We start from the raw sequence: 224,987 nt of genomic DNA on the forward strand, positions 1-224,987 counted from the left end.
GCTTCGAGTCCGGCGGCAAGCCGAGCGCCCTGCTCCACACCGGCGCGCGCACCCGGTTCCGGGTCGTCCTCAACGCCCACCTCGACGTCGTCCCCGCCGAGCCGCACCAGTTCCGCCCCCGCCGCGAGGGGACCCGGCTGTACGCCAGGGGCGCCCAGGACATGAAGGTGTCGGCGCTGGTGCAGGCCCAGGTGTTCCGCGAGCGGGCGGCCCTGCTGCCGTACCCGATCGCGCTGCAGCTCGTCACCGACGAGGAGACCGGCGGCCGCGACGGCACGCTGCACCAGCTTGAGCAGGGCGTGCGCGGCGACTTCGTGGTGATCGGCGAGCAGAGCGGCCTGCGGATCGTCACCGACTCCAAGGGAATGGTCACCGCCGACCTGCGCGCCACCGGCCGCGGCGCGCACAGCGCCTACCCCTGGCTGGGCGACAGCGCCGTGCTCAAGCTGACGCGCACGCTGGAGGCCCTGCTGGCCCGGTACCCCACGCCCGCGGAGGAGGTGTGGCGCACCACCGTCAACGTCGCGAGGATCGCCGCCCCCGGCACGGCGCGCAACCAGGTGCCGGCCCTCGCCGAGGCGTGGCTCGACATCCGCTACCCGCCCGAGGACGCCGACTTCGCCGGCAGGACCGCCGAGGAGGTCGCCGAGCACCTGCGGTCGTTCTGCGAGCCGGGCGTCACGCCGGTCATCGGCCACCTCGACCCGCCCCACCACGCCGACCGCGACCGCCCCGAGGTGCGCGCCCTGTGGCGCGCCGTGCGCGAGCAGGGCCACGATCCCGCCTTCCTGCGCAAGCACGGCGCCGCCGACGGGCGCTTCTACCACGCGCGCGGCATCGACGCCGTCATCTTCGGCATCGGCGGCGACGGCCAGCACGGCCCCCACGAGTACGCCGACCTCACCACGGTCGTGCCGTACCACCGCGCGCTGACGCGCTTCCTCTCCTGAGCGCGGGCCCCGAGGAGGGCCGCCGGCGACACGGCCGGGCGCGGCGCGGCAATCGAAAGCGCGGGCGCCCGGCGTTCGGAATGGCAATTCGACGTGGTGTGCCGATGTGACGTAGTGCGGACCACGACATTGGATAGTGCGCCATTCACAAGTCGCTTTCATATGCGCCGCGATCTACGGCGGATAGCGTGTTCCGAGGCTGAACGCCGCGTGCGGGCGTGGTCCCTGACGGGGGTGCACGAGGCTCGGGACCTGGCCGGACGCCCCCTCCTACCGCGAGCGAGACCCCGCACCAGAAGAGAGGCAGGAGAACATGGCCGCCAGCAGACCCGCCCGTGTGGCGATCCTTGAGCAGTTCAGGGCCGACGGCGTCACGCATATATTCGGAAACCCGGGAACGGTGGAGCAGGGTTTTCTCGACGAGTTGCGCGGCTTTCCCGATATCGAGTACGTGCTGACCCTTCACGAGGCCGCCGCGGTGGGCATCGCCGACGGGTACGCCCGCTCCACCCGCAGGCCGGCGCTGGTCCAACTCCACTACGGCGTGGGCCTCGGCAACGGCGTCGGCATGCTGTACGAGGCGCTGCGCGGCCAGACGCCGATGGTCGTGGTGGCGGGCGAGGCCGGCGTGGCCTACGACGGCATGGACTCCCAGGGCTCGGCCGACCTGGTGGGGATGGCCAAGCTGGTCACCAAGTGGTCCACCCGCGTGGTCAACCCGGCCTCCACGCTGCGCATGCTGCGCCGCGCTTTCAAGATCGCCGCCACGCCGCCGTACGGCCCCGTGCTGGTGGTCCTGCCCGCCGACGTCATGGACGCCGTGATCGAGGAGGAGGTCGTGCCGACCTCGTTCCTGGACGCCGCGGCGAGGCCGTCCCAGGACGCCGTCGAACGGGCCGCCCGGCTGCTGTCCGGCGCGCGGCGCCCGATCATCATCGCCGGGGACGGCGTCCACTTCTCCGGCGCCCAGGACGAGCTGGCCAGGGTCGCCGAGACGTGGGGCGCCGAGGTGTGGGGAGCGGACTGGTCGGAGGTGAACCTGCCCGCCGACCACCCCCTGTGCCGGGGCGAGATCGGGCGCATGTTCGGCACCTCCAGCCACAGGATCACCGCCGCCGCGGACGCCGTGCTGGTCTGCGGCACCTACGTCATGCCCGAGGTCTTCCCCGCGATGGAGGGCGTCTTCGCGCCGGGGGCGAAAGTCGTGCACATCGACCTGGACGGCGAGGCCATCGCCAAGAACTTCCCCGTGGACCTCGGCCTGGTGGCCGACCCCCGGCACACGCTCGGCCTGCTCGCCGAGGCCCTGGAGCGCCAGATGACCCCCGAGGCCCGCACCGCCGCGGGCGAGCGCCTGCGCGCCTCCGCCGAGGAGAAGGCCGAGACCCGCGACCGGGCGCGCGCCCGTGACCTGGAGGACGCCGAGAGCCTGCCCCTGTCCACGGCCGTGTTCGCCCACGAGCTGGCCCGGAGCCTGCCCGAGGACGCCATGGTCTTCGACGAGGCGCTGTCGTCCTCGCCGGCGATCTCGCGCTACCTGCGCGCCAACCTGCCCGGGCACTGGCACAAGAGCCGCGGCAGGACCCTCGGCGTCGGCCTGCCCGGCGCGGTCGGCATGAAGATCGCCAACCCGGACCGCACCGTCATCGGCTTCAGCGGCGACGGCGGCGCCATGTACACCTTCCAGGCGCTGTGGACCGCCGCCCGCTACGACGTCGCGGCCAAGTTCGTGATCTGCAACAACGGCCGCTACCGCACGCTGGACGACAACGTCGTCCACTACTGGGGCACCCAGGGCATCGCCGAGCACGAACTGCCCGGCATGTTCGACATCAGCCACCCCGCGCTCGGGTTCACCAAGCTCGCCGAGTCCCTCGGGGTGCGCGCCGTGCGGGTGGAGAAGCCGCAGCAGGTCGCCGACGCGATCACCCAGGCCCTGGAGCACCAGGGGCCGTTCCTCATCGACCTGGTCATCGGCCGCGACTCCTGACCTCCCGCGACGGCCCCGGCCGGCCGGGGCGCGGTCCGCCGGACGCCGTGCCCGGGCCGCGCCCGGTCTTCGTCACGGCGGCCGGTGACCGGGGAAACCCGCCGCCTTCGTCCGCGACCTGAGGGAGAAACGCGAAATCGCCCGCGGCCGCCCTCCTCTACCTGCTCGGCCGGCGCTGAACGCCATTCTGTCCTCGCGCCCGACCCTCCGGGGTAACCCCGCCGATATGCCGGCCCCGGCGTAATTTGGTTGCGGGGAATGTGGGGCTTCTGGCGTTATTGATCCTGTCAGACGGCCGACGCGGAAGGAGGCGACGCGCGAATGGTGTACAAGAAGGTGACCGGCGCGCGGGCGCCCATCCGCATGTGGGCGGACCCCGGCGAGGTCGAGCCGCAGGCGATGCAGCAGCTCCGTAACGTCGCGAACCTTCCGTGGACGCATGGTGTCGCCGTGATGCCCGACGTGCATTACGGCATGGGGGCCACCGTGGGCTCGGTCATCGCGATGCGCGACGCCGTGTCGCCCGCGGCGGTCGGCGTGGACATCGGCTGCGGCATGAGCGCGGTCCGCACCTCGCTCACCGTCCACGACCTGCCCGACAACCTGCCCTACCTGCGCTCGCGCCTGGAGCAGGCGATCCCGGTCGGGTTCCACGCCCACAAGCGCCCGGTGAACCCCGCCGCGCTGCACGGCTTCCCCACGGGAGACTGGGCGGGGTTCTGGAAGGGCTTCGACGAGCTGGCCCCCGCGGTGCGGGGCCGCCGCGACAGGGCCGAGGTCCAGATGGGCACGCTCGGCGGCGGCAACCACTTCCTTGAGGTGTGCGCCGACGACGAGGGCACGGTGTGGGTCGTCCTGCACTCCGGCTCGCGCAACATCGGCAAGGAGCTCGCCGAGCACCACATCGAGCAGGCGCGCAAGCTGCCCCACAACCAGGACCTCCCCGACCGTGACCTGGCCGTCTTCGTCGGCGGGACGGTCAAGATGGACGCCTACCGCCGCGACCTGTTCTGGGCGCAGGACTACGCCCGGCGCAACCGCGCCATCATGATGGCGCTGGTCTGCGGCGTGCTGCGCAAGCACTTCGCGGGCATCTCCTTCGACCGTCCCATCTCCTGCCACCACAACTACGTGGCGGAGGAGACCTACGACGGCGTGGACCTGCTGGTCACCCGCAAGGGCGCGATCCGGGCGGGCGAGGGGGACCTCGGCATCATCCCCGGGTCGATGGCGACCGGCACCTACATCGTCAGGGGCCTCGGGAACGCCCAGGCGTTCAACTCCGCCTCCCACGGCGCGGGCCGCAGGATGAGCAGGGCCAAGGCGAAGAAGACCTTCACGCTGGGCGACCTGCAGGCGCAGACCGGCGGGGTGGAGTGCCGCAAGGACGCCGGGGTGCTGGACGAGATCCCGGGCGCCTACAAGGACATCGAGTCGGTCATGGCGGCCCAGTCCGACCTGGTCGAGGTGGTCGCCCACCTGCGCCAGATCATCTGCGTCAAGGGCTGAGCGTCTCCCGGCCCGCCGCCGGGAATCGTCCGGCGGGCATTCCGGGCGATTCCCCGTTCGGCGCGCCGGACGCCGGCCCGGCCGTTCCGGGCGGACCTCGGGGGCGCGCGGCGCGGGCGCGGTCCACCGTCTAGTGTGAAATGTACTGTGGAACATCGTTCACATCGGCGGTGCGGCTGCCGGGGGCGCGTCCCGCGCGGTCGTGGACGCACGCGACGTGAGGAGGGCCTTCCCGGTGCTCGTTGACTCGTTCGGGCGAGTGGCGACCGACCTGAGGGTCTCGCTCACCGACAGGTGCAACCTCCGCTGCTCCTACTGCATGCCCCCCGAGGGCCTGGACTGGCTGCCCAAGCCGGACCTGCTCACCGCCGACGAGATCTGCAGGCTCGTCGCCGTCGGCGTGGAGCGCCTCGGCATCACCGAGGTCCGCTTCACCGGCGGCGAGCCCCTGCTGCGCCGGGAACTGCCCGAGATCGTCGCGCGGACGGCGCCGCTGCGGCCCCGGCCCCGCCTGTCGATCACCTCCAACGGCATCGGGCTCGCCCGCCTGGCCGCGCCGCTGGCCGCCGCGGGCCTCGACCGCGTCAACGTCTCCCTCGACACCCTCGACAGGGACACCTTCGTCCGGCTCGCCCACCGCGACCGGCTCGCCGACGTCCTGGCCGGGCTCGCCGCCGCCGCGGAGGCCGGGCTGCGCCCGGTGAAGGTCAACGCGGTGCTGATGCGCGGCGTCAACGACCACGAGGCCGTGCCGCTGCTGCGCCACTGCCTGGAGCACGGCTACGAGCTGCGGTTCATCGAGCAGATGCCGCTGGACGCCCAGCACGGCTGGCGCCGCGAGGGCATGGTGACCGCCGACGAGATCCTCGCCGGGCTCGGCCGCGCCTTCTCGCTCACCCCCGACGACCCCGAGGCCCGCGGCAGCGCGCCCGCCGAGATCTTCCTCGTGGACGGCGGCCCGGCCAGGGTCGGGGTCATCGGCTCGGTCACCCGCCCGTTCTGCGGGGCCTGCGACCGGGTGCGGCTGACCGCCGACGGCCAGATCCGCACCTGCCTGTTCGCCACCGAGGAGTCCGACCTGCGCGGCGCGATGCGCGCGGGCGCCTCCGACGACGAGCTCGCCGAGCGCTGGGCCACCGCCGTCCGCGGCAAGCGCGCCGGGCACGGCATCGACGACCCCGGCTTCCTGCAGCCGGCGCGGCCCATGTCGGCCATCGGCGGCTGACCGTGCCTCCCGCGGCCCCCAGCGCCCCGTACGGCGGCCGGGAGCGCCCCGCGAGGGATCACGACGCGGTCATGCCCTCCGAGGCGCTCAACGAGCCCTACGACGCCGTGGTGCTCGCCGGGGGAGAGGCGCGCCGGCTCGGCGGACGGGACAAGCCGGGCGTCACCGTGGGCGGGCTGCCGTTGATCGCGCGGGTCGCCGCCGCGGTGCCGGACGCCGCGCGCCTGATCGTCGCCGGGCCCGCCCGCCCCGGGCTGCCGCCGCGCGCCGAGTTCGTCCGCGAGGACCCGCCCGGCGGCGGGCCGGTCCCCGCCGTCCGCGCGGGGCTGGCGAGGGCGTCCGCGCCGTGGACGGCCCTGCTGGCCGCCGACCTCCCCTTCCTGCTCCCCGGGCACGTCCTGGCGCTGCGCGCGGCCGCCGCCGGCGGCGCGGGCGCCGTCCTGGTGGACGAGGAGGGCCGCGAGCAGTGGCTGACCGGCGTCTGGCGCACCGGGACGCTCGCCCGCGCCCTCGCCGCCTACACCGGCCGTTCGCTGCGCGGCGTGCTCGGCCCGCTGGAACCGGCGCGGCTCGGCCTGCCGGTCGGCGACGGAGGGCGGGTTCCGTGGTTCGATTGCGACACGATCGACGATGTGAAAGACGCGAGAAGGCGGCTCGCTCCCGGCGCGTCGTGAATCACCGGCGGACGCGCGGGAAAAGCCGTTTCCGGTCCGTACGAATATCTCCGGAGGAAAGAGACGCCATGAATGTGCTGGCCGAGTGGACGGCGCTGGTCTGCAAGGAACTCGGCATCGACCCCGAGCGAATCGATCGTGACGCGGTTCTGGACCTGACCAGAGACGTGGCCCACGGCGTGGCGCGCCCGGCCGCCCCGCTCACGGCGTACCTGCTCGGGCTGGCCCAGGGTGCGGGCACCGCGGCGCCGGACGCCCTGGAAACGCTCTCGACGCTGGCCCGCAACTGGGGGCAGGCGACGGCCGAGACTTTGGGCGATCATTAGGGCGTCCACGGGACGTTGTGGACATCACGAAAACCGTATTACGGGAGTTTTCCCGGGAAATGGACGACGCCGGGTGGTTACGGGGGCAAACCACCCGGCGTCGCATCATCGGCGTTCCGACGGGGGCCCGGAACGCCGGCACGAGCGCTCCGACGGGGGACCAGAGCGCTTGTCTAAAGCGTACACCTACAACCCATGGGGTGCGTCAAGAGTTTGTCACGACCCGATCTCGCGTCGGTGGAGTGGTATCTCGGTTTGGTTAGGTGCTTCATGCTCAAAGGCCGAGCTCACGCCGCGGCTCGGCTGGTTGGCGCCGATCACCGCGATGTACGGCAGGAAGATCGCTCCGGCCACGAACAGGGCCCTGACCGGCCACGGCACGTTCAGCACGACCGCCAGGACAAGGCATACCAATCGGATCCCCATCTGGACGAAATACCGCTTCTCGCGGCGGCCGATGTCCGCGGACAGCGATGGCTGGGCGTCGGTGACCTGATGAACGACCGGGCGTCGATGCCATACCTTCACAGCTTCCACCGTAGACCCAGGACCGGCGGGGTGTTCCGGCGGCCGCCGGTCCGCGGGCGTCATACGATCAGGGGCGACCGTGAGGAGAATGCAGGATGACCGACCGTACCTACCGCGTGACCGAGATCGTCGGCACGTCCCCCGAGAGCGTCGACCAGGCGATACGCAACGGGATACGCCGCGCGGCCGAGACTTTGCGCCACCTGGACTGGTTCGAGGTCACCGAGGTCCGCGGCCACATCCAGGACGGCGAGGTCGGCCACTTCCAGGTCGGCATGAAGGTCGGCTTCCGCCTGGAGGACTCCTGACCCGCCGCGTGACGCCGACAGGGCCCGGCCGCCGGGAGACTCCCGGCGGCCGGGACCACGCTCGCGCCGGCCCGCGCGGACCGGCCCGCCTCAGCTGGCCTGGCTGACCGTCGACATGTTGAAGTCGGGCACGCGTACAGCCGGCATGACCGCCCGGGTGAAGTAGTCGCTCCACTCGCGCGGCAGCGTGTGCTCCTCGCGTCCGACCTCGGTCATCCTGTCCAGCAGGCCGACCGGGCTCTCGTTGAAGCGGAAGTTGTTGACCTCGCCGACCACCTCGCCCTTCTCGACGAGGTACACGCCGTCCCGGGTGAGCCCGGTCAGCAGCAGCGTCTGCGGGTCCACCTCGCGGATGTACCACAAGCAGGTCAGCAGCAGGCCGCGCTCGGTGGAGGCGACCATCTCGTCCAGCGACCGCCCGCCGTCCGGGCCCGTCATGATCAGGTTGTCGATCGCCGGGGTCGTGGCCAGGCCCGTCAACTCGGCGGAGTGGCGGGTCTGCAGCAGCGCCGCCAGCGAGCCGTCGTGGATCCAGTCGGTGGACGACAGCGGCAGGCCGTTGTCGAACACCGACCGCTGCCGGCCGCCCGCGTGCGCGATCACGAACGGGGCGCACTGGATGCCCGCGGCCGCGGGGTCGCTGGACAGCCGCACCGGCGAGCCGGACAGGGACTCGCCCACGCGGGTGCCGCCGCCCGGCTTGGAGAACACGGTGCGCCCGTCGGCCGCGTCCCTCGCGCCCGCCGACCAGTACAGATAGATCATCAGGTCGGCGACCGACGACGGCGGGATCAGCGTCTCGTACCGGCCCGGGGGCAGGTCGAGGCGGCGCTTGGCCCAGTCCAGGCGGCGCGCCAGCCCGGCGTCCAGCGCCGCGACGTCGACGTCGGAGAAGTCCCGCGTCGCCACGCCGGTCCAGGCCGAACGGGTCATGTCCGGCGACTTGGCGTTCAGCTCCAGGCGGCCGGTCGGCTGGTCGTGGCGCAGGCGCAGACCCGAGGACGAGCCCAGGAACGTCGTGGTGAGCACGTGCTCGGCGAAGCCGTACAGCTTGCGGTTGGCCGTCTCGGCCACGGCGAACGCCTCGCCGAGGGCCGGGGCGAACGCCGAGAACACCCCGATCGAGGTCGGCTCGGCCGGGACGTCCCAGTCGGGCGACACCGCGGGGCCGACCAGCGGGCGGGCGTCCTCGGCCGGAGGGGCCTCGCGCGAGGCGAGGTCCGCCGCGGCCACCACGTCGGCGAGCTGGTCGGGACGCACGGCCGACCGCGAGACCACGCCGACGCCCTGCCCGGTCACCGAGATCACGGTGAGCCGTGAGGACCGGGTGACCCCGTTGGTGGTGAGCGTGTTGCCGGCGTAGCGGAGGTTCGCCGTGGACCCCTCGTCGACGATCACGACGCAGTCGTCGGCCTTGCTGAGGGCAAGGGCGCGCTCGACGGTCTCCTGAGGAGTCACTTTCCACCCTCCTGAACGGTGTTGAGAATCTTGACCCCGCGGAACAGGGCGGACGGGCACCCGTGGCTCACCGGAGCCACCTGCCCCGGCTGGCCCTTGCCGCAGTTCATCGCGCCGCCCAGCACGTAGGTCTGCGGGCCGCCGACCGCCTCCATGGACCGCCAGAAGTCGGTGGTCGTCGCCTGGTAGGCGACGTCGCGCACCTGGCCGGTGACCCGGCCGTTCTCGATGAGGTAGAAGCGCTGGCCCGTGAACTGGAAGTTGTAGCGCTGCATGTCGATGGACCAGCTCTTGTCGCCCAGGATGAACAGGCCGCGCTCCACGCGCGAGATCAGCTCCTCGGTCGAGGGGCCCTCGCTCGCGGGCAGCAGCGAGACGTTGGCCATGCGCTGGATGGGCACGTGCCCGGGGGAGTCGGCGAACGCGCACCCGTTGGAGGGCCCGAGGCCCTTCAGCAGCGCCATGCGCCGGTCGAGCTGGTAGCCCACCAGCCGCCCGTCGCGCACGATGTCGAAGCGCCGCGTCGCCACGCCCTCGTCGTCGTAGCCGATCGTGGCCAGCCCGTGCTCGGCGGTGCGGTCGCCGGTGACGTTCATGATCGGCGAGCCGTACTGCAGCGTGCCGAGCTTGTCGAAGGTCGCGAAGCTCGTCCCCGCGTACGCCGCCTCGTAGCCGAGCGCCCGGTCGAGCTCGGTGGCGTGCCCGATGGACTCGTGGATGGTCAGCCACAGGTTGGACGGGTGGATGACCAGGTCGTACGGCCCGGCCTCGACCGAGGGGGCCTTGAGCTTCTCCTCCAGCAGCTCGGGCAGCAGCGCGACCTCCGAGGGGAAGTCCCACCCGGTGCCGGTGAGGTACTCGTAGCCGCGCCCCGCGGGCGGGGCCAGCGTGCGCATGTCGTCGAAGCGGCCCTCGGCCGCCCGCATCGCGGTGAGGACCGGGTGGGTCCTGACCCGCTGCTGCGTGGTGTCGGTGCCGGCGGTGTCGGCGTAGAACTTCTGCTCCTTGACCTGCATGAGAGAGGCGGCGACGTGGTCGACGCGCGGATCTTTCAGCAGGCCGGCCGACCAGTCGGCCAGCAGCGCCACCTTCTCCTTCAACGGCACGGAGAAGGGGTCGACCTCGTAGGACGACACCCAGGTGACGCCGGCGTGGACCGGCTCCGGCGCGAGCTCGACCGGCTCGCGGTTCACGGCGGCGGCGACCCTGGCCACCTCGACGGCCTGCTCGGCCACCGCCGCGGCCGCCTCCGGAGTCAGCTCGATGCCGGCGGCGAAGCCCCACGTGCCGTCGCGGATCACCCGCACGGCGTAGCCGAGGTCGTCGGCGTCCATGGAGCCCTCTAGCCGGGCGTCGAAAAGGTTCAGGGTTTCGCCACGCACCCGCTCCAGCCGGAAGTCGGCGTGCTCGGCGCCCAGGTCGCGGGCACGCTGCAGGGCCGCGTCCGCCAATTGCCGCAGAGGCAGGGCGAGAAAGTCGGGATCGATCTGGCGCATGTCCACGATCCTAACCCTGTGATCTTGTGCGGCGCGGATAAGCGTTTACCTGCGAGTAGGCGATAGCGTCATGGCCATGGCTCGATCAGTACTCGTAACCGGCGGCAACCGCGGCATCGGCCTCTCGATCGCCCGCGAGCTGGCCGCCGCCGGTGACGCCGTCGCCGTCACCTACCGCTCGGGAGAGCCTCCCGAGGGGCTGTTCGGCGTGCGGTGCGACGTCACCAGCGCGGAGGATGTGGACACGGCCTTCTCCAAGGCGGAGGCCGAGCACGGGCCCGTCGAGGTCGTCGTCGCCAACGCCGGCGTCACCAAGGACACCCTCCTTCCTCTCATGAAGGAGGACGACTTCACCGGCGTCCTCGACACCAACCTGACCGGCGCCTTCCGCGTCGCCAAGCGCGCCACCCGCGGCATGCTCAGGATGCGGCGCGGCCGCATCATCCTGCTCTCCTCGGTGGTCGCGCTGCTCGGGTCGGCCGGACAGACCAACTACGCCGCCTCCAAGGCCGGCCTCGTCGGCTTCGGCCGGTCGCTGGCCCGCGAGCTCGGCTCGCGCGGCATCACCGTCAACGTCGTCGCCCCCGGGTTCGTCGAGACCGACATGACGGCCGCGCTGGAGCCCGCGCAGCAAGAGGCCATCCTCAGGAACGTCCCGCTCGGCCGCGCCGCCACCCCCGCGGACGTCGCCCGGGTGGTCAAGTTCCTGGCGAGCGACGACGCCGCCTACATCACCGGGGCCGTGATCCCCGTGGACGGCGGCATGGGAATGGGGCACTGACATGGGAATCCTCGACGGCAAACGTCTCCTTGTGACCGGCGTGCTCACCGACGCCTCGATCGCCTTCTCCGTGGCGCGGCTCGCCCAGGAGCAGGGGGCCCGCATCGTCCTCACCGGCTTCGGGCGCATGAGCCTGGTCGAGCGCATCGCCAAGCGCCTGCCCGAGCCGCCGCCGGTCATCGAGCTGGACGTCCAGAACGCCGAACACCTCGACACGCTGGCCGACCGCGTCGGCGAACACCTGGACGGCCTCGACGGCGTCATGCACTCCATCGCCTTCGCCCCGCAGACCGCGCTCGGCGGCAACTTCCTCAACACCACGTGGGAGGACGTCGCCACCGCCGTCCAGGTCTCCACCTTCTCCTTCAAGTCGCTGGCCGTCGCGTGCCTGCCCCTGATGAAGGAGGGGGGCTCGGTCGTCGGCCTCGACTTCGACGCCTCCAAGGCCTGGCCGGTCTACGACTGGATGGGCGTGGCGAAGGCCGGCCTGGAGTCCTGCTCGCGGTACCTGGCGCGCGACCTGGCCAAGCACGGCATCCGGGTGAACCTGGTGGCGGCGGGCCCGCTGCGCACCATGGCCGCCAAGAGCATCCCCGGCTTCAAGGAGTTCGAGGACAGCTGGCCCGCCAAGGCGCCCCTTGGATGGGACCTGACCGACACCGAGCCCACCGCCAAGGCGTGCGTCGCCCTGCTGTCGGACTGGTTCCCCGCCACCACCGGCGAGATCGTCCACGTCGACGGCGGCGTCCACGCCGTCGGCGGCTGACCCTCCGGCACGGACCCGCGCGGGGCACGGCTCCTGGTCTCAGGCCAGGCGGCCGTGCCCCGCGTCCGTCATTCCGAGGCCCTCCAGGGGGATCGTGCGCGGCCGGCCGCCGCGCCCGCGCGCCTGCGCGACGCGCGCGGCCAGGATCGCCGAGGCCAGCAGCACCGCGGTCAGGATCGTGCCCGCGCCGTCCTGTGGCGGCCTGCCGGGCATGACCGGGTGTCCGCCGCGCGACAGTACGGGCAGGGGCTGCCCCGGCCACAGGGGCATGATCGGCGGTTCCTCCACGTCGGCGGCCGGGCCGGTGGAACGCCTGACCGGCGGCATCACCACGACGCCGCGCCGAGGCCCCGCGCCGGGAGACCGCGAGGGGACGGCGGCGTCCCACGCCGGGCGCCGCGGCCGCTCGGCCCCCGGCCCCGCCGGGGCGGGCGGTATCGACGCGGGCACCGGCGTGGAACGGTCCCGGCCGGCGGGCGGTGGCGCGGGGGAGGGCTCCGCCGCGCACTCGGCGGGGGCGAGCAGCGGCGGGCAGGAGGTCTCGACGGGCAGCTCCAGCACGTCCAGGTCACCGGCCGGCGCGTCCCAGCCGGCCGACGGGCTCGGCGAGGGCTCCGGGGCGGGGGTGGCGGGGGTGGCGGGCGGAGGACGGTCCAGGCTCTGCGGGCCGTCCAGCAGCTGCTCGGCCGTGTCCGCGAGCTGGCGGGTCACCCGGTCCAGCGCGCCGCTGAGGTGACCGACCGCGCCCCCCGCGCCCCCCACGTCGTCCGGGTCTCCGGCCGCCTCGCCGATGTTGCCGGCCCCTTCTCCGGGCGTACGCCCGGCCGCTCCTCCAGGCGTAACGCTGGCCGCTTCTCCAGGCGTACCGCCGGCCGCTCCTCCGGGCGTAACGCCGGCCGCCTCGGCGGTCGTGTCGCCGCTCGTCGCACCGGTCGTATCGCCGGTCTCGGCGCCGGGCGGGCCGCACGGGTCGCCGCCGTGGCCGGAGGCCGGAGGGCCGCCGTCGCAGGCGGGCGGACGCGCCGCCGCCGCGGCCGCCGCGGGCGCCGCCAGCAGCGCCGCCACCCCGCTCAGCGCCAGCGTCAGCGCCCCCGCCGACACCGCGGCCGTGCCCTTGCGCATTGTTCGCCCTCCATCGTCATCGCGTCCGCGGGGCACGCCCGGGCCCCGCGACACCCCGACAATCGTGTAACGTCACGCCGGTCATTCCAGTAAAAGGGGTGATTCGGTACCGACTAGTGATACGCGAACCCGGCTCCCGTTCACCGCGCCGGCCGACGCCCGATGACGCCGGCCTACGCCGCACCACGCTAGGCGCCGCCGGACGACACGGCACCCTTCTTCAGCCAGAACCGAGACCTTCGGCGGGAACCGACACCCCTGCGGGCGCTGAGACCTCTGTGGCAGATGAGACCTCTGCCGGTGACCGGGACCTCTGCCGGGGCCGGGACGTCTGGTCGGGGCCGGGACGTCTAGTCGGAGGCCGAGACGTCGTCCAGGGCCTCGCGTATCTCCACGGGCAGCGTGAGCGCCTCCCCCTGCAGGATGCCCTTGAGCTGGGCGTGCGTGCGCGCCCCCACGATCGCGGCCGCCACCCCCGGCTGGTCGCGCACCCAGGCCAGCGCCACGGCCAGCGGCGAGACCCCGAGCCCGTCCGCCGCGGTGGTCACCGACTCCACGACCCGGCGGCACCGCTCGTCCAGATACGGCTGGACGAAGTCGGCGAAGTGCGGGGTCGCGGCCCGGGAGTCGGCCGGGATGCCCACGCGGTACTTGCCGGTCAGCACCCCGCGCCCGAGCGGTGACCAGGCCAGCACGCCCGCGCCCACGTGCTCGGCCGCGGGCAGGACCTCGCGCTCGGCGTCCCTGGCCAGCAGCGAGTACTCGCTCTGCACCGAGACGATCGGCGCCCGCGTCGCGGCGGAACGCTGCCAGACCCCCGCCGCCGCGACCTGCCATCCCGTGTAGTTGCACACCCCGGCGTAGACCGTGCGGCCGGAGGAGACGGCGGTGTCCACCGCGGCCAGCGTCTCCTCCAGCGGGACCTCGGGGTCGAAGGCGTGCAACTGCCACAGGTCGACCTCGTCCACGCCGAGACGGTCCAGCGACGCGTCCAGCGCCGCGATGAGGTTCTTGCGGGAGGCGTCACGCGACCGCGGCCCGTGCGGGGTCAGCACGGCCTTGGTGGCGACGACCATGTCCGAGCGCGGCACCGAGGTGCGCAGCAGGCGGCCGAGCAGGCGCTCGGCGTCGCCGCCCGCGTAGACGTCCGCGGTGTCGACCAGCGTGCCCCCCGCCTCGGCGAACGCGACGAGCTGCGCGGCGGCCTCCTCGGCTCCGGTGTCCCGCGCCCAGGTCATCGTGCCGAGCCCCACGCTCGACACGTTCAGACCGCTGCGCCCGACCAATCGCTGCTCCATGATCCGGCCAGGGTACCGCGCCCGGTTCCGCGACCGGCGGCGAAGCCCCAGGAAGCGCGGCCGGAGCCCTCGCCGCGCCGCGATTCCTTCACCGTCTCATCGCCGGGTTCTCACCGCGCGCGGCGCGCCTCGGACGCCGCGCTGCCCTAGGCTTGCGCGCACTATGGACGCACTGCAAGCGATCGTGCTGGGCGTCGTGCAGGGCCTCACCGAGTTCCTGCCGATCTCGAGCTCCGCGCACCTGCTCATCGTTCCCCGGCTGTTCGGCTGGTCGGACCCGGGCGCCGCCTTCACCGCGGTGATCCAGCTCGGCACCATGCTCGCCGTGGTCATCTACTTCTGGCGCGACATCACGCGCATCTTCTGGACGTGGCTGCGCAGCCTGTGGACGCCGGAGCTGCGCGGCGAGATGGACGCGCGAATGGGCTGGTACATCGGCCTTGGGACGATCCCGCTCGGCCTGCTCGGGGTGGTGTTCAAGGACGCGATCGAGGGCCCGGCGCGCAACCTGTGGCTCAACGCCACCGTGCTGATCGTCTTCGGCCTGCTGCTCCTGCTGGCCGAGCAGGTCGGCCGCCAGCGCAGCGCGATCGAGTCACTCACCCTGCGGGACGGGCTGATCATCGGCGGCTTCCAGGCGCTGGCCCTGATGCCCGGCGCGTCCCGCTCGGGGTCCACGATCACCGGTGGGCTGTTCCTGGGCTTCACCCGCGAGGCGGCGGCGCGGTACTCGTTCCTGCTGTCGATCCCGGCCGTGGTGCTGTCGGGGCTGTTCGAGATGCGCGACATCGGCGCGGGCGGCGGCCCGGACCTGGTGCCGACCCTGATCGCCACCGTGGTGTCCTTCGCGGTCGGGTACGCCTCCATCGCCTGGCTGCTGCGCTACATCACCCGCCACTCCATGATGATCTTCGTCACGTATCGCGTCTTCATCGGCGCGTTCCTGCTGACGCTCCTGTCCCTAGGTGTGATCACGGCCCAATAAGCTTGGTTTTGTGACCACTTTGCTTCTGGTGCGGCACGGCCTCACGGACATGACCGGACCCGTGCTCGCCGGCTGGACGCCGGGGGTCCACCTGAGCGAGCGTGGCCGCGCCCAGGCCGAGGCCCTGGCCGCGCGGCTCGCGTCCCTGCCGCTGGACGCCGTCGTGTCCAGCCCGCTGGAGCGCTGCCAGGAGACCGCCGCCGCGATCCTCCGGGGACGTGACGGAGTCAAGATCGATAGCGACGAGCGTTTCGGCGAGTGCGGGTACGGCGACTGGACCGGCCGGCCGTTGCAGGAGCTGGCGAAGGAACCCCTGTGGCGGGTGGTCCAGCAGCATCCGAGCGCGGCCGTGTTCCCCGGCGGGGAGTCGCTCGCGGGCGTGCAGCGCCGCGCGGTCGCCGCCGTGCGGCACTGGAACGCCAAGCTCGGGGACGACGCCGTCTACCTGGTGTGCAGCCACGGCGACGTGATCAAGGCGATCGTCGCCGACGCGATGGGCGTCCACCTGGACCAGTTCCAGCGCGTCACCGCCGACCCCGCCTCCCTCACGGCGATCCGCTATACCGCTTTGCGGCCATTCGTTCTACGAGTGAATGATGTGGGCGGCGGAGTGGAGAACCTCATCCCGCCACCGCCGCGGCCCGAGGGTTCGGAGCAGGAAGACGGGGGAGAAAATCCCACCGAGAGCGACGCCGCTGTCGGCGGCGGAGCCGGAACCACGTAAGGTCGGGCTATGCCGGTCTTCGACTACGATCCGCCAGAGAGGTTCGTGGCCGGTGCCGTTGGGCAACCGGGAGCACGCGCCTTCTTTCTGCAAGCCCGTGGTCAGGGGCGCGTCACCACCGTGGGGCTGGAGAAGTTCCAGGTCGCCGTCCTCGCCGATCGGCTCGACGAGCTGCTCGACGAGGTGCTGCGCCGCAGCGGCGGCACCGCCCCCGTGCCCGCGATGGCGCCGGTCGAACTCGCCGACAAGGCCCCCCTCGACCTGCCCATCGAGGAGGACTTCCGGGTGGGCACCATGGCCCTCGCGTGGGACCCGGACACCGCCCAGGTCGTCATCGAAGCCCAGGAGGCATCCGCCGACGACGAGGAGGAGGAGCAGGGTGAGGACGCCCTGGACCATCCCGCGTCCGCGGTCCTGCGGGTCCACATCAGCGCCGCCGCCGCCCGCGCCTTCACCCAGCGGGCCCTCGAGATCGTCGCCGCCGGCCGGCCGCCCTGCCCCCTGTGCGGGCAGCCGCTCGACGCCGAAGGTCACATCTGCGTCCGTCTGAACGGCCACCGAGGGGACCGTACGTGAGCGCGGAGAGCGACCCCCGGCTCAGCAGCCTCCCGGGTACGTCCGGGCTCGACGACGCCACCGCGCTGCGCCTGCTGCGCGAGGGGGTCATCGAGGTCGCCGGCCGCCTGGTCGAGGCCACGAACATGACGCTCTACTGCACGATCCGCCTGGACGGCGTCGCCGCCGAATGCGTGTACAAGCCCGTGCGCGGCGAGCGCCCGCTGTGGGACTTCCCCGACGGCACCCTCGCCGCCCGCGAGGTCGCCGCCTTCGAGGTCTCCGCCGCCACCGGCTGGCAGATCGTCCCCCCCAGCGTCTACCGCGACGGGCCCTTCGGCCCCGGCATGTGCCAGCTCTGGATCGACACCGACCCCGAGGCCGACCTGATGGCGCTGATCCGCAGCCGCAACCCCGCGCTGCGCCGCATGGCCATCTTCGACGCGGTCGTCAACAACGCCGACCGCAAGGGCGGCCACCTGCTGCCGCTGCCCGACGGGCACATCTACGGCGTCGACCACGGCGTCTGCTTCTCCGAGGAGGACAAGCTCCGCACCGTCCTGTGGCAGTGGCGGGGCAAGCCCCTTCCCCGCGAGGCGGTGAACGTCCTGGCCCGGCTGGAGCGCGAGATCGAGCGCGGCAGGCTCGGCAGACGGCTGCGCGAGCTGCTCACCCTCCCCGAGGTCGAGGCCACCTGGGAGCGTGTCCGCCGCCTCCTCAGCACCGGCATCCACCCCTACCCCTCCGACGACTGGCCCGCCATCCCCTGGCCCCCCATCTAACCCACCCACCACCGCGAACCACCCACGCGCCGTTCCGGGCTGAGGCCCGTCGCACCCATACGGGCATGGCCCTCCCTGCCGTCGCAAGCCGTCTACTCACCGCGGGCTAGCTCCGTCGCACCCGTACGGTCACGGCCCTTCCCGCCGCCGGGAACGCCTGGGGCGTTTGGGAGGACCGCTATTTCCGGCTTTCCGGACATCGGCGTACGCTGCCAAGGTCTGTCCATCTCTACCGGCCTTGGAGGGAACGGGCATGTGCACGGTCGTCATCTCCTTTCTGCCCGACGCGGATACCCCCGTGGTCCTCGCGGGCGTGCGGGACGAAGTCCTCACGCGGCCCTGGGAGGCGCCCGCGGCCCACTGGCCCGGCTTTCCCGGGCTGTACGGCGGCCGTGACCTGGAGGCCGGTGGCACCTGGCTCGCCGCCGACCCGGCCGCGCCCCGCGTCGCCGCGCTGCTGAACGGCCGTGGCGCCCTTGCCGCGCCCGAGCGGCGCAGGAGCCGCGGCGGGCTTCCCCTGCGCGCCGCCGCCTCCGGGGCGCTCCCCGACGTTGATCTCTCCCACTACGACCCCTTTCACCTGCTCGTGGCCGAGCCGGCGGGCGTGCGCATGTGGAGCTGGGACGGCGCGGCCCTGACCGAGGACAAGCTCCCCGAGGGCACGCACGTCATCGTCAACGCAGGAAGGGAGCCGGGGGAGGGCGGCCCGCGCGCCGCCTACTTCCGCCCCCGCTTCGCCGCCGCGCCCCGCCCGTCCGCCCGTGACGCCTCCGGCGACTCCTGGGAGGGGTGGCGGACGCTGGCCGCGGGGGCGGGCCTACCCGTCACGGATCCCCGGGCCCTGGTCGTCCGCCAGGAACTACCCGGCGGGCGGATGTGGGGCACGACCTCGGTCACGCTCGTGGCGCTCGCGCCCGACGCCTTGCGCTACGAGTTCCTGCCCTGGCCGGACGGACGTCCCGGCGCCCCCACCGCCCGTGGCACCTGGTCGCCCGTGCCGGTCACCGCCTGATCAACACCGCCTGATCGGCAAAGCGTGATCAGTACGGCACCTCATCATCACGACCCTCTTCTGAGCAGTACGGCTTCCCCTGATCAGCACTGCGTTCCGCCCCAGGTGATCGTCACGGTCTTGGCGCCACCGTTGGAGGTGAACCGGATCCGCGAGGTGCTGCAGTACGGCGTGCCGTAGGCGGTGATCGTGGCCGAGCGGCCGGCGCGGATCGTGCCCTGCGTCGAGCTGAGCACCCCGCCCTCGCTCATCGAGGCCCGCCAGCGCACGGTGCCCCCGGGCGCGCGCAGCCGGATGTTCACGTAGACGATGTAGTCCGAGGTGACCCGGTACTTGGTCGGGCTGACCAGCAGGACGGGCCTCGGGGCGGGCGGGCTGGTGCGCGGGGGAGTGGGGCTCGGCGTCGGCGTGGGGCTCGGCTTGGGCGGCGAGGGCACCGGGGTCGGGTCGGTGGCCGACGGGTCGCCCGCCGACGGCCCCGGCATCAGAGTGGGCGGAGGGCCGAACGCGCCGGGCACCTCCAGCCCGCCGGGCCGTCCGGGCGCGAGGATCACGGCCACGACGGCGGCCAGCGCCAGCCCTCCGGCGAGGACCACGGCCACGCTCAGCACGCGCCGCCTCCGCCGGCCCCGAACCCCGCCCCGCCCGCCGGTGGACGACGGCGTCCCTCCCGTGCCCTCCCCGTGCGCGGGAGGCAGGGCATGCCGACTCGATCCCGCACCCCTGCGCCCCACCCTCGCCGCCCCGGTCCCCGGCATGTTCGCCTGTCCCGCCGGCACGCCCGCTGTGATGGCGGGTGAGAGGCCGGGCCCGGTGGCCGGATCCTGTTCCAGGGGGGTCGTGGAGCCGGTGATGGCGGTCGATCCCTGCGGGTGCCCGTGTGGGACGTCCCCAGGGGAAGTGGGAGGGGCCGCCGACGCGGTGCCGGTGATCACATGGAGAGGAGGCCGGGACGCGCCGAGGTGTGAGGGGATCGGGCCCTCGTGCGCGGGCGCGGCGTCGAGGGGCGTGACGTTCGGCGGCGTGACGTTCGGCGGCGTGACGTTGTGGGGCGTGACGTTGTGGGGCGTGACGTTGGGGGGACTGACCGTTGAGGGCGTGATGGTCGGAGGTGTGACGTTTGAGGGCGCGGTGGTGGGGGGTGTGGGGTTTCGGGGTGCGGTCGGAAGGTGTCCCCAGACGGCCGTCCCGCCTGTTCCCGGGGAGGTGGCCGCCCTCGGGAAGGGGGAGGTTCCGGGGTGCGTGGTCGCTGAGAACGGGGTGGTGCTTCCGGGGGTGGTTCCTGGAGGTACGGCCGTTTCTCGATACGCGGCCGTTTCTGGGGGTGCGGCGGTTCCAGGCAGCGGGCCGGGTCCTGGGAACGGGTCGGCTGATGGGGGCAGGGCCGATCCTGGGGGCGGTGGGGGCATGTAGAGGGGGGAGACGGAGTTCCAGGAGGTGAGGTGTGGGGTGCGTAGACGTCCGAGGAGTTCGCGGGCGGTCGGGCGGCGGGCGGGGATCTTGTCCAGGCAGGCCGTGAGCGCCTCCGACAGCGCTCCTCGCAGCATCGACAGGTCCGGCGGGCCGCTCAGCACCCGGTCGGCCACGCCGGACACCGCGCCGGCGCCGAAGGGCGCCCGCCCGGTCGCGGCGTAGACCAGCGTGCACGCCCAGGCGAACATGTCGGCCTCAGGCCCGAGCGGCGCGCCCGCCAGCCGCTCGGGCGCGGTGAAGGCGGAGGCCGGGGACGGGACGGCGCCGACGGGCCGCACGGTGTCCAGGGCACGGCCGACGCCGACGTCGATCACGCGGGGGCCGTCCGGGCCCATGAGCACGGAGCCGGGGCCGAAGCCGCCGTGCGCGGTGCCCGCCTCGTGGACGTCGGCCAGGGCGCCCAGGGTCGCGATCGCCAGTCGTTCCAGCTCCGCGCCGTCGCGCGGCCCGTACCGTTCCACGACCTCGGCCAGCGACGGCCCCTCGACGTACTCGACGGCGTGGTAGAGGCGGCCGTCGTGGATGCCGTAGGACAGGACCCGCGCGACGTGGATGCCCGGCACGCGCTGCGCCCGCCGCAGCTCCGTGCCGAAGGCCCGCCGCACGCCCTCGTCCTCGGACAGGCGCCGGTACAGGAGTTTGACCGCCACCCGCGCGCCCGACCCGGTCTCGGCGGCGTACACGACGCCGTGGGCGCCCTCGCCGACGCGGCCCGTGAGCCGGTAGGAGGCGACCCGCGGTGGATCGGACGGATCCAAAGACCTCAAAGCCGGCAAGTGAGCTCTCCCTGGCAGCGAACCTCAAGCCGCCGAGCCCCCCATACCCGTGGCGGCAAGATTCTGCCACGTCCTGCACCATCCGGTATGGGTTTGCCCCTCGACGATTCCGCCGGGCGAGCCACCCCTAGTCTGGCGAAACGGACACCCCAGGGTGATCCCACCAGAGCGTGCCATGGATAGGCTCAGCACATGCGATCGTGGCCTGCTCCCGAGATAGCTCCTCTGCCCGGCGCCGGCCTTCCGCTCCGGCTCTACGACACCTCCTCCCGCGAGGTGCGGCCGACCTCTCCCGGTCCCACGGCCCGCATGTACGTGTGCGGCATCACCCCCTACGACGCCACCCACCTGGGGCACGCCAACACCTACCTGGCGTTCGACCTGGTCAACCGCGTGTGGCGGGACGCGGGCCACGAGGTCCACTACACGCAGAACGCCACCGACGTGGACGACCCCCTGCTGGAGCGCGCCGAGCGCGACGGGCTCGACTGGCGGGAGCTGGCCGGGCGCGAGATCGACCTGTTCCGCGCCGACATGGAGGCGCTGCGGGTGCTGCCGCCCCGCGAGTACGTCGGCGTCACCGAGGTCGTCGGCCAGGTCGCCGAGCTGATCGAGCGGCTGAAGGACAAGGGCGCCACCTACGAGATCGACGGCGACGTCTACTTCTCCTCCGCCGCGGCCCCCAAGTTCGGCGCGGTCTCCGGGTACACCGAGCACCAGATGCTGGAGCTGTTCGCCGAGCGCGGCGGCGACCCGGATCGCGAGGGCAAGCGCCACCCGCTGGACTGGCTGCTGTGGCGCGCCGAGCGCCCCGGGGAGCCCTCCTGGCCCTCGGCGTTCGGCCCGGGCAGGCCCGGCTGGCACGTCGAGTGCACCGCGATCGCCCTGACCCGCCTCGGCACCGGCTTCGACGTGTCGGGCGGCGGCTCGGACCTGATCTTCCCCCACCACGAGATGGGCGCGAGCGAGGGCCATATCGCCACCGGCGAGTGGCCGTTCGCCCGGGCCTACGTCCACGCGGGCATGGTGGGCCTGGACGGCGAGAAGATGTCCAAGTCCCGCGGCAACCTGGTCTTCGTGTCCCGGCTGCGCGCCGGGCACGACCCGATGGCCGTGCGCCTGGCCCTGCTCTCCCACCACTACCGCTCCGACTGGGAGTGGACCGACGGCCAGATCGCCGAGGCGATCGAGCGGCTGGCGCGCTGGCGGACGGCCGTGAACCTCGCCGCCGGCCCGGACGCGGCGCCGGTCCTGCGGGAGGTCAGGGAGCGTCTGGCCGACGACCTGGACGCGCCGGGCGCCGTGGCCGCCGTGGACGACTGGGTGGCCCGCGCCGCCGCCGGGGAGGGCGCGGACACCTCGGCGCCGGGGCTGGTGCGCGCCGTGGCGGACTCCCTGCTGGGCGTCCGGCTGTAGGAGAGTTCTAGCGGTCGGTCGGCAGCAGGGTGCCGAGCGGGCCGAGGTCGAGGTTCAGGTCCGACGGCGAGACGCCGAACCGTTCGCACAGCTCGGTCATGGCCTCCTCCAGCCGCATCAGCGTCACCCCGAGCGCCTCGACCTGCTCGTCCGACAGGTCGCCCTGGTCCATGCGCCGCACGCACTGGCGCTCCACGAGCTGGCGCACCAGCTCGACCAGGGTGAGGACCAGCCGGGTCAGGTCGCGCTCGACCGTCTCGGGGTCGGCCTTCAGGTGCCAGCGCCCCGCCGACACCGGCGCGTCGTCGCCGGGAGGCCGCTGCGCGGGCTCAGTACCGCTCGACGTCATAGGGCATCCCCGTCTCCAGAGGCTCCGCGCCGCGCACCGACATGATCAGCGCCCGCAGCGAGATGCGGACCAGCTCGATGTCGGCGATGGACAGCACCAGGTCGCCGGTGACCACCACGCCGCCCGCGAGCAGCCGGTCCAGCAGGTCCACCAGCGTGACCCGCTCGGGCGGCAGCCGTCCCTCTGCGGCCGGCGCGGCCCCGCGCGGCGCCATCGGGGCCTCACGCTCCCGCAGGGTCACGGGTTCCGCCGCCGCGGCCCCGGTATCACCCCGCATCGCGGCCCCCGGACCCGGCGAACTCCAGCGCGGTGAACGAGTACGGCGCCCACGGGCCGGTCAGCTCCACCTCGATGCCCGGCTCCCGCAGCCCGTCGACCGCCGCCGCGAACTCCTCGCGCCGCGCGTCGTCCACCAGGTAGGCGCCGTTGAGCAGCATCCAGTCGTCCCTGCCGGACAGCTGCGGATCCTGTGGCCGGTGCCGCGCGCCGGCCACCGCGATGTGCGTCAGCGACTCGTGGATGTGCTCGGCCCGCTCGGCGGCCTGCCGCCACGCCTCGTCACGGCCGCGCAGGCTCGCCTTGCGCCGCCGCAGGTACGCCGTCCCGGGCCGGGTCTCCGTCCCCGCCGGGACGCTCTCCTCGGCGGCGGGCGCCGCGGGGCGCGCGTACACCTTGACCCCCCACTCGCGGCGCCCGGCGACCCGCGCGAGCACCGCGGCGAAGTCGTCGTGCCGCCGCTCCAGCATGTCGCGCACCTGGTCGTCGCCGCCGTACACCGTGACGAGCCGCACCGGGGCGGTGGCGGCGCCCGCGCCCACGGCCTCCACGACCTGGTGGTGGGCGCGGGCCGTCTCGCCGACCCACTCCAGGTCCTCCAGCGACCGCCGCAACGGCTCCTCGCCGAACTCCTCCAGCGGCACGGTGCTCACGTAGGCGACCAGGCCGCCGTGCGTCACCGTGCGGACCGGCGCCCCGGCCACGCCCGCCAGGCCGGGCGGCGGCACGGCCGAGCCCCGGTCCCCCTCACGGCTGATCGCGTACAGGTACGTTCCGCTGCCGGGCACCGTCTTCCTCCTCCCGGTCGGCGGGAGACGGGCGGACGTCAGCCGCGCCGCTCCCGGCCCCCCTGAGTCCGCCGTTCCCCTTCGTCGTAGCCCCGCGGCTCCCGCCGTTCGCGCTCCTCGTACGACCGGAGCTCCCGGTCGTCGAAGGCCTGCTCCCGGCGCGGCCCCTCGATGGTCGGCCGCCCCCGCGCGGCGTCCTCTTCCTCGATGGTGGCGAGCCTGCGGCGCAGCCTGCGGTTCTCCTCGATCAGGTCGCGGTCCTTGGAGCTGAGCCACGGGTCGTGCTCCCACCAGTCGATGCCGAGCTCGCGCGCGGTGTCCACCGAGGCGATCAGCAGCCGCAGCTTGATGGTGAGCAACTCGATGTCGAGCAGGTTGACGCGGATGTCGCCCACGATCACCACACCCCGGTCGAGCACGCGCTCCAGGATGTCGCCGAGGTTGCCCCCGGAGTCGCGCGCGGCGGGCGCCCGCCTGCCGTACGGTGACATCACGCCGGACGTCGGGTCGGACATCTCACCCCACCCCACCCGTGTCGCCCCGGGCGCGCTTGTAGGTGCGCACCCGGCGGTAGGACCTCAGCTCGCCCTGGGGATCCAGGTCGACCGCGTAGATCCCGAGCGTGTCGCCCGAGGAGGGGACGCGATGGTCCTCGACGACCTCGACCTCCACCGTCCAGCCGTCCTCCGACGGCCGCACCAGCGTGACGCCCTCGACGTCCTTGCCGGTCAGCTCGGCGATCTGCCGCAGCGCCACGCTGCCCGCCGACACGGCCGTCAGGCGCCGCCGCCCCACACCCTCGTCGCGGCGGGGCCGTCCGGCGTCCTCGTCGTAGTCGTCCTCGTCGTAGGAGTCGTCGGGCGCGTATCCGCGTGTTTCGCCCCCGCTCCGGCGTCCCCGATTCACCGGCACGACCCCACCTCCTCTCGGTACCCCCGCCCCGGGCGGCCCCGCACGGTCAGCCGATCATCTGGCCGAGGATCTCCTCCTGCGCCCGCGCCTCGTCCTCCGCCGTGATCAGGCCCTGCTCGCGCAGCCGCTCGACCTCCTCCAGCCGCCGCCGCACCGCGGCCGGGTCGCGACGCTGCGTCTCGACCTGCTCCTCGATCAGCTCGCCCAGCTTGATGAGGCCCTTGACCGGGGCGAGCGGCAGGCCGAAGATCATGCCTAGCAGGCCCATGTCAGCCGTCCCCCTCCTTGGCCGCCACGAAGTCGTAGGCCGCCTGCGGGCCGAGCAGGCGCAGGGTGACGCGGCCCTCCCAGCGGGCGGCGAACTCCTCCAGCGCCTCCTCGAACTCCTGCTGCCGGTCGGAGTCCACCAGGCAGGCGAGGTGCGCCGCGTCCTCCTCGTGGGTCGGGTCCCTGATCACGACCGCGGCGCAGTGCGGGGCCAGCCCTTCGGCCAGGGCGCGGCTGTCGGCCTCCCGCTTCGCCTCCACGGCCTCGTTGATGATCTCCCCGAGCCTGATCCTGGCGTCCCAGGTCGCGTCCTCGGGCAGGCCGCGGATCTCCTCGCGCAGCCGCGCCGCCTCCGGCTGCTCCTGGAGGACCTCCCGCAGCAGGGCGCCCTCTTCGTACCGGGCCTTGACGACGAACTGGGCGTGCCCCTCCAGCCGTTCGAGGGCGGCGCGGAACTCGTCCAGATGCGGGGCCAGCAGTTCCCGGGCCACCGCCTCCCGGTTCTCCATGACCGCGCCGAAGCGCAGCGGCAGCACGGGCACCTCGGCGGCGACGTCGTCCAGGAGCCGCTGGTGCGCCATCAGGTCGGCGGGCCTGCCGAGCGGCCCGGTCGGGTGCAGGTCGCTGACCAGGGCCGCGATGTCCTCGTGCCGCACCAGGCCGATCTTGCCGGGCGGATCGCCCACTCCGCGCTCCTCCGGGTCGAACTCGACGTCCGCCGGCAGGATGCCGTACACGTAGGACGCCGTCGCGGTCGCCGCCTCGGTCTCGGGACGCCCCGCGGCGGCGCCCCGCTCGCGCGAGGCGGCGTTCGGCGTGGAAGGGGCCATGTCAGTCCTCCTGTCGGCCGCGCCTGCGGCGCGCGGGTTGCTCGGCGTACTCTCCGGCGAACTCGCGCAGCTTGTCGCCCGCCGCCTCCAGCGCGCCCTGCGCGATGCCCTTGGTCTTCGACTTGGCCACGCCTTGGGTCATGTCCTGCATCAGCTCCGGCAGCCCCTTCTGGCCCTCGGTGAGGTCCAGCCGGTTCACCGCCTGGGCGAAGCGCAGGTAGGTGTCCACGCTGGCGACCACGACGCGCGCGTTGATGGTCAGCAGCTCGATGCCCACGAGCGCCACGCTGACGTACGCGTCGATGACCAGACCCTTGTCCAGAATCGTGTCGATGACGTCGGCCAATCCGCCGCCCGACGAGGACGGCCTGCCGGCCGCCCCGCCCCCTGAGGGCTGCACGATCGTCATTCGCCCTGCTCCTTCTCCTCGTTACCGTGGTGTCTCGTTGCCGTCGTCGTTGTCGTCGTCGCGGTGGTCACGGCCGTCGCCGTCGCTTCGTCGGCGCCCGCCCCTCGTGGTCCTTGCGGACGTCGCCGGGGCGCGGGCGCGATGGTTCACCGGCCTTCCTCGCCTCTGCGCCGGGAGCCGCGCGGGGGCGGCTCCTCCGCCTCGGCGCGCCGGCGCCGGACGGGCCGCTCCTCGCCCTCGGCGCGCCGCCGCCGCGCGGGCGGCCGCTCCTCGGACGCCGGGGACCCGCGCCGCGAGGAACGCCGCTCCTCGTGCTCCTCGGCCTCTCCGCGTCCGCTGTGCCTTCCGGGCTCTCTCGGCTCCTCCCGGGGCCGGCGGGGCTCCTCGCCCCTGCGGCCGCGCCGGGCCGGAGGGCCCTCCTCCTCGGCCGGGCGGGACCTCGGGCCGCGCTCCCCGCGCCTGCCCCAGGCCAGCCGCCGCCGTGCCCGGCCGCGCTCCTCCTCGGGCTCCTCTTCGCCCTCAGGCTCTTCGCCTTCCTCGCCCTCTTCGGCCTCTTCGCCTTCTTCGAGCTCTTCTTCGGGCTCCTCTTCCTCGCCCTCTTCGGCCGCGCGGGTCTCCTCTTCGGGCTCCTCCTCCCGCTCGGCCCGCTCGCGCTCCTCTTCCTCCTCGCGCACGGCGGTCTCGTGGTCCTTGACGACCTCGCCCTCGTGGATCACGCCCCGCCAGCCCTGGATGTCACTGGGGTCGGGCAGCACGTGCACCATGATGTGGCGCCGGATGTGCTTGAACTCCAGGCGGACGCGGCGGCCCGGGGCCCGCCACCAGTTGCCGATGTGCTCGATCAAGCCCTTGGGGTGGTATTCCAGCGACATCAGCACCCGGGTCATGGCCGGGGCGAGCGCGTGGAAGGTCACCGATCCGTCCACGTACCCCTTGGCGCCCTTGGAGCTCCAGACGATCTTCTCGTCCGGCACCTGCTCGGTGATCGTGGCCTCCCAGGTCCGGCGCGGCAGGAAGACCTGCACCTGCCAGGTGATCTTCTCGTCGCTGTCCTGGGTGACCTTCTCGATCTTCTTGGTGAAGGTCGGCCAGTCCGTGAACTGCGTCCAGACGTTGTAGACCAGGTCGACGGGCGCGCCGATGTCGACGCTCTCCACGATGTTGGCGAACTTGAGCTTGCGCTTGCCGAAGCCGAGCCGCCGTTTCAGCCCGCCCCAGGCCATCTTGGCCAGGCCCTTGACGCGCCCGCCGCCGCCCTCGGCCCCGGCGAGCTGGCCCAGGGTGCGGAAGCCGTCGCCGTCGGCGAAGCTGGTGAGCTGCTTGGTGGTACGTTCCACCTTGCGCCGCAGCGCCGACAGCGCGAGCTTGCCCGCGACGCCGGCCAGGCCGCGAATCTGCTGCTTGAGCGGGTTCGTCAGTCCGCCCTTGCCGTCGTCGGCCATCGGTCACTCCCTCCGGCGGACCGGCCGGGACCGCGGCGGCGCCTGCTCGCGCACGACGCGCCCGCGCGGCGCCGGTTCCTCGTCCTCTTCCGGCTCTTCCTCCTCCTCGTACTCCCGGTCCTCCTCGTCGTAGTCCCGGTCGGTCTCGCGCCGCGCACGGGAGGGGCCGCGCCGCCGCGGCTCCTCGTATTCCTCTTCTTCCTCCTCGCCGTAATCGGCGTAGCGGTCCTCGTAGCCCTCTTCCTCTTCTTCTTCCTCACGGCGCGGGCGCACCCGGGCCCTGGCGCCTCTGAGGCCGCTCGCCGCGCGGTCCCTGAGGCCGGAGACGCCGCCCCGCGCCGCCCTGGTGGCTCCGGTGGCGGTCCTGGTGGCCTCCGCCGCCGCCTCGCCGGCGGCCTCCTCGGCCCCGGCCGCGACGCCCGCCGCGTGTTGCAGTGCCTCCGCGCGCTCCTGCAGCTTGGAACTGAGCGCGGTGACCTGCCGGGACGCGGCGGCCTTGGCGGCGGCCTTGCCCGCCTCGAACAGTTCGCCGCGGACGCTCTGGAGGATCTTCTCCAGTTCCGGGGAGGCGCTGGCCAGCTTCATCCCCTGTTCCAGCAGGTTGCCGCGGGCTCCGCCGAGCTTGCCGGTCGCGCCCGCCACGGCCAGGGCGATCGCCAGCTTGAACTTGCGATGCCTGCCGAGGAAGTAGCCGAGGGCGACCGCCGCGGCCACCTTGAGTCCGCTTACCACGACTGCCTCCTTCTCCGGCTGAGGGATCGACGGTTGCTGCCCTACCCGCCCACATCAGCACAGAACGCGCTTAACCGGAAAAAATGGACATAGCGCGCGGAGAAGATGGAGGTGCCCGCCCCGGCTTGGCCAGGCCTTATGCCAGCGCGGCGAAGAAGCGCTCCCGCTCGTCCTCGGGCAGGTGATCGCTGAACAGCACGCCGTCCAGGTGGTCGGCCTCGTGCTGCAGCACCCGGGCCAGCATGCCGAGCGCCCGGACGGTGACCGGCTTGCCGAACATGTCACGCCCCTTGGCGACCACCGAGTACGACCGCTCCAGCGGCCACCACACGCCCGGCGCCGACAGGCACGCCTCGTCGGCGACGATCCTGCGCTCGGACACCTCCAGGCGAGGGTTCACCAGATGCCCCGCGCGGCCGTCCAGCTCGAACACGAGCACCCGCAGCGGCACGCCGATCTGCGGCGCGGCCAGCCCCGCCCGTCCCGCCCCGGCGCGGATGGTCACCTGCAGGGACTTGACCAGCTCACGCAGGGAGCGGTCGAAGGCCGTGACCGGCGCTGCCACGGTGCGCAACACCGGGTCGGCGAAGAGCCTGATCGGCTGGACGCTGGTCATGCGCGCTCCCGGGGGTGTCGGCGGACGGCTGGACGCCTCCGAGGGATTCCCGGATCGGCGCGAAGGCAACCGTCGCCGAAGATAAGGCCGCCCGGCGCCGTCCGCGAATCGGACGCCCCCGGGCGCCGTCCGGATGTAGCACAGAGGTAACAGGAGGGACCCAGCGGCGAAACGGCCGGAAAGCACCATCGGAACCATGCCGATCTCACACTCCCCGCAGGCGCCTGTGATGCCGACCGCGCGGCCCGCCGGTCCCGGCACGCCGGCCCTCGTCCCCCGCCCCTCCGGCGGAGGTGAGCACGGGACGACCGCCACACCGGCGGACGAGCTCCCGGCTCCGGCCCTCCGTTCACGGACCGCGCCGGACGCGCTGGCCGGCTTCAGCATCGGGGTCACCGCCGCCCGGGGCGGCGAGGAGCTCACCGCCCTCCTCGAACGCCGGGGCGCCCGCGTCGTGCGCGCCCCCGCCATCCGCCTCGTCCCGATCCCCGACGACGCGCCCCTGCTCGCCGCCACTCTCGCGTGCCTGGACGCCCCCGTCCACGACGTCGTCGTCACCACGGGCGCGGGCTTTCGCGGCTGGATGGCCGCCGCCGACGGCTGGGGGCTCGGCGCCGAGCTGACCGCCCGCCTCTCCCAGGCCCGCCTGCTGTGCCGCGGGCCCAAATCCCGCGGCGCCGTGCGCGCCGCCGGGCTCGCGGAGCACGGGAGCCCGCCCGCCGACTTCCTGGAGGACATCGAACGGCACCTGCTGGACCAGGACCTGCGCGGACGCCGCGTCGTCCTGCAACCGCCCGGCGAGCCGCTCGCCGGGCTCGCCGCCGCCCTGCGCGCCGCGGGGGCCACCGTGATCGAGGCCCCCGTCTACAACTGGACGCCCAGCCCGGACCCCGCGCCGCTGCGCCGCCTCATCCTCAGGACCATCGCGGGCTCGATCGACGCCATCGCCTTCACCAGCGCGCCCGCCGTGCGCGCCACGCTCGACGCCGCCCGCGCCGAGCACCTGGAGGACCCACTGCTCGCGGCGCTCGCCGGTTCGGCCGTGGCCGCCTGCGTCGGCCCCGTCACCGCCGCGCCGCTGCTCGCCAAAGGCGTGCCGGTGGTCCAGCCCTGCGGTTCACGGCTCGGCGCGCTCGCCCACGCCCTGGCCGGACACCTGCCCGAGCACGGCGTCACCCGGCTCACCGCGGGCGCCCACCGCCTGGAGATCCGCGGGCACGCCGTCGCCGTCGACGGCGAGCTGCAACCCCTGCCGCCCGCCCCCATGGCCGTCCTCAAACGGCTGGCCGAGCGCCCCGGGCATGTGGTCACCCGCGCCGAGCTGCGCGTCGTGCTGCCCGGCGGCCCCGAGCGCGACTCCGCCGAGCACGCCGTCGAGATGGCCGTCACCCGGCTGCGCCGCGCCCTCGGCCGCTCCGGCATCGTCGAGACCGTGGTCAAACGCGGCTACCGCCTGGCCTGCGACCGCCGGGCGGCCGGAGCGGTCAGGACAGCGCGGCCGAAGGGGAACTGACCGCCTCCAGCCGCAGCTCCCGCACGATCTCGGCCGCGCAGTCGTCCCGCGACAGGCCCGAGCCCGCCCCGATGAACGCCTCGTAGTAGGCGTGCCGGAAGCAGCCCGCGAGCAGCAACCGGGCGCTCGCCTCCGGCGTCACGTCCGGAGCCACCCGGCCGAGGCTCCGCTCCCTCGCCAGGTACTCGGCCAGCGCGGCGATCTCGGCGGCGGGGCCGAGATCGCTCTCGCGCAGGGCCTCGCGGAAGCGCACGGTCATCGACGGCGAGATGAACGCGGGCATCGCCGCGGCCTGCACCTCGGCGTAGTAGTCGATGCCCGCCCTCACCACCGGCAGCAGGTTGTCGTTCACCCGGCCCTTGCCGGCCTTCTGCAGCAGAGCGTCCAGCGTGCGCAGCCAGACGGGCAGGCGGTCCTGCAGCAGGACCAGGAACAGGTCCACCGCCTGGGCGGGCGTCGCGCCGCGGAGCTGCGGGTACGCGGCGCCGTCCGACGGACGCGCCGCGTCCCGGACGTCCTGTTTCATATATGCGGCCATTTCGAGGACGCGTCGCCGCGTCTCCTGTGCCTTCTTGTGCGGGTCAGGGTATTGAGTCGTCGCCATGGGGATCCCAGGGTGCGCAGTATGTAAAGGTTCAGCACGCGGGTGGCGTTGCGGCCGGGGGGTGCGCGGAGCCGGAGGACTGTCTCCGTTGTCGAATCGTCGCCGCGTGTGAGGTGCCGCCCGGACGTGCGGGTGCGGAACGACGCAGCGGCCAATTATTACCCGAGATCGGCGGCCCGCGCCGAGAATAACGAGAACTGCGCGCGCCGCGGCCCGTCACCGCCCGTCACCAAGCCGCCCGCCCCGCGGTACGGACGCGGGCCGCTCAGAGCCGCTCAGCCGTCGCTGTCGCGGTCCCGCCGGCGCAGGTAACGCTCGAACTCCGCCGCGATGGCGTCACCGCTGGCCTCCGGCAGGTCGGCGGCGTCCTTGCGCTCCTCCAGCTCGCGGACGTACTCGGCGACCTCGGAGTCCTGCGCGGCCAGCTCGTCCACCCCGTGCTCCCACGCCCGGGCCTCCTCGGGCAGCTCGCCGAGCGGCATGGGGATCTCCAGGATCTCCTCCATACGGCTCAGCAGCGCGAGCGTGGCCTTCGGGTTCGGAGGCTGGGCCACATAGTGCGGCACCGACGCCCACAGCGAGATCGTCTTGGTGCCCGCCGCGCCCAGGGAGTGCTGGAGCACGCCGACGATGCCCGTGGGGCCCTCGTACCGGGTCAGGTCCAGGTTCAGGGAGCGGGCCAGGCCCGGATCGCTCACGCTGCCCACGATGGGCACGGGCCGGGTGTGCGGGGAGTCGTTCAGCAGCGCGCCGAGCAGCACCGCCGTCTCCACGCCCAGCTCCAGGGAGATGCCGACGATCTCGGAGCAGAAGGTGCGCCAGCGCATGTTCGGCTCGATGCCGCGCAGCAGCACGACGTCACGCTCACTGCCCGGGGGCCGCGCCACCAGCAGGCGCGTCGTCGGCCACACGATCGAACGGGCGACGCCGTCGCCGAGCTCGACGACGGGGCGGGTCACCTGGAAGTCGTAGTAGTCCTCGGGGTCGAGCTCGACCAGCGGGGTGGCCTTCCACGCCGTCTCAAGATGCGCCAGAGCGCCGCTCGACGCCTCGCCCGCGTCGTTCCAGCCTTCGAACGCGGCGATCAGCACCGGGTCGACGAGCTCGGGAAGCCCTTCGAGCTCGATCACGCGCCGCCTCCTCCTGGCCTGGCTGAGGGCGTTCGCGGGATGAATCGCCCTCTCGGCCGCCGGCGGCGGCCTTATACCTAACCAAGCCTATTCGTTGAGGGGCGGTCAGTGTCACCGAGAGGGGGATAGCCGTACGCGAGACCGTCCCAATTGGACGCGCGTGCAACGGCGTCGGGTTCCGTTTTCCCCCGGCCGCTAGTCTTGGGCGCATGAACCGTGAAGCCTCCTCCTTCAGGCGTGAGCTCTCCCAGCGCGTCCTGGTGGCCGATGGTGCGATGGGCACCATGTTGCAGGCCTATGACCCCTCGCTGGATGACTTCGATGGTCATGAGGGGTGTAACGAGGTGTTGAACGTCACGCGTCCGGACATCGTGCGTGGGGTGCATGAGGCCTACTTCGCGGTGGGTGTGGATTGTGTGGAGACCAATACCTTCGGGGCGAATCTGGCGGCGCTGGGGGAGTACGGGATCGCCGATCGGGTGTTCGAGTTGTCGCGGGCGGGGGCGGCGCTGGCGCGGGAGGTGGCGGATGGGTTCTCCTCGGTGGAGCGGCCGCGGTTCGTTTTGGGGTCGATGGGGCCGGGGACGAAGCTGCCGACGTTGGGGCATGTGGCGTTCGGGGCGTTGCGGGATGCGTATGAGGCGAACGCGGCGGGGTTGATCGCGGGTGGGGCTGATGCGTTGATCGTGGAGACGTGTCAGGATTTGTTGCAGGTCAAGGCGGCGGTGGTGGGGGCGCGTCGGGCGGTTGCGGCGGCGGGGCGTGATGTGCCGGTGATCGCGCAGGTGACGATCGAGACCAACGGGGCGATGCTTTTGGGGTCGGAGATCGGGGCGGCGCTGTCGGCGATCGAGCCGCTGGGTGTGGATGTGCTGGGGTTGAACTGCGCGACCGGTCCGGCCGAGATGAGCGAGCATCTGCGCTATCTGGCCCGTCATGCCCGGCTGCCGTTGTCGTGCATGCCCAATGCGGGGTTGCCGGAGCTGACCGCCGACGGGGCGCGGTATCCGCTGTCGCCGCAGGAGTTGGCGGCGGCTCATGTGCAGTTCACCGGCGAGTACGGCCTGGGCCTGGTCGGCGGCTGCTGCGGCACCACGCCGGAGCATCTGCGTCAGGTGGTGGAGGCGGTCGGCGGCCACCAGCCGGTGGAGCGCCGTCCGCGTCCGGAGCCGGGCGCGGCGTCGTTGTACCAGCATGTGCCGTTCCGGCAGGACACCTCGTATCTGGCGATCGGGGAGCGCACCAATGCCAACGGTTCCAAGGCCTTCCGTGAGGCGATGCTCGCCGAGAACTGGGACGAGTGCGTGGAGATCGCCCGGGGTCAGGTGCGTGACGGGGCGCACATGCTGGACTTGTGTGTGGATTATGTCGGCCGGGACGGGGTGGCCGACATGCGGGAGCTGGCGTTCCGGTTCGCCACCGCCTCCACGTTGCCGATCGTGCTGGACTCCACTGAGCCTGCGGTGTTGCGGGCCGGGTTGGAGATGCTGGGCGGGCGGGCGATCATCAACTCGGTGAACTACGAGGACGGCGACGGCCCGGATTCCCGGTTCACCAAGATCATGCACTTGGTCAAGGAGCACGGCGCGGCCGTGGTGGCTTTGACCATCGATGAGGAGGGGCAGGCGCGCACCGCCGACTGGAAGGTGCGGGTGGCCTCCCGCCTCATCGAGGACCTGACCGGTAATTGGGGTATGCGGGTCGAGGACATCATCATCGATTCCCTCACCTTCCCGATCGCCACCGGTCAGGAGGAGACCCGCCGGGACGGCATCGAGACCATCGAGGCGATCCGCGAGATCAAGCGCCTTTACCCTCAGGTGCAGACCACCCTCGGCCTGTCGAACATCTCGTTCGGATTGAATCCGGCGGCACGGATCGTGTTGAACTCGGTGTTCCTCAACGAGTGTGTCAACGCGGGGCTGGACTCGGCGATCGTGCACGCCTCCAAGATCGTGCCGATGGCGCGTATCCCCGATGAGCAGCGCCAGGTGGCGTTGGACATGGTGTATGACCGGCGGCGTGAGGGTTATGACCCGCTGGCCCGGTTCATGCAGTTGTTCGAGGGAGTCGACGCGGCGGCGGTGCGCGCCGACCGGGCGGCGGAGCTGGCGGCGATGCCGCTGACCGAGCGGCTCAAGGCCCGCATCGTGGACGGGGAGCGCAAGGGCCTGGAAGCGGACCTGGAGGAGGCGCTGGTCACCCGGCCCGCTCTGGAGATCATCAATGAGGTGTTGCTGGAGGGCATGAAGACGGTCGGGGAGCTGTTCGGCTCGGGCCAGATGCAGTTGCCGTTCGTGTTGCAGTCGGCCGAGGTGATGAAGGCGGCGGTGGCGTATCTGGAGCCGCACATGGACCGGGTGGAGGGCCGGTCCAAGGGCCGGATCGTGCTGGCCACCGTCAAGGGCGATGTGCACGACATCGGTAAGAACCTGGTGGACATCATCTTGTCCAACAACGGCTATGAGGTCATCAACCTGGGCATCAAGCAGCCGGTGTCGGCCATCTTGGAGGCCGCGGTGGAAAAGGACGCCGACGTGATCGGCATGTCCGGCCTGCTGGTCAAATCCACCGTCATCATGAAGGAGAACCTGCAGGAGATGAACTCCCGCGGCATCTCCACCCGCTTCCCCGTCCTGCTCGGCGGCGCCGCTTTGACCCGGGCGTTCGTGGAACAGGACCTGGCCGACACCTTCCAGGGCGAGGTCCGCTACGCCCGCGACGCCTTTGAGGGGCTGCGGCTGATGGACGCCTTCATGGCCGTCAAACACGGCACCCCCGGCGCCGCCCTGCCGCCGCTTCGGGAACGCCGCGTCAAGACCGGCGCCACCTTGACCCGCACTCCTGAGCAGGCCCTGCCCGCCCGCTCTGATGTGGCCGCCGACAACCCGCTGCCGGTCGCGCCGTTCTCCGGGGACCGGCTGGTCAAGGGGATCGCGCTGGCCGACTACGCCGCGTTCCTGGACGAGCGGGCCACGTTCATGGGCCAGTGGGGCCTCAAACCCGCCCGCGGCGGCACCGGCACGGGCGGTTCGGGGCCCTCGTATGAGGAGCTGGTCGAGGTTGAGGGGCGGCCCAGGTTGCGGATGTGGCTGGAGCGGTTGCAGACCGAGAACCTGCTGCAGGCCGCGGTGGTGTACGGGTACTTCCCGTGCGTGTCGGCCGGCGAGGACCTGATCATCCTGGACGAGGCGGGGCGGGAGCGGACCCGGTTCTCCTTCCCGCGTCAGCGCCGGGACCGGCATCTGTGCCTGTCGGACTTCTTCCGCCCGGCCGGCTCCGGTGAGGTGGACGTGGTGGCCTTCCAGGTGGTCACCATGGGCGAGCGGATCTCCCAGGCCACCGCCGAGCTGTTCGCCAAGGACGCCTACCGCGACTACCTGGAACTGCACGGGTTGTCGGTGCAGCTGACCGAGGCGCTGGCCGAGTACTGGCACGCCCGGGTCCGCGCCGAGCTGGGCATCGGCGGCGGGGAGACGCTGGAGGACATGCTGAAGGTCAACTTCACCGGCTGCCGGTACTCGTTCGGCTATCCGGCGTGCCCGAACCTGGAGGACCAGCGGCAGTTGTTCCAGCTGCTGGACCCGCAGCGGATCGGGGTGTCGCTGTCGGAGGAGTTCCAGCTGCACCCCGAACAGGCGACCTCCGCGATGATCGTTCACCACCCCGAAGCCAAATACTTCAACGTCTGACCCCTGTCGGCCAGACGGTACGGTCAGGGTGTACCTAAAGCCGACAGGAGGGTTCTAAGTGGACGCGGTCTTCTTCGACATGGACGGGCTTCTCGTGGACACCGAGAAGCTCTGGTTTCAGGTCGAGTCCGACGTCATGCGACGTCTGGGGGCCGCGTGGACCCAGGCCGACCAGGAGAACCTGGTCGGCGGTTCCATGCCGGCGACGGTGGCGTACATGCTGAGGGTCGCCGGGTCGGACCGTGATCCCGCCGAGATCGAGGCGTGGATGCTCGACGGCGTGCTCGCCCTGCTGGCGGAGGGCTTCGACGTGATGCCCGGCGCGCTGGAGCTGCTGGGCGAGATCCGCGCGGCGGGGGTGCCCACGGGGCTGGTCACCTCCTCCGCCCGGCTGATGGCGGACGCGGTGCTGAACGGCGTCGGCCGCGAGCACTTCGACATCGTCGTCACCGGGGACGACGTGCGGAACTTCAAGCCCGCTCCCGAGCCGTACCTGCTGGCGGCGGAGCGGGTGGGCGTGCCGCCGGCGCGGTGCGTGGCGCTGGAGGACTCCCCGAACGGCGTCGCCGCCGCCACCGCCGCGGGGTGCGCGGTCGTGGCGGTCCCGAGCGTCGTGCCCGTCCCGCCCGCTCCGAGGCGCCTGGTCGTCGAGTCGCTGAAGCAGGTGGACGTGGCGGCGCTGCGCGCGCTCGCCGCCTCCTGAGCCCTCCGCGCGCGTCCCGGAGGAGCTTCCTCCTCCTCCCTTAGGGGGTGGCCCATCCTTGGGGATGAGGGGGCGGGGCGCGTCCGCGTGCCAGGATGGAACGGAAAGCCGTGAACAAGGGGGCGAACCTTTATGTCGTTCGACCAGATCGCCTGGCTTCCGCTGTGCGGGGGACTGACCGCCGTCGGCCTGGTGCTCAGCTTTCTGGCGTTCCGCAGGCGGGGGGCGGCGTCCGGCCTGCGCCTGGCCGCGTGGTCGCTGATCCCGATCGCCGCCTACCTGACCGGCGCGCTGGCCACGTTGTGGAAGATGGGCACGGCCGCGGTGGGCTTCGTCACGGGGCTGGTGTTCTCGCCGACGGTGTGGGCGGGCGTGGCCGTGACGGGGCTGGCCGTCGTGCTGTACCTGGTGTCCGGCGTCATGCTGGGCCGGGGCGCCGCACGGCAGCGCTCCGGGAAGAAGGCCGCTCCCGAGCCCGTCCCTGACGCCGCGGGGGCCCCGGCGGTGAGCGCGGGCGCGCCGACGCAGCCGAACCGGCCGCCGCTGCCCCGCCGCCGTCCCGCCGCCGCGGCGGCGCCCGCCGACGACGACCTGTCGGACATCGAAGAGATCCTCAAGCGCCGCGGCATCAGCTAGCGCGCTTCGCGGGTCCGGCGAGGGCGAGGATGCCGTGCGGTGGACGGTGGCGTTCCCTCCACCGCACGGGTGCGGCCGGCGCGGCCGGATCCGCCGCGGCCGCGGTCTCGCGTTGGGCTGACAGGGGCCGGCGGCGAGTGCCGCCGCGCGCGGGCGGAGGCACGTACGGCATGCCCCCGTCCGGGCGGCGACGACCAAGACATACCCCACATCGCGGGCGAGCGCACCCCGGTGCCGAAGATCTGTGATATGCGCGCCCATCCCTGTACCGGACGATCGTGGCGCGCCCGTGCATCCGGCGTCCTCTGAGCCCTCGCCCGGCATGCGGATCAGGCCGCTCGACGACGGTGGCATCACGTTTCCATAACGGTATGGTGCCGCCTGTGCGCCTCCAGATGGGCCGGGGCACCCCTCGGTAAGATCGGCAATCCTTGATCACGCCCCGGATCCCTGCGGTCGTGCGCGCCGCCGGGTCCGCGCCGGGGTGTCACGAGGGTGCGCGCCGCCGGGTTTCCGCGTGCCGTGTCACGGTTCTGAGACACAACCCGGACAGCTCCCGAATATTCGGTCCAAGATCGATACGAATGAATTTCGCAAGAATCACAGTTGAGCCACATAGCGTGCGAAGGTACTGGTCATCGCAGCTCAGCACGTAGATTCTGCGTCCGGGGCCTATACACGGCCCTGCATGCAACATGGGGCGACGCCCGCCCGCCACCACCGGACGGGCGGCCGCGCCAGACGGACAACATCGTCTGGGATCCAGGGAGCCGACACTTATGACCGCACCGCTCGACGCCTCCAGCAAGGAGCTGGAGGCCTCGCCGGAGGCCGTGCTGGACGGGCCGGCCAAGGCGATCCAGGGCCGGTCGCTCGGACAGATCGCATGGATGCGGCTCAAGCGCGACCGCATCGCCGTGGTCGGCGGAGTGGTGATCGTTCTACTGATCCTCATCGCGATCTTCGCGCCGCTGCTGGTGTCGTGGCTGGGACACCCGCCCGCGGAGTGGCACCGAGAGAAGATCGACCCCGCCATCCAGGCTCCCATCGGCTCCTTCGGCGGCATGAGCTGGGACTTCCTGTTCGGCGTCGAGCCGACCACCGGCCGTGACCTGTTCAGCCGGGTCCTCTACGGCGCGCGCATCTCGCTGCTGATCGCGTTCTTCGCCACCCTGCTGTGCGTGATGCTCGGCACGCTGCTCGGGATGATCGCGGGCTTCTTCGGCGGCTGGGTCGACATGATCATCAGCCGGCTGATGGACATCTTCCTCGCCTTCCCGCTGCTGGTGTTCGCGCTGGCGCTGGCGGGGGTGATCCCCGACAAGGCGTTCGGCCTCTCGGGGGACACGCTGAGGATCACGCTGCTCGTGTTCATCATCGGCTTCTTCAACTGGCCCTACATAGGCCGGATCATCCGGGGCCAGACGCTGTCCCTGCGGGAACGTGAGTTCGTCGACGCCTCCAGGAGCCTGGGCGCGCGCAGCCACACGATCCTGTTCAAGGAGATCCTCCCCAACCTGCTGGCGCCGATCCTCGTCTACGCGACGCTGCTGATCCCGACGAACATCCTGTTCGAGGCCGCGCTGTCGTTCCTCGGGGTCGGCGTCCGGCCGCCCACCCCGACCTGGGGAGGCATGCTGGCCGACGCGGTGCACAACTATCAGGTGGCGCCCAACTACATGATCTTCCCCGGTCTCGCGATCTTCATCACCGTGCTGTCGTTCAACCTGCTCGGTGACGGCCTGAGGGACGCCTTCGATCCCAAGGCCCGATGAGCGCGTGAGTGTTTCGCAATTTCGGTACTCCTAGCTTCAAGGGGTGTGTCAGGTCCATGAACCTCAAATCCAAGGCGTCGGCGGTGGTGGCCACCGCGGGCCTCGCCCTGGTGGTGGCCGCCTGCGGTGGTGGCGGCGGCGGTGCCAAGAGCGGCTCCAGCGGCGGCGGTGACGCGGCTCCCTCCAGCAAGTTCAACGCCGGAGTCGAGCAGATCGTGAACCCCTCGGAGAAGACGGGCGGCACGCTCCGCATGGGCATGCCGGGCGACTTCGACTCCGTCGACCCGGGCGACATGTACTACGGCTACGCGTGGAACTTCGCGCGTCTCTACAGCCGCGCGCTCACCATGTTCAAGCCGGTGCCGGGACAGGAGGGCCTCCAGCTCGTCCCCGACCTCGCCGAAGAGCTCGGCAAGCCGAGCGACGGCGGCAAGACCTGGACGTACAAGCTCCGCGCGGGCGTGAAGTTCGAGGACGGCACCCCGATCACGTCCAAGGACGTGAAGTACGCCGTCGCCCGCTCCCTCGACAAGGACATCCTCCCGAGCGGCCCCACCTACTTCAACGACTGGATCGACGCCGGCGACTACAAGGGCCCGTACAAGGACAAGGGCAAGATCGACGGCTGGAAGGGCATCGAGACCCCCGACGACCGGACCATCGTCTTCCACCTGAAGAAGGCGTACGGCGGTTTCGACTACTTCGCGATGCTCCCGCAGACGGCTCCCGTGCCGGCGGCCAAGGACACCGGCTCCAAGTACAAGGAGCACCCGGTCGCCAGCGGCCCCTACATGTTCAAGTCGCACGAGCTGGGCAAGCGGATCGAACTGGTCAAGAACACCAACTGGGACCCGGCCAGCGACCCCAACCGCAAGCAGCTCAACGACTCCATCGAGGTGCTGCTGGGCCAGAACGAGGACGACCTCGACCAGCGCCTGCTCTCCGGCAAGATCGACGTCAAGGTGAACAGCACCGGCGTCGGCGCCAACGCGCGCAAGAGCGTCCTGACCGACGACAAGCGCAAGCAGTACTCCGACTCCGCGCCGATCGCGCGCACCTGGTTCACCAACATCAACGGTGACGTGCCGCCGTTCGACAACGTCCACTGCCGCAAGGCCGTGATGTACGCCGCGGACCGCTCGGCCATCCAGGGCGTCTACGGCGGCCCCGACGCCGGTGGCGACGTCGCCCTCAGCCTCATGCCGTCCACGATGACCGGTTACAAGAAGATCGACCCCTACGGCGTCGAGGCCCACCCCACCGGTGACATCGACAAGGCCAAGCAGGAACTGACGGCCTGCGGCCAGCCCAACGGCTTCAGCACCAGCATCTCCTTCCGCAACGAGCGGGCCGCCGAGAAGCAGACCGCCGAGGCGCTGCAGCAGTCGCTCGGCAAGATCGGCATCAAGCTGGAGCTCAAGGGTTACCCCCAGGGCGACTACTTCAAGCTGTACGCCGGCAAGCCCGAATTCGCCACGAAGAACAACCTGGGCCTCATGGTCTACGGCTGGGGCGCCGACTACCCCGAGGGCTTCGGCTTCTTCCAGCAGATCGTCGACAGCCGGGTCATCCGTCCCGCGGGCAACACCAACCTCACGGTGAAGGACCCGGAGATCGACAAGCTCATCGACCAGGCGGCCGGCGAGACCGACGCGGCCAAGCGCAACGACGTCTGGGCGCAGGTCGACGCGAAGGTCATGGACGACGCGTTCATCCTTCCGTACGTGTGGGCGCACGGCCTGTTCTACCGGCCGCCCACGCTGAAGAACGTCTTCGTCAGCCAGAACTGGGGCACCTACGAGTACCTCACGCTGAGCACCCAGTAAACCGGTCCGGGAGAACCCCGGGAACGCTCGTCGAAAGCAGGTGAAGGCTTCGGCGGCCGGGTCCCACCGGACCCGGCCGCCATGGCCGAGATCAGTGGTCACATACATCGTCAGACGGTTGATAGCGGCCGTCATGCTGCTCTTCGTGGTGAGCATCGCGACGTTCGCCATCTTCTTTCTCGTGCCTCGGCTCGCGGGGATGTCTGCTGACGACCTCGCTTCCCGGTACGTGGGCAAGGCGGCCAACGCCCAGGTCATCCACGACACGGCCATCAGGCTGGGCTTCTACGACCCGCTGGCCGTGCAGTACGGGCGGTTCGTGAAGGGCATCTTCGTGGGGATCGAGAGGAACTACGGCCCCGGTGTGGAGCACTGCCCCGCCCCCTGCTTCGGCTACTCCTACGTCACCCAGAACCCCGTGCTGCCGGACCTGCTCGACCGCATCCCGATCACGCTCTCGCTGGCCCTCGGGGCCGCGGTCGTCTGGGTGGTGTTCGGCGTGGCGACGGGAGTGGTGTCGGCCCTCCGGCGCGGCAGCTTCTTCGACCGCCTGTCCATGGGCATCGCGCTGGCCGGGGTCTCGCTGCCCATCTTCTTCACCGGCATCGTCTCCCTGGCGATCTTCCGCGACCAGCTCGGGCTGGTGGGCGACGTCGCCGACTGGGTGCCGTTCTCCGAATCGCCGGCCATCTGGGCGCAGAACCTCATCCTGCCGTGGGTGACGCTCGCGTTCCTGTACGCCGCCGGTTATGCGCGGCTCACCAGGGCGGGCATGCTGGAGACCATGTCGGAGGACTACATCCGCACGGCCCGGGCGAAGGGGCTTCCCGAGCGGGTCGTGGTGGTCAAGCACGGTCTGCGCGCCACCCTGACCCCCGTGCTCACCATGTTCGGCCTCGACCTCGGCCTGCTGCTCGGCGGCGCCGTGCTCACCGAGAGCACCTTCTCGCTGCCCGGCATGGGCAAGTACGCCGTGGACGCCATCAGCAACAACGACCTTCCCCAGGTGATGGGGGTGACGCTGCTCGCCGCCGCGTTCATCATCGTGGCCAACCTAGTAGTCGACCTGCTCTACGCGGTCGTGGACCCGAGGGTGAGGCTTGCGTGACAGGGACCGCGTTTCTCGACGTCGAGAACCTGAGCATCCACTTCCCGACCGACGACGGCCTGGTCAAGTCCGTGGACGGGCTGTCCTTCAAGCTGGAGCGCGGGAAGACCCTCGGCATCGTCGGGGAGTCCGGCTCGGGCAAGAGCGTGACGAGCCTCGGCATCCTCGGCCTGCACAAGGGCGGGCGCGCGAAGATCTCGGGCGAGATCTGGCTGGACGGCGAGGAGCTCGTCGCCGCCTCCCCCGAGCACGTGCGCACGCTGCGCGGCAAGAAGATGGCGATGATCTTCCAGGATCCGCTGTCGGCCATGCACCCCTACTACACGGTCGGCGCGCAGATCATCGAGGCGTACCGCATCCACCACAAGGTGAGCAAGGCCGTCGCGCGCAAGCACGCCATCGACATGCTCGGCCGCGTCGGCATCCCGCAGCCGGACCGGCGCGTGGACAGCTATCCGCACGAGTTCTCCGGCGGCATGCGCCAGCGGGCGATGATCGCCATGGCGCTGTCGTGCGACCCCGAACTGCTGATCGCCGACGAGCCGACGACCGCGCTGGACGTCACCGTGCAGGCCCAGATCCTGGACCTCATGCGCGACCTGCAGCAGGAGTTCAACTCCGCGCTGATAATCATCACCCACGACCTCGGCGTCGTGGCCGAGCTGTCGGACGACATCCTGGTGATGTACGCCGGCAAGTGCATCGAGTACGGCGCGGCCGAGGACATCTTCGAGCGGCCCGAGCACCCCTACACCTGGGGGCTGCTGGGCTCGATGCCCCGGCTCGACCGCGAGCGCGCCGACCGCCTGCTCCCGATCAAGGGCACTCCGCCCTCCCTGATCAACGTGCCGTCCGGCTGCGCCTTCCACCCCCGCTGCGCGTTCGAGCCGCGCACCGGCGGCCGAGGGAAGACCGAGGTGCCCCAGCTCCTGGAGACCGAGGGAGGCCACCTGGTGCGCTGCCACATGTCGCGCGAGGAACGCCGCGCCGCCTGGGAGAACGAGATCAAGCCGACCCTGGAGTCCGTGTGAGCCGCCCGTCGGAGCCCCTGCTGTCCGTGCGGGGCCTGGAGAAGCACTTCCCGATCACCAAGGGCCTGGTCAAGCGTCAGGTCGGCGCGGTCAAGGCGGTGGACGGCCTGGACTTCCAGGTCCGCAAGGGCGAGACGCTCGGCCTGGTGGGGGAGTCGGGCTGCGGCAAGACCACCACCGGGCGCCTGATCACCCGGCTGCTGGAGCCCACCGGCGGCGAGATCGTCTTCGAGGGGCGCGACATCACCCACATGTCGCAGGGCGGGCTGCGCCCGCTGCGCCGCGACATGCAGATGATCTTCCAGGACCCCTACAGCTCGCTCAACCCGCGCCACACCGTCGGCGCCATCGTGGGCGCGCCGTTCCGCATCCAGGGCGTGAAGCCCCAGAACGGCGTCAAGAAGGCCGTCCAGGACATCCTCGAACTGGTCGGCCTCAACCCCGAGCACTACAACCGCTACCCGCACGAGTTCTCCGGCGGCCAGCGGCAGCGCATCGGCATCGCCCGCACGCTGGCGCTCAAGCCCAAGCTCATCATCGCCGACGAGCCGGTGTCGGCACTGGACGTCTCCATCCAGGCCCAGGTCGTCAACCTGCTGGAGGACCTGCAGAACGAGCTCGAACTGACCTACGTCGTCATCGCCCACGACCTGTCGGTCGTCCGGCACATCAGCGACCGGGTCGCGGTCATGTACCTCGGCAAGATCGTCGAGATCGGCGCCAGCAAGAGCCTGTACGAGGCGCCGATGCACCCGTACACCAACGCCCTGCTGTCGGCCGTGCCGGTGCCCGACGTCAAGCTGCGGGGCGGGCGCGAGCGCATCCGCCTTCAGGGGGACGTGCCGAGCCCGCTCAACCCGCCGCCCGCGTGCCGCTTCCACACCCGCTGCTGGAAGGCGCAGGAGATCTGCAGGACCCAGGAGCCGCCGCTCGTCGAGCGGGCCGCCGACCACCAGGTCGCCTGCCACTTCCCGGAGAACGTCCCCGCCGAGGCCGTGCCCGGCGACGCGGGGGCGCAGGTGCCCGCCTGACACGCCGTGCCGGGCCGCACGTGCCCGGCACGTGCCCCGGGACGGTCAGGGGATCGTGCCCGGGGTGATCAGGCCGGTCTCGTAGGCCAGCACCACGGCCTGCACCCGGTCGCGCAGCGCCAGCTTGGTCAGCACGTTGCCGACGTGCGTCTTCACGGTCGTCTCGCTGACGACCAGCTCGGCGGCGATCTCGGCGTTGGACATGCCCCTGGCGATCAGGCGCAGCACCTCCAGCTCGCGCTCGGTGAGCCGGTTGACGCGCGCCGGCGTGGCCTGCTGCTGGGCCGAGGGCAGGCGGGTGGCGAACTTGTCCAGCAGGCGCCGGGTCACGCTCGGCGCCACGATCGCGTCTCCGGCCGCCACGACCCGGATCGCCTGCACCAGCTCGTCGGGCGGGACGTCCTTGAGCAGGAAGCCGCTCGCGCCCGCCCGCAGGGCCTCCACGATGTACTCGTCCAGGTCGAAGGTGGTCAGCACCAGGACGCGGGGCACGTGGGCGCCGGGGGCGGCGTCGCGCACGATGCGCCGGGTCGCGTCGATGCCGTCCACGCCCGGCATGCGGATGTCCATCAGCACCACGTCGGGCAGCAGCGCCCGCGACTGGTCCTGGGCGGTGGCCCCGTTGCCGGCCTCGCCCACCACCGTGATGTCCGGCTCGGCCTCCAGGATCAGGCGGAAGCCCGTGCGCAGAAGGGGCTGGTCGTCGACCAGCAGCACGCGGATCGTCATGTGTCAGTCCTTGAGGGGGAATCGGGCCCGTACCTCGAATCCGCCCCCCTGTCGTGGGCCGATCCGCAGAACTCCACCATAAAGGGCGACGCGCTCGCGTATGCCGACCAATCCGTGCCCGGGACGGTCGCCCGGGCCGCGCTGCGGGGTCTCCACGCCGCCGTGCCCGTCGTCCTCGACGTGGACCAGGAGCTCCCCCTCCTCGTGCCGCACGGTGACCCACGCCCGGGCCGCCGGGCCCGCGTGGCGCAGGCTGTTGGTCAGGGCCTCCTGGACGAGGCGGTAGGCGGCCAGGTCGATGCCGGGGGGGATCACCGGCCGTTCGCCCTCGATCCAGAGCTGGGCGCGCAGCCCGGCCTCGCGCATCTGGTCCACCAGGCCGGGCAGGTCCACCATGCCCGGCTGCGGGGCCAGCTCGCCGCTCTCGCCGTCGGTGCGCAGCACGCCGACGATGCCGCGCATCTCGCGCATCGCGGTCCTGCCCAGCTCCTCGATGGCCACCAGCGCCTCCCTGGCGGCCTCCGGGCGGGTCTCCAGCACCTTGCGGGCCGCGGCGGCCTGGACGGTCATCACGCTCACGTGGTGGGCCACCACGTCGTGCAGCTCGCGGGCGATGCGCGAGCGCTCCTCGGCGCGCGCGGCCCGGGTGTCGGCCTCCCTGGCCCGCTCCAGGCGCTCGGCGCGGTCGACCAGCTCGGCGAAGTAGGCGCGGCGCAGCCGCACGGACCTGCCGCCCACCCAGACCGTCATCGTCACCACCACGACGATCGTGTGCTGCGTCCACCCGCCGGCGTCGAAGGCGATCACGGCGCTCACGGCGTAGCCGGCGAGCGTGACGGCCGCCGCGACCATGCTGAGGGCCAGCCCGCGGTAGGCGGCGACGGTGTAGAGCAGGATCAGCGTGACCAGGCCGACGAGCCCGCCCTCGTACCGCAGCACCGCCAGCGCGATCTGGGGGAGCTGGGCCAGGCACAGCAGGACGAACGGCCACCGCCTGCGCAGCGCCGTCAGCAGGCAGGTGCCGATGACCAGGACGGCGGCGGCGACGTTGAAGGTGTACGCCGGGGGCCGCCCCGAAGCGGAGTCCTGGCCGGAGGCCAGCCCGGCGAAGGCGAGCGAGACCGCCGCCAGCAGGACCGCGAGGACCGAGTCGCCGAAAAGGGGATGGCTTCTGAGCCAGGCTCGCGGACTTGCGGGGGTGGTGCGCACCCTCTCAATTTAGGACGACTTCCCGGCAGGCCACCCCTCTGAGGTCGGATATCCCCCTCATCCCGCGGAAGGATCCGCCGGGGACCCTCGCGGCCGGCGCGAGGTCTTCCCCACGGGTCTCAGCGGACGTGGCGGCCTGGGTGGTCTCGGCCGTCGTGACTCCGCGCGTTCTCGGCGCTCTGCGCGGGTGCGGCGGGCAGGCAGAGCAGGAAGGCGACGCCGGAGCCCCCGGAGTCCTCGTTCTTCCCTTCGCCGGGCCGGCCGCGCACCCACAGCGTCCCCTCGTGGGCGAGGGCACGGGCCAGGGCCAGCGCGAGACCGGCGCCCTCGCTCTGCGGCAGCCCGGCGGCGTCCAGCCGGGCGAACCGCCGGAACGGGCCCCGCGGGTCCGGCCCGCCGCCGACGGTCAGCCGGGCGGTGACGCCGTCGCGGGACGCCTCGACGCGGACGACGCCGTCGTGGCGCGCCGCGAGGTCCAGCAGGATGCCGACGACCTGCGCGAGCCGGGGGCGCACGGCGTCCACCAGGATCCCCGCCGTGCCCGACACCCGCACCCCGGCTCGGCGGGCGGCCTGCTCCCCGGCCAGCGTGAGCAGGTCGGTGGGTTCGGGGGCGGCCGGCTCGCCGGGGCGGGGGTCGTCGAGCGCGGCCAGGTCGCTGATGATCGCCTCCAGGCGGTCCACGCCGGCCAGCGCGCGGGCGGCGAGGTCGCCCGGGTCGGTCTCGCCGGGGTGCAGCCGCGCCTCCTCCAGTTCGGCGCGGATCGCGGCCACCGACGTCCGCAGCGCATGCGCGACGTCGGCGTCGAACCGGTGCCCCTCCTCGGCCGCCGCCCTGGGCCCCTTCTCGGCCGCCGCCTCGGCGGCGGGGACGGGCCACCGGGCGGAGGCACGCCGTCCGAAAGGCCCGCCCGCCGCCGCGGGCCGCATGTCCTCCGCCGCGCAGGGGCACCCCCACGGCGTGGTCACGGACATGTTTCCGGGCACGGCTCCCGGCGCGCGGAGCGGCCGCGCGTGGGCGGGGTCGCACCGCCCGCGCGTGCGGGTGATCTGCTCCATCAGGGCCTCGCCTCCTGGTCGCCGGCGGCCGGCGCCGTCGCGCCCGGCCGGTCCCTCTTTCAGGGAAACACGGGAGAACGAGGCTGGAGCGGCCCCCAACTGGCCCCTGCTGGACAGGGACCACCAGGGCCACCCTCCAGCCTTGACAAAAGGGACATACTGGGCATATGGCCTCCGTGGAAAGGGAGGAAGGCGCGCTCGGCGGGTTCCTGCGGTCCCGCCGCGCCCGGCTCTGCCCCAAGGATGTCGGCATCGACGCCGACCCGGGCAGGCGCCGGGTCCCCGGCCTGCGCCGCGAGGAGCTAGCCCGCCTCGCCGGCGTCAGCGTCGAGTACTACACCCGCCTGGAACAGGGCCGCAGCCGCAACGCCTCCCACGAGGTGCTCGACGCGATCGCGGACGCGCTGCGCCTCGGCGAGACCGAGCGCGCGTACATGCGTCACCTGTCCTGCCCGGCGCGCGCCCGGCGCCCCGGACGCCCGGCCCCGCCGCAGCGGGTGCCCCCCACCGCCGTCAGGCTCCTGGAGGTGCTGGAGGCCGCCGGTGCTCCTGCCACCGTCATGGGCCGCCGCACCGACATCCTGGCCGCCAACCGGCTCACCCGGGCACTGATCGCCGACTTCGACCGCGTCCCGGCCCGCGACCGCAACGTGGCCAGGTTCGTCTTCCTGGACCCGCGTGCCCCCGGCCTGTACGGCGACTGGTGGGGCGTGGCCCGGCACGTCGCCGCGCTCCTGCACTTCGACGCCGGACGCCACCCGGAGGACCCGCTGACGCGGGCGCTGGTCCGCGAGCTGCTGGACAGGAGCGAGGACTTCCGCCGGGCGTGGGCCGCCCACGACGTCCACGAGCGGGTGTGCGGCGTCATGAGCTACCGCAATCGGATCGTGGGCGACATCCAGCTCACCTACCAGGCGCTCTCGCTGCCCGAGGACCCCGACCAGCGCATCTTCGTCTACACCGCCGAGCCGGGCTCCCCCTCCGAGGCGGCCATGCGCGCGCTCGCCAAGTGGGTGGAGGACGGCGGGCTCACCGGCGGCGCCCCGGACTGACGCGGCGCGGGCTCACGGCCCGCCGGTCGCCGAGCGGTACGGGGCTCAGAGCTCGCCGGGGAGCGGCGCGGCGTTCACAGCTCGTCGGTCGCCGAGCGGCGCGAACCCCGGATCGTGTCGCCGGGACGGCGATCCGGCACTGGCGGGGGAGTGCCGCCCCACTCCGGGCAGAGGGCCTGGTAATCACACCAGTCGCAGAGCCGGCTGCGCCGCGCGCGCCACTCGCGGGTGGTGAGCGCGCGCTCGATGGCCTCCCACAGGGCCTGCACCTTGCGCTCGGTGGCCAGCAGGTCGGCCTCGTCGGGCGCGTAGCGCAGCACCTCGCCGTTGCCGAGGTACATGAGCTGGAGCACGCGGGGCACCGTGCCGCGCAGCCGCCACAGCACCAGCGCGTAGAACTTCATCTGGAACAGGGCCTTGGCCTCGAAGTCGGGGCCGGGCGCGCTGCCGGTCTTGTAGTCGACGACGCGCAGGTCGCCGGTGGGGGCGACGTCGAGCCTGTCGATGTAGCCGCGCAGCATGAGCCCGCTGTCGAGCACGGCCTCCACGTACAGCTCCCGCTGGGCCGGCTCCAGCAGCCGTGGGTCCTCCAGGGCGAAGTAGCGCTCCAGCATCTGGCGGGCCTGCGCCAGCCACCGGTCGCGCTCGGCCTCGTCGCCGAACAGCGCCGAATACTCAGGGGTCCGGCCGAGCAGGCGCGCCCACTGCGGGTCCAGCAGGGCCTGCGCCGCGGCGACCGTGCGCTCGGCCGCCGGCAGGTCGTACAGGCGTTCCAGCACGGCGTGCACGAGCGTGCCGCGCACGGCGGCGGGGGAGGGCCGCTCGGGGAGCTGGTCGATCACCCGGAAGCGGTAGAGCAGCGGACATGTCATGAAGTCGCCCGCCCGCGAGGGAGACAGGCTGCCGATGACCGCGGGCGGCTCCGTGATGCTCATGGAGGGAACTGTAGGTCAGCCCGCCGACACTTCGGGCGCGGGCGGCCCACATGATCGGCCTACGGCCTCCGGGAGGCGCGTAGCATCAAGGCACAAGGAGGGAAGACGACGAACATGAGCACCCAGACCCCGCAACGGCCCGAGTCGCCGGGGCTGCGCATGGGGCGCCCCTTCGGCATCCCCGTCTACGTCTCGCCGACCTGGCTGATCGTCGCGGCGTTCATCACTTACACTTTCCAGCCCCAGGTCGCCGACGGCCTGCCCGGCAGGGGCGCCGTCGTCACCTACCTCGTGGCCTTCGTGTTCGCCGTCTTCCTGTACCTCTCGGTGCTGCTGCACGAGCTGGCGCACTGCGTCGTGGCCCGCTACTTCGGCCTGCCGGTGCGCCGCATCACGCTCTACCTGCTCGGCGGCGTCTCCGAGATCGAGCGCGAACCCGAGACCCCGACGCGCGAGTTCCTGGTCGCCTTCGCCGGCCCGCTGCTGTCCCTCGGGCTGGCCGGGGTGGGCTTCGTCGTGAGCGAGTTCATCCCCCAGGGCACCATCCCCCACGTCCTGGTGTTCCAGCTCTGGGTCTCCAACCTGATCGTCGGCGTCTTCAACCTGCTGCCCGGCCTCCCGCTGGACGGCGGCCGCATGCTCCGCGCCGGTGTGTGGAAGATCACTCGCAACTCGGGCACGGGCACCATCGCCGCCGCCTGGTTCGGCCGGGCCCTCGCCGTGGCGCTGGTCGCGGTGCCGGTGCTGTCCTCGCTGGTGACCGGTCAGGAGCCCCCGGGCCTGTGGCTGATGCTCTGGTCGGTGCTGCTGGCCTCGTTCATCTGGATCGGCGCATCCCAGGCGCTGCGCGTGGCCAAGGTCCGCGCCCGCCTGCCGCGGGTCCAGGCCCGCGCGCTGGCCCGCCGGGCGATCGCGGTCACCGCCGAGGTGCCGCTGGCCGAGGCCATGCGCAGGGCCACTCAGGCCGAGGCCGGGGCCATGGTCGTCGTCGACCACGACGGGCACCCGATCGCCATCGTCAACGAGTCGGCGGTCGCGGCCACGCCCGAGCAGCGCCGCCCCTGGGTGACGGTCGGCTCGCTGGCGCGCAGCCTGGAGCCCTCGCTGGTGCTGCCGGCCGACCTGGCGGGGGAGTCCCTGCTCGACGCCATGCGCGGCGCGCCCTCCGGCGAGTACCTGCTGGTGGAGCGCGGCGGCGACGTCTACGGCGTGCTGGTGACCGCCGACGTGAACCGCGTCTTCTCCGGCGTCTGACCTGACACCCGACCCGCGGCCGGCCGGTTTGGTTCGCCGCCCCAGGTGCAGGAAGGAATTCTGCGGTGGTTTTTGCTACGGTCCGGTGCCATTGGATATGTGTTCTGCCTCGTCCCGCCCGTCGCGCCCCGGACGCACGCTCGTCCCGGCGACGGCCGGCGGCCGACGGTCTGACGCGGGTGCCGTTCGTCCGGTCGTGAAGTCCGGGGAGGAGAGTTTCTGTGACGGAGCAAGGCGTGGGGGTGGTGCGTCCGCTCCCCGGCGACGGGCTGATCGCCCACATGGGCGGCCTGCTGCTGGTGTGCGACGCGGCCGACGCCGTCGCCGAGGAGCTGGTGACGGCGCTGCGGGACACCGCGGCGGCGGGAGGTGACGGCCGCGCGCTCGCCCGGCGCGTCGCCCAGGTCCTCGCGCGCGCGATGACGGCCGAGCCGGTCGCCTGCGCGGTCGCCGGGCGCGCGGGCGGCGGCATCGCGGTGCTGGTCAGCGGCGACGCCCAGGCGTCCATCACCGGGCCGGGCACCGACGTCCGCCTGGACGGCAAGGACGCCCTCACCTGGACCGACCGCCTGGTCACCACGCAGGTGAGCACGGTGGAACTGCGGCTGCCGGGCGCGGGCCGCCCGATCAGGCAGGCCCGGCTGGACGCCGGCGTGGTCCCCGGCGGCGGCCTGGTCTCCGACCTCGCCGAGGCGGACGGCGGGCTTCCCGCGCCGCGCCCCGAGCCCTCGTCCCGCCCGGCGGCCCACGACCCGCTCCCCGCCGCCGAGCCCGCGCGTCCCGAGCCGGCGCCCGCCGCGTTCGGCGTCGAGGCGCCGCCGCCGATCTCCTCCCCGCCCGCCGTGAGCGCGCCCCCGCCGCCCGCCGACGTGCCCGGCCCGCTCCGCGAGTACGAGCAGCCGTCCGTCCCCGCAGGCCCCGAGCCGGCCCGGCAGGCCCCCGGCGGCGGCCATACCGGAGCGCAGGAGTTCGACCCGTTCCCTCCCGCCGGTCCTCCCGCGGGCGAGCCCGACCACGCCTCAGGGCCGCTCCTGGAGCCCACCGAGATGGGGCCCACGCCCGAGCCGCCGAGCCGTCCCATGGTGTACGGGGTGGACTGCCAGAACGACCACTTCAACGACCCGCGGGTGCCCTACTGCGCGGTGTGCGGGGTGGCCCTGGTGCAGCGCAACCTCGTGCCCTACAAGGGGGAGCGGCCCTCGCTCGGGGTGCTCGCCCTCGACGACGGCATGACGCTGGCCCTCGACGCCGACCACCTGCTCGGCCGCGACCCCGAGCGCGCGCCCGAGGTCACCTCCGGCGAGGCGCGCCCGGCCCGGGTGACCAGCCCCGACGGCTCGGTCTCCCGCCGCCACCTGCGGGTGCGGCTGGACGGCTGGGACGTCAACCTGGTGGATCTCGGGTCGGTCAACGGCACCCAGGTGCAGCCGCCGGGGGACCCGAACTTCTACGACATCCCGCCGAACGAGCCGGTGCCGATCCTGCCGGGCACGACCGTGCGCATCGGCGTCTCGCGCACCATGCGCTACGACGGGCACCGGCAGGGCTGACCCGCCGTGCCTCCCCGCCCCGGGCGCCTACCGGCCGGCCGGCGGGGAGGCGCCGCGCGGTCCCTGGGCGGCGCGGCCGATCACGGCCGCCAGTTCCTCCTCGGTGAGCACGCGCGGCTCGCCGATCGCCTTGGCCTGTACGTAGACCGCGCACAGCCACTCCAGCAGCCGCGCACCCTCCAGGGCGCGGTGGAGGTCGGCGCCGACGGCCACGGCCCCGTGGTTCTGCATCAGGGCCGCCTGCCTGCCCTCCAGCGCCGCGCGGACGTGGGCGGCCAGCTCGGGGGTGCCGTAGGTCGCGTAGGGGGCCACGCGGACGGTGCCGCCGAGCAGCAGGGTGTTGTAGTGGATCGGCGGCAGCTCGCGCAGCGTCGTGGAGACCACCACCGCGTAGGTGGAGTGGGTGTGCACGATCGCCGCCGTGCCCGTGCTCTCGTAGATCGCCAGGTGCATGGGCACCTCGGAGGACGGGTCGCGCGCCCCCTCCACCACCTCGCCGGACAGGTCGAGCACCGGGCAGTCCCCGGGCGTGAGCGCGTCCAGGGCCACCCCGCCGGGCGTGACCGCGACCAGGTCGCCGCGCCGCACGCTGACGTTGCCGGAGGTGCCGAGCACCAGGCCGTCCCCGACCATGCGCCGGCCGGTCTCGCACAGCAGCGCGCGCTCCTCCGCCAGCCTCACGACGCCCCGCCGAGGCGGTCCAGCTCGGCGCTCATCAGCCGCCGCAGGGTCTCGGGGGAGAGGCGGTCGGGGTAGAGGAGCCGGTGGAGGCTGAGCCCGTCCACCAGCGCGAGCAGCCGCTCGGCGGCGTCGTCCAGATCCTGTCCCGGGGCGATCTCCCCGGCCCCGGCGGCGGCGTCGAGCAGGGCGCGCACCAGGTGGCGCAGCTCGGCGGCCTCCTCGCGCTGGACCTCCCGCAGCGTCCCCTCGGTCAGGCTCCTGCTCCAGAAGCCGACCTCCAGCGCGGTCTCGCGGGCCCGCTCCTCGTCCAGCGGCAGGTTGTCCAGCAGCAGCTCGCGCAGGGCCGCCATGCCGGTGAGCCCGGCCAGCTTGGCGCGCAGCCGCTCCACGATGCGGCGGTGCGAGGAGCGCAGCGCCGACAGCAGGATGTCGTCCTTGTCGGCGAAGTAGTGGGTGAGCACGCCGTTGGAGTAGCCCGCCTCCTTGGCGATGGCGCGGGTGGTGGCCGCGTCGATCCCCTCGCGCAGGATGACCCGGCGGGCGGCGTCCACCACCTCCTCGCGGCGCGCGTCGTGATCGACGATCTTCGGCATCCTCTTCTCCTCGATCCGGCTTGACATTTTAGTCGGACGCCCGTCTATCATCCCGGAATCCGCATCCAAGAAGGTACCGACATGACCGTCCTCACGCTCGGTGTCCACATCGTCGACGTGCTCGCCAGACCCGTGGAGTCCATCCCGCGCGGGCAGGACACCCACCTGCTGGATCAGATCCGCGTCACCGCCGCCGGGGCCGCGGCGGGCACGGCGGTCGCCCTGGCCGAGCTCGGCGTGCCGGTCGCCTCGGCGGGCGCGGTCGGCGGGGACGACCTCGGCGACCTGCTCCTGATGATCATGTCGAGGCACGGCGTCGACGTGGGCGGCGTGGTCCGCAAGCCGGGGGAGCAGACCGCCGCCTCGATCCTGCCGATCCGCCCGGACGGAGGCCGCCCCTCCTTCCACGTCCCCGGCGCCAACCTCGCCTACTCCCTGGCCGACCTGGACCCCGGCGCGCTCGCCCGCGCCCGGGTGATCCACCTCGGCGGCGTGGACGTGACCTTCGGCCTGCAGGACCCCGCGTTCCTCGCGCTGCTCGCCTCCGCCCGCGAGGCCGGCGCGGTGGTCACCATGGACCTGCTGTCCAACATGCCCGATCTCATGCCCGGCGCCCGCGCCTTCCTGCCGTACGTCGACTACTTCCTGCCCAACGAGGAGCAGGCGCTGCTGATCAGCGGCGCCTCCGGCGTGGAGGAGGCCGCCCGGCTGCTGCTGGACGACGGCCCCGCCGGGGTGCTGGTCACGCGCGGCGCCGAGGGCAGCCTGGTCGCCACCTTCGACGGCCTCGTGCGCGTGCCCGCCCTCCCCGTGCCCGTCGTGGACACCACCGGCTGCGGCGACGCCTACTGCGCGGGCTTCATCGCCGGCCTGCTGGAGGGCCGGGACGTCACCGCCGCCGCCCATCTCGGCGCCGCCGTGGCCGCCCGCGTCGCCGGAGGGCTCGGCTCGGACGCCGGGCTGGACGGGGTGACGGTCCGCGACCTCACCGAGCGCGTCCTTCCCGGTATCGAAGGGATCTGACATGTCACACACCACCTCCGGACGGGACGCGTCCCTGCGCGAGCGGGCAGCCAAGGTCGTCCCCGGCGGCATGTACGGCCACCTCAACGCCGCGATCTTCACCACGGCCTACCCGCAGTTCTTCGCCAGGGGCGAGGGCTGCCGCCAGTGGGACGCCGACGGGCGCGAGTACGTCGACCTCATGTGCAGCTGGGGCCCGGTGATCCTCGGCCACCGGCACCCGGCCGTCGAGGAGGCCGCCGCCGCCCAGCGCGCCCAGGGCGACTGCCTCAACGGGCCGGGCCCGGTCATGGTCGAGCTGGCCGAGCTCATGGTGGACACCATCCCCTCGGCCGACTGGGTCATGTTCTCCAAGAACGGCACCGACGCCACCACCCAGGCCCTCATGGTCGCCCGCGCCGCCACCGGCCGCGACAAGGTGCTCGTCGCGCACGGCGCCTACCACGGCGCCGACCCCTGGTGCACGCCGAGCACGGCGGGCACCACCGCCGCCGAGCGCGCCGACCTCGTCGAGTACCCCTACAACGACCTGGCGGGCGCCGAGGCCGCCGCCGGGTACGCCGACGGCGAGGTGGCCGCCATCATCGCCACCCCGTTCAAGCACGACTCCTTCGAGGATCAGGAGCCCGTGGACCCCGCCTTCGCCCGCGGCCTGCGCGCCCTCGCCGACCGGATCGGCGCCGCCCTGGTCCTCGACGACGTCCGCGCCGGGTTCCGGCTGGACCCGCGCGGCTCCTGGGAGCCGCTCGGCGTGCGCCCCGACCTGACGGCCTGGAGCAAGGCCATGGGCAACGGGTACGCCATCGCCGCCGTCACCGGCGCCGACGCCCTGCGCGGCGCCGCCCAGACGCTCTACTCCACCGGCTCGTTCTGGTTCTCGGCGGTGCCGATGGCCGCCGCCAAGGCGACGATCGAGACACTCCGCGACATCGGCGGCGTCGCGCTCATGGAACGCGCGGGCGCCCGCCTGCGCGAGGGCCTGGCCGCGCAGGCGGCTTCGCACGGCTTCACGGTGCGCCAGACCGGCCCTGTGCAGATCCCCTGGCTGTCCTTCGAGGGCGACGCGACCCTGGAGAAGGGGATGCACTGGGCCTCCGCCTGCCTGGAGGAGGGCGTCTACCTGCACCCGTGGCACAACTGGTTCCTGTCGGCCGCGCACACCGACGCCGACATCGACCGCGCCCTGGCCGGCACCGACGCCGCCTTCGCCAAGCTGCGGGCGAGGTACGGCGCCGACTGAGCGCCCCCGGGCCCGCTCGGGCCCGTGGCGTCAGCCGCGCAGCCGCACCCACTGGACGTCGTCGTGGCGTCCGCCGCCGGGGGCGGGCAGCAGCTCCTTGATCAGGGCCTCCCGGGTGAACCCCGCGCGCTCCAGCACCCGCTGGGAGGCGGTGTTGTGCACGGCCGTGCCGGCCACCAGGCGGTGCAGCGGCGTGGCCGCGTACGCCCAGTCGGCCAGCAGGCGCACCGCCCGCGTCATGAACCCCCGGCCGCGGAACCGGTTGTGCAGGCCGTAGCCGATCATGCCCTGTGCCAGGGGCGGCACGATGTTCATGAGCTGGATGTGCCCCGCGAACGCGCCCGAGGCGGCGTCCCTGACGCTCAGCTCGGCCCGCTCGCCCGCCACCAGGTGGCGGTGTACCGGCAGCGGTGCTCGGTGTGCTCGCGCGGCGGGGGCTCGGGCGGCACGCTGTGAACGTAGGAGTCGGGCTCGGCGGCCATCTCCTGGTAGGCGTCCACGTCGTCCATGGTCAGCGGTGCCAGCCGCACGACGCCGTCGGTCAACTCGCCGCCGGGCAGATCCGGCAGGTAGGAGCGCTGCGGCTCGCCGGGGTCGCCGGCCAGCCGGGCGAAGGCCACCAGGTCGGCGTACCGGCCGTCCCTGAGCGGCGAGGCGTCCTTCAGGAGCCCCTCGTGCCGGAACCCCGCCGCCATCGCCACCCGCTGGCTCGCCGGGTTCTCCACCTCGGCGAAGATCGACACGCGGTGGAGGCCCTGGGCGAACGCCCACTCGGCCAGCGCCCGCACCGCCGCCGACGCCACGCCCCGCCCGCGCGCCCACGGGGCGACCAGGTAGCCGATCTCGGCGCCGCGGGAGTCCGGCGGCTTCAGCGAGCAGTCGCCGAGCCAGGCGCCGCTCGCCGCGTCGGCGATGGCGAACGAGGCGCCGCCGCCGCTCCAGAAGCCCGGCGCCGTCTCGGTGATGTGGGCCGGCGCGTCCTCCCGGGTGTACGGCGCGGGGATCCGGGGTCTGAACCGCACGATCAGGGGGTCGGCGCAGGCGCGGACGCGGGCCTCGGCGTCCTCGGGGACCGGCTCGCGGAGTACGATCGGCCCTGCGGGGATGGTGGCGCGGGGGAGCATGCCCCAGTGCTACCAGTACCGGGCGCGAAGGTCGAACGGCTTTCCCGCCGGTTCCGGTCCCCCTATCCGGGTTCGCCGGGCTTCACCGGCGGGCCGTGGTCGCATATAGCCTTACGGGCATGGGTTTTCGCAGGCACGGGCCGTTCCAGCCCGGCGATCAGGTTCAGCTCACCGATCCCAAGGACAAGCGGCATACGGTGACGCTGCGTGAGGGTGCTCAGTTCCACACGCACAAGGGTTCGATCCCTCATGACGACCTGATCGGCATGCCCGAGGGCTCGGTGGTCCGCTCCTCCGGCGGCACCTCCTACCTGGCCTTCCGTCACCTGCTGCAGGACTACACCGTCTCCATGCCGCGCGGCGCGGCCGTCATCTACCCCAAGGACTGCGGCCAGATCGTCGCCATGGCGGACGTCTTCCCCGGCGCCCGGGTGGTAGAGGCCGGCGTCGGGTCGGGCGCGCTCACCTGCTTCCTGCTCAGGGCGGTGGGCGAGTCCGGCAGCGTCACCTCCTACGAGCGCCGCCAGGACTTCGCCGACATCGCGCGCAAGAACGTCGAGAAGTTCTACGGCGGCCCCATGGAGCAGTGGCGGCTGGTGGTGGGCGATCTGGTGGCCTCGCTGGACGAGACCGACGTCGACCGCGTGATCCTGGACATGCTCGCCCCCTGGGAATGCGTGGACGCGGCGGCCAAGGCACTGACGCCCGGGGGCGTGATCTGCTGTTATGTGGCCACGACCACCCAGCTTTCGCGCACCGTCGAAACCCTGCGCGATCACGGAAGTTTCACCGAGCCGCATTCGTGGGAAACCTTGGTCCGCGACTGGCATGTCGAGGGGCTCGCGGTCCGGCCCGACCACCGCATGGTGGGGCACACGGGCTTTCTCATCACGGCTCGTCGCATGGCGGACGGCGTCACGCCCCCGCCGAGGCGCCGCCGCCCCGCCAAGGGCGCGTATGGGGAGGAGACGGCCATATGACCTCTGGCATCGGCGTGTGGCGATTCGGTAAACAATCATGGTTGGGGTCGGCGCTTGGGAACAGAACCGATTGAGTAGCTGCTTACTAGCAATGAGCCGCTAATAGGGCCCTAAACGCTGAACACTGGATGTAATGACACGAACACTCCCCGGCCAGGTTACGGATGCCCCCGAGATAGGTAGGGTCTTGAGTAGTCGCCCTCGACTGGGAAGGAGGTGACTGTGGCAGCTCGCGAGGACGCTGAGGCCAGAGCCGCCCAGCGCGAACGGGAGGTCGCCGACCTCACAACTCAGGTCTCCTTCCTCCAGGAGGAGATCACCGCGTTGCGCCGGAAGCTGGCCGAGTCCCCCCGGCAAGCCAGGGTCCTGGAGGAACGTCTCCATGAGGTGCAGGCCAATCTCGCGGCCGTCACCGGTCAGAACGAAAGGCTGGTGGCCACCCTCAAAGAGGCCAGAGACCAGATCGTCGCCCTGAAGGAGGAGGTCGACCGGCTGGCGCAGCCGCCGTCCGGGTTCGGCGTCTTCCTGGAGGCCCGTGAGGACGGCACCGTGGAGGTGTTCACCGGCGGGCGCAAGCTCCGGGTGAACCTCAGCCCCGCGGTCGACGTCACGTCTCTCAAGCGCGGCCAGGAGGTCATGCTCAACGAGGCGCTCAACGTCGTCGAGGCCCTCGGCTACGAGACGGTCGGCGAGATCGTCATGCTGAAGGAGCTCCTCGAGGACGGGCAGCGCGCGCTCGTCATCTCGCACGCCGACGAGGAGCGCGTCGTGCGCCTGGCCGAGTCCCTGCTCGACCAGCCCATCCGCGCCGGCGACTCCCTCCTGCTCGAACCCCGCTCGGGCCACGTCTACGAGCGCATCCCCAAGTCCGAGGTCGAAGAGCTGGTGCTGGAGGAGGTCCCCGACATCTCCTACGAGGAGATCGGCGGCCTCTCGCGGCAGATCGAGCAGATCAGGGACGCCATCGAGCTGCCCTACCTGCACGCCGACCTGTTCCGCGAGCACCACCTGCGTCCCCCCAAGGGCGTGCTGCTCTACGGCCCCCCCGGCTGCGGCAAGACCCTCATCGCCAAGGCGGTCGCCAACTCCCTGGCCAAGCAGGTCGCCGAGAAGACCGGGCAGTCCGGCAAGAGCTTCTTCCTCAACATCAAGGGCCCCGAGCTCCTCAACAAGTACGTCGGCGAGACCGAGCGGCACATCCGCCTGGTCTTCCAGCGGGCCCGCGAGAAGGCCTCCGAGGGCACCCCCGTGATCGTGTTCTTCGACGAGATGGACTCGATCTTCCGCACCCGGGGCTCCGGCGTCTCCTCCGACGTCGAGAACACCATCGTCCCCCAGCTCCTGTCCGAGATCGACGGCGTCGAGGGCCTGGAGAACGTCATCGTCATCGGCGCCTCCAACCGCGAGGACATGATCGATCCCGCGATCCTGCGGCCGGGCCGCCTGGACGTGAAGATCAAGATCGAGCGGCCGGACGCCGAGGCGGCCAAGGACATCTTCTCGAAGTACATCACCACGGGCCTGCCCCTCCACGCCGACGACGTGACCGAGCACAGCGGCTCGCGCGAGGCCACCGTCGGCGGCATGATCCAGCGGGTCGTGGAGCGCATGTACACCGAGAGCGAGGAGAACCGCTTCCTCGAGGTGACCTACGCCAACGGTGACAAGGAGGTCCTGTACTTCAAGGACTTCAACTCCGGTGCCATGATCCAGAACATCGTGGACCGGGGCAAGAAGATGGCCATCAAGGCCTTCCTGGAGACCGGGCAGAAGGGTCTGCGCATCGCCCACCTCATGGCCGCCTGCGTGGACGAGTTCAGCGAGAACGAGGATCTCCCCAACACCACCAACCCCGACGACTGGGCCCGCATCTCCGGCAAGAAGGGCGAGCGGATCGTCTACATCCGCACGCTCGTCTCCGGCAAACAGGGCACCGAGGCCGGACGGTCCATCGACACGGTCGCCAACACCGGCCAGTACCTCTGATTGAGACCGGAAATGCGACGGCGTGGTTCCCCGGCGGGCCGCGCCGTCGCCGTTTACGGAGAGGTCGCGACGTGGGGCGCGCGGGCGGCGGACCGGGCGGTCCCCCCGGCCGCGCGACGGTCTAGGCTCGTGGTTACGGGTCGCGCGACAGCGGCGGTCCGGGTGCGAGGGAGCACAGACGAAGGGCTGGCAGCGTGACGGTACGGCGGGTGATGGGCATCGAGACCGAGTACGGCATTTCCGTACCCGGTCAGCCGGGCGCGAACGCGATGGTGACCTCCTCACAGGTGGTCAACGCCTACCTGGCGGCCTCGGCCGCGCGGGCGCGGCGCGCCCGATGGGACTTCGAGGAGGAGAATCCGCTTCGCGACGCCCGGGGCTTCGACCTGGCCCGCGAGATCGCCGACCCCACCCAGCTCACCGACGAGGATCTCGGGCTCGCCAACGTCATCCTGACCAACGGCGCGCGGCTGTACGTCGACCACGCCCACCCCGAATACTCCACCCCCGAGTGCACCAACCCCCGCGCGGCGGTCATCTGGGACAAGGCGGGCGAGCGGGTCATGCACGACGCCGCGGTCCGCGCGTCCGCCATGCCGGGGAACGCCCCCATCCAGCTCTACAAGAACAACACCGACAACAAGGGCGCGTCCTACGGCTGCCACGAGAACTACCTCATGCGCCGGGCCACGCCCTTCGCCGACATCGTCAGGCACCTGACGCCGTTCTTCGTCTCCCGCCAGGTCGTGTGCGGGGCCGGCCGCGTCGGCATCGGGCAGGACTCCCGGGGCGACGGCTTCCAGATCAGCCAGCGCGCCGACTTCTTCGAGGTCGAGGTCGGCCTGGAGACCACGCTCAAGCGTCCCATCATCAACACCCGCGACGAGCCGCACGCCGACCCCGAGAAGTACCGCCGGCTGCACGTCATCATCGGCGACGCCAACATGTCGGAGATCTCCACCTATCTCAAGCTGGGGTCCACCGCGCTGGTGCTCGCCATGATCGAGGACGGCTTCCTCACCGGCGACCTGTCGGTCGAGAGCCCCGTGGCCGCGCTGCGCGCCGTCTCCCACGACCCCACCTGCAAGCACGAGGTCACTTTGCGCGACGGCCGCAGGATGACCGCCGTGCAGCTCCAGATGGAGTACCTGGAGCAGGCCCGCAAGTACGTCGAGGACCGTTTCGGCTCCGCCGTGGACGACATGACCAAGGACGTGCTGAACCGCTGGGAGTCGGTGCTCACCCGCCTCGCCGAGGACCCCATGCAGCTCTCCCGCGAGCTGGACTGGGTGGCCAAGCTGGAGCTGCTGGAGGGCTACCGCACCCGCGACGGCCTCGCCTGGGGCCACCCGCGCCTGCAGCTCGTGGACCTGCAGTACAGCGACATCCGCCCCGACCGCGGCCTGTACAACCGCCTGGTCGCCCGCGACCGCATGCAGCGCCTGGTCACCGAGGAGGACGTCCAGCGCGCGATCGAGCTGCCGCCGAGCGACACCCGCGCCTACTTCCGCGGCCGGTGCCTGCGGCAGTACAGCGAGTCGGTCGCCGCCGCCTCCTGGGACTCGGTCATCTTCGACATCCCCGGCCGCGAGTCGCTGCAGCGCGTGCCGACCTTGGAGCCGCTGCGCGGCACCAAGGCCCACGTCGGCGAGCTGCTCGACCGCTGCCGTACCGCCGCCGAGCTGGTCGCCGCCCTCACGGGATCTACATCGTAAAGGCGCCCGGCGGGAACAGGCCGCTGCCGGTGAGGCGCATCGGCGGCACCGCGATGCCCTCCTTGCGCAGGATGTCCGACAGCAGCACGGCGGCCTGGTCGCTGGTGAGCCGCTCGGCCGGGTCCGCGTGCAGCAGGCCCTCCAGCAGGCCGCGCAGGGCCCCGGCGCGGTGGGAGGGCCGTGCCTCGTCCGGGGTGTCGGTCAGGATGTCGCCGCCGGTGACGGGCGGCCTGCCCTCCACCGAGAAGTAGAGCGTCGCCCCGAACGACCACAGGTCGGCCGCCTGGGTGGCCGGGTGGCCGCGCATGCGCTCGGGGGCGATGTACCCGGGGGAGCCGACGATCGGCATCGTGTTGTGGTGGGTCGGCTCGCCCTGCAGCACCGCGATCCCGAAGTCGCTGAGCACCACCCGCTCCCCGGTGAGCAGGACGTTGCCGGGCTTGATGTCCCGGTGCAGCACCCCGGCCGCGTGGGCGTGACGCAGGCCGCTGAGCAGGTGGAAGCCGATCCAGGCGGTCCAGTGGACGGGCAGGCGCCCGAGGTGCCAGGCCGTGGCCTGGAGGGTCAGCGCCTCCACCAGCTCCATGACGATCCAGAGCCGGCCGTCCTCCTCCAGCAGGTCGTGCACGGTGACGATCGCGGGATGGCTGAGCCGGGCGGCCGACCGCGCCTCCCGCAACGCGTGCCGCCTGGCCGTCCGGACGTCGAACTCCTCGTCCTGCCGGGCGGGGCGCAGCTCCTTGATCGCGACGTCGCGGGCGAGCCGGCGGTCGTGCGCCCGCCAGACGATGCCCATGCCCCCCTGTCCCAGCGGCGAGATCAGCCGGTATCGATCTCCGAGCAGCTGCGCGTGGTCCGCTCTCATGTCACCCGTTCACTCGGCGTCCTGCTCTGCCCCATAGCCGCTCCATTTTTCCGTCTGGAGGGGGATGGTCACTCGCGGATCACCGGTAAATGCCGAAAGGGTCAGATAACGATCTGATCTACAGGAGACCGAATCCCAAGATCAGCGTACCCGCCGCGAGGCCGGCCCCGCCGAGGCCGGTGAGCCAGATCAGCTTGTTGGGCTTGGTGTCGGACGGCCGCACGACCGACAGGAAGAAGCCGAGCGGCATGAGGATCGGGGCCGCGACGATCAGCCAGCGCACGAGCGTCTTGAGGCCGTCGCCGAAGCCGGTGTGGTCGACGTAGAGCATCGCCACCAGGGCGAGGATCACCAGGACGCCCGCGTGGGCGTGTCCCGCGCGCCACAGCCCGCGGCGCACCGGGTTGTCGAGGTAGCCGGGGGTGCGCCGGCCGATGAACGTCAGCAGGGAGGCGCCGCCGATCGCGACGGCCGTGACGGTGATGAGCACCACTCCTGCGGTGGTGAGGGATGCCGGGGACATCGTTGCTCCTCCTGAGGGGATGGCGGGGTCGCCCGCCCGGACGCCGGGCGCCCGTTGGACAGTGCCCCTATCTAACCATTGGATAGGGGCACTGTCTAGTTGGCTGAATTGAGCGCAATTATGCGGATTTGCCGGGCCCAGTACCGGGGAGGCTGTCAGACAGAACGGCCTCCTCCAGCCGGTCACGCGCAGATCAACGGACGATCCGCGCGAATTGTCGTCCGGTTCGGGGAAGATATGAGTCAGATGCGTCCCCCAAGCGGAGGTACCACATGGCGACGAAGGACACCGGCGGCCAGAAGCACACGAGTCGGCAGGAGTCCGAGGTCGAGGAGACCGAGGCCCAGTCGTCTTCCGACGTTCAGGAGCGTCAGGAGAAGCTCACCGACGACGTCGACGCGATCCTCGACGAGATCGACGAGGTCCTTGAGGAGAACGCCGAAGAGTTCGTGCGCAGCTACGTGCAGAAGGGTGGCCAGTAGGCCCGCGCGGCGGGCGTCCGGTGAGCGTGCCGGCGCCCGGCGGAACCGCTCCGCCCCCGATGACGCGCTTCGCTCCGCTCCGGCGGGCGTGGCGAACCACGCGGGCGGAGCGGCAGGTGACCCGGTCGCGCAGGCGACTGCGGGTGACCTTGACGGTGTGATCAGCGAAGTACGAGCGGAACCTGACCTCTGAACGCGACCGCCCTCGGGAGGTGACGGCGGACCACCACCCCCGCCGTCACCCGAGGCGCGCGCCGCGCCCACATATGAACCCCAAGACCAGCACGCCCCGCCCACGCGGTCAGCGGACGTGGACCGTGGCGATCTCGAACGGCCTCAGGGGCAGGCGCAGCACGCCCTCGGTCACCTCCAGCGGCTCCAGCCCGTTGCCCAGGGTGTCCGCGAGCCGCGCGGTGGTGAACGGGCCACGCAGCACCGCCTCCGTGGGCACGGACCGCAGCGCCGCCAGACGCGCCTCCAGCCATTCCCCGCGCCTCCGCAGCGCACCCAGCACGACCCCATCCCCACCCAACTCCAACGGCCCCGCCTCGCCCCGCGCCTCCGCTTCGCCGCCTCGCGCCGGTGCCTCTCCGGTCGGCCGCTCCCTCTCCCGCCTGGTGATCGCCGTCTCGTGAGCCAGGGCGTCCCCCCTTGCCCCAGCCGGATTCCGTGTGGCGGCCCCGGGGACGGCGAGCAGGTCGTGGTGGTACTCCTCGGCCAGGCGCGCGAGCCCCGCCCGGTCCCAGTCCTCCTCGTGGACCAGGACGGCGAAGCGCGTCGTGATCGGGCCCGGGCACTGCGCGCCCGGCGTGGCGACCTGCGGCCCGGCGGGCTCGTCCCGGAGGGGGTTGCCGTTGCGCGACAGATACCCCACCGCCCGCAGCAACGTCACGGCCAACTCGGTGGCAGGGGCGGTGGGCGTCGTGTTCAGCGGGGGGTGGAGCAGTTCGTACTCGACGGTGTGGCCGGGGAGGACGGCGAGCCCGCCCGCGGAGACGAAGCCGGAGGCGGGGAACGTCGGCAGGGGCTCCTCGCCGCCCCCGCCCTCGGCCGAGGCCCCGCGCCGCACCACCGCGTACTGCCCGCCGGCGAACGACTCGGCGGCCGGGCGGGGCGTGGGCGCGTGCCAGCGCACCCGGTGGTCACGGCAGGCGTTGTCGAACGTGACCGCGAGCCGCAGGTACGGCTCCCCGGCCCGCAGCTCGGCCCGGGTGGTCACGGTGACGTCCGCGACCCGCGCCGCCCGTCCCTCGCCCTCCGCGCCGACCGGCCAGGCGTACGCCCGGGCGATCTCCAGCACCGAGACCAGGGGGCCGGAGCACACCAGGCGCACCTCGACCCGGCCGGGTGCCGTGACGAGCCGGTCGGCGGCGGGCGGCGCGTGGTTGTAGGTGTCGCCGACGTCGCCCCCGTCGACGATCCGCCCCACGCCCCGCGCGGTGAGCCCGGAGCGCGCGGTGAGCGTCAGCGTCCCGTCCGTCTCGGCCGCCACCCGCAGCAGCCCGTTGTCCAGCACACCGTCCTCCGGCACCCGAACGGCCGCGGGGAGGAACGGCGGCGCGTCCGGCACCAGGCGAGCGGTCAGAGGCGGGGTGGTGGTGAGGAACGTGCGGCCGAGCGGGGGGATCTGGACCAGGGCCGCCACGGTGACGACGGGCTCGGCGACCGTGCGCACGAGCCAGGGGCCCGGGTGGCGCGCCGCCGCTTCGGCGATGGCGGTCTTCAGATCGGCGTACCGGTAGCCGCCGGTGGGGTGGCGGCCGACGACCACCGTGAAGACGTCTCCCTCGGCGGACCAGGACACGATCTCCTGGCCGAACAGCTCCCGCTCGTGGACGCGGCCGAGCAACCGGGTCAGGTCCGCCATGCGGGTCTCGTCCAGCAGCGTCGGCGCGTGGTCCAGCACCTGGACGGGCACCGCGGACCCGTCCTCGGCGGCGAGCCCGGCCAGGTCGCCGGGCAGGCCGGCGAGCACGAGCCCGGTCCTGCCGACGGGCGAGGGGTTGACCACGGCGAGCCGCCCCCGCCCCGCGGCCTCGGCCAGCGAGGCGCTCACGAGGTCGGTCACGGCCTGCCCGATCTGCTCCGCCTCGGCGATGCGCGCCGCGACCTGCCCGGCGGTCTCGTCGGCGCCGCACCCGGTGATCGAGTCGTGCCCGCTGCAGGCGATCACCTGACGCCAGGCCAGCTCGATCAGCCGCCCGGCCGCCGCCCGCTCGCCGCCGCCGAGCCACAGCGCCGCCAGCGGCTCGGCGTAGCGGGTGAGGACCCGCTCGGCGCGGCCCATGGCGTGCTTCAGCGGCACGCGGGCCGACAGGACGCCGGGCAGGATGTTGGCCCGCGCGTGCGAGCGCAGCTCGCCCGCCACGACCGGCGCGTCCTCCGGGACGGCGAGCCCGCCGGGCAGGGCCAGGTACTCGCCCAGGGTGGCCAGGCGCAGCCCGGAGCCGGTGATCCCGCGCGCGGGCGCCGAGTGGTCGGCGCCGTACATGGCCAGCAGCGGGCCGTCCGCCTGCCAGGGGCGCATGGTCTCGGTGAAGGCGGCCACCCGGTCGGGCAGGCCCTCCTGCGGGCCGGAGAACAGCGCGACCGCGTTGCCGTACCCGCCCGGCAGGTACTTGACGGGGAGCACCGTCCCGTCGGCGCCCTCCCAGGCGAAGGTGTCGCGCCGGACCGCGGCCGGCACCCCGCGCCACAGGCAGGCCACCCGCAGCCCCGCCAGGGCGAGGATCTGCGGCATCTGCGCGCAGTGCCCGAACTGGTCGGGCAGGTAGCCCACCTCCATGGCCCCGCCCAGCTCGCGCGCGCCACGCAGGCCGTACTCCAGGTTGCGGATCAAGGTCTCGCCCGAGCAGAGGAACTCGTCGGCGAGGATCATCCACGGGCCCGCCGCGAACCGGCCCTCGGCGGTCAGCCGCGCCAGCGCGGCGCGGCGCTCCGGGCGGATCTCCAGGTAGTCGTGGACGGCGGCGAGCTGCCCGTCCATGGTGAACCGGTAGGCGGGGTCGGCGTCCATGGCGTCCAGCACCTCGTCCAGCATGCGCACCAGCCCCATGCGGAACCGCTGGAACGGCAGATACCACTCCCGGTCCCAGTGCGTGTGCGGCACCACGACGACGCGCGCGGCCTCGCCTGCGGGGGAGGGCACCGGGCTGAGAGGGGTCACCGGTGTGGATGCGGTCACGACAGGGCCTCCAGGCTCACATAGGGCCGACAGGGATGTAAGGGACGGGAATGCCTGGGCGGGGGAGCCGGGCGGGTTCCCGCCACTGCCGTCATGGACGTGGATCGCGCGCAGGGATGTACGGGTGGGATCGCCGGGGCAGGGCCGTCGACGGGTCACGTGCACAGGGCCATGACCTCGTTGCGGGGGGTCTCCAGGCGGTGGGGGCCGGGGTGGGCGGGCAGGTGGACGCGGTCGTCGCGGATCAGCGTGCGCAGGTCCGGCCCCCACAGCACGAGCCCGGCGGCGTCCAGGATGAGGAACTCATCGCCGTGCCGCAGCAGCAGCGGCCCGTCCGGACCGGCGGAGACGGCCGTACGTCCGGCCCGGACGGCCGCCACGACCGCGCCTGCGCTGGACGAACCTCCCCGGCTGTACGGATCTCGCGGGGGATATGGATCTCCTCCCGCGCTGTGCGAGTCTCCTGCGGCGTCTGGTCCGAGGGAGGAGGTTGGACCTCCCGTGTCGGGGATGTCCGTGGCCAGGGGCGTGTCAGCTGCGTGCCGCGGATCCTCGGGGCCGGCGAGTACCCAGGTGCAGGGTGTGCCGGGAAGGTGGCCTTCCGCGGGGTGGTGGTAGTCGCCGCCGCCCACGTACACGAGGGAGGGGCCGAAGGTCTGCGCCCAGGCGAGCGGCGCCCCCCAGGTGCGGTCCCGCCAGCCCGAATGCCAGACCTCCGCCGTGCGCGGGCGCTCGGCGAGGGGGTGGCGCCACGCGCAGTCGGCGCCGAGGGGGTGGTTCAGCGACAGCAGCCCGCCCCGCCCGGTCACGGCCCGCAGCCAGGCGTCGGCGGGCTCGCGGAAGTCGATCCAGCCGATGGGGCCGAAGGCGTTGGCGTGGCCGAGGTCGGTGGTGATCTCCTGGCCGGGCACCAGCGTGATCCCGGCCGCGACGGCGGCCACGGGCAGCTCGGCGTGGTGGCTGACGGTGTTGTGGTCGGTCACCGCGAGGAAGTCCAGGCCCTGCCCGGCGGCCAGCGCGGCCAGCTCCCACACGGTGAGCGACCCGTCGGAGTGGACGGTGTGGGCGTGCAGGTCCCCGGCCAGCCACCGCATGCCGGACATCTCCGGCAGACCGCGCCGGGTGCCCGCCGGGACGCGTGCCTCCGGCCGAAATCCGGCGGGCGGGACGGACGGGGCGGGCGGCGGCGGGGGAGTGGCGTGCGGCGTCACGGTGATCTCGTACGGCAGGCCCTCCAGCGGCACGCGGTGCAGGCCCGCCAGCACCGACCACACGCCTTCCTCGGGCTCGCCGGGCAGGTAGCCGGGCGTCGCCCACGTGGGCGCGATCGTGAAGCGGTCCCGCGCGCCCCCCGACCAGCCGCGGAACCCGGCCGGGCCCGCGCAGCCGAGGTCCAGCACGCCCGCGCCCCGGTCGTAGGCCAGCTCGACCGTGAACGCCCGTGTGCCCGGCGGCAGCTCCACGCGCAGCTCACGCACCGGGCGGTCGAGCCGCTGGCCGAGCGTCCACCGGCCGCCCAGCCGGATCGGCCCCCTCACGGCGACACCAGGACGTCATCGCGGTACACCAGGGCCCGCGCGTGGCGGGGAACGGCCCAGACCCGGTCCCCGAGAGACGGCTCGCCCCCTTCCGGCACCACGGCCTGCACCAGCGTCCCGCCCTCGCCCCGCGTCACCTCCGGCGTCCCGCCCTCGCCCTGCGCCACTTCGGGCGTTTCGCCCGCGCTTCGCGCCACTTCCGGTGTCGCTCCTGTGCTCCGCGTCACCTCCAGCGTCACGAGGGAGGACGTGCCCATGTTCTCCACCACCGAGACCTCTCCCGCGAAGGCGTCCACGCGGGGCGAGCCCGCCAGGTCCATGTACTCCGGGCGCACCCCGTACACGATCTCCGCGCCGTCCGGGACCCCCGGCGGGGACGGCAGCACGGCCCCGGCCGCGCGCAGGGCGCCGCCCGCCGCCACGCCCGGCAGCAGGTTCATCGGCGTGGACCCGATGAAGGAGGCCACGAACGTGGTGGCCGGCCGGTGGAACACCTCCGACGGGGTGCCGACCTGGGCGATCCGCCCGGCGGTCATCACCGCGATCCTGTCGGCCATCGCCAGCGCCTCGGCCTGGTCGTGGGTGACGAACACCGTCGTCACCGCCAGCTCCCGCTGCAGCCGTTTGAGGAAGGTGCGCGCCTCCAGCCGCATCCGCGCGTCCAGGTTGGACAGCGGCTCGTCGAACAGGAACGCCGACGGGCGGCAGGCGATGGCCCGGGCCAGCGCCACCCGCTGCTGCTGGCCGCCGGACAGCTGTCCGGGCCGCCGCGCGAGCAGCTCCGCCAGGCCCAGCCGGGCCGCGGTCTCCGCCGCCGTGGCCTCCCGTGCGGCGCGCGGCGTCTTCTTGATCCGCAACGGGTAGGCGATGTTGGCGGTGACGTCCATGTGCGGGAACAGCGCGTAGTCCTGGAAGACCATCGCCACGTCCCGCCTGCCCGGGGGAAGGGCGGTCACGTCGGACGTCCCGATGACGATCCGCCCCGCGGTGGGCGTCTCCAGGCCGGCGATCGTGCGCAGCAGGGTGGTCTTGCCGCACCCCGAAGGGCCGAGCAGCGCGAAGAACTCTCCGGCGGCGATCTCCAGGTCCAGGCCGTCCACCGCGCGGACGCCGCCGGGGAACTCCTTGGTCAGGCCGTGAAGGGCGATCACCGTTTGATCCCTCCGTGGAAGCGGAAGCCGTACCTGCGGCTCACGAAGACGTACATGAGGACGACAGGGAGGGAGTAGAGCAGCGAGAACGTGGAGATCAGCTCCAGGCGGGGCGAGCCGCCCTCGGTGTACAGGGTGTAGAGGATCACCGCCCCGGGGGCCTTGTCCGGGTCGCGCAGCAGGATGAACGGCGTCAGGAAGCTTCCCCACACCGAGGCGACCGTCCAGACGGCGATCGTGGCCAGGCCCGGCCTGATCACCGGTACCACGATGTGCCGCAGGATCTGCGACGGGCTCGCGCCGAACACCCGGGCCGACTCCTCGTAGGAGGCGGGCGTGCCGTCCATGAAGTCCTTCAGGATGAAGATCGCCGCGGGGAGCAGGCCGCCCGAGAGCGTGAGCACGACGCCGAGGTGGGTGTCGACGAGGTTCAGGCGGGTGGCCAGCTCGAAGACCGGCACCATGGCGGCGGTCCCCGTCACCACCGACGACAGCAGCAGGAGCAGGTAGAGCAGGACGTCCCGGCCCGGCACCCGCACCCGCGACAGCGCGTACGCGGCCAGGGCCGCGAGCACCACCACCAGCACCGTGCTGCCCGCCGCCTGCAGCACCGAGTTGCCGAGCGAGCGCAACGCGTACGGGTGGGCCAGCAGCTCGCGGAAGCCCGCCAGCGTGAACTCCGGGAGCGACACCGTGATCGTGGGGTGGGCGTCGAACGGGGCGGTGGCCAGCCACAGCATCGGCAGGGCGAAGAACCCCGCGACCACCGCCAGGAACGTCGCCCGCCCGATCGCCGCCGCCGCGTGCCGCGCCCGCGCCGCCGCCTCCCGCCCTCTCACGCCGCCACCCCGCCGCGGGAGCGCGCCGTGCGCAGGTACAGCAGGGCCGCCACCAGGTTGACCAGCAGGACGAGGAACGACACGGCCGCGCCGAAGCCGAGCCGCCCGCCGCGCAGCGCGACGTCGTAGATGTAGACCGGGACGATCTCCGAGCGTCCTTCGGGGCCGCCCGCCGTGATCTGGAAGCTCGTGAAGTCGTTGAACGTCCACAGGCTGATCAGCAGCATGTTGGTCAGCACGTGCCCGCGGATCCGCGGCAACACCACGTCCCTGATCTGCTGGAACGTCGAGGCGCCCGCCAGGCGCGCGGTCTCCAGGTGGGACGGCGGCACGTTCTCCAGCGCCGCGCCGTACAACATCATCGAGAACGCCGTGCCGCGCCACACGTTGAACACGATGATCGAGGCCATCGGGTGGTCGAGCAGCCAGGCCGCGCCCGGGGTGTGCAGCAGCGCGTTCAGCGTGCCCGCGTCGCGGTCCAGCAGGGCGATCCACAGGAACGCCACCACCGAGGACGGCAGGATCCAGGCGAGCAGGATCAGCCCCTCCACGACCCTCTTCACCGGGCCCGGACGGTCGCGCAGCACCCACGCGACCGCGAACCCCAGCCCGGCCTGCCCGATCACCGCCGATCCCGCGACGTACTGCGCCGTCAGCCACAGCGAGGCGTGGAACCGCTCGTCCCCGAGCGCCTCGGCGTAGTTGTCCACCCCCACCGTCCGCGGATCCGCGGCCGAGATCCCCGTCAGCGCGAAGTCCGTGACCCCCAGATAGATCGTCCACAGCGCCGGAAACACCAGGAAAACCCCGACCACCACCACCGCCGGCACCACGAACCCGACCGCTCGCCGTATGCCCAACCCCGCCGCGTCTGCGTTAATGGGGCTCGCTCCGCTCGCCCGGGTGCGGGCGCTCTTGAGCCGGTGGTCTTCCGTCGTCGGGCCGAAGGGCTCGTTCCTCACCCTTCGGCCCTCCTTTTCCAGACCACCGGCGCGCCCGCACCGTGTTCACGGTTCATTGCGCTCCCTTCGGTCGCGCGGTGGATGGGCGCTCACCCGCACGGCACGGGATCCTTTGGGTGGGTCAGCGGGAGATCGCTGAGGGGCCTACCAGGGATTGGAGTTGTCTGTCGTAGGCGGTGGCGGCCTCGTCCACGGGGGTGCCGGTGGTGACGGCGGCGGTGGCCTGTTGGAGGGCCGTGGAGATCTGGGGGTAGACGGCGAGGCCGGGGCGGTAGGCGGTGAGGGGGAGGACGCGGTCGGAGACGAAGGAGAGCATGGGGTCGTCTTTCAGGACCTCGTCGTTGACGTCGGTGCGCGAGGTGATCCTGGCCTCTCCGGCGAGGCCCGCCTTGGTGGCCTCGGCCGAGTGCATGAAGGCCAGCAGCTCCCACGCCAGGGCGGCGTTCTCGGAGCGGGGGTTCAGGACCCGCACCGCGCCGCCGGACATGCTCACGAAGTCCTGCCCGCGCACGCCCGCGCCCGGCCGTTCGGCGGGGATCAGCGCGTAGCCGACGGCCCGGTCGCGGTCCTTCATCGGCGCGACGCCCGCCGTGGGCTCGATGACCGACCGCCAGAAGTAGTCGCCCTCGGCCAGGACGCCGATCCTGCCGTCGGCGAACTCCTGGAAGGACTTGTCGCGGCCCTTGGCCTCCTGCTGCAGCCGGGGGTCGCCGAGGCCGGTGGTGTAGATCCGGCGATAGAGGTCGAGCACGTCCTTGAGCGCCTGGGAGGCGCCCGTCCACTTGCCGTTCGCGTAGATCTCCGCGCCGGCGCCCGCGAGCAGGGGCAGCGCGCCCTGCATGGAGGTGGCCTCGCCCATCGCCGTGCCCGCGTTGATCTGCAGCGGCGTGGGCACCCCCGCCTTCTTCAGGGCCGCGCCCGCGTCGAGGAGGTCCTGCCAGCTTCGCGGCTGCCAGGCGGCGGGCAGCCCGGCCCGCGCGAACAGGGTCTTGTTGTAGAACAGCACGCGGCCGTCGGTGCCCTGCGGCAGCCCGTACGTGCGGCCCTCGAAGACGCCGAGGCCCCGCACCGCCCGCGGGATGCGCGTCCAGCCCTCCCACCGGTCGACGGCGGGGCCGGCGGTGCCGGACAGCGGCTCGATGTACCCGGCCTGGGCGAACTCGCCGACCCAGATGCCGTCGAGGTCGATGACGTCGGCGCCGGTCCCGGACCTCAGGTCCAGGGCGATCTTGGTCTTGTACTCCTCGTCGTCCACGCCGTTGGGCTGGAACACCACCCGGACGTCGCGGCCCGCGGCCTTCTGGGCCTGTTCGAACCTGGGGATCAGCCACTTGGCCGTCCAGTCGGCGGTCGCGGAGTTCTTGCCGCCGGAGATCGCGTTGGCGGTGACGGTGAGGGTGGTGCCGTCCGTCACGGGGGATGCGCCGGAGCCGCAGGCGGCGAGCAGGACGGTCAAGGAGACGGTGACCGCGGCCGGCAGGGGGAGCGTACGCGCTGATGTCACGGAGGACCTCCCACGTTGGAGGCGTGCGTGTTTTCATGTCACGACAACTCGACAATCGCATGCCTGGTCTGAGGCGTAAAGACGATTTTTGTGGAACATGAGGCCCGATGGGCGGAAGCGGTTCGCGTTGAGCTGATCGTGGGAAGTGCAACGAGCACAGCACCACGAGTAGGGTCGGCGTTGTAGCCGGAAGGTCCTTTGGAGGGAGTGGCGTGGCAGCACAGCCGGGCTGGATGGGCAATCTGTTCCTGGACACTGGGTCGACATCGTTCACCGAGTTCGTCGGGTCGTACGCTCCAGGGTTGCTTCCGGGGCGGCTTCAGACGGCGGCGGGCGCGGCGGGCGAGACCATTCCGCACGCGACCACGATCGTGGCCGCGACGTTCGCGGGCGGTGTGGTGATGGCGGGCGACCGGCGGGCCACCGCGGGCAACTACATCTCCCAGAAGGACATGGAGAAGGTCTTCCGCACCGACGACTATTCGTGCATGGGCATCGCCGGCGCGGCCAGCACCGGCATCGAGCTGGCCCGGCTCTACTGCGTCGAGCTGGAGCACTACGAGAAGCGCGAGGGCCGCACGCTGTCGGTCGTCGGCAAGGCCAACCGGCTGGCCACCATGATCCGCGGCAACCTGCCGATGGCCATGCAGGGCCTGGTGGTGGTGCCGCTGTTCGCGGCCTACGACGAGGAGCGCGACGCCGGCCGCATCTTCAGCTACGACGTCGGCGGCGGCCCCTACGAGCAGACCAACTACGCCTCGATCGGCTCCGGCTCCATCTTCGCGCGCGGTTCCCTGAAGAAGCTGTACCGCGAGGGCGCCTCCGCCGAGGACGTCGTCGCCGTCACCCTGAACGCCCTGTACGACGCCGCCGACGACGACTCGGCCACCGGCGGCCCCGACGTCGCCCGCAAGATCTGGCCCATGGTGGCCGTGATCGACGACGAGGGGTTCCGGCGCCTGCCCGACGAGGAGGTCGAGCGGCACGTCCGCCAGATCCTCGACGTCCGCATGGCCGACCCCGACGGCCCCACGGCCCCGCTGCGCTAATCACAACCCACGGCCACGAGAGGATCACCACCGGTGTCCATGCCCTTTGGATATGTGTCCCCAGAACAGGAGATGCGGGACAAGGCCGATTTCGCGCGGAAGGGCATCGCGCGCGGCCGCAGCGTCGTGGTGCTGCAGTACGAGAAAGGCATTCTTTTCGTCGCCCCCAACGCCTCCCGGGCGCTCCACAAGATCAGTGAGATCTACGACCGCATCGGCTTCGCGGCGGTCGGCAAGTACAACGAGTTCGAGGCCCTGCGCCTCGGCGGCATCCGCTACGCCGACATCAACGGCTACACCTACGACCGCGGCGACGTCACGGCCCGGGGCCTGGCCAACCTGTACGCGCAGTCGCTCGGCATGGTGTTCACCGAGTCGCGCAAGCCGTACGAGGTCGAGCTCGTCGTGGCCGAGGTGGGCGACGCCCCCGAGGACGACCAGATCTACCGCCTCACCTTCGACGGCTCGGTCGCCGACGAGCACGGCTTCGTGGTGATGGGCGGCGTGGCCGACGCCGTCGCCGCCCGCCTGAAGGACCGCTTCCGCCCCGGCCTCTCGCTCACCGAGGCGCTGGACGCGGCGGTGGCCGCGCTCACCGAGCCGGGGGGCGAGCGCCCGCCGGTCTCCCAGCTCGAGGTCGCGGTCCTGGACCGCACCAGGGAGCACCGCAAGTTCCAGCGGCTGACCGGCCCCCGCCTGGAGCGCCTGCTGGGCTCCTCCGCCGCGGAGGAGACCCCGCCGCAGGAGACGCCGCCGCAGGGCCCCGCGCCCGAGACCCCCTCCGTGGAGGGGGACTCCCCGGCGACCGCCCCCGAGGGGGAGATCGACACCGGCTCGGGCGACTAGCGGTCCGCTCCGGTATCACGATCCGGTCTCACGTCCCGGTCTCCGCCCGCGCGGGGTCCGGGACGCGCCGTTTCGGGGTACAGATGCGGGTGAGGGCCGCCGGCCCTCGCGAGGCGGGACCGCCGGAGCGTCAAGGGGGTGGAGATCCATGCGCCGCAGAGAAGATCCAGCGTCGCCTTCGCGTGCGGGTGCGGGGTCCTCCCCCCGAAACCCCGGAAAGATCCCTCCCCTCGCGGGCTCGGAGAACATAGTGTGATGTGATGGATCGTCGCATCTTCGGCTTGGAGAACGAATACGGCGTCACCTGCACGTTCAGGGGCCAGCGCAGGCTGTCCCCGGACGAGGTGGCGCGGTACCTGTTCCGCAGAGTCGTGTCCTGGGGCCGATCGAGCAACGTGTTCCTGCGAAACGGCGCCCGCCTCTACCTCGACGTCGGCAGCCACCCCGAATACGCCACCCCCGAATGTGACAACGTCGTGGAGCTCGTCACCCACGACAAGGCCGGCGAGCGCATCCTCGAAGGTCTGCTCGTGGACGCCGAGAAGCGTCTGCGCGAGGAGGGCATCGCCGGGGACATCTACCTATTCAAGAACAACACCGACTCGGCCGGGAACTCCTACGGCTGTCATGAGAACTATCTGGTCGGCAGGCACGGCGAGTTCGGCCGCCTGGCCGACGTCCTGATCCCCTTCCTGGTGACCCGGCAGATCATCTGCGGGGCGGGCAAGGTGCTCCAGACGCCGCGCGGCGCGGTCTACTGCGTCTCCCAGCGCGCCGAGCACATCTGGGAGGGGGTGTCGAGCGCGACGACCCGCTCACGCCCGATCATCAACACCCGGGACGAGCCGCACGCCGACGCCGAGCGCTTCCGGCGGCTGCACGTCATCGTCGGCGACTCCAACATGAGCGAGACCACGATGCTGCTCAAGGTCGGCGCCACCGACCTGGTGCTGCGCATGGTGGAGGCCGGCACGGTCATGCGCGACCTCAGCCTGGAGAACCCGATCCGGGCGATCCGCGAGGTCTCCCACGACATGACCGGCCGCAGGCGCGTGCGGCTGGCCAACGGCCGCGAGGCGTCGTCGCTGGAGATCCAGCAGGAGTACCTGACCAAGGCGCGCGACTTCGTCGAGCGCCGGGGCGGCGACGCGACCACGCGACGGGTGCTGGAGCTGTGGGAGCGCACGTTGCGGGCCGTGGAGACCGGCGACCTCGACCTGGTCTCGCGCGAGATCGACTGGGTCACCAAGTACCAGCTCATCGAGCGCTACCGCAGCAAGTACGACCTGCCGCTGTCCTCGCCGAGGGTCGCCCAGCTCGACCTGGCCTACCACGACGTCCACCGCAAGCGGGGCCTGTTCTACCTGCTGCAGCGGCGCGGCGCCGTGGAGCGCGTCGCCTCGGACCTGAAGATCTTCGAGGCCAAGTCGGTCCCGCCGCAGACCACCCGGGCCAGGCTGCGCGGGGAGTTCATCCGCAAGGCGCAGGAGAAGCGCCGCGACTTCACCGTCGACTGGGTGCACCTCAAGCTCAACGACCAGGCCCAGCGCACGGTCCTCTGCAAGGACCCGTTCCGCAGCGTGGACGAGCGGGTCGACAAGCTGATCGCCGGCATGTGAGCCGGCGCTGCCGGGCCCGTCCCCGCCGGGGCGCGGGACGGGTCCGCGGGCGGCTTTCACGGCCCTGAGCAGGGTTCCTCGAAGGAAAGGTCACGCTTCGGCAAGATCGAGGCGGATGATCCGGGCGCCACCGGGCTTCGGGTAGTGTTACGCGAACGTGACGTCTCTCCGAGGGAAACCCATGCGCCGACTGGCCCTGCTCGCCGCCCTTCCGCTGTTGTTCGCCGCCGCCTGCGGCACCGACGGCGACGTCACCGCCAAGACCGACGGCGCGGCGCCCGCCGAGGTCAAGGTGACCGGTGAGGTCGGCAAGAAGCCCCAGGTCGCCTTCCCCTCGGGCAAGCCTCCCGTGACCTCCTCGTCCAAGACCATCACCCCGGGTCAGGGCGCGCAGCTCAAGGAAGGCGACTCGGTCGTCGCCAACCTCACGGCCTACAACTGGGACGGCAAGGCCAACGCGATGTCCGGCTCCACCTACGACGAGGGGGCGCCGCAGCTCATCAAGGTCGACTCCAAGCTGCCCACCGTCGTGCACAAGGCGTTCCAGGCCAACAAGGTCGGCGGCCGGTTCCTCGCCGTCGTCGCCAAGGACAGCCTGACCCCCGAGCAGATGGAGCAGGCCAAGTCGCAGGGCGCGGACACCTCGATCGCGAGCGTCTACGTCGTGGACGTGCTCGGCGTGCCCACCGTCAAGGCCGCCCAGGGCGACGCCAAGGACGCCGACGTCAAGGGCGTCAAGCTGGAGAACCCCGAGGGAGAGCAGGCGCCCAAGCTGACCACCAAGACCGGTGAGTCCGCGCCCAAGGGCCTGGTCAGCAAGACCGTGATCAAGGGTAGCGGGCCGGAGGTCAAGGCCGGGCAGAACCTGCTCGTGCAGTACACGGGCAAGATCTGGGGCACCGACACCGAGTTCGACAGCAGCTGGAGCCGGGGCGAGCCGGTCATGTTCCAGATCGGCACCGGCAAGGTCATCAAGGGCTGGGACCAGGGCCTGGTCGGCGTGCCGGTGGGCAGCCGCGTGCTGCTGGCCATCCCGCCGGACCTGGGCTACGGCAAGAACGGCCAGGGGGACAAGATCAAGGGCACGGACACGCTCGTCTTCGTGGTGGACGTGCTCGGCGCGTATTAATGGCGCTCTCTGCGTTTGATGGCGCTCTCTTCGTTCGCGCGGGGCTGGGCGCCTTTTAGCCGGCGGTCTTCCACCCGCGGGCGCAAGGGATCGTTCCTCACCCTTGCGCCCGCGGGCTCCAGACCGCCGGCGCGCCCAGCCCGTCATGACTTTTGATCTCGGTTATGGGTTTTTGATCTACGTTGTAAAGCCGTTGGGGTTGTGTTGATCTGGGTGGCTTCGTGTCCGGAGGGGGATGTGGGGGCGGCCTATGCTCGTCTGGTGAGCGGTGATGACGCTGGTACGCCGGATCCTTTGGGGGCGGTCGGCGCGCTGCGCGACCCGGTGCGGCGGGCGCTGTACGACTACGTGGCCGGTCGGGGCCACGAGGTGGGGCGGGACGAGGCCGCGAGCGGGGCGGGGGTGGGGCGCACGCTGGCGGCCTTTCACCTGGACAAGCTCGTCGAGGCCGGGCTGCTGGAGGCGGGCTTTCGCCGGCTGACCGGGCGCACCGGGCCGGGGAGCGGGCGCCCGGCCAAGGTCTACCGCCGCTCGCGGCGTGAGCACCAGGTGAGCGTGCCGCCGCGTGACTACCGCACGCTGGCCCTCGTGCTGGCCGAGGCCGTGGAGGAGCTCGGCGGCGAGGAGGCCGCCGAGGCCGCGGCGCGGCGGGCGGGGGAGCGGGTCAAGGCGTCCGAGCTGCGCGAGGCCCTGCGGGAGCGCGGCTACGAGCCGTATGACGCCGAGGGGGCGATCCGCCTGCGCAACTGCCCCTTCCACGTGATCGCCGAGGACCGCCCGGTGCTGGTCTGCGCGATGAACCTGGCGCTGTGCGAGGGCTTGGTGGCCGCGGTGGGCGAGGAGGGCGTCACGCCGCGGCTCGATCCCCGGCCGGGGGAGTGCTGCGTCGCCTTCTCTAAAAACAATGAGGATTGACTAAAGAATGATCGCCGTGGTGTCCTAGGGCCATGCACCTGGCTCAGCTCAACGTCGCCCACCTGCGTGCCCCCGCCCGTTCCCCCGAGATCGCCGAGTTCATCGCGGCGCTCGGCCCGATCAACGAGATCTCCGACGCGGCCCCCGGCTTCGTCTGGCGGCTCAAGGAGAGCAACGATCCCACCGAGACCGTCAGCCACCCGTACGGCGACCTGCTACTGATCAACTTCTCGGTGTGGGAGACCCGCGAGTCGCTGTGGAACTTCGTCTACCGCAGCCCGCACCTGGAGTACCTGCGCCGCCGCCGCGAGTGGTTCACCCGCGCCGCCGAGCCGTACAGCGTCATGTGGTGGATCCCCGAGGGCCACATCCCCTCCCTGGAGGACGGCATGGCCCGCCTGGACCTGCTGCGCGCCAAGGGACCCGGCCCGGAGGCGTTCACCTTCAAGGACTTCCACGAGCCGGCCTGAGGAGCCCCCCGGCCGCTAGAGGTCAGGAAGAGGGGTCAGCCCAGGAGCGTGGCGGTGTGGCGGCCCGCGGCGGCGGAGGCGAGGAAGGCGGGGAGGTCCTCGTCCAGGCCCCGGCCCATCGTGGACAGCCGCACCGGGCTGCCCTTGAGCAGCTCCTCAAGACCGTCCACGGGCACGGTGACCAGCTCATGGCGATCGGCGAGCCCGGCCGCCTGCGCCGCCACCCGCGCGCCGAAGTCGCCGGGCAGCCCGGGCACCACGACCTGGGCGCGGGCCAGCGCCACCCGGCCGTAGGCGGTCAGCGAGTGGTGGGACACCCCGACGTGCCGCTCGCGCAGGTCGCCCTGGCTGACCCGCAGCGCGGCCACCGGGCGCCCGCCCAGCACGGCCGCCGCGTTGACCGCCTCGCCCGCCGAGACCCCGGAGAATCCCCACCGCGTGCCCGTGCCGAGGTTGCCGGGCCCTTGGGCGACGATCGCCGCGTCGGCCCCGAGCACGTGCCGGGCCGCGAGCAGGCCGGTGTGGACGGTCACGGCCTCCACGTCGCCGCCGAACGCCTGCCCGGTCGTCACCACCCCGCACAGCCAGCCGGTCTCGCGCAGCCGGGCGGCCGCCATCGAGAACCAGCCCGGCAGCGCGCCGCCGTCCAGCATGACGTAGGCGACCTTGGCCGAGGGACGCGTGCCGTACAGGCCGCACAGGATCGCGGGCAGCGCCGAGTGCAGGTCGGCGACCACGACCGGCATGCCGTCCAGCGAATCGGCCTCGCGCAGGACCTCGTGGTGGGGGGAGTCCTGCTCGTCGGCGCCGAGCACGGTGGCCTGCAGCGGCGTGTACCGGGCCTTGACCAGGTGGCCCGGACCGTCGGGATCTTCGGGCAAACGGTCCGGTACGGCCACTACCATGGCGTAGCCTCCCGTACCGAGACCCATGGCGAGCGCGGTCGTGTTGAGCAGCACCGTGTCGCCTGGTTCGGGACGGCCTACCAGCGGGGGGTAGGCCAGCGCCCGGCAATCCCCCTCGGGGAGGCTCACCTGAAGTTCGACCGCCCCCGGCCATTCGCGCCGGACCGACAGCACCTCACCCTTGCGCCACCTGATCACCCGGCAAGGGTAGCGTCATCGTGAGAAGGGAGGCCCCATGTCCCGGCGGAAGACCGAGCGGCTGCTGAACCTGGTCATCTGCTTGCTCTCCACCCGGCGCCCGCTCAGCGCGGAGCAGATCCGCCACGCCGTGCCCGGCTACGACGCCGCCAACGACGAGGCCTTCCAGCGCATGTTCGAGCGCGACAAGACCGAGCTGCGCGAGATCGGCATCCCGGTCCAGGTCCACAAGGACCCCTGGGAGGACGAGCCCGGCTACCGCATCGAGCGCGAGGCCTACGAGCTGCCCGAGATCACCCTGGAGGCCGACGAGGCCGCCGTGCTCGGCCTGGCCGCCCAGGTGTGGCAGCGCGCCACGCTGGCCGAGGCCGCGAGCGGCGCCCTGCTCAAGCTCCGCGCGGGCGGCGTGCAGACCGACGAGTCCTCCGCGGGGCCGCTGGAGCTGCGCGTGGACACCCGCGACCCGGCCTTCCCGGGCCTGTGGGAGGCCGTGCGCGACCGCAGGGTCGTCCGCTTCGACTACCGCGCCGCCGGCAGCGGGGTCACCCTCACCCGCACCGTGGAGCCCTGGGGCGTGGTCAGCCGCCGCGGCCGCTGGTACCTGGTCGGCCACGACCGCGAGCGGAACGCGCCCCGCGTCTTCCGCCTCAGCCGCGTCAGCGGACCGGTCACGCCGGTCGGCCGCCCGGGCGCGGTCACCGTGCCCGCCGGCGTCGACATCCGCTCCATGGTCGGCCACCGCGACAGCCTGGTGCCCGAGCGCGTGGCCACCGTCCGCGTCCGCGAGGGCACCTGCCAGTGGCTGCGCCAGACCGGCGAGGTGACCCCCGGCGACGACGGCTGGGACCTGGTCGCCCTCGACTTCGCCGACCCGGAGTGGATCGCCGGGTCGATCGTCGGGTTCGCCGCCGACGCCGAGGTCCTCGATCCGCCCGATCTCCGCGACGCGGTCATCCGCAGGCTGAAGGGAGCGCTGGCGTGAGCACCGCCGACCGCCTGCCCCGGCTCCTCGCCCTCGTCCCCTACCTGATGTCCCACCCGGGCGCCCAGGTCCCCGAGGTGGCGAGGCTGTTCGGGCTCACCGAGAAGCAGCTCATCGACGACCTGCAGCTCGTGTGGATGTGCGGGCTGCCCGGGCACACCCCCGGCGACCTCATCGACGTCTCCTGGGACGGCGGCGAGATCCTCATCGACAACGCCGAGACCATCGCCCGGCCGCTGCGCCTGGGCGTGGACGAGGCCAGCGCGCTGCTGGTGGCGCTGCGCATGCTCGCCGAGCTGCCCGAGTTCGAGGACAGCGAGGCGCTGGCCCGCGTGGTCGCCAAGCTCGAGAGCGCGGCGGGCGAGGGGGCCGCGCAGGTCAGCAGCCAGGTCGCCTTCGAGCTGGACGCCGCGCCCGACGCCATGGCCACCGTGACCGACGCGCTGCGCAGGCGGCGCAGGCTGTCGCTGCGCTACTACGTGCCGGGCCGCGACGAGATCACCCCGCGCGAGGTGGACCCGACGCGGCTGGTCATGGTGGACGGCCGCTCCTACCTGGAGGGCTGGTGCTACCGCGCGGACGGCATGCGCCTGTTCCGCCTGGACCGCATGGTCGGCGTGGAGGTGCTGGACGTCCCCGCCGAGCCCCCGGCCGAGGCCGAGCCCATCGACATCACCGAGGGGGTGTTCCGGCCCTCGCCCTCCGACGAGCTGGTGGAGCTGGAGCTCACCCCCTCCGGCCGCTGGGTCGCCGAGCACTACCCCTGCGAGGAGGTCACCGAGCTGGGGGAGGGCCGCCTGCGGGTCACGCTGCGGGCCCGCGACCAGGGCTGGGTCGTGCGGCTGGCGCTGCGCCTCGGCGACGGCGGCCGGGTGCTGGCCCCGGAGTCGCTGGCGCGGCGGGTCCACGAGGTGGCGTCCCGCACCCTCGCCCTGTACGAGTCGGCGCGCTGACCGGGCACCGAACACCCCGAAAAGGGGCAACCCCGATATTTCGGCCTCTCGCTTTCGGTAAAGTTCGGCGTCATGACGTGGATCTACCTCGCGGTCGGCCTCGCGGTCGCCGGCCTGGTGCCGGTCGCGCTGCTGACCGCGCGGGTGCTGGTGGCCGTACGGGGTCTGACGCGTGAAATCGAACGGACCACGCGGCGTCTGGAATCGGTCAGGCCCGCGGCCACCGCCTCCGCGGGACGTATTGAAGGTCCCGGAGGGGTGAAGTAACCGACCGGGGCAGCGTACGATCGTGCTTAGATTGCACGTCTGTCTGCTTTAAGGATGTGACATGGGTGGATTGGGTGCGCCCGAACTGATCATCATCGGGCTGGTCCTGGTGCTGCTCTTCGGCGCCAAGAAGCTTCCCGACACCGCAAGGGCGCTCGGCCAGTCCCTGCGGCTGTTCAAGAAGGAGACCACCAAGCTCCACGAGGAGGACGACGCCAGGGCCGCGCAGGCCAACACGACCGCCCAGCCCGTGGTCGTCCAGCCGCAGCCCCTGCCGGCCTCGACCCCGTCGGTCGAGGAGCGGCTGCGCCTCCTGGAGGAGGAGAACGCCAAGCTGCGGACCACCTCGCAGGCCCGTCCCACCGACGCGACGGTCAGCGGAGTCCAGAAGGACCAGGGTCACGCCTGAGCCAGGCTCCCGACCCGACCGCTAACCTGACCGCCCGCGAAGACAGGGACGCCGGATGGCACTGCTGAAACGGTCGAGCCCGGCCGGCAAGAGCCAGGCCGAGCCCGATCCCGAGGGGCGCATGCCGCTCATGGACCACCTCCGTGAGCTGCGCAACCGCCTGGTGAAGGCGATGGCCGGCCTGGTCATCGGCACGATCGTCGGTTTCGTGTTCTTCGACCGGCTGTGGGTCTTCATGACCGGGCCCTACTGCCGGCTGCCCCAGGCCCACGAGCTCAAGAACGAGTGCACGCTCGTGGTCCAGGGCGTCTTCGAGGGCTTCATGGTCAACCTGCAGGTCGCCCTCATGTTCGGCGCCGTGGTCTCCGCGCCGATCTGGCTCTACCAGGTCTGGGCCTTCGTCACGCCGGGCCTGTACCGCAACGAGCGGCGTTACTCGATCACGTTCCTCGGGCTGGCCGTGCCGCTGTTCGTGGCGGGAGCCGGCCTCGCCTACATCACGATGGACAAGGGCCTGGCCCTGCTGCTGGGCTTCGCGCCCAACAACGTGATCCCGATGATCACCATGAGCGAGTACGTCGGGTACCTGATGGCCATGCTGGTCATCTTCGGGCTGTCCTTCGAGCTGCCGCTGCTCATGGTCTTCCTGAACCTCATCGGCGTGCTGCGCTTCCACATGGTGCGCAAGCACCAGCGCATGGTCGTGTTCCTGATGTTCCTGTTCGCCGCCGTGGCGACCCCGAGCCAGGACCCGATCACCATGCTGGCGCTCGCGGTGCCCATGGTCGGCATGTTCATGATCGCCGAGGTGTTCATGTACTTCAACGACCGCAAGAGGGAACAGCAGGAGGCCCAGCGTCAGCGCGAGCTCGCCGAGGAGCTCGACGGTCCCGGAGCGAGCGTGGACACCCTGGACTGACCTCTAGATCAACGGGCCATGTCCGGATAGGTTCCGGTAATGGCTGGTGAGCTGGTCCTGCTCGTGAACCCCGCGGCCCGTGGCGGCCGTACCTTGCGCCTGCTCGACTCCGTGGTGCGCCGCCTGCGGGCCGGCGGCCGCCCGGTGTCGGTCGTCGTGGGCGCCGACGCCGGAGACGCCCGCGAACGCGCCCGCGCGGCGGTCGCCGCGGGGCCGGAGGCCCTGGTCGCCTTCGGCGGCGACGGTCTGGTCCACCTGGCCGTCCAGGCGGTCGCCGGCACCGGCGTCCCGCTCGGGGTGATCCCCGCGGGCACCGGCAACGACATCGCCGCCGCCTTCGGCATCCCCCGGGGCGACCTGCTCGCGGCGGCGGACGTCGTCGCGGGCGGCGTGGTCCGGGTGGCCGACCTGGCGCGCACCGACGGCGGTGAATGGTTCGCCGGGGTGATGGCCTGCGGCTTCGACTCCAAGGTCAACGAGCGGGCCAACCGGATGACCGGGCGGCCCGGCGCCGCCCGCTACCTGCTGGCCATGCTGCGCGAGCTGCGCTCCTTCGCGCCCATCCCCTTCACGGTCACCCTCGACGGCGAGACCTCCGCGGGGGAGGCGACGCTGGTCGCCGTCGCCAACACCGGCTCCTACGGCGCCGGCATGCGCGTCTGCCCCCAGGCCGAGCCCGACGACGGCCTGCTCGACGTCCTCACCGTGGGCCCGATGCCCGCGGCGGCGTTCCTGCGCGTCTTCCCCCGCGTCTACCGGGGCACCCACCTCGGCCACCCGGCGATCACCGCCCGCCGCGCCCGCCGCGTCACGCTCGACGCCCCCGGCGTGGTCGCCTACGCCGACGGCGAGCGCCTCGGCCCCCTCCCGCTGACCTGCGAGATCGTCCCCGGCGCCCTGCGCGTTCTCGTCCCGCCCCCGGCCTGAGCGGTGCTGGGCCGGTCCGGACTCGGTCGGGCCGGAAACGTGCTGTCGGTAGGCTGAAGACCATGACGACCCCAGCGGAACGCTACGCCGCCTTCCGTGACAAGCACGCCACCAGCGGTCCCGCCTTCACGTCCTTCCAAGGCCTCTACGACTTCCTGCTCGACGAGTTCCAGATCGACGCCTGCCGGGCGCTGGAGGCGGGGGACGGCGTGCTGGTGGCGGCGCCGACGGGGTCCGGCAAGACCGTCGTGGGGGAGTTCGCCGTCCACCTCGCCCTCGAACAGGGCAGCAAGTGCTTCTACACCACGCCGATCAAGGCGCTGTCCAACCAGAAGTACAACGACCTGGCGCGCCGCTACGGCGCCGCCAAGGTCGGCCTGCTCACCGGCGACAACAGCGTCAACGGCGACGCCCCCATCGTGGTCATGACCACCGAGGTCCTGCGCAACATGCTCTACGCGGGCTCCAGCACGCTCGCCGGGCTCAGCCACGTGGTCATGGACGAGGTCCACTACCTCGCCGACCGGTTCCGCGGCGCCGTCTGGGAAGAGGTGATCATCCACCTCCCCGAGTCGGTGCGGGTCGTGGCCCTGTCGGCGACGGTCAGCAACGCCGAGGAGTTCGGCGAGTGGCTGGGCGAGGTGCGCGGCGACACCACGGTGATCGTCGACGAGCACCGTCCGGTGCCGCTCTGGCAGCACATGCTGGTCGGCGACCGCCTGTACGACCTGTTCGTGGACGAGGACAACCGGCCCCGCATCAACCCCTCGCTGATGCGCATCTCGCGCGACGAGCAGCGCCTGGCCCAGGCCCGCGGCCGGCGCGGGTACACCCGGCCGCGCCGCGGCGCCGGCATGGTCAGCCGGTCCGACGCGATCGAGAAGCTCGACTCCGAGGGCCTGCTGCCCGCGATCACCTTCATCTTCTCCCGCGCCGGGTGCGACGCCGCCGTCCTGCAGTGCCTGCACGCCGGGATCCGCCTCACCACCGACGGCGAGCGCCACGAGATCCGCCAGATCGTGGACGAGCGCACCGCCCACCTGCCCGACGAGGACCTCGCCGTGCTCGGGTACCTGGAGTGGCGCGACTGCCTGGAGCGCGGCCTGGCCGCCCACCACGCGGGCATGCTCCCCGCCTTCAAGGAGGTCGTCGAGGAGCTGTTCACCCGCGGCCTGGTGAAGGCGGTGTTCGCCACCGAGACCCTCGCCCTCGGCATCAACATGCCCGCGCGCTCGGTGGTGATCGAGAAGCTCGACAAGTGGAACGGCGAGACCCACGCCGACCTCACCCCGGGCGAGTACACCCAGCTCACCGGGCGTGCCGGGCGGCGCGGCATCGACGTCGAGGGCCACGCCGTGGTGGCCTGGCAGCCGGGCATCGACCCGGTGGCCGTGGCGGGCCTGGCCAGCACCCGCACCTACCCGCTGCGCTCCAGCTTCCGCCCGTCCTACAACATGGCGGTCAACCTGGTCGGCCAGGTCGGCAGGGAGCGGGCCCGCACCCTGCTGGAGGCGTCCTTCGCCCAGTTCCAGGCCGACCGCGCCGTGGTCGGCATCGCCAAGCAGCTCCGGCGCGCCGAAGAGGCCCTGGAGGGCTACGCCGAGGCGATGACCTGCCACCTGGGCGACTTCCAGGAGTACGCGGGCATGCGCAGGGAGCTGTCGGACCGCGAGAGCGACCTGTCGCGCCAGCGCGGCACGGCGCGGCGCGCCCAGGCCGTCCGCTCGCTGGAGGCGCTGAAGCCCGGCGACGTGATCCGCGTCCCCGGCGGGCGGCGGGCCGGGCTGGCCGTCATCCTGGACCCGGGCCTGACCATGCGCACCGAGGGGCCCTCGCCGCTGGTGCTGACCATCGGCAAGCAGGTCAAGCGGCTGTCGGCGGCCGACTTCCCCGTGCCCGTCGAGCCGGTGGAACGGCTGCGCATCCCCAAGGGGTTCAACCCGCGGGCGCCCAAGGACCGCGCCAACCTGGTCGCCACCCTGCACGCCAAGATCGGCGACCGCGACCTCGGCCGCCCCGTGCGGGTCCGCGACCACGAGGCCGACACCGCCGCCCGCGGCGCCACCCCCGGCACCCCCGAGTGGGAGATCGCCGAGCTGCGCCGCAAACTGCGCGCCCACCCCTGCCACGGCTGCGCCGAGCGCGAGGACCACGCCCGCTGGGCCGAGCGCTACCACAAGCTGCTGCGCGAGACCGACGGGCTGCGGCGGCGCGTGGAGAGCCGCTCCCACGTGATCGCGCGCACCTTCGACCGGGTGTGCGGGGTGCTCGACCAGCTCGGCTACCTGGACGGCGAGACCGTCACCATCGAGGGCCGCCGCCTGGCCCAGCTCTACACCGAGCTGGACCTGCTCACCGCCGAGTGCCTGCGCGCCGGCATCTGGGAGGAGCTGCCCCCCGCGGAGCTGGCCGCGTGCGTGTCCTCGCTGGTGTTCGAGTCGCGGCAGGCCGACGACGCGCGCCCGCCCAAGATCCCCGCCGGGGCCGCCAAGGAGTCGCTGGCCGCGATGGTCCGCATCTTCGCCGAGCTGGAGGACATCGAGCGCGACCACGGCCTGTCGTTCGTCCGCGAGCCCGACCTGGGGTTCGCCTGGGCGGCGTTCCGCTGGGCCAAGGGCCACAGCCTCGACGCCGTGCTCACCGACGGCGAGCTGGCCGCCGGAGACTTCGTGCGCTGGGTCAAGCAGCTCATCGACCTGCTCGACCAGATCAGCAAGGCCGCCCCCAAGAGCGGCAAGGTGCGGCAGAACGCCTCCAAGGCCATCGACGCGCTGCGCCGCGGCGTCGTCGCCTACTCCTCGGTGGCCTGACCCCCGGGGCCGGCGGTTCGCGGCGCCGCCGGTCACGCCACGGTGAAGCGGACCTCCCGGGTCGCCACGTCGGCCCGGGTGAGCCGCGCCTCCACCCGCGCGCCGAGACGCAGCCCGTCGCCGTCGCACCGGGCGACCACCGCCGGGTCGGCCACCTGCACCAGGCCCCCCGGCCTGTCCTCCTCGACGTCCACCACGACCGCGCCGAAGGTCTGCCCGACCCGGTCGCGCAGCACGAACGCCTCCACCAGGTCCACGCACGCCCGGTCCGCGGCGGCGGCGCGCCGCCCGCCGCCCGCCATGAGCGCGGGCAGCTCGGCCAGCGCCTCCTGAACCGGCTCGGGCACCGGCACGCCCGCCGCGACCGCCAGGCACACCTCGGTGGCGTACCGGTCGGCCAGGCGGCGCAGCGGCGCGGTGACGTGCGCGTACGGCGCGGCCACCGCGGCGTGCGCGGCGTCCTTCGGCGGCTCGCCGTTGAAGGCGGTGTAGGCGGCGCCGCGCAGCAGCACGGTGGACTCGTGCAGGAACGCGGCGTTGCGGGGCACCGAGGGGTCCAGCCCGTGGACGACCTCGCCGAAGGAGGCCGAGGCCGGCCAGGGCACGCCGAGCGCCTCGGCGATCCTGCGCACCCGGGCGACCGTGTCGGGCGGGGCGGCCGGCAGCGTGCGCAGCACGCCGATCTCGGCGTCCAGCATCATGGACGCCGCCGCCATGCCCGTCATCAGGGAGATCTGCGCGTTCCACGCCTCGGCGGGCAGCGGGCAGCGGAACTCCAGGCGGTAGCCGTCCCCGTGCGGGACGACCTCCTGCTCGGGGGTGGGCAGCGTGACCCCGCCGCGGGCCCGTTCCAGCTCCAGGCGCAGCGAGCCGACCACGGGCAGCAGCCGCAGCGTGCCGTCGGCGGTGCCGGTGTCCACGGCGGCCTGCGCGTAGTCGTAGTCCAGCCGCTCCCGGCTGCGCACCAGCGCCCTGCTCACGTCCGCGCCCACCACGGCGCCGCCGGAGTCGAGGTCCAGGCACCACAGGGCCGCGGGCCGCGTCACGCCCGGCAGCAGGCTGGCGGCCCCCTCCGACAGCACGGCCGGGTGCAGGGGGACGCGCCCGTCCGGCAGGTAGACGGTCTCGACGCGCCGCCGGGCCTCGGCGTCGATCACGCCGCCCGGCGGCACGAACGCGGCGACGTCGGCGATGGCGTACCACACCCGGTAGCCCTCTCCGCGCTGCTCCAGGCACAGCGCCTGGTCCAGGTCCATGGAGCCCGGCGGGTCGATGGTCAGCAGCGGCAGGTCGGTGCGGTCGGCGGGCTCGGGCGCCTCGGCCAGGCCGCGCCGCGCGCCAGGGTCGGTGTGCGCGGTGTACGGGGCCGCGCCGGCGACACGGCGGGCCTCCTCCACCACCGGCCCGGGGAACGCGTCCGGCAGCTCCATCTCGGCGCGGATGCGGTCGAAGCCCTCGGCGAGCTTCGGCGCGCCGGACACGTGAATCGCTTTGGGAGGCACATCCGGATCCTAGGGGGAGCGGGCGCGCGGGTCGTCAGCGGGCGAGCGCGGCCAGCAGGCGGTTCAGCGGCCCGTTCAGGTCGTAGCGGTCGGCGAGGGCCACCAGCGCCTCCGGGTCGCGCGGCTTCTCCGGCAGGGTCATGTCCACCGGGGGCAGCGGCGCGTCGTGGGCCACCTTGACCACGGCCGGCGCCACGTCCAGGTAGTCGCGCGCCTTGATGAGCTTGGCGCGGCTGCCGGCGGGGAAGCCGTCGGTGACGCCCTCGTCCAGCGCGGCCAGCAGGTCCTCCAGGGACCCGAACCGGGTGATCAGCGCGGACGCCGTCTTGTCGCCCACGCCCGGCACGCCCGGCAGGCCGTCGCTGGGGTCCCCGCGCAGGGTGGCGAAGTCGGCGTAGGCGCGGCCGGGGATGCCGTACTTGGCGGTGACCTCGGCCTCGTCGACGGTCTGCAGGTTGCGGATGCCCTTGACCGTGTAGAGCACCCGGCAGGGGCGCGCGTCGTCCACGAGCTGGAACAGATCGCGGTCGCCGGTGACGATGTCGACCGCGCCGGCGGCGCCGGCGGCGTAGGTGCCGATGACGTCGTCGGCCTCGTAGCCGGGCACGCCGACGCGGGCGACGCCGACCGCGTCCAGCACCGCCTCGATGACCGGGACCTGCGGGGCCAGCGTGTCCGGCACCTGCTCCTCGTCGCCCTCGGCGACCCGGTGCGCCTTGTAGGACGGGATGGCGGCGACCCGGAACGCCGGTCGCCAGTCGGCGTCCATGCACGCCACCAGCTCGCCGGGGGAATGGCCGCGCACCAGGGTGGCGATCATGTCGATCAGCCCGCGCACGGCGTTGACCGGCATGCCGTCCGGCGCGGTCATCGACTCCGGGACTCCGTAGAACGCGCGGAAGTACAACGACGGGGTGTCGAGAAGCATCAGCCCAGGCATGGGCCCATCCTCCCAGCAGCACCGCCCGGCCCGGGCCGCCGTCCCCGGCGGGTGCGGACAGAGAGATCGGTGTGGCATAGATTGGGTGCCGTGACAACGACGTCCTCAGATGACCTTTTCCCGGTGTCCCGTCTCGCGGCCGTGCGCGAGGCCGCCGGGACGGCCGGGGTCGGCGCCCTGCTGCTCACCCCCGGACCTGACCTGCGCTACGTCACCGGATACGACGCGCTGCCGCTGGAGCGGCTCACCTGCCTGGTGGTGCCCGCGGACGGCGAGGCGTTCCTCGTGGTGCCGCGGCTGGAGCTGCCCGCCGCCGAGCACTCCCCGGCCGCGCGCCTTGGGCTTGAGTTCGTCGCCTGGGACGAGACCGACGACCCGTACGCGCTGGTCGCCCGCCGCCTCGGCTCCCCGTCCGTCGTCGCCCTCGCCGACCGCATGTGGGCCATGCAGTCCCTGCGGTTCCGCGCGGCCCTGCCGGGCGCCGAGCAGGTGCTCGCCGGGTCGGTGCTCGGGCGGCTGCGCGTGCGCAAGAGCCCCGCCGAGGTCGCGGCCCTGCGCGAGGCGGGCGCCGCCATCGACGCCGTCCACGCGCAGGTGCCCGGGTTCCTGCGGGCCGGGCGCACCGAGCGCGAGGTCGGCAGGGACATCGCCGAGGCGATCCTCGCCGCCGGCCACTCCACCGTCGACTTCGTCATCGTCGGCTCCGGCCCCAACGGCGCCAGCCCGCACCACGAGCTGTCCGACCGGGTGATTCAGCCCGGCGACCCCGTGGTGGTGGACATCGGCGGGCAGATGCCGAGCGGGTACTGCTCGGACTCCACCCGCGTCTACTGCGTGGGCGAGCCGCCCGCCGGGTTCGCCGAGTACTACGAGGTGCTGCGCCGCGCCCAGGACGCCGCGTGCGCCGCCGTGCGCCCCGGCGTGCCGTGCGAGTCCGTCGACGCCGCCGCGCGCGAGATCATCGCCGAGGCCGGCCACGGCGAGCACTTCATCCACCGCACCGGCCACGGCATCGGCCTGGAGACCCACGAGGACCCCTACATCGTCAGCGGCAACACCGCGCCGCTGGCCCCCGGGTTCGCCTTCTCGGTCGAGCCCGGCATCTACCTGCCCTCCCGGCACGGCGCCCGCATCGAGGACATCGTCGTGTGCACCGAAACCGGCGGCGAGCGTCTCAACGACCGGCCGCGCGAGCTCGTCGTAGTCTGATCCCATGGCCGTGCGCGCCACGCGGGGCGATCCCTTCGCGCGGCGCGTCCCCGGCCACCACCCCCCAGGCCAGACCTCTGCGATCCGGAGTGACTAGATGGCGGTCGACCGCGCCCTGCCCACCCCCGAGGCCCACGATCTGCTCGACCTGGTGCGAGACCTCATCGCCAAGGAGGTCGCCCCGCGGGCGGCCGGTGACGAGGCCGAGGGCCGCTTCCCCCGCGAGGTGTTCGCCACGCTCGGCCGCAGCGGCCTGCTCGGCCTGCCCTACCCCGAGGAGTACGGCGGCGCCGCCCAGCCCCAGGAGGTCTACCTCCAGGTCGTCGAGGAACTGGCCGCGGCCTTCCTCGCCGTCGGCCTCGGCCTGTCGGTGCACACCCTGTCGTGCTTCCCCGTGGCCTCCTACGCCCGCGAGGAGGTCAGGGCCGCCCTGCTGCCCGGCATGCTCGGCGGCGAGCTGCTCGGCGCGTACTGCCTGTCGGAGCCGCAGTCGGGCTCGGACGCCGCCGCGCTCGCCACCCGGGCCGGCCGCGCGCCCGAGGGCGGCTACGAGCTGAACGGCGTCAAGGCGTGGACCACCCACGGCGGCGCGGCCGACTTCTACACCCTGATGGCCCGCACCTCCGACGGCGGGGCGCGCGGCATCTCCTGCTTCCACGTGCCCGCCACCGCGCCGGGGCTGTCGTTCGGCCGCCCGGAGCGCAAGATGGGCATGCGCTCCTCGCCGACCGCGCAGGTCCGCCTGGACGGGGTGCGGCTGGGCGAGGACGCGCTGATCGGCGCCGAGGGGGAGGGCTTCCGCATCGCCATGGCCGCCCTGGACGGCGGCCGGCTCGGCATCGCCGCCTGCGCGGTCGGCGTCGCCCAGGCCGCCCTGGACGCCGCCTCCTCCTACGCCCGCGAGCGCCGCCAGTTCGGCTCGCGCATCGCCGACTTCCAGGGCGTCGGCTTCATGCTCGCCGACATGGCCACCCAGGTCGCCGCCGCCCGCTCCCTGTACCTCGACGCCGCGCGGCTGCGCGACGCCGGGCGCCCGTACGGCCCGCGGGCCGCGATGGCCAAGCTCTTCGCCACCGACGCCGCCATGAAGGTCACCACCGACGCGGTGCAGATCTTCGGCGGGTACGGCTACGTCGAGGACTTCCCGGTCGAGCGGTACATGCGCGAGGCGAAGGTCCTGCAGATCGTCGAGGGCACCAACCAGATCCAGCGCCTGGTGATCAGCCGCGCCCTCGGCAAGGGCGAACCGGTGTGACGCGGTCGGGCGCGGCTGGCTAGCCGTTGAGCAGCTTCTCCAGGCGCTTGATCACCGGGCGCCACGTGACGGGGAGGGTGTAGCGGACCACGCTCTTGCCGTGGTAGGTGAGCGTGTACTTGTACAGGTCGGCCCCCGGCGGCTGGGTCTGGGAGCGTCCCAGCTTGAGCCGCTTCAGGTCGGCGCGGAGCTTGCGCAGGTCCGTCCCGGTCAGGCAGCGCTTGACGGCCGGGGCGGACCGGTGGGTGAGCCGGGTGCAGCCGTCGGTGTAGACGACCACCAGGTCGTCCACGCCGATGAAGCCGCCCTGCCGCCGCAGCTTCACCAGGGTCTTCACCCGCGGCTTGACCAGGGACGCGGCGGTCGCGGCGGACGTCGTCGTGGACGCGGACGCCGTGGACCGAGTGGACACAGGGGACGCGGGGAGCGCCGCGGTCGCGGAGGCGGCCGTGGGCGTCCCGCCGGGCGGGGTCTCCGCCAGGGACGGGGTCGCGCCCGTGACCGCCACCGGGACGAGCGCCGAGATCAACGCGATACGCCAGATTCTCATGACCCTTTTAACGTACTCCGGGCCCGGACGGCTCACCGGTGTTTCGCGCGACCCGTCCGGGGACGGACACCGGACGGGCGCCGGGGCGCGGGGGAGACCGGTGGGTAGGGTGGGGGCGTAGCGTGAGATGCCCAGGCGACGGAGGTACGGCGATGGGTGACAGGCCGGTCAGGATTCCCGGGCCCGACCACCCGATCACGGTCGAGCGGAACCCCGCCCGCGTCGTGGTGACGCTCGGCGGGCGCGTGCTCGCCGACACCAAGGACGCGCTGACGCTGCGCGAGGCGAGCTACCCGCCCGTGCAGTACATCCCGCGCAAGGACGTCGACATGGGGCGGCTCGAACCCACCGACCACCACACGTACTGCCCCTACAAGGGCGACGCCTCCTACTTCAGCCTTCCCGAGGGCGGCGAGCGCGGGGCCAACGCCGTCTGGAGCTACCAGACGCCGTACGAGGCGGTCGGCGAGATCGAGGGGCACCTCGCCTTCTACCCCGACCGCGTGGACGCGATCGAGGAACGGGACGCCCCTCCGGCATAGTTCCCGGCGAACCCCGGCCCCAAGGCGCGCGGGCTCCAGTCGCGGGGGACGAAGGCGCGGTCCCGAGATGAGCGGTTCCGGGGGGTGCGCGCTCTCTTCCTGGGCCTACGGGTCCGTGGCGCACGGTCTCTGGGATGCCGGGACCCGCGGTGGTCAGTGGACGGCCTCCAGGATGGTCGCGTTGGCCAGGCCGCCGGCCTCGCACATCGTCTGCAGGCCGTAGCGGGCGCCGCGGCGGCGCATGGCGTGGACCAGCGTGGTCATGATGCGCGCGCCGCTGGCGCCGAGCGGGTGGCCGAGGGCGATCGCGCCGCCGTCGGCGTTGACCTTCGCCGGGTCGGCGCCGGTCTCCTGCTCCCAGGCCAGCACGACCGAGGCGAAGGCCTCGTTGACCTCGAACAGGTCGATGTCGCCGAGCCGCAGCCCGGCCCGGCGCAGGACCTTCTCGGTGGCCGGGATCACGCCGGTCAGCATCAGCAGCGGGTCGGAGCCGGTGACGGCGAAGGAGTGCAGGCGCGCCAGCGGGCGCAGCCCGAGGCGGGCGGCGGTGTCGGTGGTCGTGATCAGCAGGGCGGCGGCGCCGTCGTTGATCGGGCTGCTGTTGCCCGCGGTCACCGACCACTCGATCTGCGGGAACCGCTCGGCGTATCCGGGCTCGGCGAAGGCGGGCCGCAGCGCGGCCAGGGCCGCCATGCCGGTGCCGGGCCGCACCGACTCGTCGCCGCGCACGCCGCCGATCGGCGCGATCTCCTCGTCGAAGAGCCCGGCCGCGTGCGCGGCGGCGGCCCGGGTGTGCGATTCGAGCGCGAAGGCGTCCATGCGCTCGCGGCTCAGCGACCACTTGGCGGCGATCAGCTCGGCGCTGACTCCCTGCGGGACCAGGCCGTCGGGGAAGCGCGCGGCCACGCCGGGGCCGAACGGGTCGGAGCCCGGCGGGACGTTGGACCACATGGGCACCCGGCTCATCGACTCCACCCCGCACGCCACGACCAGGTCGTAGGCGCCGGAGATCACGCCCTGGGCGGCGAAGTGGACGGCCTGCTGGGAGGACCCGCACTGGCGGTCCACGGTGACGGCGGGCACCGTGTCGGGGAACCCGGCGGAGAGCCAGGCGTACCGGGTGGTGTTCATGGCCTGCTCGGCGACCTGGTCGACGCAGCCGCCGATCACGTCGTCGATCAGGGCGGGGTCGACGCCCGCGCGGTCGATCAGGGCCTTGAGGGTGTGGGCGAGCAGGTCGACGGGGTGGATCCCGGCGAGCGCGCCGCCGGGCTTGCCCTTGCCGATGGGGGTGCGCACGGCCTGCACGATCACGGCGTCACGCATCGCGGCCTCCACTAGGTTGGAAAACTGGACCCACTGTAACCCTGGTAAGTTGGATATTCCAACCCACTAGGGGAGGTGTGACCGTGCCCACACCCGCGCCGTCCCGGCCGCCGGACGGCCCGCGGCCCGCCGTCCGGGCCGACTCGCGCCCCTGCTCGATCGCCGACGCCCTGAGCGTGGTCGGCGAGAAGTACTCCCTGCTCGTGCTGCGCGAGGTGTTCCTCGGCGTGCGCCGCTTCGACGCCATCGCGCGCAACGTCGGCGCCCCGCGCGACGTCCTGGCCGCCCGCCTGCGCCGCCTCACCGAGGGCGGCGTGCTGAAGAAGGTCCTCTACAGCGAGCGCCCCGCGCGCCACGAGTACCGCCTCACCGCGGCGGGCCGCGAGCTGGAACCGGTCCTGCTGCTGCTGCGCCAGTGGGGCGACCGGCACCTGACCGACCGCCCCCCGGTGGTCGTGGAGCACTCCTGCGGCGCCGACCTGGACCCCGTCGTGCTCTGCCGCGTGTGCGGCGCCGCCGCGGCCGGTTCCTCGCGCGTGCATGTCACGATCCCCGGCTGGACCGTCACCGGCCCGGTGGAGGAGCCGCCGGCGGGCTGACCCGGCCCGGAAGGCCCGCCGCCGCGCCGGCGACGGGCCTCGGTCGTCAGTCGGCGTCGCCGATCTCGATCATCACCTGGTCCAGGGACTTGCGGGTCAGGTCGGGCACCTCGCAGTCGGGGGCGGGGTAGCCGACCGGGATGACGGCGAAGGCCTTCTCGTTGACCGGGCGCTCCAGGAGCTCTCCGAGGAAGCGCATCGGGCTCGGGGTGTGGATCAGGGCCGCCAGGCCCGACAGGTGCAGCGCGGTCAGCAGCATGCCCACCGCGATGCCGACCGACTCGTTGACGTAGTAGTGCTTGCGGGTCGAGCCGTCGGGGGCCAGGTAGTAGCGCTGCTGGAACACCACGATCAGGTGGGGGGCCTCGGTGAGGTGGGTCTTGACCTCGTCGGTGCCGAGCGGGCGCAGGGCCTCCAGCCACTCGTCGCCGAGCCGCCCCGCGTAGGCCTCGCGCTCCTCCTCCTCGGCGGCCTCCCGGATGCGCCGGCGCGCATCCGGGTCGGTGACGTGCACGAACGTCCAGGGCTGCTGGTGGGCGCCGGACGGCGCGGTGGCGGCGACGGCGATGGCGTCGCGCACCGCCTGCGCGGGCACGGGGTCGGGGGAGAACTGGCGGACGGTGCGCCGCTCCTCCATGCGGCGGCGCAGCGTGGCGGCGGTGGTCAGCGTCTCCTGCTCGGGCAGCCGGGGTGGCCGGTAGCCGACGGAGCGGTAGGGCTTGCCATGGATGGGTTCCCAGGCCGTCGTAGTCATACGGTGATCGTAAGGACGCCGGTCGGCAGATCGCCAGATATGCCCATACAGCGGAAAATCGGGCCTTGGACGCGCGGTGCGGCCCCCCATGCGGACGGCGGGCGCGGCGGCCGGACGGGCGGCGCCGGCCGCGACCATGCCGTGACCGCGGGGGCGTGACGAAACCGCCGGAAAGGGCGCTACCGTTTACGGAGTGGAGGACATCGATCGCCGGATCGTGACGCTGCTGGCCCGGGACGGCCGCATGAGCTTCACCGATCTCGCCAGAGAGACCGGCCTGTCGGTCTCGGCCGTTCACCAGCGGGTGCGCAGGCTCGAGAAGCGCGGCGTGATCAGGAGCTACGCGGCGCTGATCGATCACGACGCGGTCGGTCTCCCGCTCACGGCGTTCGTCTCGATCAAGCCGATCGACCCCTCGGCCCCCGACGACGCCCCCGAGCGGCTGGAGCACCTCACCGCGATCGAGGCCTGCCACAGCGTCGCGGGGGACGAGAGCTACATCCTGAAGGTGCGGGTGCCCTCGCCGAACGCGCTCGAACTGCTGCTCCAGCAGATCCGCGCCGCGGCCAACGTGGCCACCCGCACCACGATCGTGCTCAGCACCCCGTACGAGTACCGCACCCCGGACCTCACGGGGGACGCCTCCTAGAAGGCGCCCCCCGGGGCGTCAGCGGCCCGCTACGAGACCGGCGCGGGCTCGGCGAAGCCCTCCCGCAGCCGTGCCGCCGCGCCCGGCTCTGCGCCGAGGCGTTCCAGGCCGAGCAGCGCGGCGCCCACGATCGGCGGCAGGTCGGTCACCAGCAGCCTCGCCGCCGGGGCCTGCGCGGCGTACCGCTCCTCGATCATCCCGTGCAACAGCGGGTGGCGGGCGGTGAGCACGCCGCCGCCGAGCACGACCTCGCAGGGCCGCTCCAGCAGGCCGAGCCTGCGCATCGCGACCACGCCCAGGACCGCGACCTCGTCGGCCTGCCGCTCCACCACCGCACGGGCGACGGCGTCCCCCGTGGCGGCCTCCAGCAGCGGCGGCACCAGGCCGTGCAGCACCTCGTGAGCGAGCTCGCCGAAGTGGATGGCCAGCACGACCTCCTCGGCCCGCCGCACCCCGAAGTGCCCGCGGACCGTCTCCAGCAGCAGCGTGGCGGGCCCGCGGCCGTCCTCGGCGCGCACCGCGTGCCACAGCGCCTCCTCGCCGAGGCCGTACCCGCCGCCCCAGTCGCCGCTGAGCCGGCCGAGCGCGGGGAAGCGGGCGATCTCGCCGCCGGGCGACACCCCGACCGCGTTGATCCCCGCGCCGCACACCACCGCCACGCCCCACGGCCGCGTGGCCCCGGCGCGCAGCAGCGCGAAGGTGTCGTTGCCCACCACGACGTCGGCGCCGTACCCGCGCGAGGAGATCTCCTCGCGCAGCGACTCCTCCTCGACGGGCAGGTCGGCCCCGGCCACGTACGCCGACACCAGGTCGGCGTACGGCGTCGCGGCATCCTCGCCCAGAATGCGCCGCGCGGTGTCGCCGAGCACGTCGATGGCCGCGGGCACGCCCGAGCTCTGCGGGGTGAACCCGGCGCCCCTGCCGCGGGCCAGGACCGTGCCGTCCTCCGCCACCAGCGCGACGTCGGTCTTGCTGTTGCCGCCGTCGACCGCGAGAACGGTCCTCACGCGCGCACCGCCCAGGGCAGGAAGGCGCGGTTGGCCGCGACCAGCTGTTCGGCCAGGTCCCGCGACACCGACGCCTGGCCGATCAGCGGGTGGGCCAGCAGCGCGTCGGCGACCCGGTCGGCGCCGCCGTGCAGCGCGGCCTCCAGGGCCAGCGCCTCGTAGGCGGTGACGTGGGCGATCAGCCCGGCGTACAGCGGCTCCACCGGGTCGACCGGCAGGGCCGTGGCCCCGCCCGCGCCGATGCGCGCGGGCACCTCGATCACCGCGTCGTCGGCCAGGAACGGCAGCGTGCCGTCGTTGCGCAGGTTGACGACCTGCGTGTCGCCCCGGTCGTTGACCAGCGAGGAGATCAGCGCGACCGCCGACTCCGAGTAGAAGGCGCCGCCGCGCTTCTCCAGCAGCTCGGGCTTGGTGTCCACGGCCGGGTCGGCGTACAGGGCGAGCAGCCGCTCCTCCATCGCGGCGACCTCGGCGGCCCGCGACGGTTTGGTGCGCTGCTCGGCCACCACCGCGTCGTGCTCGTAGAAGTACCGCAGGTAGTACGACGGCACGACGCCGAGCCTGCGGATCAGCTCCACGGGCAGGCCGACCGAGGTAGCGATCTCCTCGCCGTGGTCGGCGAGCAGCCGCGGCAGCACGTCGGCCCCGTCCACGCGCACGGAACGTTCCCAGCTGAGGTGGTTGAGGCCGACGTGGCCGAGCGAGACCCGCTCGGGGGTGACGCCGAGGGCGGCGGCGAAGCGCCGCTGGAAGCCGATGGCCACGTTGCACAGGCCGATCGCCCGGTGCCCGGCCTGGAGCAGCGCCCGGGTGACGATGCCGACCGGGTTGGTGAAGTCGACGATCCACGCCTCGGGGGCGGCCTTGGCCACCCGCTCGGCGATGTCCAGCACCACTGGGACGGTGCGCAGGGCCTTGGCCAGGCCCCCCGCCCCGGTGGTCTCCTGCCCGACGCAGCCGCACTCCAGCGGCAGCGTCTCGTCCACGTTGCGCGCGGCCTGCCCGCCGATCCGCAACTGGATGAGGACGGCCTGGGCTCCCGCCACGCCCTCCTCCACGGTGGTGGCCGTGCTCACGGTGGCCGGGTGTCCGGCCCGCGCGAGCATCCGCGACGCCATCCCCGACACCGGGGCGAGCCGCCGCTCGTCGGGATCGACGAGCACGATCTCCGACAGCGGCAGCTCCTCACGCAACCGGGCGAACCCGTCGATGAGTTCTGGTGTGTAGGTGGAGCCGCCCCCGACAACGGCCAGTTTCATTACTTGACTCCCGTCAGCTTGACGCCTTCGATGAACGCCTTCTGGGCGAAGAAGAACACTATGATCACCGGGGCCATGGCGAGAAGGGTGGCCGCCATGGTCAGGTTCCACTGGACGCGGTGCACGGCTCTGAAGGATGCCAGGCCGATCGACAGCGTCCAGTGGGAGGTGTCGGTCCCCGCGTACAGCAGCGGGCCGTAGTAGTCGTTCCAGCAGTAGAAGAACTGGAACAGGGCGACGGCCGCGATCGCGGGCCGCGCCATGGGCAGGATGACCCGGACCAGCGTGCCGAACTCCCCGTACCCGTCCACGCGGGCCGCGTCGGAGTACTCCTTGGGGATCGTCACCAGGAACTGCCGCAGCAGGAAGATGGAGAAGGCGTCCCCGAGCAGCATGGGCAGGATCAGCGGCCACAGCGTGCCGGTCAGGTGGAACCGCGCCCACAGGATGTAGACGGGCACGGCGACGACCTGCGGCGGCAGCATCATCGTGGTGATGACCAGCAGGGTCGCCACCTTGCGCCCGGGGAAGCGGAACCGCGCCAGCGCGTACGCCACCGGGATCGAGGAGACGAGCATGAACACGGTGGCCAGCACCGCGTACATGAGCGTGTTGAGTATCCAGGTGAGCAGCGGGGCCTTCTGAAAGATCTCGGCGAAGTTGCCCCACTCCCAGTGCTCGGGCCACAGCCGCGAGGTGAGCGCCTGGTGGTCGGTCATGACGGCGGTCAGCGCGATGAACGCCAGTGGCGCGAGGAACATGATGGCCAGGGCCAGCGCGAGCGCGTGGGTGGCGATCCAGGTCAGCGCGGCGCGCCTGCGGTGCCCGCGCGCCCGGCCGGCCGCGCGGCGGGAGGCGGGCGCCAGGGTGAGGGTCATGCGTCCTCCTCGGCCAGGCCGCGGAACTGCCGCAGCAGGAACAGGGTGAACACCATCGACACCGCGAACAGGATGAGCGCGAGAACGCAGGCGTAACCCATGGCGAAGTCCCGGAATCCCTGGTGGAACAGCCATTCGGGGAACGTCAGCGTGGACTGGGCGGGGTAGCCGGGGGTGAACACCGAGCCGGCGGAGTCGGTGGAGCCGGAGGCCACGCGCGCGGCCACCATGGCCTGCGTGAAGTACTGCAGGGTCTGGATGACGCCGGTGACGGCGGCGAACATCAGCACCGGGCGGATCACCGGCAGGGTGACGTGGAAGAACTGCTGCCAGGGGCCGGCGCCGTCCAGGGCGGCGGCCTCGTAGAGCTGCTTCGGCACGTCCAGCAGCGCGGCCAGGAAGATCACCATCAGGTCGCCGACGGACCACAGCCCGAGCAGGGTGAGCCCGGGTTTGGCCCAGCCGGGGTCGCCGAACCAGTCCGGCGAGGGCAGGCCGACCGCCGAAAGGATCGTCGGGACCGGGCCGGTGCCGGGGTTGAGCAGGTAGACGAAGCCGAGCGTCCCGGCGACCAGCGGCACCAGGGACGGCAGGTAGAACACCGTCCGGTAGAACCCGGCGCCGGCCTTGAGCTTGGTGACGAGCTGGGCGACGCCGAGCCCGAACAGCAGCCGCGCCGGCACCATCACCACGACCAGCCACAGCGTGTTGCGGATGGCGGTCCAGGCGGCCTCGTCCTGGAGGAAGTACCGGTAGTTGAGCAGGCCGACCGGCTCCAGCGTGAACAGGTCGTAGCGCTGGAAGGAGAAGTAGACGGTGGCGATCAGCGGATAGGCGAAGAAGACGGAGAACCCGGCCAGCCACGGGGACAGGTAGAGCAGCGCCCTGAGGGCGGGGCGGTGCCGGCCGCCGACCGGCACCGCCCTCCCGCGACGCCCGAGCGTCGTCGTGGCCACGCGGATCAGCCGCCCGCCGTCAGCTTGAGCTTGTCGTTGATCTTCTTGTCGACGCCGGCGAGCAGGGCGTCCAGGTCGGTGGCGCGGCCCGACTCCCAGGCCTCCTGGGCCTCCTGCAGCGTCTGCTGGTTGAACGCCGAGTTGATGTGGGCGGGCAGCGTCGTGCTGGCGGGGTTGGCGAAGATGTCGAGGAAGGTCTGGAAGTTCGGGTCCTTGTCCAGCTTCGGCGACTGGAGGGCGGGCAGGGTGCTCGGCACGTTGCGGATCGCGTTGGACAGCGTCACCAGCGCGTCGGTGTCGGTGGTGAGGTACTTCACGAGCTCCCAGGCGGCCGTGTTGTGCTGGGCGCCGCGCGGGATGCCGATCACGGTGCCGGCGATGAAGCCGCCGCCGTAGAGCTGGGGCTTGTCGTCGGCCACCGGCAGCGGCGCGGTGCCGTACTCCAGGCCGGGGGCGTCGGCGGCGAGCATGGCGTTGCGCCACTCGCCGTCGATCGCCATGGCGACCCTCCCCTTCATGAAGGGGTTGTCGGCGGAGAACTCGTCGCCGAAGGTCTTGCGGAACTTCTCCAGGTTGTCGTAGCCGAACCAGTCGACCAGGTCCTTCTGCCAGGTCATGAACTGCTTCCACGCCGGGTCGCCGCCGATGGCGGAGGTGCCGTCGGGGTTGGTCCACTTGGCGCCGGTCATGGGAGCGGTGTGGATCGGGACGTTCTCGTACATCTGCGCGCTGGGGTTGAAGCCGGCGACCTTGATGGCGCCGTCCTTGTCGCGGACGGTGAGCTTCTTGGCCAGGTCGGCCAGCTCCGACAGGGTCTTGGGCGGCGGGGCGCCCTTCATCAGCTTCTTGTTGTAGTAGAGGCCGTAGGTGTCGGCGAGCATGGGCATCACGCACCGTTTGCCCTGGTACTCGGTGTAGTCGGCGATCACCTTCGGGAAGATGGCGGTGTCGATCCTGCTCCCGGACAGGTAGGGCGCGAGGTCCTGGAACAGGCCGGTCTTGCAGAAGGTCGCCACGCTGTCGGTGGTGAACGACAGCGCCACGTCCGGCGGGTTCCCGCCGCGCACGGACTGGATGATCTGGTCGTCCTGGACGGCCTTGGTGGTCTTGACGGTGATCCACGGGTACTTGGCCCGGAACCCGGCCAGCGCGTCGTCGAAGGCCTTGAGCTCGTTGTCGGCGGAGAATCCGTGCCACATGGTGATGGTCACGGGCTCGCGGTTCGGGGTGCTCCCCGCCGACGGCACGCCAGGGGCGGTCTCGTTCCCCGCGGTGCAGGCGGCGGACGCCAGCACGGCGAGGCCCGCCGCCGCGGCGAGCAGCAGAGATGATCTCACGGAATTCCTCCTACGGAAGGTCGGGGGGTCAGGAGGGACGTACGGGGGGTGGGAGCCGTGCGGGGCGGCTCACGCGGGGACCGTCGAGCCGAAGACCTCGTCGCGGGCCAGGGACAGGGCGAGCCTGGTCGCGCCGGTGAGCACGGGGTTGCCCTCGACGCTGGAGACCCGGACCGGCGGGCGGGGGAAGGTGAGGGTGTGCAGTTCCTCCTCCACCAGCTCGGCCAGGACGTCGCCGCCGGCGAGCAGCACGCCGCCGGTCAGCACGACGATCTCGGGGTCCACGACCGCGGTGATGGGCGCGAGGCCCATGGCCAGGCGGGCGGCGACCTCACGCAGCGCCCCCTTGGCCCGCTCGGCGCGGCTCCCGCCCACGGCGGCGTCGCGCACGGCGTTGCGGACGGCCTGCGCGGGGTCGCCGCCGCGCACGCCGTGCGAGCGCAGCAGCCGCAGCACGGCGGGGCCGCCGGCCAGGGCCTGGAAGCCGTGGTCGCCGCGCTTGCCGGTCTCGCGTGCGGTCGGCGCGCCGACGGTCGGCATGTACCCGACCTCGCCGGCGCCGCCGGTGGCGCCGCGGTGCAGCCGGCCGCCGAGCACGAGGGCCGCGCCGATGCCCGAGTCGACCCACAGGAGCACGAAGTCGGAGTGGCCGCGGGCGATGCCGTGGGCCTGCTCGGCGAGCGCGACGAGGTTGACGTCGTTCTCGACGCCGACGGGGACGCCGAGCGCCCGGTGGAAGGTGCCGACCAGGTCGGGCAGGTGCCAGCCGGGGATGTGGGCGGCGTAGCCGAGGCGGGCGGTGGCGGGGTTGACGGCCCCCTGGATGCCGATGACGACGCGGCGCAGCGTCGCGCGGTCGAAGCCGGCCCGCTCACGGGCGGTCTCGACGGCGTCGCGCACCCGGCCCACGACGTCGCCCGCGCTCCTGCCGGGCGTGGCCACGCGGTGCTCCGCCAGCACGGCGCCGGACAGGTCGGCGGCGCGGACCTCGATCCTGGCCGGGGTCACGTCCAGCGCGACGACGTGGGCGGCGGCGGGGTTGATCCGGTACATCTCGGCCGTGCGCCCGGGCAGGCCCTCGCGGACGCCGTCCAGCACGACCAGGCCGGCGTCCTGGAGCCGGGCGAGGAGCTGGGAGGCGGTGGGCTTGGACAGTCCGGTGAGGGCGCCGAGCTGGGGCCGGCTGAGCGGGCCCCGCTCCAGCAGGACGCGCAGGGCGGCCCGGTCGTTGATCGCGCGCAGCAGGCTGGGCGTCCCGGGCTGCGAGTTCGTCTCCATGCCGCCCATTGCTCCTCGTCGCGCGGGCCGTCCTGTCGGAGTTAGGAAAGGTTCCTAACTCAGTAGGGACGGTACCCTCACGCACCCGAGCAGGGTCAATAGGCTCTACCAAGCTGTGACCCGGAGGGAGTCGGGGATCACCGCGCGTGACGGGCGGCCGCGGCCGCCCCCGGAAACGCGAAAGCCGTCGCGGACGGCGACGGCGACGGGCATGCGAAGGGCGATCTGCTATCCTGAGCCCTTGTCATCACATACAGCCCAAATGGCAAAGCAGGCGCGGAGTTTCACATTACTATCAATGATAACGAAGCCCCAACAGTCCGTCAAACCGAACTCGCCAAGGAGCAGCGGTACGTCGCGGGCCTGTACGAACGCCTCGACGTGCTCCGGGCGCGCACCCGCGCGCAGCTCGACAAGGTCCTGGCCCAGGGCGGCGGGGGCACCCACCAGAACCGCTCCGAGCGCGACTCCTTCGCCGGCATGTACGCCGAGCGCCTGGCGCGCCTGTGGGCGGTGGAGAACGGCCTGTGCTTCGGGCGGCTCGACCTGGCGGAGGAGAAGCCGCTGTACATAGGCCGGCTCGGCATCTCCGACGACGACCAGCGGCGCCTGCTCATCGACTGGCGCGCCCCGGTCGCCCAGCCCTTCTACCGGGCGACGCCCGCCGCGCCCATGGGGGTGACCCGGCGTCGCCACCTGCAGACCCGGGGGCGCCGCGTCATCGGCGTCGACGACGACCTGTTCGACCTCGACCGGCTCAGCGACGAGGACCGCGCCACCCTCAACGGCGAGGCCGCCCTGCTGGCCTCCCTCGGCGAGAAGCGCACCGGGCGCATGCGCGACATCGTCGCCACGATCCAGGCCGAGCAGGACCGCGTCATCCGCTCCGACCTGAACGGCGTGCTGGTGGTGCAGGGCGGCCCCGGCACCGGCAAGACCGTCGTCGCCCTGCACCGCGCGGCCTACCTGCTCTACACCCACCGCGAGCGGCTGGCCCGCCGCGGCGTGCTCATCGTCGGGCCGAACCTGACCTTCCTGCGCTACATCGAGCAGGTCCTGCCCTCCCTCGGCGAGACCGACGTGCTGCTGTCCACGGTCGGGGAGCTCTACCCGGGGGTCACCGCCTCGGCCGCCGAGCCGGACGCGATCGCCGCCGTCAAGGGCGACGCCCGCATGGTGCAGGTGATCGCCCGCGCCGTCCAGGGCCACCAGCGGATGCCGCGGCGGCCCCTCGACATCGACCTCGGCCGGTACACCCTGCGCCTGGACCAGCGCACGCTGGAGGCCGCGCGCGCCCGCGCGCTCCGCAGCAGGCGCCCGCACAACCAGGCCAGGTCCGTCTTCGTGCGGCACATCCTGAACGTCCTGGCCAAGCAGGCGGCCAAGGCGCTCGGCCGCGGCATGCTGGACGAGGGCGACCTCGCCGACCTGCGCGAGGACCTGCGCACCGAGCCCGCCGTCAAGACCGCGCTCAACCGGCTGTGGCCCTACCTCACCCCCCAGCGGCTCCTGCACGGCCTGTACGGCTCCCACGAGCGCATGGAGTACGCGGGCCTGGCCGGGCCCGAGCGCGAGCTGCTGTTCCGCACGCCGCCGCGCGGCGGGCGCGACCAGTGGACCGAGGCCGACGTCCCCCTGCTGGACGAGGCCGCCGAGCTGCTCGGCGACATCGACCCGCAGGTCCTGCGCGCCGCCGCCCTGCACGCCGAGGAGGAGCTGGCCGCGGCGCGCCGCGCCGAGGAGGCCGAGCGCGCCGCCGAGCTGACCTACGCCCGCGAGGTGCTGGAACTGACCGGCATGTCCGACATCTTGGACGCCGAGCGGTTCGCCGCCCGGCACCGCGACGACGACGTCCACCTGACCACCGCCGAACGCGCCGCCGCCGACCGCACCTGGGCCTACGGGCACATCATCGTGGACGAGGCCCAGGAGCTGTCGGCCATGGCCTGGCGCATGCTGATGCGCCGCAGCCCCAACCGCTCCATGACCATCGTCGGCGACATCGCCCAGACCGGCGCGGCCGCGGGCGCCGCCTCCTGGAAGCAGGTCCTCGACCCCTACGTCGCCGGCCGGTGGCGCGAGGAGACGCTGACCGTCAACTACCGCACGCCCGTCGAGCTGATGGCCGTCGCGGCCGACGTGCTCACCCTCGTCGGGCCGTCCCTGCGCGCCCCGGAGTCGGTCCGCGAGACCGGCACCCGGCCGTGGTCGCGCCAGATCGACGGCCACGGCGAGCTCGGCCCGGTCATCACGGGGGAGATCGTCGAGGGCGGGCGGCTGGCCGTCATCGTCCCGGCGGGCGGGGCCGCCGAGCTCGGCGCGGCCATCACCTCGGCGGTGCCCGGCGCGGTCGCGGGGCAGGGCGCCGACGCGCTGGAGGCCCCGGTCGCCGTGCTCACCGTGGCCCAGGCCAAGGGCCTGGAGTTCGACGCGGTGATCGTCGTGGAACCCGCCCGGATCCTCGCCGAGTCCCGGCGTGGCGCGGGCGACCTGTACGTGGCGCTCACCCGCGCCACCCAGCGGCTCGGCGTGCTGCACAGCGGCGAGTTGCCCGCGGTCCTGTCCCGCTGCGCGCCCCTATGACGGCATTGGCGGCACTCACGTCTCCTGTCCTAGCTGCGAAAACTTGGTGTTTCCCCTGATCGGGACACGGTTGACATCTGAGCTGAGGTCGGTAGTTTGCTGGACAGTCCAGCACGGGACTGCCGGTTGGCCGTCTTCAGGCGTCGCCGGACTCTGCGTCATGACGGAGCACGGCTCCGTTAGCCCAGCCAGGCGCAGATCCGGCGCCAGGTCGAGTCGGGGCACCCCAGCCGGATGGGGGGTTGGACCCGGGAGGGGCCCGGACACCCAGTAGACAACGGAACTCCGCGCTCGCCGCCGACGGGACGGGTCCGGTCCGAAGGGTCGTCCGGGCCCCCTTTCCTTCCCGTGACGCGACGCGCCGTGGTTCCCGGATTCGGCTCGCGGGCCCGGGAATCACCCGCCTCACGCCGTCTGTTGTTGGACCCGCGCCCGGCGGGCGGTAGCGTTCGGAGGTCACGAACCCTCCGCGAGAAGAGACGCGCATCCGTGGCCCAGCGAACGGCCGAGAAGAACGACAGCGACGAGCGGGCGCCCGGCCTCCCCGGCCGCCCGCCCGCCGCGCGCGCCCTGCCGCGGGCCGTCGCCTGCGTCGCCGGGGGCGTCCTCCTTTACCTGGCCTTTCCCCCCGTCGGCCTGTGGTTCCTCGCGCCGGTGGGCGTCGCGGCGCTCACCCTGGCCGTCCACCGCCTCCCGGCGCGCCGCGCCGCCTGGGGCGGCTACCTCGGGGGCCTGGCCTTCCTGCTGCCGGCGCTGGCGTGGGTGCGGCCCATCGGTGAGGACGCCTGGCTGGCCCTGGTCGCCATCGAGAGCCTGTACTTCGCCGTCATGGCCGTCGGCACCGGCCTGGTGACGCGGCTGCGCGGCTGGCCGGTGTGGGCCGCCGCCCTGTGGGTCGTCCAGGAATGGGCGCGCGGCGCGTTCCCCTTCGGCGGCTTCCCCTGGGTGCGCCTGGCCTTCAGCCAGGGGCACACCCTCTTCACCCCCTACGCCGCGTTCGGCGGCGCCCCGCTGGTCACCTTCGCGGTCGCGCTGTGCGGCACGCTCCTGGCCGCCCTCGCCCTCCGCCTGGCCGGCCGGCGCGTGCTCCCGCCCGCCGCCCCGCTGCTCGCCGGGGTGCTGGCCGTGCCCCTGCTCGCCTACGCCGTGCCCGGTCCCGGCGGGGCGGCGGCGGGTACCGTGCGGGTCGGGGTGATCCAGGGCGACGTGCCCGGCGAGGGCATGGGCTTCCTCGGCGACGAGCCCGCCGTCGTGCTCCGCAACCACGCCGACAAGACCCACGACCTGGCCCGCGCGGTGCGCGCCGGCCGGGTGGCGCGGCCCGACATCGTGGTCTGGCCGGAGAACTCCACCGACATCGACCCCTACAACAGCTCCTACGCCTACGGGGTCATCGACGCGGCCGTGCGCGACATCGGCGTCCCCGTGCTGGTCGGCGCCGTCGTCCGCGCCCCCGACGGGCGGCACCGCTACACCCGCGGCCTCGTCTGGGACCCGCGCACCGGCCCCGGCGCCTACTACGACAAGCAGAAGCTCGTGCCGTTCGGCGAGTTCGTGCCCTACCGCGAGATCCTCGCCAAGATCGTGCCCCGCGTCGGCCTCGTCGGCCTGCAGTCGCTGCCCGGCACCCGCGACGGCGCCCTGAGGATGGGCCCGGTCACGGTGGGCGCGGTCTCGTGCTATGAGGTCGCCTTCGACGGTGTCGTCCGCGCCACCGTGCGCGCCGGCGGCGACCCGCTCGTCGTGCAGACCAACAACGCCACCTACTCCCTGACCGGCCAGCCGCCCCAGCAGCTCGCCATGTCCCAGCTGCGGGCCGTCGAGCACGGCCGCGCGGTGATCACCGCGGCCACCACCGGCATCTCCGCCTCCATCGACCCCTCCGGCGAGATCCGCTGGCGCGCGCCCGAGCGCGTCGCGGACATGGCCGTGGTCACCGTCCCGCTGCGCACGGGGCAGACGCTCGCCACCCGCGCGGGCGGCCTTCCCGAGCTCGGCCTCTGCCTCGCCGGCCTGGCCGCCGTCGCCCTGGCCCTCGCCGGCCGGCGGCGCCGCGGTCCCGCGCAGGAGGAGCCGGACGGGAACCAACCGGGCTGATCCCCGCGTTGTACCAGCCGAGGTGAGGGAGGGGTAATGCTGCGTGTCGCGCTGTTCGTCGCGTTCCTGGTCGTCCCGGTGCTGGAGATCTGGGCGCTCATCCAGGTCGGCCAGGTCATCGGCGGCTGGCAGACCGTCGGCCTGCTCATCCTCGACAGCCTGATCGGCGCCTGGCTGGTCCGGCGCGAGGGCCGCCGCGCGTGGCGGGCGCTGAGCGAGGCCCTGCAGTCCGGGCGCATGCCCGACCGCGAGCTCGCCGACGGAGCCCTGGTGGTCGCGGGCGGCACGTTGCTGCTCACGCCGGGCTTCCTCACCGACGTGTTCGGCTTCGCCCTGATCCTGCCGTTCACCCGGCCGTTCGCGCGCCGCGCGCTGTCCTGGTTCCTCGGCCGCCGGGTGCGGGCCATGGCCGCCCGGTCGCCCTACGGCGTGATGTTCGGCGCCCAGGGCCCCGGCGGGCCGGGCGCGCCCGGATCGTCGAGGGTCGTCCCCGGTCAGGTCGTCGAGGACGAGGCGCCCCGCGAGCCGGGGCCGCCGCGCGCGGGAGGCGCGCTGCGCCCGTGACCGGGCCCGCCGGCCGGCGGGCGCCGGGCCCGTAGAGGGGGAGCACGGGATGAGAGATCAGATGACGGGCATGAAGAACGGCGCCCCTGGACCACCCGGGCGGATGGTCCGGAGACGCCGTGACGTGCCTCAGGCGCTCTTGCGCCGCTGTGCCCGAAGGATCGCCAGGCGCTCGTTGAGCACCTCTTCGAGATCTTCGATCGTGCGCCGTTCCAGCAGCATGTCCCAGTGGGTCCGCGGCGGCTTGGCCTTCTTCTGCGTAGGCTGTTCAGCGTCGACTCTCAGGGCCGTCGCTCCGCAGTTGCGGCACTCCCAGGTCGCCGGGATCTCCGCCTCGGCGGCAAGGGGCACGTCGAAGTGATGGCCCTTCGGGCAGGTGTAAGGCACCTCCTGACGCGGGGCCAGATCGGTGTTGCGGTCGTTCTCGTAGCTGGTGGCTCCGAGCCGGGTACCGCGAAGTGCACGCTCGCCCATGTTTCAATGCCTCCTGAGGGCCCCGTTTCGAGGGGTGGGTCTCCACGGCTTACAACGCTTGATACCGTGGATGGATTCCCACCCTTGGGGTGATCCAATCGCGCTTTTCGCCTCCGGCCCGGTCGGCGCGGTTCCGATCTTCATGACCTTCCGGGCGGCGCGGCGCGTCCCCTGGGGCCTCAGAGGTGCGTGGGAGGCTCGTTGCCCGCCTCACGGACCGCCCTCGGCAGGTTGACCACCATGAGCAGCGCGAACCCCACCACGAAGAAGATCATCAGTGACAGGATCGCCGCCCGGTAGCTGTCGGTGACCTGCAGCGCGACCGTCAGCGTCAGCGACCCGAGCAGCGCCGACCCCTTGTCGCTCACCTCGAACAGGCTGAAGTACTCCGCCTCGCGCCCCGGGGGGATCACCAGCGAGTACAGCGACCGCGACAGCGCCTGCGTGCCGCCGAGCACGATCGCGATGAGGAACGCGATCGCGTAGAACTGGACGGCCGCCCCCTTCTCCAGGAAGTAGGCGATCCCGACCACGGCCGTCCACACCACCAGGCTCGCCAGCACCGTCCGCTTGGTGCCGAACCGCGCGCCGAGCCACCCGAGCAGCAGCGCCCCGCCGAACGCGACGAACTGCACCATCAGGATCGCGGTGATCTGCACGTCCTTGCTCAGGCCGAGCTCCTGGTCGGCGTAGGTCGCCGAGAAGGAGATCACGGTCTGCACGCCGTCGTTGTAGATCAGGTAGGCCAGCAGGAACAACAGGGTGCGCGGGTAGCGGCGCAGGCCCGCGATCGTGCGGCCGAGCTGGCGGAAGCTGCCGGCGATCGCGGCGCCGGGCGTGGCGTCGTGGCCGCCGACCGGCCGGTTGCGCAGGCGCAGCATCGGGATCACCGTGAACGCCGCCCACCACAGGCCCGCCGAGGCCAGGCTGATGCGCACCGCCAGCCCCTGGTCGATGCCGCTGCCCTGGTAGAGGGCCAGGTTGAGCGCCAGCAGAAGGAAGCCGCCGAGGTAGCCGAAGCCCCACCCGCGCGAGGAGACCGCGTCGCGCTCCTCCGGGCCGGCGATCTGCGGCAGGAACGAGTTGTAGATGACCATGGCGGCGCCGAAGGCGACGTTGGCGGTCACGAACAGCGCGCCGCCGAGCGCGTAGGCGTCCCCGGCGACGAAGTAGAACCCCAGCGTCGCCGCCGCGCCCAGGTAGGCGAAGAGGGCGAGCAGCTCCTTCTTGCGGCCGGTGTGGTCGGCGAGCGCCCCCGCGATCGGCATCACCACGATCTGCAGCACGACCGAGATCGTGACGATCGCGGAGAAGTACGCCTTCGCCCGCATGTCGAAGCCGAGGAAGGCGACGAACCCGTCGGCGCGGCCCGCGGCCTTCTCGGCCAGCGCGGTGAGGTACGGGCCGAGGAAGACGGTGATCACCGTGGTCTGGAAGCCCGAGTTGGCGAAGTCGTACCAGTACCAGCCCCGCTGCTCGCGCTTGCGCGCCTTCGGGAGGTCCTCGGCGACGATGGAGGTGGTCATCGGCTCTCCTGGCCTGGCGGGGGGCGGGGGCGGGGTCACGGCGCCGGCGCGCGGCGGGTCAGGCGCAGGCGACGGGCTGCCGGGGATGCCACTGGCCCCGGGCGCTGAGGACGTCCCTCAGCCCCGAGATGTTGTCGGTCATGATGCCGTCCACCCCGAGGTCCAGCAGGTGCTCCATATGGCGCGGGGAGTCCACCGTCCACACGTGGACCTGCATGCCGAGGGCGTGGGCGGTGCGGACCAGGGCGCGGGTGGTCACCCGCATGCCCCGGAACCCCAGCGGGACCTGCGCGCACGGGACGCCGAGCCGGGCGAGCCCGCCGAGCAGGCGGCCGTACCCCGAGCCCATGGCGGCGGCGCGCAGCCGGGCGACGCCGCGCGGGCCGAGCGCCGAGCAGACCGGGCGGCCGATCGCCATGCGCGCCCGGGCCAGCCGCACGTCGGAGAAGGAGGTCAGGCAGACGCGGTCGAAGGCGTTGGTGCGCCTGATCGCCTCGGCCAGCGGCTCGATCGCCGGGGACTCCTTCACATCGACGTTGACCCGGACGTCGGGCCAGGTGCCGAGCACGTCCTCCAGCAGCGGGATCTCCTCGACCCCGCCGATGCGCGCCCGCCGCACCTCACGGTAGGGGAGCGCCGCCAGTCGGCCGTGCCGGTCGGTGACCCGGTCGAGCGTGTGGTCGTGGAAGGCGAGCAGCACACCGTCCGCCGTGGCGTGGGCGTCGGTCTCCAGATAGGAGTACCCCATCTCGACCGCCCGCGAGAAGGCGGCCATGGTGTTCTCACGGCCCTCGGCGGCCCCGCCCCGATGGGCGAAGGCGAGCGGGCCGGGATGATCCAGGAACGGGTAGCGGAGCTGCACGACCAGGAGTATCCCTTGTGGCGAGCCTGTCAGGTCACCGTGCCGAGTGAACATTTGGGTCACGAATCAGAGCCGATCCTACCCGAATCCGGACGTCCCCCGACGCGATGAACCCGTCCTTTGTCAAGATTGCCCATTTTTCAAATGGTGTGATTAGCATCACTCTTGTTCATGACTTTTTGTCAAGTTAGCGTTTAGTCGCTTTTGCCGGTGGCTGTGTGCCTACCCCTGGCAGGAAAATCCTGGTTATGTCCTGTACCAATATGTGACATTCGGAGGTAGCGGGTCGTGCCGGTCTTACGAAGCACCCCCAATTTGGTACGTCGGTTTATATGGTTAACGGTAGCCATATTCGCGGTGACATTTCCAGGATTGATGCAGGTGGCGGTTCCCCCACCCGCTGCCGCCGCCGCACGGACGGTCGCCCCTGTCACGCCGGACCAGTTGTCCGGGTCGCCGGCCGGACTGCCCCACCTGGTCGACTCCAAGGCGACACAGATCGCCGGGCCCGCGACCGTCGACTCCGACGACTCCGAGGACGAGTCCTCCGCGGCGGAGCGGCGGAAGGACGAGGTTCCCAATGGAGCCCTGTCCCGCGACGTCCGAACCTACGGCGTGGTCTCGGCGCGGCCGGATGAACGGGCCGCCCAGCGTGCGCCACCACGGTCCGCGGACGGCGATGGGACACGAGGAAAGAGAGATGCGGACGCCTCGGCTCGGGTCGCGGCTCGGGATTGCTACAACCCCAAGTACAGCATCACCGCCACCTACAGGCCTGGCATGACGGTCGCTGAGAATGACCACGACTGGGAGGCGTTGAAGACTTTCGTGGGTGTCCGTCCAGGGACGGATGCCACGTATTGGAGAGATCTGGGGCTCTGCTACGTCAAGCCACCGGCGGCTCCAGAGATCATTGACATGTTCCCGCTGGACCAGGGCCTGGTCGGGGTCACGCCCGTGTTGTCCGCCTACGCTCGCAGCACCGGAGGCCCCTACGGCATCGACTACACCTTCCAGGTCTGCGGCGAGGGAATCTCTTGCTTCTCCTCAGGGGTGATCGGTGACCGCGGCGCGTGGCGGGTACCGGCGGGCAAACTGGCCTGGGGCAAGTCGTACTCCTGGACGGTCACCGCGAACGACCGCGGCACCGGCGGAGTGACCTCCAAGACCCGGGTGTTCCTCACCGGGGTGCGCCAGCCGGCCGTCACCTCGCAACTCGCGGCGAACGGGGCCAACGGCCAGGAGTTCCACCAGCTCACCGGCAACTACACCACCTCGTTCACCGACGCGGAGGTCGCCACGGTGGGGCCGCCGCTGACGGTCTCCCGTTCCTACAACAGCCTGGACCCGCGCACTGACGGCATGTTCGGCGCGAGCTGGTCTTCTCGCTGGGATATGAAGATCGTCGAGGAGTCTGCGGGCGAGGACCCGACGGCCGTGGTGACATATCCCGACGGCCGGCGGGTGCGGTTCGCGGGAAATACCGGCGGGTCCTATCAGCCGCCTCCCGGCGTGTTCGCCACGCTGGCCAAGACCTCGAGCGGTGGCTCCTCCGGTTGGCGGCTGATGGACAAGTCCGCCACGGTGTACGCATTCGACGCGCAGGGCCGTCTGACGGGCATCACCGACAACCGCGGCCGGGCGCAGACGCTGACCTATGGTGCCGACGCGAAGCTGGCCAAGGTCACCGCGACCGGCGGGCGTTCGCTGACGTTCACCTGGACCGGGGATCACGTGACCGCCGTGTCGACCGATCCGGTCGGCGGTGCGACGCCGACCTGGACCTACCGGTATGACGGGGATCGGCTGACGCAGGTCTGCACTCCGGGGGCCGCGCCCAACTGCACCGCCTATGACCACGACACCGGGTCGCAGTACCGCAGCCGGGTACTGGACTCCGATCCGGCCGGGTACTGGCGGCTCGGCGAGGCGAGCGGGACGGTGGCCGCCGACCTCGCGCAGGAGACGGGTGACGCCACCTACTCCGGCGCCGGCCTGGGGCAGCCGGGCGCGCTGGCGGGCACGCAGGACACCGCCGTTCAGGGAAACGTCGCGCTGCCGGAGAACACGGTCGCCCGGCTGGGCGGGCGGATGTCGGTGGAGGTGTGGTTCAAGACCTCCAGGAGCGGCACCATACTCTCGGCCGGGGACTCCGGCGACAGCGTCGGCGCCAACCGTCCGGTGCTGTACGTGGGCACGGACGGTAAGGTGCGCGGCCAGTTGTGGGACGACCCTCAGGCGCCCGCGGTGACACCGATCACCTCGGCCGTCGCGGTCAACGACGGCCAGTGGCACCACCTCGTGCTCACCGCGCAGAACGAGGGTCAGATCCTGTACCTGGACGGCCTTCGTGCCGGCACGCTGGCCGTGGGGCCGGACGGATTACGGCGCCAGTTCGCCTATCTCGGCACGGGCTGGATCTACAACTCTCGGGGATGGCCGGCCACGCCGCCGATGTCGGGCAACACCTACGCGGTCGGCTTCCCCTTCGTCGGCGGCACCATGGACGAACTGGCCGTGTACGACAAGGTCCTGTCGGAGGCCGAGGTGCGGTCGCACTACGCGGCCCGCGCCGAGATGCCGTTCAAGCTGACGAAGATCACACTGCCGTCGGGGCGGGTGTGGGCGCGGAACGTGTACGACGCCACGACCGAGCGGGTCAAGTCCCACACCGACCAGCACGGCGGCACCTGGCAGGTCGGCTCCCCGGTCTACAGTCCCGTCACCGGTCTTGCGACGGTGACCGTGACCGACCCGCACGCCGGCAAGCTGGAGTACCGCCACGACGCCTGGCGCGGCTACCGGATGGTGTCCTCCAGCGACCAGCTCGGCAAGACCACTGCCTACATGTACGACACCGGCGGCTACCTGACCAAGCTCACCGACCCCAACGGCAACGTCACCGAGACCTTCCAGGACGAGCGCGGCAACGTGGTCGGGACGAAGACGTGCCGCACGGCGTCGAGTTGCCAGACCGAGCACGTCTCCTACCACCTGAACAAGGACGACCCCTTCGACCCGCGCAACGACCGCGCGATCGTCGCGCGGGATCCCCGTTCCTCGTCGGCCACGGACGACACCTACGCCACCAAGTGGGAGTACACCTCGTTCGGAGAGGAGTCAAAGGAGACCACCCCCGCGACACCGGACTTCCCGAACGGGCGCCCGCGCACGTACGTGTACACCGACGGCACGGAGCCGGCGGCGGGCGGAGGGACCACCCCCGCGGGGCTGTTGAAGTCGGAGAAGGACGCCAAGGGGAACGAGTGGAGTTACCGCTACACCGCGTCCGGTGACGTCGCGGAAGAGGTCCACCCGTCGGGGCTGGTGACGCGGTACGGCTATGACGCGATCGGGCAGCTCACCTCGCGCACGGAGGTGTCGGACGCGTATCCGGCCGGGGTGACGACCCGGTTCGGCTATGACGCGCTCGGACGCCTGGTCACCCACACCGGCGCCGCCGTGCGCAACGAGATCAGCGACGTCACCCACACCAGCGAGACCCGGTACGCCTACGATCCCGACGGCAACAAGCTTTCCGACACCGTCGTCGACCTGACCGGCGGCGACGCCGAGCGCAAGATCGCTTACGATCTGGACGACTACGGACGGGTGAGCAAGATCACCGGCCCCGAGGGCGGTGTCGTCCAATACTCCTGGGACCACACCGGGGCGCTGACGGCCGTCACGGACGAACTGGGAACCCTCTACAACTACGGATACACGGCGCGCGGCGAACTGGCCACGCAGACGCTCAAGAACTGGACCGGCAGTCCGGTCAACCCGCAGGCGCCCCGTGACGTGGTGCTGCACTCCAACGCCTACGATCCGGGCGGGCGCCTGGCGTCCGAGGTGGACGCGATGGGCCGCAAGGCGGCCTACGCCTACTACAACGATGACCTGCCGGCACGGACCGTCGCGGACGACGCCCGGCTGAACGGATCGACCACGCCGCGTGATGTCGTGGTCGAGGCCAACGACTACGACGCCGCCGGAAACCTCGTCCAGGTGATCGAAGGCGACGGCCGTGTCCGCACTGACTACGGATACGACGCGGCGGACCGGCTCATCTCCGAGACGTTCGACCCTCTCGACCTCAACCGCAAGATCACTTACGTCTACGACGCGAACGACAACGTCGTCAAGGAGACCGCGACCGGCGCCGGAAGCACCCGGGCCGAGGTCACCGAGTACGCCTACGACCAGCAGGACGAGGTCGTCCGGCGGACCGGGAAGAACGGCGACGAGGATCTGGTGAGCACGCGGACCGTCGATCAGCGCGGCCTCACCACCGAGGTCACCGATCCGCGAGGCAACCGCCAGGGCGCCGACCGGGCGGGCTTCACCACCACCCTGCGTTACGACGCGGCGGGGCGGCTCGTCGAGGTCAAGGCTCCGGAGGTCCAGGTGGAGCGCGCCGGTGCCGCCGCGCCCGCCCGTCCCACGACGCGCTACGGCTATGACGGGGCCGGGCTGCGCACGCACACCGTGGACCCGGAGGGACGTCGGTCGACGGCCACCTACGACCGGGCCGGCCGGGTGGTCGCCGCGAGGTCCCCGGCGTACACCCCTCCCGGAGGGTCCACGCTGACGCCCACCGTCACCTACGCCTACGACGCTGCCGGCCGGGTGACCCGGTCGACCGACCCTCGGGACCAGGTGACCACCGCCGAGTACGACGTGCTGGGCAACCGCGTGCGGGTCACCGACCCGGCACCGAGCGGCGGGCAGGGCGGCCGGTGGGTCAGCGAGTTCGACCTGCTCGGGGAGCAACTGGCCACCGTCGACCCGACCGGCGCCCGGATGGAGGCGACCTACGACGATCTCGGCCGGCAGATCACGGCCACGATCATCGAGCGCAAGCCCACGACGGTCGCTCACACCACCAGGTACGTCTACAACGACGACGACGTGATGACGTCCGTGGTCAGACCGGGCAACCGCACCACCGGTTACGTCGTGAACGCCGCCGGTGAGGTCAAGACCGAGACTGACCCGGCCGGGAACAGTTCCACCTTCACCTACGACCTGGCGGGCCGCACCGTGAAGGCGGCCGATCCGCTCGGCAACGCCACCGTCGCCGAATACGACCTGGCCGGACGGCAGATCGCGGCCAAGGACCTCGACGACAAGGGCGCCACTCTTCGCACGGTCGGCTTCGGATACGACGCCGCCTCCAACCCGACCACCTTCACCTCCGGTGAGGGTTACACGACCAGCCGGAAGTACGACGGGGCCGGCTCGCTGATCGAACTGGTCGAGCCGGTGTCGGCCACCGATTCCATCACGACCAGGTACGGCTACGACGCCGGCGGCGCCCTGACCCGCACCACCGACGGGCGCGGCAACACCGTATGGACCACCTACAACGGACTCGGCGAGGTCGAATCGATCACCGAGCCCTCCACGGCGGCACACCCGCAGGCGTCCGACAGGACCTGGACCTACGTCTACGACGCCGACGGCAACGAGGTGTCGGAACTCCGGCCCGGCGGCGTCCGGATCGACCGCGAGATCGACCACCTCGGACGCGTCATCCGCGAGGCCGGCAGCGGCGCCCAGGCGCAGACGCCCGAGCGGACCTTCTCCTATGACCTCACCGGCCGGATGACCGGCGTGGGCGACTACACCCTGGACTACGACGACCGCGGACTCCTGCTCAAGGTGTCCAAGCCGTCGGGACAGGTCGCGTCGTTCGCCTACGACGCTCTGGGATATCCGACCGAGCGGAACGACACCACCGGCAAGACCACCTACACCTGGGAGGACAACAGGCTGGCCACGGCCGCCGACCCGGTGAGCGGACGTGCCTTCACCTACGGCTACGACAAGGCCGACCGTCTCACCACGCTCACCTCGGCGACTCCGCGCAACGTCCAGACCTTCGCCTACGACGCCCTGGACCGCCTGACGAGCCACACCCTGGCGGACAGTGGCGGAAGCCAGCTCGCGAAGATCGCTTACGGGTGGGACAAGGACGACAACCTGGTCGCGAAGACGTCCCAGGGCACGGCCGGCGCGGGCGCGAACACCTACGGCTACGACCGAGCGGGACGGCTCACCTCCTGGACCGCGCCCAACGGTGACCAGACGATCTACACCTGGGACGCCGCGGGCAACAGAACCGGCGCCGGAGAGGACACCTTCCTCTTCGACGAACGCAACCGCCTCATCTCCGGGGGCGGCTCCTCCTACACCTACACGCCGCGCGGCACCCTGGCCACCGAGTCCGCCGGCGGTGCGACCAGGAACCTGGCGTTCGACGCCTTCGACAGGATGGTGTCCGACGGCGACGTCACCTATCGCTACGACGCGCTGGGCCGGCTCGACGCGCGCCGCGCGGCCGACGGGTCCGAACAGCGCTTCAGCTACTCCGGTCTGAACAACGACATCATCAGCGTGAGCGACGGCGCCGGGGCCGTGCAAGGCAAGTACGGGCGTGACCCGGCGGGCAACCTGCTGTCCCTGCAGGAGGGCACCGGGCCCGCGCTCGGCGTGATGAGCGACCTCCACGACGACGTGGTGGCGACCTACTCGGGGACCGCGGTGGTCGACTCCGCGGCGTTCACCCCCTTCGGTGAGGTCATCACGCGGACCGGCACGCCGCGGGCCATGGGCTACCAGGGCGAGTGGACCGACCCGGACACCGGCAAGGTCAACATGGCGGCCCGCTGGTACGTGCCCGGCACGGGCGGGTTCGCCTCCCGCGACGACTGGGAGCCCGACTCCACCCCGTCGATCGCGCTCAACCGCTACACCTACGCCTACGGCGATCCGCTGGCCTACACCGACCCGTCGGGCAACTGCCCGATGTGCATCCCGCTGGCACTGCTCGCGCTGCGGATCGCCGCCCAGATCGCGGCACGCGCGCTGGCGAGGAAGCTCGCGCTGGAGGCCGCCAAGCGCGCGGCGATCGCGATCGCCAAGAGGGTGGCGGCCAGGAAGGCCTTGGAACTGGCCAAGCGGAAGGCCGCCGACATCGCCAGGAAGAAGGCGGCGGCGCTCGCGAAACAGAAGGCGCAGCGGGCGGCGGCCAAGAAGGCCCAGGACGCGGCCAAGAAGGCAGCACAACAGGCGGCGAAGAAACAGGCTAAAACACCGTCGAAGCAATCCAAGAATACCAACAGGACGTCCAAGGGCCCGAAGTCCAAGACATCGAAGAACAACAAGACGTCCAAGGGAAACAAGTCCCCCAAAAAGCCTCAGGCCAAGAACCAGAGCAGGTCGGGCGGCAAGCCGTCCGGCAAGACCGGCGGAAAGTCGGCCGGCCCCAAGGGCGGCGGCAAGCCCACCGGGAAATCCGGAAGCGGCAAGGGCGGAAGCAAGCCGACCGGCAAGGGCGGAGGCAAGAGCGGAGGCAAGAGCGGAGGTAAGGGCGGCGGCAAGGGCGGCAAGTCCACCAAGTCTCCTCAGGAGAAGAAGAACGAGATCGCCGAGGAAGTGATCGACGAGGCTCTCGGTCTGGACCCGTCGTTCTCGGTGGGCGGCAACTCACCCATCGGCGGCGGCCGGGACGGCACCCCGAACCTGTGCACCAGCCTGGCGGCGTGCGCCCGCGACGTCGTCGAGGAAGTGGTGCAGAACACCGTCGAGGACCTGGTCAACGACCTGATCGACGACGTCGCCCCCGACCTGCCCCCGGGCACGCCCCCCGGCGCGGACTCCTGCCGCCCTGGTAACAGTTTCGTCGCCGGCACCAAGGTGCTCATGGCCGACGGCAGCCGCAAGCCCATCGAGGACATCAAGGTCGGCGACCATGTCGTCGCCACGGACCCGAAGACCGGCCGCGTTGACGCCGGCCCCGTGACCACCTTGATCACCGGCACTGGTGAAAAGACGCTGGTCGAGATCACCGTGGACATCGACGGCCGGCGAGGCGACAACACCGACAAGATCACCGCCACCGCCGGCCACCCCTTCTGGCTACCTCACCTTCGCAAGTGGCTGCCCGCCGGCGAACTCCAGCCCGGCGCATGGCTCCAGACCAGCGCCGGCACCTGGGTCCAGGTCACCGCCATCAAGACCTCGACCAGACACCAACGCGTCCACAATCTCACGATCGAGGGCCTGCACACCTATCATGTGGTGGCAGGCGACCAGGCCATCCTGGTTCACAATGACGATCCCGATCCTTATCGCCGTCCCAAGGGGTTCCGGAAGGGTGTCCGGGCTAAGGTATGGGAATCCGCCATGGACCCCGACACCGGGCTGGTTACTGACCCCCTGACCGGTGAGGTGATGGACAAGAGCAAACGTTGGGATATGGGCCACTTGCCGGGCTATGAATTTAGGAAACATCGGCAGAGTGCTCTAGATCGCGGAATCAGTCGGAAGCAGTTCCTGGATGAGCATAACGATCCGACGCACTATCGCCCGGAACTGCCGTCCTCAAATAGCTGCCATCGAGGGGAAGATCACAGCGATGATTACTTTGGTCCGTGAGTCCGGGAACGATGAGTTCCCCCGCTAGTCCGTCCAATCGGGCGATCGCGCGGCGTACTGCCGAAGCTTTCGGCAGTAGGCCGCGCGTCCACCGGTACCATGACGATCAGGGGCGCGGCTTCGTCGACATAGCTGCGGCGCAGGATGTGCCTCATGCAGGGGTAACGTCTTATGCGACCCTCGGGCTGTCGGGCGCCCCCATGGAAATGCCTGACGGTGGAGAGTGTCCACTGAGAATCGAGCTCTTAGGGGCATGTAAAAGTAGCTTCGAGAGTTTCGCTAACGCCTTGGCCGCATCGGCCATAAGAATAATCTCAACGCGTAAGTTCTGCGCTCCGGGTGTTATATTTCCAGATATTCTGACAACACCTGGCGAGGCGGGCGACATGAAGAACTTCGTTTTCCTGTCGCCTTTCTTGTGGGATGATCCGTTTGAGGCGATGGAACTGGACGATAAAAAAGTGGCATGGCTCCTTGCCGTCCCGATCTCCGATGCTGAGCTTCAATACGCGTTGGATAGAGGCGTTCCGGAGTTGGAGAGTATATTGGAAGCGAATTCAATCGACATGTTTGACTTGAATCGTTCTTCCGTGTTGTAGGCTTGGCGTTCTTTTATCACGACAGGCCCCACCGAATAAACTTCCGGCGGGGCCTCGGGGACTGTTTGACGGCTACAGCGGTCGTGATCGTTTTCTGACGGCTACGTTTCGGGAGGGTCGTCGAGGGCGTCGCCCATGCGTTCGATGGCGCCGCGTCGGAGGCGGAGCCGGACGTGGGCGTAGGTGTCGGCGGTGATGGAGCTGTGGGCGTGGCCGAGCAACTCCTCGATCACGACCAGGTCCACGCCCTGGTCCAGCGGAAAAGAGGCGCACGAGTGTCTCAGGTCGTGAAACCGGATCGTGCGCAGGCCCGCACGCTGTAAGAGCGCTTTGAAGTCGCGGCTGACGTCGGCCGGGTTGATCATGCCGCCGCGCCGGGTGGTGAACACGAGCCCGGTCTCAGGCCAGAGCGCTCCGATGGCCTGACGCTCGCCTTCATGACGTCTGCGATGTTCGGTCAGGACGTCGACACAGGAGCCGGGTAGAGCGATACGCCGTTCGGAGTTGATGGTCTTGGTCGGGGCGAGCACGAGCCCGACCCCGTCGGGGATGTACTGGAGGGTCTGGCGGATGGTCAAGGTACCGCCGTCAGGTCCACATCCGTCCAGCGCAGGCCGAGAAGTTCGCCGCGGCGCATCCCGGTGCGCAGAGCCGGCGTGACCAGGCGTACGGCCGGGAACCCTCCGCAGCCTCCAGCAGGCGGCCGGCTTCGGCGGCGGTGAGAGGTTCGATGCGCTGACGGCGCCCGGCGCTGATCTGGACGTTCCAGGCGACACCGCGACATGCACCCCGACAATGAGGTGTCAAGCATCTCCCGGGACAGGACATACCGCGCTCCGCGGCCCGCCGCGCGTCGGGCGGTCGCCGGCCGCGCTGCGGTTCTCCGGCCGGTCGCGACCGGCGCCGCCCACGCGCACATTGCCGACCAGGCGCCGCAGCCAAGGAAGCACCCTGCCAACGCGGCAACAGGACCATGAAGGCGACGGGTCAGGCCACGCCGGACAAACTGACAATCCCGGGGCTCCGCCCCTGCACCCCGGCCTTCCTCGAAGATGAGGGGAGTGGCTGGTGTGGAAGGGCGGTCACCTCATCCAGATCAGGCCAGGCGAGCATACGGCTGAGGATTCAACCGGCCGATCGGCAGGCTATGGGCCTGAGATCGGCCGGTTCTCTCATGGTTCCTAAGGCGTGGTCGCCGGCGTCAGGGGCTCTCGTTGGCGACCGAGGGAGAAGGGGGGGATGACCACTCCTGGCGGCGGGCTTCGGCGAGGGTTATGGCGGCGGCGGTGGCGACGTTGAAGGAGCCGACGCGGCCGACCTGGGGGATGTAGAGGGTTTCGTCGGCGGCTTCCAGGACGGCGGGGGAGCAGCCGTGGTCCTCGCTGCCGAGGATCAGGCAGATGTCGCGGTTCAGCCGGGCCTCGTGCAGGGGGACGGCGTCGGCGGTCAGTTCGACGGCGAGGACGTGGTAGCCGTCCTCCTTGGCGGCGCGGACGGCGTCCAGGGCCGGGACCGCCTCGTGCCAGGTCACCAGACGGTCGGTGCCGAGCGCCGTCTTGCCGACCTTGGGGTTGGTGGGCGGGGTGGCGTTGCCCGCGAGCCAGATCTGGTCGGCGCCGAAGGCGGCGGCGGTGCGAAAGATCGAGCCGACGTTGAACGGGCCGGTCACCGATTCGAGGATGAGCGACAGACGGTTCTCGGTGTTGCGCCGCCAGGTGCGGTTGAGCCGCTTGACGTCGGTCGGCCGGAGCTGCCTGCGGGTTCCAGGGGTCATGTGTCGCTCATCGCTCTCGTCGGGACGGGTCGGTGGTCGTGTGGCGGTGGGCCGGACCGGGTGTGGCGTCGCGCGCGATCACCGGCCGGACGGGTGTCGGACGTCGCGGGCGGGCGGGGGTCGCGCTGGGGTGTCGGTGGTCGCCGGACGTCACGGGTGGTGTGGGGGGTGGCCGGTGGTGGGGCGGGCGGTGACGTGGAGGACACGGTATGCCGAGCGGGACGCCGCGCGGGTCGTGGGCCAGCCTTCCTCCGACAGCCAGCGTTGCAGGGAGTCCGAGCCGAGGTGCTTCTGCACGACCAGGTAGGCGGCGCCGTCGGGGGTGAGGCGGTCCAGCCAGCGGGTCAGCATGGCGTGCAGGGCGGGTTTGCCGATGCGGATGGCCGGGTTCGACCAGATGGCCGAGAACCGCACGTCGGGCGGCATCTCGTCCACGTGAACCGGCCTTACTTTGTCAAGGCCCGTGGTCTTGGCGTTACGCGCGCACAGCTCCAGCGAGCGGCGGTTGACGTCCACCGCCCACACCGTCGCCTCCGGCGCCCGCGACGCCATGGTCAGCGCGATCGGGCCGTACCCGCAGCCGAGGTCGAGCAGATCGCCGGCCTGCGGGGGCGGCGGTACGGTCTCCAGCAGGACGCGGGTGCCCGGGTCCAGGCGGCCGGGGGAGAAGACGCCGCTGTCGGTGGCCAGGCGCAGGTGCAGATCGGGCAGCACGACGTCGACCGTGCCCGGCCTGCCGGCCGACTCCGGCCGCTCGTCGAAGTAGTGCGCCCCCTTGGACATCACGTCAGAAGACGTTACCGCCCCCGGACCCCTGGTCGTGATCCGAGCGCCGCGTGCGCGTCCCGGCGTCGGGACGTCGCAGAGACACCGTGTCGGGGCGGGCTGACGGGGACGGCGGATTCGTACGGTGGTGGCTCAGGGGAGCCGGGTTCCGAGGGGCAGGGGGGCGGATTCGCGCGGCGGAGGGTCACGGGAGCCGGGTGCCGAGGAGCATGGCGGCGGCGGCCACCAGGAGGCCGGTGAGGGCTCCGGCGACCGTGAACCAGTGGCCGATCTCCTTGTTGACGATCTGGTAGCCGAGGGAGGTGCCGATCTGGCTGTAGACGTCGCGCAGCTCGTCGCCGGACTCGGCGCTGTAGGCGCGTCCGCTGGTGCCGTCGGCCAGCGCCTGCAGCGTGGCCTTGTTCACCGGCACCTGCACGTCGCGGCCGTCGATGCTCACCGAGCCCTCCGGCGTGCCGTAGGCGATGGTGGACACCGGAACGCGGGCCGAGACGGCGGCCTGGATGGCCTCGTTGACCGAGCGGCCCGAGGTGTTGTCGCCGTCCGACAGCAGGACGATCGCCGACGGCGGCGGGTCGGTGACGGCCCGCTGGTCGAAGGACCGCACCGAGTCCAGCGAGTTGAACACGGCCTCGCCGATGGCGGTGCCCGGCCGGGTGGTCAGGTTGCCGATCGCGGTGACGACGGCCTGGTGGTCGGTGGTGGGGGAGATGACCACGACCGCCGAGCGGGCGAAGGAGACCAGGCCCACGTTGAACCGCTCGGGCAGGTCCTTGACGAACTGCTGCGCCGCCTGCTGGGCCGCCACCAGGCGGGTGGGGGTGACGTCGGCGGCCTCCATGGACAGGGAGATGTCGACGGCGATGATGATCGTGGCGCGGTCCCGGGGGACGCGGGTCTCGTCGGCCGGGCGGGCCGCGCCGAGCACGAGCAGCGTCATCAGCACCAGGAACAGCGCGGCGGGCACGTGGCGGCGCCATCCGGGCCGCTCGGGCGCGACCAGGGCCAGCAGCGCCAGGTTGGTGAACCGTACGGCGTACCTGCGGCGGGCGAACTGGGCCAGGACGTAGGCCGCCGCCATGAGCGCCACCGCGGCGAACAGCCACAGCCATCCCGGAGACAGAAAGATCACGCGCCTGCCCTCCTGGTGGTGTGCCGCCCGGCCAGGTGCGCGGTGCGGCGGTATCGCATGACGAACTGGACGATGTCGTACACCCAGTCCCGGTCGGTGCGCAGGACCAGGTGCCCGGCCCCGCAGCGGCGCAGCGCCAGGCGGGTGGCCTCGCGGTGGGCGCGGGCGGCCTCGGCGTAGTCGCGGCGGATCCTGGCGGTGAGGTGGATGTCGCGGGTGCGTCCGGTCTCGGGGTCGGTCAGAGCGACGCGCCCGACGTCGGGGAGCTCCAGCTCGCGGGGGTCCAGGACCTCGACGGCCAGCACCTGGTGGCGCGCGGCCAGCCGCCGCACCGGGCGCTCCCACGCGCGCTCGGCGGCCGGGTCGCCGCCCGCGCCGAGCTCCAGGAAGTCCGACACGACGACCCGCAGGCCCCGTTTGCGGTGGGCGCGGCCGAGCCCCTCGATCGCCTCGGCCAGCGGCGTCAGGGGCCGGTCGGCGGAGGGCGCGCCGCGCGGCGCGTCCATGACCGTCTGCAGCAGGGCGTACATGGCGGCCCTGCCGGTGCGCGGCGGCAGGCGGTGCACCTCGCCGTCGTGCAGGACGTGCGCGCCGAACCGGTCGCCGACGCGGCTGCTCAGGAAGCCGAGCGCGCCGACGGCGGCCACCACCAGGTCGCGCTTCTCCATCGCGGCGGTGCCGAAGTCCATGCTCGGGGACATGTCGGCCAGCGTCCACGTCTCCAGCTCGCGGTCGGCCACCAGGTCGCGCACGTGGGGCACGGTGGTGCGGGCGGTGACCGCCCAGTCCATGCGCCGCACGTCGTCCTCGCCGGGGACGTAGATCCTGCTGTCGCCGAACTCGCTGCCCGCGCCCGGCAGCAGGCCCTGGTGCTGGCCGTGCAGCAGGCCGTCCAGGCGGCGCACGACGGTCAGCTCCAGGCGCCGCAGGGCGTGCTCGGGGTCGCGCCCGGTCTCCTCCTCGGTGCGGGAGTCCTGCGGGGACGTCACCGCTGGGCCTGGTTCCAGACGACCAGCGGCGGCGGCACGGCGGAGAGGATCCGGCGGACCACCTCGTCGGGCTCGACGCCGTCGGCCAGGGCGTCGAAGGTGAGCATGAGACGGTGCCCCATGACGTCCACCGCGACGTCGCGCACGTCGTCGGGCAGCAGGTAGTCGCGCCCGCGCAGCAGGGCCAGCGCGCGCCCGGCCGCGACCAGGCCCAGGGTGGCGCGGGGGCTGACGCCGATCTCGATGGCCTCGGCGAGCTCGCGCAGGCCGTACTCGCCGGGGGCGCGGGTGGCCATGACCAGCCGCACGACGTAGTCGGCGACGAGCTGGTGCACCGAGACCTGGTCGGCGAGCTTCTGCAGGGACGTCAGCCGCGCGGGGTCGAGCACCCGGCCGGGCAGCGGCGGCGAGACGCTCATGCGGTGGAGGATCTCCAGCTCCTCGGTGGCCGTCGGGTGCGGCACCCGCACCCGGAACAGGAACCGGTCGCGCTGCACCTCCGGCAGCGGGTACACGCCCTCGGACTCGACGGGGTTCTGGGTGGCCAGCACGATGAACGGCCGGGGGAGCGGGTGGGTGCGGCCGGCGAGGGTGACCTGGCGCTCGGCCATGACCTCCAGCAGCGCCGACTGCACCTTGGCCGGGGCCCGGTTGACCTCGTCGGCCAGCAGGAAGTTCACGAACACCGGCCCGAGCTCGATGTCGAAGCTCTCGCTCGACGGGTGGTACACGCGGGTGCCGACGATGTCGCTCGGCACCAGGTCGGGCGTGAACTGGATGCGGGCGAAGGTGCCGCCGACGACGGTGGCCAGCGTGGAGGCCGCCAGCGTCTTGGCCACGCCGGGCACGCCCTCCAGCAGGCAGTGACCGCGCGCCAGCAGCGCGACCAGCAGCCTCTCGATCATGTGGTCCTGGCCGACGATCACACGCCGGACCTCCGCGATGGACTGCTGGAGCAGGCGGAGGTCCGCGTCGGCGCCCTCGTCGGGACCGGATCCGTCACTGCGCTCTTCCGCAACGGTCATGCGGCCATTCCATCAAACGAGGCCCAAAGGTGCACGGCACCGTCACGGTGAGCCGGGTGTCGAGGTGTGCTTTCATGTCAACCGTGGCCACTCCGCTGCAGTACGGCGACCCGCCGCGCCTGGGGGCGTACGTCGTGCGGGCGCGGCTGCAGGCCCTTCCCACCGGCTTCGTGTACCTCGGGCAGGACTCCGACGGCCGGGTGGTGTCGATCGCGCTGCTCACCCGGGGCGCCGCGCTGGACGCCGCGGCCCGCGAGCGGTTCCTCACCTCCGTGCGCCAGGCGGCGCCGCCGCGCGGCGGCGTGCGCGGGTGGGTGGCCCGCGCCCGGGGCCGGGGCGCCGCGAGCGTGCCCAGGGTCGTGGCGATGGACGCCGGCAGCTCGCCGTGGGTGGCCGTGCCCTACGAGAAGGGCGGGCCGGGCGCGGGGTGGTTCCTGGAGTCGGTGCTGGTCACCGGCACGCTGATCGGCGAGACGCACGGCCCGGACTTCGTGCCGTACTGGCTCGGTGACCGCGCGCCCGCGCTGCCGCTGCCGCCGCCGCCCGCGCCGCCGCCCACCGAGACCCGCCGGGCGGTGCTGGTCGCGCTGTCGGCGCTGGCGCTGCTGCTGACGCTGACCGGGGCGATCGCCTGGCTGCTGCTCGGGCCGCGCGACGAGGCCGTGCCGCCGTCCCGCCCCATCCCGGGCACCTACTTCCTGCCGACGCCCCCGCCGGTGCCGTCGCCGAACGACACGCTGAAGCCGTCGCCGACGCCCTCCCCGGGGGAGGGCGGCACCGGCACCGAGCGGCCCCCGTCGCCCCCGGACCCGGCGGAGGACATCTGAGCGTCCCGGGGCGCGCGGACGGCGCGCGCGGCCAGGGCCACCAGCACGGCGAGCGCGGCGGGGATCGCCAGCGCCCGGGGCAGGCCGAGCCACTCGGCGGCGCCGCCGATCAGCACGGGGCCGGTGAGCAGGCCCAGGTAGCCGAGCCCGGCGACGCGGGCCAGGGCGCGCCCGGCTCGGGCGGGGTCGCGGTTGCCGGCGGCCGAGAACACCTGCGGCACGATGCACGACAGGCCCGCGCCGAAGCAGGCGAACCCGGCGATCGCCGCGGCCGGGTGTCGCAGCAGCAGGGCCGCCGCCAGGCCCGCGCCGGCCAGCAGGCCGCAGGCGCGGACCAGCGGCGCGGGGCCGAACCGGTGCGCGAGCCGGTCGCCGGCCAGCCGCCCGGCCGTCATCATGATCGAGAACGCGGCGTAGGCGAGGGCGGCGACCCCGGCGGAGGCGGCCAGGTCCTCGCGCATGTACACCGACCCCCAGTCGGCCGCGGCCCCCTCACCGATCCCGCAGCAGAAGACGAGCACGCCGAGGAACAGCACGCCGCGCACCCCGCCGCCCCGCCGCGCCGCGCGGCCGCCGCCTGAGATCGTCCCTGAGGCCGTGACCGGGGCCACCCCCGCGGCGGCTGCCGAGGCTGTCCCTGAGGTGGTGATCGCCGGGGCCGTGTCCAGGGCCGTCCCTGTGGGGGGTGCCGAGGCCGCTCCCGGGGGCGGCGGAGCCGGGCGGGCGCGTACGGCGGGCATGGCCGGAAGGATCGCCCAGGCCGCGGCGGCGGCCAGGACGGCCAGCAGGGCGGCCGTCGCGGCGAAGGTGACCCACGCCGCGGCGTGCGCGTGCGCGAACAGCGCGCCGATCCCGGCGCCCGCGAACCCGCCGACGCTGAACGCGGCGTGGAAGGACGACATCAGCGGCCGCCCGCCCGCCCGCTCCACCTCCACCGCGACGGCGTTCATCGCGATGTCGAGCATGCCGTGCACCAGGCCGAACACCGCGAGCGACGCCGCGAGCGAGGTCAGGCCGGGCATGAAGGCCGGGGGCAGCAGGACGGCGGCCTGGGCGAAGGCGAGCGGGACCATGACGCCGACGGCGCCGCGCCGGTCGGCCAGCCGCCCGATGACCTGCATGCCGGCCAGCGCGCCCGCGGCGATGGCGAGCAACGCGACGCTGAGCCGCCCGTCGGACAGCGCCAGGCTCTCCTTGATCGCGGGGATGCGGGCCGTCCACACGCCGATGGCCATCCCGGGGATGGCGAACGTGACGTACACCGCCCACCGGGCGCGCCGCAGCGCCGCCCCGGGCACCGAAGAGGGGGGTACGGCGGGGGAGGTGGCGGAACGGACGGTGTCCCGGGAGCCGGAGGGCTCGGCCGGGCCGGGCGGGGTGCTCATGGGACCACGCGGACGGTGACGCCGGCGGCGGTGAGGGCCTCGTGCTGCTCGCGGGGGATGCCGGCGTCGGTGACCAGCACGTCCACGCGGCCGATCGGGCAGACGGCGGCGAAGGCGGTCTGGCGGAACTTGGAGGAGTCCGCGGCGACGACGACGCGCCGGGCCGAGGCGATCGCGGCCTGCTTGACCGCGACCTCGTCCAGGTCGTGGGCGGTGATGCCGTGCTCGGCGGAGATCCCGCAGCAGCCGATGACCGCGGTGTCGAAGCGCAGCGCGCCGATCGTGCCCACCGCGAGCGGCCCGGTGACGTTCAGCTCGCCATGGCGCACCTCCCCGGCGGGCAGCACCATGCGCAGCCGGGGCGCGTCGGCGAGGGCCTGGATCGACTGCAGCGACAGGGGCAGGACGGTGAGCCGTCGCGCGTGGACGGCGCGGGCGACCTCCAGCGTGGTGGTCCCGGAGTCCAGCACGACCGCCTCGCCGTCGGCGAGCAGCCCGGCCACCTCGGCGGCGATGCGGGTCTTGGCGGCGGTCGCCTCGTGGGCGCGCACGCCGAAGGGGGGTTCCTCGCCGCGCAGCAGCAGGCTCTGGGCGCCGCCGCGCACCCGGCGGGCCACGCCCTGCTGGGCCAGCTCGTCCAGGTCCCGCCGGATGGTCATCTCCGAGACGCCGTGCTCGGCGGCGAGCGCGGCGACCGACACGCTGTCGGTGGTCATGAGCGTTTCCATGATGGCGTGCAAACGATCCATGCGTTCATACGAACATTTTTGGTGTTCGTTTGGCAAATCAGGGACACTAGGCGGTATGCGCGCAAGCCGGCTGCTGTCCCTCCTCCTGCTCCTGCAGACGCGCGGCCGGATGACGGCCGCCGAGCTGTCCCGGGAGCTGGAGGTGTCGGTGCGCACCGTCTACCGCGACGTCGAGGCGCTGTCCGGGGCGGGCGTCCCCGTGTACGCCGACCGGGGTCCCGCGGGCGGCTACCAGCTCCTGGACGGCTACCGCACCCGGCTCAACGGCCTGAGCGCCGAGGAGGCCTCCTCGCTGTTCCTGGCAGGGCTGCCCGGCCCCGCCGCCGAGCTGGGCCTGGCCGAGGTGGCCGCCGCGGCCGAGCTCAAGCTGCTCGCCGCGCTGCCCCCCGAGCCGCGCTCGCACGCCTCCCGCATGCGCGAGCGATTCCTGCTGGACGTGCCCGGCTGGTACCGCGACGCCGACGACGTCCCGCTGCTCGGGCTGGTCGCCGACGCGGTGTGGGAGGGCCGCGAGATCAGGATGCTCTACCGCCGCTGGGGGCAGGCCGAGGTGGCCCGGCAGGTGCGGCCGTACGGGCTGGTGCTGAAGGGCGGCTCCTGGTACCTGGTCGCCGCTCCGGCCGGGGCGGAGCCGCGCACCTACCGGGTCTCGCGGATCCTCTCCGCCGAGGCGCTGCCCGTGCGCTTCGCCCCGCCGGAGGGCTTCGACCTCGGGCGGTTCTGGCAGGAGTACTCCGCCGGCTTCCAGGAGCGCCTGTACCCCGCCGAGGCCGTCCTGCGGGTGGCCCCCGGAGCCGAGGAGATGCTCCGGATCACGGCGGGCACCCGGGCCACGGAGGCGGCGCTGGCCACGGCCGGGCCGCCGGGGGAGGACGGCTGGAGGGTGCTGCGGCTGCCCATCGAGTCGGTGCGCCACGCCCGGTGGCTGCTGCTGCGCATGGGCGCGAGCGTGGAGGTGCTCGGCCCCGCCGAGCTGCGCGGCCTCATCATCTCGGCGGTCGAGGAGCTGTCCGCCCTGTACGGCACGGGCGCGGCGGGCGAGGCCGGCGCCGCTCAGCCGGAGCGCGCCCCGCTGAGCTCGTAGCCGTGGAACGCCGGGGACGGCGCGGCGGGGGAGGAGATCACGACCACGGGGCAGCGCGCCCCCATGATGCAGGCGGCCACCACCGGCGTGGCGGCGGCGGGCATGCCGGGCGCCGGGCTGCGCGTGCCGAGCACCAGCATCTCGGCGTCCTCGCAGTGGCTCAGCAGCACCTGGGCGGGCGGGCCGTGCGTCACGATCGGCTCGGTGGCGGGCAGGACCTGCGCCACGATGCGGCGGGTGCGCTCCCTGGCGGCCTCGTACTCCTCGTCGTGGGAGCGCCAGGTGCCCATCGGCGCGTACGAGGCCCGGTGCTGGCCCGACCACTGCCAGGCGTGCACGGCCTCGATCATCGCGTTCCTCAGCCGGGCCTCCCCGAGCGCCCAGCGCAGCACGGCCGTCGCGGCGGGAGAATGGTTCACGCCCACGACGATGCGTGGCCGGGTGATCTTCTGGCTCACGGAAACCTCCTCCCCACCGAGCATCGCTCGCGCGAAGTGACGTGCCGCCAAAGTCCCGGGAAAAGCGTCACTAAATATCACAGACCGGTCAGGGGATCTCTGGCTCGACGATAACCCGTTGCCCCGGCCGTCCGCGCGCCTAGAGGATTCCCGCGTGTACCTCGCCGCGTTCATCGGGTCCTGCTTCCTCATCGCGATGATCCCCGGTGTCAGCACCGCGATCATCCTGCGCCAGACGCTGCGCGCCGGCCCCTCCCGCGGCGCCGCCGCGATGCTCGGCAACGAGACCGGCGTGCTGTTGTGGGCGCTCGCCGCCGTCTTCGGCCTGTCGGCCCTGCTCACCGCCTCCGAGGTCGCCTACGAGGCGATCAGGATCGGCGGGGCCGCCGTGCTGGTCTGGCTCGGCGCGCGGTCGCTGTGGCAGTCCCGCCGCGGCGGCCCCGGGCCCGGGCCCGCCGCGCCGGAGGCCGCGCCCGTCCCCGGCGCGTGGCGCTCCTACCTGCTCGGCCTCGGCACGGCGCTGGCCAACCCCAAGGCCGCGGTGTTCGCGCTGTCGTTCCTGCCGCAGTTCGTGCCCGCCGGCGCCGGCGTCCCCGCGACGCTGATGGCGCTCGCGCTGATCTGGGTCGCGGTGGACACCGTGTGGTACCTGGCGGTGATCTGGCTCCTGGCCCGCGTGCGCGCGGTCTTCGAGCGCCCGCGGGTGCGCCGCGCGCTGGAGCGGATCTCCGGGGTGGTCCTGATCGGCCTGGGCCTGCGCGTGGTCACCGACACCCGCTGACCCGGGCCCCCTAGGAAGAGATGTCCGGAAGGCTGCCCGCCGGGTAGCGGGCGCCCGCGACGGCGTCCCGGGGCGCGGCCTTCTCCAGCTCCGCCAGTTCCTCCACCGTGAGGGCGATGTCCAGGGCTGCGACGTTCTGCTCCAGGTAGGAGCGCCGCTTGGTGCCCGGGATGGGCACGATGTCCTCGCCCTGCGCCAGCACCCAGGCCAGCGAGAGCTGGGCCGCGGTGACGCCCTTGGCCCCGGCGATCTCCTCGACGCGGCCGGCCAGGCGCTGGTTGGCCTCGAAGTTCTCGCCCTGGAAGCGCGGGGCGGCAGTGCGGAAGTCGCCGTGGCCGAACCGCCCGGTGAGCGCCCCGGTCAGCATGCCGCGGCCCAGGGGGCTGTAGGCCACCAGACCGATGCCGAGCTCGCGGAACGTCCCCAGGATCGCGTCCTCGGGGTCGCGGGTGAACAGCGAGTACTCGTACTGGCCCGCGGTGATCGGGTGCACGGCGTGCGCGCGGCGCACGACCGAGGGGGCGGCCTCGGAGATGCCGAGGTGGCGCACCTTGCCCGCGGCCACCAGCTCGGCCATGGCCCCCCAGGTCTCCTCGATCGGGACCGCCGGGTCGACGCGGTGCTGGTAGTACAGGTCGATGTGGTCGACGCCGAGCCGCCGCAGCGAGGCGTCGCAGGCGTGCCGCACGTAGTCGGGCCGCCCGTTGATCCCGAGCCGCGCGCCGTCCTCGCCGCGCTCGACGCCGAACTTGGTGGCCAGCACCACCTCGTCCCTGCGCTCCGCGATCGCCGTGCCCACGAGCCGCTCGTTGGTGAACGGCCCGTACATGTCGGCGGTGTCCAGGAAGGTGACGCCCAGGTCGAGCGCGCGGTGCAGGGTCGCCACGGACTCCGCGTCGTCGCCGGCGCCGTAGAACTCGCTCATGCCCATGCAGCCGAGGCCGAGGGACGAGACGGTCAGGCCCTGGCCGAGGGTTCGCTGCTTCATGCGTGGTCCTCCTCGATCTTCTCGTCGGATGGGTTCCAGTCTTCGTGCTGGACCGCACTCCAGGTCAAATCGGCCCTCTATGATCTACGTTGTAAAGGCCGTCGACCGTACGCCCACCCTCTACCCGGAACCCGGGCTCCCAACGGCGAGGGAGGAAACGCTCGTCAGTGGACGAAGAAGCCGCCGTCCACGAACAGCATCTGGCCGGTGATGTAGGCGGCGGCGTCCCCGGCGAGCAGCACCGCGGCGCCCGCGAAGTCCGCGGGAAGGCCGTTGCGGCCGAGCATCGAGCGGGCGGCCATGGTCTCGACCCGGCCGGGGACGGCCTGGGCGGGCGCGGTGAGCGGGGTCAGCACGAACCCCGGGATTATCGTGTTCACCGAGACGCCGTGCCGTGACCACGCCTCCGCCTGCGAGCGGGTGAGCCCGGTGATGGCCGCCTTGCTGACGCCGTAGGCGCCGCTGTCGCCGAAGGCGCTGATGGACTGCTGGGAGCCGACGTTGATGATGCGGCCCCAGCCGCGCGCGGCCATGCGGGGCCCGAAGTGCTGGCCGAGCAGGTAGGGCGCGGTGATGTTCACCCGCATGGTGAGGTCGTAGTCCTCGGGGGTGAGCTCGGCCATGGGGCGGCGGATGTTGTTGGCGGCGACGTTGGCCAGGATGTCGATCTCGCCGAAGTGGCCGGCGGCGTTCTCGCAGACGTGCCGGACGGCCTCGGCGTCGGCGAGGTCGGCGGGGATGGACGCGGCGCGGACGCCGTGGCCGCGCAGGCGTTCCACGGCGTCCTCCAGCTCGGCGGGCCTGCGAGCCACGAGGACGACGGCGGCGCCGGCGCGGCCGATGGCCTCGGCCATGCCGTACCCGATGCCGGAGCTGCCGCCGGTGACCAGGGCGGTGCGTCCGGACAGGGAGAAGAGCCCGTCGAGATAGGCGGCGGGAGAGGCCGCCGGGTCGTCGGAGGCGCGCATGGTCGTGGAAGGTATCACCAGCCGCCGGGCAGGTCCGCGGCGGCCTGCCGCAGCTTGTCCATGACGTGTTCGAGCTCGCGCAGGGTCTCCAGGTCGAGGCGGTCGAGCAGGCGGCGGTAGTTGGCGAGCCCGGCGTCGGCGAGTTCCTCGGCCATGCGGGTGCCGGCGTCGGTGAGGCGGACGCGGCGGATGCGGCGGTCGTTGGGGTCCTCGTGGCGGGAGACCAGGCCCTGGGCGACGAGGCGGTCGACGATGCCGGTGACGGTGCCGAGGCCGGTGCCGAGGACGTGGGCGAGCTCCTGGCCGGAGGCCGAGCCGCGCGCGGCGAGGATCAGCGTGACCTTGAGCTGCTGCATGGTCAGGTTGAGGGCCAGCAGCGGCATCGACCGGTCGCCGGCGAAGACGCGCGCTATCGCGTGCTGGGCCTCGCCGATGCGGGCGATCAGCTCCTGTCTCTCGTCCACGTTGCCCTTCATCCTCGCCCGTACAGGTAACCCGAAGTTCAATACCCTGCTAAATATTCGTATATCGCGAAGTGTTAGGGTTTTCCAAACTTATCGTTCATGACTACTGGGGGTCCGCGTCCATGACCGCTCTGGCCAGGCTCAGCCTCGCCAATCGCAGTCTCGTGATCTTGATGGCATTGGTGATCAGCGGGTTCGGCCTGTTCGCCATCCCGTCGCTGAAGCAGCAACTGCTGCCCTCGCTCTCGTTCCCGGGGGCGTTCGTCGTGGCACCGTACGCGGGGGCGTCGCCCGACATCGTCGAAGAGCAGGTCACCAAGCCGATCGAGACGAGCTTCCAGGGCATCGCCGGGGTCACGGAGGTGACCTCGACCTCGCGGGAGAGCCTGGCGCAGATCCAGGTCTCCTTCGAGTACGGCACCGACGTCGAGGACGCGGTGAGCAAGCTGCAGCAGGCGGTGGCCCGGCTCGGCGCGCAGCTGCCCGACGGCGTGGATCCCACGGTGGTCGCGGGCAACACCGATGACATCCCGGTGATGGTCATGGCCGTCGCGGGCGCCGGCGACCAGCGCGACCTGCTCGGCCGGCTGGAGCGCGTGGCGGTCCCCGAGCTGCAGGGCGTGGCCGGCGTGCGCGAGGCGTCGGTGACGGGGGCGCGCGAGCAGACGGTGGTCATCACGCCGGACGCGAAGAAGATGGCCAAGAAGGGCGTGTCGCCCGCGGCGATCCCCGAGCTGCTGCGCGCCAACGGCACGCCGATCCCGGCGGGCACCCTGGTGGAGGACGGCAAGTCGCTGACGGTGCAGGTCGGGCGGCGCGTCGCCACGGTCGAGGACCTGCGCGACCTGTACCTGACGCCGCAGGCCCCGGCCGCCCCGGCGGGCGCCCAGGGCCGGCAGGCCCAGGGGCAGCAGGCACAGCAGGGCCAGGCGCAGGGGCGTCCCGGTCAGGGGGCCGCCGCCGGTAGGGCGGGGGCGGCGGTTCCGGCCGCGCGGCCCGCGGCGCCCAAGCCGGTGCGGCTCGGCGACGTGGCCACGATCGAGGAGCGCCCCGCCGACGCCACGACGGTCACCCGGACGAACGGGCAGCCGAGCCTCGGCCTGGCGATCACCATGGCGCCGGACGGCAACGCGGTCCGCGTCTCGCACGACGTCCGCGACAAGCTGCCCGCCCTGACCCGCTCACTGGGCGACGGCACGAAGATCACGGTGATCTTCGACCAGGCGCCCTACGTGGAGCGGTCGATCGAGGACCTGACGACCGAGGGCCTGCTCGGCCTGGCGTTCGCCGTGCTGGTCATCCTGGTGTTCCTGCTGTCGGTGCGCTCGACGCTCGTCACGGCGGTGTCGATCCCGCTGTCGGTGGTGATCGCGCTGCTCGCGCTGTGGGCCGGCGACTACTCGCTGAACCTGTTGACGCTGGGCGCGCTGACGATCGCGATCGGCCGCGTGGTGGACGACTCCATCGTGGTGCTGGAGAACATCAAGCGCCACCTCGGGTACGGCGAGGACAAGCGCACCGCGGTGCTGAGCGGCGTGCGCGAGGTCAGCGGCGCGGTGACGGCCTCCACCCTCACCACCGTGGCGGTGTTCCTGCCGATCGCGTTCGTGGGCGGCCTGGTCGGCGAGCTGTTCGCGCCGTTCGCGATCACGGTGACGGTGGCGCTGCTGGCGTCCCTGCTGGTGTCGCTGACGGTGATCCCCGTGCTGGCGTACTGGTTCCTCAAGGCGCCGAAGCTGTCGCCCGAGCAGGCGCGGGAGTTCCGCGAGCGCGCCGAGGCCAAGGAACTGCGCAGCCCGCTGCAGCGGATGTACCTGCCGGTGCTGAGGTTCGCGACGCGGCGGCGGCTGGTCACGCTGCTGATCGGCTTCCTGGTGTTCGCGGGCACGCTGGCGCTGGCGCCGGGGCTGAAGACCAACTTCATCGACTCCTCGGGCCAGGACACGATCTCGCTGACGCAGAAGATGCCGGCGGGCACGGACCTGGCCACCACCGACGCGGCGGCCAAGAAGGTCGAGGAGGTCCTGTCCACCGAGCACGGTGTCGCCTCCTACCAGGTCAACGTCGGCTCCGGCGGCTCGTTCGGCGGCGCGGTCGGCGGGTCGGCCGACCGGGCGTCGTACTCGGTCACCGTGGACGAGGGCGTGGACACCCCGGGGCTGGAGACCCGGCTGCGCGACCGGCTCGCGACGCTCGGCGGCGTCGGCGAGGTCACGGTCGGCGGGCAGGGCGGCGGCGGCTTCGCCTCCGACCGCGCCGAGGTCGTCCTGCAGGGCCCGGACCTGGACGCGCTGACGAAGGGCGCCGACGCGGTGGCGGCGGCCATGAAGGGCATCACGGGCCTGCGCGACGTGTCCTCCAACCTGGAGGCGAGCGTGCCGCGCGTCGAGGTGCGCGTCGACAGGGAGAAGGCGGCGGCCAAGGGCCTGACCGAGACCGGGGTCGGCCAGATGGTGGCGCAGACGTTCCGCGGCGCGCCGATCGGCGAGGTCACCGTGGACGGCCGGGCCGGCGACGTCATCCTGCGCTCGGCCGACGACGCCCCCGGGGACATCGCCGCGGTGCGCGACCTGGAGCTGCCGACCGCGGCGGGCCCGGTGAAGCTGTCCAGTGTGGCCGACGTGGAGCGGGTCGCGGGTCCGACGCAGATCACCCGCAAGGACGGCGACCGCACCGCCTCGGTGTCGGCGGCGGCCGATGCCAGCGATCTCGGCAGCGTCACCGCCAAGCTGACCGAGAAGATGAAGACGGTCTCGCTGCCCACCGGGGTGAGCTACAGCATCGGCGGCGTGAGCGCCGACCAGCAGGAGGCCTTCGGCCAGCTCGGCCTGGCCATGCTGGCCGCGATCGCCATCGTCTTCATGATCATGGTGGCGACGTTCCGCAGCTTCGTGCAGCCGCTGATCCTGCTGGTGTCCATCCCGTTCGCCGCGACGGGCGCGATCGGCCTGCTGCGGCTGACCGACACCCCGCTAGGCGTCCCGGCGCTGATCGGCATGCTCATGCTGATCGGCATCGTGGTCACCAACGCGATCGTGCTGATCGACCTGATCAACCAGTACCGCGAACAGGGCCTCGGCGTGACCGAGGCCGTCCTGGAGGGCGGCAGGCGCCGCCTGCGCCCGATCCTGATGACCGCGGTCGCCACGATCTGCGCCCTGACCCCGATGGCGATCGGCCTGACCGGCTCGGGAGGCTTCATCTCCCAGCCCCTGGCCATCGTGGTCATCGGCGGCCTGGTCTCCTCGACCCTGCTGACCCTGATCCTGGTCCCGACCCTGTACACCATGGTCGAACGCACCAAGGAACGCTTCCGCCGCCGCCGGTCTTCTTCCGGCGATCGAGTGAATCCGGGTGCCGGAGACGAGGGACGACGAAGAGAAGATCTCACCGTCCATTCGACGTGACGCCATCCGAGCCGAGTCGGCACGGTACGGCCACTCCATAGCGATGGCCAGCGGCCGAACGACGGATGGATCACCGATCTGGATGTCACGGACCGGAACTTCAATCGTGACATCCAGATCGCCGTCAACACCTTGAAAACGAGAAGGCTGGCAGCGACCTCGCGCCGTTCGTGAAGCTCATCGACAGCCACGGCACGGACCAGGTGCTCGACGACCTGGCGGAGCCGGTGAGCGAGGACCGCGCCGATCTGGTGCTGTCGACGGCGCACAAGTCGAAGGGCCTGAGGTGGCACCAGGTCAAGGTCGCGGGCGACTTCCCGGACCCCAAGGCCACCAAGAACGACAAGCCGGGCCCTATCCCGAGTTGATGATGAGTACTTACGCGGAATCCGGCGCCGTCTGCAGGTTACGCGGGGACCAGTTCGTCATCATTGACCGGACCGGCGACACGAACAGTCCGGAGAAACAGGCGAAGTCCGTGCTCAGAAAGATCCGGTCGCACGACTGGTCTGTTATGTCTCCGAATCTGTTCGTCACCGTTACGGGCTCCATCGCGCACCGACGGCGCGGTGAACAAGCGCCGACTCTGATGCTGCGGGCCATCATCGGGGTGGAGGGCTTGGCGGTCCGATGGTGAAGATCGCTTAGATGGGAACATAATTACAGTTATGTCCCCATCTGTGCTACTTCGTGAGACTCCCGCCCTTGGCAAGGCTGAATGAAATCACCAGGGCCCGCCAGGGCTTACGGCGGGCCCTGGTCGTGCAGACCTCAGCAACAACCGGTTTTCGCGGAGGGTGCCACCTCTCGGTCGTCGACGCTCTGCTCGGCCGGGGAGCCGCACACGCAGGGCGCGGCGGGGGCACTAGAGAACTGGGCGGACTTGCCGAGGGTGTCGGCGTCGGCCTTCACCACATACACCTCCCACGGCTCTCGGCCGGGGCCGTGGACCCACACCTTGTCCTGCAGGGCGTAGCAGCAGGAGGTGTCGTTCTCCTCGAAGGTGGCCAGGCCCGCCTCCTTCAGCCGCTCCGTCGCGGCGGTGACCTCGTCGCTGGAGGAGACCTCAACCCCCAGGTGGTCCAAGCGGGTCTCCTGTCCGGCCTCCCCCTCGATCAGGACGAGTTTCAGCGGCGGCTCGGCGATGGCGAAGTTGGCGTATCCCTCGCGGCGCTTGGCCGGTTCGACGCCGAAAAGTTCGGAGTAGAAGGCGATTGAGCCTTCCAGGTCGGAGACGCGCAGGGCGAGCTGGACGCGGGACATGGTTCCTCCTTGGACGGGTGGGCGAGTGGTGGTGTCCGCCACCGAAGGGACTGCTTAGATGAACGTCTAACCAGCGCCTCGCCGCCAGCTTGCGGCTTGCTTAGAAACCTGTCAAGTTAGATGCATGTCGAAACAACGGCCGCCGGTCATCCAGCCTCTGGCGAGCGACACCGGCAGCGCGGCCTGTTGTACGCCGCTGGCCTGCGAGCCTCTCGGTCAGGCCGAGGCCGAAGAGCTGGCCCCGCTGTTCAAGGCCATCGCCGACCCGGTGCGGCTGCGGCTGCTGTCCCTCATCGCCTGCCACGAGGGCGGCGAGGCGTGCGTGTGCGACCTGACCGACGCCTTCGAGGTGACCGCGCCGACCATCAGCCACCATTTGAAGGTCCTTCGCAACGCGGGCCTGATCGACTGCGAGCGGCGCGGCACCTGGGTCTACTACTGGATCAACCCCGGAACGCTGGAGCGGTTGTCGGCGATCCTGGGGCCGCGCGTGGTGGCGGCGGCATGACCGACACTTCCAGAACCGTCGTCGCCTCCGGAAACGTGGACGACACCGGGGCGGTGGTGGGGCGGTTGTCGATGCTGGACCGGCTGCTGCCGTTCTGGATCGCCGCCGCCATGGCCCTCGGACTGGCGGCCGGCCGCGCGATTCCCGGCCTGGGTGGCGCGCTGGAGGCCGTGCAGGTGGACGGCATCTCGCTGCCGATCGCGCTCGGCCTGCTGGTCATGATGTATCCGGTGCTGGCCAAGGTCCGCTACGACCGTGTCGACACGGTGACCGGCGACCGGCGCCTGCTCGTCTCCTCCCTGGTGCTCAACTGGATCCTCGGCCCGGCGGTCATGTTCGCCCTGGCGTGGATCCTCCTGCCGGACCTGCCCGCCTACCGGACCGGTTTGATCATTGTCGGCCTGGCCCGCTGCATCGCCATGGTCGTCATCTGGAACGACCTGGCCTGCGGCGACCGGGAGGCCGCCGCCGTCCTGGTCGCGCTCAACAGCGTCTTCCAGGTCATCGCCTTCGCCGCCCTGGGCTGGTTCTACCTCGGTGTCCTGCCCGGATGGCTCGGCCTGGCCACGACCGAGCTGGATGTCTCCACCGGGGACATCGCCCGCTCCGTGCTCATCTTCCTCGGCGTCCCACTTGTCGCCGGCCACCTCACCCGCCGCCTGGGCGAGAAGATCAAAGGCCGGGCCTGGTACGAGACCCGCTTCCTGCCGAAGATCGGCCCCGCGGCGCTGTGGGGGCTGCTGTTCACCATCGTGATCCTGTTCGCCCTGCAAGGAGAGGCCATCACCGCCAGACCGTGGGACGTGGCCCGGATCGCGCTGCCGCTGCTGGCCTACTTCGTCATCATGTGGTGCGGCTCGTTCGCGCTGGGACGGCTCGCCGGGCTCGGGTACGCACGCACCGCGACGCTGGCGTTCACCGCCGCGGGCAACAACTTCGAGCTGGCCATCGCGGTGGCCATCGCCACCTTCGGCCTCACCTCCGGCCAGGCCCTCGCCGGAGTGGTCGGCCCGCTGATCGAGGTTCCCGCCCTCGTCGCGCTGGTCTACCTCTCCCTGGCCCTGCGCCGTCGCATCCGATCTCAGCCGGCCTGACCGCCCTCGCGAGGAGCCGTCTCGTGTCCGATATCCCGGAAGTGCTGTTCGTCTGCGTCCACAACGCCGGCCGCTCCCAGATGGCCGCCGCCTTCCTCACCCACCTCGCGCCGGGCCGCGTCCGGGTCCGCTCCGCAGGGTCGGCGCCCGCCGACGCGGTGAACCCCGCCGTGGTGGAGGCGATGGAAGAGATCGGCGTCGACATCTCCGCCGAGATCCCCAAGGTGCTCACCACCGGCGCGGTACGTGCCTCCGATGTCGTCATCACCATGGGCTGCGGCGACACCTGCCCCTTCTTTCCCGGTAAGCGTTACCTCGATTGGCAGCTCGACGACCCCGCGGGCCAGGGAGTGGAGGCGGTCCGCCCGATCCGCGACGAGATCGAGCGGCGGGTGCGCGGCCTGATCACCGAACTCCTCCCAGGGGCGGGCGCCGGTGCCCGCTGACAGCCTGAGGGTCGCCGCCATGACGCCTGAGCACGCCGGCGAGGTGCTGGAGATCTCCCGGCTCGGCATCGACGAGGAGCCGGCCTGGCGGTGCTCCACGCGTTGATCGCCGCCACCGAAGCAGCCGGAATCTGGACCGTCCAGTCGGGGGTCTTCCCGGAGAACACCGCCGGCCTCGCTCCGCACGCCCGCGCCGGCTTCCGCGTGATCGGCACCCGGGAACGCGTCGGCCGTCACCACGGCGTCTGGCGTGACGTACTGCTCATCGAGCGGCGCAGCCCGATCATCACCTGAACGGCGACGCTCCCATCACGCCGAGCATGTTCACCGAACGCATCTCCCTTGTGCGGAGCGGCCGATCGCAGGGACGGCTCGCCGTTCGCGGGGGAGGCGTCCGCCGTGGCGGGCCGTGCGCGGGTGGAGGAGGTGGTGCTTCTAGACTGGGGCAGCGTGACCGATAAGCCGCGCATTCCTAACGTCCTGGCCGCCCGATACGCCTCGCCCGAGTTGGCGCGAGTGTGGTCTCCTGAGAACAAGGTGGTGGCCGAGCGGCGGCTGTGGCTGGCCGTTCTGCGGGCGCAGGGCGATCTCGGTGTGGCGGTGCCGCCGGGGGTGGTGGACGACTACGAGGCCGTGGCCGGCAAGGTGGACCTGGCCTCGATCGCCGCGCGCGAGCGGGTCACGCGGCACGACGTCAAGGCCCGCATCGAGGAGTTCAACGACCTGGCGGGGCACGAGCACGTCCACAAGGGCATGACCTCCCGCGACCTGACCGAGAACGTCGAGCAGATGCAGGTCCGCGACAGCCTCGTGCTCGTGCGCGACCGGTGCGTGGCCATGCTGGCCGCCCTGGCGGACCTGGCCGCCCGGCACGCCGGCGTCGTCATGGCGGGGCGCTCGCACAACGTCGCGGCGCAGGCCACCACGCTCGGCAAGCGGTTCGCCACGGCGGCCGACGAGCTGCTGGTGGCGTTCGCGCGGCTGGAGGAGCTGATCGCCCGCTACCCGCTGCGCGGGATCAAGGGGCCGGTCGGCACCGCGCAGGACATGCTGGACCTGCTCGGCGGGGACGCGCCCAAGCTCGCGGCGCTGGAGGAGCGCGTGGCGGGGCACCTGGGCTTCACGGCCGGGCTGACCAGCGTCGGGCAGGTCTACCCCCGGTCGCTGGACTACGAGGCGCTGACCACGCTGGTGCAGCTCGCGGCGGCGCCGTCCAGCCTGGCCAAGACGATCCGGCTGATGGCCGGGCACGAGCTGGTCACCGAGGGCTTCCAGCCGGGCCAGGTCGGCTCCAGCGCGATGCCGCACAAGATGAACACCCGCTCCTGCGAGCGGGTCAACGGCCTGGCCGTCGTGCTGCGCGGGTACGCCTCGATGGCCGGTGAGCTGGCCGGGGACCAGTGGAACGAGGGGGACGTGTCCTGCTCGGTGGTGCGCCGGGTGGCGCTGCCCGACGCGTTCTTCGCCTTCGACGGGCTGGCCGAGACGATGCTGACGGTGCTGGCCGAGTTCGGCGCTTTCCCCGCGGTGATCGCGGCCGAGCTGGACCGCTACCTGCCGTTCCTGTCGACCACCAAGATGCTGATGGCCGCCGTGCGGGCGGGCGTCGGCCGCGAGACGGCCCACGAGCTGATCAAGGAGCACGCCGTGGCGGCGGCGCTGGCCATGCGTGAGACCGGCGCGGCCAACACGCTGCTGGAGCGGCTCGACGCCGACCCGCGCTTCCCCCTAGACCTTCCCGCGCTGCGCGCCGCGCTGGCCGACCCGGTCACCTTCACCGGCGCGGCGGCGGCCCAGGTCACCGAGGTGGTGTCCCGGGTGGAGGCCGTGGTGGCCCGCCACCCCGAGGCCGCCGCCTACCGGCCCGGCGCCATCCTGTGACCGCCGGCTCCTCTGAACCCTGCGCGCCGGGCCGATTACCGGCCGATCCCCGGCCCGGGGCGGACGCGGACGGGTCCCCGGCCGCGCCGTCGCTGGTGTTGTGGGACATCGACCACACGCTGATCGATTCCAGCGCCGTGACCCAGCGGGTGTACGCCACCGCGTTCCGGCGGGCGACCGGGCTGCCGATGCGCCTGCCGTGGCGCTTCGACGGCCGCACCGAGCGCGCCGCCGTCACCGACGCGCTGCGCGAGCACGGCCTGGATCCGCACGACGGCGGCCTGTTCCGCGCCTTCGCCGAAGCCCTCACGGCCGAGATGGGCGCCCTCCTCGGCGCCATGTCCGCCGAGGGCCGGGTGCTGCCCGGCGCGGTCGCCGCGCTGACCGCCCTGGGCGCCGTCCCGGGCGTCCACCAGTCCGTCCTCACCGGCAACCTCTTCGCGATCGCGGAGCTGAAGCTGCGCGCGTTCGGCCTGACCGGGTACGTCGACCTGCGGCTCGGCGCGTACGGGGAGGACGCCTACGAGCGCACGGACCTGCCCGTCCACGCCTTCGGCAGGGCCGGGCGGCACCTCGGGCGGCGGCACGACGGCGCCGGCACCGTCATCATCGGCGACACCCCGCGCGACGTCGCCACCGCGCGGGCCGCCGGGGCCAGGTGCGTCGCCGTCGCGACCGGCTCCCACGGCGTCGCGGAGCTCCGGGCGGCCGGCGCCGACATCGTGCTCCCCGATCTGTCCGACACCACGGCCGTCCTGCGGGCGGTGACGTCCGTCAGGCCGTGACGGCCGGGCGAGGGGGGCCGCCGGCGCGGCGTTCGCGTTCGGCGGCCTCGCGCAGGGCGGGCGCGACCTCCGCGCCCCAGACCTGGATCGCCTCCGCGTCGTCGCTCATCAGGATGAACGTGCTCACTCCCTGGTCGAGCGCGAGGGGCAGCAACTGGTCGACCCATTGCCGCGGGGGTCCCTGCAGGAACCCCTCGTCGCCGGTGGTGAACCGGCCGCCGATGTTGAGCAGGCGGCGGATCTCACCCGGGGCGCGCCCGGCCTCGGCCGCCGCCTCGTCGATGATCTGGTTGCCCCGCTCCAGGGCGCCCTCCTCCAGGTACGGCAGGCTGGGCAGCCATCCGTCGGCCTTCGCGCCGATGAGGCGCAGCATGCGCGGCTTCAGCGCGCCGAGCCAGATGGCGATGTCGTGGGCGGGCTCCGGGCCGCGTTTGGCCCCTTTGACCTGGTAGTGAGCGCCGTCGACGCGCACGCCGCCGCGCTCGGAGGGGTCCCAGACCGCCCGGATGACGTCGATGGCCTCGCTCAGCGCCTCCACCGCCTCGCCGGGGGTGCGGCGCGGGCCGCCCATCGCGGTGACCGCGTCCTGGAAGCCGCCGGCGCCGAGGCCGAGCTCGAAACGGCCGCCGGACAGCAGGTCCAGGCTCGCCGCGGCCCGGGCGAGGACGGCCGGGGGCCGCAGCGGCAGGTTGAGGACGTTGCCCGACAGCCGCACCCGCTCGGTCCGCGCGGCGGCCCAGGTGAGCAGCGTCCAGGTGTCCAGGAAGGCGGGCAGGTAGGGGTGGTCCTGGAAGGTGACCAGGTCCAGGCCCGCCTGTTCGCTGAGCCGCGCCAGCGCCACGACCTCGTGCGGCCGCTGGTTCTGCGGGGTGAGGAAGGTACCGAACATCAGCGCGTGTCCGTAGTCGGCCATCGCCCGCTCCTACTTCGAATCCAGAAGTGACTACGCTCTCCGGCGCACACTAACCGTTCCGCCGTACCGCCTGTTCCTGTGGCCGTTCCCCGGGACGGCACGGCGTCACCGCGCGGGTCCCTCCGGCTCCAGATGCTCCCGCGCCCATCGGGAGATCTGCTCCAGCGCGGGCATCAGCGCCCGGCCGGCGTCGGTGAGGGCGTAGGACACCGAGACGGGCGGCCCCTCGCCGACGGTGCGTGCGACCAGCCCCGCGCGGGTCAGCTCGGCGAGGCGGTCGGTGAGCACCGAGTCGGAGATGCCGCCGACCGCGCGCGACAACTCCCGGAACCCCGTCGGCCCGCCGCCGAGCACGCCGAGCAGCACGGCGTTCCAGCGCTTGCCGAGAAACCCGAACGCGCGCGACAGCGCCGCGTCGGCGCGCAGGCAGGCGTCGGACGCGCCCGGCACGGTGCCCGCCCGTGAACCCTTGGTCGTCCTCGCCACGCCTTCACGCTAGCACCGCCGATGCGCCTTCGAGTTTCGAAGCGGCCAGGCCTCAGGGGCGCGTGGCGCCGTAACGGACGAGGCCCAGCAGGTGTTCGGCCTGGCGGGCGTCCACGCCGGTCAGCACGATGCCATTCGCGATCATGAGCGGGCTGGAGGAGTGACGCGCGCACCGCAGGAGGCGGGTACGGCGCCGTCGGAGGCCGATCAGAGTGGTCGGCGCGGCCGGCGGGGGAGCGGTTCGGCCGGGTGAGCGGAAAACCAGGTGAACCCTGGCGATCCGCGATGCACAGTAATCAAGTGATGTCCGATTTCGCGCCTGGATTCGTGCCCGGCCTGGAGCTGTCGCGGGCCTACTACACGGAGGTGGTCAAGCCCATCCTCGGTGAGGTGCCGCACGGCGCCGCCCTCATCGGCCCCGGCTCGGAGGTCCTGTCCTTCGACACCGAGCGTTCCACCGACCACGACTGGGGGCCGCGCGTCCTGGTGTTCGTGGACCCCGATCTGGCCGAGGGGATCGCCGCGCGGCTGCCCGAGGCGCTGCCCGCGCGGTTCCGCGGATATCCCACGGCCTTCGGGTCGGACCGCAACCCCGTACGGCACGGGGTGCTCGTCACCGGGTTCGGCGCGTGGGCGCGCGCCCGGCTCGGCTTCGACCCGCGCGGCGAGATCGCCACCGCCGACTGGCTGGGCGCGTCGTGGCAGCGCCTGGCCGAGATGACCAGCGGCGAGGTGTACCACGACGGTCTCGGTGATCTGGGCCGCGCCCGCGAGAACCTGCGCTGGTACCCGCGCCAGGTGTGGCGGTACGTGCTCGCCTGCCAGTGGCGGCGCGTCGCCCAGATCGAGAGCTTCCCCGGCCGCTGCGGCGAGGTGGGCGACGACCTCGGATCGCTGCTGGTCACCGGCCGGCTCGTCGAGGACCTCATGCGGCTGTGCCTGCTGATGCGGCGCCGCTACCCGCCCTACGCCAAGTGGCTCGGCAGCGCCTTCGCCCGCCTGCCCGGCTCGGCCGAACTCGGGGAGAGCTTCGCGGCCGCGCTGTCGGCGCGCGGCTGGCGCGACCGCGAGGACCACCTGTGCCGGGCCTACGAACGGGTGGCCGCCCTGCACAACCGCCTCGCCCTCACCCCGCCGCTGGACCCGTCGGTCCGCCCGTACTTCGACCGGCCCTTCCGCGTCATCGGCGCCGCCCGGTTCGCCGAGGCGCTGCTGGACGGCGCCGGCCCGGAACTCGGCGCGCTGCCCCCGCTCGGCGCGGTCGACCAGTTCTGCGACAGCACCGACGTACTCGCCGACGCCACCCGCTCCCGCACCCTCAGCCGGGCCGTCCACATCGCCGCGTGACCGCCCCCGCCGCCCGAGCGCCCCGCCGTCCACCAAACCGGGGACCCGGCTGGACACCGCCACAAGGGGAGACCCCATGCTGGGGGCATGGACGACGAGGACAGCGGCGCGCTGATGCCGATCGGCCGGTTCGCCCGGCTGTGCCGGCTCAGCGTCAAGCAACTGCGCCACTACGCCGACCTCGGCCTGCTGGAGCCGGCGCACGTGGACCCGCTCACCGGGTACCGGTACTACCGGGCCGGTCAGGCCCGCGACGCGCTGTCCATCGGGCTGCTGCGCTCCCTGGACGTACCGCTGGCGGCGATCGGCGACCTGCTCGCCGGCGCCGAGCCCGCCGACGCCCTGGGCCGGGTGCGCGACGCCATGGAGGCCGAGCTGACCAGGCGGCGCAGGGCACTGGCCACCCTGGAGCACCTGCTGGCCGGGGGGCTGCCCACCGTCCCGGTGAGCGTCGTCCACGAGCCGGCCCGCCGCGTGCTGGTCACCGGCGACCTCGCCGACGGGCCCGGCGACATCGGCCGGGTCACCTCGCTGTGCGTGACGCGGCTCCCGGTCGAGCTGCGCGCCTCGATGATCGGGCTGTTCCCGATCGAGCTCGGCGACCGCGTCCCGGTCACCGTGGCGGCGGTCGCCGGGCCCGGCGTCGAACGGCCGGGGCTCACCGCGCGCGTGCTGCCGGGCGGGCCGTTCGCGCGCGCCGTGCACACCGGGCCCTACGACCAGACCCCCTTGACCGCGCACGGGCTGCTGGCCTGGTGCGCCGAGCGCGGTCACCACCCGCGGGGCCCGCTGCGCGAGGTCTACGTCTCCGACCCCGCGCTCACCCCGCCCGACGAGCTGATCACCTACCTGATGGTCCCCCTGGACGAGACATGACCGGCCAGCGGTACGGCGCACGAGCCTGCGCCGGGCCTCTCACACCCTGACGATCATCTTTCCCGTGTTGCCGCCGCCGAGCATGCTCAGGAAGGCGTCCACCATGTTGGGCAGGCCCTCCACGATCGTCTCGGGCGCGACGACCCGTCCGGCCTGCAGGTAGGGGATCAGGAAGTTCTCCAGCTCCGTCTGCAGGTACTTGTGGTCGCGGACGAGGAAGCCCTCCAGCCGCAGTCGCTTCTCCACGATGTCGAACAGGTTGCGCGGCGCGGCCGGCGGGATCACGGAGTTGTACTGTCCCACCGCGCCGCACCACGCGATCCGCCCGCGGGGGCGCAGGGCGCCGATGGCGGCCTCCAGGTGGCCGCCGCCCACGTTGTCCAGGTACACGTCGATCCCGTCGGGGGCGGCGGCCGCCAGCCGCCCGGGCAGGTCGCCGGCCGTGTAGTCGATCCCCACGTCGAAGCCCAGCTCGGCGGTGAGGTACTCGGCCTTGGCGGCCGACCCGGTGCTCCCGATGACCCGCTTGGCGCCGAGCAGCCGGGCGATCTGCCCGGCCGCGCTGCCCACCCCGCCGGCCGCCGCGGAGACGAACACCGTCTCGCCCGCGCGCAGCTGGGCGATGCGCGCGAGCCCCACGTAGGCCGACAAGCCCGTGCCGCCCAGCACGCTCAGATAGGTGGTGAGCGACAGGCCCGGCACCACCGGCAGGACCCGGACCTCCTCGTGCGTGACCAGCGCGTGGCTACGCCATCCGTGCCGGTGGAGGACCAGGTCCCCGACCGCGAGCAGCGGGTCACGCGACCGGACGACCTGGCCGATGGCACGGCCCTCCAGGGGAACGCCCAGCTCGTCGACGTCCATCCTCTCCCGCATGTACGGGTCCACCGAGAGGTAGAGGTTCTCCACCAGGGCCTGGCCCGGGCCGGGTGCCGGAGTGGGGACGTCGAGGTAGGCGAACTGCTCGGCGGCGGGCCACCCCTGGGGCCTGGCCACCTGATGCACGATGACAGCCATGGTCGCCGAGTCAAGTGCGCCCCCGGCCGCGCCGGTACTGATTTAGCATATGCCTTAATGATCACCTACCGGTTGTCCGTGGACGATCTCGCCCAGGTGCGTTTCGCGCGCTCACCGCTGCTGGAGACCGTCACCAGCCTGTGGGCGCTGCGCCGGCCGGACCGGTACCCCGTGCACCTGCCCTGGATCCGGCGGACGCGCGCGGCCCTCGCGGGCGCGGCGGCGGCCGACGTCGCGGTGCTCGACAGCCTGCTCGACCCCGAACGCGGCTGGCTGCCCGACTTCCTCACCCCGCGTCCTGAGGAGCCGCGGCCCGGCCTCGCCGGCGAGCTCGACCGCCTGCGCCGCACCCCGCCGGACCGCGCCGCGCGGGACTTCCGCGCGGTCTACCGCTCCCACCCCCTGCCGGGTACCACCGACCCGGTCGTCATCGCCGGGGTCCTGGAGCGGTACTGGGACCTGGCGGTCGCGCCGCACTGGCGGCGCATGCGGGCCGTGCTGGAGGCCGACATGCTGCACCGGGCGCAGCGCATCGCCCAGGACGGCGCCGCCGCGGTGCTGCACGACCTGGACCACCGGGTCACGTTCGCCGACGGCGAGCTGCACCTGTACGCGGGCCACGCGCTGCGCTACGACGTCGCCGTCGCGGGCCGCGGCCTGTGGCTGGTGCCCGCGCTGTTCGCGCCGCAGACCATCGCTCCCGTCGGCCCGGACGAGCCGCCCACCGTCGTCTACCGGTGCAGGGGCATCGGCACGCTGTGGGAGCCGTCCCTGGCGCGCCCGCCGAAGGCCCTCGCCGAACTGATCGGCGCCACCCGCGCGGCCCTGCTGGCGACGCTGGACGACCCGATGTCGACCTCCGAGCTGGCCCGCCGCCACGGCGTCACCCCGAGCGCCGTCTCCCAGCACCTCGCCGTGCTGCGCAGGAACGGCCTGCTGTCCCGATCCCGGGTCGGCCAGGTCGTCCTCTACTCCCGCACGGCCCTCGCCGACCGGCTCATGGCCCAGTGACCGCGCGCCGCCGGGGACGCCGGGCGCATGGTCCAGGCGGAGATCAGGGGAGGGTCAGGACGCGGGGGCCGTCGTCGGTGATCGCCACGGTGTGCTCCACGTGCGCGGCGCGGCTTCCGTCCACGGTGAGCAGCGCCCAGCCGTCGGGGGCGGTCCGGTAGCGGTCCCGGCCGCCGGCCATGAACATCGGCTCCAGGGCCAGCGTCATGCCGTGCCGCAGCGGCAGCCCGCGCCCGGGCCTGCCCCGGTTGGGCACGTGCGGGTCCTCGTGCATGTGCCGCCCGATGCCGTGCCCGCCGTAGTCGGCCAGGATGCCGTAGCCGTGCTCGTCGGCGACCGCCCCCACGGCGTGGCCGATGTCGCCGAGCCGCCCGCCCGGGGTCGCCGCGGCGATGCCGGCCCGCAGCGCGCGCTCGGTGGCGTCGATCAGCTCGGCGTCGCCGGGCCGGGCGGGGCCGACGGTGAAGCTGATCGCCGCGTCCCCGGTCCAGCCGTCCAGCCGGGCCCCGCAGTCGACGCTCACCAGGTCGCCCGGCCGCAGCCGGTAGCCGTCCGGGATGCCGTGGACGACCACGTCGTTGACCGAGGTGCAGATCACCGCCGGGAACGGCGTGGGCGCGAACGACGGCCGGTAGTTCAGGAACGGCGCGCTCGCCCCGGCCTCATGAATCACCGTGCGGGCGACCTCGTCCAGCTCGGTGAGCCGAACTCCGGCGACGGCCTGCTCGCGCACCGCGGCCAGCGCGCGGCCCACGACCCGGCCCGCCTCGCGCATCGCCTCCAGCTCGGCATCGGTCTTGATCTCCACCATGTGATCCCCGCCCTCCAATTAAAATACCGGTATAATCATCACGGTACTATAGATGGCATGGTGCGCATCCCGCTGACCGGACCCGAACGCGAGCGCGGCGAACGGCTCGGCTCCCTGCTACGCCAAGCGCGTGGCGACCGCAGCATGGCCGAGGTCGCGGCGGCGGCCGGCATCTCCGCCGAGACGCTGCGCAAGATCGAGACCGGCCGCATCCCCACGCCGGCCTTCTTCACCGTCTCGGCCCTGGCCGAGGCGCTCGGCATCTCCCTGGACGCGCTGGCCACCGTCTGCGCCGAACACTCCGCCCGCCACCGCCGCCTGGCCGGCTGACCTCCTCCCGCGCCCGCGCGGGGCAGGTCACGTCCGCGTGGCCGGTTGCCGCGGCTCAAGGTTGCGGGCGGGTCCGCGCCATTCGCGGAACAGCACGGTGGCGCCGTCCTGGAGCCGCCCGTCGTGGTGATCCAGAACGGCCTGCATCAGCCGGCGCAGCGTCTCGGGGGCGGGCGTCTCATCGGCATGGTGGCGGATGACGAAGTCGGTGAACCGCTCCACCCCGGCCGCCAGGGTCGCGCGCCTCGGTGACGCCGTCGGTGTACAGCGGCAGGCGGTCGGAACGCTCGCGCGCTCCCGTGCGTGGCGCAGTAGTGTCATGGTCAGTTTTCCGTAGCGACGCCGTCGTGTCAGGCGCGGCGGTGTCATCGGCGAAGTCGGAGGTGATCGCGGTGCATCCCATCTCCCGATAGCCCCATCCCGGGGCGTCACGGAGCCGAAAGGTGCCCGTATGAGCAAGACCGACAAGACCCGGCCGTGGTGGGTCCAGATGGCCGACGCGCCCATGGTGACGTGCCTGCCCGTTCACGATCACCGGTTCGGCGGATGCACGCTCCCCGGCGAGATCACCGCCGACTCCGCTCCTCCCTACCCCATGGAGGGCTGCCACTGGCAGGTCCCCATCTCTCTCTGGTTCGGCCACCGCACGCGAGCCGCACGCCGGGAGGGGTACCACATCCGGCGCGAAGACCGCCGCCGCAGCCGCCATCAGGCACGCCGTGAGCTGAGCGCCTACCGGCCCGGCCCGAGAGAAGGCGCGGCCCTGGAGGGCGGCGCGCACTGATCGCTTCCCGTACCGCCGGGACGTCCGCCCGCGCGCGGCCGCGCGGGCGGGCACCGGCGGGTGCGGGTCATGGACCGGGCGGCGCGGGTTGGGGATGCTCCCGTACGCACTGCGCTTGTCCCGTTCCCGGGGGAAGCTTCAGGCATTCGGCGTACCGATCCGTGCGCTCGGAGTAGTCGCTCCAACTCCACCACATGTCCCGCTCGCTGAGGAAGGCGACCGGCGCGCGGCCCGCACGATCGCTCGGAGGAGGCCGGTCAGTCGCCGGCGGCGGGGCGCCGCAGCAGGGGGTGGGTGCGCATCGCGACCTCCAGCTCGCCGGGGAGCTCGTCGCGGTAGCGGCCCAGGGTGGCCAGGTCGCGGTGGCCGAGGACACGGCGCACCGCGTCCATGTCCACCGCGTCGGCCAGCAGATGGGTCGCCGTGGTGTGCCGCAGGCCGTGCGGCGTCACCGAGCGCCGCTGGGCCGGCGGCACCCGCCGCTGGACGCGGTCGATCACCGCCTGGACGTCGCCGCGCGCCAGCCGTCTGCCCCGCCACGACAGCAGCAGGGCCTTCTCGGACGTGGCGGGCCGCCCGCCGGCCAGGTAGACCTCCAGCACCTCGGCCACGTCGGCGGGCAGCGGCACGTCGCGCGTGCGCCCGCCCTTGCCGAAGATGCGCCAGTAGCGGACGCCGTCGTTGGTGTAGAAGTCCTCGACGTTGGCGCGGACGAGCTCCGACACCCGCGGGCCGAGCGTGGAGAGCAGCAGGACGATCAGCGCGTCCCGGGCCTCCATGCGCTGGTCACGCCGCCCGCCCTCCGGCTCGGCGGACGTCAGCGACCGCGCCGCGCCCACCAGCCCCTGCGCCTGCTCCCGGGTGAGCGCCCGGCGCTCGGCGCGCAGCCCGCCGCGTTCCTTGGCCGTCACCGTCACGGCCGTCATCGGGTTGACCTGCACCCACCCGGTCAGCGTCGCGTGCTTGAAGAACGCCGACACCGAACGCCGGAACCGCGACTGGGACGAGGCGCTCTGCGAGGCGGGGCCGTCCGGGGAGGAACGCCGCCCGTCCGGCTTGCGGGCGAAGGCCAGCAGCACCGCGTCGACGTCCTCACCGGTCAGATCGTCGAGCACCCGCCCCGGGCCGGCCAGGGCCGAGAACGTCCCCACGTCGCGCGCGTACACCTCGGCCGTCGCGGGCGACAGGGCGCCGGTGACGGTCTTGGCGAGGATCAGCTCGATATAACGGTCGGCGGACTCTTCGACGGTGATTCGCTTCAGCTGGGCGGGCCGCATCTATCAGCTCAGTCCTTTCCGATCCATTCCATCCATCCGGTCCTTCCTATCCCGCGATCACGCCGACCGTACCGGCCCCCACCGACAATTCCACGCTCCCATCTCCGCCCGGCCGGCAAATGACGCCCACCCCGGCCCCACCGGCCCCGGAGAGGCTCCGGAGCGTGGCCGTGAAAGGGCGGAAAGTCGCCGGCGATTCCCAGGCGATATGAACCGGCGGATTTCCCGGTCGGACGCGCGGAAGCCGGCTAACGTGCCGGCGGCCGAGACGTGACAGATGGGGGAGTAGGCGAGATGAAACGATTTCTGTCCGTTCTCAGCATGTCCGCCCTCGTCATGGCCCTGGTGTCCGGGCGCCGCACGCGGTGAGCGCGCGGCCGGACCGGGGTGCCGCGCGTCGTGGGCACGCGCGGGAAAACCCGGTGACAGGTGGGCTGGAGGCCGGGATCATGGCGCTGCGCGGGCCGGCCCGGGGGTGGTCTGCTGTAGCCGTTGGAGGAGTCTCATGGCCACTTATACGACCGTTCCGGGGCTGCTGTCGCCTCCGGGGTACGCGCATGCCGCTGTGGTGGAGGCGGGGGAGCGGCTGGCGTTCATGGCGGGAGCCGTGCCGTTGGATGTCGAGGGCGGGCTCGTGGGGGCGGGGGAACCTGCCGCGCAGGCCCGGCAGGTGCTGGCCAACCTGGAGACCGCCCTGCGCGCGGTCGGCAGCGGTCTGCGGCACGTCGTGGCCAGCACGGTGTACGTCGCCACCACCCGGCAGGAGGACCTGTACGCCGTCTGGGAGGTCGTCCGGGCGTCCGAGCTGTCGGCGGGGCCGCACACCTCCACGCTGCTCGGCGTGTCGCTGCTCGGCTATCCCGGCCAGATCGTCGAGATCACCGCCACCGCCGTGGTCCCATGAGCCGGGCATTTCCGGCGATCCCGGCGCGGCTCCCGCCCCACGAGGGCCCCGCCGCGTTTAGCATTCAGACATGATGGGGATCGGCTTGCCGGAGATCCTGGTCCTTCTGGTCGTCGGCGTCGTGGTCGTCGGGCTCTTCGCCGCCCTGACGCGCCGGGGCGGCAGGGCCACCGGACCGTCGTACGTGTCGGCCTGGCAGGACCACGGCGCACCTCCCTCTCCCGGCGACGTGCAGGGACAGGCGTACGCGCTGGTCGCGCAGGGCAAGAAGATCCAGGCGATCAAGCTGGTCCGCGAGCACACCGGCCTCGGCCTCGCGGACGCCAAGGCGTACGTCGACGCGCTGGCCGAGAGCCGTCCCGTGCCGCCCGCGGTCGCCCGCAAGGTCGCCCCGCCGCCCCAGGCCGCCGTCCCCGCGCCGCCCCGGGATGATCTGGCCACCCGGGTGCGGGCTCTGAAGGCCGACGGCCGCGCCGAGCAGGCCGTGTACCTGGTGCGCGGCGAGACCGGGATGGGCCGGCAGGACGCCGAGGCGTTCGTCGCGCAGCTCTGACCCGAGTCCGGCGCCGCTCCGCGGCTTATGCCGTCCCCGTCCGGTGCTACGGAGCCGCGGGCCGGTCCACTCCGGGTGTGCCGGGGTCGGAGGCGTCCGGGCGCAGTCCCTCCAGCACCGCGTAGGCGGGGTTGCCGCGCGCCGCGTGGCGCACCTCGCGCGCCGTCGAGGCCACGTACGCCTGCCCGGTGACGATCGAGGAGTGGCCGAGCAGCTCCATGAGCTCGTGCGCCGAGGCCCCCCGCTCGGCCAGGCGCGTGGCGAACTCGTGCCGCAGCGCGTGCACCAGCGTCCCCTTCTGCACGCGGTCGTGGATCCCGGCGTACCGGTAGCACTGGCGCACCAGGTACTGCAGCCCGCCGCGCCGCAGCGGCTCGTTGCGCAGGTCCACCAGCAGCGGCGCCGACCGGGGCAGCGTCGTGAGCCCGAACCGGGTGAGGCGGCCGGCCAGGTAGACGTCGATCAGGCGCTCGATCGGCGGCTCGATGGGCAGCGAGCGCGCCTTGCCGCCCTTGCCGACGACCTGGACGCGCCGGTCGCCCTCCGTGCCGCCGATCGACCCGACCGTCAGGCCGAGCAGTTCGGCGGAGCGCATGCCGGTGACCAGCGCCAGCGCCAGCACGACCAGGTCGCGCTCCACCCAGGGGTCGCGCGCCTCGCGCGCGCCGGCGGCGATGCGCTCCAGCAGCGTCGCCGACGCCGTCCCGTCGCCGAGCAGCGGCTTGGGCGCCTTGGCGGGCTGCTTGGGGCGGGGCACGGCCGCCATGGGGTTGCCCTCCAGCATGCCCTCGGCCACGCAGAAGGTGAGGAACTGGTTCCAGGCGCTCCAGGCGCGGTTGACGCTGGCCGCCGAGCGCGGCTCGGCGAAGTCGGCGAACGCCGCACGCACCAGGCGTCCGCCGAGCGAACGGACCTCCAGGTCCTCCACCGGGACGCCCGCCACGCCGGCCGCCGCCCGCGCCACCAGGCGCAGGTCGCGCTCGTACCCGGCCAACGTGTGCGGCGAGAGCTTCTTGGCGCGCAGCGACGACAGGAACTCGGCGACGGCCTCGGGCACACGCATCAGCACCAAGGGGATGCCTTCACCCACGACGCCTCCGTACCCCGGACATGCCACAAGTGTTGTGATTATGCATGAAATCCGGACCGTGCGGCGTGCCGACACGCCGTACGGTCACGCGCCGGAGGCTCCCGCGGCGGGCGGCCGGGCGGGCGTGCCGTCCAGGGACCGCAGCCGCAGAACGAACCGGGCGCCGCGCGGGGAGTCCTCGACCCGCAGCGTCCCGCCGTGCGCCACCGCGATCTCCCTGGAGATCGCCAAGCCCAGCCCGGTCCCGGCAGGGTCGCGGCGCCGGGCGTCGTCCAGCCGGACGAAACGGTCGAACACCCGCTCGCGGTCCGCGGGCGCGATGCCGTCCCCGTCGTCCTCGACGGTGAGGACCGCCTGCCCGTCCACGGCCTCGACGCGGACGACGACCTCGCCCTCGGCGTGCCGCTGGGCGTTGACGACCAGGTTCTCCACCACGCGCGCGAGCTGGATGCGCGACCCGCTCACCGGGACCGCCGACGGCGCCCGCACGCGGACCGGGACCGCGTTCACCCGTGCCCCCGTCGCCTCGGTCGCGAGCGCGGCCAGGTCCACCCGCTCGGGCGGCACGGGGTCGGCCGCGCGCAGGCGGGCCAGCTCCAGCAGGTCGGCGATGATCGCCTCCAGCCGGTCGGTGGTCGCCAGCGCGCCGCGGATCGCCTCGCGCGGGTCGACGTCATCGGGGTAGGCCAGCGCCTCCTCCAGGCGGGCGCGCAGCCCCGCGAGCGGGGACCGCAGCTCGTGGGAGGCGTCGGAGGCGAACCTGCGCTGCTGCTTGACCGCCGTCTCCAGACGGGCGAGCGTCTCGTTGGCCGTGCGCGCCAGCATGGTGATCTCGTCGCGGCCCGGCGGGAGCGGGACGCGCCGGCTCAGGTCGGTGCCGGTGATCTCCGCCATCCGCGCCGAGATCGTCTGCACCGGACGCAGGGTGCGGCCGAGCATGGTCCAGCTCGTCCACCCGACCAGCCCCACGATGGGCGCGGCGCCCACGGCGATGCCGATGTCCAGCTCGTTGGTCGCGAGGATGGCCGGCTCCGTCATCCCCGCGTAGACGACCGGGGAGCCGGGCGTGGGGGTGGCGCGGATCGCCATGAGGATGACACACCCCTGGCTCGTGCCGCACTCGGTGATGTTCTGGAACCGGTCGTCGGGCGGCGGGCGCACCCGCGACAGCGGCAGCTGCTCCGAGGCCGCCCTGCTGGCGTTGGTCACGCGGCCGCGCGCGTCCACGACCTGGACCAGGTCCACCGGGCGCCGCGCCGGGATCGTGCGGGGCACCGTGCCGGCGCGGACGGCCGCGCTCCACTGCCCGGCCACGCGCTTGTTGTCCTCGAACGCGTCGGCCTCGGTCTTGTACCGGATCGCGGCGGCGAGGCTGGCCCCCACCGTGGCCAGGAACACGACCGACAGCGCCATCGCCAGCAAGGTGTAGCGGGCCCGGATGGAGGCCGGGGAAAGCGCTTTCCACCTCGTACCGTAGGGCCGGCGAAGGAACCGGGGGACGACGTTCAGGGGACGCTCCGATCAGCACGGGGACGCATGGCGGTCCGGAGGGCGGCGGGCGTGGGACGCGGGGCCATGCGGCCGGGGACGGTATCGCGGCGACGTCCCGGCTCGGGGAAGACGTCCGCCACCACGGCCCGCGCGGGGCCGGCGTTGTGGCCGGGGGAGCGAGGCCTGTACGCCTGAAAAGTACCTCCGACCTGCTATAACGCTAGCATCAGACGTAAATGGCTTCGGCAAAAGACTTGGCCAAGTCTCGCCGCGCCCCATGCGTCCGGCCGGGGCGCGGGCGTGCCGGGTACGCGATGGACGGCGAACGAGCACCCCGATCAGATGCCGAAGGTGAGGGTCGACCACGGCCATGTGGACGAGGAGCGGGCACCGCGACCGCTCCGAAGGGGCGCGGTGTGCTCGCCGCGTACGACGAGATCCTGCGGACCATCAAGAGCGACCCGATAATGATCATCGGCGGCTACGAATTCGAGGGTTTCGACTGGAAGACGACCGATCCGCTCACGGTTCAGTTGACGGTGCTCGCCAACAGGATCGACCGCGCCATCCGGGTCGCCATCAGCAAACGGTATCCCGACATGCTGTACCCGTCCGAGCCGAGCACGCTGGTGAAGGTGTGGGCCGAGGTTGAGGACGGCGCGTTCGACATCTTCCACCTGATGGATGAGACGGCCATCGGGGCGGTCCGGAAGGTTCTGCCCTTCGACGTCGGCCCGCTGGAGGGACACAACTTCAAGAAGTGGCTGAAGAAGCTGTTGGGGGGCGACTTCTCGGTGCTCTACGACCCGCGCGCGTCCGTCGGCACCGACCCGAAGCCAGAGCGCCCGGAGCGCGGATTCGTGCTGCGGGTGCAGGAGATACTCCGCGCCGTTAGGAACAGGGGTAAACCGGCGTACGCCCTGACCATGCAGTCCCAGACGACGGCGAGCGCACGGAAGCTGGCCTCCGCGGTGCACATGGCGAATCCCAAGATCCTGGCGACCGGGAAGGGAATGATACAGACGGCGGTCTTCGGGCATGTCGAAAAGGTCGTCATCCTGATGTCGGAGAATCCAGGGATGACCGCTCGTGACCCCCGGATCCGGCAGACTCTGCGGGCAATGGCCGAGGCGGTGGAAGTGGCGGCGGGAACCACAGAGGCGCGAACGAACAAGGATCTCGGGAAGGCCTTGGCGTCGAGCCACGAGGTCGCACAGGACATCATCGCCGCGCTGACGTCGAAGAAGCTCAGGCAGACGTGGGCGGAACTTCGCCAGGTGCTGCGGGAGATCGAGGGCGGGCAAGGTCCCGGACAGGACGCAGGATAGGAGTTCACCAGGTGCCCGACGAGCTGGAACAGTTGAGGACCGAGGCGTCGAGCCGCGGGTACGGGCCGATGGCGCGCCTGGCGCGAGCGCTGTACGAGGCCGGCCTGCCCCCGGAGCAGGTCCTGCGCGAGTGCTACGGAGCCGACCTGCCCCGGGAGGTCTTCTCGATCGCGGCGGCCGACCCGTACACACTGGGCCTGCTGGCGAAGTGGGCCAACCAACCTTGGCAACTGGCCGTACCACTGGACCGAGGTGGCCCGGCGTCTCAAGCCGACACCTACGAGCCGAAGGAGCGGCGGGTCCACGTCCTGGACCCCGACCTGCTTCCCCTGGTGTTCTTGATCCGCCCGGGCATCGACATCGAGGACGACGGCCTGGTGCTCTGCTACCGCCTGACCGAACTGGCAGCAGGCAGATCAACGATCTTCGGCGTCCGCGAAGACGCCGACAACCCCTCAGAGGCGACCCGACTCGGCGACTCCCTCCTGGCCGTCCTGCACAGGCACCACACGAAATACCTGCACGAACTTGAAGAGGAGTCGGCGAACACGGAGGACAAGGGCGAGTACGACTTCGTGGACCCGGAAGAGCTGAGAGAGGTGAGAGCCCTGGTAGACCGCATAGAGACCTTCCAGCACGAAGCACAGACCTGATCGGTTCCCGTCGCGGCTCTCGGCGGCGCCTTCGCTTCGAAGGGTTCTTGCGAGCTAGAGAGCGCCATGCTGGGTGCGGCGTCAGGGCCGGTCGTCGCGCGGCACGACCTCGGCGAGCGAGCGGCGTGCCGCGGCCGGGGTGATCGCGTAGCATGGCGCCCCGGTCCGTCGAGACTGGAGGTCGCCATGGTGAACGACATCGACCTGCGGCACCTGCGCAGGTGTGTCGAGCTCGCCGCCGAGGCGTTGGCAGAGGGGGACGAGCCGTTCGGGTCGGTCCTGGTCGCGGGGGACGGCGCGGTGCTCGCCGAGGACCACAACCGGGTGGCCGGGGGCGATCGCACCCGGCACCCGGAGTTCGCGCTGGCGCGGTGGGCGGCGGCCAACCTGACCCCCGAGCAACGCGCGGCGGCGACCGTCTACACCTCGGGGGAGCACTGCCCCATGTGCGCGGCGGCGCACGGCTGGGTCGGGCTCGGCCGCATCGTCTACGCCAGCTCGTCCCGGCAGCTCGCGGCGTGGCTGGCCGAGCTCGGCGTCCCGGCCCCGCCGGTGCGCACGCTGCCGATCGGCGAGGTGGTGCCGGGCGCGGTCACCGACGGGCCCGTCCCCGAGTTGGCCGAGCGAGTACGTGAGCTGCACCGCCGCTTCCATCGCGCCGGCTGATCGCCGCTTCGGCCGGGAGGGTTAGACGGGCTGGCCGATCGGCCGTATGACCACGGTGTTGACGTCCACGCCGCGCGGCTGGGTGATCGCCCACACGATGGACTCGGCGAGCTGGGCGGCCGTCAGCAGTGAACCCTCGGGCGGCCCGCCCAGGCCGTCCCAGAAGGGGGTCTCCACGCGCCCCGGGGCGATCAGCGTGACGCCCACGCCGTAGGCGGTGACCATGCGGCGGGTGTTCTCGGCGAGACCGGTCACCGCCCACTTGGTGGCCCCGTAGATGTTGCCGGGGGTGTTGACGAAGCCCGCGACGCTGCCGACGAGGACGATGCGCCCGCCGGTCTCCTTCAGCGCGGGCAGGGCGGCCCTGATGAGCAGCGCGGGGCCGAGGACGTTGGTGAGGATCATCTCGCGCCAGCGGGCGGGGTCGCCGTTGTCGAGGGTGTCGTGGCTGGCGAAGCCGGCGTTGGCGACGGCGGTGTCCAGCCGCCCGAACTCTTTCACGGTGGACTCGACGGCCGCGGTCACGGACTCGTCGTCGGAGGCGTCTCCGGGGAGGGTCAGCAGGCCGGGCGGGTCGCCGAGCCCGGCGGCGAACCGGGTGAGGCGGTCGCGGTCACGGCCGGTGACGGCGACCCGGTGCCCCCGGTCGAGCAGGAGCCGGGCCGCGGCCGCGCCGATGCCGCTGGAACCACCGGTGATCAACGTGACAGGGGAGTCGGTCATGCGCCGCACCCTAGGACGTGGAGCGCGCTCCAGGTCAAGCGATCACCCGGGACGCGCGCACGGTCCGGCATGTCGCCATCCGGCCTGCGAAGCGCGCGGCCGGGGTCCGCGGCGGGTCGCGTGCCGGGCCCGCCGCGGACCCGCCGCTCAGCCGCCGGTCACCGAGAAGATGTCGACGCGCGTGTTGTTCAGGACGTCCTTGACGACGACGTCCCTGACGTTCACGTCCACGTCCACGGGGGCGGGACCGTCGGCGCGGACGGCGGACGCGGACGCCGTCGCGGCGGTGACCGCGAGGACGGCGCCGCCGGCCAGGGCGGCGACGGCGAGCAACGAGGCGATCTTGCGCATGACTGCTCCTAGGGGGAGGAAACGATCGGCGGCCGGGACGCCGCCGCCTCCGAGCATACTGATGGTAACGTGATGGTTACTCTATGCCAGTGAAGTCGCTCACGATCCGGTGCGTCCCGTGCCCCTCCGGGGTGAAGGAATGTCCACCGGTACGGGCGGCCGGGTTCCGCCGGGTCCTAGGCGAGCATGGCCAGGACCTTCTCTTCCTTGTCCGGGGAGAGGCCGTGCCGGGGGCGGTCGGGGCGGGCGGATGGCTCGCCTTCCGAGCGGAGCCAGTTCCAGGTGTCGGTGACGGTGTCCTCGACGGAACGGCAGGCCAGGCCGGCGGCGAGCGCGGCCGAGACGTCGCAGTCGTGCATGCCGCCGTACTCGGCGTCCTCCGGCAGCCAGATCGGCAGCTCCACCCACGGTGCGAGCCCGGCCCGCTCGATCACCTCGGCCGGGGTCCACACCAGCTCGGCATCCGACCCGGTCACCCGGCGCGCCGCCTCCAGCAGCCCGCCCATCGTGGCGATCCCCGGCGGGCCGACGATGTTGAAGGCGCCGCCCAGGCCGCGCGCGGCCCCGTCCAGCATCCACGCGGCGAGGTCGCGGGCGTCGACGTACTGGAGGGGACGTCCCGGACGGCCGGGGGCCAGCACGCGTCCGCCGCGTTCGAGCCTGCGCAGCCACCACGGCAGCCGGCCGATGTCCTCGTACGGCCCGAGCACCAGCCCGGCGCGGGCCAGCAGCGCCCGGTCGCCGAACGCCGCGAGGACGGCCAGTTCGCCGCCCCGCTTGGCCGCCGCGTAGTCCTGATCGTCCTCGTCGCCGGGGTCGGCGTCGACCACCGGGGCGTCCTCGCCGGCCCCGATGGGCATCGGCCACCGGTACACCGACCGGCTGGAGACGTACCCGTAGTGGCCCGCCCGCCCGGCGAGCAGCCCGCAGGCGTCCCGTACCACGCGGGGCGCCCCGCTCCAGGTGTCGAGGACCGCGTCCCACTCCCGGCGCCCCAGCGCGCCGCGCAGCGCCGCCGGGTCGGTCCTGTCGGCGGTGATCGTCTCGACGCCCGCGGGGGCCGTGCCGGTCACCCCGCGGTTCAGCATGGTGACCTCGTCGCCGCGCGCCAGGGCCCGCTCGATGATGGCTCGCCCCACGAAACGGGTTCCGCCAAGGACGAGAATGCTCATTCCGGACGTCATACCGGCACTCTGGCCGAGCCCGCCCGCTCAGGCCAGCCGGATTCACCGAGGGCGTAGTGGCAGGTCCCGCCGTGGCCGTGGGAGCCTCGACGGCGGCGGGGCCGGGACGGCAGGATCGGCGGGGACGGCGTCGTCCGGCGGGGCGCGGGTCCCGGCCGCCGTGGCGTGAGACCTGGGAGGGGCTGTGACGGGGCGGGCGACGATCTATGACGTGGCCACCGAGGCGGGGGTCAGCATCTCGACGGTGTCGCTCGCGCTCAACGCGCCGGGCCGGGTCAGCGCGGCCACCCGCCGCAAGGTGCTCGCCGCCGTGGACGCCCTGGGCTTCGTCCCCAAGCCCGACGCCGTCGCGCGCGCCCGGCGCGGCGCGGGCCGCGTCGGGGTCATCGCCCCGCACACCTCCTACGCCACCGTGGCCCGCCGTGTGAACGGCGTCCTCGCCGCCGCGGCGGCGCGCCCGGTCGAGGTCGTGCTCTACGACCAGCGCTCGGCGGCGGAGAGCACGTCCCCGCTGCTGGCGGCGCTGCCGGTGACCGGGCGGCTGGACGGCCTGCTCGTGGTGAGCCTGCCGCTGGACGACGGCGTGGCCGCGCGCCTCACCGGCCTCGGCCTTGCCACGGTGCTGGTGGACGTGCGCCACCCGGGGTTCGACTCCGTCGGCGCGGACGACGAGGCGGGCGGCCGGCTGGTCGCCGATCATCTGACCGGTCGCGGGCACCGGCGCCTGGGGTTCCTCGGCGAGGCGCAGCGGACCGGCGCGTACGTGTCCCCGTCCGGGCGCAGGCTCGCGGGCTTCCGCGCCGGGCTCGCCGACGCCGGCCACGACCTCCCCGAGGGCGCGGTGCGGTTCGCGCGGCACGGCGTCGCCCCCGCCGCCGAGGCCGCCGCCGCCCTGCTGTCGGGGCCCGGGCGTCCCACGGCGGTCTTCGCCGCGGACGACGTCCTCGCGGCGGGCGTGCTCAAGGCGGCGCGCGCCCTCGGACTGCGGGTGCCGGAGGATGTGGCCGTGGCCGGGTTCGACGACGGCGAGCTGGCCGAGGCGCTGGAGCTGACCACCGTGCGCCAGCCCTTGGAGGAGTCCGGCCGCGCGGCGATGGAACGCCTGCTGCAACGCCTGGAGTCTCCCGCGGCCCCGGCCCGCGAGACCACGCTCGCCCTGCGCCTGGTCGAACGCGCCACCACCTGATGACCGGGAGACCAGCGTCCACGAGGGACGGCGGGCACCCAGGTCGCGCCCGGCGCCAGGCCGTCGGCCGGTCGCCGCTATAGGACGGGAAGCGTCAGGCGGTCCGCCGAGCGATCTGTCGAAGTGCTTCGACAAAAGCACTTGATTCGCCAGGGGGCCCGGCGTCTGATGGAGAGATGGAGAAGAAGAATGCGGGACGCTCGGAACGCGCCGCGAGGCCAGAACGCGCGGCACGCGCGGAGATCCGCTCGTACGTCGTGACCGGCGGCGGCCGGGGCATCGGCAGGGCGGTGTGCGAGCGGCTGCTCGCCGACGGGCACGCCGTGGTGGCGATCGAGCGCGATCCCTACCCGGAACCGCGCCCGCCCGGACGCCTCACCGTCGTCGAAGGGGACGCCGCCGAGGAGGCGACCGCCGAGCGGGCCGCGGCCCTCGCCCGGCGCGCCGGCGTCCTCAGCGGCTGGGTGAACAACGCGGCCGTGTTCCGGGACGCCTCGCCGCACACCGCGCCCTCCCGCGAGGTGCTCGGCCTCATCACGGCCAACCTGGCGCCCGCCGTCGCGGGCTCGGCCGCCGCGGTCCGCGCGTTCCTCGCCGCGGGCACCGAGGGGTCGATCGTCAACGTCTCCTCCTACCAGGCGCGCCAGGCCGTCCCCGGCTGCCTGCCGTACGTGACGGCCAAGGCGGCGCTGGAAGGGCTGACCCGGGCGCTGGCCGTCGAGTACGGGCCGTACGGCATCCGCGCCAACGCCGTCGCGCCCGGGTCGGTCGCCACCGAGCGCTACCGGGCGTACCTGGAGGCCCGCGAACCCGCCGCGCGGGCGGGCGTCGAGGAGGAGATGCGCGTGCTGCACCCGCAGGGGAGGGTCGCGCGGCCGGAGGAGGTCGCCGCGGTGATCGTCCACCTGCTGTCCCCGGAGGCGAGCTTCGTCAACGGCGCGACGGTGCCCGTCGACGGCGGCCGGTCGGTGCTCGCCCGCGACCCCGAGAGCCCTCCGGAGAGCGCCGTCCGCGCGGGGCCGGTCCGGGACGCGTCCGCGCGTCCCGGACGGTGAGACGACGCCCGAGGGTGCGCGGGGTCAGGCGCCGGGCAGCGCCGCACGGGCCTCCTCGGCGGTCGGGTAGGTGGCGAAGGCGCGCGCCACCCCCGTCAGGCGGAAGATCCTCTCAATGCGCTGGTTGAGGCCCGCCAGCACGACGCCGCCCTCACGCGCGGCCAGGGCCCGGCGCGCGCCCAGGAAGACGCTGATGCCGGTGGAGTCGCAGAACGTCAGCCCGGTCAGGTCGACCACCAGGTACCGGGCCTCCGCGGCGTACGCCTCGTCGAAGGCCTTCTGCAGGGCCGAGGCGCTGCCGTGGTCGAGTTCCCCGGTGAGCACCAAGGTTCGCACCGAGGATGGCTGCGGATCGCCGGAGCCGGTGTCGACGTGCACGGTGAATTTCATTGGACGACCTATTCGAGGCGGGCGCTGGACCAGCGGAGGGGGCGGGAGAGGCGGAGAGGGGCACGACCGCGGGGGCGGGCCGTGAACCCGCTCCCGGCGGCGGATCCTTCACGTCGGTGACGATATGCGAACCGGGGATCTCTGCCCACTCGCCACCGGATCTTCGTGACCCCTACTCGCCCGCGTGCCCGGCGATGGCCTGCCGCAGCCGTACGGTGGAGCCCTGCTCGTCCTTGGTGATGTACACCTCGTCGCAGAGCTGCCGCATGAGCCAGAGCCCCCGGCCGCGCAGCGTGCCCACGCCGGGGTCGGACGCGTTGGCGTGCGCGGGGACCAGCAGCCCGAGGCGGTCGTGGATCTCCACGGTGACGAAGCGGCCGTCGTGCCAGGCGATGACGTGCCCGCGGCCCTCGGCGTGGTCGAGGACGTTGGCGGCGGCCTCGTTCACGGCCAGGACCAGGTCCTGCAGGCGGACGCCGGTCAGCCCGGCCTCACCCGCGAAAGCCCCGATGTTCCTGCGCAGTTCGCCCAGGTCGTCGGTGATCGGCCAGTACGCGGGTGTGCGCCCACTGACATTCACCGGCATTCCTCCACCTACATAGCCAGCCGCCGACCCTGGCACGAGTCCGCTACCGCGACGACCATACTGCCTGCCCGCCCCTGGCAATGCCCAGGCGGCCCGGTAGGTGAGGTTCCGGCCCGTACCGCGCCCGGACGCGCGCCCCCGTCCAGAGGCTGCTTCCCCGCCCGGCCGCGACCATGCGGCCGACCCTGGAATGACTCACCGCCGGGCGGTGGAGGGCGCCAGAGCGTCGCCGGCGGCGCGTGAGGTCTTCGGGCGGACGCCGGCGGTGAGGAGCAGCGAGGCCGCGGTCAGCGCCACGCCGAACCAGACGACGCTCGTGACCCCCAGATGATCGGCGAGGAGTCCGCCGAGAAGCGCCCCGATCGCGATGGACGTGTTGTACGCCATGGTGTTGAGCGACATCGCGGCCTCGAAGGTGCCGGGCGCGGCGGCCTGCGTCATGGTGATCTGGGACAGCTGGACGACACCGAAGGAGAATCCCCAGAGGATCAGTGAGACGGCCGGACCGGCCGCGCCGTGACCGATCGTGAGCAGCGCCAGCAAGGAGACCACGATCCCGAGGCAGCCGGCGATGAAGCCGGCCCTCGGATTCCTGGTCACGGTGTGTCCGGCGACGAAATTGCCGGCCGCGCCTCCGGCGCCGTAGAGCATCAGCAGCACGGTGATGAGGAGCGGAGAGGCGGACGCGCTGTCCTCCAGATAGGGCCGCACGAACGTGTACGCGCCGAAATGGCCGAGCACGAACAGGACGACCGTCAACAGCACCAGACGTAGCGGGACGTTCTTCAGCGGAAGCCCGAAGACCTCCCGGACCGGGACCGCGTTCGCCGAGGGCAGCGACGGGATCAGGACGACCACCGCGACGAACACCAGCGCGCCGAGGCCCGCCCAGACGAGGAACGTGGTCCGCCAGCCGGTGAGGCTCTCCACGACCGTCCCCAGCGGTATGCCGACGACCGCCGCGATCGAGATGCCGGACATGACGACCGCGGCCGCCCTGCCCGCATGGCGTTCCGGAACCAGGCGCATCGCCATGCTCACGCCGATGGCCCAGAACACGCCGCTGGCGAAACCCATGACCAGCCGCGTCGTCAGTACCAGGGGATGGTTCGGCGAGACGGCGGTGATCACGTTGCCCAGGGTCAAGATCGCCAGGAGCGCGGACAGCAGGACGCGCCGGTTGACGCGCCTGGTCCACGCCACGATGAACGGCACGCCGAGCCCCGCCGAGACGCCGTACAACGTGACCATGAGCCCGGCGGCGCCCACGGATACGCCCAGGCTCGCGCTGACCGGCGTGAGCAGGCCGACGGGCATCAACTCGGTCGTGAGGAAGACGAACAGGCTGGCCGTGATCGCGGCGACCCCCAGCCAAGACCTCAAGGCCGCGCGCGGATGTACGTCATGTGTGACCATCTTCTGCTTTCCGATCATCGACTTCCGCGCCGGCGCGGCCGGGCGGGCGCAGTCGGACGAGGCCTTCGCGGCCGCGGGGGTCCGGCGCGAGGTGCCCTTCGAGGTGTCGTCCGCCGACCTCATGGTCGATCTGGTCCGGCAGGGCCTCGGGGTCGGCATGCTGCCGGCCGCGTACGCGCCGCGCTTCACCGACCTGCGCGTCATCCGTCTTCGCGACGCCCCCACGCGGGTGGAGCACCTGATCTGGCACTCCCGGCCGTCCCCGGCGGCCACGGCCTTCCTCGACCTGCTGGCCGCCGCCCCAGCGTCCGCTGCGCGGCCCGCCTGACTCGCACGCCCCCGAAAGGGTGGCCCGGCCATGTGGCCGGGCCACCCCTTGTCCGTCCGCGCGGCCTGCGCGGGCGGGCCCGGCGACGAGGAGTTCCGCGCCTTGCCTCGCGTGCTCACCCACCCATCACCGGGACGGCCGGTGGTCCGCACGATGGGCGAAATACACGACAGTAGGTGTCGTATTTCGTAGGGAGCATGGTGGCACCGGCGTCCATGGCGGACGCGGGACAGATGACATGAACCTTCGGACGGACAAGGATCTCGATGCGCGAAATGCCGGAAGAGCTCGAACGGCTGCAAGCCCTCCTCGACACCTCGCTTGCCCGTTCCACCTCGCACCTGCGCTCGATCTTCACCGAGAGGACCATGAGCGCGGAGACGCTCACCCGGGTCCTGACCGGTATGTGCACGCTCGCCGTCTCCACCGTGACGGCGAAGGGCGAGCCGCGGATCAGCGGCGTGGACGGGCATTTCCTGCACGGCCAATGGCACTTCGGCACGGCGCGCGGCGCCGCCAAGGCCCGCCACCTCGCCGCCCGCCCCGCCGTCAGCGTCGCGCACATGCGCGGCGAGGACCTGGGCGTGTTCACGCACGGCACGGTCGAGACGCTCAATCCGCAGGACGGCGAACCCGCCGCGGACTGGCCGGACCTGCTCGCCTACTTCAAGGACTTCTACGGCGACGACGCCTTCGACTGGGACAACGAGGTGGTCTACTACCGGCTGCGCCCGCACTGGATGACGGTCTACGCCCCCGATGTCGCGAAGGTCACCGAGGCGTCCGGCAGTTCTCGCTAGCACGGGGCTGTCGCCGCGGACGCGGGGGGTCAGGAGGCGGGCGTGGACCTGCGCTCGACGAGGGCGGCGATGCCGTCCAGGACGCGTTCGAGGCCGAACTCGAAGGCGTGCACCGGGTCGGAGGCCCCCTTGTGCGCCTCGCCGGCCGCCTGGCCGACCCGCGCCCCCAGCGGGAAGCGAGAAGGGTCCATGAGCTTGCCCAGGTAGGGGGCGTGGGCCCACCACCACTGCTCGTCGGTCATGCCCGTGCGTTGCTCGGCCTGGGCGGCCTCCACCGCGCCGCGCGCCGCGCCGTGGACGTACCCGCCGACGAGCGTGACCACCGAGTCCATCTCCAGGTCGGTGAGGCCGATGCCGTCGACGGCGGACAGCTCGTACTCGTAGGAGTCGGACACGTTCGGGCCGAGCGGGGGACGGCCGGTGGCGACGTAGGACAGCCAGGGGTGGCGCTGGTAGAGCGCCCACTTCTCGCGGGCGATCAGCTCCAGCCTGGCGCGCCAGCCGCCCTCGACCTCGGCCGGCCTGGCGGCCTCGCCGATCACCGTGTCCAGCATCAGGTCCAGCAGCTCGGCCTTGCCCGGTACGTAGGTGTACAGCGACATGGTGCCGACGCCGAGCCGCTCGGCGACCCGGCGCATGGACAGCGCGCCGAGGCCGTCGGCGTCGGCGACCTCGATCGCGGCCGCGACGATGCGGTCGACGCTGAGGTCGGGCCCGCCCTTCCTGCCGGACTTCTCGCTGGTGCGCCACAGCAGGGCCAGGCTGCGCGCGGGGTCGCCCCCGCCGGTGTACTCGGTCGTCATCGTGGCTCGCATCCTATCGCCGTCCCGTGCCCGTCCCCGGCTTGCCCGCCGTCGGCGCATGCTGTACCGTACGGCAGCCCGTATGCTGTACGGTACAGTGTACGGAAACTGAGGAGGGTGCCAGTGGAAACCACCGGACACGCGGTGGTCGCGGAAGGGCTGCGCAAGCGGTACGGCGGCAAGGAAGCGCTGGCGGGGTTCGACCTCGCCGTGCCCGAGGGCATCGTGTGCGGGCTGCTCGGCCCCAACGGCGCCGGCAAGACGACTGCCGTGCGGGTGCTGACCACGCTGCTGCGGCCCGACGGCGGCCGTGCCGAGGTCGCCGGGTTCGACGTCGTACGGCAGGCCGCCGAGGCGCGCCGGCGCGTCGGGCTCGTCGGCCAGAACGCCGCCCTCGACGAGGTGCTGAGCGGACGGCAGAACCTGGTCATGTTCGGCCGCCTCTACCACCTCGGCCTGGCCCGGGCGCGCCGCAGGGCCGACGAGCTGCTGGAGCGGTTCGGCCTGGCCGACACCGGCGCCAAGCCGGTCAAGCAGTACTCCGGCGGCATGCGCCGCAGGCTCGACCTGGCCGCCGGGCTCATCATCGCCCCGTCCGTGCTGTTCCTGGACGAGCCCACCACCGGCCTCGACCCGCGCGGGCGCAACGAGGTCTGGGAGGCCGTCGCGTCCCTGGTCGCGGCGGGCACCACCGTCCTGCTCACCACCCAGTACCTGGAGGAGGCCGACCGGCTCGCCGCCAAGATCTGCGTCATGGACGCGGGCCGCGTGATCGCCGAGGGCAGCCCCGACGAGCTGAAGAGCCGCATCGGCGAGGACCGCGTCGACATCGTGCTGCGCGCCGGCGACGACCTCGCCGGGGCCATGGCGCTCGCCGCGCGCGTCACCGGCGGCGAACCCGAGGGCGACCCCGACACCCGCCGCGTCAGCGTCCCGGTGCGCGACCGGGTGGCCGCGCTCACCGACCTGGTCCGCGCCCTGGACGAGGCCGGCATCGCCGCCGAGGACATCACGCTGCGCCGCCCCTCGCTCGACGAGGTGTTCCTGCGCCTCACCGGCGACCGCGCCGGGCGGGAGGTGGCCGCGTGACGATCGCGACCCCCGCCCCGCGCGGCGGCCTCACCCGGCTGCGGTGGGCCCTGGCAGACGGCTGGGTGATCACCCGGCGCGACCTGGCCCACTGGGCCCGGCAGCCGGCCCAGTTCTTCATCGGGCTGCTGTTCCCGGTCATGGTCGTGCTGATCTTCGCCTACATGTTCGGCGGCGGCATGGTGATCCCCGGCGGCGGGGACTACCGGGAGTTCCTCATGCCCGGCATGTTCGCCATGACCATGGTCTTCGGCATCGAGGCCACCTTCACCGCCGTCAGCGCCGACGCCGCGCGCGGCGTCACCGACCGGTTCCGCTCGCTGCCCATGGCGCCGTCGGCGGTCGTGACCGGGCGCGGCGTCGCCGACATGCTCAACTCGGCCGCCGCGCTCGCCGTGATGATCGCCTGCGGGCTGGCCGTCGGCTGGCGCTGGCACGAGGGGCCCGGCGCGGCGCTGGCCGCGGTGGGCCTGCTGTTGCTGCTGCGCCTCGCCCTGCTGTGGGCCGGCATCTACCTCGGGCTGGTGCTCAGGAACCCCGAGGCGGTCGTGGCCCTGCAGATCCTGGTGTGGCCGGTCGGCTTCCTGTCCAACACCTTCGCCTCGCCCGCCACCATGCCCGGCTGGCTCGGCGCGATCGCCGAGTGGAACCCGATGTCGGCCACCGTGTCGGCGACCCGCGAGCTGTTCGGCAACCCCGGCTGGGGCGGCGACACCTGGGCCGCGCAGCACGCGCGGCTCATGGCCCTGGCCTGGCCGCTGCTCCTGCTCGTGATCTTCATCCCCCTGTCGGTCCGCCGCTACCAGCGCCTCGGCCGCTGACCCTCCCTCCGCCGTCCGCCCCCGGCGCCGCGAACGCGGGCCGCCGGGGGCGGACGGTTACCTGGCGCGTAATCGATTTCCGCCGCCGGGCGCGCCAAGGTTGAGGCGTGGGACGGACCCCGGCCCGCGGGCCGGGGCGCCGGACAAGGTTTCCCGATGAGGATCGATGAGGAGAGCGATGATGAGCGACATCGAAGAACTGGTCAGCCAGTACATCGCCGTGTGGAACGAGACCGACCCGGCGGCGCGCCGCGCGGGCGTCGCCCGGGTGTGGGACGCGGAGGGCTACTACACCGACCCGCTGGCCGCCGTCGAGGGGCACGACGCCATCGACGCGATGATCGCCGCCGTGCAGGCGCAGTTCCCCGGGTTCGCGTTCCGGCTCGCCGGCACGGTGGACGCCCACCACGACGTGGCGCGCTTCGGCTGGCGGCTCGGCCCGCGCGGGGACGCCGAGTCCGTCATGGACGGCTTCGACGTGGTGACCCTCACCGAGGACGGCCGCATCCGCCACGTCTACGGCTTCCTCGACAAGGTCCCCACCGCCTGACGAGCGGACCCCGCCCTCCGCGGCCCCGACGGCGCGTGGCCGCGGCCGGCGTGGCCCACGCCCTGCGCGTCGCCCCTCGTCCGCCGCGGGGGCGCGCGGCGTGGGGACGCGTCAGCCGGGACCGGTGAGCCGGGACGCCTTGGCGTTCAGGTAGCGCTGCCGGGCGAGGCCGGAGGTCCGTGCGGCCGCCTCCCGGTAGGCCGCGCGGGCCGCCGCGTGGTCGCCGGACATCTCCAGCAGGTGCGCGCGCACCGCGAACAGGCGGTGGTCCCCGGCGATCCGCTCGTCGGCGGCGAGGTCGTCGAGCAGGTCCAGCCCCGCGCGGGCGCCCTTGACCATCGCCACCGCGACGGCGTGGTTCAGCGCCACCACCGGCCCGCCCGCCACCCGGGCCAGCAGCTCGTACAACGCCATGATCTGCGGCCAGTCGGTGCGCGCCGCGTCCGGCGCCTCGTCGTGGACCGCCGCGATCGCGGCCTGGATCTGGTACGGCCCCGGCGTGCCGTGCGCCAGCGCGGCCGTCACCAGGGCGATCCCTTCGGCGATCAGCCCGGCGTCCCACAGGCCGCGGTCCTGCTCGGCCATCGGGATCAGCGCGCCGTCCGGCCCGGTGCGCGCGGGCCTGCGGGCGTCGGTGAGCAGCATCAGCGCCAGCAGCCCCGCCACCTCGCCGTCGCCGGGCAGCAGGCCGTGCAGCAGGCGGGCGAGGCGGATGGCCTCCGCCGACAGCTCCCGCCGGTGCAGGGCGGGCCCCGAGGTGGTCGCGTAGCCCTCGTTGAAGATCAGGTACAGGACGTGCAGCACCGCGCCGAGCCGGGCGTCCCGCTCCGGGCCCGCCGGGACGGCGAACGGGACGCCGCTGTCCTTGACGCGCTGCTTGGCCCGGCTGATGCGGCGGGTCATCGTCGCCTCCGGCACCAGGAAGGCGCGGGCGATCTGCGCCGTCGTCAGGCCGCCCACCGCGCGCAGGGTGAGCGCGATCTGCGAGGCGGGCGACAGCGAGGGGTGGCAGCACATGAACAGCAGGATCAGCGTGTCGTCGGAGTCCTGCGGCCGGCGGTCCGCCGGGGGAGCGAGCAACTGGTCGGGCGGCGTCCACCGGGCGGCGGCGTCCTCGCGGTCCCGGCGGGCCCGCTCGGCGCGCAGCAGGTCGGTCAGGCGCCGCGAGGCGACGGTGATCAGCCAGGCGCGGGGGTCGCGCGGACGGCCCTCCCGCGGCCACTGCACGGCCGCCGCGAGCAAAGCCTCCTGCACGGCGTCCTCGGCGGTGGCGAAGTTGCCGTAGCGCCGCACGAGCGCGCCGAGCACCTGCGGCGCGAGCGCGCGCAGGTCCCCGGCGTCGTCCCCCGTCGCCATGCGGCGCTAGTCCAGCTCCTCCGTGGCACCGGCCAGCGGCCGCACGTCCACGTACCACTCGTGCTGCAGGTTCGCGCCCTTCGGGTGCGGGGTGTCCGCGAGCCGGGCGGCGATCTGGGTGGCGCGGTCGAAGCTCTCGCACTCCACCGTCGTGTACCCGGCCAGCACCTCCTGCGTCTCGGCGTACGGCCCGTCGGTCACGACCGGCACCCCGTCCCGCAGCCGGATCCTGCGGGCGTGCACCGGGGCCGTCATGCCCTGGGCGTCGACGAACTCGCCGGACTCGATGAGGTCCTGGTTCCACTCGGCCATGAAGGCGTGCAGGGCGGCGATGTCCTCCTGCGTCCAGACCACCCCGCCGGTGTCCTTGCCCGCGAGCATGTCGTGGTCCCGCTGCGAGCCGTACATCAGGATCATGTACTTCACGGTCGTCTTCCTCTCCGCCGGCGCCCTCGCGGCGCCGCACACCCGGGACGTCGAGGCCGCGCGCCGCGTCCGGACATCTCCACGCGACGGTTCCGCGAGAATCTCGCCGGGGCCGGCCAGGGGTGCGTGTCAGCGTACGCGCGGGCGCGCCGCGGCGGGGAACGCGGGCCCGCCCGTCCTACGGCTTGCGGCCCACCGCGGCGTACATGTTGGTGGCAGCGTCCGGGAGCGGCTCCTCGCCGGGGTCCGGCTGCCAGCGGGGCATCGGGACGACGCCGGGGTCGAGCAGGTCCAGGCCGGTGAACAGGCGTTCCACTTCGGCGCGTCCGCGCAGGTACATCGGGATGCCCCGGTCGGTGTACTCGCGGGCCAGGCGCTCGGACTCGGGGGCGAGCTCGCCGGTGGGGATGGTGATGGCGAGGTAGCTGCCCGAGGGGAGCGGCCGCAGCAGCGCCTCCACCACCTGCTGGGCGTGCTCGACGAACTGGAGCATCGCTATCACGGTCAGCGCGACCGGCCGGGAGAGGTCGATCACCTGGTGGAGCGTCGCGTCGCCGAGCAGCGTCTCGGGGGTGCGCATGTCGGCCTGGATGTAGGCGATGCGCCCCTCGGGCGTGCCGGTCAGCAGGGCGCGCGCGTGCGTCAGCACGATGGGGTCGTTGTCGACGTAGACGATGCGCGCGTCGGGCGCGGTCCGCTGGATCACCTCGTGCAGGTTCGGCGACGAGGGGATGCCGGTGCCGACGTCGATGAACTGCCGCACGCCCCGGCCGGTGAGGTAGCGGGCCATCCGGTGCATGCAGGCGCGGTTGGCCAGCATCGAGGTGCGCAGTCCCGGCCAGTCGGCCAGCACCGTGGCCGCGGTCTCCCGGTCGGCGGCGAAGTTGTCCTTGCCGCCCATGATGTAGTCGTAGACCCGTGCCGAGTGCGGCCGGTTGGTCTGCAGATCGACCGCGTCGATCGGGTTGTGGGGGGCGTCTGACATCTCTGGATTACTGCCTTCCGGTTGCTCCCGCCGTACGGTCACGGCCGCGCACTCAAGATCAACCTTAGTGTGCGGAACCAGCCACATACCGCCGGTTCCTTCATATCGTGCCTTCGCCGCGACGCCCGGGAAACCCGGTAACTCCTCATCGGGCCGACGGCCGCCGACCCCTCACCGGCCGCGCCGCTCGTCCTGTGACGACGCGGCCGTCCCTTCCGCGCCGGTTGTTCCGGCCGCGTCCGATCCCCCGGTGTGAGGGCCTGTCACCGGGGGTCGGCCGGGGCCGGAATCAGGGGCCCTTATGGGGCCCCGAAAAGGCGATCACGCCCCTGACCGGCCACGTCTTCCCCCAGCATGGGTGAATGTTGTCTATTGTTTCGACGTGCCGATGAAAAATCAGGACTCTCTCAACGACCCTCACGCGGCCGTGCCGCCGCCCCGTCCCGATCACTCGACGGTCGTCGTCGCTCCTCCGCAGGACGCGCCCGGTTTCTGGGCGGGCGCGCCGAGCGCCGTCCTCAGCGACGGCGTGATCTACCTGGCCTACCGCCTCCGCCGGCCCATCGGCGAGGGGCGCGGCTACGCCGTCGTGGTCGCCCGGTCGGACGACGGCGAGCGCTTCGAGACGATCTACACGCTCCGCCGTGAGGAGGTGGACACCGAATCCCTGGAGCGCCCCGCGCTGGTGCGCACCCCCGAGGGCCTGTGGCGGCTCTACATCAGCTGCGCCACCTACGACTCCAAGCACTGGAGGGTGGAACTGCTAGAAGCGACCGACCCGTCCCGGTTCGACCCGGCCGCCCGGCAGGTCGTCCTCCCCGGGGACCCCAAGACCGGAGTGAAGGACCCGGTGATCGTGCGCCACGACGGCGTGTGGCACCTGTGGGCCTCCTGCCACCCGCTCGCCGACCCCGGCGAGGAGGACCAGATGGTCAGCGACTACGCCACCAGCGAGGACGGCGTGGTCTGGACGTGGCACGGCACCGCGCTCAGCGGCCGTCCCGGCTGCTGGGACTCCCGCGGCGCCAGGATCACCACGGTGGTCAGGCACGAGGGCGCGCTCGTCGCCGCCTATGACGGTCGCGCCACCGCGGGGGAGAACTACGAGGAGCGCACGGGGCTCGCCACGGGCACCGACCACGCGACGCTGACGCCGGTCGGTGAGGACCCGTTCGCGGTCTCGCCGTACGGCGGGCTGCGCTACCTCGACGTCGTGGAGCTCCCCGACGGCCGCAAGCGCCTGTACTACGAGTACACGCGCCAGGACGGCGCCCACGAACTGCGCAGCGAACTGCGCTGACCCGGCCCGCTCGACGGGCGGCCCCGGCATCGGGACGGGCGAGGGGTCCCGTGCCGGGGGACGCCCGGCTGAGCCGGAGCGTTCACTCCCGTCGCGCCGTGGGCACGCGTCCGCGTCACGGAGGCGGGGTGGGCCTGCGCGGCGGGTAAGGGGGGCGGGCTTCCGGGTCAGGGGAGGCGGGGGCGGCCGTTGCGGGCCTGGCGCTGGCCCGGGGGGCGGTCGCCCATGAGGCCGCCCGAGCGTTCGCGGGGGCGCAGCCAGTCGCCGAAGTCCTCGCCCGTGACCTCCTGGAGGAGAACGATGTCCTCCTCGAAGCGGGGGATGAGGGCCTGGCGCTGATCCCAGCTCAGCGGCCGGCGCGGCCTGCCGTTGTCCTGGAGCGCCCCTTCCAGCGACTCGGTGAGGCGGCCCGCGAGCGAGCCGGGCAGGTGGCGCCCGACGGCGGCCCCGGCGCGGATCACCCGGGACAGCGCCTGGTGGCGCAGCGTCCGCTCGGGATGGGCGGTGACGTTCTCGCGCGGCACCTCGGAGATGACGCCCCGTTCCACCCCGAGGAACCCGCAGATGCGGTCGAGGGTCTTCAGCGGCTCGTCGACGAGGTCGCGGTAGCGGAACACCAGCACGTTGTCCTGCGGGAACAGCCTGTACAGGTGGCGAAGCTGCTCGCCGTACCTGCCGAGCCCGACGTAGTGCCAGAAGGCCGACCACCCCGCCGCGATCCTGCGTTCCTCCTCGGCGCAGGCGCGCACCACGTCGCCCACCGGTTCGAGCCCCGCCGACCACAGGTGCGTCCAGTTGGAGTGCGCCCGCTCGACGGGGTCGCGCAGGACGACGATGAGCTTGGCGTGCGGGATCGCCGCGTGGATGCGGAGCTGCGCCCGCCGGTCGTACAGGTAGAACGGCGTGGACTCGCCCGTGAGCGCGCCCGGGGGCGCGGCGTCGAACAGCGCCTCGTAGTCCTCGCGGCGCCATACGTGCTCGCGGAAGGTCTGCGTGTCTCCCGGACCGCCGCGTGTGGGCGGTGGTCCGTCGGTGAGGAAGTGCTTGGGCTCCTTGACGGCGGACATGAAGAGCGCCGGGTGTCGGGCGAGCGCCGCGTGCAAGGCCGTGGTTCCGGCCTTGGGGGCTCCGATCACCAGGAAGTCCGGTAGAGCCATCCGATCCCCTCGGTGAAGACGGCAATATCGATCATTATACCCACTTAATACATAGGAAAAGTGGATATTGCCGCAGCATGGCGATCACTTTGGCCGGAAGTGGCCGCATCAGGGGGGAGTTCCTCCGTTGCGGGATGAACAGGGCACTCCCGGGCGGATCGCCGGCATCCCGCGCCGGGACCTCGGCGATCCGGAGCGCCGCGACCGCGCGCGGGGGTCAGGTGAGCGTGGCGCCGACGAGGTTGCCGATGCCGAAGGTCACGGCCGCGGCGGCCGTGCCCAGCAGGAGCTGCCTGGCGCCGCTGAGCAGAGGAGAGCGCGTGGTCAGCCGTCCCACCAGGGCGCCCGTGCCGGCCAGTCCGAGGGCGGTCAGCACGATGGCGGCGACCATCGAGGTGAAGCCGAACAGGAACGGCAGCACCGGGACGAGCGCGCCGATCGAGAACGCCACGAACGACGACCCGGCCGCCAGCCACGGCGAGGGCAGGTCGTCGGGGTCCACCCCGAGCTCCTCGCGGGCGTGCACCCGCCAGGCGACGTCGTCGCGGCTGTGGAGCTGCCGCGCCACCTCCTGGGCCAGCTCGGGCGCGAGGCCGCGCGACTCGTAGAGGGCGGCCAGCTCGTCCTGCTCGGCCTGCGGGTTCCTGGCGATCTCGTGGCGCTCGACGGCGATCTCGGCGAGCGTCATCTCCGACTGGGAGCGCACCGAGGTGTACTCGCCGGTGGCCATCGAGAACGCTCCGGCGGCCAGCCCGGCGAGCCCGGCCACGGTCACGGTCTTGGCGGTGGCGCCGCCGCCCACCACTCCGGCGATGAGGGAGGCGTTGGAGACGAGCCCGTCCATCACGCCGAACACGGCGGGACGCAACCAGCCCCCGGTCACGTCCCTGTGGCGGTGATGGATCTCAGCCCTTGTCATACCAGAACTGTACAAATCACAAGCGTCACCAGGCGAACGGGCGGGTCACTCGTCGGCGGCGTCCTCCGGGGTGCGCCGGGCCAGCGCCGCGAGGGCGGCCAGCGCCTCGGACAGGACGTCCACGGGCGGGGAGGCGAGGCCGAGGCGCACGGCCGCAGGGGCGCTGCGGGCGCTGACGGCGAAGGACGCGGCAGGCGTGACCGCGATGCCCCGGCGCGCCGCCGCCGCGACGAAGGTCTCGGCGCGCCACGGCGGAGGCAGCTCCCACCAGCAGAAGTAAGCGTGCGGGTCGGTCCGGACGGCGAACCCGGCCAGGTGGCGCGCGGCCACCCGCTGGCGCAGCGCGGCGTCGCGGCGCTTGGCCCGCTCGACCTCGGCCACGGTGCCGTCCGCGATCCAGCGGGCCGCGGCCGACAGGGCGAAGCCGGTGGCCGTCCAGGCCCCTGAGCGCAGGGCGGCGGCGACGGGCGCCGACAGCTCGGCGGGGGCCAGCGCGAACCCGATCGTCAGGCCGGGAGCCAGCCGCTTGGACAGGCTGTCGGCGAGGACGGTCCGCTCGGGGGCGAGCGCGGCGAGCGGTGGTTCGGCGTCCTCGCGGAGGAAGGCCCAGATCGCGTCCTCGACGGCGTGCAGCCCGAGGTCGCGCAGCGTGGCGGCCAGGTCCGCGCGCCGCGCCGGCGGCATCGTGAGCCCGAGCGGGTTGTGCAGGGTGGTCTGCAGGTAGACCGCGCGCAGCGGGGCCCGGCGGTGCGCGGCGGCCAGGGCGTCCGGGCGCATCCCGTCCTCGTCGGCGGCGATCGGGACCAGCGTGACGCCGAGCCGCCCGGCGATGACCTTGATCATGGGGTAGGTGAGGGCGTCCACGCCGAGCCGCCCTCCGGCCGGGACCAGCGCGGCGACCGCGCCGGCCACCGCCTGCCTGCCGTTCCCGGCGAACAGCAGCCGCGCCGGGCCGGGCTCCCAGCCGCCCCGGGCGATCAGCCGGGCCGTCGCCTCGCGCGCCTCGGGCGTGCCGGACGGGCCGGCCGGGAGCAGGGCGGAGGTCAGCACGTCGGGCCGCAGGAGGCCGCCGAGCGCCCCGGCGAGCAGGGCCGCCTGCCCTTCCACGACCGGGTAGTTGAGCTCCAGGTCGACGCGGGCGGCGCCGGGCTCGACCAGGGCCGGTCCCGGAGGCCGGTCCCCGGCCCGGACGAACGTGCCCCGGCCCACCTCGCCGGTGACCAGCCCGCGGCGGCCGAGCTCCCGGTACACGCGGGCGGCGGTGGAGCCCGCGATGCCCCGGCGGCGGGCGAACGCGCGCTGGGGCGGCAGACGGTCGCCCGGCCGCAGCCGCCCGGCGGCGATGTCGGCGGCCAGGGCGTCCGCGATGCTCCGATAGTCCTCCACACGCGCCTCGTCTCAATCGACGGCAAAGCCTGATATTGCACCGAGTGCAAAGATAGCATTGCACCGAGGTTGGGCGGCCTTCTAGCATCGCGTTGAGCGCGGCGCACGACCGCGCGGGACGGGGGATCAGGTGGAGGTCAGGACCGGGCGCGCGGTCGTGAACGGCGTCACGATCGCCTACGACGATGCGGGCGCCGGCGAGCCGCTGGTGCTCGTGCACGGGCACCCCTTCGACCGTTCGATGTGGGCGCCGCAGGTCGCCGCGCTCGCCGGGCCCACCCGGCGCGTCGTCGTGCCCGACCTGCGCGGCTACGGGCAGAGCGAGGTCGTCCCCGGCACGACGCCGCTCGGCGCGTTCGCGCGCGACATCGCCGCCCTGCTCGACCACCTCGGGCTGGACGGGGCCGTGATCGGCGGCCTGTCGATGGGCGGCCAGATCGTCATGGAGTTCTGCCGCCTGTTCCCCGAGCGGGTGCGCGGGCTGCTGCTCGCCGACACCTTCGCCGGGGCCGACACCGCCGAAGGCCGGCGGGCCCGGCGGGACCAGGCCGAGCGGCTGCTGCGCGAGGGCATGGGCCCCTACGCCGAGGAGGTCCTGACCAAGATGATCGCCCCCTACAACGCCGAGGCCCTGCCCGAGGTCGCCGCGCACGTGCTCGGCATGATGCGCGCCGCCCCGCCGGCGGGGGCCGCGGCGGCGCTGCGCGGCCGGGCCGAGCGCCCCTCCTACGGCGACCTGCTCGGCACGGTCACGGTGCCGACGCTGGTCGTGGTGGGCCGGGACGACGAGTTCACCCCCGTGACCGACGCCGAGTACATGCGCGACCGGGTCCCCGGGGCCACGCTCGTGGTGGTCGAGGGCGCCGGCCATCTGCCCAACCTGGAACGCCCGCGGCGGTTCAACGAGGCTCTCCGCGGCCTGCTGTCCGCCGTCGAGGACGCCGCCGCCCTGGCGTCCTAGGCCGCCGCGCCCCCTGATCGCTTCCCGGGGGCGCGGCGGCGGGTCCGCACGCGCGGACGGCGGGCTCGGCCGGGGACGCCGTCCGCGCCGCGGTGCCCGGCTCGACGCGGCGCAGCAGCACCATGGCGAGGACGGCCGTCGCCGCCATGACCACCGCCCCGGCCGCCGCCGTCACGTTCATCCCCTCGGTGAAGGCGTCCCTGGCCGCCCGCAGCAGCGCGTCCCCGGCCGGGCCGGGCACCCGCGCCGCCGCGGCGACGGCCGCCGCCAGCGTGTCGCCCGCCGTCCGCGCCGCCTCCGGGGACAGCCCGGGAATCGACGGCTCCGCCATCCGCCCGCCGTAGACGGCGGCGCCGACGCTGCCGAGCACCGCCATGCCGAGCGCCCCGCCGAGCTCGCTGCCGGTCTCCGACAGCGCCGACGCGGCGCCGGCCCGCTCCGGCGGCGCCGCCGTGAGGACCATGTCGGCGGTCAGCGTGGCCGCCATCAGGACGCCGGAGGCCAGCGCCGACACCGCGGTCGCGAACAGCCACAGCGGAGAGTCGGGCCGCAGCGCCGCCAGCAGCACGAACCCGCCGGCGGCGACGGACAGGGCCACGGCCAGCACGTGCCCGGGACGCATCCGCCGCGCCAGCGCGCCGGACAGGGTGATGCCCGCCACGATGGCAGGGACCACGACCAGCGACCACAGGGCGGCGGCGAAGGGCCGCATGCCGAGCACGAGCTGCAGGTACTGGTTGGTGTGGAGCGAACCGCCGATGAAGCCGAACATCACCACCGTGTTCACCGCGAGGGAGGTGCCGAAGGTGCGGCGCCGCAGCAGGGCCGGCTCGATCAGCGGGGCCGCGGCGCGGCGCTGCCGGCGCAGGAACGCGGCGCCGAGGAGCAGCCCGCCGACGAGGCAGAGCAGGGGGAGGGGCTCGAACCCGTTCACCGCCGTCTCCTTGACGCCGTAGATGGCGGCGATCACCGCGGCCAGTGACAGCAGCGCGCCGGGCAGGTCGAAGCGGCCGGGGGCCGGGGCGCGGAACTCGGGCAGCAGCACCGGGCCGAGCACGAGCAGCAGCGCCATCGCGGGCACGTTGACCAGGAACGCCGAGCCCCACCAGTAGTGCTCCAGCAGGAACCCGCCGACGATGGGGCCGATCACGGCGCCCCCGGTCATGCCGCCGGTCCAGATCGCGACGGCGGTCTTGCGCTGGAGCGGGTCGTGGAACATGGTGCGGATCAGCGCCAGCGTCGAGGGCATCAGCGTGGCCCCGGCCAGCCCCAGCACCGCCCGGGCCGCGATCAGCGCCTCGGCGCTGCCGGCGTGGGCGGCGGCCAGCGAGGCGACGCCGAACGCCCCGGCTCCGGCGATCAGCAGCCGGCGGCGGCCGATCCTGTCGCCGACGGCGCCCATCGTGATCAGCATGCCGGCCAGCACGAACCCGTAGATGTCCATCATCCAGAGCTGCTGGGTGCCGGTCGGGGCCAGATCGGCGCTGATGAACGGCAGCGCCAGGAACAGCACGCTGAGGTCCATCGAGACGAGCAGGCACGGCAGCACGAGCATGGCCAAGCCGGTCCATTCCTTGTGGCCGGCCCTGGCCCTGCTGCCGGTGAAGCTGCCGGTGACGTCCGGTTCCGCCATGTCGGGGACTCTCCTTCGCGGGTGCGGCGGGGCGCTGTCCCGCACACCCTCGGCGGGGGCGCTGACCGTGCGCGCACCGGACGCTGACCGCGCCGGTCCGCGACCGGTCAGACCCGGGCGGCCTCGGGCGCCTGGGCGTCGGCGGGGGCCGCGGCGGGCCGGGCGCCGCGCAGGACGGTCAGGGCCAGCACGAGCGCGGCCAGCAGCAGGCCGGTCCCGACCGTGAAGGCCAGGTGGAACCCTCCGGTCAGCGCGGCGGCCCGCTCCGCGCCCCCGGCCAGGGCGGTGTCGGCGGAGGCGGCGGCGATCGTGCCGAGGACGGCCAGGCCCACGGCGCCGCCGACCTGCTGGGTGGTGTTGAACAGCCCCGACGCGAGCCCGGCGTCGTCGGGACGCGCGGCGGACATGGCAAGGGTGGTGAGCGCGGTGATCGCCAGGCCGAAACCGCCGCCCGACAGCATGGTCGGCAGCAGGTCGGTGACGTAGCGGGCGTCGGCGGTGGGCAGCCGGGTGAGCAGGCCGATGCCCACGGTCAGCAGCGCCAGCCCGGCGACCAGCACCCGGCGCTCGCCGAACCGGGCGATCAGCGGCGCGGCGACCAGCAGCGAGACCACCGCGATGGCCGCGGCGCAGGGCAGCATGGCAAGGCCCGTCTCGCTGGCGCTGTACCCGAGGACGTTCTGCATGTAGAGGGCGATGAGCACCTGGAAGGAGAACAGCGCCGCGACCATGAGCGTCTGGATCGCGTTGGCGCCGGTGACGTTCCTGGAGGCGAACACGCGCAGGGGGAGCAGCGGCCGCGCGGCCCTGGCCTGGCGCAGGACGAAGGCGGCGAGCAACGCCACCGAGACCGCGCCGAAGCCGAGGGTGTGCGCGGAGGCCCAGCCCTGGTCCTCGGCCTCGACGATCGTGTAGACGCCGAGCATCAGCCCGGCGGTGACCAGCGCGGCGCCGAGGACGTCGGCGCCCGCGCGGGTGCCGAGCCCGCGGTCGGCCGCCAGCACCCGCACGGAGAGCACGATCGCCAGCAGGCCGATGGGCACGTTGATGAAGAAGATCCAGTGCCAGCTCAGGCCCTGGGTGAGCACGCCGCCGAGCACCTGCCCGAGCGAGGCGCCGCCCGCGCCGACGAAGCTGAACGCGCCGAACGCCTTGGCGCGCTCGGCGGGCCCGGGGTACAGCGTCACGATCATGCCGAGGCTGACCGCGGAGGCCATCGCGCCGCCGAGGCCCTGCAGGAACCGCGCGGCGATGAGCATCTCGGGCCCGCTCGCCAGCCCGCACAGCGCGGAGGCGGCGCTGAACAGCGCGAGTCCGGCCACGAACACGTGCCTGCGGCCGAGCAGGTCGCCGAGCCGTCCGGCCAGCAGCAGGAACCCGCCGAAGGCGATCAAGTAGGCGTTGACGGTCCAGGTCAGGCCGGAGGGGGTGAAGCCGAGGTCACGCTGCATGGCCGGGAGCGCCACGGTGACGATCACCCCGTCCAGGACGATCATCAGCATCCCGGCGCACAGGATCGCGAGCGCCAGGGTGCGCGAACGCGCGGAGGTGGACATGTCTCTCCTGTTCGGTAGAACGACAGAAGAGACCGTAGCAGATACTCTGTTAACAGACTATCTTTCAGGGGACTACTTGCGCGATTGGCGCGGCCTGCGCACCGGCCTGTCGCACTCGACGGGCTTGGACAGCTCCCCCTCCACCAGGCGGGCCAGCGCGTCGACGAACGCCTGCCGCTGGTCCTCGGGCAGGAACCCCAGCACCTCCGCGTGCACCCGGTCGACGATCTCCTGACCGCGCCGCACGTTCTCCTCGCCGAGGGGTGTGACCGCGATGATGCGCGCGCGCCGGTCGGTCGTGGACGGGCGGCGCTCGGCCAGGCCCTCGCGCTCCAGCTCGTCCACGGTCACGACCATGGTGGTCTTGTCCAGGTCGGTCATCTCGGCGATCTGGATCTGCGTGCGCTCGGCCTCCATGGCGTGGTACAGCACGCAGTGCGCGCGCGGCGAGCTGCCGATCTCGGCCAACGCGGCGGTGAGCCGGGTGGTCATCACGTGGGCGGCGTGCGCCAGCATGCCGGTGAGGTCGCGAACGGTTCTGGAGGGCGCGGGCGTGCTCATGCCTCCGAGAATACGTTAGGTAATGGATAGTTTTGTAGCGGGACTACTACGCCGGCGTGTTCACCGCCCGTCCGTCCAGGGCCCTCGCGCGGGCGGGCGCACGCCCTGACAGGCTGGCGAGACCGTCCTCACCCGCCGCCCGGCCGCCCTCTACAAGGAGGCCATCGTCCGCGGCACCATCATCGCCATGCGCCACCCCGCGATCCCCTCCTCCCTGTGACCCCCGTGCGGCCCGCCGGATGACAAGCGCCTGGACGCCCGGGACCGCGGCGCCCCGCCTCCGCTAGGCGGGGCGGGACAGGCCCTGGCCGAGGCCGCCGTCCACCGCGAGTTCCGTGCCGGTGGTGAAGGTGGCGTCGAAGGCCAGGAACAGGACGGCGGCGGCGACCTCCTCGGAGGTGCCGTGCCGGCGCATCGGGGTGACGGCGTCGCCGAGCCGTTCGAACGCGGCGCGCTCCTCCTCGGTGGCGTCCACGGCGCCGAGCGTGGGCGTCCTGATGAAGCCCGGGCTCACGGTGTTCACCCGGATGCCCCGCGGCAGCAGCTCGGCGGCGAACACCTTGGCGAACGACCGCAGCGCGCCCTTGGTGCCGGAGTAGACGCTCATGCCGGGGCTGCCGGAGTCCACCACGACCGAGGTGGTCAGCACGAACGACCCGCCTTCTCTGACCAGCGGGGCGAGGCGGCGCATGGTGAAGTACGCGCCCTTGGTGTTGACGTCGAACTGCCGGTCGTAGTCGTCCTCGGTGACGTCCGGGAAGGGGTGCAGGGTGGCGACCCCGGCGTTGACGAACACCAGGTCCACCTGACCGAGCCGCTCCCCGGCGAGCGCGGCCAGGGCGTCGATGTCGCCGAGGTCGGCGGTGTCGGAGCGGAAGACGTGCGCGCCGGGCCCGAGCTCCTCCCGCGCCGCCCGCAGGTTGTCCTCGTTGCGGCCGGTCACCACGACCCGCGCGCCGCCCTCCACCAGCGCCTTGGCCGTGGCGAGGCCGATGCCGATCGTGCCGCCGGTGATGACGGCCGTCCTGCCGATGTACGGGGTGGGGGTATGTGCGTTCGCGGGCATGCGGGCTCCGGTTCTCGTCGGGGGATCGGGCGACCCGGTGCGGCGGCGGTCCGCCGCCCGCCTCCGGTCGTACGGGCAAGCCTCGTGGCCGCCGCCGGAAGCGGCAAGTACCTACTATTTTGTGCGGTACTCACCTACGGGTCAGTGAGGACGGTCAGCGCATGTCGAGACAGCCCTACGCGTGCGGCCTGGACGCCGCCGTCGACGTCATGGGCGGCAAGTGGAAGGCGCGCATCCTGTGGCGGCTCAGCGAGGGCACGCGGCGCTTCGAGGAGCTCAGGCGCGAGATCCCCGGCATCAGCGAGAAGATGCTGATCCAGCAGCTTCGCGAGATGGAGGCGCACGGGCTGGTCCACCGCGAGATCCACCGGCAGGTCCCGCCGAAGGTGGAGTACTCCCTCACCGAGTTCGGCGTGTCGCTGAACGCCGCGCTGGAGCCGCTCGGCGACTGGGGGCACGTCCACATGGAGCGCATCGTCGCCGCCCAGGAGGCCCTGGAACAGGAGCGGGCGAGGCCGCGCGGCGCGCGGCCGTAGCCGGGGTCAGGGCGTGGGCGTGGCGGCGGGCTCGGCCGGTGCGCGGCGGCGGGCGAGCGTGCCGGCGAGGAGTGTCACCGCGACCATGAGCGCGGTGACCACGCCGAAGGACACCGGCAGGCTGGTCTGGGCGGCGATGCCGCCGATGGCGCTCGGCGCGATGAACCCGGAGGTGTAGCTGATCGTGGCCACCCCGGCGACCCCCTCGCTGGGCGTCCGCGCGGCGTTGCCCGCCGCCGCGAAGGCCAGCGGCACGACCACCGCCACGCCGATCCCGATCAGCATGAACCCGGTGACGGCCGGGACCGGGGTGCGGGCGACGACGACCAGCGCCCCGCCGAGCGTCGCGAGCAGCCCGCTGATCCGCACGGTCACCACCGGGCCGAGCCGCCGGACGACCATGTCCCCGCACAGCCGTCCCACGGCCATGGTCAGCGCGAAGGCCGTGTAGCTCATCGCCGCCACGCCCGGGGACGCCCCGGTCACGTCCCTCAGGTAGACGGCGCTCCAGTCCGCGCCCGCGCCCTCGCCGAACACCGCGCAGAAGCCGATCAGCCCGAGCAGCAGCACCGAGCGGGACGGCAGCACGAAGTGCGCGGGGGCCTCCTCGCCCTCGCGCGGGCGCACGTCCAGCAGGTGGCGGCCGATGACCAGGCCGACGGCGAGGAGCACCGCGGCCGTGACGCCGAGGTGGACGCGGGCGTCGACCCCGAAATGGGCGGCCAGCGTGCCCGCCGCGCCGCCCGCCAGGCCGCCGACGCTCCACATGCCGTGCAACCCCGACATGATCGAGCGGCCCATGCGCTGCTCGACGACGACGCCCTGCTCGTTCATGCCGACGTCGCACATGCCCGCCGACGCGCCGAACACCAGCAGCGTCACCCACAGCACGCCCAGGTTGGGCGCCACCGCGGGGAGCGCGAGCATCACCGACCACAGGGCGAGCAGCACGCGGGTGGCAGGGCGGTTGCCGAAGCGGTGGATGACCCGGCCGGCCATCGGCATCGCGATCAGCGTTCCGACGGCCGGGGCGAGCAGCGCCAGACCCAGCTCGCCGGGACCGGCCTGCACGTGGTCCTGGATCCAGGGGATGCGGGTGGCGAAGGAGCCGCTGACGGCGCCATGGACGGCGAAGGTCATCGCGACGGCCACGCGGGCTCGCCTCAGCACGCGTGAGTCCACGGCACCGAACCTAACAGAAAAGGCGTTTCCGATCACTTGCTCGCGAATGGGAAACCCGGCGCCGGGGCCGCGTCCGTGAGCGCGGCCCCGGCGCCCGGCGCTAGCGGCCCACGCCCGCGCGGCTGTCCTCGCCGGACGGAGAGGCCTCCAGGTGGTGGCGCAGCCGCTCGCCCTCGATGTCGAGGTCGGGCAGGGCCCGGTCCAGGGGACGGGGCAGCCACCACGCGGCGCGGCCGAGCAGCGACATCACCGCGGGCACCAGCGTCATGCGGACCACGAACGCGTCGATGAACACGCCGACGGCCAGCGCGAACCCGATCGACTTGATGATCGGGTCGGAGGTGAACACGAACCCGGCGAACACCGAGATCATGATCAGCGCGGCGGCCGTCACCACGCGGGCGTTCTCGCCGAGGCCGTTGATCGTGGCCTGCCGCGCGGTGTCGCCGTGCACGTAGTCCTCGCGCATCTTGGACACCAGGAACACCTCGTAGTCCATGGCCAGGCCGAACAGGATGCCGATCAGGATGATGGGCAGGAAGCTGACCAGCGGTCCGGGGGTGTCCACGCCGACCAGGTTCGCCAGCCGTCCGTCCTGGAACACCGCCACGGTGATGCCGAAGGTGGATCCGACGGTCAACAGGAACCCGGCCGCCGCCTTGAGCGGTACCAGCAGCGAGCGGAACACCAGCATCAGCAGCAGGACCGACAGGCCCACCACGATGATCAGATAAACGGGCAGGGCGTCGGCGAGCTTGGCGGAGATGTCGATGCCGACCGCCGTGGTGCCGGTCAGCGAGACCTCGGCCCCCTGGACGCCGGTCAGCTTCGCCCGGATGGCGTGGACGGTGTCCTCGGTCGCGGCGTCGGTCGGGCCGGTCGTGGGGATCACCGCCACCAGCGCGGTGGTGCCGGACTGGTTGAACTGCGGCGGCGCCACCGCCGCCACGCCCCGCACGCCGCCGATGAGCGCGGTGGCCTGCTGGGCGGCGGCGCGGGTGGCCCCGGCGTCACCGGCGGACACCACCGTGACGAGGCGGCCGTTGAACCCCGGGCCGAACCCTTCGCTGATCATGTCGTACGCCTTGCGCTCCGAGGAGTCCTCGGCCGCGGTGCCGGCGTCGGGCAGCGCCAGGTGCATGCCGGTGACGGGCAGGGCCAGCGCGCCGAGCGCCAGCACCCCGGCCAGCAGCACCGGCACGCGCAGCCGCGTGATCAGGCGGCCCCAGCGGTAGCCGAACCCCTCCTTGACGGGGGCGGCGGTGCCGGCGGCGCGGTGCCGGCGGGGCAGGATCTTGGTGCCGGTCCAGGCCAGCACGGCAGGCAGCAGGGTGAGCGCGACCAGCACGGCGACGGCCACGGTGGCCGCGGCGGCCAGGCCCATGGCGGTCAGGAACGGGACCCCGACCACCGACAGCCCGGCCAGGGCGATGACCACGGTCGCGCCCGCGAACACCACCGCGGAGCCCGCGGTGCCGATCGCGCGCCCGGCGGCCTCCCGCGCCGGGACGCCCTCCAGCAGGTACTGGCGGTAGCGGGAGGTGATGAACAGCGAGTAGTCGATGCCGACGGCCAGGCCCAGCATCAGCGCCAGCACGGGGGTGGCGTCGTTGAGCTCGACCACGCCGGTCAGCGCGTACAGCCCGGCCATGCCGACGCCGACGCCGACCAGGGCGTTGACCAGGGTCATCCCGGCGGCCACCAGGGAGCCGAACGTGATGATCAGCACGAGTGCCGCGACGACGACGCCGATCGACTCGGTGGCACCGTCGAAGTGGAACTCCCTGACGACCTCGCCGCCGACCTCCACCCGCGTGCCGCCCTGCGCGTCGCGGGCGATGTCCCGGTACGCGGCGCGCTGCGCGTCGGTGATGTCGGGGAGCTCGTCCACGAACTGGACGGTGACCAGCGCGTAGCGGCCGTCCTGCGACAGCGCCCGGACCTGGAAGGGGTCGAGCGCCGCGGCGACGCCGGGGATCGCGGCGGCCTTCTTGACGACCGGGGCCACGTCGGCCGGGGAGAGTTTCGCGCCCTGCGGGGCGGCGATCACGATCGTGCCGGTCGCGCCGCCGCTCTGCGGGAAGCGGTCGCGCAGCGCGTCCATCGCGCGCTGGGACTCGGTGCCGGGCATGCGGAACTCGCCGGTGGTCGCGCCGCTGAACGCGGCCGCGGCGCCGCCCAGCAGCCCCAGCACCAGCAGCCAGATCGCCACGACCAGGCCGCGGCGCCCGAAGCACCATCGGCCCAGCCGGTACAGCAAGCTCGCCATGAGCAGACAGCCTTTCCTTGGGGGATCTCGGGGGAAGGGCGGCGCGAATCGGCCGCGGTCGCCGGGCATCGGCGAAGATCAGGGGGAGCGCCGGGAGCGCCGGGAGCGCCGGGAGCACTGTTCAGCCGCGGTCGCGGCCCAGGGCGCGCAGGGCGGCGGCGGCCATCGCCTCGCGCAGGGTGTCGTCGTCGTACGGCAGGTCGGCGGCCGCGGTGACGAACATGCCGGTCAGGGCCATGAAGGCGGCCACCTGGTCGTGAGGGTCGGGGGAGTGGCCCGCCAGCGCGGCGGTCAGGCGGTGTTCGATGCCGTCGATGCCTCCGACGTCGAGGGCGGCCAGTGAGGTGACGTCGGCCACGTTGTCGAACAGCAGCTTCATCTCGCGGCGGTAGCGCAGGATGAGGTCGACGAAGGCCCGGACCGTGGTCTCGGCGTCCGCGCGCGCGCCGAGGGCGTCCAGGCGGACGAGCAGTGCCGCCGCCTCGTTGCCGACCGGCAGCAGCAGCTCGGCGAGGATCGCCTCCTTGTTGGCGAAGTGGTACAGCAGCGACGCCTTGGAGCAGCCGACGTCGGAGGCGATGTCGGCCAGCGACGTGCCGCGGAAGCCGTGCTGGACGAACAACCGCAGCGCCGCGGCGAGGAGCTGGTCGCGCAGACCGGTGGAAGAGCGGGCCACGCGACCACCATACTGTCCGATCGGTCAGATCTGTCCGAACGGTCAGGAAAGAGGGTGTGAACTTGGTCACGGGACGCGGCCGACGCCGGCGTCCCGGGCGGGGAGACCCCGGCCCGGGACGCGATCGGGCGGGTGCGCCGCCCGGGAGTTCTCTTCTAGGCCAGCGGGATGGTCATGTCGCTCTGGACGCGCGCCGGGGTGAGGGCGATGTTGTAGACGCGGACCTCGTCGATGAGACCGGCGAAGTGCTCGTTCCGGACCGGGTCGCCGCCGACCCTGAAGAGGCCGCTGTCGAAGATCGGTTTCCCGGAGGCCGGCGCCGAGGCGACCTCCTCGCCGTTGACGTAGAAGCGGAGCGTCGCGCCGTCATAGGTGGCGGCGACGTGCGACCAGGTGTCGAGCGGCAGCGTGACCGGGCTGGCGACGCTCTTCTCGGTGTCGCTCGTGAACCGCGCGCCGTCGGTGTAGAGCGCGTAGGACTGCCCGTTCGCGCGTGCCTTCGTAATGATCGGGCGCGACCCCGACAGCTCGGACGGCCGCACCCACGCTTCGAGCGTGAACGCGTCGGTGGTCCTGACGAAGGGGTTGTCCCAGGTCGAGAAGAGGGAGTTCGTCCCGTCGAACGCTATGGACTGCCCGAACCGGCCCGTGTCCGTGAAGTCGCAGTAGTACAGCTGCCCGGAGTTGTCGTGCCCCGACGCGTCGAACATGTGGTCGTTGAGCCCGTAGGCCGCGGCCAGGCCCTGCTGGGACCGGGTGAAGATGGCCTGGTTGGAGGGCGGGCCCGCCTTCCCGGTGGTGTCCCTGGGCACGACCCGGTAGTAGTGGGTGCCCACCGCCAGGAGTTCGGTGTAGGTGGTGCCGGTGACCAGGGCGACACGGGTGTTCGCGCGCGGAACGAAGTCCCGCCAGACGGAGCGGTGCACCTCGTAGGACGCCACGCCGTGGTCGTCGCTCGCCGCGCCCCACTGGAGCGTCGCCGAGTCCGCTCCCGTCACGGTGAGCGTGCCGGGCGCGGAGGGCGGGTCGTCCGGGCCGGTCTCCTCGTTGATCGGAGTCGTCATGTCGCTCTGGATCTGTGCCGCCGTCAGGGCCACGTCGTAGATCCGCAGTTCGTCGAGGAGGCCGGTGAAGTACTCACCCCAGACCCAGTTGCCGCCGATGCTGAGCTCGCCGTTGCCGTAGGTCACCGAGCCCGCGGCGGGCGAGGAGGCGATCAGCGTGCCGTTCACGTAGAACCGCAGGTCCTCGCCGTCGTAGGTCGAGGCGACGTGCGACCAGGTGTCCACCGGCAGCCGGTCCTCGTCGGTGACGCTGTTCTCCCCGTCGCTCACGAACCATGAGCTGTGGGCGTAGAGCGCGTAGGACAGGCCGCCCGATCGTTGCTTGAGCAGGATCGTCCGCCATCCCTCGACGTCGTCCGGCCGCACCCATGCTTCGAGCGTGAACGCGCCGGAGACCCTGAGAGAGGGGCTGTCCGGGACCGAGACGACGGTGGAGTGGGACCCGTTGAGCGACAGCGCCTGGCCGAACTTGCCGGCCTGCTCCCAAGTGGGACTGAGCGTTATTCCGTGGTTGCCGTTCCCCGACGAGTCACCCGGCGAGCCGTCGAACCCGTACGCCGCGACCAGGCCGTCCGCGGAGGCGGCGGCGGGGGGCGCGGTCGTCACGATGGCGCTCAGCAGGGCCGTGCATAAGCCGACGAGCATGACAAAAAGCCGTTTTAGCTGCATGTTTATCCCCACAGAGTAAGGAGAGATCCCTCGGCCCCTGATCTGTATCACTGATTTGTCGGGAAACAGGGGGGTGTGGCCGATATTGGACGCCGAGTGCCGCCGTCCCTGAGGATGGCCTCGCCGTCACCTCACCCCCGCCCACGCTCCGACGATTCCAGTCGCCTTGACAAGGAAGATTGTCGGATGGCAGGGTTGGCCCATGCTGGATGTGGCGGTGATCGAGGACCCGGCCGCGGCCGAGGTGTCCCTGGACCCTGTGCGGGCGCGCCTGCTGTCCGAGCTCTCGGAACCGGCCTCGGCCACCATGCTGGCGGCCAAGGTGGGTCTCCCGCGGCAGAAGGTGAACTACCACCTCAAGGCCCTGGAGCGGCACGGCCTGGTCGAGCTGGTCGAGGAGCGCCGCAAGGGCAACGTCACCGAGCGCGTGATGCGCGCCACCGCGGCCTCGTACGTGATCTCGCCCGTCGCGCTGGACGCGGTCGCCCCCGACCCGTCCCGCTCGCCCGACCAGCTCTCCGCGCGGTGGCTGCTGGCCCTCGCCGCCAAGCTGGTGCGCGATGTGGGCACGCTCATCACCGGCGCCGCCCGGGCGCGCAAGCCGCTCGCGACGTTCGCCATCGACGGCGAGATCCGCTTCGCCTCGGCCGCCGACCGCGCCGCCTTCGCCCAGGAGCTCGCCGCGGCGGTGACGGCCCTGGTCGGCAAGTACCACCACGAGGGCGCGGAGGGCGGGCGCGACCACCGGGTCGTCGTCGCCGTCCATCCCGCCGTGCCCTCCGCCGCCGCGGAGGCGGACCGACCCACGACGCAGGAGACGTGACGATGCACGAGTTCGAGGTGCGCGAAGAGATCGCGCTCGACGCGACACCCGAGGAAGTCTGGGAGGCGATCGCCACCGGCCCCGGCGTCGACTCCTGGTTCATGGGCCGCAACCGGATCGAGCAGGCCGAGGGCGGCACGCTGACCCACGAGGTGATGGGACAGACCTCCACGGCCACCGTCACCGGCTGGGAGCCGGGCCGCCGCTTCGCCTACGAGAGCGACAAGAACCCCGATGGCACCTTCATGGCCTTCGAGTACCTCATCGAGGGACGCGAGGGCGGCAGCACCGTGCTGCGCATGGTGCACAACGGCTTCCTCGGCGACGACTGGGAGGCCCAGTACGAGGCGCTGAAGAAGGGCGACGGCCACTACCTCAAGAAGCTCGCCGCCTACCTCCGCCACTTCCCGGGGCGGACGTCGCGGTTCAGCTTCCTGGTGCCGGGCCCGCGGGTTCCCGACCACGCCCGCCTGTGGGACGGCTTCAGGAGCGCGCTCGGCGTCACCGGCGAGCTCACGCCCGGCACCCGCGTGCGCATCGCGGTCGACGGGGTGGCCCCGGCCGACGGCGTCATCGTCAGCACCGACTACCCGACCATCCCGAGCGTGTGCACCGGCGATTCGCTGTACACGTTCATGTGCGGCTACCGCGACACGGTCGTCGTCGAGCAGCACTGCTTCGCCGACGGCGTCGACGGCGACGCGGCCCGCGACGCGTGGGCGGCCTGGGCGGCCCGCGCCTACGCCTGACCCGCGTCACCCGCCCGGCCCGCCTGACCGGCCCGGCGCGCTGGTCCGCGTGCCCGCCACGGCGCGCACGCGGACCAGGCAGGATGCACCCATGAAATACATCCTGATGATCTACAACAACCCCGCCACCCTGGCGGCCATGTCCGACGCCGAGCGCGACGGCGTCATGGGAAGGGTGGACGCCATCATCCAGGAGCTGCGGGGGACGGGCGAGTGGGTCGGCGGGGCCGCCCTCGCCGCGGCCGGCGAGGCCAGGACGGTGCGGGTGCGCGGTGGCGTGCCCGCGACGACCGACGGGCCGTACGCCGAGGCCAAGGAGCAGCTCGCCGGCTACCTGGTGGTCGACTGCGCCACGCCCGAGCGCGCCGCGGAGATCGCGCTGCGCTGGCCGGACGCCGAGTTCGGCGCGATGGAGGTGCGGCCGGTCATCGGCGTGGTCGACGCCGTCTGACGGGACCGCCGCCCCCTCCGGCATGACCGCCGGGCCTTTTCTGGTCGCGGGTTCAGGCGGCCGGAGTGCTCATGTTCCGGGAGACCAGCCCGCGGGCGGACGGCGGGGCGGTGACCCAGGCGGCCTGGTCGGCCGGCGGCGGCGCCACCGGCAGGTGGACCACGGCCTGCGGCCGTCCGCCCAGGTTCAGCGCGTCCAGGATCAGCAGCGCGGCGCGCCCGTGCGCGGCGTCGGTGGCGAGCACGAGGAGCCAGCCGTTGCCCTCGCCGGCGCCGCGCGGCGCGAACACCGGACGGTCCGCCGTCCAGCCCGGCGCCAGCTCCCGCGCCCGCCCGCCGCCCGCCGCCAGGTCGTGCCCGGCGAGCGCCCGCCCGCCGGCGGTCACGCCGAACACCATCTGGTGCCGGCGGCCGTCCAGGCGGCCGTCCACCGCGCCGTGGACGAGCCCCTCGGCGAGCGTGCGCTCGGTGACGTCGCCGGTCACGGCGTCGAGCGTCCACCGGCGCACCGCGGACCCGGTGGGGGAGCCGGCGGGAGCGGTCTCGGAGAGGTCGTGGCGCACGGCGTCCACGACGACGCGGGGGCCGTCGTCGTAGGCGTTCACCACCTGCGTCACCCGGCACGCCTCGATCGTGAACCAGCGCGCCTCCCCGCCCGTCCGGGGCAGCAGGCCGAGGCGGGCGGGCCGCTCCGGCCGGGCACGGTAGGGGGAGCGGGCGCCCACCAGGGCCGCCGCGTGATCGTAGACGACGGGGAGGTCGAACACGACGACGTACCGGTCGGTCAGCGCCACCGCGGTCATCAGGGGAGCGCCGGCGAGCGGGAAGGACCGCGCGGCGCGGACGCGGCCGTCGGCGCCGATGACCACGTGCTCGGCGTGGTCGCGGCCCGGGCGGGTGGCCACCGTGTGCCACTCGCCGGTGATGCGGTCGCGGACCGCCGGGGCGGCGCTCACCGTGCCGTCCCGCCCGTCCGTGCCGCGCCACGCGGCGGGCGGACGGGACGGCACGCCCTCGCCGGAGACCCTGAGCCACTGGGCGGCGCCGCCGGAGAGGCGCACGCCCGACACCAGGGCGCTCCCGCCGTCCCCGCCGGGATGCGGACCGGACCGCACGAACGCGCCGTCCAGTTCGGCGGGGATGACGCCGTCGACGCGCAGCGGCTCGTCGCGGCCCGGGAAAGCGGGGGCCGTGACAGGGGTGATCGCCATGGAGCGCTCGGTCACTGTCATGATCGGGCACCTCTCTTCTCGGACCGGTGGGCCGGACGCGTTGGCATAACGCTGTTATGGAAAAAAATAACGCCGTTATGCCATACTGTCAAGGTGAGCCCACGACGATCGAAAGAGCAGAACCGGTCGGCCCTGGTCGACATCGCCGCCCGGCTGCTGGCCGGCGAGGGCCCCGAGGCCCTGTCCGCGCGCCGCATCGCCGCCGAGGCCGGAAGCTCGACCATGGCGGTGTACACCCACTTCGGCGGCATGAGCGGCCTCGTGCGCGAGATGGTGTACGAAGGCTTCGCCCGGCTCGAGACCTACTTCGCCCACGTCGGCCGCACGGACGACCCCGTCGCCGACATGACGCTGTTCGGCCGCGCCTACCGGCACAACGCGGTCGCCAACCCGCACCTGTACGCGGTCATGTTCGGCGGCGCGTCCCTCGGCGGCTTCTCCCTGTCCGCGGAGGACCGTCAGTACGGCCGCTACACGCTCAGCACCGTCGTCGAGTGCGCGATGCGCTGCATCGAGGCCGGCCGCTTCCGCACCGGGGACGCCGAGCTGGTCGCCAACCAGCTCTGGACCGCCATCCACGGCCTGGTCACCCTGGAGCTCGGCGACTACCTCATCGCGCCCTGCGACGCCGACCGCGTCTTCGAGGCCCAGCTCGTCACGCTGATGGTCGGCGTCGGCGACACCGTCGAGGCCGCCACCCGCTCGGTGGCCTCGTCCGCCCCCCGCCTCGCCGCCGAGGTCCACGCCGCCCGCCCCCCGGTCTCCGCCGGCCCGTCTCCGGCGACCGGCCGTCCGGCCTGACCTGCGACCGCGCTCCCGCCGCCTCCTATGGGGAGCCTGTCCTGACGTAGGTGAGGGTTCGCGCGTAGGGGCGGAAGCCGAGGGACCGGTAGAGCATCTGGGGCACCGGGTACGCCTCGTCCCCGCGGGGCGAGACGACGGCCATGCCGCCGCCCGCGTCCCGCAGCGCGCGCAGCGCGGCCAGGCACACCGCGCGGGACAGGCCGCGACGGCGGTGCGACGGCACCGTGCCCACGGGCTCGATGAGGCCCACCCGCGTGCCGTCGTCGTACCAGACATGACAGTTCGCCACGAACTCCCCGTCCGGCGCCTCCACCACCCAGTCCAGGCCGGGCCGGTACGGCCAGGCGGCCATGACCGCGCGATAGGACTCCGTCGTCACGCGGCTGGAGTTCCACGCGTTCCGGTGCGCCGCGACGCGCCTCTCCAGGTCCTCCGCGCCGCGCACCGGCCGCGCGGTGTACCCCTCCGGCAGCACGGGCTCGGGCAGGCCGCGCAGCGAACGGGCGTGCGGGGCGAAACAGGGCCCGCCCTCCTGGAGCTCGTACCCGTGCCGCGTCAGAGCGGCGCGGACGTCCGCCTGGTTGTCCAGCGGGGTCACCGTCCGGACGCCGCCGCCGGCCTGCTCGTCGAACCAGGCGAGCACCTCGCCGAGCAGCTCCGGCCGCGCCGGGTCCACCTCCAACCGAAGGTCGCCGGGCAGGTTCGCCCACGCCCACCCCACCACGCGCCCGCCGTCCTCCCACAGCGCGATCGGCCAGTCGGCGACCTCGGGGGTGTACATGAACCGTCCCCAGGCCAGGTCGCCGACGTGCTGCGGGCTCGCCGGCGACCACACCCGCCCGGTCAGCTCCTGCATCGCCCGCAGGTCCGCGGGCCCGGCGTAACGCCGCATGATCGCCGTCATGGGGATCTATCCTCCACGCTCCGGCCCCTCGCCGCGACACCGGGCCGCGAAGTCCTGGCCGTGGCCGTTGAACTGGGGAGACGTGGTGATTACCACGGGACCGCCGTGACGATAAAGCAGTCATGGTGAAGGGTGTGCGCGACGTGGTCACCGGGGCATGTGTGCTGTTCGTGACGCTGGGCGGCGTACCAGGGCCCGTGGCGCGAGCCGCCGCCGACGGCTACGACACGGCGTGCGCCGCCCCCACCAGGACGCTCACCGGCGGCGGCACCGCCCCGCCGATCCGGGCCGGAGAGGTCGTGCTCTTCGCGTCGGGCGCCTACACCAGCGCGGCGGCGGTGCTGACCGGCGGCGGCGTCGCCTGTCTCGCGCCGGGGGCGACGTGGACGGTGAGCACCTTCGACAACCCGGTCGGCTCGATCTACGTGCGCGGCAGGCTCGCCGTGGACACGTTCCTGGCCCTCATTCCCGGATTCCTGCTGGACAACGAGGGCGCCGTGTCGTTCGGCGCCGTCCTGCAGACCTCCTCGGACGCCATGCTGATCAACCACAAGGGGGCCACGTGGGAGGGCATCGGCTCCCAGTCGCTGCTCGGCACGTCGAGCCTGACCAACGACGGGACGATGAACCTGACCGGTTCGCTCACCCTGGCCGAGCAGAGCACGTTCACCAACACCGGCGAGGCGACCCTCGGCGCGTTCCAGAACGGGGCCACCACCACGAACACCGGCCACGTCACGGTGGAGGGGGGCGCCACGACGTCGGGCACCTTCGTCAACCGGTGCTGGGCCGACTTCCTGTTCGGCTACTCCTCCGAGGGCTCGACGGACAACGAAGGGGTGATCGTGGCCACCGGCGGCACCGTGAGCAGGATGGGCCTGTACATCTCCGGGCGGTACGCCGGTACCGCGACGTCGGTGACCAGCGGCAGCGACTTCCTCGTCACCTCCGCCGGCCTGACGACCGGCGCGGGCGGCTACCGCTTCACCGGCACGACGACGGTGCGGGGCAGTGTGATCGGAAATCCGCTCATCACCTTCTACGACACCACGCGGACCGGGAACCAGATCTTCGACGTGGTGACCGGCACGGTGACCAACGTGGTGCGGGCGGTGGTGCCCGCCCCCGACCCGGCCGTGCCGCCCGCCGGATGCGCCGCGGCCACGGCCGAGCTGTCGATCACCAAGGGGATCACGCCCGGGGGCTGACCGGCCGTGCCCGCGGGCGGGGAACGGTGCGCCACCGGGCGTGGCGTGGGGCCATGGCGGGGGGTGCCGGTGTATAAATTCTGAGGCCCTCCGTGTTCTCGCTGGTCAACGACCTGAACGGCTGCTACGTGAAGAGATCGGACACCGGGTGGGCGATGGTCGCGGCATCGCTGGCGTGCCTCCCGGACCCCGCCGGAGCCGCCACCCCGCCGGGCGACACCGTGCGGGCCGGGCATGAGGTGGTGTACACCCTGACCGTCCGCAACGACGGGCCCGCGCCGGCGCGCGAGGTCGTCGTGCGCGATCCGATCGACGAGCGGCTGGAGTTCCGCTCGGCCACGCCGTCCTCCTGCGGCTACCGGGCGGGGACGCTGACGTGCGGTCTCGGACGGCTGGACGTCGGCGAGTCGGTCACCTTCGAATGGAGAGGGCGGGTCGCGCCCGACACCCCTGACGGCTACGTGCTGCACAACGTGGCGAAGGTCTCCACTCCGACCCCGGAGGCCCGCCTCTCGAACAACACCGCGCACGCCCGGATCACCGTGGTCAACCGTCCCGCCACCGCACGGTCCACGGCGGAGGCGGCCTCCTCCGGAGCCACCGTGGAGACGAGCGCCAAGACGATCACGGTGGCCGAGCCCGGCACGGCGGGCGGCACCGCCGGCCCCGGCTCGGAGCCGTCCCCGAAGTCGCCCGCGAAGCCGTCCCCGCGGACGCGGGCGACGCCGGCCGGCGGCCCGGACGCCTCCGGGGGCCTGCCGTTCACCGGAGCGCTCGTCTGGCCGCCGGCGCTGGCGTCACTGCTGCTCGTCGCGGGGCTGGCCGTGCTGTGGGCCGTCCGCCGCAGGCGCGAGCCCCGAGGCGGATGACACGCGCGGACGTCCCGGGCGGCGTCCTCGTGGCCGGTGCCCGCCTCCGGCCGTCCGGGGGCCGGTGCCCGCCGCCCCGCCCTGGCGGGACGGCGAGCGCCTCACCGGCAGCAGGAGATCACGCCGCGCGCACCGACTTGGTGATCGTCAGGTCCGAGACCCTGGTGATGGGCGTCTCGATCGTGACGCTGTCGTTGTCCGGGACCGGATCGGGGTTGTCGCCCGTGACGTTCGCGGTGTTGGTCACCGGCCCGGTCACGTCCGTGTCGACGGCCACGGTGAGCGTGACGCTCGTGGTGGCGTTCGCGGCGAGGTCGCCGACCTGGCAGGTCACCACGTTGCCTGTGGCGGCGCAGATCGACGGCGTGCTGGAGACGAACGCCACGCCGGCGGGCAGGGTGTCGGTGATGGTGACCCCCGTGTCGTCGGACGGCCCGTTGTTGGTGACGGTGAGGGTGTAGGTTCCCCCGGCGCCCGCGTTGAGCGTGCCGGCCGTCTTGCCGATCGCCAGGTCGGACCGGCGGGCGACGACGATGTTGGCGTTGTTGCTCTCCTTGGGGGTCGAGGTGTCGGACGTGACGCCGGACACGTTCGGGATGACGGTGCCCGCCGGGGTGTCCGGCCGCACCCTCACCGTGATGTCCCAGTTCCGCGTGGCGCCCGCGGCGAGGGAGGCCAGGGTGCACGTGACCACCTGGCCAGCGGCCGAGCATCCGGCGGGCAGCGGTTGGACGATCTCCAGGCGGGGGTCCAGGGTGTCGGTCACGACCACGTTCGTGGCGTCGGCGGGTCCGGCGTTGGAGACGCTCAGCGTGTAGATGCCCTGGTTGCCGGCGATCACCGTGGCTTCGGGGTCCTCGCGCCTGAGCCGGAACGCCCGCGGCGGCCTGATCGCCAGCCTGCGGTGGGCGCGCAGGTGCGCGTCTCCCCGTGCGCTCACCCGCGGGCCGTCATGCCCGTTCCGCGCGGCCGGGCCGCCGGCGGCAGCGACGGCCGCGGCGGGGAGGAGCAGGAGCAAGGCGCAGGCCACCGCGCTCGCCATTCGTATCGGGCGGTCCGGAAGCAAGAGGGCTCTGACGAACAATGTCCTTTTTGCCACGATTATCCTCTCGATCTTCAAAGTGCTTAAGCGATATGCCCTCCCCGCACGATCAGGCCGCCGGACCGATACGGCATTTTGTCAATAGTTTGAGTTTCGCACTTTTGTGACAGCCGAACGCCATGAACGCGGGCCGCGGCCGGTTCGGGCGCGCGGCGGGGCCGGCCGCCGTCCCGGTCTCACCGGAGGCGCGAGCCCCGCCGCCACATCCCGCCGGAACCTTTCCCGGCGCGCTCAGTCGGTGATCGCCTTGTCGAGCGCGTCGCGTAACTGGCCGCGGGTGGTCACGCCGAGCTTCGGGAAGACCTTGTAGAGGTGGGAGGCCACCGTGCGGTGGGACAGGAACATCTGGTCGGCGATGTCCCGGTTGGACAGCCCCGCCGCGGCGAGCTGCGCGATCTGGTACTCCTGCGGGGTCAGCCGCACCAGGCCCTCGTCCGCCCTGCGCCGCGCTCCCACTCCCGCGCCCCGCAGCTCCGCACGCGCCTGCTGCGCCCACGGCCCGGCGCACTGGCCCTCGAACAGATCCAGAGCGCGCTGCAGCTCGGCGCGCCCCGCGCTGACGCGGCGGTGCCGGCGCAGCCACTCCCCGTAGACCAGCCGGGTTCTGGCCTCCTCCAGCGGCCACTCGGCCAGGCCCGGCTCGGCCAGGGCCCGCTCGAAGGACGCGGTCGCCGCGTCGCCGTCCACGGCCAGCAGGGCGTCGGCCCGGTGGAACCTGATGCGGAGGTAAGAGGAGTCGTACACGCCGGGGTCGGGGGAGACGGCGGCGATCAGCTCCCGGGCCGCGTCGGCCATGTTCGCGCGCACCGCGGCCTCGGCCAGGTCGGCGACCGCCCACATCTCGGTGATCCCGTCCGCGGACGGCGACCCGGGCGTGGCGAGCTCGGCGAAGGCGTCGAACGCCTCCCGGTGGCGTCCGCCGGCGAGCGCGGCGAAGCCTTCGGCGCGGCGGATCTCGGCGCGGATGAAGGCGGGCACGGTGATGCCGAGCAGCTGCTTCGCGCGGTCGAGCGAGGCGGCGGCGCGCTCCACATCGCCGCGCATCGCCCAGACCTCCGCATGAAGCACGGCGCTGATGCCGCCCTGGAACGCCACGTCCGACTCCAGGGCCAGCCGCGACGCCTCCTCCAGGACGACCTTCGCCGCCCGGAGCCGCCCGGCGACGACGTGCCCCCGCGCCACGCGGTTCAGTGCGATCGTGAGCTGGCCGGTCGCTCCGGCGCGCCGGGACACCGCGACGACCTCGCGCCACGCGGCCTCCGCCGTCGGGAGCATCTGCAGGGCCTCGGCGGCGTTGGCCAGCCCCATCAGCAGCAGCACGTCCGGCGGGGCCTGCTCGACCAAGGCGGCGATGGCCGGCGCCATGTGCAGGTGTTCCCGGGGCATGAGCATGCTCAGGTTGACCACCCGCACCGGATGGTCGGGCGGGTGGCCGAGCGCGTCGATGGCGGCGGCGACCTCACGCCGTGCCGCCGGAGGGCTCGCGCTCTGGTAGCACTCGGCGACCGCGCACCCCACCAGGTAGGCGGCCAGGGTGGGATCGCTCGCGGCGACCCGGCGCGCCACGGTCACCAGTTCCGACAGGTCGACGGTGGACGTCCCGCGGATCATCGCCTCGATCGCCTCGGCGAACAGCAGCCGGGCGGTGAGCACGGGCTCGTCGGTGAGCGCGCGCGCCTCGTCGATGAAGCCGTGCATCGCCGAGGTCAGCCCCGCCTGCTGCGCCGCCTCGACGGCCAGGGTGAGCCGCCGCGCCCGGCGCTCCGACGACGGCGACAGCCGGGCGGCCCGCTCGAAGGCGTGGACGGCCGTGCGGGTGCCGCCCCGCGCGCTCGCGCTCTCGGCGACCGCCTGCAGGGCCGCGGCCACCTGCTCGTCGCGGCCCGCCGTGGCGGCGGCGCGGTGCCAGACCGACCGGGTCACGTCGTCGGCGAGGACGTCGGCGAGCGTGCGATGCGCGCCCATCCGCTCCGCGAGCGTGGCGGTGGTGTAGACGGCGGACTGCACCAGCGGATGCCGGAACGCGATGGTGTCGTCGGCGCAGAGCACGAGCCCCTCCTGCTCCGCCGGGGCCAGGTCCTCCACGCCGAGCCCGCGGATGGCCGCGGCCGTGAGCAGCTCGGTGAGCGACGAACCGTCGTTCGCGGCGGCGAGCAGGAGCATCTGGCGGGTGCGCGGCGGTGTGGCGGACACGCGGGTGGCGAAGACCTCCTGGAGTCGTTCGGTCAGGGGCAGCCGGGGCCGCAGGCTGCTCATGTCGAGCAACCCCTGGTCGTGCAGCGCCTTCGGCAGCTCGACCAGGGCGAGCGGATTGCCCTGGGCCTCCGCGAGGATGTGCCCGCGCAGCGGCCCGGTGGGCGGCAGCCCGAGCCGGTCGAGCAGCCGGCCGGCGTCGTCGGTCGCGAGGCCCGTCAGGTGCAGGCGCGGGACGGCGAGCTCAGGGATCGGCTCGGCGCCGCCGGACCGGCAGGCGGCCAGCAGCACGATCGGGCTGAGGGCGAGGCGGCGCGCGACGAAGCGCAGCACCTCGACGCTGGAGTGGTCGAGCCACTGCAGGTCCTCCACGACCAGCAGGAGGGGGCGCTCGTGCGCCACCTCCTCCAGCAGGCCCAGTGCGCCGAGCCCGACGAGGAACGGGTCATGGGAGAAGTGGTCGTCGAGGCCGAGCGCGGCGCGCAACGCCGACGCCTGAAGGGGCGGCAGGCCGTCGATGCGGTCCCGGACCGGGTGGAGGAGCTCGTGGAGGCCCGCGAAGGCCAACTGCGACTCCGTCCTGGTGCCGGTGCAGCGCAGGACGCGCAGGTCCCTGGTCGCGGCGGCCGCGGCGGCGGCGCTCAGGAGCGTGCTCTTGCCGATCCCGGCGTCGCCGTGGACGAGCAGAGCCGACCCGCTGGTGCGGACGCTGTCCAGCATGTCCCGTATCTGGCATAGCTCGGCCTCTCGGCCGATCATGTGCCCTTTGTCTGTTAATTCGGTTGTCATGGCCCCCTAATTCCACCATCAAGCAGACGGATCCGCAGGGCACGATTCAGTAATTTGACGGAGGAAACCGACCCGGCGACATTCGTACAGTTTTCAACTGGTGGACCGTTCGGTCGCAGAGATCATGATCGAGTTCGCCGGCACAGGGGGCGTCACCGCGGCCCGGGTTCGACCCGGCCGGTGTTCATGCCGCTCACGGCCGATGTCGCGCCGGTGCCGGTGACGGGGGCGGGAAGAGCGCGTGCCACCGGCCGTCGGGGGGCGGCCGGGCGGCGTCGTTCCGCCGAGCGGGTCCGCGGACGGCACGGCGTGCCGGCCTCCCGATGGACACAAAGACGTGAGGAGCAGTTGACATGATCGATCCCAGCCGCGTCCGGACCCCGGAGGAGCTGTCCCAGCAGTTGCGCGCGTTGTTCCGGCGGGGGAAGTGGAGTCACCAGCGCCTGGCCGAGGCCGCCGGCCTCAGCCCCGCCACCGTGCACGGCATCGTCAGCGGCGCCACCACGATGCCCCGCACCGGCACGCTGGTCGCGTTCGTGACCGCGTGCGGCGAGGACAAGGAGCAGTGGCTGATGGCGCGCCGCCGCGTGGCCGCCGGCGCGTCGGCGGCGTACTCGACCAGGGAGGAGCTCAAGAGCGAGGTGGAGCGGTTGCGGGCCCGGGCGGAGCGCGCCGAGGCCGCGCTGGAGGTCCTGCGGAGGAACGACCGGAGGCCGATCCGCCACATGCTCACCGGCCTCCGCGCCTCGCCCGCGCCGTCCGAGTGCTCGCACGCCTGAGCCCTGCCACACAGCCCCGTCCTGAGCCTGGTCACTGAGCCTGGTCACTGAGCCTGGTCACTGAGACGCGCCACGTCCGGCGGCGGCCGGCGCACTTCCGCCGGCCGCCGCGCCCGGGAACCCCGTACGGGACGCCCGGGCGGCCGTCAGTCGCCGAGGTAGCGCAGGACGGCCAGCACCCTGCGGCTGTAGACGGGGTCGCGCGGCAGCTCCAGCTTGTCCAGCAGCGAGGCGACGTGCTTCTCGACGGTGCTCAGCGACACGTGCAGGCGCTCGGCGATCGCCGTGTTGACGTAGCCCTGGGCGAGGTGGCGCAGCACCTCCGTCTCGCGCGGGCTCAGCCTGCCCAGCGGGTCGGTGCGGGTGGTGTGGGCGAGAAGCCGGCGCACCACCTCCGGATCGACGGCGGTGCCGCCCGCGCGGATGCGCTCCAGTGCCTCCAGGAAGCCGGCGACCTCTGAGACGCGGTCCTTGAGCAGGTACCCCACGCCCCCGGCGTCGTCCGCGAGCAGCCTGGCCGCGTACGTCTTCTCCACGTACTGCGACAGCACGAGCACCCCGACGCCGGGGTGGCGCCCGCGGATCTCCAGCGCCGCGCGCAGCCCCTCGTCTGTGTAGGCCGGCGGCATGCGCACGTCGATCACCGCCACGTCGGGCGGCTGCGCGCCGACCGCGTCCAGCAGCGCCCGCCCGTCGCCGACGGCGGCCACGACCTCGTGCCCGGCGTCGGCCAGCAGCCGCGTCATCCCCTCGCGCAGCAGCACCGAGTCGTCGGCCAGCGTCACCCGCACGGGGCCTCCTTGGGCAGCGTGGCCGCGATCCTGGTGGGCCCGCCCGGCGGGCTGTCCACGGTGAACACACCGTCCAGCGCCCGCACGCGCCTGGCGAGCCCGGACAGCCCTCCCCCCGCGGGGTCGGCGCCGCCCGCGCCGTCGTCGGTGACGGCCACGCGCACCGTCCGCTCGTCCTCCCGCACCACGACCAGGATGTCACGCGCGCCCGCGTGCTTGATCGCGTTGGTGATCGCCTCGCGCGCGACGAAGTACAGGGCGGTCTCGATCTCCGAGACGGGCCGCCCGGCGATCTCGTAGCGCACGGTCACCGGTACGCCGGCCCGCTCGGCGACGCCCGCGAGCGCGTCGCGCAGCCCCAGCTCGTCCAGCGCCGTCGGGTAGACGCGCCAGGCCACGCTGCGCAGCTCGTCCAGGAGCCGGCGCGACTCGTCGTACGCCTGGGCGACCAGCCCGGCGGACCTGGCCGGGTCGGCGTCGTGCCGGGCCCGGCCGAGCAGCATGGCCAGCGCCAGCCCGCGCTGCTGGACGCCGTCGTGCAGGTCGCGCTCGATCCTCCGCCGCTCGTCGTCCACGGCGCGGACGATGTCCGAGCGGGTCGCGGTCAGCTCGGCGATGCGCCGGCGCATCCGCTCCCTGCCGTCCGGCCCGAGGAACCGGCCGGCGAGCAGGCGGTCGGCGGCGCCCGCGGCGAACACCCCGGCCGCGGTGAGCGCGAGCACGAACGTCCCGGTCACCAGCCCCACGACGCCGACGTTGCTGACCAGCTTCACGCCGGGGAAGTCGACCGGCACGGGTTCGCTTCCGCCGGTGAGCAGGTCGCGCACCCCGCCGGACAGGAGCAGCACGCCCAGGATCACCCCGGCGATCACGCCGTAGCCCGCCACGGGTCCCACGATCGCGCGCACGGCCAGGAAGCCGTACCCGCCGCCCGCGTCCGTCCGATACCCCAGCCAGGTGGCGAGCCGGGCGCGTTCCCACGCCAGCAGCCGCTCCCCGCCGTGGTCGAGGGCGGCCCGCGCCACCGGGATCAGGCGCGCGGGCCAGGCCACGCAGAGGAACAGCAGCTCGGCGACGCCCAGAACCGCGCCCGCCAGCACTCCCACCAGGATGCGCGCACCACGCCGACCGGACACGGCCGCAGTCTAGGCACCCCACCGCACCCCTGGACATGGCGGTTTCCCGTAACGAAGACGGAGGGCCGCCGCGATGCCGCCGGGCGAGGGGCGGTCACTAGCGTCGGGCGGGTGCTCAGAACCGTTGTCACCGCGATCTGCCTGGCCCTCCTCCCGCCCGCCCCCGCGCCGCCGGCCGCCGCGCCGCTGCCCGCGTCGGTCGACGCCTACGTCGAGCGGTACCGGGCGGCCACCGGGCTGCCGGGTGTCGCGGTGGCGATCACGAAGGGGACCACGGTGGTCCACGCCGCCGGGTACGGCCGCACCGCCGCCGGCGAGCCGGTCACCCCCGACACCCCTATGGCGATGGCCTCGGTCAGCAAGTCGTTCACCGCGCTGGCCGTCATGCGACTGGCCGAGCGGGGCCGTGTCGCTCTCGACCAGCCGGTGCGCCGCTACCTGCCCGAGTTCACGATGGCCGACCCGCGGGCCGCGAGGATCACCGTACGGCAGCTCCTCGACCAGACCTCCGGCATGGCCGACTCGGCCTTCCGCGAGAAGAGCCTGCCGCAGCCGCGAACCCTCCAGGGCGCGGTGGCACGGCTCAGGACGGCGCGGCTCGCCACCGATCCCGGGACGGCGTTCAGCTACCACAACACCAACTACCAGGTCGCCGCGCGGCTCGTCGAAGTGGTAGGCGGCCGGCCGTTCGCCGACCACCTCCGGGAGAACGTGTTCCTGCCGCTCGGCATGCGCCACAGCAGGACGATCGACACCGACCGCGACCTGCCGCCGAGCGCGCGCGGCCACCTGTACGTCCTCGGCCGGGCCGTCGCGCTGCCGGAGCCCGCCGGGTTCGGCAACGGCTCCGGAGGGGTGCTCAGCACCGCGGCGGACATGGCCAGGTGGCTGATCGCGCAGCAGGCGGGCCCGCTGTCCCCGCGAGGCGTCGAAGAGATGCGCACTCCGTCCCGGAGCAACCCGGAGTACGCCCTCGGCTGGATGATCGGCCGGACCCCGCGCGGCGCCCGCGTGCTGGAGCACGGCGGTGACCTGTTCACCTCCACCGCGCACCAGCTTGTGATGCCCGACTCGGGGTACGGCGTCGCCGTCATGGCCAACACCGGTATGGCCTACGCCGACGCGCACACCCTCATGGACGGCCTGGTCGCCCTGATCGAGGGCGACGCCCCGCCGGTCCCCACGACGCTGCCGTCCCTGCTCACTGACGTCTTCTTCGTCCTGCTGACCCTGGTGACGGTCGTGCTCGCGGCGCGGGGCGCGGCGCGCGCCCGGCGGTGGGCCACGCGCCGCACCGGATGGCGACGCTGGTGTCTGCTGCCGTACCTGGCGCCGCTCGTGGTGTGCGCCACGGTCGTCCCGGTGCACCGCGTGCTCGCCCGGGGGCGCGACGCCGCGTGGCTCCAGCTCGCCTACCTCTACCCGACGTTCATGGTGTGGCTGGTGACGGCGGCGGCCGCGTGCCTGGTCCTGGTGCTCGCCCGCCTCTGGTGCGCGGCCCGGCCACGACGCGGCTGAGGGGCCCGGCGCCCGGTCGCGGCAGCCCGTGCCGCGCCGGTCGGGTCAGGTGAACGGCAGGGCCATCTGGTCGAGGGACCTGTCGGTGAGCTCGCGCAGGGTCCGGGTCTCGTCCTCGGCGCACCACCACTGCACGGCGATGCGCAGCGCGGCGAGGAACGCGGCGGTGACCAGCTCGGGGGCGGCGTCGCCTGGCTGCTCGCGTTCGGCCACGGCCCGGCTCAGGTCCTGTTCCAGCCGCACCCTGCTCGCGAGCTGGCGGGCCAGCAGCGACGGGTGGCGCATCGCGAGCCGGGCGCGCAGGTGCAGCTCGCGGTCGGAGGTCTCGAACTCGTCGTAGAGGCCGGCCAGCGCCTCGCGCAGCGCCCGCCAGGCGGTCCGGCCGGCGGGCTGCTCGCGGACGCGCCGCACCAGGGTGCCGAGGCGCTGCTCGTCGCCGTACAGGAGGGCGTCCTCCTTGCCGTCGAAGTAGTTGGAGAAGGTGCGCCGGGAGATGTTGGCGGCGTCGGCGATGGCCTCGACGGTGACGTTGTCCAGGCCGTGCTCGATGGCGAGCCGCAGCGCGGCCTGGTGGACCGCCTGGCGGGTCTCTTCCTTCTTGCGCTCGCGCAACCCTGGTGTGCTGCTCATGGTGCGAACAATATTACCCGAACGGAATACGTGCCCAATGTGCAAACTTTCCCGATGGGCATGTAAGGTGTGGGCGTCGCATCCCGCCTCAACGTTCGGAGGTCGCGCGTGAGCGCACAGCCGGCGGCTCCCCCCGCTGCGGAGCCGATGACCCACCGGGAAGTCCTCGAATCCCTCAGCGGCCTGCTGCTCGTCCTGTTCGTCGCGATGATCAGCGGCACCATCGTCTCGGTGGCGCTCCCGCAGATCATCGGCGCGCTGAACGGCAGCCAGTCGCAGTACACCTGGGTGGTCACCGCGTCCCTGCTGGCCTCGACCGCCTCCACGCCCATCTGGGGCAAGCTCGCCGACCTGTTCAACAAGAAGCTGCTGCTGCAGATCTCCATCGTCATCTTCATGATCGGCTCGCTGGCCTGCGGGTTCGCCCAGAACACCGGGCAGGTCATCGCCTTCCGCGCCCTGCAGGGCCTCGGCATGGGAGCCCTGCAGATCCTCGCGCAGGTGATCATCGCCGCGATGATCTCGCCCAAGGAGCGCGGACGCTACAACGGCTACCTCGGCGCGGTCATCGCCGTGGCCACGGTCGGCGGCCCGCTGCTCGGCGGCCTCATCGCGGACGTCTCCTGGCTCGGCTGGCGCTGGTGCTTCTTCATCGCCGTGCCCTTCACCATCGCCGCCTTCGTGCTGCTCGCCAAGACCCTGCACCTGCCCACCGTGCGCCGCCCGGACGTGAGCATCGACTACTGGGGGGCCACCCTCATCGCCGTCGGCGTCAGCGTCCTGCTCATCTGGGTCACCTTCGTCGGCGACTCCTTTGCCTGGGCCTCCTGGCAGACCGCCGCGATGGCCGGCGGCGGCGTGCTGCTGCTCGCCGCGGCCACCTGGGTGGAGTCCCGGGTCAGGGAGCCCATCGTCCCGCTGCACGTCATCCGCCGCCGCACGCCCGCCCTCGCCATCGTGGCCAGCCTCTCGGTCGGCATGGCCATGTTCGGCGGCGCGGTCTTCCTCGGCCAGTACTTCCAGATTGGCCGCGGCTACGGCCCCACCTCCGCCGGCCTGCTGACCATCCCCATGATGCTCGGCGTGCTCGTCTCCTCCACCATCAGCGGCCGGATGGTGTCGGCCAGCGGCCGCACCAAGCCCTACATCCTCACCGGCCTCGTCGTGCTGCTCGCCGGCTTCGCGGGCCTCGCCACCATCGACCACGCCACCCCGATGGTCCTCGTCTCCGCCTACATGCTCGCCGTCGGCGTGGGCGTCGGCATGTCCATGCAGAACCTCGTGCTCGTCATCCAGAACACCGTCCCGCTGAGCGAGATCGGCGCCGCCAGCGGCGCGGTCACCTTCTTCCGCTCCCTGGGCGGCACCGTCGGCGTCTCGGTGCTGGGCGCCGTCCTGGCCAACCGGGTCGCGACCGGCATCGCCGAGGGCCTGGCCAAGGCCGGGATCCCCGTCCATGGCACGGGCGCGGCGGCCGGCGGCCTCAACCTCGCCGCCATGCCCGAGCCCGTCAAGGCGATCGTCCGCGCCGCCTACGGCGACGCTACCGGCCACATCTTCCTGGTCTCCGCCGCCATCACCGCCGTCGGCCTCGTCGCCGCCGCCTTCCTCAAGCCCGCCCGCCTGCGCGACAGCCTCGACCTGCCCGCCTCGCCCGCCGAGGACCAGACCCCCGCCGCCGTCTGACCCGGCGCCGCCCGTCCGATCACGGTTCCGGGGCGAGGGTGATGGTGGCGGGGATGCCGTGGCGCGTCATCTTGGCGTAGGGGCACAGCGTGGCCGCCTGGGCGAGCAGCGGGGCGGCCGCGTCGTGCCCGACCCCGGGCCAGGTCACGACGAGGTCGGCGCGCAGCCGGTAGCCGCCGTCGGCGGGGTCGCGGCCGAGGGCGACGGCCGCCTCCACCGTGATCGGCCCCGGGTCGAGGCGGTGCCGGCGGGCCAGCAGGCTCAGGGCGCCGTGGAAGCAGGCGGCGTACGCGGCGGCGAAGAGCTGTTCGGGGTCCGGACCGGTGGCGTCACCGCCGAGCTCCGCGGGTACTCGCAGCTCCAGGTCGAGGACGCCGTCAGCGGAGCGGGCCCGCCCGGTGGCCCGGCCGTGGGCGGACCCGCCGCCGCTCACGGCGACGCGCGCGACGTAGAACGACGGGGACGTCGCGGTGCCGTGATCGTGCTCTGTGGGCGATGCCGGGTTCGCCGGTCCGTCTTCCGGGGGAACGCGAGGAGCCTGTGCGGGGGGCAGGTCGGTCATGGGCGGTGCCAGCGCCGCAGCTTGTCGGGGTTCAGCGTGATCCACAGCGCGGTCACCTTGGCGCCGGCGACGCTCACGCCGACCACCGCCACGGCCCGGCTCGCCTGGCACAGGACCAGGCCCGTCCGGCCGTTCACCGACCCCGGGACGATCTCGATGCCAGGCCGGCCGGTCAGGAAGGCCGTGACGAACCGGGCGACCGCGTCCGCGCCGCAAGTGGGGCGCACGGCGGCGCGCACCTTGCCCCCGCCATCGCTCACCACGACCGCGTCCCCCGCCAGCACCGCGAGCAGCGGAAAACGCGCCGCCCCTCGGACGCCCCCGCCGTCGGAGGAACTGACGACGTCCGCCGCGAAGAGGTCCTCAAGGGCAGCGACGTTCCCCGTCCGCGCCGCGGCCAGGAAGGCCCCCAGAAGGCGCCGATGCTCGGTCTCGTCGATGGGCTCGTGTCGTCCGGCCGCCAGGCGCTTGCGGGCCCGGCTGACGAGCTGGCGTGCGTTGACCGGGCTGAGCCGGAGGATGTCCGCGATCTGCGCGTAGGGGTAGACGAAGGCCTCCCGCAGCACGTACGCGGCCCGCTCGGTCGGGGTGAGCCGCTCCAGGAGCAGCAGGAACGCCAGTTCGAGCGCTTCGCCGCGCTCGGCGCCCAACGTGGGGTCCAGGCTGGTGTCGACGGGTTCGGGCAGCCACGGGCCTATGTAGGTCTCGCGGCGCGCACGGGCCGACTGGGCGACGTTGATCGACAGGCGGGTGGTGATCAGCGCGAGGAAGGCCGCGGGGTTGCCGATGGCCTCGCGGTCGGTGCCCTGCCAGCGCACCCAGACCTCCTGGAGGACGTCCTCGGCCTCCGCCGCGCTGCCGAGCATCCGATAGGCGATGCCGAAGAGGCGCGGGCGCAGCTCGACGAAGGCGGAAGCGGCCTGTTCGAGCGCGCTCGCCTGTTCCGGGGACTTCGCCTGCATGGTCACCCGCGCCTTCGTCCACCTCGACGTTGAGCTCGTACAGGAAGTCTTCCCCGCCGCTCGCGGCGCTCATCGTTGCTCCGTACCGGGCGCGCTGCGACGTGTTCCGGCCCGCCTTCCCGCTCCAGCGGCATCTCGCCTCGTGGCACGCGCTACTTGTCGGCGGCCCAATCGCGGTAGCGGATCTCGCCCAGGGTGGCGCCGTCCTCCGGCACCAGCGTGCGCTCGCCCGGCACGCTGCCGAAGTAGCGCGCCTGCGGGTCGGTGACGACCTGGCGCGGATCGCCCCAGCCGGCCAGCGCGTCGCGGAAGAACTCGTCCATCCGGAACCGCTCGGGCCCGGCGATCTCGACCCTGCCGTTCACCGGCCTTCCGACCGCGACCCTGCCGACCTCCCGCGCGACCTCCTCGCCCGCGATGGGCTGGAAGAGCACGGGCGCGATCCGTACGGTGTCGCCGTCCGTGGCCTCGTCGGCGATGCCCCGGACGAACTCGAAGAACTGGGTCGCGTGCACGAGCGAGAACGGGATCGCCGACTTCTCGATCAACTGCTCCTGGGCGATCTTCGCCCTGAAGTAGCCGTTATCGGGCATACGCTCGGTTCCGACCACCGACAGCGCGACGTGGTGCCCGACCCCGGCCGCCGCTTCGGCGGCCAGCAGGTTGCGCGTGGAGGTCTCGAAGAATTTCAGCACCGCGGCCGGCTCGAACGACGGCGAGTTCGACACGTCGATCACCACCTGCGTGTCCGCCAGCACCTCCGCCAGTCCTTCACCGGTGAGGGTGTCGACGCCGGTGCTCGGCGCCGCGGCCACCGCCTGATGCCCCTGTTCGCTCAGCCTCGCCACCAGTTTCGACCCGATCAGGCCGGTCCCGCCGATTATGACGATCTTCATGGCAGCCCCTTTCCTCCGCCGGGGCACCGTTGCCGACCGGCCGTCAGCTAAGACAGGGCAGCCGCCCCGCTTGTGACGGCCACCAGGAAGATCTTTCCCAGAACGCGGCGACGATCAGGTTCCGCCGGGAGGCCCCAGGCGCCAGGCCGGCGGGCCGGCGTCGACACGATGCCGTGTCGACGCCGAACCGCCCGTCGGTATCGGTCGTGCCGAGGGGCCCCAGGGAGCCGCGTGCCCGGCCATGGCCGTGTCCTTGCGCCTGCCGCCGGAGGCGTTGTCCGGTGGCTACTCCGCGTAGGGCTGGTCGGTTCCGTGGGGGCTGTAGCCGAGACTCCAGATGTAGCCGTCCGGGTCCGCGAAGGAGCCGCCGTACCCGCCCCATGGCAGGGCGCCGCCGGGCTTGAGGATCGTGGCGCCGGCCTTCTCGGCCTCCGCGAGGATCTCATCGACGCGCGCCTCACTGCGGACGACGTAGGTGAGGACGAGGCCGCTGAAGCCGCTGCCCTCCGGGCTCGTGCCCACCTGGTCGGCCAGGCCTTCGCGGCCGTAGAAGCCGACGGGCGAGGCCCCGTCCGACTCGAAGAACACCGAGACGCCGAAGTCGTTCTGGATCTTCCAGCCGAGCCCCTCCGTGTAGAACCGCTTGGCCTGGTCCAGGTCACGGACGCCGAGCAGGATCGAGCTCACGTGCGCTTTCATGCCTTGTCTCCTCTGTGCTCTAGGGATGCTGCACATGACAGACACGCTACGAAGGGCTCGGTGTCCGGCGCTTCTCGAATCCTGACCGGTTCGATGATCTGTCTCGCCGGGCCGGGCGCGAACGCGCGACCCCCGGCGCCTCAGCCGCCGGCGGAAAGGCGATCCAGCCACTCCCTGAGCAGATGCCGCTCCGCGCTGCTGAGGACGGTCTGGTCGGGGAGCGAAACGCGCAGGGCGCGGGCGGCGCCTGCCGGACCCGCGTCGTCGACGGCCGGCCGCCGGCTGGTGACGGTGGCGACCATGGATTCCCGCAACGTGGTCAGCAGGGCGGGGTCACGCCGGTCCTCGGGCAGGGACAGCCAGGTCAGCACCGCGCCGCGCGCCGTGGCATGGATGATCTGCGCGGCCAGTTCCTCCTCGACGCGGAGCAGGCCGGCCGCCGCGAGGTTGCGGATGCGGCTCATCAGGATCTCCAAGCCGGCCTTGAAGGCGGGCGAGGTCGCCTTCGTGGGCGCGCCGTACATCAGCGTGTACAGCGCCGGATTGGCCAGGCCGAACTCGACCGCGACGTCCCAGCCGGCTCTCAGGTCCTCGACGGGGTCCCGCGGGTCCGGGGGGAGCTTGGTGGCGAGGAACGCGGCGAAGCCGTGCTCGGCCACGGCGTCGAGCAGCCCGTCCTTGTCGCCGAACAGCCGGTAGATGGCGGGCGGCTGCACGCGCGCCGCCTCGGCGACCGCGCGGGTGGTGACCGCGTCGCGGCCCCCGGACTCCAGGAGGCCGATGGCGGCCTCGATGACCTTCTGCCGGGTTCGCTCGCGGCTGGTGGCCGTGGTGTCGGCACCGTCGTTCCGGTCCTGTGGACGTGGTGGCACGTATCGATGATACCGCTTCACGGGTTCCATCGTTATTATCAGTGATACAGTCGATCTGTTTCCAATGGAACCACCTTGTGGAGGAGTCATGCCCGACCGGCTGCGGATCATCGCGTTGGAAGAACACGTCGCCCTGCCCGCGATCATGGAGGCATGGTCGCGGGCGGGCGTTCCCGAGCTGCCGAACCTCGGGTTCGGCGACACCCCGGTGGCCCGGCGCCTGCGCGACACCGCGGAGACGCGGCTCGCGCACATGGACGACCAGGGGGTCGACGTGGCGGTGCTGTCGATCGCGTCACCGGGCGTGCAGAACCTGCCCGGCCCGGACGCCGTCGCCGTGGCCCGCGACACCAACGACGAGCTGGCGGCGATCGTGGCCGGCGACCCGGCCAGGTTCCAGGCGTTCGCCGCGATTCCGACGCAGTCGCCGCCGGCCGCCGCCGCGGAGCTGGAGCGGGCGGTCACGAAGCTCGGCCTGCCGGGCGCCATGGTCTACGGGCGCACCGGATCCAAGCTCGCCGACGACCCCTCCTACGACGAGCTGTACGCCGCCGCGGAGCGCTTGCGCGTCCCGCTCCACTTCCACCCGCAGATGCCCGTGCAAGGGGTGGTGGACGCCTACTACTCCGGCATCGGTTCTCTCGGGCCCGCGCTGGCCGGGCCCGTGATCGGCTGGTACTACGACCTGGGCGTGCAGTACCTGCGCATGATCTTCTCAGGCGTCTTCGACCGGTACCCCGGTCTCCAGGTGATCGCCGGACACTGGGGAGAGGTCGTGCTCTTCTATCTCGACCACGTCGGGTGCTTCGCCGACGCCGCCGGTCTGGATCGCCCGCTCGCCGACTACTTCACGCGGAACTTCTGGATCGCCGGCAGCGGCACCGTCAGTCCCCGCTACCTCCGCTGGACGGCCGAGGTCGTCGGGACCGAACGGATGCTGTACTCCACCGACTATCCCTTCACCTACGGCTTCCGCCCCGGTGGCTTCCCCTTCGTGGACACCAGCGGCGGCGTCGCCCGGTCCTTCCTGGAGAACGCCCCCTTCACCGGCGAGCAGAAGGCCGACATCGCCCACCGCAACTGGGAACGCCTCACCTCCGCCGCCGAGCGGCGACCGGCGGTCTAACCCTGACGTGTCATGAAGGGCGATCAGGCCGGTTCCGGCGAGAACCGGGCCTCGATGGGGCCCACCTCGCGGCCGGTGGGCTCGGCCAGCGCCCGGTACAGCTCCGGCCGGCGTCCTCGGAGCCACCGGCGACCGGTGCTGCGGGCCAGCAGGGACAGGTCGAGCTCGCCGCAGACCATCTCGTCCCGGGCCCGCCAGGTCTCGGCGACGATGCGGCCGTAGCAGTCGATGAGCATCGCGTTGCCGGTCCTCACCTCCCCGTTGTCGGGGCCGACCCCGTTGGAGAACACCAGGAACATGCCGTTGTCGTGCGCCCGGGCCGGTAGCCAGCGCATGAGCCAGCCACGGCCCTTGTCGCCGCGGAACTCCGCCTCGATGGCCCGCGGATCGGTGTCCCTGGCCTCCCAGAGGGCGACGTCGATCGTGCCCATCGCGTGCGGGCTCCTGGAGGCCACCCCTCCCGTCTGGTGCGGCGCGAGAAGGATGTCGGCGCCGAGCAGCGCCGTCATGCGGGCGTTCTCGATGATGTTGTTGTCGTAGCAGGTCAGGACGCCCAGCGTGCAGCCCAGGGTGGAGGCGAAGACGGTGTACCTGTCGCCCGAGCTGATGTGCTCGCTCTCGAACGAGTGCAGCTTGCGATGCACGTGCCAGCTGCCGTCGGGCTCCGCCACGACGTAGCTGTTGTACAGCTTCTCACCGTCCGCCTCCACCAGGCCCGCGCCCACGACCATGTCGTGCCGGCGGGCCAGCTCCAGCAGCGCCGTGACGCTCGGCCCGCCGGGCACCGGCTCGGCCAGAGCCTGGATGCCGGCCCGGTCCATGCCGACGACGTGCCAGTACCCGGTGACGCACATCTCCGGAAAGACGATCAGCCGCACACCCCGCGCCGCGGCCTCCGCCACGAAGCGGGCGATCGTGGCGAGGTTGTACGCCTTGTCCCCCGAGCGGTGGCAGAACTGCACGCTCGCGGCCAGAATGCGCGACGAGGACGGATCGGTGGCAGACACCCGAACATCATGCCTCAGGTCCGCCCATCACAGCAGATGTGATCCGATCCCGAAGGTGCCGTCCCCGGCGACCGGCTCCAGGTCGCTCACCGGCACGCCATGCGCGTACCGCTGCGTCCAGGAGCCGTTCCGGCGGCGGTTGGTGTGGACGAGCCACTCGCTGAGCGCCGCATTTCGATGGGACAAGGAGACCTCTGCTGTGATGAAACGGCCGGGTTCGGGGACGCCGGTGGGCGCCTCCGCTCGCGGCGTCTTCGGCGCTGGTGGGTGGTGGAGGTCAGGTGACCGTGGTGGCGCGGGTGTTTTCGCTTCGTTCGCCAGTAGGTGTGGCCGGCCTTTCTGAGCGAGACTTCGTTCGATGACGAAGAGTGCGGCGAGGGGGTGCTTACGGCAGGCGTTGTGCTCGCAGGACGGTGTCATGGGTGTGGTGTGTGCCGGCGAGGGCCGGGGCGGCACGAGGGCGGGTCTCGTTGATCAGGACGTTCCACGTGGGGTCGAGGAGCCGGGCGATGTCGTCGGCCTGGTAGTAGTCGGCGGGATCGAAGTCCTCGCGCGGAGTGAGATCTGCGCGGGCGTGGGTGGCGAAGAGCAGGGTGCCGCCGGGGGCGACAGCGTCCAGAAGGCCGTGCAGCGCCGTATGGCCTGGCTGGCACCTGAGTGGGAAGTAGTGGATGGACACCAGGTCGAAGGCGCCTGCTGGGGGCGGCGTGGTGGTGAGGTCGGCCCGTGCCCACGACACGCGGCCCTGGATGTCGGTGGCAGCGGCGGCGGCACGATGTATGGCGACCTCGGAGATGTCGACCGCGGTGACCTGCCAGCCGCGCCGGGCCAGCCAGAGCGCATCGGCCCCTTCGCCGCATCCGACGTCGAGCGCTTGGCCTGGTGGCAGGCCGGTGATCTCGGTGACGAGTACGGGGTTGGGGTTGCCGCTGAATATCTGGTCGCGACTGCGATATATGTCGTCCCAGTGCTGAGCATCCATGGTGCTCGGTCCTCTCCTTGGTTTCTCAGTCGTGGTCGGCGTGCGGGGGCGCTCAGATCGCTGCCGTCGACGTGGCGTCGCCGTCCTCCGATCCCAGCTGTCGTCCTGGCCGGACGAGGAGGCCGCACGCGAGAGCGCTCAAGCACATCCTGCCCGCCGGCCTGACCGACGGCCGTGAACCCGACCTCCGTTCACACGAGGGCTACCACTGGCTGTACGTCCTGCGCGGCAGCCTGCGTGTCGTCCTCGGCGACCAGGACTTCATCCTCACCGAGGGCGAAGTCGCCGAATTCGACACCCACCTCCCGCACTGGTTCGGTAACGCCGACGAACACCCCGTGGAATTCCTCAGCATCCTTGGCCCCCAAGGCGAACGCGTCCACCGTCAAAGCCCGCTACCGCCCTGGTGAACCTCACCCCCTATGAGTAACCCCGCAGGCACTTACCGCCCAGAGCGGGCCACAGTTCATCTCAAGACAGCTCACCTGCGGGACGTCAACAACGTTCGTGGTCGATACAGCTAGCATGGCGGGTCTGGCAGCCGACGGGGGGCGACGGGGATGGGCGTACTGGTCCGAACCGCGGATCTGCCGGCCGGGCGGCGGCTGGACGCCTGGCGCGCGGTCGTGTGCGACACGCTCGGCCCGCTCGACCTGCGGATCCACCGGGACGCGCCGCTTCGGGGCGAGATCGAGATGGGACGGCTCGGGCCGGTGGGCGTGGGCAGGGTGCACACCTCCACCCCGCACAGCGTGTACCGCACCGCGGGGCTGATCCAGCGCGACGACCGCGAGGAGTACCGGGTCGTGCTGGCCGTCTCGGGCAGCCCGCGCGTCGCCCAGGACGGCCGGGCCACCCAGCTCGCCCGGGGCGAGTTCGCCGTCTATGACTTCACCAGGCCCTACGAGCTGGCCTACGACCGCGCGGTCCGGCTGGCCGTGTTCAGCTTCCCGCGTCACCTGCTCTCCCTGCCACCGGACGCGGTGGCGTCCCTCGCCGCGTTGCCCATCGGCGCGGAGTCCGGCGCCGGCGCGCTGGCCGTGCCGCTGCTGCGCCGCGTCGCCGCGGACCACACGACGTACGGGCCGGAGAGCGCGGTCCGGCTGTCGGCCGTGGTGACGGACCTGGTCGGCGCGGCCGTCGCCGAACGGCTCGAACTGACGCGGTCGCTGCCGGACGACTCCCGGCGGCGCACGCTGATGCTGGCCGTCCGCGCCTTCATCGAAGGACGCCTCGGCGACCCCGGCCTCGACCCCGCGCAGGTCGCGGCGGCGCACCACGTCTCCGTGCGCTACCTGCACCGCCTGTTCGAGGCGGAGAGCACCACGGTGGCCGCCTGGATCAGGCAGCGCCGCCTGGAACGCTGCCGCGCGGAGCTGGCCAGGGGCGGCGACGAACCCGTGAGCGCGATCGCGGCCAGGTGGGGCCTGCCGGACTCCGCCCACTTCAGCAGGCTGTTCCGGCGCGCGTACGGGATGCCGCCCGCCGAGTACCGGCGCGCCGGCGCCGTACGCTGAACGTCAATCCACCCGGCACGCGGATCCAAGACCGGAAACCCCCTTGATCACAAGAATGAAGGCGTTCGCCTGATCGAGGAAGGAAATCCGGAGATGCAGCTTTTCGTCAACCTGCCGGTGAAGGATCTGGAGCGGTCGAAGCGGTTCTTCGGCGACCTGGGATTCACGCTGTTCGGCATGGCCGAGGACATGGCCTCGGTGGTGATCAGCCAGGAGACCCAGGTGATGCTGCTGAGCGAACCGGCGTTCGCCTCCTACATCGACAAGGACATCGCCGACGCCACCCGCGGCACCGAGGCGATTCTCGTCCTCGGGATGGAGAACCCCGCCGAGGTGGACGCGCTGGTGGACAAGGCGCTGGCGTCCGGCGCGACCCCGGCGGGCGTCGAGCAGGAGGACGGCGTCCGCTACCAGCGCGGCTTCGCCGACCTGGACGGCCACCACTGGGAGGCGCTGTGCCTGGCCCGGCCCGCGTCCTGACCGGCACGGCGACCTCGGCGGACCGCACGGCGATCGCCTACGACGTCTACGGCACGGGACCGGCGGTGATCCTCGTCGCCGGGGCGATGATGGACCGGGCGCACCCGACGTTGACCGGCGTGGCGCGCGCCCTGGCCCCGTGGTTCACCGTCCTCGGCTACGACCGCAGGGGCCGCGGCGGCAGCGGGGACACCGCGCCGTACGCCGTGGCGCGGGAGGTCGAGGACCTGGCGGCCGTCATGGCGGCGGCCGGCGAATCCGCCATGGTGTTCGGCGGCTCGTCCGGGGCGGCGCGCGGAACGCGGGCGCGGTGGTGCCCGGCGCGGTGCACCGGGTCCTGGAGGGCCAGACGCACGACGTGGCCGTCGAGGCCCTCGCCCCCGAACTGCTGGAGTTCTTCGCCAAGTGATCCGGCCGAGGGGGATCGCCCTGCCGGCCGCCGCGCCGGCCCTTCTCCGGACGGCACGGCGGCCGCGCGGGTCAGGCGGAGGTCACGCCCAGGAGCCAGGTGCCGGGGGCGGTGGTGTCCTCGCTGGTGAGGAGGGTGCGGATGCCGGACGTGAACTCCTCCTTGGTGATCTTGCCGTCGCCGTCGGCGTCGAGGCCGTCGAAGCCGCTCTCACCCAGGCGCGGGTCGAGCCGGGACGCCGTGTAGAAGCCCGCGAACTCCTCCCGCGTGATGGACCCGTCCTCGTCGGCGTCGGCGATGTCGAACAGGACGTCGCACAGCGCGAGCACCACGCGCAGGTGACCGGGTCCTGAGCCGGTGTGCGCGTCGGCGGCGGCGACGTACTCGGCCTCGCTCACCCTGCCGTCCCCGTCCGCGTCCGCGCTCTCGCGGATCTGCTCCCACCACCCGGCGCAGGCCGCCTGGACGGCCCGGTGGCGGGCGGACGCCGGGTCGGGCGCGAGCCGCGCGCACATGCGGTCGGCCAGCGTCTTGAAGTCGTGCACGCCGAGGTGACCGTCGCCGTCGGCGTCCAGCGCCGCGAACACGGCGGCGAGGTTCGTCTCGGTCAGCGATGCGGACATGATGCCTCCAGGGGGATGAAAGGCGGGGGAAGCGGGACGGCTCCGAGCGCAGAGTGTATTGGTAAGACTACGCTGAGTAAAGTGGTGGGTCCTGGCGGTTCGGTTGGCGGCCGGGGGCCGCGGCGGCCCGGTGATCAGGGGGAGAGGAGCCCGGCGGCCCAGCGCCGCGCGACCGCGAACGCCAGGGGCGCCGGCACGGTCCCCGCCCCGAGGCCCACGTCGACGAGCAGGTCGAACACCTCGCGGCGGCGGGCGGCGGTGGCGATGGCCGCGTCGATGAAGCGGGGCGACTGCGCGGCGCGCGCCAGCAGGTCGGTGGTGCGCAGGTGCCGTCCGAGCGCCGCGCGCAGCTTGCGCCGGTACGCCCGCAGCGGGTCGCCGTCCGCCTCGGCGGCCGCCTCGCCCGCGAGCCGTCCGGACAGCAGCGCGTAGTAGATGCCCTCCCCGGTCAGAGGGTTGATCAGGCCGGCGGCGTCCCCGGCGAGCAGCACGCGGCCCGCTCCCGGCTTCGGGCGCCCCGGCGACAAGGGCAGGTGGTGGGCGCGCAGGTTCCGCGCGGGCAGGTGGGGGAGCAGTTCGGCGAGGCGGCCGTGCAGCACCTGCCTGCCGGGCAGCCCGGTCGCGCGCAGCCGGGGCAAGAGCATGCCGTACCCGACGTTGGCGGTTCCGTCGCCGACGGGGAACGACCAGGCGTACGCGGGCCAGCCGTCGGCCTGCATGGCGATGTACTGGACGTCGTCGTCGGGCGGCACGTCGGCGTACCCGCGGACGGCGATGGCGGTGTGCCGCGGCGGGGCGGCGGGCAGCCCGATCAGGCGGCGCACCGCGGAGTTCGCGCCGTCGGCGCCCACGACCACGCGCCCGCGCAGTTCGCCCCCGGACAGCAGGACGTGCCCGCCGGTGACGGTCAGGTCGCGGACGTGGTGGCGGCGGACCTCGACGCCGCGTTCCCTGGCCGCCTCGACCAGCCGGGCGTCGAAGACCATGCGGGGGACGACGTGGTTCGGCCGGGCGACGGTGGCGCGGACGCGGGCCCCGCCGGGGGAGATCACCTCCAGGTGCGGGACGGGGCGGTGGTCGTCGATGAGGCCGGGGACGCCGAGCAGCGCCAGTTCGTCGCGGCCGTGCGCGGCGATGCCGTCCCCGCACGCCTTGTCCCGGGGAAAGTCGGACTTGTCGAGCAACAGCACCCGCGCGTCCGGCCGTACACGCTTGGCGCCGAGCGCCGCCGCGGCCCCCGCGGGACCGCCCCCGACAATGATCAGATCCCAGCCGTCGCCCACACGGATCAGCCTCCCACGCCAGGCCCGCCCGCGCCCCGATCGACCCGGCGCCGGAGCGGTCAGTGGAGGAGGCGCAGCGCGTCCGCCGAGGGCGACCCCGCGGCCGCGGTGTGGGTGAGCAGGCGCTGACCGTGGCTGTCGGGGAGGTGGAGGACCTCGTAGTGCAGGTCGAGGTCGCCGACGTGCGGGTGGTGCAGCCGCTTGGTGCCGCTGGAGCAGAGGCGCACGTCGTGTCTGGCCCACAGGCGGGCGAACTCCGGGCTGTTGATGGACAGGTCGCCGACGAGCTCCGCGAGGAGCCGGTCGTCGGGATACCGGGCGGCGACGTAGCGCATGGACGCGACGGCCAGCGCCGCCTCGTCGGCCCAGTCGCGGTACAGCTCACGGGTGTGGGGGTCGAGGAACAGCAGGCGCAGCTGGTTCGGGCGCGTGTCGGGCCGCTCGGGCGCCGAGGGGGCGAGGTGGCCGGCGAGCAGCGCGTGGCCGAGAGGGTTCCAGGCGAGGACGTCGTTGCGCCGCCCGAGGAGCAGCGCCGGAACGGCCGGCATGGACGCCAGCAGGGCGACGGCCCCGGCGGTCGGCGTCTCGGGCCGGGCCGTCCTGTGCCGCTTGGGCGCGGCGGGGCGGGCCGGCTCGTACAGGTGGGCGCGTTCGGCGTCGTCGAGGTTCAGCGCCCGGGCGAGGGCCTCGATGATCGCGTCGCCGGCGTTGGCCGACTGCGCCCTGCTCCAGCCGGGTGTAGTAGTTGACGGAGATGCCGGCGAGCTGGGCCAGCTCTTCCCGCCGCAGCCCGGGCACGCGGCGCCGGCCCCAGGTGGTGATCCCGGCGTCCTCCGGGGTGACGGCCGCGCGCCGGGCACGCAGGAAGTCGCCGAGTTCGCTGGTCTTGCGGGCATCACGCTGCGGGTGGGCTGGCATGACACCAGTCTGGCGCAGGCGCCGGATGCGTGACTGCCCCTGCCAGTGGTACCAAGCGGCGGGTGCTGGCTGGGCCGGGTCCCGGGCCGGAGGCTCGGACCCATGACCACGGAATCCTCCGCCGCCACCGGCGCCGTCCCGTCCCGGCACGGCGCCTCCTCCGCCGTACGCCCGCGTGACCGGGTGGCGTTGTTCGTCCTGCTCACCGCGAGCTTCACACTCGCCGTCGACTTCTCGATCCTGAACGTCGCCCTGCCGCGCATCGGCGGTGACGTGGGTTTCGCCCTGGCAGACCTGCAGTGGATCTCGACCGCCTTCGCCGTGTGCGCCGCCGGGTTCACGCTCTTCTTCGGCCGCTGTGCCGACCTGTTCGGCCGCCGGCGCCAGTTCCTCGCGGGCGTCGCCCTGCTGGGCGCGGCCTCGCTGGTGGGCGGCATGGCGCAGGCGCCGTGGGTGCTCCTGCTCGCCCGGGTCGCGCAGGGCCTGGCCACGGCGGCGGTGACACCGGCCGCGCTGTCGTTGCTGACGACGTCGTTCCCCGAGGGGCGGATGCGCGAGCGGGCACTCGGCCTGAACGGCGCCCTGATGGCGGCGGGCTTCACCACGGGGGCGGTCGCCGGCGGCCTGCTGACCGACCTGATCAGCTGGCGATGGGCCTTCTTAGTCAACGTGATCGTCGCCGTGGTCGTGCTCGCCGCGGGCCCTGTGGTGCTGCGGGAGAGCCGCGCCGCCGACCGGCCGCGCCTCGATGCGCCGGGGGCGGTGACGGTGACGCTCGCGCTGGTCGCCGGCGTGTACGGGCTGACCCAAGCCGGTGAGCGTTCCTGGCTCGATCCCCGGTGCTGGGCGTCCCTGGCGGTGGCCGCGGCGCTGCTGGCCGCGTTCCTGATCATCGAGCGCGTCGTCACCCGGCCGCTGGTCCCTCTCGGCGTCCTCGGCCGCCGCGCCATCGGCTGGGGGAACCTCGCCGGCGTCCTCGCCTTCGCGACCGAGACCTCGGTGGTGTTCCTGCTGACCCTGTACCTGCAGAAGGTGCGCGGCTACACACCCCTTCAGGCCGGGCTCGCCTTCGCCGTGCTGGGGATCGGCACCGTCCTCGGCGGCCTGCTCGCCCCGCGCGTCATCGGCCGGATCGGCGGCAGGCGGGCGATCGTGGCGGGCTTCGCCGTCCAGGCCGCGGCCACGCTGCCGCTGGTCTTCCTCGACGAGGTCCCGGCCTGGCTGCCCGTGCTGCCGGCGGCGACCTTCGCCGGTGGCGTCGCCAACCTCGTGGCGATCGTCGGGTTCATGGTGACCGCGACGTCCGGCCTCCCCGACGCCGAACAAGGGCTGGCCACGGGGCTCGCCACCATGAGCCAGCAGGTTGGGATCACCCTGGGCATACCCGTCATGTCCGCCGTCGCCACGGCCGTGGGAGTCGCCGGCGATGTGTCCCACGGGGTCGCCACGGCCCTCGCGGTCAACGCCGCCGCCTGCGTCGCCGCCGCGGTGGCGTTCGCCCTCGCTCTTCCCGCGCGGGCGCGGTGACTCGGCGGGGGCGGTGGATCTAGAACGCTTGAGCGGGGCGTGACGGGGGTAGCGTGGCGTTGGAGTGGATCTCGGGAGTGCGTCTCGCGTGGGAGGGGGCGTTCCCAAGGTCGCCCGGCGGGGGCGATGGCGCCCGGCTCGGGCGGCCTTGGACCGGGGCCGACTCCGCAGGAACGTCACGGAAGGGAAGTGCCATGGAGGACCGCGCCGGAGCGCCGATGCCGGAAGAGATCAGCGCGGAGGAGTGCCTGACGCTGATCTCGCCGGGAGGTGTGGGCCGGGTCGGGTTCGGCACGCCCTCGGGCCCGCTGATACTCCCGGTCAACTACACGGTCCACCAGGGCTCCGTGCTGTTCCGCACGGCGTTCGGCGGACCGATGGACCAGCAGCTCGACACCGGCCTCCGCGGCGTGGAGTTCAAGGTCGCCTTCGAGGTGGACCACATCGACCCGGCGTCCCGCGAAGGCTGGAGCGTCCTCATCCAGGGCGCCGCGCACCGGATCTCCTCGGAGGAGGAGCTCACCGCCGCCAAGGCCGCCGCCGTGGAACCCTGGGCGGGCGGGGAGAGGCGGTTGTACATCCGCGTCACCCCCGTCCAGATCACCGGCCGCCGCATCGTCCACGCGTAGTCCCCGTCAGCGGCCCGGCCGCCGCACAGGCCGGCCCGCGCCCGCGACGATCAGGCCGGCGATCCGGTGGAGGCCGGCCTACGGGATCGGGCGTCTTTCTGACCCGGCACCGGGCGGGAATGGCGTCAGGGCGGGACATGGCGCGCTCACCTGTCGGAAGGTGCCATTCCCTCGCTTTCCCGCCACGGTGCCGGGAGCGATCTGGCGGGATCCTGGCAGCGTCCCGCAATATCGGGCTCACTGACAATACGTAACGAATTATCTACCGATCGTTATATCCGTTCGGCATGACGATCATCCAGGCGCGCGTCCGCGCGCGAATACCGGGCAGAGGCCGCCGCTCGCCGCGACGCGGGATCCTCGGCGGTCACGGCAGCAGGTCCGCCGGCTCGTCCAGCAGGGCCGCGACCCGCCGTACCCGGTCGCCGCGCTTCCACGCGCTCGCCGATGTCGTCGCGAAGCCGGGGTGCGCGCCGAGGGAACGATCCGGCGGCGGTTCTCTCACGGCCGAGTGCGTCCAGGAGCGTCGCGCCGTATAACGAGAGCCGGAAAGCCGCGTCTTTCCCCGTCAATTGGTGCCAGTCGCTTAGAACGGACCGACATGAGCGAGACCCCCGCCGGACACCGCCCCTCGACCGAGCTCAGAACCGACCGGCCGCATTCCGCGCGCATCTGGAACTACTGGCTCGGCGGAAAGGACAACTACCCCGCCGACCGCGAGGCCGGCGACATGGTCGAACGCATGATCCCCGGAATCATCGACTCGGCCCGCGCCGACCGCGCGTTCCTGACCCGCCTCGTCCGGTACCTGGTGGCCGAGGAGGGCATCCGGCAGTTCCTCGACATCGGCACCGGCTTACCCACGGCCGACAACACCCACGAGGTCGCCCAGCGCTTCGCCCCGGAGTCGCGCGTCGTCTACGTCGACAACGACCCCTTGGTGCTGGTGCACGCCCGCGCGCTGCTGGTCAGCAGCCCCGAGGGCGTCTGCGACTACATCGACGCCGACGTCCGCGACACCCGGCGCGTCCTCGACGCCGCCGCCGCGACCCTGGACTTCTCCCGTCCGACGGCCCTGATGCTGCTCGGCATCCTGAACCACATCCTGGACGACGAGGAGGCCCGGTCGATCGTGACCGAACTGCTCGACGCCCTGCCGTCCGGCAGCTATCTGGCCATCGGGCACCCCACCGCCGAGGTCCACGGCGAGGCCATGCACGAGTCCATGCGGGAGGTCATGAGGCGGGGCGGCACCCCGATCGTCGCCCGCTCGGCCCGCGAGCTCGAAGTGTTCTTCGACGGCCTCGAACTGCTGGAGCCCGGCGTCGTCTCCTGTTCCCGATGGCGGCCGGACCCGACTCCGTTCGGCGAGCCCCCGGAGGTGTCGCAGTTCTGCGGCGTGGGCCGCAAGCCCTGACGGACGGCCCGCACGCGGGACGCGTCACCGGCGAGACGGGCCGGCGAGCACCGGGACGGGGGCGCGGGCGTGTCGTCGTGGGCCGGGACGGAAGTCGCGGGCGTCGCGACTTTCGTCCCGGCCGGGCGGGGGAGGGGCGACGTCGGTCGCGGCGCAGCCTCCCGATGCCCGATGCCCTGCGGGCCGCCCGCTCCTAGCGTCGGTGACATGCGCAAACCCATCCAGTTCCTGGGGATCTTCCTGGTCCTCCAAGGCGTGAGCGGCTTCCTGGACCACGTCTTCGTCCAGCCGTTCTTCGGCGTCGTGCTCAACTTCTTCAACCGGGTGGTCGTCCCGCGCGTGGACCTCCTGGCCGGTCACGAGATCTTCGCGAACCTCTCGCTGGCCGCGCTCGGCGTCGTCGTGGTCGTCGCCGCCGAGCACGCGGGACGGTGACGCCGTTTGACAACGGTTCGGGCCACCCTGTATTTAACCTATCGGTTAGATAGCCGAATGGTTGGATGAAGATGGCAACGGACACCCTGAGCGTCACCTTCGCCGCGCTCGCCGACCCGACGCGGCGCGCGATCCTGGCCCGCCTCGCGGAAGGCCCCGCGACGGTCAAGGACCTCTCGGCGCCGTTCGCGATGAGCGGTCCCGCCGTGTCCAAGCACCTGCGCGTGCTCGAACGCGCCGGTCTCATCGCCCGCGGCCGCGAGGCCCAGTGGCGTCCCTGCACGCTGGAGGCGGCGCCGCTGAAGGCCGTCGCCGAATGGGCCGCGGCCTACCGGCGGTTCTGGGACGAGAGCCACGACCGGCTGGACGACTACCTGCGGCGCCTGAAGGAGCGGGAGGACGACGATGGACATCGCGCGTAGGCTCGGCGGCGGCACGGCCTTCACCACGCCGTCGGACCGCGAGATCGTCGTCACCCGCGTGCTGGACGTGCCGCGGCGGCTCGTGTTCGACGCCTGGACCAGCCCCGAGCACATCCCGCACTGGATGGGGCCGAAGGCGTGGACCATGCGGGTGTGCGAGATCGACCTGCGCCCCGGGGGCGGGTACCGCTTCGCCTGGAGCGGGCCCGACGGCGCCGAGATGGGCTTCAGCGGCGTCTACCGCGTGATCGACCCGCCCGGCCGCCTGGTCACCACCGAGTCGTGGGACGGCGGGGCCGAGGTGCTCAACACGCTCGTCCTGGAGGAACGGGACGGCGTCACGACCATGACCTGCACGGTTCTCTACCCGTCCAAGGACGTCCGCGACGCGGTGCTCGGCACCGGCATGCGCGCGGGCCTGTCCGAGGGCCTGGACCGTCTCGAACAACGCCTGCGCGCCCGCGCGGGCTCGACCGGAGGGAAGACCACCATGGAATGGAAGCTGGAAGCCGTCCCGATCCCCGTCGCCGACGTGGACAGGGCCAAGCACTTCTACAGCGAGCTCGCCGGCTTCACCGTCGACCACGACAACCGGTTCGGCGAGGACTTCCGCGTGCTGCAGCTCACCCCGCCCGGCTCGGCCTGCTCGATCGTCGTCGGGTCCGGCATCCTCCCCACCGCGCCCGGGTCCGTGCAGGGCCTCACCCTGGTCGTCCCCGACATCCACGCCGCGCGCGCCGAACTGGCCGGGCGCGGCGTGGAGGTCAGCGAGGTCGAGGACCTCACCGCGCCCGGCAAGTCCACGGTCTCGCACGCCTACTTCAACGACCCCGACGGCAACGGCTGGGTCCTCCAGCAGCGCATCCACTTCCCCGGCTGAAGGAGGGACATGGCCGCGTCAGAAGACCAGATCGCCCTGCTGGGGCGCGCGCTCGACCAGACCGGGGCCCTCATCGCGGGCGTCCGGCCCGAGCAGGCCGGGCTGCCGACCCCCTGCCGGTCCTGGGACGTGCGGGCCCTGGTCGCCCACGTGGTGGACGAGGTGCGGCGGTTCGCCGCCGTCACGGCCGGAGGCGAGCGCGACCACCGGGGCGCCGGCGCGATCGGCGACGACTGGGACGGCGCCTACCGCGCGGCGGCGAAGGAACTGCTCGCCGCCTGGCGGGGCCCCGGCGCGCGGGAACGGCCGCACCGCCTGCCCTTCGGGGAGATCCCGGCCGAGTGGGCCGTCGGCCAGCACATCACCGAGCTGGTGATCCACGCCTGGGACATCGCCAAGGCCACCGGCCGGCCCACCGGCCTCGACCCCGAGCTCGGCGAGGCGGCCCTGGCGTGGGGGCTGGCGAACCTCAAGCCGGAGCACCGCGCCGACGAGGCGGACGGCGGCCACGTCGGCCCGCGGATCCAAATCCCCGAGGACGCCCCGCTGTACGACCGCCTCGCCGCCTTCGGCGGACGCGACCCCCGCTGACTCCGAGGCGTTCCACCGTGTCACCGGCCGCCTCCCGGCATCTCTCACCGGGAGGCGGCCGGGATGCGCGGGCGGGGCGGGGTGGGGTAATCTGCCTGTCCTACGACGGACCTACCGGGGAGGTGAGACCCATTACCGCCAGATCGGGCAGGGTGCTCTCGCCGCTCGGCCGTGGGGTCCACCTG

216 protein-coding genes and 2 pseudogenes (1 of these 218 cut by a window edge) are annotated in these 224,987 nt (G+C 72.7%); 106 read left to right on the top strand and 112 right to left on the bottom strand.

Going from position 1 to position 224,987, the window contains the following annotated elements; genetic code table 11:
- From BJ982_RS25135 to BJ982_RS25160, 6 genes are all read left to right on the top strand, one after another.
- Positions 1-950: the 3' portion of a M20 family metallopeptidase gene (locus BJ982_RS25135; RefSeq protein WP_184883968.1), read on the top strand. 154 nt of this gene lie to the left of the window's left edge; the window shows 950 of its 1,104 coding nt (coding positions 155-1,104); its start codon lies beyond the left edge, outside the window; the stop codon is at positions 948-950.
- Positions 951-1,263: 313 nt separating this feature from the next.
- Entirely contained in the window at positions 1,264-2,940 is a 1,677-nt protein-coding gene (locus BJ982_RS25140) for a thiamine pyrophosphate-binding protein (protein WP_184883970.1), read from the top strand.
- A gap of 321 nt (positions 2,941-3,261) precedes the next feature.
- The gene (locus tag BJ982_RS25145) at positions 3,262-4,449 is read left to right on the top strand and encodes an RtcB family protein (RefSeq protein ID WP_184883972.1); all 1,188 of its coding nucleotides are present in this window, start codon (positions 3,262-3,264) and stop codon (positions 4,447-4,449) included.
- A 235-nt stretch (positions 4,450-4,684) separates the two neighbouring features.
- Complete coding sequence (moaA, locus tag BJ982_RS25150; RefSeq protein ID WP_239123376.1) at positions 4,685-5,674, top strand: GTP 3',8-cyclase MoaA; 990 nt, start codon at positions 4,685-4,687, stop codon at positions 5,672-5,674.
- Positions 5,675-5,745: 71 nt separating this feature from the next.
- Positions 5,746-6,348, top strand: a complete 603-nt coding sequence (gene mobA, locus BJ982_RS25155; protein WP_184883976.1) for a molybdenum cofactor guanylyltransferase — start codon at positions 5,746-5,748, stop codon at positions 6,346-6,348.
- Positions 6,349-6,416: 68 nt separating this feature from the next.
- Positions 6,417-6,674 (top strand): DUF6457 domain-containing protein, encoded by a 258-nt coding sequence (locus tag BJ982_RS25160; RefSeq protein WP_184883977.1) that lies wholly within the window; start codon positions 6,417-6,419, stop codon positions 6,672-6,674.
- 216 nt (positions 6,675-6,890) lie between these two features.
- Here BJ982_RS25160 and BJ982_RS25165 read toward each other — a convergent pair whose 3' ends face one another.
- Positions 6,891-7,202: a DUF3099 domain-containing protein gene (locus BJ982_RS25165; protein ID WP_184883979.1), complete on the bottom strand. Its 312-nt coding sequence runs from the start codon at positions 7,200-7,202 to the stop codon at positions 6,891-6,893.
- Positions 7,203-7,297: 95 nt separating this feature from the next.
- Between BJ982_RS25165 and BJ982_RS25170 the strand changes: the two genes are divergently transcribed.
- Positions 7,298-7,510, top strand: coding sequence for a dodecin (locus BJ982_RS25170; RefSeq protein ID WP_184883980.1), 213 nt, complete (start codon positions 7,298-7,300; stop codon positions 7,508-7,510).
- A 90-nt stretch (positions 7,511-7,600) separates the two neighbouring features.
- On the opposite strand, the gene BJ982_RS25175 is transcribed toward BJ982_RS25170, so the two are convergent.
- Together BJ982_RS25175 and BJ982_RS25180 are read right to left on the bottom strand one after the other, a co-directional pair.
- Complete coding sequence (locus BJ982_RS25175; RefSeq protein ID WP_184883982.1) at positions 7,601-8,968, bottom strand: metallopeptidase TldD-related protein; 1,368 nt, start codon at positions 8,966-8,968, stop codon at positions 7,601-7,603.
- Complete coding sequence (locus BJ982_RS25180; protein ID WP_184883984.1) at positions 8,965-10,464, bottom strand: TldD/PmbA family protein; 1,500 nt, start codon at positions 10,462-10,464, stop codon at positions 8,965-8,967. The genes BJ982_RS25175 and BJ982_RS25180 overlap by 4 nt, the downstream gene beginning before the upstream one ends.
- 76 nt (positions 10,465-10,540) lie before the next feature.
- Here BJ982_RS25180 and fabG point away from each other — a divergent pair, with 76 nt between their 5' ends.
- Positions 10,541-11,245 (top strand): 3-oxoacyl-ACP reductase FabG, encoded by a 705-nt coding sequence (fabG, locus tag BJ982_RS25185; protein WP_184883987.1) that lies wholly within the window; start codon positions 10,541-10,543, stop codon positions 11,243-11,245.
- 1 nt (position 11,246) lies between these two features.
- A complete protein-coding gene (gene fabI, locus BJ982_RS25190) occupies positions 11,247-12,011 on the top strand; it encodes an enoyl-ACP reductase FabI (RefSeq protein ID WP_184883989.1) in 765 nt (254 codons plus the stop codon).
- Positions 12,012-12,050: 39 nt separating this feature from the next.
- Here fabI and BJ982_RS25195 read toward each other — a convergent pair whose 3' ends face one another.
- Together BJ982_RS25195 and BJ982_RS25200 are read right to left on the bottom strand one after the other, a co-directional pair.
- On the bottom strand, positions 12,051-13,133 hold the full coding sequence (locus tag BJ982_RS25195) for a hypothetical protein (protein WP_184883991.1): 1,083 nt from the start codon (positions 13,131-13,133) through the stop codon (positions 12,051-12,053).
- Positions 13,134-13,483: 350 nt separating this feature from the next.
- A complete protein-coding gene (locus tag BJ982_RS25200; RefSeq protein ID WP_184883994.1) occupies positions 13,484-14,431 on the bottom strand; it encodes an aldo/keto reductase in 948 nt (315 codons plus the stop codon).
- A gap of 163 nt (positions 14,432-14,594) precedes the next feature.
- Here BJ982_RS25200 and BJ982_RS25205 point away from each other — a divergent pair, with 163 nt between their 5' ends.
- The 5 genes from BJ982_RS25205 to BJ982_RS25225 all read left to right on the top strand — a co-directional run bounded on the left by BJ982_RS25205 (position 14,595) and on the right by BJ982_RS25225 (position 18,489).
- Complete coding sequence (locus BJ982_RS25205) at positions 14,595-15,416, top strand: undecaprenyl-diphosphate phosphatase (RefSeq protein WP_184883996.1); 822 nt, start codon at positions 14,595-14,597, stop codon at positions 15,414-15,416.
- Between the two features lie 10 nt (positions 15,417-15,426).
- Positions 15,427-16,140 carry a histidine phosphatase family protein gene (locus BJ982_RS25210; RefSeq protein ID WP_184883998.1) on the top strand — a complete coding sequence of 238 codons (714 nt, stop codon included), beginning with the start codon at positions 15,427-15,429 and terminating at the stop codon, positions 16,138-16,140.
- A gap of 9 nt (positions 16,141-16,149) precedes the next feature.
- Positions 16,150-16,716 (top strand): Rv2134c family protein, encoded by a 567-nt coding sequence (locus tag BJ982_RS25215; protein WP_184883999.1) that lies wholly within the window; start codon positions 16,150-16,152, stop codon positions 16,714-16,716.
- The gene (locus tag BJ982_RS25220; RefSeq protein WP_184884001.1) at positions 16,713-17,477 is read left to right on the top strand and encodes an Rv2133c family protein; all 765 of its coding nucleotides are present in this window, start codon (positions 16,713-16,715) and stop codon (positions 17,475-17,477) included. Before BJ982_RS25215 ends, BJ982_RS25220 begins: the two co-directional genes overlap by 4 nt.
- Positions 17,478-17,730: 253 nt before the next feature.
- Positions 17,731-18,489, top strand: a complete 759-nt coding sequence (locus tag BJ982_RS25225) for an NRDE family protein (protein ID WP_184884003.1) — start codon at positions 17,731-17,733, stop codon at positions 18,487-18,489.
- Between the two features lie 83 nt (positions 18,490-18,572).
- Here the strand turns inward: BJ982_RS25225 and BJ982_RS25230 are convergent, their stop codons facing one another.
- The gene (locus tag BJ982_RS25230; RefSeq protein ID WP_184884006.1) at positions 18,573-20,729 is read right to left on the bottom strand and encodes a serine/threonine protein kinase; all 2,157 of its coding nucleotides are present in this window, start codon (positions 20,727-20,729) and stop codon (positions 18,573-18,575) included.
- Positions 20,730-20,930: 201 nt separating this feature from the next.
- Between BJ982_RS25230 and mshC the strand changes: the two genes are divergently transcribed.
- Positions 20,931-22,154 carry a cysteine--1-D-myo-inosityl 2-amino-2-deoxy-alpha-D-glucopyranoside ligase gene (mshC, locus tag BJ982_RS25235; protein WP_184884008.1) on the top strand — a complete coding sequence of 408 codons (1,224 nt, stop codon included), beginning with the start codon at positions 20,931-20,933 and terminating at the stop codon, positions 22,152-22,154.
- A 7-nt stretch (positions 22,155-22,161) separates the two neighbouring features.
- On the opposite strand, the gene BJ982_RS25240 is transcribed toward mshC, so the two are convergent.
- The 11 genes from BJ982_RS25240 to BJ982_RS25290 form a co-directional block, all read right to left on the bottom strand.
- On the bottom strand, positions 22,162-22,503 hold the full coding sequence (locus BJ982_RS25240; protein ID WP_184884010.1) for a gas vesicle protein K: 342 nt from the start codon (positions 22,501-22,503) through the stop codon (positions 22,162-22,164).
- A complete protein-coding gene (locus BJ982_RS25245) occupies positions 22,484-22,744 on the bottom strand; it encodes a gas vesicle protein (RefSeq protein WP_239123375.1) in 261 nt (86 codons plus the stop codon). The genes BJ982_RS25240 and BJ982_RS25245 overlap by 20 nt, the downstream gene beginning before the upstream one ends.
- A gap of 25 nt (positions 22,745-22,769) precedes the next feature.
- Positions 22,770-23,567 (bottom strand): GvpL/GvpF family gas vesicle protein, encoded by a 798-nt coding sequence (locus BJ982_RS25250; RefSeq protein WP_184884012.1) that lies wholly within the window; start codon positions 23,565-23,567, stop codon positions 22,770-22,772.
- A 38-nt stretch (positions 23,568-23,605) separates the two neighbouring features.
- Positions 23,606-24,082 (bottom strand): gas vesicle protein, encoded by a 477-nt coding sequence (locus BJ982_RS25255; RefSeq protein WP_184884013.1) that lies wholly within the window; start codon positions 24,080-24,082, stop codon positions 23,606-23,608.
- A 1-nt stretch (position 24,083) separates the two neighbouring features.
- The gene (locus BJ982_RS25260) at positions 24,084-24,479 is read right to left on the bottom strand and encodes a gas vesicle protein GvpO (RefSeq protein ID WP_203959327.1); all 396 of its coding nucleotides are present in this window, start codon (positions 24,477-24,479) and stop codon (positions 24,084-24,086) included.
- Between the two features lie 46 nt (positions 24,480-24,525).
- A complete protein-coding gene (locus BJ982_RS25265) occupies positions 24,526-24,747 on the bottom strand; it encodes a gas vesicle protein GvpG (protein WP_184884015.1) in 222 nt (73 codons plus the stop codon).
- Position 24,748: 1 nt separating this feature from the next.
- Positions 24,749-25,576 (bottom strand): GvpL/GvpF family gas vesicle protein, encoded by an 828-nt coding sequence (locus BJ982_RS25270; protein WP_184884018.1) that lies wholly within the window; start codon positions 25,574-25,576, stop codon positions 24,749-24,751.
- A 1-nt stretch (position 25,577) separates the two neighbouring features.
- On the bottom strand, positions 25,578-25,985 hold the full coding sequence (gvpJ, locus tag BJ982_RS25275) for a gas vesicle protein GvpJ (RefSeq protein WP_184617466.1): 408 nt from the start codon (positions 25,983-25,985) through the stop codon (positions 25,578-25,580).
- Between the two features lie 146 nt (positions 25,986-26,131).
- Positions 26,132-27,427, bottom strand: a complete 1,296-nt coding sequence (locus tag BJ982_RS25280; RefSeq protein ID WP_239123374.1) for an SRPBCC family protein — start codon at positions 27,425-27,427, stop codon at positions 26,132-26,134.
- A gap of 3 nt (positions 27,428-27,430) precedes the next feature.
- Positions 27,431-28,159: a hypothetical protein gene (locus tag BJ982_RS25285; RefSeq protein ID WP_184884019.1), complete on the bottom strand. Its 729-nt coding sequence runs from the start codon at positions 28,157-28,159 to the stop codon at positions 27,431-27,433.
- Between the two features lie 136 nt (positions 28,160-28,295).
- Positions 28,296-28,775, bottom strand: a complete 480-nt coding sequence (locus BJ982_RS25290; RefSeq protein WP_184884021.1) for a peptide deformylase — start codon at positions 28,773-28,775, stop codon at positions 28,296-28,298.
- 196 nt (positions 28,776-28,971) lie between these two features.
- Between BJ982_RS25290 and BJ982_RS25295 the strand changes: the two genes are divergently transcribed.
- Complete coding sequence (locus BJ982_RS25295; RefSeq protein WP_239123372.1) at positions 28,972-30,288, top strand: uroporphyrinogen-III synthase; 1,317 nt, start codon at positions 28,972-28,974, stop codon at positions 30,286-30,288.
- On the opposite strand, the gene BJ982_RS25300 is transcribed toward BJ982_RS25295, so the two are convergent.
- Together BJ982_RS25300 and BJ982_RS25305 are read right to left on the bottom strand one after the other, a co-directional pair.
- Complete coding sequence (locus tag BJ982_RS25300; protein WP_184884023.1) at positions 30,260-30,814, bottom strand: hypothetical protein; 555 nt, start codon at positions 30,812-30,814, stop codon at positions 30,260-30,262. The genes BJ982_RS25295 and BJ982_RS25300 overlap by 29 nt on opposite strands.
- A 353-nt stretch (positions 30,815-31,167) precedes the next feature.
- A complete protein-coding gene (locus BJ982_RS25305) occupies positions 31,168-32,022 on the bottom strand; it encodes a PAC2 family protein (protein WP_184884025.1) in 855 nt (284 codons plus the stop codon).
- 209 nt (positions 32,023-32,231) lie between these two features.
- On the opposite strand from BJ982_RS25305, the gene metH reads away from it, so the two are divergent.
- The 8 genes from metH to BJ982_RS25345 all read left to right on the top strand — a co-directional run bounded on the left by metH (position 32,232) and on the right by BJ982_RS25345 (position 43,824).
- A complete protein-coding gene (gene metH / locus BJ982_RS25310; RefSeq protein ID WP_184884027.1) occupies positions 32,232-35,714 on the top strand; it encodes a methionine synthase in 3,483 nt (1,160 codons plus the stop codon).
- A 58-nt stretch (positions 35,715-35,772) separates the two neighbouring features.
- Positions 35,773-36,417 (top strand): HAD family hydrolase, encoded by a 645-nt coding sequence (locus BJ982_RS25315; protein ID WP_184884029.1) that lies wholly within the window; start codon positions 35,773-35,775, stop codon positions 36,415-36,417.
- A gap of 132 nt (positions 36,418-36,549) precedes the next feature.
- Positions 36,550-37,053 carry a cellulose synthase gene (locus tag BJ982_RS25320; RefSeq protein ID WP_184884031.1) on the top strand — a complete coding sequence of 168 codons (504 nt, stop codon included), beginning with the start codon at positions 36,550-36,552 and terminating at the stop codon, positions 37,051-37,053.
- 779 nt (positions 37,054-37,832) lie between these two features.
- Positions 37,833-38,828, top strand: a complete 996-nt coding sequence (locus BJ982_RS25325) for an ABC transporter permease (protein WP_184884033.1) — start codon at positions 37,833-37,835, stop codon at positions 38,826-38,828.
- A 56-nt stretch (positions 38,829-38,884) separates the two neighbouring features.
- Positions 38,885-40,654 carry an ABC transporter substrate-binding protein gene (locus tag BJ982_RS25330; protein ID WP_184884035.1) on the top strand — a complete coding sequence of 590 codons (1,770 nt, stop codon included), beginning with the start codon at positions 38,885-38,887 and terminating at the stop codon, positions 40,652-40,654.
- 94 nt (positions 40,655-40,748) lie between these two features.
- Positions 40,749-41,762, top strand: coding sequence for an ABC transporter permease (locus BJ982_RS25335; protein ID WP_184884037.1), 1,014 nt, complete (start codon positions 40,749-40,751; stop codon positions 41,760-41,762).
- The gene (locus BJ982_RS25340) at positions 41,759-42,793 is read left to right on the top strand and encodes an ABC transporter ATP-binding protein (protein ID WP_184884039.1); all 1,035 of its coding nucleotides are present in this window, start codon (positions 41,759-41,761) and stop codon (positions 42,791-42,793) included. The genes BJ982_RS25335 and BJ982_RS25340 overlap by 4 nt, the downstream gene beginning before the upstream one ends.
- A complete protein-coding gene (locus BJ982_RS25345) occupies positions 42,790-43,824 on the top strand; it encodes an ABC transporter ATP-binding protein (RefSeq protein WP_184884040.1) in 1,035 nt (344 codons plus the stop codon). The genes BJ982_RS25340 and BJ982_RS25345 overlap by 4 nt, the downstream gene beginning before the upstream one ends.
- Positions 43,825-43,869: 45 nt before the next feature.
- On the opposite strand, the gene BJ982_RS25350 is transcribed toward BJ982_RS25345, so the two are convergent.
- The 3 genes from BJ982_RS25350 to BJ982_RS25360 all read right to left on the bottom strand — a co-directional run bounded on the left by BJ982_RS25350 (position 43,870) and on the right by BJ982_RS25360 (position 46,820).
- The gene (locus tag BJ982_RS25350) at positions 43,870-44,553 is read right to left on the bottom strand and encodes a response regulator (RefSeq protein WP_184884042.1); all 684 of its coding nucleotides are present in this window, start codon (positions 44,551-44,553) and stop codon (positions 43,870-43,872) included.
- A 3-nt stretch (positions 44,554-44,556) separates the two neighbouring features.
- Positions 44,557-45,762 carry a sensor histidine kinase gene (locus BJ982_RS25355; RefSeq protein WP_184884044.1) on the bottom strand — a complete coding sequence of 402 codons (1,206 nt, stop codon included), beginning with the start codon at positions 45,760-45,762 and terminating at the stop codon, positions 44,557-44,559.
- Positions 45,763-45,881: 119 nt separating this feature from the next.
- The gene (locus BJ982_RS25360; protein ID WP_184884046.1) at positions 45,882-46,820 is read right to left on the bottom strand and encodes an ATP-binding protein; all 939 of its coding nucleotides are present in this window, start codon (positions 46,818-46,820) and stop codon (positions 45,882-45,884) included.
- 167 nt (positions 46,821-46,987) lie between these two features.
- Between BJ982_RS25360 and BJ982_RS25365 the strand changes: the two genes are divergently transcribed.
- A complete protein-coding gene (locus tag BJ982_RS25365; RefSeq protein ID WP_184884049.1) occupies positions 46,988-47,872 on the top strand; it encodes a helix-turn-helix domain-containing protein in 885 nt (294 codons plus the stop codon).
- Between the two features lie 74 nt (positions 47,873-47,946).
- Here the strand turns inward: BJ982_RS25365 and BJ982_RS25370 are convergent, their stop codons facing one another.
- Positions 47,947-48,807, bottom strand: a complete 861-nt coding sequence (locus BJ982_RS25370; RefSeq protein WP_184884051.1) for a RecB family exonuclease — start codon at positions 48,805-48,807, stop codon at positions 47,947-47,949.
- 114 nt (positions 48,808-48,921) lie between these two features.
- Here BJ982_RS25370 and BJ982_RS25375 point away from each other — a divergent pair, with 114 nt between their 5' ends.
- A complete protein-coding gene (locus BJ982_RS25375; RefSeq protein WP_239122597.1) occupies positions 48,922-50,061 on the top strand; it encodes a site-2 protease family protein in 1,140 nt (379 codons plus the stop codon).
- A 221-nt stretch (positions 50,062-50,282) separates the two neighbouring features.
- The gene (locus BJ982_RS25380; protein WP_184884053.1) at positions 50,283-51,611 is read left to right on the top strand and encodes an FHA domain-containing protein; all 1,329 of its coding nucleotides are present in this window, start codon (positions 50,283-50,285) and stop codon (positions 51,609-51,611) included.
- Positions 51,612-51,638: 27 nt separating this feature from the next.
- On the opposite strand, the gene BJ982_RS25385 is transcribed toward BJ982_RS25380, so the two are convergent.
- Positions 51,639-52,292, bottom strand: coding sequence for a class II aldolase/adducin family protein (locus BJ982_RS25385; protein WP_184884055.1), 654 nt, complete (start codon positions 52,290-52,292; stop codon positions 51,639-51,641).
- On the bottom strand, positions 52,289-52,885 hold the full coding sequence (locus tag BJ982_RS25390) for a TetR/AcrR family transcriptional regulator (protein ID WP_184884057.1): 597 nt from the start codon (positions 52,883-52,885) through the stop codon (positions 52,289-52,291). The genes BJ982_RS25385 and BJ982_RS25390 overlap by 4 nt, the downstream gene beginning before the upstream one ends.
- An 81-nt stretch (positions 52,886-52,966) precedes the next feature.
- On the opposite strand from BJ982_RS25390, the gene BJ982_RS25395 reads away from it, so the two are divergent.
- Together BJ982_RS25395 and BJ982_RS25400 are read left to right on the top strand one after the other, a co-directional pair.
- Positions 52,967-53,908: a carbohydrate kinase family protein gene (locus tag BJ982_RS25395; RefSeq protein WP_184884059.1), complete on the top strand. Its 942-nt coding sequence runs from the start codon at positions 52,967-52,969 to the stop codon at positions 53,906-53,908.
- A gap of 1 nt (position 53,909) precedes the next feature.
- Positions 53,910-55,148: an aminotransferase class III-fold pyridoxal phosphate-dependent enzyme gene (locus BJ982_RS25400; RefSeq protein WP_184884061.1), complete on the top strand. Its 1,239-nt coding sequence runs from the start codon at positions 53,910-53,912 to the stop codon at positions 55,146-55,148.
- 30 nt (positions 55,149-55,178) lie between these two features.
- Here BJ982_RS25400 and BJ982_RS39630 read toward each other — a convergent pair whose 3' ends face one another.
- Together BJ982_RS39630 and BJ982_RS25405 are read right to left on the bottom strand one after the other, a co-directional pair.
- Positions 55,179-55,535 carry a GNAT family N-acetyltransferase gene (locus BJ982_RS39630; RefSeq protein ID WP_239122598.1) on the bottom strand — a complete coding sequence of 119 codons (357 nt, stop codon included), beginning with the start codon at positions 55,533-55,535 and terminating at the stop codon, positions 55,179-55,181.
- Positions 55,511-56,272, bottom strand: coding sequence for a GNAT family N-acetyltransferase (locus BJ982_RS25405; RefSeq protein ID WP_203958784.1), 762 nt, complete (start codon positions 56,270-56,272; stop codon positions 55,511-55,513). The genes BJ982_RS39630 and BJ982_RS25405 overlap by 25 nt, the downstream gene beginning before the upstream one ends.
- 119 nt (positions 56,273-56,391) lie before the next feature.
- On the opposite strand from BJ982_RS25405, the gene BJ982_RS25410 reads away from it, so the two are divergent.
- The 3 genes from BJ982_RS25410 (at position 56,392) to dop (ending at position 60,953) form a co-directional block, all read left to right on the top strand.
- Entirely contained in the window at positions 56,392-57,252 is an 861-nt protein-coding gene (locus BJ982_RS25410; RefSeq protein ID WP_184884063.1) for a tRNA (adenine-N1)-methyltransferase, read from the top strand.
- Between the two features lie 222 nt (positions 57,253-57,474).
- Positions 57,475-59,238, top strand: a complete 1,764-nt coding sequence (arc, locus tag BJ982_RS25415) for a proteasome ATPase (RefSeq protein ID WP_184884065.1) — start codon at positions 57,475-57,477, stop codon at positions 59,236-59,238.
- Between the two features lie 194 nt (positions 59,239-59,432).
- Positions 59,433-60,953: a depupylase/deamidase Dop gene (dop, locus tag BJ982_RS25420; protein ID WP_373869581.1), complete on the top strand. Its 1,521-nt coding sequence runs from the start codon at positions 59,433-59,435 to the stop codon at positions 60,951-60,953.
- On the opposite strand, the gene BJ982_RS25425 is transcribed toward dop, so the two are convergent.
- The gene (locus BJ982_RS25425) at positions 60,943-61,818 is read right to left on the bottom strand and encodes a serine/threonine-protein kinase (RefSeq protein ID WP_184617493.1); all 876 of its coding nucleotides are present in this window, start codon (positions 61,816-61,818) and stop codon (positions 60,943-60,945) included. The genes dop and BJ982_RS25425 overlap by 11 nt on opposite strands.
- 118 nt (positions 61,819-61,936) lie before the next feature.
- Positions 61,937-62,341: a hypothetical protein gene (locus BJ982_RS25430; RefSeq protein ID WP_184884067.1), complete on the bottom strand. Its 405-nt coding sequence runs from the start codon at positions 62,339-62,341 to the stop codon at positions 61,937-61,939.
- 272 nt (positions 62,342-62,613) lie between these two features.
- On the opposite strand from BJ982_RS25430, the gene BJ982_RS25435 reads away from it, so the two are divergent.
- Positions 62,614-62,823 (top strand): ubiquitin-like protein Pup, encoded by a 210-nt coding sequence (locus tag BJ982_RS25435; protein WP_184884069.1) that lies wholly within the window; start codon positions 62,614-62,616, stop codon positions 62,821-62,823.
- Positions 62,824-63,124: 301 nt separating this feature from the next.
- Here BJ982_RS25435 and BJ982_RS25440 read toward each other — a convergent pair whose 3' ends face one another.
- From BJ982_RS25440 to BJ982_RS25465, 6 genes are all read right to left on the bottom strand, one after another.
- Positions 63,125-66,007, bottom strand: a complete 2,883-nt coding sequence (locus BJ982_RS25440; RefSeq protein WP_239122599.1) for a glycoside hydrolase family 38 N-terminal domain-containing protein — start codon at positions 66,005-66,007, stop codon at positions 63,125-63,127.
- Between the two features lie 155 nt (positions 66,008-66,162).
- On the bottom strand, positions 66,163-67,545 hold the full coding sequence (locus tag BJ982_RS25445) for a PHP domain-containing protein (protein ID WP_239122600.1): 1,383 nt from the start codon (positions 67,543-67,545) through the stop codon (positions 66,163-66,165).
- Positions 67,542-68,696, bottom strand: coding sequence for an ABC transporter ATP-binding protein (locus BJ982_RS25450; protein WP_184884071.1), 1,155 nt, complete (start codon positions 68,694-68,696; stop codon positions 67,542-67,544). The genes BJ982_RS25445 and BJ982_RS25450 overlap by 4 nt, the downstream gene beginning before the upstream one ends.
- Entirely contained in the window at positions 68,693-69,535 is an 843-nt protein-coding gene (locus BJ982_RS25455; RefSeq protein WP_239122601.1) for a carbohydrate ABC transporter permease, read from the bottom strand. The genes BJ982_RS25450 and BJ982_RS25455 overlap by 4 nt, the downstream gene beginning before the upstream one ends.
- Positions 69,532-70,497: a carbohydrate ABC transporter permease gene (locus tag BJ982_RS25460; protein WP_239122602.1), complete on the bottom strand. Its 966-nt coding sequence runs from the start codon at positions 70,495-70,497 to the stop codon at positions 69,532-69,534. Before BJ982_RS25460 ends, BJ982_RS25455 begins: the two co-directional genes overlap by 4 nt.
- Before the next feature lie 121 nt (positions 70,498-70,618).
- Positions 70,619-72,001 carry an extracellular solute-binding protein gene (locus BJ982_RS25465; RefSeq protein WP_184884073.1) on the bottom strand — a complete coding sequence of 461 codons (1,383 nt, stop codon included), beginning with the start codon at positions 71,999-72,001 and terminating at the stop codon, positions 70,619-70,621.
- Positions 72,002-72,234: 233 nt separating this feature from the next.
- On the opposite strand from BJ982_RS25465, the gene prcB reads away from it, so the two are divergent.
- The 6 genes from prcB to BJ982_RS25495 all read left to right on the top strand — a co-directional run bounded on the left by prcB (position 72,235) and on the right by BJ982_RS25495 (position 78,029).
- A complete protein-coding gene (gene prcB, locus BJ982_RS25470; protein WP_184889301.1) occupies positions 72,235-73,050 on the top strand; it encodes a proteasome subunit beta in 816 nt (271 codons plus the stop codon).
- A gap of 39 nt (positions 73,051-73,089) precedes the next feature.
- Positions 73,090-73,896 (top strand): proteasome subunit alpha, encoded by an 807-nt coding sequence (prcA, locus tag BJ982_RS25475; RefSeq protein ID WP_184889303.1) that lies wholly within the window; start codon positions 73,090-73,092, stop codon positions 73,894-73,896.
- Between the two features lie 260 nt (positions 73,897-74,156).
- On the top strand, positions 74,157-75,515 hold the full coding sequence (pafA, locus tag BJ982_RS25480; RefSeq protein ID WP_184884075.1) for a Pup--protein ligase: 1,359 nt from the start codon (positions 74,157-74,159) through the stop codon (positions 75,513-75,515).
- A gap of 181 nt (positions 75,516-75,696) precedes the next feature.
- Complete coding sequence (locus tag BJ982_RS25485; protein ID WP_184884078.1) at positions 75,697-76,644, top strand: FKBP-type peptidyl-prolyl cis-trans isomerase; 948 nt, start codon at positions 75,697-75,699, stop codon at positions 76,642-76,644.
- Positions 76,645-76,905: 261 nt separating this feature from the next.
- Complete coding sequence (locus BJ982_RS25490) at positions 76,906-77,559, top strand: helix-turn-helix transcriptional regulator (protein WP_184884080.1); 654 nt, start codon at positions 76,906-76,908, stop codon at positions 77,557-77,559.
- A 32-nt stretch (positions 77,560-77,591) separates the two neighbouring features.
- Positions 77,592-78,029, top strand: coding sequence for a DUF3291 domain-containing protein (locus BJ982_RS25495; RefSeq protein ID WP_184884081.1), 438 nt, complete (start codon positions 77,592-77,594; stop codon positions 78,027-78,029).
- 35 nt (positions 78,030-78,064) lie between these two features.
- Here BJ982_RS25495 and BJ982_RS25500 read toward each other — a convergent pair whose 3' ends face one another.
- Positions 78,065-79,132, bottom strand: a complete 1,068-nt coding sequence (locus tag BJ982_RS25500; RefSeq protein WP_184884082.1) for a DUF3866 family protein — start codon at positions 79,130-79,132, stop codon at positions 78,065-78,067.
- Positions 79,133-79,169: 37 nt separating this feature from the next.
- Here BJ982_RS25500 and BJ982_RS25505 point away from each other — a divergent pair, with 37 nt between their 5' ends.
- From BJ982_RS25505 to BJ982_RS25535, 7 genes are all read left to right on the top strand, one after another.
- Positions 79,170-80,114 carry a helix-turn-helix transcriptional regulator gene (locus tag BJ982_RS25505; protein WP_184884084.1) on the top strand — a complete coding sequence of 315 codons (945 nt, stop codon included), beginning with the start codon at positions 79,170-79,172 and terminating at the stop codon, positions 80,112-80,114.
- A complete protein-coding gene (locus BJ982_RS25510; RefSeq protein ID WP_239122603.1) occupies positions 80,111-81,067 on the top strand; it encodes a helix-turn-helix transcriptional regulator in 957 nt (318 codons plus the stop codon). Before BJ982_RS25505 ends, BJ982_RS25510 begins: the two co-directional genes overlap by 4 nt.
- 72 nt (positions 81,068-81,139) lie before the next feature.
- On the top strand, positions 81,140-81,334 hold the full coding sequence (locus tag BJ982_RS25515) for a hypothetical protein (RefSeq protein WP_184884086.1): 195 nt from the start codon (positions 81,140-81,142) through the stop codon (positions 81,332-81,334).
- Positions 81,335-81,395: 61 nt separating this feature from the next.
- The gene (tatA, locus tag BJ982_RS25520) at positions 81,396-81,743 is read left to right on the top strand and encodes a Sec-independent protein translocase subunit TatA (protein ID WP_184884088.1); all 348 of its coding nucleotides are present in this window, start codon (positions 81,396-81,398) and stop codon (positions 81,741-81,743) included.
- A gap of 55 nt (positions 81,744-81,798) precedes the next feature.
- Entirely contained in the window at positions 81,799-82,662 is an 864-nt protein-coding gene (tatC, locus tag BJ982_RS25525) for a twin-arginine translocase subunit TatC (protein ID WP_184884091.1), read from the top strand.
- 39 nt (positions 82,663-82,701) lie between these two features.
- Complete coding sequence (locus tag BJ982_RS25530) at positions 82,702-83,589, top strand: YegS/Rv2252/BmrU family lipid kinase (RefSeq protein ID WP_184884094.1); 888 nt, start codon at positions 82,702-82,704, stop codon at positions 83,587-83,589.
- A 62-nt stretch (positions 83,590-83,651) separates the two neighbouring features.
- On the top strand, positions 83,652-86,399 hold the full coding sequence (locus tag BJ982_RS25535; RefSeq protein ID WP_184884096.1) for a DEAD/DEAH box helicase: 2,748 nt from the start codon (positions 83,652-83,654) through the stop codon (positions 86,397-86,399).
- 32 nt (positions 86,400-86,431) lie between these two features.
- Here the strand turns inward: BJ982_RS25535 and BJ982_RS25540 are convergent, their stop codons facing one another.
- Both BJ982_RS25540 and BJ982_RS25545 read right to left on the bottom strand, forming a co-directional pair.
- Positions 86,432-87,901, bottom strand: coding sequence for an RNB domain-containing ribonuclease (locus BJ982_RS25540; protein WP_239122604.1), 1,470 nt, complete (start codon positions 87,899-87,901; stop codon positions 86,432-86,434).
- 34 nt (positions 87,902-87,935) lie between these two features.
- On the bottom strand, positions 87,936-88,841 hold the full coding sequence (locus tag BJ982_RS25545) for a 5'-3' exonuclease (protein WP_184884099.1): 906 nt from the start codon (positions 88,839-88,841) through the stop codon (positions 87,936-87,938).
- Positions 88,842-88,964: 123 nt separating this feature from the next.
- On the opposite strand from BJ982_RS25545, the gene BJ982_RS25550 reads away from it, so the two are divergent.
- Positions 88,965-90,050 (top strand): M24 family metallopeptidase, encoded by a 1,086-nt coding sequence (locus tag BJ982_RS25550; protein WP_239122605.1) that lies wholly within the window; start codon positions 88,965-88,967, stop codon positions 90,048-90,050.
- Positions 90,051-90,147: 97 nt separating this feature from the next.
- Positions 90,148-91,305: an acyl-CoA dehydrogenase family protein gene (locus tag BJ982_RS25555; protein WP_184884102.1), complete on the top strand. Its 1,158-nt coding sequence runs from the start codon at positions 90,148-90,150 to the stop codon at positions 91,303-91,305.
- A 19-nt stretch (positions 91,306-91,324) separates the two neighbouring features.
- On the opposite strand, the gene BJ982_RS25560 is transcribed toward BJ982_RS25555, so the two are convergent.
- Complete coding sequence (locus tag BJ982_RS25560) at positions 91,325-91,855, bottom strand: hypothetical protein (RefSeq protein ID WP_184884104.1); 531 nt, start codon at positions 91,853-91,855, stop codon at positions 91,325-91,327.
- A 152-nt stretch (positions 91,856-92,007) separates the two neighbouring features.
- Here BJ982_RS25560 and BJ982_RS25565 point away from each other — a divergent pair, with 152 nt between their 5' ends.
- Positions 92,008-92,397 (top strand): DUF427 domain-containing protein, encoded by a 390-nt coding sequence (locus BJ982_RS25565; protein ID WP_184884106.1) that lies wholly within the window; start codon positions 92,008-92,010, stop codon positions 92,395-92,397.
- 153 nt (positions 92,398-92,550) lie between these two features.
- On the opposite strand, the gene BJ982_RS25570 is transcribed toward BJ982_RS25565, so the two are convergent.
- Positions 92,551-93,723, bottom strand: coding sequence for a thiolase family protein (locus BJ982_RS25570; protein ID WP_184884108.1), 1,173 nt, complete (start codon positions 93,721-93,723; stop codon positions 92,551-92,553).
- Between the two features lie 83 nt (positions 93,724-93,806).
- Here BJ982_RS25570 and BJ982_RS25575 point away from each other — a divergent pair, with 83 nt between their 5' ends.
- Positions 93,807-94,322, top strand: a complete 516-nt coding sequence (locus BJ982_RS25575; protein ID WP_184884110.1) for a winged helix-turn-helix transcriptional regulator — start codon at positions 93,807-93,809, stop codon at positions 94,320-94,322.
- Positions 94,323-94,368: 46 nt separating this feature from the next.
- On the opposite strand, the gene BJ982_RS25580 is transcribed toward BJ982_RS25575, so the two are convergent.
- Complete coding sequence (locus BJ982_RS25580; protein ID WP_184884112.1) at positions 94,369-95,076, bottom strand: nitroreductase family protein; 708 nt, start codon at positions 95,074-95,076, stop codon at positions 94,369-94,371.
- Positions 95,077-95,269: 193 nt separating this feature from the next.
- On the opposite strand from BJ982_RS25580, the gene BJ982_RS25585 reads away from it, so the two are divergent.
- Positions 95,270-95,725, top strand: a complete 456-nt coding sequence (locus BJ982_RS25585) for an Lrp/AsnC family transcriptional regulator (protein ID WP_184617523.1) — start codon at positions 95,270-95,272, stop codon at positions 95,723-95,725.
- A 29-nt stretch (positions 95,726-95,754) separates the two neighbouring features.
- Here the strand turns inward: BJ982_RS25585 and BJ982_RS25590 are convergent, their stop codons facing one another.
- The 6 genes from BJ982_RS25590 to BJ982_RS25615 form a co-directional block, all read right to left on the bottom strand.
- Entirely contained in the window at positions 95,755-96,732 is a 978-nt protein-coding gene (locus BJ982_RS25590; RefSeq protein ID WP_184884114.1) for an N-acetylglucosamine kinase, read from the bottom strand.
- On the bottom strand, positions 96,729-97,991 hold the full coding sequence (locus BJ982_RS25595; RefSeq protein WP_184884116.1) for a 6-phospho-beta-glucosidase: 1,263 nt from the start codon (positions 97,989-97,991) through the stop codon (positions 96,729-96,731). Before BJ982_RS25595 ends, BJ982_RS25590 begins: the two co-directional genes overlap by 4 nt.
- Positions 97,991-98,869 (bottom strand): carbohydrate ABC transporter permease, encoded by an 879-nt coding sequence (locus BJ982_RS25600; RefSeq protein ID WP_184884118.1) that lies wholly within the window; start codon positions 98,867-98,869, stop codon positions 97,991-97,993. The genes BJ982_RS25595 and BJ982_RS25600 overlap by 1 nt, the downstream gene beginning before the upstream one ends.
- On the bottom strand, positions 98,866-99,825 hold the full coding sequence (locus tag BJ982_RS25605; RefSeq protein ID WP_184884120.1) for a carbohydrate ABC transporter permease: 960 nt from the start codon (positions 99,823-99,825) through the stop codon (positions 98,866-98,868). Before BJ982_RS25605 ends, BJ982_RS25600 begins: the two co-directional genes overlap by 4 nt.
- Before the next feature lie 5 nt (positions 99,826-99,830).
- Positions 99,831-101,162 (bottom strand): ABC transporter substrate-binding protein, encoded by a 1,332-nt coding sequence (locus BJ982_RS25610; RefSeq protein WP_184884122.1) that lies wholly within the window; start codon positions 101,160-101,162, stop codon positions 99,831-99,833.
- 69 nt (positions 101,163-101,231) lie between these two features.
- Entirely contained in the window at positions 101,232-102,440 is a 1,209-nt protein-coding gene (locus tag BJ982_RS25615; protein ID WP_184884124.1) for an ROK family transcriptional regulator, read from the bottom strand.
- Between the two features lie 294 nt (positions 102,441-102,734).
- Between BJ982_RS25615 and BJ982_RS25620 the strand changes: the two genes are divergently transcribed.
- From BJ982_RS25620 to BJ982_RS25630, 3 genes are all read left to right on the top strand, one after another.
- Complete coding sequence (locus BJ982_RS25620; protein WP_184889309.1) at positions 102,735-105,023, top strand: HelD family protein; 2,289 nt, start codon at positions 102,735-102,737, stop codon at positions 105,021-105,023.
- Positions 105,024-105,512: 489 nt separating this feature from the next.
- A complete protein-coding gene (lnt, locus tag BJ982_RS25625) occupies positions 105,513-107,120 on the top strand; it encodes an apolipoprotein N-acyltransferase (RefSeq protein ID WP_239122607.1) in 1,608 nt (535 codons plus the stop codon).
- 36 nt (positions 107,121-107,156) lie between these two features.
- Entirely contained in the window at positions 107,157-107,684 is a 528-nt protein-coding gene (locus tag BJ982_RS25630; protein WP_184884128.1) for an FxsA family protein, read from the top strand.
- A 129-nt stretch (positions 107,685-107,813) separates the two neighbouring features.
- On the opposite strand, the gene BJ982_RS25635 is transcribed toward BJ982_RS25630, so the two are convergent.
- The 3 genes from BJ982_RS25635 to BJ982_RS25645 all read right to left on the bottom strand — a co-directional run bounded on the left by BJ982_RS25635 (position 107,814) and on the right by BJ982_RS25645 (position 110,546).
- A complete protein-coding gene (locus tag BJ982_RS25635) occupies positions 107,814-108,158 on the bottom strand; it encodes an RNA polymerase-binding protein RbpA (RefSeq protein WP_184884130.1) in 345 nt (114 codons plus the stop codon).
- 179 nt (positions 108,159-108,337) lie between these two features.
- The gene (locus BJ982_RS25640; RefSeq protein WP_373869583.1) at positions 108,338-109,723 is read right to left on the bottom strand and encodes an MFS transporter; all 1,386 of its coding nucleotides are present in this window, start codon (positions 109,721-109,723) and stop codon (positions 108,338-108,340) included.
- A 19-nt stretch (positions 109,724-109,742) separates the two neighbouring features.
- Positions 109,743-110,546 carry a glycerophosphodiester phosphodiesterase family protein gene (locus BJ982_RS25645; protein WP_203958785.1) on the bottom strand — a complete coding sequence of 268 codons (804 nt, stop codon included), beginning with the start codon at positions 110,544-110,546 and terminating at the stop codon, positions 109,743-109,745.
- Positions 110,547-111,464: 918 nt separating this feature from the next.
- On the opposite strand from BJ982_RS25645, the gene BJ982_RS25650 reads away from it, so the two are divergent.
- Both BJ982_RS25650 and BJ982_RS25655 read left to right on the top strand, forming a co-directional pair.
- Complete coding sequence (locus BJ982_RS25650) at positions 111,465-118,988, top strand: GH-E family nuclease (protein WP_184884133.1); 7,524 nt, start codon at positions 111,465-111,467, stop codon at positions 118,986-118,988.
- An 11-nt stretch (positions 118,989-118,999) separates the two neighbouring features.
- Entirely contained in the window at positions 119,000-119,587 is a 588-nt protein-coding gene (locus tag BJ982_RS25655; RefSeq protein WP_239122651.1) for a suppressor of fused domain protein, read from the top strand.
- A 101-nt stretch (positions 119,588-119,688) separates the two neighbouring features.
- Here the strand turns inward: BJ982_RS25655 and BJ982_RS25660 are convergent, their stop codons facing one another.
- From BJ982_RS25660 to BJ982_RS25695, 8 genes are all read right to left on the bottom strand, one after another.
- Positions 119,689-120,165: a site-specific integrase gene (locus BJ982_RS25660; protein ID WP_184884137.1), complete on the bottom strand. Its 477-nt coding sequence runs from the start codon at positions 120,163-120,165 to the stop codon at positions 119,689-119,691.
- Positions 120,166-120,788: 623 nt separating this feature from the next.
- Positions 120,789-121,361: a TrmH family RNA methyltransferase gene (locus tag BJ982_RS25665; protein ID WP_184884139.1), complete on the bottom strand. Its 573-nt coding sequence runs from the start codon at positions 121,359-121,361 to the stop codon at positions 120,789-120,791.
- Between the two features lie 150 nt (positions 121,362-121,511).
- Positions 121,512-122,144, bottom strand: a complete 633-nt coding sequence (locus tag BJ982_RS25670) for a class I SAM-dependent methyltransferase (RefSeq protein WP_184884141.1) — start codon at positions 122,142-122,144, stop codon at positions 121,512-121,514.
- Positions 122,145-122,331: 187 nt separating this feature from the next.
- Positions 122,332-123,279 carry a VWA domain-containing protein gene (locus BJ982_RS25675; RefSeq protein ID WP_184884143.1) on the bottom strand — a complete coding sequence of 316 codons (948 nt, stop codon included), beginning with the start codon at positions 123,277-123,279 and terminating at the stop codon, positions 122,332-122,334.
- A complete protein-coding gene (locus tag BJ982_RS25680; RefSeq protein WP_184884145.1) occupies positions 123,276-124,268 on the bottom strand; it encodes a DUF58 domain-containing protein in 993 nt (330 codons plus the stop codon). The genes BJ982_RS25675 and BJ982_RS25680 overlap by 4 nt, the downstream gene beginning before the upstream one ends.
- Positions 124,265-125,293, bottom strand: a complete 1,029-nt coding sequence (locus tag BJ982_RS25685) for an AAA family ATPase (RefSeq protein ID WP_184884147.1) — start codon at positions 125,291-125,293, stop codon at positions 124,265-124,267. Before BJ982_RS25685 ends, BJ982_RS25680 begins: the two co-directional genes overlap by 4 nt.
- Positions 125,294-125,984: 691 nt before the next feature.
- Complete coding sequence (locus tag BJ982_RS25690) at positions 125,985-127,505, bottom strand: MFS transporter (protein WP_184884149.1); 1,521 nt, start codon at positions 127,503-127,505, stop codon at positions 125,985-125,987.
- On the bottom strand, positions 127,502-128,254 hold the full coding sequence (locus BJ982_RS25695; RefSeq protein ID WP_184884151.1) for a DeoR/GlpR family DNA-binding transcription regulator: 753 nt from the start codon (positions 128,252-128,254) through the stop codon (positions 127,502-127,504). Before BJ982_RS25695 ends, BJ982_RS25690 begins: the two co-directional genes overlap by 4 nt.
- 55 nt (positions 128,255-128,309) lie before the next feature.
- On the opposite strand from BJ982_RS25695, the gene BJ982_RS25700 reads away from it, so the two are divergent.
- Complete coding sequence (locus tag BJ982_RS25700; protein ID WP_184884153.1) at positions 128,310-129,338, top strand: helix-turn-helix transcriptional regulator; 1,029 nt, start codon at positions 128,310-128,312, stop codon at positions 129,336-129,338.
- On the opposite strand, the gene BJ982_RS25705 is transcribed toward BJ982_RS25700, so the two are convergent.
- Entirely contained in the window at positions 129,308-129,796 is a 489-nt protein-coding gene (locus BJ982_RS25705) for a universal stress protein (RefSeq protein WP_184884155.1), read from the bottom strand. The two genes, BJ982_RS25700 and BJ982_RS25705, sit on opposite strands and share 31 nt — an antisense overlap.
- Positions 129,797-129,950: 154 nt before the next feature.
- On the opposite strand from BJ982_RS25705, the gene BJ982_RS25710 reads away from it, so the two are divergent.
- A complete protein-coding gene (locus BJ982_RS25710) occupies positions 129,951-130,577 on the top strand; it encodes a LysE family translocator (protein ID WP_239122609.1) in 627 nt (208 codons plus the stop codon).
- A 10-nt stretch (positions 130,578-130,587) separates the two neighbouring features.
- On the opposite strand, the gene BJ982_RS25715 is transcribed toward BJ982_RS25710, so the two are convergent.
- From BJ982_RS25715 to BJ982_RS40575, 3 genes are all read right to left on the bottom strand, one after another.
- Positions 130,588-131,565, bottom strand: a complete 978-nt coding sequence (locus BJ982_RS25715; RefSeq protein WP_184884157.1) for an aldo/keto reductase — start codon at positions 131,563-131,565, stop codon at positions 130,588-130,590.
- Positions 131,566-131,729: 164 nt separating this feature from the next.
- Entirely contained in the window at positions 131,730-132,533 is an 804-nt protein-coding gene (locus BJ982_RS25720; RefSeq protein WP_184884159.1) for an SDR family NAD(P)-dependent oxidoreductase, read from the bottom strand.
- A 14-nt stretch (positions 132,534-132,547) separates the two neighbouring features.
- Positions 132,548-132,997 (bottom strand): MarR family winged helix-turn-helix transcriptional regulator, encoded by a 450-nt coding sequence (locus tag BJ982_RS40575; protein WP_275411653.1) that lies wholly within the window; start codon positions 132,995-132,997, stop codon positions 132,548-132,550.
- 122 nt (positions 132,998-133,119) lie between these two features.
- Here BJ982_RS40575 and BJ982_RS25730 point away from each other — a divergent pair, with 122 nt between their 5' ends.
- On the top strand, positions 133,120-136,404 hold the full coding sequence (locus tag BJ982_RS25730) for an efflux RND transporter permease subunit (protein ID WP_184884164.1): 3,285 nt from the start codon (positions 133,120-133,122) through the stop codon (positions 136,402-136,404).
- A gap of 170 nt (positions 136,405-136,574) precedes the next feature.
- A complete protein-coding gene (locus BJ982_RS25735; protein ID WP_184884166.1) occupies positions 136,575-136,772 on the top strand; it encodes a hypothetical protein in 198 nt (65 codons plus the stop codon).
- 403 nt (positions 136,773-137,175) lie between these two features.
- On the opposite strand, the gene BJ982_RS25740 is transcribed toward BJ982_RS25735, so the two are convergent.
- Entirely contained in the window at positions 137,176-137,667 is a 492-nt protein-coding gene (locus BJ982_RS25740; protein ID WP_184884168.1) for an ArsI/CadI family heavy metal resistance metalloenzyme, read from the bottom strand.
- A 124-nt stretch (positions 137,668-137,791) separates the two neighbouring features.
- Between BJ982_RS25740 and BJ982_RS25745 the strand changes: the two genes are divergently transcribed.
- From BJ982_RS25745 to BJ982_RS25770, 6 genes are all read left to right on the top strand, one after another.
- Positions 137,792-138,175 carry an ArsR/SmtB family transcription factor gene (locus BJ982_RS25745; protein ID WP_184884170.1) on the top strand — a complete coding sequence of 128 codons (384 nt, stop codon included), beginning with the start codon at positions 137,792-137,794 and terminating at the stop codon, positions 138,173-138,175.
- Complete coding sequence (gene arsB / locus BJ982_RS25750; protein ID WP_221482373.1) at positions 138,172-139,269, top strand: ACR3 family arsenite efflux transporter; 1,098 nt, start codon at positions 138,172-138,174, stop codon at positions 139,267-139,269. Before BJ982_RS25745 ends, arsB begins: the two co-directional genes overlap by 4 nt.
- Before the next feature lie 23 nt (positions 139,270-139,292).
- Positions 139,293-139,715 (top strand): arsenate reductase ArsC, encoded by a 423-nt coding sequence (locus BJ982_RS25755; protein WP_275411654.1) that lies wholly within the window; start codon positions 139,293-139,295, stop codon positions 139,713-139,715.
- Between the two features lie 90 nt (positions 139,716-139,805).
- On the top strand, positions 139,806-140,009 hold the full coding sequence (locus BJ982_RS25760; protein WP_203958786.1) for a GNAT family N-acetyltransferase: 204 nt from the start codon (positions 139,806-139,808) through the stop codon (positions 140,007-140,009).
- A 156-nt stretch (positions 140,010-140,165) separates the two neighbouring features.
- Positions 140,166-141,596 (top strand): adenylosuccinate lyase, encoded by a 1,431-nt coding sequence (gene purB / locus BJ982_RS25765; RefSeq protein WP_184884172.1) that lies wholly within the window; start codon positions 140,166-140,168, stop codon positions 141,594-141,596.
- Entirely contained in the window at positions 141,593-142,381 is a 789-nt protein-coding gene (locus BJ982_RS25770; protein ID WP_184884174.1) for an HAD family hydrolase, read from the top strand. Before purB ends, BJ982_RS25770 begins: the two co-directional genes overlap by 4 nt.
- A 1-nt stretch (position 142,382) precedes the next feature.
- Here the strand turns inward: BJ982_RS25770 and BJ982_RS25775 are convergent.
- Positions 142,383-143,294, bottom strand: a pseudogene (locus BJ982_RS25775) (LLM class flavin-dependent oxidoreductase); the annotation flags it as partial.
- Between the two features lie 105 nt (positions 143,295-143,399).
- The gene (locus BJ982_RS25780) at positions 143,400-143,780 is read right to left on the bottom strand and encodes a winged helix-turn-helix transcriptional regulator (protein ID WP_203958787.1); all 381 of its coding nucleotides are present in this window, start codon (positions 143,778-143,780) and stop codon (positions 143,400-143,402) included.
- A 303-nt stretch (positions 143,781-144,083) separates the two neighbouring features.
- On the opposite strand from BJ982_RS25780, the gene BJ982_RS25785 reads away from it, so the two are divergent.
- Complete coding sequence (locus BJ982_RS25785; RefSeq protein ID WP_184884178.1) at positions 144,084-145,127, top strand: DUF4037 domain-containing protein; 1,044 nt, start codon at positions 144,084-144,086, stop codon at positions 145,125-145,127.
- 87 nt (positions 145,128-145,214) lie between these two features.
- A complete protein-coding gene (locus BJ982_RS25790; RefSeq protein ID WP_184884180.1) occupies positions 145,215-146,003 on the top strand; it encodes a MerR family transcriptional regulator in 789 nt (262 codons plus the stop codon).
- Positions 146,004-146,042: 39 nt separating this feature from the next.
- Here the strand turns inward: BJ982_RS25790 and BJ982_RS25795 are convergent, their stop codons facing one another.
- Positions 146,043-147,020, bottom strand: coding sequence for an NADP-dependent oxidoreductase (locus tag BJ982_RS25795; RefSeq protein WP_184884183.1), 978 nt, complete (start codon positions 147,018-147,020; stop codon positions 146,043-146,045).
- A gap of 57 nt (positions 147,021-147,077) precedes the next feature.
- On the opposite strand from BJ982_RS25795, the gene BJ982_RS25800 reads away from it, so the two are divergent.
- Complete coding sequence (locus tag BJ982_RS25800) at positions 147,078-148,031, top strand: ArsR/SmtB family transcription factor (protein WP_184884185.1); 954 nt, start codon at positions 147,078-147,080, stop codon at positions 148,029-148,031.
- Between the two features lie 43 nt (positions 148,032-148,074).
- On the opposite strand, the gene map is transcribed toward BJ982_RS25800, so the two are convergent.
- Positions 148,075-148,842 (bottom strand): type I methionyl aminopeptidase, encoded by a 768-nt coding sequence (gene map / locus BJ982_RS25805; RefSeq protein ID WP_184884187.1) that lies wholly within the window; start codon positions 148,840-148,842, stop codon positions 148,075-148,077.
- Between the two features lie 57 nt (positions 148,843-148,899).
- Here map and BJ982_RS25810 point away from each other — a divergent pair, with 57 nt between their 5' ends.
- Positions 148,900-149,172, top strand: a complete 273-nt coding sequence (locus BJ982_RS25810) for a helix-turn-helix domain-containing protein (RefSeq protein WP_184884189.1) — start codon at positions 148,900-148,902, stop codon at positions 149,170-149,172.
- A 27-nt stretch (positions 149,173-149,199) separates the two neighbouring features.
- Here the strand turns inward: BJ982_RS25810 and BJ982_RS25815 are convergent, their stop codons facing one another.
- A complete protein-coding gene (locus tag BJ982_RS25815) occupies positions 149,200-149,394 on the bottom strand; it encodes a hypothetical protein (protein WP_307784607.1) in 195 nt (64 codons plus the stop codon).
- 229 nt (positions 149,395-149,623) lie between these two features.
- On the opposite strand from BJ982_RS25815, the gene BJ982_RS25820 reads away from it, so the two are divergent.
- Positions 149,624-149,956: a hypothetical protein gene (locus BJ982_RS25820; RefSeq protein WP_184884191.1), complete on the top strand. Its 333-nt coding sequence runs from the start codon at positions 149,624-149,626 to the stop codon at positions 149,954-149,956.
- Between the two features lie 257 nt (positions 149,957-150,213).
- Here BJ982_RS25820 and BJ982_RS25825 read toward each other — a convergent pair whose 3' ends face one another.
- A complete protein-coding gene (locus tag BJ982_RS25825) occupies positions 150,214-151,233 on the bottom strand; it encodes a tyrosine-type recombinase/integrase (RefSeq protein ID WP_184884193.1) in 1,020 nt (339 codons plus the stop codon).
- 505 nt (positions 151,234-151,738) lie between these two features.
- Between BJ982_RS25825 and BJ982_RS25830 the strand changes: the two genes are divergently transcribed.
- Positions 151,739-152,137, top strand: coding sequence for a RidA family protein (locus BJ982_RS25830; protein WP_184884195.1), 399 nt, complete (start codon positions 151,739-151,741; stop codon positions 152,135-152,137).
- 70 nt (positions 152,138-152,207) lie between these two features.
- Positions 152,208-152,690, top strand: coding sequence for a ribosomal protein L7/L12 (locus tag BJ982_RS39645; protein ID WP_184884197.1), 483 nt, complete (start codon positions 152,208-152,210; stop codon positions 152,688-152,690).
- 46 nt (positions 152,691-152,736) lie between these two features.
- Here BJ982_RS39645 and BJ982_RS25840 read toward each other — a convergent pair whose 3' ends face one another.
- Both BJ982_RS25840 and BJ982_RS25845 read right to left on the bottom strand, forming a co-directional pair.
- Positions 152,737-153,753 carry a tyrosine-type recombinase/integrase gene (locus BJ982_RS25840; RefSeq protein ID WP_184889320.1) on the bottom strand — a complete coding sequence of 339 codons (1,017 nt, stop codon included), beginning with the start codon at positions 153,751-153,753 and terminating at the stop codon, positions 152,737-152,739.
- 111 nt (positions 153,754-153,864) lie between these two features.
- Complete coding sequence (locus BJ982_RS25845; protein ID WP_184884199.1) at positions 153,865-155,193, bottom strand: HAMP domain-containing sensor histidine kinase; 1,329 nt, start codon at positions 155,191-155,193, stop codon at positions 153,865-153,867.
- Positions 155,194-155,687: 494 nt separating this feature from the next.
- Here BJ982_RS25845 and BJ982_RS25850 point away from each other — a divergent pair, with 494 nt between their 5' ends.
- The 3 genes from BJ982_RS25850 (at position 155,688) to BJ982_RS25860 (ending at position 157,918) form a co-directional block, all read left to right on the top strand.
- On the top strand, positions 155,688-156,599 hold the full coding sequence (locus BJ982_RS25850; protein ID WP_184884201.1) for a hypothetical protein: 912 nt from the start codon (positions 155,688-155,690) through the stop codon (positions 156,597-156,599).
- A gap of 11 nt (positions 156,600-156,610) precedes the next feature.
- Entirely contained in the window at positions 156,611-157,252 is a 642-nt protein-coding gene (locus BJ982_RS25855) for a hypothetical protein (protein ID WP_184884203.1), read from the top strand.
- A gap of 186 nt (positions 157,253-157,438) precedes the next feature.
- Entirely contained in the window at positions 157,439-157,918 is a 480-nt protein-coding gene (locus BJ982_RS25860; protein ID WP_184884205.1) for a nucleoside deaminase, read from the top strand.
- Between the two features lie 21 nt (positions 157,919-157,939).
- Here BJ982_RS25860 and BJ982_RS25865 read toward each other — a convergent pair whose 3' ends face one another.
- The 3 genes from BJ982_RS25865 to BJ982_RS25875 form a co-directional block, all read right to left on the bottom strand.
- Positions 157,940-158,641 (bottom strand): SDR family oxidoreductase, encoded by a 702-nt coding sequence (locus tag BJ982_RS25865; protein ID WP_184884207.1) that lies wholly within the window; start codon positions 158,639-158,641, stop codon positions 157,940-157,942.
- Between the two features lie 147 nt (positions 158,642-158,788).
- On the bottom strand, positions 158,789-158,992 hold the full coding sequence (locus tag BJ982_RS25870) for a hypothetical protein (protein WP_184884209.1): 204 nt from the start codon (positions 158,990-158,992) through the stop codon (positions 158,789-158,791).
- A gap of 176 nt (positions 158,993-159,168) precedes the next feature.
- Entirely contained in the window at positions 159,169-160,164 is a 996-nt protein-coding gene (locus BJ982_RS25875) for an NAD-dependent epimerase/dehydratase family protein (RefSeq protein ID WP_184884212.1), read from the bottom strand.
- A 196-nt stretch (positions 160,165-160,360) separates the two neighbouring features.
- On the opposite strand from BJ982_RS25875, the gene BJ982_RS25880 reads away from it, so the two are divergent.
- Together BJ982_RS25880 and BJ982_RS25885 are read left to right on the top strand one after the other, a co-directional pair.
- Positions 160,361-161,362, top strand: a complete 1,002-nt coding sequence (locus tag BJ982_RS25880; RefSeq protein ID WP_184884213.1) for a LacI family DNA-binding transcriptional regulator — start codon at positions 160,361-160,363, stop codon at positions 161,360-161,362.
- 176 nt (positions 161,363-161,538) lie between these two features.
- On the top strand, positions 161,539-162,417 hold the full coding sequence (locus tag BJ982_RS25885) for an SDR family NAD(P)-dependent oxidoreductase (RefSeq protein ID WP_184884215.1): 879 nt from the start codon (positions 161,539-161,541) through the stop codon (positions 162,415-162,417).
- A 24-nt stretch (positions 162,418-162,441) separates the two neighbouring features.
- Here the strand turns inward: BJ982_RS25885 and BJ982_RS25890 are convergent, their stop codons facing one another.
- The 3 genes from BJ982_RS25890 to BJ982_RS25900 form a co-directional block, all read right to left on the bottom strand.
- Entirely contained in the window at positions 162,442-162,807 is a 366-nt protein-coding gene (locus BJ982_RS25890) for an STAS domain-containing protein (protein WP_184884216.1), read from the bottom strand.
- A gap of 172 nt (positions 162,808-162,979) precedes the next feature.
- On the bottom strand, positions 162,980-163,387 hold the full coding sequence (locus BJ982_RS25895) for an ATP-binding protein (protein WP_184884218.1): 408 nt from the start codon (positions 163,385-163,387) through the stop codon (positions 162,980-162,982).
- A gap of 201 nt (positions 163,388-163,588) precedes the next feature.
- The gene (locus BJ982_RS25900) at positions 163,589-164,776 is read right to left on the bottom strand and encodes an MFS transporter (protein ID WP_239122611.1); all 1,188 of its coding nucleotides are present in this window, start codon (positions 164,774-164,776) and stop codon (positions 163,589-163,591) included.
- A gap of 25 nt (positions 164,777-164,801) precedes the next feature.
- Here BJ982_RS25900 and BJ982_RS25905 point away from each other — a divergent pair, with 25 nt between their 5' ends.
- Positions 164,802-165,137, top strand: a complete 336-nt coding sequence (locus tag BJ982_RS25905; protein ID WP_239122612.1) for a LysR substrate-binding domain-containing protein — start codon at positions 164,802-164,804, stop codon at positions 165,135-165,137.
- Positions 165,138-165,403: 266 nt separating this feature from the next.
- The gene (locus BJ982_RS25910) at positions 165,404-165,937 is read left to right on the top strand and encodes a pyridoxamine 5'-phosphate oxidase family protein (protein WP_184884222.1); all 534 of its coding nucleotides are present in this window, start codon (positions 165,404-165,406) and stop codon (positions 165,935-165,937) included.
- A gap of 29 nt (positions 165,938-165,966) precedes the next feature.
- Here the strand turns inward: BJ982_RS25910 and BJ982_RS25915 are convergent, their stop codons facing one another.
- Entirely contained in the window at positions 165,967-166,740 is a 774-nt protein-coding gene (locus tag BJ982_RS25915; RefSeq protein ID WP_184884224.1) for a TetR/AcrR family transcriptional regulator, read from the bottom strand.
- Positions 166,741-166,863: 123 nt separating this feature from the next.
- Here BJ982_RS25915 and BJ982_RS25920 point away from each other — a divergent pair, with 123 nt between their 5' ends.
- The 3 genes from BJ982_RS25920 to BJ982_RS25930 all read left to right on the top strand — a co-directional run bounded on the left by BJ982_RS25920 (position 166,864) and on the right by BJ982_RS25930 (position 169,200).
- A complete protein-coding gene (locus BJ982_RS25920) occupies positions 166,864-167,829 on the top strand; it encodes an ATP-binding cassette domain-containing protein (protein ID WP_184884226.1) in 966 nt (321 codons plus the stop codon).
- Entirely contained in the window at positions 167,826-168,650 is an 825-nt protein-coding gene (locus BJ982_RS25925) for an ABC transporter permease (RefSeq protein ID WP_184884228.1), read from the top strand. The genes BJ982_RS25920 and BJ982_RS25925 overlap by 4 nt, the downstream gene beginning before the upstream one ends.
- 166 nt (positions 168,651-168,816) lie before the next feature.
- Positions 168,817-169,200: a nuclear transport factor 2 family protein gene (locus BJ982_RS25930; RefSeq protein ID WP_239122613.1), complete on the top strand. Its 384-nt coding sequence runs from the start codon at positions 168,817-168,819 to the stop codon at positions 169,198-169,200.
- A gap of 111 nt (positions 169,201-169,311) precedes the next feature.
- Here BJ982_RS25930 and BJ982_RS25935 read toward each other — a convergent pair whose 3' ends face one another.
- The 3 genes from BJ982_RS25935 to BJ982_RS25945 all read right to left on the bottom strand — a co-directional run bounded on the left by BJ982_RS25935 (position 169,312) and on the right by BJ982_RS25945 (position 171,967).
- Entirely contained in the window at positions 169,312-170,556 is a 1,245-nt protein-coding gene (locus BJ982_RS25935; protein ID WP_184884230.1) for an RNA polymerase sigma factor, read from the bottom strand.
- Between the two features lie 6 nt (positions 170,557-170,562).
- A complete protein-coding gene (locus BJ982_RS25940) occupies positions 170,563-170,973 on the bottom strand; it encodes a YciI family protein (protein ID WP_221482962.1) in 411 nt (136 codons plus the stop codon).
- A 187-nt stretch (positions 170,974-171,160) separates the two neighbouring features.
- Positions 171,161-171,967: an SAM-dependent methyltransferase gene (locus BJ982_RS25945; RefSeq protein ID WP_184884234.1), complete on the bottom strand. Its 807-nt coding sequence runs from the start codon at positions 171,965-171,967 to the stop codon at positions 171,161-171,163.
- A gap of 388 nt (positions 171,968-172,355) precedes the next feature.
- Here BJ982_RS25945 and BJ982_RS25950 point away from each other — a divergent pair, with 388 nt between their 5' ends.
- Positions 172,356-173,267 (top strand): glycoside hydrolase family 32 protein, encoded by a 912-nt coding sequence (locus tag BJ982_RS25950; RefSeq protein WP_184889324.1) that lies wholly within the window; start codon positions 172,356-172,358, stop codon positions 173,265-173,267.
- Between the two features lie 167 nt (positions 173,268-173,434).
- Here BJ982_RS25950 and BJ982_RS25955 read toward each other — a convergent pair whose 3' ends face one another.
- The 3 genes from BJ982_RS25955 to BJ982_RS25965 form a co-directional block, all read right to left on the bottom strand.
- On the bottom strand, positions 173,435-174,424 hold the full coding sequence (locus BJ982_RS25955; protein WP_184884237.1) for a sulfotransferase family protein: 990 nt from the start codon (positions 174,422-174,424) through the stop codon (positions 173,435-173,437).
- A gap of 217 nt (positions 174,425-174,641) precedes the next feature.
- Positions 174,642-175,343: a VIT1/CCC1 transporter family protein gene (locus BJ982_RS25960; RefSeq protein ID WP_184884239.1), complete on the bottom strand. Its 702-nt coding sequence runs from the start codon at positions 175,341-175,343 to the stop codon at positions 174,642-174,644.
- Between the two features lie 45 nt (positions 175,344-175,388).
- Positions 175,389-176,729: an aminotransferase-like domain-containing protein gene (locus tag BJ982_RS25965; RefSeq protein WP_184884241.1), complete on the bottom strand. Its 1,341-nt coding sequence runs from the start codon at positions 176,727-176,729 to the stop codon at positions 175,389-175,391.
- A 130-nt stretch (positions 176,730-176,859) separates the two neighbouring features.
- Here BJ982_RS25965 and BJ982_RS25970 point away from each other — a divergent pair, with 130 nt between their 5' ends.
- Complete coding sequence (locus BJ982_RS25970) at positions 176,860-177,690, top strand: alpha/beta fold hydrolase (protein WP_275411655.1); 831 nt, start codon at positions 176,860-176,862, stop codon at positions 177,688-177,690.
- Here the strand turns inward: BJ982_RS25970 and BJ982_RS25975 are convergent.
- The 4 genes from BJ982_RS25975 to BJ982_RS25990 form a co-directional block, all read right to left on the bottom strand.
- A complete protein-coding gene (locus BJ982_RS25975; RefSeq protein WP_184884243.1) occupies positions 177,629-179,323 on the bottom strand; it encodes an MFS transporter in 1,695 nt (564 codons plus the stop codon). The two genes, BJ982_RS25970 and BJ982_RS25975, sit on opposite strands and share 62 nt — an antisense overlap.
- A 107-nt stretch (positions 179,324-179,430) precedes the next feature.
- The gene (locus BJ982_RS25980) at positions 179,431-180,879 is read right to left on the bottom strand and encodes a DHA2 family efflux MFS transporter permease subunit (protein WP_184884245.1); all 1,449 of its coding nucleotides are present in this window, start codon (positions 180,877-180,879) and stop codon (positions 179,431-179,433) included.
- Positions 180,880-180,951: 72 nt separating this feature from the next.
- The gene (locus BJ982_RS25985) at positions 180,952-181,440 is read right to left on the bottom strand and encodes a MarR family winged helix-turn-helix transcriptional regulator (RefSeq protein WP_184884247.1); all 489 of its coding nucleotides are present in this window, start codon (positions 181,438-181,440) and stop codon (positions 180,952-180,954) included.
- A 283-nt stretch (positions 181,441-181,723) separates the two neighbouring features.
- Positions 181,724-182,506 (bottom strand): SDR family oxidoreductase, encoded by a 783-nt coding sequence (locus BJ982_RS25990; RefSeq protein WP_184884249.1) that lies wholly within the window; start codon positions 182,504-182,506, stop codon positions 181,724-181,726.
- A 161-nt stretch (positions 182,507-182,667) separates the two neighbouring features.
- On the opposite strand from BJ982_RS25990, the gene BJ982_RS25995 reads away from it, so the two are divergent.
- Positions 182,668-183,042 carry a winged helix-turn-helix transcriptional regulator gene (locus tag BJ982_RS25995; RefSeq protein WP_184884251.1) on the top strand — a complete coding sequence of 125 codons (375 nt, stop codon included), beginning with the start codon at positions 182,668-182,670 and terminating at the stop codon, positions 183,040-183,042.
- Positions 183,043-183,048: 6 nt separating this feature from the next.
- Here the strand turns inward: BJ982_RS25995 and BJ982_RS26000 are convergent, their stop codons facing one another.
- From BJ982_RS26000 to BJ982_RS26015, 4 genes are all read right to left on the bottom strand, one after another.
- Complete coding sequence (locus BJ982_RS26000; protein WP_311772285.1) at positions 183,049-184,212, bottom strand: MFS transporter; 1,164 nt, start codon at positions 184,210-184,212, stop codon at positions 183,049-183,051.
- Positions 184,213-184,324: 112 nt separating this feature from the next.
- A complete protein-coding gene (locus tag BJ982_RS26005; RefSeq protein ID WP_184884253.1) occupies positions 184,325-186,493 on the bottom strand; it encodes an MMPL family transporter in 2,169 nt (722 codons plus the stop codon).
- Positions 186,494-186,614: 121 nt separating this feature from the next.
- Entirely contained in the window at positions 186,615-187,169 is a 555-nt protein-coding gene (locus BJ982_RS26010) for a TetR/AcrR family transcriptional regulator (protein WP_184884255.1), read from the bottom strand.
- A gap of 155 nt (positions 187,170-187,324) precedes the next feature.
- Positions 187,325-188,878 (bottom strand): LamG domain-containing protein, encoded by a 1,554-nt coding sequence (locus tag BJ982_RS26015; protein WP_184884257.1) that lies wholly within the window; start codon positions 188,876-188,878, stop codon positions 187,325-187,327.
- Positions 188,879-189,104: 226 nt separating this feature from the next.
- Between BJ982_RS26015 and BJ982_RS26020 the strand changes: the two genes are divergently transcribed.
- The 3 genes from BJ982_RS26020 to BJ982_RS26030 all read left to right on the top strand — a co-directional run bounded on the left by BJ982_RS26020 (position 189,105) and on the right by BJ982_RS26030 (position 190,925).
- Complete coding sequence (locus tag BJ982_RS26020; RefSeq protein WP_184884259.1) at positions 189,105-189,725, top strand: ArsR/SmtB family transcription factor; 621 nt, start codon at positions 189,105-189,107, stop codon at positions 189,723-189,725.
- A gap of 2 nt (positions 189,726-189,727) precedes the next feature.
- Positions 189,728-190,474 carry an SRPBCC family protein gene (locus BJ982_RS26025; RefSeq protein WP_184884261.1) on the top strand — a complete coding sequence of 249 codons (747 nt, stop codon included), beginning with the start codon at positions 189,728-189,730 and terminating at the stop codon, positions 190,472-190,474.
- Positions 190,475-190,565: 91 nt separating this feature from the next.
- Positions 190,566-190,925: a YciI family protein gene (locus BJ982_RS26030; protein ID WP_184884263.1), complete on the top strand. Its 360-nt coding sequence runs from the start codon at positions 190,566-190,568 to the stop codon at positions 190,923-190,925.
- Positions 190,926-190,977: 52 nt separating this feature from the next.
- On the opposite strand, the gene BJ982_RS26035 is transcribed toward BJ982_RS26030, so the two are convergent.
- Positions 190,978-192,156, bottom strand: coding sequence for a carotenoid oxygenase family protein (locus tag BJ982_RS26035; protein ID WP_184884265.1), 1,179 nt, complete (start codon positions 192,154-192,156; stop codon positions 190,978-190,980).
- A gap of 93 nt (positions 192,157-192,249) precedes the next feature.
- Here BJ982_RS26035 and BJ982_RS26040 point away from each other — a divergent pair, with 93 nt between their 5' ends.
- Positions 192,250-192,957 carry a TetR/AcrR family transcriptional regulator gene (locus tag BJ982_RS26040; protein WP_184884267.1) on the top strand — a complete coding sequence of 236 codons (708 nt, stop codon included), beginning with the start codon at positions 192,250-192,252 and terminating at the stop codon, positions 192,955-192,957.
- A 25-nt stretch (positions 192,958-192,982) separates the two neighbouring features.
- On the opposite strand, the gene BJ982_RS26045 is transcribed toward BJ982_RS26040, so the two are convergent.
- On the bottom strand, positions 192,983-193,864 hold the full coding sequence (locus BJ982_RS26045; RefSeq protein ID WP_184884269.1) for a GNAT family N-acetyltransferase: 882 nt from the start codon (positions 193,862-193,864) through the stop codon (positions 192,983-192,985).
- A 122-nt stretch (positions 193,865-193,986) separates the two neighbouring features.
- Here BJ982_RS26045 and BJ982_RS26050 point away from each other — a divergent pair, with 122 nt between their 5' ends.
- Positions 193,987-195,072 carry a hypothetical protein gene (locus BJ982_RS26050; protein ID WP_184884271.1) on the top strand — a complete coding sequence of 362 codons (1,086 nt, stop codon included), beginning with the start codon at positions 193,987-193,989 and terminating at the stop codon, positions 195,070-195,072.
- A 92-nt stretch (positions 195,073-195,164) separates the two neighbouring features.
- A complete protein-coding gene (locus tag BJ982_RS26055; RefSeq protein ID WP_184884273.1) occupies positions 195,165-195,941 on the top strand; it encodes a DUF11 domain-containing protein in 777 nt (258 codons plus the stop codon).
- Between the two features lie 118 nt (positions 195,942-196,059).
- Here the strand turns inward: BJ982_RS26055 and BJ982_RS26060 are convergent, their stop codons facing one another.
- Positions 196,060-196,881, bottom strand: coding sequence for a DUF11 domain-containing protein (locus BJ982_RS26060; protein ID WP_184884275.1), 822 nt, complete (start codon positions 196,879-196,881; stop codon positions 196,060-196,062).
- A gap of 393 nt (positions 196,882-197,274) precedes the next feature.
- Positions 197,275-199,995 (bottom strand): ATP-binding protein, encoded by a 2,721-nt coding sequence (locus BJ982_RS26065; protein ID WP_184884277.1) that lies wholly within the window; start codon positions 199,993-199,995, stop codon positions 197,275-197,277.
- Positions 199,996-200,378: 383 nt separating this feature from the next.
- Between BJ982_RS26065 and BJ982_RS26070 the strand changes: the two genes are divergently transcribed.
- A complete protein-coding gene (locus tag BJ982_RS26070; RefSeq protein WP_184884279.1) occupies positions 200,379-200,804 on the top strand; it encodes a helix-turn-helix domain-containing protein in 426 nt (141 codons plus the stop codon).
- 146 nt (positions 200,805-200,950) lie between these two features.
- Here the strand turns inward: BJ982_RS26070 and BJ982_RS26075 are convergent, their stop codons facing one another.
- Both BJ982_RS26075 and BJ982_RS40580 read right to left on the bottom strand, forming a co-directional pair.
- Positions 200,951-201,595 (bottom strand): response regulator, encoded by a 645-nt coding sequence (locus BJ982_RS26075; RefSeq protein ID WP_184884280.1) that lies wholly within the window; start codon positions 201,593-201,595, stop codon positions 200,951-200,953.
- Positions 201,586-202,731 (bottom strand): sensor histidine kinase, encoded by a 1,146-nt coding sequence (locus BJ982_RS40580; RefSeq protein ID WP_184884282.1) that lies wholly within the window; start codon positions 202,729-202,731, stop codon positions 201,586-201,588. The genes BJ982_RS26075 and BJ982_RS40580 overlap by 10 nt, the downstream gene beginning before the upstream one ends.
- Positions 202,732-202,842: 111 nt before the next feature.
- Here BJ982_RS40580 and BJ982_RS26085 point away from each other — a divergent pair, with 111 nt between their 5' ends.
- Positions 202,843-204,249: a serine hydrolase domain-containing protein gene (locus BJ982_RS26085; RefSeq protein WP_184884284.1), complete on the top strand. Its 1,407-nt coding sequence runs from the start codon at positions 202,843-202,845 to the stop codon at positions 204,247-204,249.
- Positions 204,250-204,294: 45 nt separating this feature from the next.
- Here the strand turns inward: BJ982_RS26085 and BJ982_RS26090 are convergent, their stop codons facing one another.
- Positions 204,295-204,879 carry a TetR/AcrR family transcriptional regulator gene (locus tag BJ982_RS26090; protein WP_184884287.1) on the bottom strand — a complete coding sequence of 195 codons (585 nt, stop codon included), beginning with the start codon at positions 204,877-204,879 and terminating at the stop codon, positions 204,295-204,297.
- Positions 204,880-205,026: 147 nt separating this feature from the next.
- Here BJ982_RS26090 and BJ982_RS26095 point away from each other — a divergent pair, with 147 nt between their 5' ends.
- Entirely contained in the window at positions 205,027-206,565 is a 1,539-nt protein-coding gene (locus BJ982_RS26095) for an MDR family MFS transporter (RefSeq protein ID WP_184884289.1), read from the top strand.
- Positions 206,566-206,584: 19 nt separating this feature from the next.
- Here the strand turns inward: BJ982_RS26095 and BJ982_RS26100 are convergent, their stop codons facing one another.
- From BJ982_RS26100 to BJ982_RS26120, 5 genes are all read right to left on the bottom strand, one after another.
- Positions 206,585-207,127: an Ohr family peroxiredoxin gene (locus BJ982_RS26100; RefSeq protein ID WP_184884291.1), complete on the bottom strand. Its 543-nt coding sequence runs from the start codon at positions 207,125-207,127 to the stop codon at positions 206,585-206,587.
- Positions 207,124-208,089 carry a sigma-70 family RNA polymerase sigma factor gene (locus BJ982_RS26105; protein ID WP_184884293.1) on the bottom strand — a complete coding sequence of 322 codons (966 nt, stop codon included), beginning with the start codon at positions 208,087-208,089 and terminating at the stop codon, positions 207,124-207,126. The genes BJ982_RS26100 and BJ982_RS26105 overlap by 4 nt, the downstream gene beginning before the upstream one ends.
- A gap of 152 nt (positions 208,090-208,241) precedes the next feature.
- Complete coding sequence (locus BJ982_RS26110) at positions 208,242-208,985, bottom strand: SDR family oxidoreductase (protein WP_184884295.1); 744 nt, start codon at positions 208,983-208,985, stop codon at positions 208,242-208,244.
- Between the two features lie 285 nt (positions 208,986-209,270).
- Positions 209,271-209,684: a VOC family protein gene (locus BJ982_RS26115; protein ID WP_184884296.1), complete on the bottom strand. Its 414-nt coding sequence runs from the start codon at positions 209,682-209,684 to the stop codon at positions 209,271-209,273.
- A gap of 140 nt (positions 209,685-209,824) precedes the next feature.
- Positions 209,825-210,556 (bottom strand): TetR/AcrR family transcriptional regulator, encoded by a 732-nt coding sequence (locus BJ982_RS26120; protein ID WP_239122615.1) that lies wholly within the window; start codon positions 210,554-210,556, stop codon positions 209,825-209,827.
- Between the two features lie 88 nt (positions 210,557-210,644).
- Between BJ982_RS26120 and BJ982_RS26125 the strand changes: the two genes are divergently transcribed.
- Entirely contained in the window at positions 210,645-211,682 is a 1,038-nt protein-coding gene (locus tag BJ982_RS26125) for an amidohydrolase family protein (RefSeq protein ID WP_184884300.1), read from the top strand.
- A gap of 23 nt (positions 211,683-211,705) precedes the next feature.
- Here the strand turns inward: BJ982_RS26125 and BJ982_RS26130 are convergent, their stop codons facing one another.
- The 3 genes from BJ982_RS26130 to BJ982_RS26140 all read right to left on the bottom strand — a co-directional run bounded on the left by BJ982_RS26130 (position 211,706) and on the right by BJ982_RS26140 (position 213,671).
- Positions 211,706-212,689, bottom strand: coding sequence for a nitrilase family protein (locus BJ982_RS26130; RefSeq protein WP_184884302.1), 984 nt, complete (start codon positions 212,687-212,689; stop codon positions 211,706-211,708).
- 27 nt (positions 212,690-212,716) lie between these two features.
- Positions 212,717-212,875, bottom strand: coding sequence for a hypothetical protein (locus tag BJ982_RS26135; protein WP_203958788.1), 159 nt, complete (start codon positions 212,873-212,875; stop codon positions 212,717-212,719).
- A 199-nt stretch (positions 212,876-213,074) separates the two neighbouring features.
- Positions 213,075-213,671 carry a class I SAM-dependent methyltransferase gene (locus BJ982_RS26140; protein WP_184884304.1) on the bottom strand — a complete coding sequence of 199 codons (597 nt, stop codon included), beginning with the start codon at positions 213,669-213,671 and terminating at the stop codon, positions 213,075-213,077.
- A gap of 71 nt (positions 213,672-213,742) precedes the next feature.
- On the opposite strand from BJ982_RS26140, the gene BJ982_RS39660 reads away from it, so the two are divergent.
- From BJ982_RS39660 to BJ982_RS26155, 3 genes are all read left to right on the top strand, one after another.
- Positions 213,743-214,081: a cupin domain-containing protein gene (locus tag BJ982_RS39660; RefSeq protein ID WP_307784609.1), complete on the top strand. Its 339-nt coding sequence runs from the start codon at positions 213,743-213,745 to the stop codon at positions 214,079-214,081.
- Between the two features lie 150 nt (positions 214,082-214,231).
- The gene (locus tag BJ982_RS26150; protein ID WP_184884305.1) at positions 214,232-215,188 is read left to right on the top strand and encodes an AraC-like ligand-binding domain-containing protein; all 957 of its coding nucleotides are present in this window, start codon (positions 214,232-214,234) and stop codon (positions 215,186-215,188) included.
- Between the two features lie 93 nt (positions 215,189-215,281).
- Entirely contained in the window at positions 215,282-215,668 is a 387-nt protein-coding gene (locus tag BJ982_RS26155) for a VOC family protein (RefSeq protein ID WP_184884308.1), read from the top strand.
- 480 nt (positions 215,669-216,148) lie between these two features.
- Here the strand turns inward: BJ982_RS26155 and BJ982_RS26160 are convergent, their stop codons facing one another.
- From BJ982_RS26160 to BJ982_RS40590, 4 genes and pseudogenes are all read right to left on the bottom strand, one after another.
- The gene (locus tag BJ982_RS26160) at positions 216,149-216,700 is read right to left on the bottom strand and encodes an EF-hand domain-containing protein (protein WP_184884310.1); all 552 of its coding nucleotides are present in this window, start codon (positions 216,698-216,700) and stop codon (positions 216,149-216,151) included.
- 134 nt (positions 216,701-216,834) lie between these two features.
- A complete protein-coding gene (locus BJ982_RS26165; RefSeq protein ID WP_239122616.1) occupies positions 216,835-217,983 on the bottom strand; it encodes an NAD(P)/FAD-dependent oxidoreductase in 1,149 nt (382 codons plus the stop codon).
- 59 nt (positions 217,984-218,042) lie between these two features.
- Complete coding sequence (locus tag BJ982_RS40585; RefSeq protein ID WP_307784610.1) at positions 218,043-218,531, bottom strand: MmyB family transcriptional regulator; 489 nt, start codon at positions 218,529-218,531, stop codon at positions 218,043-218,045.
- 211 nt (positions 218,532-218,742) lie between these two features.
- Positions 218,743-218,901 (bottom strand): annotated as a pseudogene (locus BJ982_RS40590) (hypothetical protein); the annotation flags it as partial.
- 102 nt (positions 218,902-219,003) lie between these two features.
- Between BJ982_RS40590 and BJ982_RS26175 the strand changes: the two are divergent.
- A complete protein-coding gene (locus BJ982_RS26175) occupies positions 219,004-220,428 on the top strand; it encodes an MFS transporter (RefSeq protein ID WP_184884312.1) in 1,425 nt (474 codons plus the stop codon).
- 194 nt (positions 220,429-220,622) lie between these two features.
- On the top strand, positions 220,623-221,057 hold the full coding sequence (locus BJ982_RS26180) for a pyridoxamine 5'-phosphate oxidase family protein (RefSeq protein WP_184884314.1): 435 nt from the start codon (positions 220,623-220,625) through the stop codon (positions 221,055-221,057).
- A gap of 367 nt (positions 221,058-221,424) precedes the next feature.
- Here BJ982_RS26180 and BJ982_RS26185 read toward each other — a convergent pair whose 3' ends face one another.
- Positions 221,425-221,562, bottom strand: coding sequence for a hypothetical protein (locus tag BJ982_RS26185; protein ID WP_184884316.1), 138 nt, complete (start codon positions 221,560-221,562; stop codon positions 221,425-221,427).
- Between the two features lie 96 nt (positions 221,563-221,658).
- Between BJ982_RS26185 and BJ982_RS26190 the strand changes: the two genes are divergently transcribed.
- From BJ982_RS26190 to BJ982_RS26215, 5 genes are all read left to right on the top strand, one after another.
- Complete coding sequence (locus tag BJ982_RS26190; protein ID WP_184884318.1) at positions 221,659-222,474, top strand: SAM-dependent methyltransferase; 816 nt, start codon at positions 221,659-221,661, stop codon at positions 222,472-222,474.
- Positions 222,475-222,681: 207 nt separating this feature from the next.
- Positions 222,682-222,909, top strand: coding sequence for a hypothetical protein (locus tag BJ982_RS26195; protein WP_184884320.1), 228 nt, complete (start codon positions 222,682-222,684; stop codon positions 222,907-222,909).
- 71 nt (positions 222,910-222,980) lie between these two features.
- Entirely contained in the window at positions 222,981-223,331 is a 351-nt protein-coding gene (locus BJ982_RS26200) for an ArsR/SmtB family transcription factor (RefSeq protein ID WP_184884321.1), read from the top strand.
- Positions 223,315-224,211: an SRPBCC domain-containing protein gene (locus BJ982_RS39665; RefSeq protein WP_239122617.1), complete on the top strand. Its 897-nt coding sequence runs from the start codon at positions 223,315-223,317 to the stop codon at positions 224,209-224,211. The genes BJ982_RS26200 and BJ982_RS39665 overlap by 17 nt, the downstream gene beginning before the upstream one ends.
- A gap of 9 nt (positions 224,212-224,220) precedes the next feature.
- On the top strand, positions 224,221-224,802 hold the full coding sequence (locus BJ982_RS26215) for a TIGR03086 family metal-binding protein (protein ID WP_184884323.1): 582 nt from the start codon (positions 224,221-224,223) through the stop codon (positions 224,800-224,802).
- The last annotated feature ends 185 nt before the right edge of the window (positions 224,803-224,987 follow it).

The organism is Sphaerisporangium siamense (assembly GCF_014205275.1).
In the GTDB taxonomy this organism is placed as follows: domain Bacteria; phylum Actinomycetota; class Actinomycetes; order Streptosporangiales; family Streptosporangiaceae; genus Sphaerisporangium; species Sphaerisporangium siamense.

Coding starts and splice junctions, on each gene's coding strand:
- BJ982_RS25545 (WP_184884099.1), bottom strand. CDS start 88,841: ATGCCTGGGCTGATGCTTCTCGACACCCCGTCGTTGTACTTCCGCGCG.
- tatA (WP_184884088.1), top strand. CDS start 81,396: ATGGGTGGATTGGGTGCGCCCGAACTGATCATCATCGGGCTGGTCCTG.
- BJ982_RS25790 (WP_184884180.1), top strand. CDS start 145,215: ATGGACGACGAGGACAGCGGCGCGCTGATGCCGATCGGCCGGTTCGCC.
- BJ982_RS25495 (WP_184884081.1), top strand. CDS start 77,592: ATGCACCTGGCTCAGCTCAACGTCGCCCACCTGCGTGCCCCCGCCCGT.
- BJ982_RS25565 (WP_184884106.1), top strand. CDS start 92,008: ATGGGTGACAGGCCGGTCAGGATTCCCGGGCCCGACCACCCGATCACG.
- BJ982_RS25685 (WP_184884147.1), bottom strand. CDS start 125,293: ATGACCGTTGCGGAAGAGCGCAGTGACGGATCCGGTCCCGACGAGGGC.
- BJ982_RS25325 (WP_184884033.1), top strand. CDS start 37,833: ATGACCGCACCGCTCGACGCCTCCAGCAAGGAGCTGGAGGCCTCGCCG.
- BJ982_RS25690 (WP_184884149.1), bottom strand. CDS start 127,505: ATGAGCACCCCGCCCGGCCCGGCCGAGCCCTCCGGCTCCCGGGACACC.
- gvpJ (WP_184617466.1), bottom strand. CDS start 25,985: ATGACGATCGTGCAGCCCTCAGGGGGCGGGGCGGCCGGCAGGCCGTCC.
- BJ982_RS25860 (WP_184884205.1), top strand. CDS start 157,439: ATGGTGAACGACATCGACCTGCGGCACCTGCGCAGGTGTGTCGAGCTC.
- BJ982_RS25395 (WP_184884059.1), top strand. CDS start 52,967: ATGACCGTCCTCACGCTCGGTGTCCACATCGTCGACGTGCTCGCCAGA.
- BJ982_RS40585 (WP_307784610.1), bottom strand. CDS start 218,531: ATGCCGGCCGTTCCGGCGCTGCTCCTCGGGCGGCGCAACGACGTCCTC.
- BJ982_RS25555 (WP_184884102.1), top strand. CDS start 90,148: ATGGCGGTCGACCGCGCCCTGCCCACCCCCGAGGCCCACGATCTGCTC.
- BJ982_RS26200 (WP_184884321.1), top strand. CDS start 222,981: ATGGCAACGGACACCCTGAGCGTCACCTTCGCCGCGCTCGCCGACCCG.
- BJ982_RS25290 (WP_184884021.1), bottom strand. CDS start 28,775: ATGACCAGCGTCCAGCCGATCAGGCTCTTCGCCGACCCGGTGTTGCGC.
- BJ982_RS25530 (WP_184884094.1), top strand. CDS start 82,702: ATGGCTGGTGAGCTGGTCCTGCTCGTGAACCCCGCGGCCCGTGGCGGC.
- BJ982_RS25350 (WP_184884042.1), bottom strand. CDS start 44,553: ATGACGATCCGCGTGCTGCTGGTCGACGACCAGCCCCTTCTGCGCACG.
- BJ982_RS25570 (WP_184884108.1), bottom strand. CDS start 93,723: ATGCGTGACGCCGTGATCGTGCAGGCCGTGCGCACCCCCATCGGCAAG.
- BJ982_RS25215 (WP_184883999.1), top strand. CDS start 16,150: ATGCCGGTCTTCGACTACGATCCGCCAGAGAGGTTCGTGGCCGGTGCC.
- BJ982_RS25505 (WP_184884084.1), top strand. CDS start 79,170: ATGTCCCGGCGGAAGACCGAGCGGCTGCTGAACCTGGTCATCTGCTTG.
- BJ982_RS25390 (WP_184884057.1), bottom strand. CDS start 52,885: ATGCCGAAGATCGTCGATCACGACGCGCGCCGCGAGGAGGTGGTGGAC.
- BJ982_RS25870 (WP_184884209.1), bottom strand. CDS start 158,992: ATGCGCAAGATCGCCTCGTTGCTCGCCGTCGCCGCCCTGGCCGGCGGC.
- BJ982_RS25615 (WP_184884124.1), bottom strand. CDS start 102,440: ATGGAGACGAACTCGCAGCCCGGGACGCCCAGCCTGCTGCGCGCGATC.
- BJ982_RS25985 (WP_184884247.1), bottom strand. CDS start 181,440: ATGAGCACGCCCGCGCCCTCCAGAACCGTTCGCGACCTCACCGGCATG.
- BJ982_RS25265 (WP_184884015.1), bottom strand. CDS start 24,747: ATGGGCCTGCTAGGCATGATCTTCGGCCTGCCGCTCGCCCCGGTCAAG.
- BJ982_RS25255 (WP_184884013.1), bottom strand. CDS start 24,082: ATGTCCGACCCGACGTCCGGCGTGATGTCACCGTACGGCAGGCGGGCG.
- BJ982_RS25655 (WP_239122651.1), top strand. CDS start 119,000: ATGAGTTCCCCCGCTAGTCCGTCCAATCGGGCGATCGCGCGGCGTACT.
- BJ982_RS25400 (WP_184884061.1), top strand. CDS start 53,910: ATGTCACACACCACCTCCGGACGGGACGCGTCCCTGCGCGAGCGGGCA.
- BJ982_RS25665 (WP_184884139.1), bottom strand. CDS start 121,361: ATGACCCCTGGAACCCGCAGGCAGCTCCGGCCGACCGACGTCAAGCGG.
- tatC (WP_184884091.1), top strand. CDS start 81,799: ATGGCACTGCTGAAACGGTCGAGCCCGGCCGGCAAGAGCCAGGCCGAG.
- prcB (WP_184889301.1), top strand. CDS start 72,235: ATGGGCAATCTGTTCCTGGACACTGGGTCGACATCGTTCACCGAGTTC.
- BJ982_RS25635 (WP_184884130.1), bottom strand. CDS start 108,158: ATGGGCGAGCGTGCACTTCGCGGTACCCGGCTCGGAGCCACCAGCTAC.
- BJ982_RS26015 (WP_184884257.1), bottom strand. CDS start 188,878: ATGCTCGTCGGCTTATGCACGGCCCTGCTGAGCGCCATCGTGACGACC.
- BJ982_RS26050 (WP_184884271.1), top strand. CDS start 193,987: ATGGTGAAGGGTGTGCGCGACGTGGTCACCGGGGCATGTGTGCTGTTC.
- BJ982_RS26065 (WP_184884277.1), bottom strand. CDS start 199,995: ATGATCGGCCGAGAGGCCGAGCTATGCCAGATACGGGACATGCTGGAC.
- BJ982_RS25730 (WP_184884164.1), top strand. CDS start 133,120: ATGACCGCTCTGGCCAGGCTCAGCCTCGCCAATCGCAGTCTCGTGATC.
- BJ982_RS26150 (WP_184884305.1), top strand. CDS start 214,232: ATGGGCGTACTGGTCCGAACCGCGGATCTGCCGGCCGGGCGGCGGCTG.
- BJ982_RS26115 (WP_184884296.1), bottom strand. CDS start 209,684: ATGAAAGCGCACGTGAGCTCGATCCTGCTCGGCGTCCGTGACCTGGAC.
- BJ982_RS25670 (WP_184884141.1), bottom strand. CDS start 122,144: ATGTCCAAGGGGGCGCACTACTTCGACGAGCGGCCGGAGTCGGCCGGC.
- BJ982_RS26110 (WP_184884295.1), bottom strand. CDS start 208,985: ATGAAGATCGTCATAATCGGCGGGACCGGCCTGATCGGGTCGAAACTG.
- BJ982_RS26030 (WP_184884263.1), top strand. CDS start 190,566: ATGAAATACATCCTGATGATCTACAACAACCCCGCCACCCTGGCGGCC.
- BJ982_RS25485 (WP_184884078.1), top strand. CDS start 75,697: ATGCGCCGACTGGCCCTGCTCGCCGCCCTTCCGCTGTTGTTCGCCGCC.
- BJ982_RS25825 (WP_184884193.1), bottom strand. CDS start 151,233: ATGCGGCCCGCCCAGCTGAAGCGAATCACCGTCGAAGAGTCCGCCGAC.
- BJ982_RS25890 (WP_184884216.1), bottom strand. CDS start 162,807: ATGAAATTCACCGTGCACGTCGACACCGGCTCCGGCGATCCGCAGCCA.
- BJ982_RS26105 (WP_184884293.1), bottom strand. CDS start 208,089: ATGCAGGCGAAGTCCCCGGAACAGGCGAGCGCGCTCGAACAGGCCGCT.
- BJ982_RS26180 (WP_184884314.1), top strand. CDS start 220,623: ATGGAGGACCGCGCCGGAGCGCCGATGCCGGAAGAGATCAGCGCGGAG.
- BJ982_RS25240 (WP_184884010.1), bottom strand. CDS start 22,503: ATGACGTCGAGCGGTACTGAGCCCGCGCAGCGGCCTCCCGGCGACGAC.
- BJ982_RS26070 (WP_184884279.1), top strand. CDS start 200,379: ATGATCGATCCCAGCCGCGTCCGGACCCCGGAGGAGCTGTCCCAGCAG.
- BJ982_RS25960 (WP_184884239.1), bottom strand. CDS start 175,343: ATGACAAGGGCTGAGATCCATCACCGCCACAGGGACGTGACCGGGGGC.
- pafA (WP_184884075.1), top strand. CDS start 74,157: ATGGATCGTCGCATCTTCGGCTTGGAGAACGAATACGGCGTCACCTGC.
- mshC (WP_184884008.1), top strand. CDS start 20,931: ATGCGATCGTGGCCTGCTCCCGAGATAGCTCCTCTGCCCGGCGCCGGC.
- BJ982_RS25195 (WP_184883991.1), bottom strand. CDS start 13,133: ATGCGCAAGGGCACGGCCGCGGTGTCGGCGGGGGCGCTGACGCTGGCG.
- BJ982_RS25915 (WP_184884224.1), bottom strand. CDS start 166,740: ATGACGACCGAGTACACCGGCGGGGGCGACCCCGCGCGCAGCCTGGCC.
- BJ982_RS25405 (WP_203958784.1), bottom strand. CDS start 56,272: ATGCTCCCCCGCGCCACCATCCCCGCAGGGCCGATCGTACTCCGCGAG.
- BJ982_RS25200 (WP_184883994.1), bottom strand. CDS start 14,431: ATGGAGCAGCGATTGGTCGGGCGCAGCGGTCTGAACGTGTCGAGCGTG.
- BJ982_RS25950 (WP_184889324.1), top strand. CDS start 172,356: ATGAAAAATCAGGACTCTCTCAACGACCCTCACGCGGCCGTGCCGCCG.
- BJ982_RS25410 (WP_184884063.1), top strand. CDS start 56,392: ATGGGTTTTCGCAGGCACGGGCCGTTCCAGCCCGGCGATCAGGTTCAG.
- BJ982_RS25145 (WP_184883972.1), top strand. CDS start 3,262: ATGGTGTACAAGAAGGTGACCGGCGCGCGGGCGCCCATCCGCATGTGG.
- BJ982_RS25975 (WP_184884243.1), bottom strand. CDS start 179,323: ATGGCGGAACCGGACGTCACCGGCAGCTTCACCGGCAGCAGGGCCAGG.
- BJ982_RS25830 (WP_184884195.1), top strand. CDS start 151,739: ATGGCCACTTATACGACCGTTCCGGGGCTGCTGTCGCCTCCGGGGTAC.
- BJ982_RS25700 (WP_184884153.1), top strand. CDS start 128,310: ATGCGCGCAAGCCGGCTGCTGTCCCTCCTCCTGCTCCTGCAGACGCGC.
- BJ982_RS25720 (WP_184884159.1), bottom strand. CDS start 132,533: ATGCGCGCCTCCGACGACCCGGCGGCCTCTCCCGCCGCCTATCTCGAC.
- BJ982_RS25560 (WP_184884104.1), bottom strand. CDS start 91,855: ATGAGAATCTGGCGTATCGCGTTGATCTCGGCGCTCGTCCCGGTGGCG.
- BJ982_RS26090 (WP_184884287.1), bottom strand. CDS start 204,879: ATGAGCAGCACACCAGGGTTGCGCGAGCGCAAGAAGGAAGAGACCCGC.
- BJ982_RS25885 (WP_184884215.1), top strand. CDS start 161,539: ATGGAGAAGAAGAATGCGGGACGCTCGGAACGCGCCGCGAGGCCAGAA.
- BJ982_RS25270 (WP_184884018.1), bottom strand. CDS start 25,576: ATGGCCCCTTCCACGCCGAACGCCGCCTCGCGCGAGCGGGGCGCCGCC.
- BJ982_RS25695 (WP_184884151.1), bottom strand. CDS start 128,254: ATGGATCGTTTGCACGCCATCATGGAAACGCTCATGACCACCGACAGC.
- BJ982_RS26100 (WP_184884291.1), bottom strand. CDS start 207,127: ATGACCGACCTGCCCCCCGCACAGGCTCCTCGCGTTCCCCCGGAAGAC.
- BJ982_RS25515 (WP_184884086.1), top strand. CDS start 81,140: ATGACGTGGATCTACCTCGCGGTCGGCCTCGCGGTCGCCGGCCTGGTG.
- BJ982_RS25990 (WP_184884249.1), bottom strand. CDS start 182,506: ATGCCCGCGAACGCACATACCCCCACCCCGTACATCGGCAGGACGGCC.
- BJ982_RS26175 (WP_184884312.1), top strand. CDS start 219,004: ATGACCACGGAATCCTCCGCCGCCACCGGCGCCGTCCCGTCCCGGCAC.
- BJ982_RS25600 (WP_184884118.1), bottom strand. CDS start 98,869: ATGACCCTCACCCTGGCGCCCGCCTCCCGCCGCGCGGCCGGCCGGGCG.
- BJ982_RS25535 (WP_184884096.1), top strand. CDS start 83,652: ATGACGACCCCAGCGGAACGCTACGCCGCCTTCCGTGACAAGCACGCC.
- BJ982_RS26125 (WP_184884300.1), top strand. CDS start 210,645: ATGCCCGACCGGCTGCGGATCATCGCGTTGGAAGAACACGTCGCCCTG.
- BJ982_RS25580 (WP_184884112.1), bottom strand. CDS start 95,076: ATGACTACGACGGCCTGGGAACCCATCCATGGCAAGCCCTACCGCTCC.
- BJ982_RS26020 (WP_184884259.1), top strand. CDS start 189,105: ATGCTGGATGTGGCGGTGATCGAGGACCCGGCCGCGGCCGAGGTGTCC.
- BJ982_RS25205 (WP_184883996.1), top strand. CDS start 14,595: ATGGACGCACTGCAAGCGATCGTGCTGGGCGTCGTGCAGGGCCTCACC.
- BJ982_RS26005 (WP_184884253.1), bottom strand. CDS start 186,493: ATGGCGAGCTTGCTGTACCGGCTGGGCCGATGGTGCTTCGGGCGCCGC.
- BJ982_RS25910 (WP_184884222.1), top strand. CDS start 165,404: ATGCGCGAAATGCCGGAAGAGCTCGAACGGCTGCAAGCCCTCCTCGAC.
- BJ982_RS25810 (WP_184884189.1), top strand. CDS start 148,900: ATGGTGCGCATCCCGCTGACCGGACCCGAACGCGAGCGCGGCGAACGG.
- BJ982_RS39665 (WP_239122617.1), top strand. CDS start 223,315: ATGGACATCGCGCGTAGGCTCGGCGGCGGCACGGCCTTCACCACGCCG.
- BJ982_RS25995 (WP_184884251.1), top strand. CDS start 182,668: ATGTCGAGACAGCCCTACGCGTGCGGCCTGGACGCCGCCGTCGACGTC.
- BJ982_RS25745 (WP_184884170.1), top strand. CDS start 137,792: ATGTCGAAACAACGGCCGCCGGTCATCCAGCCTCTGGCGAGCGACACC.
- BJ982_RS25425 (WP_184617493.1), bottom strand. CDS start 61,818: ATGAGAGCGGACCACGCGCAGCTGCTCGGAGATCGATACCGGCTGATC.
- metH (WP_184884027.1), top strand. CDS start 32,232: ATGAACCGTGAAGCCTCCTCCTTCAGGCGTGAGCTCTCCCAGCGCGTC.
- BJ982_RS26095 (WP_184884289.1), top strand. CDS start 205,027: ATGACCCACCGGGAAGTCCTCGAATCCCTCAGCGGCCTGCTGCTCGTC.
- BJ982_RS25160 (WP_184883977.1), top strand. CDS start 6,417: ATGAATGTGCTGGCCGAGTGGACGGCGCTGGTCTGCAAGGAACTCGGC.
- BJ982_RS25935 (WP_184884230.1), bottom strand. CDS start 170,556: ATGGCGACGGGGGACGACGCCGGGGACCTGCGCGCGCTCGCGCCGCAG.
- arsB (WP_221482373.1), top strand. CDS start 138,172: ATGACCGACACTTCCAGAACCGTCGTCGCCTCCGGAAACGTGGACGAC.
- BJ982_RS25180 (WP_184883984.1), bottom strand. CDS start 10,464: ATGCGCCAGATCGATCCCGACTTTCTCGCCCTGCCTCTGCGGCAATTG.
- BJ982_RS25795 (WP_184884183.1), bottom strand. CDS start 147,020: ATGGCTGTCATCGTGCATCAGGTGGCCAGGCCCCAGGGGTGGCCCGCC.
- BJ982_RS25225 (WP_184884003.1), top strand. CDS start 17,731: ATGTGCACGGTCGTCATCTCCTTTCTGCCCGACGCGGATACCCCCGTG.
- BJ982_RS25845 (WP_184884199.1), bottom strand. CDS start 155,193: ATGGCGCTGTCGGTCGTGTTCCTGGCCACGGTGGGGGCCAGCCTCGCC.
- BJ982_RS25435 (WP_184884069.1), top strand. CDS start 62,614: ATGGCGACGAAGGACACCGGCGGCCAGAAGCACACGAGTCGGCAGGAG.
- BJ982_RS25945 (WP_184884234.1), bottom strand. CDS start 171,967: ATGTCAGACGCCCCCCACAACCCGATCGACGCGGTCGATCTGCAGACC.
- BJ982_RS26215 (WP_184884323.1), top strand. CDS start 224,221: ATGGCCGCGTCAGAAGACCAGATCGCCCTGCTGGGGCGCGCGCTCGAC.
- map (WP_184884187.1), bottom strand. CDS start 148,842: ATGGTGGAGATCAAGACCGATGCCGAGCTGGAGGCGATGCGCGAGGCG.
- BJ982_RS25930 (WP_239122613.1), top strand. CDS start 168,817: ATGAGGAGAGCGATGATGAGCGACATCGAAGAACTGGTCAGCCAGTAC.
- BJ982_RS25940 (WP_221482962.1), bottom strand. CDS start 170,973: ATGATCCTGATGTACGGCTCGCAGCGGGACCACGACATGCTCGCGGGC.
- BJ982_RS26155 (WP_184884308.1), top strand. CDS start 215,282: ATGCAGCTTTTCGTCAACCTGCCGGTGAAGGATCTGGAGCGGTCGAAG.
- BJ982_RS25330 (WP_184884035.1), top strand. CDS start 38,885: ATGAACCTCAAATCCAAGGCGTCGGCGGTGGTGGCCACCGCGGGCCTC.
- BJ982_RS25280 (WP_239123374.1), bottom strand. CDS start 27,427: ATGGCCGACGACGGCAAGGGCGGACTGACGAACCCGCTCAAGCAGCAG.
- BJ982_RS25980 (WP_184884245.1), bottom strand. CDS start 180,879: ATGTCCACCTCCGCGCGTTCGCGCACCCTGGCGCTCGCGATCCTGTGC.
- BJ982_RS26025 (WP_184884261.1), top strand. CDS start 189,728: ATGCACGAGTTCGAGGTGCGCGAAGAGATCGCGCTCGACGCGACACCC.
- BJ982_RS25300 (WP_184884023.1), bottom strand. CDS start 30,814: ATGAAACAGGACGTCCGGGACGCGGCGCGTCCGTCGGACGGCGCCGCG.
- BJ982_RS25785 (WP_184884178.1), top strand. CDS start 144,084: ATGTCCGATTTCGCGCCTGGATTCGTGCCCGGCCTGGAGCTGTCGCGG.
- BJ982_RS25295 (WP_239123372.1), top strand. CDS start 28,972: ATGCCGATCTCACACTCCCCGCAGGCGCCTGTGATGCCGACCGCGCGG.
- BJ982_RS26160 (WP_184884310.1), bottom strand. CDS start 216,700: ATGTCCGCATCGCTGACCGAGACGAACCTCGCCGCCGTGTTCGCGGCG.
- BJ982_RS25840 (WP_184889320.1), bottom strand. CDS start 153,753: ATGCGTGTGCCCGAGGCCGTCGCCGAGTTCCTGTCGTCGCTGCGCGCC.
- BJ982_RS25650 (WP_184884133.1), top strand. CDS start 111,465: ATGTTCCCGCTGGACCAGGGCCTGGTCGGGGTCACGCCCGTGTTGTCC.
- BJ982_RS25820 (WP_184884191.1), top strand. CDS start 149,624: ATGAGCAAGACCGACAAGACCCGGCCGTGGTGGGTCCAGATGGCCGAC.
- BJ982_RS25595 (WP_184884116.1), bottom strand. CDS start 97,991: ATGAAACTGGCCGTTGTCGGGGGCGGCTCCACCTACACACCAGAACTC.
- fabG (WP_184883987.1), top strand. CDS start 10,541: ATGGCTCGATCAGTACTCGTAACCGGCGGCAACCGCGGCATCGGCCTC.
- BJ982_RS25170 (WP_184883980.1), top strand. CDS start 7,298: ATGACCGACCGTACCTACCGCGTGACCGAGATCGTCGGCACGTCCCCC.
- BJ982_RS25140 (WP_184883970.1), top strand. CDS start 1,264: ATGGCCGCCAGCAGACCCGCCCGTGTGGCGATCCTTGAGCAGTTCAGG.
- BJ982_RS25370 (WP_184884051.1), bottom strand. CDS start 48,807: ATGAGCATCACGGAGCCGCCCGCGGTCATCGGCAGCCTGTCTCCCTCG.
- prcA (WP_184889303.1), top strand. CDS start 73,090: ATGCCCTTTGGATATGTGTCCCCAGAACAGGAGATGCGGGACAAGGCC.
- BJ982_RS26035 (WP_184884265.1), bottom strand. CDS start 192,156: ATGACAGTGACCGAGCGCTCCATGGCGATCACCCCTGTCACGGCCCCC.
- BJ982_RS25715 (WP_184884157.1), bottom strand. CDS start 131,565: ATGAAGCAGCGAACCCTCGGCCAGGGCCTGACCGTCTCGTCCCTCGGC.
- BJ982_RS25955 (WP_184884237.1), bottom strand. CDS start 174,424: ATGGCTCTACCGGACTTCCTGGTGATCGGAGCCCCCAAGGCCGGAACC.
- BJ982_RS26190 (WP_184884318.1), top strand. CDS start 221,659: ATGAGCGAGACCCCCGCCGGACACCGCCCCTCGACCGAGCTCAGAACC.
- BJ982_RS25630 (WP_184884128.1), top strand. CDS start 107,157: ATGCTGCGTGTCGCGCTGTTCGTCGCGTTCCTGGTCGTCCCGGTGCTG.
- BJ982_RS25375 (WP_239122597.1), top strand. CDS start 48,922: ATGAGCACCCAGACCCCGCAACGGCCCGAGTCGCCGGGGCTGCGCATG.
- BJ982_RS26195 (WP_184884320.1), top strand. CDS start 222,682: ATGCGCAAACCCATCCAGTTCCTGGGGATCTTCCTGGTCCTCCAAGGC.
- BJ982_RS25365 (WP_184884049.1), top strand. CDS start 46,988: ATGGCCTCCGTGGAAAGGGAGGAAGGCGCGCTCGGCGGGTTCCTGCGG.
- BJ982_RS25865 (WP_184884207.1), bottom strand. CDS start 158,641: ATGACCGACTCCCCTGTCACGTTGATCACCGGTGGTTCCAGCGGCATC.
- BJ982_RS25800 (WP_184884185.1), top strand. CDS start 147,078: ATGATCACCTACCGGTTGTCCGTGGACGATCTCGCCCAGGTGCGTTTC.
- mobA (WP_184883976.1), top strand. CDS start 5,746: ATGCCCTCCGAGGCGCTCAACGAGCCCTACGACGCCGTGGTGCTCGCC.
- BJ982_RS25430 (WP_184884067.1), bottom strand. CDS start 62,341: ATGTCCCCGGCATCCCTCACCACCGCAGGAGTGGTGCTCATCACCGTC.
- BJ982_RS25320 (WP_184884031.1), top strand. CDS start 36,550: ATGTCGTTCGACCAGATCGCCTGGCTTCCGCTGTGCGGGGGACTGACC.
- BJ982_RS25740 (WP_184884168.1), bottom strand. CDS start 137,667: ATGTCCCGCGTCCAGCTCGCCCTGCGCGTCTCCGACCTGGAAGGCTCA.
- BJ982_RS26140 (WP_184884304.1), bottom strand. CDS start 213,671: ATGGATGCTCAGCACTGGGACGACATATATCGCAGTCGCGACCAGATA.
- BJ982_RS25360 (WP_184884046.1), bottom strand. CDS start 46,820: ATGGAGCAGATCACCCGCACGCGCGGGCGGTGCGACCCCGCCCACGCG.
- BJ982_RS26045 (WP_184884269.1), bottom strand. CDS start 193,864: ATGACGGCGATCATGCGGCGTTACGCCGGGCCCGCGGACCTGCGGGCG.
- BJ982_RS25875 (WP_184884212.1), bottom strand. CDS start 160,164: ATGAGCATTCTCGTCCTTGGCGGAACCCGTTTCGTGGGGCGAGCCATC.
- fabI (WP_184883989.1), top strand. CDS start 11,247: ATGGGAATCCTCGACGGCAAACGTCTCCTTGTGACCGGCGTGCTCACC.
- BJ982_RS39645 (WP_184884197.1), top strand. CDS start 152,208: ATGATGGGGATCGGCTTGCCGGAGATCCTGGTCCTTCTGGTCGTCGGC.